The organism is Pseudomonas sp. MWU12-2345 (assembly GCF_023242385.1).
GTDB lineage: Bacteria > Pseudomonadota > Gammaproteobacteria > Pseudomonadales > Pseudomonadaceae > Aquipseudomonas > Aquipseudomonas gingeri_D.
This window is the reverse complement of sequence record NZ_JALLJA010000007.1, coordinates 170,288-335,205: the sequence shown is the minus strand read 5'-3', so window position 1 is coordinate 335,205 and position 164,918 is coordinate 170,288. Positions and strand designations below refer to the sequence as shown.

150 protein-coding genes and 1 pseudogene (1 of these 151 cut by a window edge) are annotated in these 164,918 nt (G+C 59.2%); 64 read left to right on the top strand and 87 right to left on the bottom strand.

The features are described 5' to 3' along the window. Window positions 1-318: 318 nt before the first annotated feature. The 3 genes from M5C71_RS16860 to M5C71_RS16850 form a co-directional block, all read right to left on the bottom strand. Window positions 319-657, bottom strand: a complete 339-nt coding sequence (locus tag M5C71_RS16860; RefSeq protein WP_248768317.1) for a hypothetical protein — start codon at window positions 655-657, stop codon at window positions 319-321. 478 nt (window positions 658-1,135) lie between these two features. Beyond that, window positions 1,136-1,450 carry a hypothetical protein gene (locus M5C71_RS16855; protein ID WP_103499745.1) on the bottom strand — a complete coding sequence of 105 codons (315 nt, stop codon included), beginning with the start codon at window positions 1,448-1,450 and terminating at the stop codon, window positions 1,136-1,138. A 446-nt stretch (window positions 1,451-1,896) separates the two neighbouring features. After that, window positions 1,897-2,247, bottom strand: a complete 351-nt coding sequence (locus M5C71_RS16850; RefSeq protein ID WP_103499746.1) for a hypothetical protein — start codon at window positions 2,245-2,247, stop codon at window positions 1,897-1,899. Window positions 2,248-2,998: 751 nt separating this feature from the next. Here M5C71_RS16850 and M5C71_RS16845 point away from each other — a divergent pair. The 3 genes from M5C71_RS16845 to M5C71_RS16835 all read left to right on the top strand — a co-directional run bounded on the left by M5C71_RS16845 (window position 2,999) and on the right by M5C71_RS16835 (window position 5,099). Further along, complete coding sequence (locus tag M5C71_RS16845; protein WP_255916953.1) at window positions 2,999-3,565, top strand: aminotransferase class V-fold PLP-dependent enzyme; 567 nt, start codon at window positions 2,999-3,001, stop codon at window positions 3,563-3,565. Beyond that, window positions 3,562-4,509 (top strand): DHH family protein, encoded by a 948-nt coding sequence (locus M5C71_RS16840; protein WP_152741968.1) that lies wholly within the window; start codon window positions 3,562-3,564, stop codon window positions 4,507-4,509. The genes M5C71_RS16845 and M5C71_RS16840 overlap by 4 nt, the downstream gene beginning before the upstream one ends. Before the next feature lie 131 nt (window positions 4,510-4,640). Then, on the top strand, window positions 4,641-5,099 hold the full coding sequence (locus M5C71_RS16835) for a metallophosphoesterase family protein (protein WP_248768316.1): 459 nt from the start codon (window positions 4,641-4,643) through the stop codon (window positions 5,097-5,099). Window positions 5,100-5,138: 39 nt separating this feature from the next. Here the strand turns inward: M5C71_RS16835 and M5C71_RS33745 are convergent, their stop codons facing one another. After that, window positions 5,139-5,975 carry a helix-turn-helix transcriptional regulator gene (locus M5C71_RS33745; RefSeq protein ID WP_248768315.1) on the bottom strand — a complete coding sequence of 279 codons (837 nt, stop codon included), beginning with the start codon at window positions 5,973-5,975 and terminating at the stop codon, window positions 5,139-5,141. Window positions 5,976-6,027: 52 nt separating this feature from the next. Continuing rightward, window positions 6,028-6,651, bottom strand: coding sequence for a YbhB/YbcL family Raf kinase inhibitor-like protein (locus tag M5C71_RS16825; protein ID WP_103499750.1), 624 nt, complete (start codon window positions 6,649-6,651; stop codon window positions 6,028-6,030). Window positions 6,652-7,076: 425 nt separating this feature from the next. Between M5C71_RS16825 and M5C71_RS16820 the strand changes: the two genes are divergently transcribed. After that, window positions 7,077-7,739, top strand: coding sequence for a dihydrofolate reductase family protein (locus tag M5C71_RS16820; RefSeq protein WP_248768314.1), 663 nt, complete (start codon window positions 7,077-7,079; stop codon window positions 7,737-7,739). 41 nt (window positions 7,740-7,780) lie between these two features. On the opposite strand, the gene M5C71_RS16815 is transcribed toward M5C71_RS16820, so the two are convergent. After that, window positions 7,781-8,200, bottom strand: coding sequence for a DoxX family protein (locus tag M5C71_RS16815; RefSeq protein ID WP_248768313.1), 420 nt, complete (start codon window positions 8,198-8,200; stop codon window positions 7,781-7,783). Window positions 8,201-8,318: 118 nt separating this feature from the next. On the opposite strand from M5C71_RS16815, the gene M5C71_RS16810 reads away from it, so the two are divergent. Further along, window positions 8,319-9,224 carry a LysR family transcriptional regulator gene (locus M5C71_RS16810; protein WP_103498889.1) on the top strand — a complete coding sequence of 302 codons (906 nt, stop codon included), beginning with the start codon at window positions 8,319-8,321 and terminating at the stop codon, window positions 9,222-9,224. Between the two features lie 45 nt (window positions 9,225-9,269). On the opposite strand, the gene M5C71_RS16805 is transcribed toward M5C71_RS16810, so the two are convergent. The 5 genes from M5C71_RS16805 to M5C71_RS16785 form a co-directional block, all read right to left on the bottom strand. Continuing rightward, window positions 9,270-9,866, bottom strand: coding sequence for a flavodoxin family protein (locus M5C71_RS16805; RefSeq protein WP_248768312.1), 597 nt, complete (start codon window positions 9,864-9,866; stop codon window positions 9,270-9,272). A gap of 96 nt (window positions 9,867-9,962) precedes the next feature. Then, window positions 9,963-11,186, bottom strand: coding sequence for an MFS transporter (locus tag M5C71_RS16800; protein WP_248768311.1), 1,224 nt, complete (start codon window positions 11,184-11,186; stop codon window positions 9,963-9,965). Window positions 11,187-11,273: 87 nt separating this feature from the next. Next, on the bottom strand, window positions 11,274-12,296 hold the full coding sequence (locus M5C71_RS16795) for an alpha/beta hydrolase (RefSeq protein ID WP_248768322.1): 1,023 nt from the start codon (window positions 12,294-12,296) through the stop codon (window positions 11,274-11,276). A gap of 239 nt (window positions 12,297-12,535) precedes the next feature. Further along, window positions 12,536-13,216 carry a carboxymuconolactone decarboxylase family protein gene (locus M5C71_RS16790; RefSeq protein ID WP_248768310.1) on the bottom strand — a complete coding sequence of 227 codons (681 nt, stop codon included), beginning with the start codon at window positions 13,214-13,216 and terminating at the stop codon, window positions 12,536-12,538. A gap of 143 nt (window positions 13,217-13,359) precedes the next feature. Then, window positions 13,360-13,917 carry a flavodoxin family protein gene (locus M5C71_RS16785; protein WP_248768309.1) on the bottom strand — a complete coding sequence of 186 codons (558 nt, stop codon included), beginning with the start codon at window positions 13,915-13,917 and terminating at the stop codon, window positions 13,360-13,362. Between the two features lie 140 nt (window positions 13,918-14,057). Between M5C71_RS16785 and M5C71_RS16780 the strand changes: the two genes are divergently transcribed. Next, window positions 14,058-15,059: a LysR family transcriptional regulator gene (locus M5C71_RS16780; protein ID WP_248768308.1), complete on the top strand. Its 1,002-nt coding sequence runs from the start codon at window positions 14,058-14,060 to the stop codon at window positions 15,057-15,059. 77 nt (window positions 15,060-15,136) lie between these two features. Here M5C71_RS16780 and M5C71_RS16775 read toward each other — a convergent pair whose 3' ends face one another. The 5 genes from M5C71_RS16775 to M5C71_RS16755 all read right to left on the bottom strand — a co-directional run bounded on the left by M5C71_RS16775 (window position 15,137) and on the right by M5C71_RS16755 (window position 21,405). Beyond that, window positions 15,137-16,159 carry an XdhC family protein gene (locus tag M5C71_RS16775; RefSeq protein ID WP_248768307.1) on the bottom strand — a complete coding sequence of 341 codons (1,023 nt, stop codon included), beginning with the start codon at window positions 16,157-16,159 and terminating at the stop codon, window positions 15,137-15,139. An 88-nt stretch (window positions 16,160-16,247) separates the two neighbouring features. Continuing rightward, window positions 16,248-17,600: a cytochrome c gene (locus M5C71_RS16770; RefSeq protein WP_248768306.1), complete on the bottom strand. Its 1,353-nt coding sequence runs from the start codon at window positions 17,598-17,600 to the stop codon at window positions 16,248-16,250. A 16-nt stretch (window positions 17,601-17,616) separates the two neighbouring features. Further along, window positions 17,617-19,866, bottom strand: a complete 2,250-nt coding sequence (locus tag M5C71_RS16765; protein ID WP_248768321.1) for a molybdopterin cofactor-binding domain-containing protein — start codon at window positions 19,864-19,866, stop codon at window positions 17,617-17,619. Next, window positions 19,866-20,333, bottom strand: a complete 468-nt coding sequence (locus M5C71_RS16760; protein ID WP_248768305.1) for a (2Fe-2S)-binding protein — start codon at window positions 20,331-20,333, stop codon at window positions 19,866-19,868. Before M5C71_RS16760 ends, M5C71_RS16765 begins: the two co-directional genes overlap by 1 nt. Window positions 20,334-20,466: 133 nt before the next feature. Next, entirely contained in the window at window positions 20,467-21,405 is a 939-nt protein-coding gene (locus M5C71_RS16755; protein ID WP_248768304.1) for an AraC family transcriptional regulator, read from the bottom strand. Between the two features lie 288 nt (window positions 21,406-21,693). On the opposite strand from M5C71_RS16755, the gene M5C71_RS16750 reads away from it, so the two are divergent. Continuing rightward, window positions 21,694-21,891 carry a DUF1737 domain-containing protein gene (locus M5C71_RS16750; protein WP_177104610.1) on the top strand — a complete coding sequence of 66 codons (198 nt, stop codon included), beginning with the start codon at window positions 21,694-21,696 and terminating at the stop codon, window positions 21,889-21,891. 128 nt (window positions 21,892-22,019) lie between these two features. On the opposite strand, the gene M5C71_RS16745 is transcribed toward M5C71_RS16750, so the two are convergent. From M5C71_RS16745 to M5C71_RS16725, 5 genes are all read right to left on the bottom strand, one after another. Continuing rightward, window positions 22,020-23,291, bottom strand: a complete 1,272-nt coding sequence (locus M5C71_RS16745; RefSeq protein ID WP_248768303.1) for an aspartate carbamoyltransferase — start codon at window positions 23,289-23,291, stop codon at window positions 22,020-22,022. Between the two features lie 181 nt (window positions 23,292-23,472). Continuing rightward, window positions 23,473-24,924 (bottom strand): anion permease, encoded by a 1,452-nt coding sequence (locus tag M5C71_RS16740; protein WP_103498894.1) that lies wholly within the window; start codon window positions 24,922-24,924, stop codon window positions 23,473-23,475. A 56-nt stretch (window positions 24,925-24,980) separates the two neighbouring features. Further along, entirely contained in the window at window positions 24,981-26,231 is a 1,251-nt protein-coding gene (locus M5C71_RS16735; RefSeq protein WP_248747314.1) for an NADH-ubiquinone oxidoreductase-F iron-sulfur binding region domain-containing protein, read from the bottom strand. Between the two features lie 10 nt (window positions 26,232-26,241). Next, window positions 26,242-27,900 carry an FAD-binding protein gene (locus tag M5C71_RS16730; protein ID WP_177104604.1) on the bottom strand — a complete coding sequence of 553 codons (1,659 nt, stop codon included), beginning with the start codon at window positions 27,898-27,900 and terminating at the stop codon, window positions 26,242-26,244. Between the two features lie 10 nt (window positions 27,901-27,910). Next, window positions 27,911-28,546 (bottom strand): 4Fe-4S dicluster domain-containing protein, encoded by a 636-nt coding sequence (locus M5C71_RS16725; RefSeq protein ID WP_248768302.1) that lies wholly within the window; start codon window positions 28,544-28,546, stop codon window positions 27,911-27,913. 206 nt (window positions 28,547-28,752) lie between these two features. Between M5C71_RS16725 and M5C71_RS16720 the strand changes: the two genes are divergently transcribed. Then, window positions 28,753-29,490 carry a transporter substrate-binding domain-containing protein gene (locus tag M5C71_RS16720; protein WP_248768301.1) on the top strand — a complete coding sequence of 246 codons (738 nt, stop codon included), beginning with the start codon at window positions 28,753-28,755 and terminating at the stop codon, window positions 29,488-29,490. Window positions 29,491-29,680: 190 nt separating this feature from the next. Here M5C71_RS16720 and M5C71_RS16715 read toward each other — a convergent pair whose 3' ends face one another. Beyond that, window positions 29,681-30,577 carry a LysR family transcriptional regulator gene (locus M5C71_RS16715; RefSeq protein WP_103498899.1) on the bottom strand — a complete coding sequence of 299 codons (897 nt, stop codon included), beginning with the start codon at window positions 30,575-30,577 and terminating at the stop codon, window positions 29,681-29,683. Window positions 30,578-30,928: 351 nt separating this feature from the next. Between M5C71_RS16715 and moaB the strand changes: the two genes are divergently transcribed. Both moaB and glp read left to right on the top strand, forming a co-directional pair. Next, window positions 30,929-31,468 (top strand): molybdenum cofactor biosynthesis protein B, encoded by a 540-nt coding sequence (gene moaB, locus M5C71_RS16710; protein WP_100940289.1) that lies wholly within the window; start codon window positions 30,929-30,931, stop codon window positions 31,466-31,468. Further along, complete coding sequence (gene glp / locus M5C71_RS16705) at window positions 31,465-32,670, top strand: gephyrin-like molybdotransferase Glp (protein ID WP_248768300.1); 1,206 nt, start codon at window positions 31,465-31,467, stop codon at window positions 32,668-32,670. The genes moaB and glp overlap by 4 nt, the downstream gene beginning before the upstream one ends. Window positions 32,671-32,705: 35 nt before the next feature. On the opposite strand, the gene moaE is transcribed toward glp, so the two are convergent. Genes moaE through moaA form a run of 5 tightly spaced genes read right to left on the bottom strand, consistent with a single transcriptional unit; the run spans window position 32,706 to window position 35,854 of the window. After that, window positions 32,706-33,158 (bottom strand): molybdopterin synthase catalytic subunit MoaE, encoded by a 453-nt coding sequence (moaE, locus tag M5C71_RS16700; protein WP_103498906.1) that lies wholly within the window; start codon window positions 33,156-33,158, stop codon window positions 32,706-32,708. Between the two features lie 3 nt (window positions 33,159-33,161). Continuing rightward, window positions 33,162-33,413 carry a MoaD/ThiS family protein gene (locus M5C71_RS16695; protein WP_100940291.1) on the bottom strand — a complete coding sequence of 84 codons (252 nt, stop codon included), beginning with the start codon at window positions 33,411-33,413 and terminating at the stop codon, window positions 33,162-33,164. Continuing rightward, window positions 33,410-33,904, bottom strand: coding sequence for a cyclic pyranopterin monophosphate synthase MoaC (gene moaC / locus M5C71_RS16690; RefSeq protein WP_100940292.1), 495 nt, complete (start codon window positions 33,902-33,904; stop codon window positions 33,410-33,412). The genes M5C71_RS16695 and moaC overlap by 4 nt, the downstream gene beginning before the upstream one ends. Window positions 33,905-33,917: 13 nt before the next feature. Then, complete coding sequence (locus M5C71_RS16685) at window positions 33,918-34,817, bottom strand: bestrophin family protein (RefSeq protein WP_103498903.1); 900 nt, start codon at window positions 34,815-34,817, stop codon at window positions 33,918-33,920. 38 nt (window positions 34,818-34,855) lie between these two features. Beyond that, window positions 34,856-35,854 carry a GTP 3',8-cyclase MoaA gene (gene moaA, locus M5C71_RS16680; protein ID WP_248768299.1) on the bottom strand — a complete coding sequence of 333 codons (999 nt, stop codon included), beginning with the start codon at window positions 35,852-35,854 and terminating at the stop codon, window positions 34,856-34,858. 415 nt (window positions 35,855-36,269) lie between these two features. Between moaA and M5C71_RS16675 the strand changes: the two genes are divergently transcribed. From M5C71_RS16675 to cydB, 3 genes are all read left to right on the top strand, one after another. Beyond that, on the top strand, window positions 36,270-38,594 hold the full coding sequence (locus M5C71_RS16675; protein ID WP_248768298.1) for an FdhF/YdeP family oxidoreductase: 2,325 nt from the start codon (window positions 36,270-36,272) through the stop codon (window positions 38,592-38,594). Between the two features lie 93 nt (window positions 38,595-38,687). Beyond that, a complete protein-coding gene (locus M5C71_RS16670; protein WP_152741953.1) occupies window positions 38,688-40,109 on the top strand; it encodes a cytochrome ubiquinol oxidase subunit I in 1,422 nt (473 codons plus the stop codon). 15 nt (window positions 40,110-40,124) lie between these two features. Further along, window positions 40,125-41,141, top strand: coding sequence for a cytochrome d ubiquinol oxidase subunit II (cydB, locus tag M5C71_RS16665; protein WP_103498911.1), 1,017 nt, complete (start codon window positions 40,125-40,127; stop codon window positions 41,139-41,141). 170 nt (window positions 41,142-41,311) lie between these two features. Here the strand turns inward: cydB and M5C71_RS16660 are convergent, their stop codons facing one another. The 4 genes from M5C71_RS16660 to M5C71_RS16645 all read right to left on the bottom strand — a co-directional run bounded on the left by M5C71_RS16660 (window position 41,312) and on the right by M5C71_RS16645 (window position 45,160). After that, on the bottom strand, window positions 41,312-41,626 hold the full coding sequence (locus M5C71_RS16660; protein WP_247263024.1) for a hypothetical protein: 315 nt from the start codon (window positions 41,624-41,626) through the stop codon (window positions 41,312-41,314). Window positions 41,627-41,638: 12 nt separating this feature from the next. Then, window positions 41,639-42,202: a cytochrome b gene (locus M5C71_RS16655; RefSeq protein WP_103498910.1), complete on the bottom strand. Its 564-nt coding sequence runs from the start codon at window positions 42,200-42,202 to the stop codon at window positions 41,639-41,641. Between the two features lie 99 nt (window positions 42,203-42,301). Beyond that, window positions 42,302-43,756: an aldehyde dehydrogenase family protein gene (locus tag M5C71_RS16650; protein WP_248768297.1), complete on the bottom strand. Its 1,455-nt coding sequence runs from the start codon at window positions 43,754-43,756 to the stop codon at window positions 42,302-42,304. A gap of 27 nt (window positions 43,757-43,783) precedes the next feature. Next, on the bottom strand, window positions 43,784-45,160 hold the full coding sequence (locus tag M5C71_RS16645; RefSeq protein WP_248768296.1) for an aspartate aminotransferase family protein: 1,377 nt from the start codon (window positions 45,158-45,160) through the stop codon (window positions 43,784-43,786). A 202-nt stretch (window positions 45,161-45,362) separates the two neighbouring features. Between M5C71_RS16645 and M5C71_RS16640 the strand changes: the two genes are divergently transcribed. Further along, window positions 45,363-46,331 (top strand): helix-turn-helix domain-containing protein, encoded by a 969-nt coding sequence (locus M5C71_RS16640; RefSeq protein WP_248768295.1) that lies wholly within the window; start codon window positions 45,363-45,365, stop codon window positions 46,329-46,331. Between the two features lie 224 nt (window positions 46,332-46,555). After that, on the top strand, window positions 46,556-48,004 hold the full coding sequence (locus tag M5C71_RS16635) for an APC family permease (protein WP_248768294.1): 1,449 nt from the start codon (window positions 46,556-46,558) through the stop codon (window positions 48,002-48,004). Here the strand turns inward: M5C71_RS16635 and M5C71_RS16630 are convergent. Beyond that, the gene (locus M5C71_RS16630; protein ID WP_248768293.1) at window positions 48,001-49,494 is read right to left on the bottom strand and encodes an MFS transporter; all 1,494 of its coding nucleotides are present in this window, start codon (window positions 49,492-49,494) and stop codon (window positions 48,001-48,003) included. The genes M5C71_RS16635 and M5C71_RS16630 overlap by 4 nt on opposite strands. A 75-nt stretch (window positions 49,495-49,569) precedes the next feature. Further along, window positions 49,570-51,621, bottom strand: a complete 2,052-nt coding sequence (locus M5C71_RS16625; RefSeq protein WP_248768292.1) for a methyl-accepting chemotaxis protein — start codon at window positions 51,619-51,621, stop codon at window positions 49,570-49,572. Between the two features lie 344 nt (window positions 51,622-51,965). On the opposite strand from M5C71_RS16625, the gene M5C71_RS16620 reads away from it, so the two are divergent. Together M5C71_RS16620 and M5C71_RS16615 are read left to right on the top strand one after the other, a co-directional pair. Further along, window positions 51,966-53,414: an APC family permease gene (locus tag M5C71_RS16620; RefSeq protein WP_247263026.1), complete on the top strand. Its 1,449-nt coding sequence runs from the start codon at window positions 51,966-51,968 to the stop codon at window positions 53,412-53,414. A 151-nt stretch (window positions 53,415-53,565) separates the two neighbouring features. Next, on the top strand, window positions 53,566-54,891 hold the full coding sequence (locus tag M5C71_RS16615) for an alginate export family protein (protein WP_247263027.1): 1,326 nt from the start codon (window positions 53,566-53,568) through the stop codon (window positions 54,889-54,891). A 49-nt stretch (window positions 54,892-54,940) separates the two neighbouring features. Here M5C71_RS16615 and M5C71_RS16610 read toward each other — a convergent pair whose 3' ends face one another. Then, window positions 54,941-55,699: an IclR family transcriptional regulator gene (locus M5C71_RS16610; protein ID WP_103499235.1), complete on the bottom strand. Its 759-nt coding sequence runs from the start codon at window positions 55,697-55,699 to the stop codon at window positions 54,941-54,943. Window positions 55,700-55,944: 245 nt separating this feature from the next. Here M5C71_RS16610 and M5C71_RS16605 point away from each other — a divergent pair, with 245 nt between their 5' ends. The 9 genes from M5C71_RS16605 (at window position 55,945) to M5C71_RS16565 (ending at window position 65,407) form a co-directional block, all read left to right on the top strand. Then, window positions 55,945-57,486 carry an acetolactate synthase large subunit gene (locus M5C71_RS16605; protein ID WP_103499234.1) on the top strand — a complete coding sequence of 514 codons (1,542 nt, stop codon included), beginning with the start codon at window positions 55,945-55,947 and terminating at the stop codon, window positions 57,484-57,486. 11 nt (window positions 57,487-57,497) lie between these two features. Further along, window positions 57,498-58,988 (top strand): aldehyde dehydrogenase family protein, encoded by a 1,491-nt coding sequence (locus tag M5C71_RS16600; RefSeq protein WP_103499233.1) that lies wholly within the window; start codon window positions 57,498-57,500, stop codon window positions 58,986-58,988. Between the two features lie 26 nt (window positions 58,989-59,014). Continuing rightward, the gene (locus M5C71_RS16595) at window positions 59,015-59,809 is read left to right on the top strand and encodes an SDR family oxidoreductase (RefSeq protein WP_248768291.1); all 795 of its coding nucleotides are present in this window, start codon (window positions 59,015-59,017) and stop codon (window positions 59,807-59,809) included. 12 nt (window positions 59,810-59,821) lie between these two features. Then, window positions 59,822-60,862, top strand: coding sequence for a glycosyl hydrolase (locus tag M5C71_RS16590; protein ID WP_103499231.1), 1,041 nt, complete (start codon window positions 59,822-59,824; stop codon window positions 60,860-60,862). Between the two features lie 11 nt (window positions 60,863-60,873). Continuing rightward, window positions 60,874-61,332, top strand: coding sequence for a VOC family protein (locus M5C71_RS16585; RefSeq protein ID WP_103499230.1), 459 nt, complete (start codon window positions 60,874-60,876; stop codon window positions 61,330-61,332). 10 nt (window positions 61,333-61,342) lie between these two features. Continuing rightward, window positions 61,343-61,945, top strand: coding sequence for an amino acid synthesis family protein (locus tag M5C71_RS16580; RefSeq protein ID WP_103499229.1), 603 nt, complete (start codon window positions 61,343-61,345; stop codon window positions 61,943-61,945). A 61-nt stretch (window positions 61,946-62,006) separates the two neighbouring features. Beyond that, window positions 62,007-63,614 carry a bifunctional 3-(3-hydroxy-phenyl)propionate/3-hydroxycinnamic acid hydroxylase gene (locus M5C71_RS16575; protein ID WP_248768290.1) on the top strand — a complete coding sequence of 536 codons (1,608 nt, stop codon included), beginning with the start codon at window positions 62,007-62,009 and terminating at the stop codon, window positions 63,612-63,614. After that, window positions 63,611-64,396, top strand: coding sequence for a 2-keto-4-pentenoate hydratase (locus M5C71_RS16570; RefSeq protein ID WP_103499227.1), 786 nt, complete (start codon window positions 63,611-63,613; stop codon window positions 64,394-64,396). Before M5C71_RS16575 ends, M5C71_RS16570 begins: the two co-directional genes overlap by 4 nt. A gap of 69 nt (window positions 64,397-64,465) precedes the next feature. Continuing rightward, a complete protein-coding gene (locus M5C71_RS16565) occupies window positions 64,466-65,407 on the top strand; it encodes a helix-turn-helix domain-containing protein (protein ID WP_103499226.1) in 942 nt (313 codons plus the stop codon). Between the two features lie 16 nt (window positions 65,408-65,423). Here the strand turns inward: M5C71_RS16565 and M5C71_RS16560 are convergent, their stop codons facing one another. Beyond that, a complete protein-coding gene (locus M5C71_RS16560; RefSeq protein ID WP_103499236.1) occupies window positions 65,424-66,251 on the bottom strand; it encodes a helix-turn-helix domain-containing protein in 828 nt (275 codons plus the stop codon). A 186-nt stretch (window positions 66,252-66,437) separates the two neighbouring features. Here M5C71_RS16560 and M5C71_RS16555 point away from each other — a divergent pair, with 186 nt between their 5' ends. The 4 genes from M5C71_RS16555 to M5C71_RS16540 are packed head-to-tail and all read left to right on the top strand — an operon-like array spanning window position 66,438 to window position 70,266. Further along, window positions 66,438-67,577 (top strand): tyramine oxidase subunit B, encoded by a 1,140-nt coding sequence (locus M5C71_RS16555; protein WP_103499225.1) that lies wholly within the window; start codon window positions 66,438-66,440, stop codon window positions 67,575-67,577. Window positions 67,578-67,611: 34 nt separating this feature from the next. Beyond that, entirely contained in the window at window positions 67,612-68,034 is a 423-nt protein-coding gene (locus M5C71_RS16550) for a RidA family protein (protein WP_248768289.1), read from the top strand. Between the two features lie 57 nt (window positions 68,035-68,091). Beyond that, window positions 68,092-69,384, top strand: a complete 1,293-nt coding sequence (locus M5C71_RS16545; protein WP_248768288.1) for an FAD-binding oxidoreductase — start codon at window positions 68,092-68,094, stop codon at window positions 69,382-69,384. 33 nt (window positions 69,385-69,417) lie between these two features. Next, window positions 69,418-70,266, top strand: a complete 849-nt coding sequence (locus tag M5C71_RS16540) for an alpha/beta hydrolase (RefSeq protein ID WP_103496855.1) — start codon at window positions 69,418-69,420, stop codon at window positions 70,264-70,266. 146 nt (window positions 70,267-70,412) lie between these two features. Here the strand turns inward: M5C71_RS16540 and M5C71_RS16535 are convergent, their stop codons facing one another. Then, complete coding sequence (locus M5C71_RS16535; RefSeq protein ID WP_248768287.1) at window positions 70,413-71,111, bottom strand: glutathione S-transferase; 699 nt, start codon at window positions 71,109-71,111, stop codon at window positions 70,413-70,415. A 150-nt stretch (window positions 71,112-71,261) separates the two neighbouring features. Here M5C71_RS16535 and M5C71_RS16530 point away from each other — a divergent pair, with 150 nt between their 5' ends. The 4 genes from M5C71_RS16530 (at window position 71,262) to M5C71_RS16515 (ending at window position 75,855) form a co-directional block, all read left to right on the top strand. Further along, a complete protein-coding gene (locus M5C71_RS16530) occupies window positions 71,262-71,825 on the top strand; it encodes a TetR/AcrR family transcriptional regulator (RefSeq protein ID WP_248768286.1) in 564 nt (187 codons plus the stop codon). A 227-nt stretch (window positions 71,826-72,052) separates the two neighbouring features. Further along, the gene (locus M5C71_RS16525; protein ID WP_103496852.1) at window positions 72,053-73,150 is read left to right on the top strand and encodes a carboxynorspermidine decarboxylase; all 1,098 of its coding nucleotides are present in this window, start codon (window positions 72,053-72,055) and stop codon (window positions 73,148-73,150) included. Between the two features lie 26 nt (window positions 73,151-73,176). After that, window positions 73,177-74,421: a saccharopine dehydrogenase family protein gene (locus tag M5C71_RS16520; protein ID WP_248768285.1), complete on the top strand. Its 1,245-nt coding sequence runs from the start codon at window positions 73,177-73,179 to the stop codon at window positions 74,419-74,421. A 246-nt stretch (window positions 74,422-74,667) separates the two neighbouring features. Beyond that, the gene (locus tag M5C71_RS16515) at window positions 74,668-75,855 is read left to right on the top strand and encodes a sugar transporter (protein ID WP_248768284.1); all 1,188 of its coding nucleotides are present in this window, start codon (window positions 74,668-74,670) and stop codon (window positions 75,853-75,855) included. Between the two features lie 61 nt (window positions 75,856-75,916). Here M5C71_RS16515 and yiaY read toward each other — a convergent pair whose 3' ends face one another. After that, window positions 75,917-77,065, bottom strand: coding sequence for an L-threonine dehydrogenase (gene yiaY, locus M5C71_RS16510; RefSeq protein WP_177104584.1), 1,149 nt, complete (start codon window positions 77,063-77,065; stop codon window positions 75,917-75,919). A 247-nt stretch (window positions 77,066-77,312) separates the two neighbouring features. On the opposite strand from yiaY, the gene nosP reads away from it, so the two are divergent. Beyond that, entirely contained in the window at window positions 77,313-78,476 is a 1,164-nt protein-coding gene (nosP, locus tag M5C71_RS16505) for a nitric oxide-sensing protein NosP (protein ID WP_248768283.1), read from the top strand. Continuing rightward, window positions 78,406-81,048: a hybrid sensor histidine kinase/response regulator NahK/ErcS' gene (gene nahK, locus M5C71_RS16500; protein ID WP_248768282.1), complete on the top strand. Its 2,643-nt coding sequence runs from the start codon at window positions 78,406-78,408 to the stop codon at window positions 81,046-81,048. Before nosP ends, nahK begins: the two co-directional genes overlap by 71 nt. Before the next feature lie 5 nt (window positions 81,049-81,053). On the opposite strand, the gene M5C71_RS16495 is transcribed toward nahK, so the two are convergent. Next, window positions 81,054-81,719: a response regulator transcription factor gene (locus M5C71_RS16495; protein WP_152741946.1), complete on the bottom strand. Its 666-nt coding sequence runs from the start codon at window positions 81,717-81,719 to the stop codon at window positions 81,054-81,056. Between the two features lie 350 nt (window positions 81,720-82,069). Here M5C71_RS16495 and M5C71_RS16490 point away from each other — a divergent pair, with 350 nt between their 5' ends. Further along, window positions 82,070-83,590, top strand: a complete 1,521-nt coding sequence (locus M5C71_RS16490) for an aldehyde dehydrogenase family protein (RefSeq protein WP_248768281.1) — start codon at window positions 82,070-82,072, stop codon at window positions 83,588-83,590. Window positions 83,591-83,747: 157 nt separating this feature from the next. Here M5C71_RS16490 and M5C71_RS16485 read toward each other — a convergent pair whose 3' ends face one another. The 3 genes from M5C71_RS16485 to M5C71_RS16475 form a co-directional block, all read right to left on the bottom strand. After that, window positions 83,748-83,957, bottom strand: a complete 210-nt coding sequence (locus tag M5C71_RS16485; RefSeq protein WP_103496844.1) for a hypothetical protein — start codon at window positions 83,955-83,957, stop codon at window positions 83,748-83,750. Between the two features lie 170 nt (window positions 83,958-84,127). Continuing rightward, window positions 84,128-84,877, bottom strand: a complete 750-nt coding sequence (locus tag M5C71_RS16480; RefSeq protein WP_248768280.1) for a transporter substrate-binding domain-containing protein — start codon at window positions 84,875-84,877, stop codon at window positions 84,128-84,130. Window positions 84,878-85,089: 212 nt separating this feature from the next. Beyond that, a complete protein-coding gene (locus M5C71_RS16475) occupies window positions 85,090-86,439 on the bottom strand; it encodes a hypothetical protein (RefSeq protein ID WP_103496840.1) in 1,350 nt (449 codons plus the stop codon). A 570-nt stretch (window positions 86,440-87,009) separates the two neighbouring features. On the opposite strand from M5C71_RS16475, the gene M5C71_RS16470 reads away from it, so the two are divergent. Together M5C71_RS16470 and M5C71_RS16465 are read left to right on the top strand one after the other, a co-directional pair. After that, complete coding sequence (locus M5C71_RS16470; protein WP_248768279.1) at window positions 87,010-88,086, top strand: nucleoside hydrolase; 1,077 nt, start codon at window positions 87,010-87,012, stop codon at window positions 88,084-88,086. Between the two features lie 93 nt (window positions 88,087-88,179). Further along, window positions 88,180-90,681, top strand: coding sequence for a sialidase family protein (locus M5C71_RS16465; RefSeq protein WP_248768278.1), 2,502 nt, complete (start codon window positions 88,180-88,182; stop codon window positions 90,679-90,681). A 14-nt stretch (window positions 90,682-90,695) separates the two neighbouring features. Here M5C71_RS16465 and M5C71_RS16460 read toward each other — a convergent pair whose 3' ends face one another. The 6 genes from M5C71_RS16460 to M5C71_RS16435 form a co-directional block, all read right to left on the bottom strand. Next, entirely contained in the window at window positions 90,696-91,367 is a 672-nt protein-coding gene (locus M5C71_RS16460) for a class I SAM-dependent methyltransferase (protein WP_248768277.1), read from the bottom strand. A gap of 101 nt (window positions 91,368-91,468) precedes the next feature. Next, window positions 91,469-92,581, bottom strand: coding sequence for an alkene reductase (locus M5C71_RS16455; RefSeq protein ID WP_248768320.1), 1,113 nt, complete (start codon window positions 92,579-92,581; stop codon window positions 91,469-91,471). A gap of 26 nt (window positions 92,582-92,607) precedes the next feature. Continuing rightward, on the bottom strand, window positions 92,608-93,792 hold the full coding sequence (locus tag M5C71_RS16450; RefSeq protein WP_248768276.1) for an FAD binding domain-containing protein: 1,185 nt from the start codon (window positions 93,790-93,792) through the stop codon (window positions 92,608-92,610). Between the two features lie 147 nt (window positions 93,793-93,939). Continuing rightward, entirely contained in the window at window positions 93,940-96,168 is a 2,229-nt protein-coding gene (locus M5C71_RS16445) for a molybdopterin cofactor-binding domain-containing protein (protein WP_248768275.1), read from the bottom strand. After that, window positions 96,152-96,634, bottom strand: coding sequence for a (2Fe-2S)-binding protein (locus M5C71_RS16440; protein WP_248768274.1), 483 nt, complete (start codon window positions 96,632-96,634; stop codon window positions 96,152-96,154). Before M5C71_RS16440 ends, M5C71_RS16445 begins: the two co-directional genes overlap by 17 nt. After that, entirely contained in the window at window positions 96,631-97,902 is a 1,272-nt protein-coding gene (locus tag M5C71_RS16435; RefSeq protein WP_248768273.1) for a c-type cytochrome, read from the bottom strand. The genes M5C71_RS16440 and M5C71_RS16435 overlap by 4 nt, the downstream gene beginning before the upstream one ends. Before the next feature lie 220 nt (window positions 97,903-98,122). Here M5C71_RS16435 and M5C71_RS16430 point away from each other — a divergent pair, with 220 nt between their 5' ends. From M5C71_RS16430 to M5C71_RS16420, 3 genes are all read left to right on the top strand, one after another. Then, window positions 98,123-99,340, top strand: a complete 1,218-nt coding sequence (locus M5C71_RS16430; RefSeq protein WP_248768272.1) for an MFS transporter — start codon at window positions 98,123-98,125, stop codon at window positions 99,338-99,340. Window positions 99,341-99,455: 115 nt separating this feature from the next. Continuing rightward, window positions 99,456-100,355, top strand: coding sequence for a LysR family transcriptional regulator (locus M5C71_RS16425; RefSeq protein ID WP_103496832.1), 900 nt, complete (start codon window positions 99,456-99,458; stop codon window positions 100,353-100,355). A 105-nt stretch (window positions 100,356-100,460) separates the two neighbouring features. Further along, entirely contained in the window at window positions 100,461-101,099 is a 639-nt protein-coding gene (locus M5C71_RS16420; protein ID WP_248768271.1) for a DsbA family protein, read from the top strand. Here the strand turns inward: M5C71_RS16420 and M5C71_RS16415 are convergent, their stop codons facing one another. The 4 genes from M5C71_RS16415 to M5C71_RS16400 all read right to left on the bottom strand — a co-directional run bounded on the left by M5C71_RS16415 (window position 101,100) and on the right by M5C71_RS16400 (window position 104,197). Next, a complete protein-coding gene (locus M5C71_RS16415) occupies window positions 101,100-102,563 on the bottom strand; it encodes a GDL motif peptide-associated radical SAM/SPASM maturase (protein WP_103496830.1) in 1,464 nt (487 codons plus the stop codon). A 145-nt stretch (window positions 102,564-102,708) separates the two neighbouring features. Further along, window positions 102,709-103,290 carry a DUF1842 domain-containing protein gene (locus tag M5C71_RS16410; RefSeq protein ID WP_103496829.1) on the bottom strand — a complete coding sequence of 194 codons (582 nt, stop codon included), beginning with the start codon at window positions 103,288-103,290 and terminating at the stop codon, window positions 102,709-102,711. 52 nt (window positions 103,291-103,342) lie between these two features. Beyond that, window positions 103,343-103,975, bottom strand: coding sequence for a DUF1842 domain-containing protein (locus M5C71_RS16405; protein ID WP_103496828.1), 633 nt, complete (start codon window positions 103,973-103,975; stop codon window positions 103,343-103,345). Between the two features lie 33 nt (window positions 103,976-104,008). Then, window positions 104,009-104,197: a DUF1843 domain-containing protein gene (locus M5C71_RS16400; RefSeq protein ID WP_103496827.1), complete on the bottom strand. Its 189-nt coding sequence runs from the start codon at window positions 104,195-104,197 to the stop codon at window positions 104,009-104,011. Window positions 104,198-104,803: 606 nt separating this feature from the next. On the opposite strand from M5C71_RS16400, the gene M5C71_RS16395 reads away from it, so the two are divergent. Further along, a complete protein-coding gene (locus M5C71_RS16395) occupies window positions 104,804-105,715 on the top strand; it encodes a LysR family transcriptional regulator (RefSeq protein ID WP_248768270.1) in 912 nt (303 codons plus the stop codon). 86 nt (window positions 105,716-105,801) lie between these two features. Here the strand turns inward: M5C71_RS16395 and M5C71_RS16390 are convergent. From M5C71_RS16390 to M5C71_RS16350, 9 genes and pseudogenes are all read right to left on the bottom strand, one after another. Further along, a pseudogene (locus tag M5C71_RS16390) lies at window positions 105,802-106,647 on the bottom strand (AMP-binding protein); the annotation flags it as partial. A gap of 151 nt (window positions 106,648-106,798) precedes the next feature. Then, the gene (locus tag M5C71_RS16385; RefSeq protein ID WP_248768269.1) at window positions 106,799-107,491 is read right to left on the bottom strand and encodes a phytanoyl-CoA dioxygenase family protein; all 693 of its coding nucleotides are present in this window, start codon (window positions 107,489-107,491) and stop codon (window positions 106,799-106,801) included. A 131-nt stretch (window positions 107,492-107,622) separates the two neighbouring features. Further along, on the bottom strand, window positions 107,623-108,312 hold the full coding sequence (locus M5C71_RS16380; protein WP_248768268.1) for a type 1 glutamine amidotransferase domain-containing protein: 690 nt from the start codon (window positions 108,310-108,312) through the stop codon (window positions 107,623-107,625). Window positions 108,313-108,715: 403 nt separating this feature from the next. Then, window positions 108,716-109,318: a TetR/AcrR family transcriptional regulator gene (locus tag M5C71_RS16375; protein ID WP_152741937.1), complete on the bottom strand. Its 603-nt coding sequence runs from the start codon at window positions 109,316-109,318 to the stop codon at window positions 108,716-108,718. Window positions 109,319-109,612: 294 nt separating this feature from the next. Next, a complete protein-coding gene (gene arsH / locus M5C71_RS16370; protein WP_248768267.1) occupies window positions 109,613-110,347 on the bottom strand; it encodes an arsenical resistance protein ArsH in 735 nt (244 codons plus the stop codon). Continuing rightward, complete coding sequence (locus M5C71_RS16365; protein ID WP_248768266.1) at window positions 110,347-110,817, bottom strand: arsenate reductase ArsC; 471 nt, start codon at window positions 110,815-110,817, stop codon at window positions 110,347-110,349. The genes arsH and M5C71_RS16365 overlap by 1 nt, the downstream gene beginning before the upstream one ends. A gap of 101 nt (window positions 110,818-110,918) precedes the next feature. Then, window positions 110,919-111,269: a metalloregulator ArsR/SmtB family transcription factor gene (locus tag M5C71_RS16360; protein WP_103496819.1), complete on the bottom strand. Its 351-nt coding sequence runs from the start codon at window positions 111,267-111,269 to the stop codon at window positions 110,919-110,921. 117 nt (window positions 111,270-111,386) lie between these two features. Beyond that, window positions 111,387-111,764, bottom strand: coding sequence for a cupin domain-containing protein (locus M5C71_RS16355; RefSeq protein WP_248768265.1), 378 nt, complete (start codon window positions 111,762-111,764; stop codon window positions 111,387-111,389). 25 nt (window positions 111,765-111,789) lie between these two features. Further along, the gene (locus M5C71_RS16350; protein WP_248768264.1) at window positions 111,790-113,826 is read right to left on the bottom strand and encodes an NADH:flavin oxidoreductase; all 2,037 of its coding nucleotides are present in this window, start codon (window positions 113,824-113,826) and stop codon (window positions 111,790-111,792) included. Window positions 113,827-113,961: 135 nt separating this feature from the next. Between M5C71_RS16350 and M5C71_RS16345 the strand changes: the two genes are divergently transcribed. From M5C71_RS16345 to M5C71_RS16325, 5 genes are all read left to right on the top strand, one after another. After that, window positions 113,962-114,621 carry a TetR/AcrR family transcriptional regulator gene (locus M5C71_RS16345; RefSeq protein ID WP_103496816.1) on the top strand — a complete coding sequence of 220 codons (660 nt, stop codon included), beginning with the start codon at window positions 113,962-113,964 and terminating at the stop codon, window positions 114,619-114,621. Between the two features lie 32 nt (window positions 114,622-114,653). Next, window positions 114,654-115,493, top strand: coding sequence for a pyrroline-5-carboxylate reductase dimerization domain-containing protein (locus M5C71_RS16340; RefSeq protein ID WP_248768263.1), 840 nt, complete (start codon window positions 114,654-114,656; stop codon window positions 115,491-115,493). A gap of 41 nt (window positions 115,494-115,534) precedes the next feature. Next, on the top strand, window positions 115,535-116,536 hold the full coding sequence (locus M5C71_RS16335; protein ID WP_103496814.1) for an ABC transporter substrate-binding protein: 1,002 nt from the start codon (window positions 115,535-115,537) through the stop codon (window positions 116,534-116,536). 127 nt (window positions 116,537-116,663) lie between these two features. After that, window positions 116,664-117,554: a proline/glycine betaine ABC transporter permease gene (locus tag M5C71_RS16330; RefSeq protein WP_248747343.1), complete on the top strand. Its 891-nt coding sequence runs from the start codon at window positions 116,664-116,666 to the stop codon at window positions 117,552-117,554. Beyond that, window positions 117,544-118,644, top strand: a complete 1,101-nt coding sequence (locus tag M5C71_RS16325) for a glycine betaine/L-proline ABC transporter ATP-binding protein (RefSeq protein WP_248768262.1) — start codon at window positions 117,544-117,546, stop codon at window positions 118,642-118,644. The genes M5C71_RS16330 and M5C71_RS16325 overlap by 11 nt, the downstream gene beginning before the upstream one ends. Before the next feature lie 53 nt (window positions 118,645-118,697). On the opposite strand, the gene M5C71_RS16320 is transcribed toward M5C71_RS16325, so the two are convergent. Next, window positions 118,698-120,104 (bottom strand): sodium:solute symporter family protein, encoded by a 1,407-nt coding sequence (locus M5C71_RS16320; RefSeq protein ID WP_248768261.1) that lies wholly within the window; start codon window positions 120,102-120,104, stop codon window positions 118,698-118,700. Between the two features lie 264 nt (window positions 120,105-120,368). On the opposite strand from M5C71_RS16320, the gene M5C71_RS16315 reads away from it, so the two are divergent. After that, window positions 120,369-121,010 carry a LysE family translocator gene (locus tag M5C71_RS16315; protein ID WP_248768260.1) on the top strand — a complete coding sequence of 214 codons (642 nt, stop codon included), beginning with the start codon at window positions 120,369-120,371 and terminating at the stop codon, window positions 121,008-121,010. Between the two features lie 355 nt (window positions 121,011-121,365). Next, window positions 121,366-123,741 carry a hypothetical protein gene (locus M5C71_RS16310; RefSeq protein WP_248768259.1) on the top strand — a complete coding sequence of 792 codons (2,376 nt, stop codon included), beginning with the start codon at window positions 121,366-121,368 and terminating at the stop codon, window positions 123,739-123,741. A gap of 384 nt (window positions 123,742-124,125) precedes the next feature. Here M5C71_RS16310 and M5C71_RS16305 read toward each other — a convergent pair whose 3' ends face one another. Further along, window positions 124,126-125,877, bottom strand: a complete 1,752-nt coding sequence (locus tag M5C71_RS16305; protein ID WP_248768258.1) for an AIPR family protein — start codon at window positions 125,875-125,877, stop codon at window positions 124,126-124,128. A gap of 705 nt (window positions 125,878-126,582) precedes the next feature. Between M5C71_RS16305 and M5C71_RS16300 the strand changes: the two genes are divergently transcribed. Beyond that, window positions 126,583-127,026 (top strand): hypothetical protein, encoded by a 444-nt coding sequence (locus M5C71_RS16300; RefSeq protein WP_248768257.1) that lies wholly within the window; start codon window positions 126,583-126,585, stop codon window positions 127,024-127,026. Between the two features lie 340 nt (window positions 127,027-127,366). Here M5C71_RS16300 and M5C71_RS16295 read toward each other — a convergent pair whose 3' ends face one another. Next, window positions 127,367-128,224, bottom strand: coding sequence for a hypothetical protein (locus tag M5C71_RS16295; RefSeq protein ID WP_248768256.1), 858 nt, complete (start codon window positions 128,222-128,224; stop codon window positions 127,367-127,369). Continuing rightward, the gene (locus M5C71_RS16290; RefSeq protein ID WP_248768255.1) at window positions 128,221-129,936 is read right to left on the bottom strand and encodes an AAA family ATPase; all 1,716 of its coding nucleotides are present in this window, start codon (window positions 129,934-129,936) and stop codon (window positions 128,221-128,223) included. The genes M5C71_RS16295 and M5C71_RS16290 overlap by 4 nt, the downstream gene beginning before the upstream one ends. A 321-nt stretch (window positions 129,937-130,257) precedes the next feature. Between M5C71_RS16290 and M5C71_RS16285 the strand changes: the two genes are divergently transcribed. The 3 genes from M5C71_RS16285 (at window position 130,258) to M5C71_RS16275 (ending at window position 134,809) form a co-directional block, all read left to right on the top strand. After that, the gene (locus M5C71_RS16285; protein ID WP_248768254.1) at window positions 130,258-130,683 is read left to right on the top strand and encodes a hypothetical protein; all 426 of its coding nucleotides are present in this window, start codon (window positions 130,258-130,260) and stop codon (window positions 130,681-130,683) included. Window positions 130,684-131,364: 681 nt separating this feature from the next. Next, a complete protein-coding gene (locus M5C71_RS16280) occupies window positions 131,365-133,374 on the top strand; it encodes an AAA family ATPase (protein WP_248768253.1) in 2,010 nt (669 codons plus the stop codon). A 304-nt stretch (window positions 133,375-133,678) separates the two neighbouring features. Then, entirely contained in the window at window positions 133,679-134,809 is a 1,131-nt protein-coding gene (locus M5C71_RS16275; RefSeq protein WP_248768252.1) for a hypothetical protein, read from the top strand. A gap of 403 nt (window positions 134,810-135,212) precedes the next feature. Here M5C71_RS16275 and M5C71_RS16270 read toward each other — a convergent pair whose 3' ends face one another. Next, window positions 135,213-135,605, bottom strand: a complete 393-nt coding sequence (locus M5C71_RS16270; protein ID WP_152742034.1) for a 4-oxalocrotonate tautomerase — start codon at window positions 135,603-135,605, stop codon at window positions 135,213-135,215. 103 nt (window positions 135,606-135,708) lie between these two features. On the opposite strand from M5C71_RS16270, the gene M5C71_RS16265 reads away from it, so the two are divergent. The 6 genes from M5C71_RS16265 to M5C71_RS16240 all read left to right on the top strand — a co-directional run bounded on the left by M5C71_RS16265 (window position 135,709) and on the right by M5C71_RS16240 (window position 140,570). Continuing rightward, a complete protein-coding gene (locus tag M5C71_RS16265) occupies window positions 135,709-136,581 on the top strand; it encodes a LysR family transcriptional regulator (protein WP_248768251.1) in 873 nt (290 codons plus the stop codon). Window positions 136,582-136,963: 382 nt separating this feature from the next. Further along, the gene (locus M5C71_RS16260; RefSeq protein ID WP_152742031.1) at window positions 136,964-137,251 is read left to right on the top strand and encodes a hypothetical protein; all 288 of its coding nucleotides are present in this window, start codon (window positions 136,964-136,966) and stop codon (window positions 137,249-137,251) included. Window positions 137,252-137,659: 408 nt separating this feature from the next. Further along, window positions 137,660-138,040, top strand: coding sequence for a hypothetical protein (locus tag M5C71_RS16255; RefSeq protein WP_103497642.1), 381 nt, complete (start codon window positions 137,660-137,662; stop codon window positions 138,038-138,040). Between the two features lie 218 nt (window positions 138,041-138,258). Next, window positions 138,259-139,194 carry a YeeE/YedE thiosulfate transporter family protein gene (locus M5C71_RS16250; RefSeq protein ID WP_248768250.1) on the top strand — a complete coding sequence of 312 codons (936 nt, stop codon included), beginning with the start codon at window positions 138,259-138,261 and terminating at the stop codon, window positions 139,192-139,194. A 629-nt stretch (window positions 139,195-139,823) separates the two neighbouring features. Further along, window positions 139,824-140,267 (top strand): hypothetical protein, encoded by a 444-nt coding sequence (locus tag M5C71_RS16245; protein ID WP_248768249.1) that lies wholly within the window; start codon window positions 139,824-139,826, stop codon window positions 140,265-140,267. 108 nt (window positions 140,268-140,375) lie between these two features. Beyond that, window positions 140,376-140,570, top strand: coding sequence for a hypothetical protein (locus tag M5C71_RS16240; protein ID WP_100941691.1), 195 nt, complete (start codon window positions 140,376-140,378; stop codon window positions 140,568-140,570). Between the two features lie 87 nt (window positions 140,571-140,657). Here the strand turns inward: M5C71_RS16240 and M5C71_RS33680 are convergent, their stop codons facing one another. After that, on the bottom strand, window positions 140,658-140,789 hold the full coding sequence (locus tag M5C71_RS33680) for a hypothetical protein (protein ID WP_255916955.1): 132 nt from the start codon (window positions 140,787-140,789) through the stop codon (window positions 140,658-140,660). Window positions 140,790-140,996: 207 nt separating this feature from the next. Between M5C71_RS33680 and M5C71_RS16235 the strand changes: the two genes are divergently transcribed. Further along, a complete protein-coding gene (locus M5C71_RS16235; protein ID WP_248768248.1) occupies window positions 140,997-142,004 on the top strand; it encodes an Ldh family oxidoreductase in 1,008 nt (335 codons plus the stop codon). A 42-nt stretch (window positions 142,005-142,046) separates the two neighbouring features. On the opposite strand, the gene M5C71_RS16230 is transcribed toward M5C71_RS16235, so the two are convergent. The 15 genes from M5C71_RS16230 to M5C71_RS16160 form a co-directional block, all read right to left on the bottom strand. Continuing rightward, complete coding sequence (locus M5C71_RS16230) at window positions 142,047-143,627, bottom strand: aldehyde dehydrogenase (NADP(+)) (protein ID WP_248768247.1); 1,581 nt, start codon at window positions 143,625-143,627, stop codon at window positions 142,047-142,049. A 22-nt stretch (window positions 143,628-143,649) separates the two neighbouring features. After that, entirely contained in the window at window positions 143,650-144,567 is a 918-nt protein-coding gene (locus M5C71_RS16225; RefSeq protein ID WP_100941688.1) for a dihydrodipicolinate synthase family protein, read from the bottom strand. A 133-nt stretch (window positions 144,568-144,700) separates the two neighbouring features. Then, complete coding sequence (locus tag M5C71_RS16220; RefSeq protein ID WP_248768246.1) at window positions 144,701-145,729, bottom strand: proline racemase family protein; 1,029 nt, start codon at window positions 145,727-145,729, stop codon at window positions 144,701-144,703. Window positions 145,730-145,888: 159 nt separating this feature from the next. Further along, on the bottom strand, window positions 145,889-146,611 hold the full coding sequence (locus M5C71_RS16215; RefSeq protein WP_152742023.1) for an amino acid ABC transporter ATP-binding protein: 723 nt from the start codon (window positions 146,609-146,611) through the stop codon (window positions 145,889-145,891). Next, a complete protein-coding gene (locus M5C71_RS16210) occupies window positions 146,604-147,254 on the bottom strand; it encodes an amino acid ABC transporter permease (protein ID WP_103499548.1) in 651 nt (216 codons plus the stop codon). Before M5C71_RS16210 ends, M5C71_RS16215 begins: the two co-directional genes overlap by 8 nt. 10 nt (window positions 147,255-147,264) lie before the next feature. Next, window positions 147,265-147,930 carry an amino acid ABC transporter permease gene (locus M5C71_RS16205; protein ID WP_100941684.1) on the bottom strand — a complete coding sequence of 222 codons (666 nt, stop codon included), beginning with the start codon at window positions 147,928-147,930 and terminating at the stop codon, window positions 147,265-147,267. After that, window positions 147,923-149,704, bottom strand: coding sequence for an aconitase family protein (locus M5C71_RS16200; RefSeq protein ID WP_248768245.1), 1,782 nt, complete (start codon window positions 149,702-149,704; stop codon window positions 147,923-147,925). Before M5C71_RS16200 ends, M5C71_RS16205 begins: the two co-directional genes overlap by 8 nt. A gap of 10 nt (window positions 149,705-149,714) precedes the next feature. Beyond that, window positions 149,715-150,533 carry a transporter substrate-binding domain-containing protein gene (locus tag M5C71_RS16195; RefSeq protein ID WP_152742021.1) on the bottom strand — a complete coding sequence of 273 codons (819 nt, stop codon included), beginning with the start codon at window positions 150,531-150,533 and terminating at the stop codon, window positions 149,715-149,717. A 233-nt stretch (window positions 150,534-150,766) separates the two neighbouring features. Further along, on the bottom strand, window positions 150,767-151,516 hold the full coding sequence (locus M5C71_RS16190) for an AraC family transcriptional regulator (RefSeq protein WP_103499587.1): 750 nt from the start codon (window positions 151,514-151,516) through the stop codon (window positions 150,767-150,769). A gap of 74 nt (window positions 151,517-151,590) precedes the next feature. Then, complete coding sequence (locus tag M5C71_RS16185; RefSeq protein ID WP_248768244.1) at window positions 151,591-152,847, bottom strand: FAD/NAD(P)-binding oxidoreductase; 1,257 nt, start codon at window positions 152,845-152,847, stop codon at window positions 151,591-151,593. Further along, window positions 152,844-153,080 (bottom strand): (2Fe-2S)-binding protein, encoded by a 237-nt coding sequence (locus M5C71_RS16180; RefSeq protein ID WP_248768243.1) that lies wholly within the window; start codon window positions 153,078-153,080, stop codon window positions 152,844-152,846. The genes M5C71_RS16185 and M5C71_RS16180 overlap by 4 nt, the downstream gene beginning before the upstream one ends. Then, window positions 153,073-154,188 (bottom strand): FAD-dependent oxidoreductase, encoded by a 1,116-nt coding sequence (locus M5C71_RS16175; protein WP_248768242.1) that lies wholly within the window; start codon window positions 154,186-154,188, stop codon window positions 153,073-153,075. Before M5C71_RS16175 ends, M5C71_RS16180 begins: the two co-directional genes overlap by 8 nt. Further along, window positions 154,185-155,117, bottom strand: a complete 933-nt coding sequence (locus M5C71_RS16170) for a 4-hydroxyproline epimerase (RefSeq protein ID WP_248768241.1) — start codon at window positions 155,115-155,117, stop codon at window positions 154,185-154,187. Before M5C71_RS16170 ends, M5C71_RS16175 begins: the two co-directional genes overlap by 4 nt. A gap of 114 nt (window positions 155,118-155,231) precedes the next feature. After that, complete coding sequence (locus M5C71_RS16165) at window positions 155,232-155,903, bottom strand: GntR family transcriptional regulator (RefSeq protein ID WP_177103273.1); 672 nt, start codon at window positions 155,901-155,903, stop codon at window positions 155,232-155,234. Between the two features lie 98 nt (window positions 155,904-156,001). Beyond that, window positions 156,002-156,301, bottom strand: a complete 300-nt coding sequence (locus M5C71_RS16160; protein WP_248768323.1) for a hypothetical protein — start codon at window positions 156,299-156,301, stop codon at window positions 156,002-156,004. Between the two features lie 130 nt (window positions 156,302-156,431). Between M5C71_RS16160 and M5C71_RS16155 the strand changes: the two genes are divergently transcribed. Then, a complete protein-coding gene (locus tag M5C71_RS16155; protein WP_103499589.1) occupies window positions 156,432-157,313 on the top strand; it encodes an NmrA family NAD(P)-binding protein in 882 nt (293 codons plus the stop codon). A gap of 52 nt (window positions 157,314-157,365) precedes the next feature. Next, window positions 157,366-157,824, top strand: a complete 459-nt coding sequence (locus M5C71_RS16150) for a MarR family transcriptional regulator (RefSeq protein ID WP_103499557.1) — start codon at window positions 157,366-157,368, stop codon at window positions 157,822-157,824. A gap of 167 nt (window positions 157,825-157,991) precedes the next feature. Here M5C71_RS16150 and M5C71_RS16145 read toward each other — a convergent pair whose 3' ends face one another. After that, on the bottom strand, window positions 157,992-159,476 hold the full coding sequence (locus M5C71_RS16145; RefSeq protein WP_248768240.1) for a PLP-dependent aminotransferase family protein: 1,485 nt from the start codon (window positions 159,474-159,476) through the stop codon (window positions 157,992-157,994). 78 nt (window positions 159,477-159,554) lie between these two features. On the opposite strand from M5C71_RS16145, the gene M5C71_RS16140 reads away from it, so the two are divergent. Next, window positions 159,555-161,225 carry an NAD(P)H dependent flavin oxidoreductase family protein gene (locus M5C71_RS16140; RefSeq protein WP_248768239.1) on the top strand — a complete coding sequence of 557 codons (1,671 nt, stop codon included), beginning with the start codon at window positions 159,555-159,557 and terminating at the stop codon, window positions 161,223-161,225. Window positions 161,226-161,265: 40 nt separating this feature from the next. Here M5C71_RS16140 and M5C71_RS16135 read toward each other — a convergent pair whose 3' ends face one another. The 5 genes from M5C71_RS16135 to M5C71_RS16115 form a co-directional block, all read right to left on the bottom strand. Continuing rightward, window positions 161,266-161,901 carry a LysE family translocator gene (locus M5C71_RS16135; protein WP_103499560.1) on the bottom strand — a complete coding sequence of 212 codons (636 nt, stop codon included), beginning with the start codon at window positions 161,899-161,901 and terminating at the stop codon, window positions 161,266-161,268. A gap of 160 nt (window positions 161,902-162,061) precedes the next feature. After that, on the bottom strand, window positions 162,062-162,769 hold the full coding sequence (gene hisM / locus M5C71_RS16130) for a histidine ABC transporter permease HisM (RefSeq protein WP_248768238.1): 708 nt from the start codon (window positions 162,767-162,769) through the stop codon (window positions 162,062-162,064). After that, entirely contained in the window at window positions 162,766-163,455 is a 690-nt protein-coding gene (locus tag M5C71_RS16125; protein ID WP_248768237.1) for an ABC transporter permease subunit, read from the bottom strand. Before M5C71_RS16125 ends, hisM begins: the two co-directional genes overlap by 4 nt. Before the next feature lie 24 nt (window positions 163,456-163,479). Continuing rightward, complete coding sequence (locus tag M5C71_RS16120; protein ID WP_103499563.1) at window positions 163,480-164,250, bottom strand: ABC transporter substrate-binding protein; 771 nt, start codon at window positions 164,248-164,250, stop codon at window positions 163,480-163,482. A gap of 61 nt (window positions 164,251-164,311) precedes the next feature. Then, window positions 164,312-164,918: the 3' portion of a PfkB family carbohydrate kinase gene (locus M5C71_RS16115; RefSeq protein WP_248768236.1), read on the bottom strand. The gene runs 248 nt beyond the window's last position; the window shows 607 of its 855 coding nt (coding positions 249-855); its start codon lies off the right edge, out of view; it ends in the stop codon at window positions 164,312-164,314.

Genomic DNA, 164,918 nt, shown 5'->3' with positions numbered 1-164,918 from the left:
CGGCCTAGCTAATTGCGCGCAACTACACGTATGCCGCGCACAGTCGTACAGAGAGCAGGGGGCTCTGTTCTCAGTTCTGGATGTAGTGTTCTTGTATTGCACGTGCTGTCACAGGGTGTGCCTCATGGAAACGTTGTTTTAACATGAGGGCTTCGAGGGGAAGGGGGGGCCATGGCGGCGTCCTTGCCGCGTCCCACAAATGCTCACTGCTGTGTACGGTGTGAGCGCAGATCAAGAGAGACAAGCTTGCCGACTGACGTTGAGTTTTTGAAACCTTGATGTCAGGTGGTCCTGGCGCCAGCAGGGACTGCCAAAATTTTAAAGGCTTTCAATATGTAGTTTAAAAACAGTTAGAATTATTATCACCGTGGTCATCAGAATGACCATCCATTTTCCGATTCTGTCAGACCGTTGCTCTTTGGCCCTATCACGTTCTATACGATTGTTCAGTGCGATTTCTTCGGCAATTTCCTTACAAAACTGACGGCGTTGATCGATGAGGGTTTTGCTGAGAGTAGCTATGCTCTCACTCTGTTCTTTAATAGACGTACGCAACTCTCTGATCGAGTCGTTTAACTTATCGCCCTGATTTGAGATGTTTCGATTCAACAGATTTTCAGTAGATGTCAGATCATATTTTGATGCTGGATCTCTCACTTCGCTCTCCTAAGCCATTGACAGCGGCTTTGGTTTTGTAGAGTAGTCCATTGACGTGCTCACACTTGCAAAGTCTGGGCGTACCATCAACCGATCAATGAACCGTCAGTACACGGTGGTCTCGAGGACAACACCTCCTGGGAAGAGGTTTTTGTCAGCCGTCATCCCGGTCTAATAGTCGAGCCAAACCCATTGACTGAGATAGCCAGCCATTTCTCGGGTGATTGTAGGGATATACTTCGTTTGACGCGTGCAGATGATCTGCTCTCTGCTGGAAAGCTGAGTGAATTTGGGCGCACTCCTAGAGAAAGAGGCCTCCTCACAACTGGCGCGTGCTTTTCCCTTTTGATCGGGCGTTTTTTCTGACAGGTGATCCTTCAGGGAAGCACTACATAGGTCTGATACTCAGGCTTCCAGCCTGGAAGAGCTAGCGCTTTAACCAGTAGCATTTTGGATGACGAAGAAGGGTGATGGGGTCTCAAAGATTGGCGAGCATGAGCTCCAACTGCCGATGTTCCCAAGCGCTCAGTAGATCAACTGGATTGGTTCCGTAACGCTGCCAGTCTTCAAGCGTTCCTGTTCTTCCAGCAGGGCACGTCGCGTCTTCACAGTAATCCAGAATGTCGCCGTCATTGAAAAGCGTAAGCGTCCAGCCATCGACCTCAACGGGCATAGGTCCGGTATGGATCTCGCTCCAGGACTGCGGGCTCAGTCGACGCAGGGCGCGTACACCCAGAGCGACCTCTTTGAGCACCTGGTAAACCTCACGAGCGATGAGGGGGGTGGCTGTCATGTGCGTCGCTCCGCTGTGGCCTGCGAGGCCCAGCTATAAGACGATGCGAGTGATCTGCTTTTGCGGCTCGGCATTGCAACCCACTGACTTGGATAAAGGGGCCTCTCAGTATACTGAAGTCTGCATACCTCACCCGAGGCGTGAGGTAGAGGGCGGACTACTGCGTGATCAACAGCCACGGCCACATGGCGTTGGTGGCCCGTCTGGCTAAAAGCCTCGACGACTGAATAGCGAAACATCGGATCCGCTTTTGAGGCCTTGTTACCGTCTTTGGCATGTCTGTAGCGGAGGGTTAGGGGCACAATGCCGGCAGAGACCTCACACCCGTACGCAGGCGTGCTCTGCGTACGGGATATGAATGGCTGTGAATCAGCACGTAGACCGTGCCGAGCAACGAGAGAACCACAAACGCCAACCTGCCAGTGACACGGTGAATGCGCTGTGCTCTATTTGACTTTATCTATCCATGCAAACATAACGGTCATGATGAGGAAGGGCGTGACCCCATACAGCAGGGTGGCGCTCCACAACTGTCTATTGAACTTGATCATATCCAGATCGGATTTTACGTTTCTGATCAAACAGGTTAATTCGCTGCACTGAGAATGAATGGACGAATGAAGCTGATGTTCTCTCTGCCTGATGGTTAACCTTAATTCGTGATTGATCTCCTTCAGTTCATAACTTGAAGCGAAACGGTCAATGTCGGCCCGCCATGCCTCTACCGCAGCCTTGAGTTTTTCTTCAATACAACCGGCAGCCTCGAGCGCGTTATCCAGGTGTTTTGAGGACTTCATCGTATCTCCTGCAATCGATCATTTGTCCGGAGGCATTGCCTGGTAGCAAGCGTCCGTCAGTGTGAAAATCGGGCATTCGGTCGGTGAGGGAGTGACGCCTGTCCTCGCCTATGAATGCCCGGCGTACTGCACTGATCAACGCACTCCTGTACGTCGTAGCCTTGTAGATCATGACCACCTGATGAGGGGCTGTTCCTCGACAGCGACCCTGAGCAAATAGTCGATCAATTCTGTTGGTTGAGGCAGTCAGCCGTTTCCCACGATTTAGTCGGCCAAAAGCTGACTTTATGCCTGTAGGTGCATGAAGGGACGGGCGAATCAGGCACTTGATCGATTCATGTAAGAGCGGTCCTACTTTTTCGCCTGTATCGGTACGGTTCATGCCCGCATCGACCCCTTGTTGCGAAAATCGGGTGACATCTCCCCTGACGTCCCGCGCCCTAAAAAGGTCCTAAAAGGCGCGTTGAAACGGAAGGGGATAAGGGGAGCAAAACGAAGGACAAAGGGCTTACCCGCAAAAGGTTATCCGTGCATTGAACAGCCATAAGGCTCCCTCACACGTCACATTTATGAAATGAAAGCATGCGAGTTTTGTCTGCCGAAAAAGAACGTGACAAAGTAATTCGGCACGCTAATACGCTGTTTTAACTATGGACAATGGATTTTAAGGAAAGCCGATGTCGATGTTTTGTCAGATCATGGATAAATCTGATAGTGGTGGGTGCGGGTGCCGACTGCTTGATTTTCAACAGTGGCTCCAATACCCGGTGCCGGTTTTCTGTACGCCAGAGATCGCTACGGATTGTCGCCGTTGATTGTTGGTGGCGGCCAGGAAGGCGGGTTGCGCGGTGGTACGCAGAATTACCCGGGTGTTCTTTCGATTGAAACCGCGTTGCAGGAGAAACAGCAGAAATGCTGCTCCGCAAAAGCCGCGGCACAACGCAGTCGGGAAGCGTTTGAACGTACGCTGCAAGCGATGCTGGGCGAGGTGGTCGTGATCGGTGAGCAAGCACCGCGTGTACCGTGCGTGAGCTTTATTGCATCGCCGGGAGTGAATACAAAAAAACTACAGTCAGCCTTGAACACGCAGTCGATCTACATAACCGCAGGGTCGGCGTGTTCGGACAAGACACTCAGCCTATCCAACACGGTCACACAGCTGGGATATCCCGACCGGGTCGCCGGAGCCACAGTACGTATTTCCATCGACGAAGAACAGTGTCAGTTCGGCTATGAGCGGATTCTGGAGGGTATGGCCCACGCGCTGAAGTTGTCTTCGACTGTCTCGGCAGCTCACGCTGTGGCTCACGTGTCATGAGGGTGGTGACCTCCGGGTCGGCGTACCTGGACATCGACGCGTATGCCTGTTGCATTGCGTACGCCGAGCTGTTGAATCAACAGGGCGTCGATGCTCGGGCCGTCAGTAGTGCCCCGCTCAATGCCAGCATCTCCAGGACCGTGCTCGGATGGCAATCCTCTCTGGACGATTATCGGCCGAGAGCGGGTGATGAGTTCGTGTTGGTGGATGTCTCCGACTACCACCATTTTGACCCGGTGGTGGTGCTTGATCAGGTGGTGGAAGTCATTGACCACCACCCTGGTTTTGAAAACTATTGGGCGCAGAAGCTTGGATCTGGTGCGGAGATTCTGCAGATCGGAGCAGCAGCGACTCAGGTTTTTCAGCGTTGGGAAGCGACGGGGTTGTTGCCGCGGATCAGCAAAAAAAGTGCTGCGTTGCTGGCCACGGCGATTCTGGACAATACCCTGAATTTCACCGGGCAGTTGACCACCCAATCGGATATCCGGGCTTATGAGGTCCTCGCACGGCGGGCGAAACTGGCTGCGGACTGGCCTGAGCGGTATTTCTCCGAGTGCCAAGCGACTATCGAGTCAGACCTGATTGGCGCGTTGGCGGTTGATATGAAGCGGCTGAAAGTCGATAGCAACCTGCCGCAGGTTTTCGCGCAGATGGCGGTGTGGGATGCCAGTGCGCTGATCCGAACGCATCGCTCAACGATTGCTCACTGGCTGGCGGCGCAGGGTAGAGATTGGCTGTTGAACGTCATCAGCATCCGCGAGTGCAAGAGCTACTTTCTGGCTGAGCCCTTGGTCAGCCAACAGAAGTTGAGTCATTTGCTGCCGATCGAATGGCAGGCCGGAATGGCGGTGCTTGAGCGCTCGCTGCTGCGTAAGGAGCTGGTGAAGTTGGGCTTGGGCCGTATCTCCATTGCAGACGCCATACCGGAGATAGCGAGAAGTTGAACCGCCAGGTTGGCCGAATGCGCCACCGGCTCGCTTTGTCGCAACAGGTGACCGTGATTTCGATACATTGCTCTGCCCGAGGCACTTGTGGGTACACTCGCTAACCACTTCCAGCCCTCACGGTGCCCTGCATGAAAGTTGGAGTGATTTCCGATACTCACGGCCTTCTCCGTCCCGAGGCCCTTGCTGCCCTGAAGGGCTGTGAAAAAATCATTCACGCCGGCGACATCGGTAAGCCTGAGGTGCTTGAGTACCTGGCCGCTATCGCTCCACTGTTTGTTGTGCGCGGTAATAACGACCAGGACGCACCCTGGGCAGCCCATCTGCCGGACCTTCTGCGGCTCGACCTGAGCGGATGGCGGACCCTGCTCGTGCATGACATCGCCGATGTTCCAACAGCTCTGGATGAGGGCATAAAGCTGGTAATCACCGGCCACTCGCACAAGCCTCTCATTCAATGGCGTGATGAAACCTTGTACCTCAACCCAGGGAGCGCGGGTCCACGGCGTTTCAAGCTTCCGGTGACACTGGCGCTGCTGGAGGTGCTTGAGACCTCCATCGAGCCTCGCCTGGTTTCGCTTCTGCCATGATCCGAATGAACGAAAACGGTGGGGCCATCCGTTTCTTTCCTACCGTACAGGAGAGAAACCAAAGCGGCTTTTGAAACGCATTGAAAATCTCGAGATTGCGCGATACCCACAGGCGTCGGCTATTTGCGAAATGCTGAAATGCGTCGTCTGTAACAGCATCATCGCGTGATGCATTCTAATCTCGGTCAGCACTGCGCTGAAGCTGACGCCTTCTTCCGCGAGGCGTCGCCTCAAGGTGGCTTCACTGACGGCTAATTCGCGACCTACCTGTGCCGCTGTCCAGTGTTTGTCCGGAGCCTTGGCCAGTAACTGGGTTAATCGCTCCGCCAGCCCAGGGACTGAAGGACGGAGGAATACAATATTCCGCTCCTGCAATGCCAACAGAAGTCCCATCAACCGATTTGTCTGTTGCGCCTCCGAAACGGTTCGTGAGTCGATTCCTCGAATGCAAAACTGCAGCGCATCATTCAAGTCTTCGTCCAGTTCCGCCGTCTTGCATTCAGTGACCATGGATGAGGCCGTGACGTTGTGCCCATAGCGTTGGTGAAACTCAGTGATCAGGCCCGGTGCGAACGTCAAAAACAGAGAAGCAAACGTCGAACTGTTTTTATCCGGTGTTTTTTGAATATCCGTGATGGCGTTTTTTGCCACGGCCATCAAGGTACGGGGATCAGCCAACTCCCAGGTACGGTCACCACTGTCCAGTGTCAAATGGCCTGATGTCACGACCAGCAGCGTTGCTTCAAAAAAGCGGAAGTTGGTAGCGTGCTGAGGGCTCATCAGGCGCGGCCTGGCCAGCATGCATGGCGCTTGCGCTTGCAGGGGGGCGCCCGATGGCAGCAGCCAGCGGGCGTCGTCCGGTTGCGGGGCAGTCACAGGCTCAGGCCGATCCATGGTGAGGGTGTGGTTCCTGAAGTTGGCCGCACAATCACAGGTCCATGTTGAGGGTGTAGGTGCCCGTAAGGCTGGCCTTGGCCAGTACATGCCCTTGCAGTGCATCCAGAATATTCGCGCCGTTAACCGGGCCCGATATCACGAGGCTGGGCACGTCCAAAGCGTAGACAGTGAACACGTAGTGGTGCAGCCGCTCGTCATTCCACGGCGGGCATGGGCCATCGTACCCGTAGTACTCGCCGGACATTTGTGGGTCCGATGCAAACCAGGCGGTGTAGTCATTGAGGCCATGGCGTTGGCCATCGCCAGTTTGCGGACCGTTTTTGCCTCGGGGGGTGATGCCGTTGCTATGACTCCCTTCAGTAATTTCCCGCTGGTTGGCAGGAATATCGATCAAGAGCCAATGGTAAAAATCGACGCGCGGCAAGGACGCTGCAATGACTTTACCTTCCTGATTCACATCATCGCCCACACTCGGGACGTCTGGGTCGTGGCATATCAGAACGAACGATTGAGTATGCTCCGGGACTTCTGTCCACGCCAGATGTGGGTTGCGGTTGCTCGAGAGTGTGTAGTGGCTCTCCGCGTTCGGAACAGCAAAGGCGTATTCCCCCGGGATGGCGGCGTTGTCATCAAAGGCGTTACTGGTCAGTTTCATGGTTGGGCCTGAATAAGCAGTGAGGTATCGGGCGCCTGGCTCATCGAGTGAATGTGGCACTCGGGATCGTGACGTTTACCAGTCCTCGAGAAGGAGCGGCTGCGGGAGTGATTTTAGAGTGGAAGTGAGTTTTGCCTTTGACCCAGCCAATCAGAAACTGAACACATCCAGTCAACTTGGGCCAGGTATAGGCATGCGTGGAGGCAGAAGAAAAGGTACTGGGTCGTAAGTCTCTGCGAAAGGGCAGGGAGACCCTACCGTCATTACAACCTCCTGATCCTTCTCAACTATGCTTATGCCATACCAAACCGGGAGCCGTTCCCCGTGAGTTTTTTCTGCGGACTGTTATACAGAGCAGTCGGAGCTATACAGCAGAATGGCTGTCGAAACAGAGAGCTAGGCGTCAATCGAAAGGAGGCATGAACATGACACGCGTCCGAGTTGCGGGTTTCACTATCTCGCTTGACGGATACGGAGCGGGCCCGAATCAGGAGTTGAATCATCCGCTCGGCGTGGGTGGGACAGATTTGCACCAGTGGTTAATCCCAACACGCACCTTCCAGCGCACCCTGTTTGGCGCCGACGGCGGCACAACGGGGATCGATGACGACTTCGCTGCGCGGAGCTTCAAGAACGTGGGTGCCTGGATTCTTGGAAGAAACATGTTCGGACCGATTCGCGGCCCCTGGCCCGACATGAACTGGAAAGGCTGGTGGGGAGACAACCCGCCCTATCACGTTCCAACGTTCATCTTGACTCATCACCCGCGCGCGCCCATCCATATGGAAGGCGGAACGACGTTCTACTTTGTCACCGGCGGTATTCACGAGGCGCTTGAGCAGGCGCGCGATGCCGCCAACGGAATGGATGTGCGCATTGGTGGTGGGCCTGACACGATCCGGCAATATCTTCGTGCCGGCCTGATCGATGAGCTGCACATCGCTATTTCGCCGGTCCTGCTGGGCGGGGGAGAGCGATTGTTCGAGGGGGTTGACGCGCGCGCCCTGGGATACGAATGCGTTCAGTTCGTCGCATCGGAGAAAGCCACTCATGTTGTACTCCGGCGCCAAGGGGGCAATGGCGCTTAACAACCGATGCGCTGTCTGCGCCCATACCTGATCCGCCCGGTTCAGCGGATAGGCAGAATGGCCCGGATACGGGGATCGCGCGCGTAGAGGCCGCCCCAGGTCATGGCGCCCAGAAGCAGGGAAATGATTTCCGGCGGCGACCCCAACTCACCCATGCGGACATGGGCGCAGATGGCCCCTCCCAAAAAGCCCGTCACCAGGATCGCGCCGAGGACTGCAGTGGCCGGGATGGCGTAAAGGAGGGCGCAGGCGAGCACGATCGGACCCACCACACGGGTCAGGTCCATCGCGAACCCGGTTTCCTGCAACAGGCTCGCGATCTGTGCCGGCGCGAAAAGCTGAACGGTGCCGTCTGCCACCAGGGCGATAACGACCAACGCGCTCATGATCCGGCCGACCCACAGGGCGTGATGCGAGGTCATGGTTTCAGGCACATGATGCAGATTCATCGTTTCGGACACTTGTCTTTCTCCGCTGGGGTTATCCAGTTTCGAAGCTTACTGTGTCTCCGGGATGTTATAAGCACTGACAAAGTGAACGTACTGTTCTCTCTGTGGTGAACAATTCCGAGGCCCGAACATGCAGAATCTCGAACCCCTCCTCATATTCATAACCGTGGCGGAAATGGGCAGCTTCACTCGCGCGGCCGATAGCCTGGGTATCCAAAAGGGCAGGGCCTCGACGGTGGTCCGCAAGCTGGAGGAGGAGATGGGTGTCAGGCTCCTGCACCGGACGACGCGCAGCGTGCAGTTGACGGAGGATGGACGCGCATTTCATGCCCGTGCCCGCGATCTGCTTGCTGATGTCGATGACCTGCACTCGATGTTCGCGGATGATCGCGTGACACTTCGCGGGCGTTTACGGGTCGATTTCCCGACCGAGGTGGCGCGCGCCACTATCGTACCGGCCTTGCCGGCCTTCATGGCGGCTTATCCCGAGTTGGAGTTGGAGGTGTCGAGTACGGATCGGCAGGTCGATCTGGTGCAAGAAGGGTTTGACTGTGTCTTGCGGCTTGGACCCATAAGGGACGAGACGCTGATTGCCCGTCCACTGGGCCAGTTGCCCATGGTCAACGCCGCCAGTCCCGCCTATCTGGCGCGCTATGGTGTCCCTCGAACGCTGGAAGATCTCCAGCGTCAGGGACATCAGATCATTCATTTTTCGACGATGTTGGGTGCAAGACCCTATGGATGGGAATATCCGGACGGCGACAGCCACGCGACGCTTCAGTTGCCAGGTGCGCTACACCTCAACAGCGCGCAGACCTACGAAGCGGCGGCCCTCGCCGGCCTTGGCCTGATTCAGGCACCGCTCTTGGGGATCGGCCAATATTTGGAGAGCGGATCACTGGTAGAGATCCTCCCCGATTTGCGTCGCCGAGCGCTGCCCGTGTCCCTCGTCGTCGCACATCGGAGCAATCTGTCGCGCCGGGTCCGGGTATTCATGAAGTGGGTCGAAGATGTGCTGAGGCCGCATCTGCAATAGCGAGGCGAACCTCTTCGTCCGTCCCCAACCGGAGGGGCTTGGATTTCAGGCACTCTGAGATTTTCCGGATCGCAAGTATCCGGCAATCAAGGCAACACGCGCGCCATAGAGGCGTGCCGTCTCCAGATCCCCTGGCGACATCTCTTCAGGGGAAGCATCGGCAGGTGTCTGCGCCATCGGAGCGATATAGGAGCCCATGCGATTCAGGTCATCGCGCTTCGAAGCCTTGACGTTCGCCGGCTTGATATCCATACCCACCCAGATGCCAGCGTGCTGCCCGGAGAGCAGGAAGAAGTATTCAAGAGTATTGAGCTTGTCGCCGTTGATACTGGCGCTGTTGGTGAAGCCGCCAAAGATCTTGTTTTGCCATCCGCCCTCAAACCAGATCTTCGAGGAGGCGTCCGCGAATCTCTTGAACTGCCAGCTAGGACCTCCCATGTAGGTCGGCGAACCAAACAGGATGGCATCTGCGCCGGCGAGAACTTCCCAGGCATCCTCGGCAACATTCCCCTCGGCGTCGATTGCAACGAGCACAGCGCCGGGGCCGGCGCCTTCAGCGATGGCGGTTGCCATACGCGCGGTATGGCCATAGCCCGAGTGGTAGACGATGGCTGTTTTAACCGAAGTGGTGTGTGGATTCATGAGTGCTTCCCTGTGTGATTCGTGCTGGTGGGTGACATGGGAATCACTCTACTGGGGCGAAAATGCGTTATAAATCACGGTAGATCGAACAGTCTGTTATCTCTCTGGTGAACAATGCCAAATTGCCGCAGGTTTTCGCACGGAGCCTCCGGCTCGTGCAGCCAGAAAGGCAAGAGCGGCCGCCACGCCGAGCAGCAGGGCACTCAACTCGAACGTCGCGCGGTAGCCGTTCAGATCAAATACCAGCCCACCCACTGTTGCGCCGCAGGCAATTGCCAACTGGATGATTGCCACCATCAGGCCACCTCCCATTTCTGCGTCTTCCGGTAGCGTTCTCGCTAGCCATGTCCACCATCCCACCGGCGCAGCCGTCGCAACCAGTCCCCAGAAACCCAGCAAGACCGTCGTGATGGCTACCGAGCTGCCGAATGACACCAGTGCCAGTGCAATCACCGACATCAGGATTGGAATGACGATCAGTGTTCGATACAGGCTGTTTTTCAGGAATGCTTCGATAAGGAATGTGCCAATGAGCCCCGTCAGACCCAGGACCAGCAACATCAGCGAGAGCATGGAAACGCTAACGTGAGTGACCGTTTCAAGGAATGGGCGCAGATAGGTAAACAGCATGAACTGGCCCATGAAAAACACACTGACGGCCAGCATGCCCAGCGCGACCGGCATTTGTTTCATCAACCTGAAAATGTTGCCGGTACCCGAGCGGTTGTGGGGCTTCATTGCGGGCAGGCTGATCGACAACCAGAGCGTGGCGATCAGCGCAACTGGAACCACGCAAAAGAACGCACCGCGCCAACCAATCAAGGCCCCGAGAAAACTGCCCAGTGGTGCCGCAACCACCGTTGCCAGTGCGTTGCCGCCGTTGACGAACGCCATCGCCCGGGTGATCTGGCCTTCAGGTACCAGGCGCATTGCGGTTGCCCCCGACAGCGACCAGAAGCCACCGATCGCCACGCCGATCAACGCGCGGCCGACCATAAAAAGCCAGTAGCTCGGCGCAAATGCAACGACCGTTCCTGACAGGATCATCAGCAGTGCCAATGAGATCATTAATGGCTTGCGGTCGACGCGTGCAGCCAGCATCGGGATCAGGAGGCTGGTGAACAAGGCGAACAGCCCCGAGACGGAAATCCCCTGGCCGGCTTGCCCCTCGGTGATATGTAGATTGGCCGCTATCGGCGTCAGCAGGCTGACGGGCATGAACTCCGATGCCACCAGCACGAAGGCAGCGAGCGACATGGCCACGACGGCACCCCATGAATGTTGTGTTTCACCGGAGGCTGAAAGAGTGTGAGGGGGCATTGAATAGTCCTTTGTTGCGTGAAGCGTCGTGGCTTCGGCAGCGAAGCCGCGAGAGAAGATCGGCGCCCGGTTTGGACATTGATCTGGCTACTTCAGATGACTGTTGAAGAATGCGGTCAACTTGGCGAATGGAATCAGATTGACCCGATCGTAAAGATCTACATGTCCGGCTTCCGGAATGATCAGCAGCTCCTTGGGTTCGGCTGCCCGCTTATAGGCATCCTCGCTGAACTCCCGTGAATGTGCCTGGGCGCCGGCAATAAACAACAATGGGCGTGGGGATATGCTCTCGATGTCGTTGAGTGGATAGAAGTTCATGAACTTCACGTTGCTGGTCAGCGTCGGCATCGTGGTTGTCTGCGGCGATGCACCGATGGGGGTGACCTCGCCGCGAGGTGTACGGTAGAAGTCGTAGAATTCGTCGCCCACGGCATTACCGGTCAGCTTGAGCGGCGTGCCGCCGGTGTAGCGGACTTCGCCACCCCAGAATTGCGCATCGCGCTGCTGTGCCGCTTCGAGAATGATTTGTTGGCGTTGTTCCAAAGTCACTGCGTGTTTGAGGCCGTTACGGTTGGCCGCGCCCATGTCGTACATGCTGACCGTGGCGATAGCCTTCAGACGCGGATCGATCTTGGCCGCACTGATGGCGAAGCTGCCACTGCCGCAGATACCGATGATGCCGATACGTTGGCGATCAACCGTCGGGCGAGTACCGAGAAAGTCCGCGGCGGCACTGAAGTCTTCAGCATAGATATCAGGCGACACCGCTTGGCGAGGCATGCCCTCGCTTTCCCCCCAGAAGGACAGGTCCAGCGACAGCGTGACAAAACCCTGCTCGGCCATCTTCGTGGCGTACAGGTTTGCACTCTGTTCCTTTACCGCCCCCATGGGGTGACCGACGATGATCGCGGCATTCTTCGATTGAGGGTTGAGGCTTTTCAGGGTGAACAGGTTCCCGGCGACTTTCATGCCGTATTGATTCTTGAAGGTGACCTTTTCTACGGTCACTTTATCGCTGGTATAGAAGTTGTCCGCACCGTTCGACATGTCGGCTCCCATTGAAGAAAAGGAGGTAAAGAGCATTCCAAGAGCAAGCAAAGTGCCTTTCACTGAGTATCCCTTTCGGTTGATCTGCATGGACTCAAGGGGGTTATCACCCGCGTGGGCACCGTAGGCTTGTACAAGCATGGGAATGTCCTTGATGAGTTTCTCGGGTGAACATTCTCTCGGTCTTTCCATGGGGCCTGAAGGGCATTCCTATGGATTACTTGCCTGATTCTCTGAGTCCTGATTTTTTGCAGAAGATTGGCGGGTCAGTTGGCAGGGTCCACTGCAGACCGTTTAGGTTTTCAGTCGCGGAATGCGCCATTCAAGAATATCGCCACGCGATTGGCATATGCCCAGCCTGCGTAAAATGCAGTGTGGGCGAGTAGTTCTTCCAGCGCCTGACGGCTGATCCCTTGGGCCTGGGCGTAACTGACAAAGGGCGCGAGCGATTCTAGATTTCCTTGAGCCGCCACGGCGCAAAACGTTGCCAATGTTCGGTCTCTAAGGGCAAGGCCAGGGCGATGCCATATTTCTGCCTCAAGCAGATCCGCGGTGAAGTGCTGCAGTGCTTCGGAGAAAGGCACAGAGGTTGTTGGCATATAGGCGCATTTCTCCGCTCCGCAGGCCTGAGACTCGTCGGGAAACTCATCAAGAACAATCTCCCTTTCTACGAAGATGTCCTTCAGCACCGCGATTGCACCGAATGTGTATGGAAAGCTTGCATAGCACGCAAGGTGAGTCATCAACTCCGACAATTCGCTGGGCCGCAGGCCGCAATCGAGCGCTTTGATGAAGTAATAGCGGTAGGCGTTGGTCGCGTTACGCGCTATCAGTGTGCTCAATGTCGCAATTGCACGCTCGCGTACTGTCAGACCTGGACGGTTCCACAGTTCATCGATGATCCGCTCCTGCGTGTAATCCACCAAGGCAGGGGCGACGGCGCCAATCATCTGGAAGATCGGATTGGAGTTTTGAGGCGTCATTTGTGTTTCCTTTGCTGAAAAGGGAAAAGACCACGGGCTCGGCCTGCATGCTGCGAAAGCCGAGCGCGGCGTTTTCAGCTATCTGTTGCGAGGGATGGCATGTCGATGACGAAGCAGGATTTCATCGTCAACCCCTACCATCTTCAGACGCGACCGTTGAGCAATTGCTGAGCGATTTCCGCAACACGCTGGCCGAGATGGGCGGCTGTGTTGAGGTCGCTCTCGATAGGCGACAGTTCTGGTGATTCGTCATTGGATTGCGCCATTGCGCCTAGCCATCCGCCGACGCGGTTGAGTTCGTTGGCGGTTTTCCCCGGGAAAAGGTCGACGCCTGCCCAGATCATGCCGTGTTGCGCGGCGAACAAAGCCATGGTGATCAGGGAGTTCAGCTTATCGCCATGCATGGCGCCGGAGTTGGTAAAGCCGGCAGCCACCTTATTGCGCCAAGCTTGTGATAGCCAAGCAGTGCGGGTTGAGTCTTCCATGAACTGCTTGAATCGGGCGCTGATGGTGCCGTTATAGGTCGGCGAGCCGAAGATGATGGCGTCACTGGCCGCGAGTACATCCCAGTCCACGGTTTCTCCATTGACAGCGATCAAATGAGGCTGTGCGCCTGCAACGCGTTCAACGCCCTGCATGACGGCCTCTGCCTGTTTCTTGGTGTGGCCGTAACCGCTGTCAAAAATGATGCTGATTTGCATGGAGGTGCTCCTGATTCCAGTAGGTAATGGTTCTATCCTCCTCGGAGTCAGGGCTAACTAGAAGTAGGGGTAAGGTTATATGACTCTCAACCTTAGGTTGCTAAACTGATACCTCCCTCACGGAATTCAATGGCACCTATATGGATTCAACGCACCGGGTTCGCGCCATACTGTCATTCGTCCAGGCAGCAGACACCGGCGGCTTTGCGGCAGCGGCGCGTGCCTTGGGCGTTTCCAGCGCAGCGGTCAGCAAAAATGTTGCGGGTCTTGAAAAGGCACTGGGCGTTCGGCTGCTGAATCGAACCACACGCACACTGAAGTTGACTGAGGAGGGCCGGGTGTTCCTGCGCCAGGCTCGTTTGGCGCTGGAGGCGCTCGATACGGCCGTCGACACTTTGGCGTCCCTGCGAGAAACACCCCACGGGCGGGTCCGCATCTCCTCGAGTGTGGCCTTCGGAGAACGTTACCTGGCGCCGGTATTGCCGGATCTGCTTGATCGATACCCGGGTTTGTCGGTTGAAGTGGACTTCGATGATCGGGTCGTCGATCTGGTCGGAGGCGGATATGACCTTGCCATTCGAGGCGGAAATATCCGCGACTCTGCACTCATTTCCAGACCGATCTGTCACCTCAATACTGTTATCGTCGCGTCACCTGAATACCTGGCCCGGCATGGTGCACCAGAGAGCGTCGAATCACTTCAACGGCACCGTCTGATTGCTCGACGCTTTCTGGATGGTGTTGTCGCGTGCTGGAGTTTTCAGTCAACAGACGGAAGCATCATCACAGTAGATCCTTCGGAGTCGGCCGTGATGACCCTGTCCTCGCCTGAGGGGCTTGTGAAGGCCGCGTCTGCCGGAGTAGGCGTGGCTGAGGTGGCCGTTCATCTCGCTTGGGAGCACTTGGTGGCGGGTAGGCTCAAGGTGCTCTTGTCTGCACAGCATCATCCGGGTGTTTATGAACTGGTCATTCAGTATCCGCATCGTGCATTGATGGCGCCGCGCGTCCGTGTCACCGTTGAGTACCTGCTACAGGCGTTTGCTGCAGAACCGACTCTTCATATCCCCATCGCCGATCTGGCACCTTTTGTCGTTGTCAATCCAAAGGGGCCCTTGGTGGTTGAAAGCTCGCTCGGCGGATAGGAGATTTTTTCTAGGTTATCGTTGCCTGATGGGTTATGTAGAAACCGCGGGGAGCGCTGCCTGAGTCCGTATCCCGCTCAGGCCGCGGGCTTTTCTTGTTCGTGGGCCTGTTTGGCACTCAAAATTTTGAGGGCGTTTGGCAGGGTGACACCGTTCTTGGCGGCGAGGATCTCAGCCATTACGCTGACGGCGATCTCGGCCGGCGTTTTGCTACCGATGTAGAGGCCGATCGGGCCGTGAAGGCGCTGAAGTGAGGCTTCACTTTCTCCAAAGTGCTCGATAAGACGTTCACGGCGCAATTTGCTGTTGCGCCGCGAGCCGATTGCACCGATGTAGAAGGCGGGGCTGTGCAACGCCTCGAGCAGGGCCAGGTCGTCCAGCTTGGGGTCATGGCTCACGGCGACGATGCTACTGCGCAGATCAGGCTTGAATGCCCGCACAGCGTCGTCCGGCATTGCGGTCAACTGCTCTACGCCTGGGACGCCCCAGCCGCTGATGTATTCGTGGCGGGGATCGCATACCGATACACGGAAGCCGTTGAATAGCGCCATGGTTGCCAGATATTCGGCCAGTGCGCCTGCACCGATCAGCAGCAGGCGGTAACCAGGGCCGAGGGTATTGGTCATCTGCCGGCCATCGAAGACGAACTGTTCTGGCGCGGCGCTAGCGCTCAAGGACACGGTGCCGGAGCTCAGATCCAGGCTGCGTCGCACCAGTCGGCCGGCATTGAGCTCGGCCAGCATTTGTTCCAGGGCATGCCACGACGCCGTGAACTCAAGAACCAGTTCCAGCGTCCCTCCACAAGGCAGGCCGAAGCGGTGAGCTTCGTCGGCAGTGATGCCATAGCGCAGCACTTGCGGTGGCCCGTCGGGAATACGGGTGCCGCCATGGGCCTCGGTGTATCGGTGGATCAGATCGTCTTCGATGCAGCCTCCTGACACGCTACCGACCACACGTCCATCGTTGCGCAGGGCCATCATCGAACCCACAGGGCGGGGTGAGGAGCCCCAGGTCCTGGCTACCGTGGCGAGGATGACGCGATGGCCAGCCTTGAGCCAGTCGTTGGCGGTGCGCAGGACCAGCAGATCGATACTTTCCATTTACTCTCTTTTGTTCAGGCCAGGGGGGTCTTGAAGATCATCGCGGGGCAACCCTGCTCGCGATGGAGATTGGTGTCGCCACCCACCGCTAGCGCATGTGCAGAATGATCGGGCTGCTGCTGGCCGGGTCGGTATGCCCACGTAGTTTGCCAACCGCTTCCGTATCGACCGCCGCCCCTTGATTGCCCCAGGTGCTACGCACAAAGGTCAGTACTTGGGCAATTTCCTGATCCGACAACTGATCGCGGAAGGCGGGCATGCGGTAGGCATCCGGTACACCGGCGGCGACGATACGCTGCGAGCCATTGAGGGTGATATTGATGGCTGAAGCATTCTCCTTTGCCAGTGCTGAGGTGGCTCCTGCCAAGGGCGGCATCCATTCGGGCTGGCCCTGACCGTCCAGGCCATGGCAGGAGGCGCAGCGGGTGACGTAGGTGTGCGCGCCGGGGCTGTCCAGGTGCTCGACGGCGGACGCCGCCTGGTACTGCCACGGCGTGCTATCACGCTGCGGATCGCCGGGCAGCGACTTGAGGTAGTGGGCAATTGCTGCCAGGTCCTCGTCGGCCATGAACTGCGTGGAGTTGTTGAACGCTTCGGTCATAGAGCCAAAGACCACCGCATGCTTGTTACGTCCGGCCTTGAGAAACTGAACGATCTCAGGCTCGCTCCAGCGCCCCAGCCCGGTGTTGGAATCCTGCCGCAGGCTGGGGGCGTACCAGCCATCGAGCAGCGCCCCAGCGAGGAAAGGTGCACCGGACTCGTCCAGGGCCTTCTCGTTGAAAGCAAGGCCGCGCGGTGTGTGGCAGCTGCCACAATGGCCAGGACCCTGGACGATGTAGGCACCTCGGTTCCATCGCGGATCCTGGGCTGGTTTGACGGCGTAGGGCGCCGTCGGTGCAAAAAGCCCATTCCACAGTGCGATAGGCCAGCGCAGGTTGAGTGGCCCTGGGATACCGTTGGGGATGTTGGCCTGGCTCACCGGTTGCACACCGTTCATGAAGAATGCGTACAGCGCCCGGATGTCATCGTCGCTGAGCTTGGCGTAGGACGGGTAGGGCATGGCCGGGTAGAGCCGCCGGCCGCCCGGCGCGACGCCGTGGCGCACGGCACGGTCGAAGTCGGCCAAGCTGTAGGCACCAATACCGGTGGCTCTATCCGGGGTGATATTGGTGGCGTGGATTGCCCCCAGAGGCGTAGCCATTTCCAGCCCCCCGGCAAAGGGCGCTTTGCCCGGCAGGCTATGGCAGGCTACGCAGTCGCTGAGTCGAGCGACGTACTCGCCGCGGTTGATCAGGGCCGGGTCAGGACTGGACTCGGTGACTTTCTCAGGCTCGAAGGGGGAGACTGGCTGGCGGGTGACGTACCACGTCAGTAGGCCTGCGGCGACCAGGCATGGCAGCGCCAGCCAGCTTACGGTTCTTGCGAATCGGCTGTTTTTCATGGACGGTCTCTGTCGGTCAACTGAAGGTGTATCGGCTCAATGGCATGCTTCGGATACGCTGGCCAGTCAACTGGGCCACCGCGTTGGCCACAGCCGGCGCCACTGCAGGCAGCGGAGGTTCACCGACTCCACCCATTTTTTCGCCACTCTCGACGATTCGTACATGCACCCTGGCCATGCGGGACGGTGGCAGGATCGGATAGAGGTCGTAGTTGCGTGCGCGTGGCTGACCATTCATGTAGACGGCCTCCTCCAGCAACACCTGTGATAACCCCAGAGCGACGGCGCCGTTGACTTGAGCCTCAACAATCGCCGGATTGACGACGCTACCCGGGTCAATCGCCTGCCAGATGTCGTGCACCTTGACCTGGCCGGCTTCGATCGACACCTCCGCGATCACCGCCGCGTGTGAGCCGAACGGAGAAGCCATGGCCACGCCCCGGGCGCGTCGGCTGCCGTCCTCGGCGGTAAAAGGGCCACGCTTCCAACCTCCGGACAGTTCGCCCACCGCGTTCAGCAGCGTGGTCAGACGCTGGTTATCGCGCAGCAGGTGCAGTCGCAGCTCGAACGGGTCATGGCCGCCTTTGTCAGCCAGTTCGTCAAGGAAGGCTTCATAGAAAAAATCGTTGAGAGAATTGCCTACCGAACGCCAGTAGCCGAGCATGGCCGGCCCTTTCACGTAAATCTGGGCAATGCGCCGATTGGCAATGGCGTAGGATTTACCCGAGAGACCTTCAAGGGCGGAGGGGTCCAGTTTTTCGCCCTGTTTGCCGGCGATGGCTTCTGTTGGGCCCTCGGTCACACTGACCGCTTCAATGGCTACGGGCAGGCCTCCGGCATCCAAGGCTGCACGGAACTTGACCACGGCGACGGGGCGCAGCACGTCCCGCAGGAACTCTTCTTCGCGGCTCCAGATCAGTTTCACAGGACGGCCTACGGCCTTGGCCAAGGCGATGGCCTGTGGGTACGGGCTGGCCGAGTCATAGAGGAAATGACGGCCGAAAAAACCGCCCAGCAGCGGCGAGTGCAAGGTGATTCGTGATGGGGCGAGGCCGGTGCGTTTAGCGATGTCGTTGCGGAACATGTCCGGCGCCTGGTTGGGTAGCCAGACTTCAAGCGAGCCGTCGGGGTTGAAGCGCGCCAGGGCCGAAGGCGGTTCCAGTTGCGCGTGGTTGAGGTACTGGTTGTGGTAGGTGGCCTCGACCTGGGTCTTGGCACTGGCCAGTGCGGCGGCCACATCGCCTTCGCGCTCGTCCTCACGGGCCGGGCCCTGCTGAGTCGCAAGAGAATCGCGGAACGCATCACTGGAAAAATCAGCGGGCATCGACCGCACTTTTGAGTCGGCAGTCGGCTCAAGCCATTCGACTTGAATCGCTTCCACCGCGCGCTTGGCGTGCCACCAGCGGTCGGCGACCACTGCCACCGCACCGGGCAGCTGGTGAATGGAGTCCACGCCTTTCATCGCCTTTACTTGCGCTTCGTTACGCAGACTACCGACGGTCATTCCCAGGCGCGGTGCATGCTGCACGGCGGCGTGGAGCATGTCGTCGACCTTCAGGTCAATGCTGTAGAGGGCCTTGCCGGTGGACTTTTCGTAGGAATCGACACGCCGCACTGGCTTACCGATCCAGCGGAACTGGCTTGGATCGCGCAGCTGGAGGGTCGACGGGTCGGGCACTGGCATGTCGAGGGCTCGACCCGCCAACTCACCGTAGCCAAGAGAGCGGCCAGAGGAGGCATGCACCACCCGGCCGGGCTCTGTGGACAGCTCGGCCAATGGCACACCGAGGTGCTCGGCCCCAGCCTGCAAAAGCATCGTACGGGCCAAGGCGCCAAGACGGCGCATGGTTGGGTAGCTCATGCGCACTGACATGCTGCCTCCGGTGATGCGCATTCCGTTTTCCATCACCACGTAGGCTTCGCCGGGCGGTGCGCTCTCGACGATGAAGGTGGCCGGATCGGCATCGAGCTCTTCGCCGACAATCTGTGCCATAGCTGTGTGGGTGCCTTGTCCGCCTTCCATGAAAGGGCTGAGTAGGCGTACGGTGCCGTCCGGGCGAATCTCGAGAAACGCCGGAACCTGAGTCCCGCGCTCTGCGGTTGTCGCGGTGGCGGCCTGCACCCTGGTCGAGCCGAGCGGAAGGCCGAAACCGAGTACCAGGGCACCCACGGCGGTACTGGTCAGAAACCGGCGGCGTGACAAGTTGACCGGCTGGTCCAGTGATTCGCCAAGTCTGCCTTCAGTGGCGTCGATGTGCTTATTCATCATGCGCTCTCCGTTTTGGAGGTTTGTGCGGCAAGGTCATGCACGGCGGCATGAATCGCGTTGTAGGTACCGCATCGGCACAGATTGACCATCGCTGCCTTGATCTGGGCATCACTGGGCGCCGGGTTGTGCTTGAGCAGCGCGGTCGCCGCCATGACCTGTCCGGACTGACAGTAGCCACACTGTGCAACTTGGTGTTCGACCCAAGCGGTTACAACGCGTTTGCCCACCTCATCGGCTTCGATCGCCTCGATGGTGGTGACCTCGCGCCCGACGACTCCGGCTACGGGGGTAACGCAGGCACGCACCACGTTTCCGTCGACCAGAACAGAACAAGCACCGCACTGGGCCAGGCCGCAACCGTACTTGGTCCCCGTCATGCCCAGATTGTCGCGAATCACCCAGAGCAAAGGAGTGTCGGCGTCAGCATCGACCTGATAGGTCTTTTGGTTGATTCGTAGTTCCATGGCTCACCTGCTGATCTTCGGTTGGGGTTTCGTTGTACTTATGAGGCGCGCGCGGCAAGTCGTATCTCAGGTCAAAAAAATCTATCAACACCATGGTTATGCCGGAACGCTTGGCGTATCGGTTATTGGAGCCTCAGGCTGTGTGCGCGTCTTGCGTGAACGCATATTGTTTGGGTTCTTGACCACGCATCAACGCAATGTCTCTACGCGGTGTCGTACCGAACAGGCGGCCATATTCGCGACTAAATTGGGAAGGGCTTTCGTAGCCGACGGCGAAGGCTGCCCGCGATACTTCCAGATGTTCGTTCAGCATCAGCCGTCGTGCCTCGTTCAGACGCAACCACTTCTGGTACTGCAATGGGCTCATCGTGGTGAGTTGACGGAAGTGATGATGGAAGGTCGGCGCGCTCATCTGGACGCGGGCGGCGAGCTCGTCGATGCGCAACGCAATCGTATAGTTGAGCTTGAGCCAGTCGATGGCTCTGGCGATTCGATAGCCTTGGCCATCGACTGCAGTAATCTGTCGGAGTCGGGCAGCCTGGTCACTTTTGAGTAGGCGATAGTGAATCTCTCGTTGAATCATCGGGGCAAGCACGGGGATCGCTTCGGGCTCGTCCAGCAGTGACAGCAGCCGGCTGATCGAATCTATCAGGGCAGGTGTTGTTGTACCGATGCCGACACTTTGCTCTGATGCACGATCGCGTTTCGCTGATAACCCACCTTGAGTGATGAGCTCTGCCAGTACGTTTACTTCCAGTTTCATGACCAGGCCGATGCATGGATGCTGCGGGCTGGCTACTAGCACTTCGGAGTTGGCTGGCAGGTCCAGAGAGGTGATCAGAAAGCTCGATGGGTCATAGGCGTAGCCCTCGCCACCCACCCAAAGTCTTTTTTCGCCTCGGGCAACGAGGATCAGGCTGGGCTCGACCATGCACACGGCAGGGGGCGCCGGCAGTTCGCGACGGAACAACGTAAGGCCTGAAATCGACGTGGTAAAGTCGCCCGGCAGGTGAATCTGATGGTCGATGATCTTTGCCAGGGGTGACTCCTGGCAGGCGCTGACTTGAGGCATGATGGCGTACTCCTGATCGAACTCTATCTCGCAGGCGAAGGGTTTCCTATCTATCACGCTGCAAGTTCAGAGGATTAGGCAAGTATTCCAGCGGATTGAGCTACATCAAGGGAGGGGGGCCGTACAAAGGCCTCAATCGCTAAAAAGCGCTGGTACAAACCACTCGTTGGGCTTGGGCCGCAGCAGTCCCGGTTTGTGCAGCACAGGATCACGTACTACCCGTCGGCGGAACTCGTTGGCGGTGAAAATGCCAGGGAAACTCCACCCGTTATCGAAGGAAATTGATCTATGAGCCTACCCCCAGAAGGACTTCCCATTTATCGCGTACTGACTGGCCCCGATGACGCCGCCTTTTGCCACCGTGTCAGTGACGCCTTGAGCATGGGGTACGTGCTGCATGGTTCTCCTGCAGTCACTTTCAACGGGCAGCAGGTGATCGTTGCGCAGGCAATAATCTGGTCCGCAGGTGCTACCTCCGCCAAATAGTCAGCGACTATCTCCTGGTGCGAGGACGGCCGCTTTCCCTACAATCCGAGGCCTCATGAACAAGCAACTTGCTTGCCGGGGCATCTTCCTGGCTCCGAGGCCTCATGATCCTTTTCACCGCTTGCAGGTCATTGGTCGCGATAGGGCACTTCTTCGTCCGGGCCCAAGTACACCGGTACCCGCCATCCCACCTCGCGTAACGAGTGCTGAACCTGGTCTTGAACACCCAGCAGTGTGGCAAAGATGGCCATGCGTACGGCGATACCGTTATCCGTCTGTTTGAAGATGGTCAGTCGCGAGTCGGAGTTGAGATCGACGCTGAGGTCATTGGCGTCCGGGCGCGAGTCCCGTGGTAGCGGATGCATGATCAGGGTGCGGGCACCGCAGGTGGCGTTGACCAGGGCCTGGTTGATCTGGAAGTCGGTGCTGTAGCCCTCCAGCGTTTCCTGCTGGGCAAAGCGCTCTTTCTGGATGCGGGTGGCGTAGACCACATCCGCGCCCTTCAACCCACTGGGCAGGTCGTAGGTCTGTTCGACATGGTGGCCATTGCGTGCAAGGTGCTCCACCAGGCTCTCGGGCAACATCAGCGACGGTGGCGAGATCAGGGTGATCCTCAAGTTGCGGTACAGCGCCAGCAGTTTGCTCAGCGAGTGCACGGTGCGGCCGTATTTGAGGTCGCCGACAAAGACGATATGGGCGCCATCAATCAGCTTGTCCAGGCGCGAGAATTCGCGTTGGATTGTGTAGAGATCGAGCAATGCCTGGCTGGGGTGTTCACCCGGCCCGTCGCCGGCATTGATCACCGGCACGTGAGTGGCACGGGCAAACTCGGCTACCGCTCCCTGCTCTGGATGGCGCACGACAATGGCATCGGCGTAGCCGCTGATGACCCGGCTGGTGTCATGGATCGACTCGCCCTTGGCCATTGAGGAAAAGGTAAATCCGGTGGTGTCGCACACCGATCCACCCAGGCGGGCGAAGGCTGAGCTGAAACTCAGGCGGGTGCGGGTGCTGGCCTCGAAAAACAGATTGGCCAGTACCGCACCTTCCAGTACGCGTGTGGTTTTCTGGCGGCGTGCAATCGGCTGCATGATGTCGGCGACACGCAACAGCGCCTCTACCGAGTCGCGGGTATAGCTGTCCACCGACAACAGGTGTTGGCCCGATTCACTGTTACCTGCTGGATGGGTATCTACACTATGTGTATAGGTCGATGTCTTTTTTAGAATTTCCAGGATAAACCGCTGGGCAATCTCCGGCATATTACGGACTTCTGGCGACTCGTCTGGCAACAGCCAGCTATCCAGGGCTCGCCTGGAAACGCCGATGCGCTGCGCCAATGCGTCACGGGTGAAGTTCAGGCGACGCATGGCATCACGCAGGAAGACTTGCTGGGACATTGGGAGTGATCTCGAATGATGTGTACACGTAGCGTATTGTTGCTCGCCGGTTCGTGTAACTCAAGCGTAGATTTTCGGCTGGTCTCGCAGGCGGGTGCTTCACCGGTTCATGCCCAAGTGTGCTCAGGTGCAATTTCTGCTGGAGCAGTTCCAGAAGCAGGGCAAGGCTAGCTATACGACGCTAGGACAGCGCAAGAATCCAAGGCGCACCCAGGCCCAGCAGCAGAATGAGAAACAACCCGCCGAAGATAGAGCCCAGGCGCCAGTAATCGGCACTGGGCAGATAACCACTGCCGTAGTAGACCGGGCTCGGCCCCGTGCCATAGGGTGTGATGATGCCCATCAGCCCCAGCGACGTGCCCAGCAGCAGCGCGAAGGCTTGCAGATCGATGCCGCTCACCCCCATCCCGGCCGCCAGCATCACCGGCAGCAGCGCGGTGGTGTGGGCGGTGGAGCTGGCAAACAGGTAATGAGCCAGATAAAACACCACCACCAGCAGCATCATGGCAACGTTTGGAGAAAATCCATTCAGGTGGGCCGCGACGAATTGACCAAACCACGGCACAAAGCCCACCCGTGTCAGCCCGTCGGCCAGGGCCACCAGGGTGGCGAACCAGGCGAAGGTGTTCCAGGCGGCCTTGTTGCCCAGTGCGTCATCCCAAGTGATGACCTGGGTCAGAAGCATCAACACGATGACCAGGATGCCCACCAGGGCCGGGTCGAGCCAATCCCCCGCGAATATCCACAGTCCGAGCGCACTCACCACCAACGCCAACAGGATCTTTTCGCGGCGAGACAGTGGGCCCAGATCTATCAGTTCGCGGGCCGCCCAGGCCGGCACTTCTTCGTTGCTCTTGATCTGTGGCGGATACAGCCAGTACGCCAGCAAGGGCAGCACTGCCAGTAACAGCAGGCCGACCGGTGCGGCGGCGATAAACCACTGGCCCCAGGAAATATGCACGCCGGCGATTTTTTCGATCAGGGCCGAGGCCAGCAGGTTGGGCGCCAATGCGGTCATGAACAGTGAGCTGGTGACACAGGTGGAGGCGATGGCAACCCACATCAGATAGGAACCGATGCGCCGGGCGCTGGGGTCGTTCGGCTTGGAGTCGTAGAGTCCGGGCAGGTTGCGAATCACCGGGTAGATGGTCCCGCCACTACGAGCGGTGTTGGACGGGGTAAAGGGCGCCAGCACCAGGTCCGCGAGCATGACGGCATAGCCCAGGGTCAGGGTCTTGCGGCCCATGCGCTTGACCAGCAGCAACGCGATCCGCCGCCCCAGCCCGGTCTTCTCATAGCCCAGGGCAAACATGAAGGCGCTGAAGATCAACCAGACCGTGTTGTTCGCGAAACCCGACAGGCCCCATTTCAAGGCCTCCGCAGGCACCTTGAAGCCTGGGCTGGCCAGTTGTTCCGGACTGAACAGCACCCAGGGGGCCAGCACCGCCGCGACCGCGACTCCGATCAGGCCAATCACGGCGCCCGGCAGCGGTTCGAAGATCAGGCCGACGACCACCCCGGCGAACAGGGCGAAAAAATACCAGGCATGGGGGGCCAACCCGGCCGGTGCCGGCAGGAGGGCGAGCACCAGGGCAACGCAAGGTGGCAGCAGAAATGTCCAGAGATTACGCACGATCGAGTTCCTAATAATACCGGGGCTGAATGCGAGTGAAGGGTGATTGCAGGTCATCAACCCACGGCAATGACTTGAGCGGCGTATTCGTTGCGAAATTGCTTCAGGGAGCTGAGCACCACCGTTGCCGCGCCATCGATCAGGCCACAGCGGCCGCTGCCCGGAAGCAGATGGCAGAGACTCTCCAGTGCCTTCAGGTCATCGGGCAGGCCCATACCGGTATCGATTCGCCGCAGCAACCGCGAGAGTTGATAGGTCCCGGCTTTACACGGCGGGCACTGGCCGCAGGAGCCCGCCGCAAAGAAGTCGACGTACTCCGCCACCTTGCGCACGATGCTGGTGCCCTCCGAAATCACGATCATGGCCCCGGTCCCCAGGCTTGAACCGCGGGCCTTGAGCGTATCGAAGTCCAGGGGCACATCCAGGTCCTCCGCGCCCAGCAGGGTATTGGAAGGACCGCCGGTGAATACCGCCTTGAAGGCGCGTTCGCACAACATGCCACCACCGTGCTGGAAAATCAGCGTGCGCAACGAGGTGCCCATCGGTAGTTCGTACAGGCCTGGCCTGAGTACGTCCCCGGAGAGCGAGTAGAGCTTGGTCCCGCAGGCGTCACCCAGGCCCAGGTCTCGGTACCAGGCGGCGCCATGGCGCAGGATGTGGGCAACATGGGCCAGGGTTTCGATGTTGTTGATCAGCGTCGGTTGGCCATGCACGCCACTTTGCGCGGGGTAGGGCGGTTTCTGCCGGGGGAAGGGGAAGCCCCCTTCGACACTGGCGATCACCGCGGTTTCTTCGCCGCCGATATACAGGCCCGAGCTTTCCACCACCGCAAGGTCGATCGGGCGATTCTGCTGCCGGGCGACTTCGGCCAGGAGGGCGCAGCCCCGCCATTGCTCGACGGCCTGACGCACAACGGCCACTGCGCTGTGCTGGTGCGGGTTGACGTAGAGGTAAACGTGATTGGCCCCTGTGGCCAGCGCGGCAATCAATGCGCCCTCGATCACCTGATGCGGCGACTTTTCCAGTAGCTCGCGATCCTTGAAGGTGCCTGGCTCATCCTCGTTACCGTTGCACAGGACATACTTTTCCAGCTCCGCGGGCTGCTCCGCCACGGCGGCCCACTTGCGATGGGTGGGGAAGCCGGCGCCACCCAGGCCGCGCAGGTCTGCCTCGGCCAGGGTCGGGAGGATGCCGCTCGGATGGCTGAGTGCGGCGCGCAAGCCTTCACCGCCGCCCTGGGCGAACCAGGCATCGAGGTCGGCGCCCACTTGTACGGCGGGGGCGAGTAATACGAGTTGAGTCTTCATCTCAGGCATCTCAGTAAGGCAGCGAGTCGGCGTGAGTGGTCGGCAGTGCACCCTTGGCCCGGTGGGGCACGGCACTGTGCCGGCGCAGGTCGAAGTTGCCGTACCCGGGAAACAGCTCGGGGCCGTAGACGTCCAGCGGCAAGCCGGCGGCGATCAACTGGCGTTGCCAGTCGTACACGTGGGACAGGCCGACCTTCGGCGCGGGCGTAGGGTCGGCGGTGTGGGCCGCGTGCTCTCCAGCCCGGCGTCCGAAGGTGATGATCTCTGCCAGGGCGTTGCCCATCATGCGATTGCGGCCATGGATGCCGCCGCTGATTTCGCCGACGCAGTACAGCCCGCGTACCGAGGTCTCGCCGTTCTCGTTGATGGCCACGCCACCGTTTTGATAATGCAGGGTCGGCCGGACGATCAGCGGTTCCACGGCCGGATCGATACCGCACTGGGCCGCGACATGTCCCAGGCTCACCAGGCGTTCCTTGAGAATCCCCGGATGGCGGCGCTCCAGCCCGGGGGTATCGAGCAAGACGCCCAGTTGCCCGTCACGCTCGACGCCACGGCCTTCGGCGCATTCCTTGAGGATCGCGGCGGACACCACATCGCGGGTTTGCAGTTCGGGGATGAAACGCTGCCCCAGGCCGTTCACCAGATAGGCGCCGGCCGAGCGCGCGGCTTCGGAAACCAGCCCGCCGACACGATGCGACGGCCAGGCCAATCCGGTGGGGTGATACTGGAAGGAATCGATTTCGCGCAGGCGAGCGCCAAGACGATAGGCCAGGATCAAGCCGTCGGCGGTGGCGCCATAATGGTTGGAAGTGGGGAAGCCATTGAGGTGCAGGCGCCCGGCGCCGCCCGTGGCGAGTATCACGCGGCTGGCGCGCACGAGGATGAAGCTGTGTCGTTCCAGGTTGTAGAGTACGCCGCCCACGCAGGTGCCGCTTTCATCGGAGAGCAGCTCGACCAGAGGGCAGCGGTTCCACACGCTCACCCGCTCTTCCAGCTCCACCGCCTCGCGCAGCACCCGCATCATCTCCAGACCCGTGTAGTCCTTGAACGAGAGGATGCGCGCACGGCTGGCACCGCCGGGCTTCTTGCGCAGCAGCTTGCCACCGATCAGGCCGCCCTCGGCGAGATCGAAGTGCATGCCGCGCTCGATCAGCCAGCGGATAGTCTCCGGCCCCGACTGGGCGAGGCGCGCCGCCAGCGTTCGATCGGCACAGAGGTGGCCGGCGCGCAGGGTGTCTTCAAAGTGAATCTGGGGGCTGTCGTCCTCGCCGACGGCCGCCTGTATACCGCCCTCGGCCATCACCGTATTGCTGTCGCCCAGGCGCAGCTTGGTCGCGAGGATGACATGGGCACCGTGCTCCACGGCGGTCAGCGCCGCCGCGCAACCGGCACCGCCGCCGCCGATAATCAGCACGCCGGTATTGACCACCGGGGCACCGGCCAGGGCCGCGTCATCAATTTGCGCGTTGCTGTGCAGGCGCTCCGTCAGTTCGCGTGGGCAATGGTCCCCGCGATTCACGCCCACCTGCAGCGGCGTATTGGCCCCCACCCGATAGTCCGGGTGGAAGGCGTGCAGCAGTGCCTGTTTATCGAAAGCTTCAGAGGCGGGCTCGCAAGCGCTGGCGCGCAGTTGGGCCAGGGCTTGCGGATAAGGAATACCGGGCATGTCGTGTTCCTTATTCCAGCGTTACGTTGGGGTCGACGTTCATCACGCCGCGGTTGATCTGGCTCAGGCGCTGCATCAGGTCCGCCGGTCGAAAGCCGACGGACGCTGACATCCGGCGTATGTAGAGGCCCAGATGGTTCGGCGAAATATGCTCGGGGCAGGCGATGGTGCACAGGTTGCACATGATGCATTCGTTGAATACCTGGCTCGCTGACAGATCCCCGACGGCGGCCAGGTTGACGCCTTTCTGCACCTCCAGGCCCTTGGGGCAGGCGCGGTCGCAACCGCCGCAGTGCCGGCAATGGCTGGCTTCGGGAAAGGTGGCGGCAATGCGCTCGGAGATGTTCCAGGTGTCATCCCAGTCATGGAGGTTGTAGGTGTGGTGCCGGTTCATGGGCAGATGGTCGAGGAAGCTGATCTGCAAACCCTGCTCGACCCGGGTTTCGCAGGCCAGGGCGGTGCTGACCTCCCGTTCGCCGGCGCGCCGGATCAGCACCCGGCACGAGCCACAGACGCCTTGGCCCATGCAGCCGACCGCGTCGATAAGCGGTTGTCCCGAGTCGATAACGGCTTCCAGGATCGAACGCAGGGCGCTGGTTTCGATCAGTTCTCCATTGATGGTGACCTGAACCGGGGATGTTGGCATAAAAACTCCTGAACGCCCCGCAAACGGCAAGGGCTCAAGGGCAGCCTAGAGCATCACGGCCAGAGGGGAACTGATACGGCTCAATAAAACCGAACACGCCCCTGCCGAGTTTGTCGTTTGCAGATGCTTAAGCCGCCCAAGTGCCCACCGAGACATCTGGAGCAGGGCTGTCATACACTGGATGCCCCTTACGTTGAGGTCGATTCATGAGACGGGTGCTCGGCTGCTGCCTGCTGTCTTTCCTTGCTTTCTCAGCTACTGCAGCGGATCTGCGCATGCTGACCGATAACCATCCACCCTTGCATTTTCAGCGCGGCGATGAGTTGGTGGGGTTTGGCGTTGACGTGGTGCACGCTCTCGCAGAGATAACCGGCGATCATGTGCATATTGAACAGGCGCCCTTGCTTAGGGCCTTGCAAGTCGCTGGCACGGGCTCGGACACGGCAGTTTTTACCGTACTGCGTACTGCCGAACGCGTGCCGCACTACCAATGGGTAGGCCCATTGCTGGACGTCGAAACGGCACTCTATGCGGGATCTGGAAAAGCACCGCCGTTGCATAGCCTGCAAGACGCCAGTGCCGTCGGCCGAATCGCACTGCCGCGTAAATGGCTGGCTTACGATTACCTGAAAAAACAGGGGATGAGTAATTTGTACGGCGTGGAAACCCCCGAGCAGATGATGCGATTGCTACGCCTGGGGCGAACAGATCTGATCGTCGCGGATACGCTCACCATCGCCTCGCTGGCTCATGAGGCCGGGCTCAAACCTGACGAACTGCACTACCAATGGCCACTGATGACGCAGGGCGCCTATATCGCCTTTTCCCCACAGACGGACGCCCACCTGGTTGCGCGCTGGCAGAACGCGTTCGACGAGATGAACCGTGATGGGCGCCTGCAACAGCTGAAGCAGCGTTGGTTGCTTGATCGCGTAACAAAGTGAGCCCGGTACTTGGACGGGGTCTTAGTCGCGTTTCCGGCTTTACCCGCGACGCCACTGAGAGTGTCGCTTGCATACGACTTGGATCGAACGGGCCATGTGGACTGGCGACGAGCCTGACCGTCTCGAGTACAACCAGGAGGTTGAGATCGAAACGCGTCAGATCGCCATTCATAAACAAACCACCGACCCGCTAGATCGGGCTCTTGGTGGCATACAATTTTTTGGCTTCAGCAAAACACTTTTCGGCGATGGCCGAGCGTGGTTCGGTTTTACGCATCACCAGGCCCAGAGGCGCAAGGACGCTGGCATCCGGCAGGTTGATAAAGGCCAGGTTCTCGATCGGATTATCCAGGCCACTGTCCAGCGGCATGATTGAACAGCAAAAACCTTCGTGGATCGCCTGGAACAACTGATACGTCGAATCGCTTTCGAGTATTGGCTGTGGGTCGAGGCCGCGGCTGCGGAAACTCAGGTCAATGGATTTTCGATAGTGCATGCCATTGCTGATCATCCCCAGGGGCAGCTCGGCGGCGTCTTCCCAACTCATTTCCGTGCCTTCGAAATGGAAATGGCGCGTGTCGTAAAGCAGGCCGACGCGGGTCTCGCCCAGTTCGAAAAACTCCAGGTAATTGGGGTTTACGTGGTCGAGATAACACACGCCCAGGTCCAGTTGATTAGTGCCCAGCGCTTCGATGATCTGGTCCGAACTCATGGAGGACAAACTGAACTTGAGCTCCGGGAAGGTCTGGGACAGACCCTGGATGTAGCTGATCGGGCTGAAGCCGCTGAGCGGCACCAGGCCCAGGCGCAGGTTGCCGACCAGCTGACCGCGACAGGCGGCGGCTTCGGCGAACAACCCGTCATGGGCGGCGAGCAAGGTTTTGGCCCAGGCCAGCACGCGTTCACCGGCCTGGGTGAACCCTTCGAAGCGCTGGCCCCGGGTGACCAGTTCCAGGCCCAGTTCATCCTCAAGATTGCGCAAACGCATGGACAGCGTCGGCTGGGTAATGTGGCAGCGCGCGGCAGCCTGCCCGAAGTGTCGAGTCTGCTCCAGCGCGATCAGGAATTTGAGTTGCTTGATGTCCACGATGGCACCTGCTGAGGAGTAAATAAGAGGTCAGTATTGAGGCCGCTGTGCAGAACGCAGGGATGGTTTCGGTAATCCTGGTCCGGCCCTTTGAAACAATGCCGTGGGCGTTATCCGATGGACGCCGATGGCCAGCCTGTGGGGTGCGCAGACAATCTCACTGTCCTGTCCGTGTGTCCAATCACAAGCATTGAATGGCTGATCGATTGACTCAATCAGCGGCGAAATGCCCCGGGAAAAATCATTGATAGAGGCACTCGATAACCCGGTCAGCCGTAACGATTAGACAGTCATTGTTTTAGCGCCTTAGCCTCTGGCAATTGTTTTGATGATGGCCTGCCGGAGAATGACATGAACGTGAAATCGGATGCATTGTTTGTACCCTTGAATATTGCCGTATTGACCGTCAGCGATACCCGGGAATATGCCAATGATACCTCCGGGCAATTGCTGGTCAGTCGATTGCTGGAAGCAGGGCACAGCCTGAGTGAGCGCAACCTGCTCAAAGATGATCTGTATAAGATCCGCGCCCAGGTCGCTACCTGGATTGCCGATGAGCAGATTCAGGTGGTGTTGATTACCGGGGGCACCGGCTTCACGGGCCGCGACAGCACGCCCGAGGCCGTGAGCTGTTTGCTGGATAAGCAAATCGATGGTTTCGGTGAGTTGTTCCGGGCGATTTCCATTCTCGATATCGGCACGTCCACGGTACAGAGTCGCGCCTTGGCCGGGCTGGCGAACGGTACGCTGGTGTGTTGCCTGCCGGGCTCGACCGGTGCCTGCCGGACCGCCTGGGAAGGCATCCTCGCCGAGCAACTGGATGCGCGCCACAGGCCGTGCAATTTCGTGCCACACCTCAAGTCGGTGCCCCTCTGCGGGACGCGGGGATGAGCCTGTCAGCGCTGATCCCGGTGGAGGAGGCCATTGCCTCGCTGCTGGCCATGGCCCAGGAGCAACGTCTGCAAGAAAGCGAGCCGGTCGCATTGAGTGAAGCCCGGCAACGGGTGCTGGCCAATGATCTGGTGGCGACACTGGACCTGCCTCCCTGGCCGAACAGTGCCATGGACGGTTACGCCTTGAATATCGACGACTGGAACGGCCAGCCGCTAGCCGTGTCGCAGCGTATTTTTGCCGGCCAGGCGCCGCAGGCATTGCTCGCGGGTACCTGCGCTCGAATCTTCACCGGAGCGCCGGTACCCGAGGGGGCCAACAGCGTCGAGATGCAGGAGAACGTCGAGCTGATGGAGGACGGTCGCGTCCGTTTCAAACAGCCGCTGAGCGTTGGCCAGAATATTCGTCCGCAAGGCCAGGAAAACCGTGCCGGGCAGGTGTTGCTGCAGGCCGGCAAACGACTCGGGCCGTTCGAGCTGGCCATCGCGGCGGCGCAGGGCTGCACCCATGTGCCGGTGGTACGGCGTCCACGGGTCGCGCTGCTGTCCACGGGCGACGAACTGGCCGAGCCGGGAACGCCGCTGGAACCCGGCTGTATCTATAACAGCAATCGCACATTGCTCAGCCACTGGTTGAGCGCCTTGGGCTGTGAGGTCATCGATGGCGGCATTCTTCCCGACCAGCCGCGGCACACGCGGCTCAAGCTCGAGCAGCTGCAACAGGCCGCGGACTTGATCCTGACCACCGGTGGTGTGTCTGCCGGTGATGCCGATTGCCTCGGCGAGGTGCTGCGCCAGTGCGGCAAGCCGTTATTCTGGAAACTATCGATCAAGCCGGGTAAACCCCTGACCGTGGGGTACTTTGGCACCGTGCCGGTCATCGGTCTGCCAGGCAATCCGACGTCGGCGCTGGTGACGTTCGGGCTACTGGCCCGGGCTTACCTGTTACGCATCCAGGGGGTCGAAGACGTCACGCCCTTGAGCTTCCCGGTTAACGTCGGTTTTGACTGGCCGAAAGCAGGAAACCGTCGGGAATACCTGCGGGCCAAACTGGAGGAGGGGCGGGCGGTGCTGTATCCGAACCAGAGTTCAGGTGTGTTGCTGGGCGCCTCCTGGGCCGACGGGTTGGTCGAAATCCACGAGGGTTGTACGTTGCAGGTCGGTGATACGGCACGGTTTATTCCCTTCTGCGGCTTGTTCTGATGCGCTGCATTCCCCCCAACCGGGTTGGGGGGATTTCATGCATCCCAGCGATTCGCCGCCAGCCGATCGCTCTCTCTTCCCTCTACCCAGCGCTCACCGGACGGGGTGTGTTCACGCTTCCAGAAAGGCGCGCGGGTTTTCAGGTAGTCCATTAGAAACGCGCAGGCATCGAAGGCCGCGTGGCGATGTTCGCTGGCAACGCCGACAAAGACAATGGGCTCGCCGACCTTCAACAGCCCCACGCGGTGGACGAGGGTCACCCGTTGCAGCGGCCAGCGTTCATGGGCCTGATCGACGATCAGTTGCAATGAGCGCTCGGTCATTCCCGGATAATGCTCAAGGTACAAGTGGCTGACCTTATCCCCTTGATTACGATCACGCACATAGCCCACGAAGGTGGCCACGGCACCGATGCCAGGGTCTTCGGCGTGCAAGCCGTGGGTCAGTTCACCCAGATCAAACAATTCGGTCTGAACCTGAACAGCCATCACTCAACCCCCGGTCACTTGGGGGAAGAAAGCGATCTCATCGAAGTCTTCTATCGGCGCCGCGGGCGTACACAATTCCTGGTTCAGCGCGCACATGAGGCTGGTTTCGCCGAGCACTTCCCGCCAAATCGCGCCTCTGGCGCCCAGTCGCTTCCTGACGTCGTCAATGGTTTTCAAGGACCCGTCCAGCGCGATTTTTTCGCCTTCGATGCCGAGTTGTTCCCGATAGCGGGCAAAGTAGTTGATCAGGATCATTGGGCGTCACCGGCGACAAAGGTACCCGATTTTCCGCCCTGTTTTCTGAGCAACTGGACACGTTCAATGACCATTCCCCGGTCGACGGCTTTGCACATGTCATAGATCGTCAGCGCCGCCACACTGGCCGCCGTCAGGGCTTCCAGTTCGACGCCGGTTCTGCCGTTCAGCCGACAGGTGCTGACGATTTTTACGCTGTCGGGCTCCTCGGCGCTCAGCTCGACGTGAATCGAACTCAGCATCAATGGGTGGCATAACGGGATCAGTTCATGGGTTTTCTTCGCCGCCATGATCCCGGCGATTCGGGCGACTGCAAACACATCACCCTTGGGATGGCCATTTTGCTGGATCAGCTTCAAGGTGGACGGCAACATGCGTACCCAGGCTTGTGCCTGTGCCTCACGGTTGCTCGGGTCTTTATCCGTGACGTCGACCATGCTGGCCCTGCCTTCGGCGTCCAGGTGCGTCAGCGTGTGTTCGAATGCGTTCATGGTGGTCCTCGGATCAGTTCAGTACAAAATCGATGGGTTGGAGTACGGGAGGGAGCTCCGTGGCGCCGGTGGCACCCAGTACTTCACGTTCAATGTTGCGCACGATGGCATTGGTCGGCAGGTCGTTTTCGTCGTGGCCAAAGGGGTCCTCCAGTTCGTCGCCAATCGCGTCCAGTCCGAAAAACGTGTAACTCACGATCGCGGTGAAAACGGGTGTCAGCCAACCCAGTGGCTCGGCCATTGCGAAGGGCAACAAGATGCAGAACATGTAACTTGTTCGGTGCAGCAGGAGTGTGTAGGGGAAGGGCAGCGGCGTGCTTTTGATCCGCTCGCAAATCGTCTGTGTCGTGGTCAGGCTGCTCAAATGTCCGGCCATCAACATATAGCGCCATTCGCTGATGCCCCCTGATTCGACGAGTGTCGAGCATTGTTGGCTGACTCGACACAGAACACTTTCCGGGATATTGAGTGCGTTGAAAGAGGGCAATCTGTCCAGCCAGGGCTCGGCCACGCTCAGTTCGTCTTCCTGGCGAAGCCTGGCGTTGAGCGCATGGGCGAATCCACAGAGGTTGCGCAGGATCTCGCTGCGCTGGCGGGTGTCCTTGATGACTTGAGTTTCCCGAATCATCCCCCGTATATCCATCACCATCGCCCCGAGCGCCTTGCGCCCTTCGTACCAGCGGTCGTAACAGGCGTTGTTGCGAAAACTCATGAAGATCGACAGTGACAAGCCCAGCAGTGTGAAGGGCGTGGCGTTGACCTTCGAGAAGTACGCGGGGTGGAGGGTTTCGACCAGCACAATCGCCGAAGCCAGCAGTGCCACCAGAAGGCTTCGCAGCGCAATCCGCTTGGCCACAGAACCCTTGAGTGAAATCAATACATTGATCAGGTTGGGTTTGGCTCTGACGATCATGGAAAACAACCTTATGAAAAATAATGAAACCGGGCAGGCTATCCGCCGGTCATGTTCATGAAACGCACCACTTGCACCTCGTCATTGAGTTCGAAGTTGTGTCGGTACGGCTTGATTTTCATCGCTTCGGTAATCGCCTGCTCCAGCCGCTGCGGTTCGCCTGGGTGGCGGCGCAGTACGTCCTTCAAGTCGACCGAATGCTCATTGCCCAGGCATAGCAGGAGGCGGCCCTCGACGGTCAGTCGAACGCGATTGCAGGTCCCGCAGAAGTTATGGCTGTGGGGTGAGATGAATCCCAGGCGAATGTGCGGCGCTTCTGCCAGGCGCCAATAGCGCGAAGGGCCCTGGGTCGATTCCGCGGAGTCGATGAGGGTGTAGCGTTCGGCAATCCGTTCACGTACTTGCGTACTGGAATAGAACGCTTCGGCACGGCTGTGCTCGCTGATGACACCCAGCGGCATTTCTTCGATGAAGGAAATGTCCAACCCGCGTTCAATCGCGAATGCCACTAGATCGTTGATCTCGTGATCGTTGCGGCCTTTCATGACGACGCAATTGAGTTTGGTGTGTTGAAAGCCGGCGGCATTGGCCGCGTCGATGCCCGCGATGACCTTGGCCAGATCACCGGTGCGCGTCAGTTCGCGGAAGCGATCGGGGTCAAGGCTGTCGAGGCTGATATTCAGGCGCTTGAGCCCCGCCTCGAACAGCGGTGCCGCCAACGTGCCGAGCTGCGAACCATTGGTGGTCATGCATAACTCGCGTAGACCCGGCAGCGCCGCAATGCGCTTGCACAGGTCGACCACGCCTGGGCGAATCAACGGCTCGCCACCGGTCAGGCGGATCTTTCGAGTGCCCAGGGCCACAAAGCTCTGCGCCATTTGATAGAGCTCTTCCAGCGTCAGAATGCGTTGGCGCGGCAAGAACTCCATGTCTTCGGCCATGCAATAAACACAACGAAAGTCGCACCGATCGGTAACCGACATTCTGAGATAGTCGACCGGGCGGGAGAAACGGTCCATCAATATACGATCGGTCATCACAGCCTCCAGCAGTGGGCAGGTCCACTGTTATATGAGGGCCTTGTTGAGTGGAGGCTAAAGTTGTTTTTAGTTCTCGTCTAATCACTATTAATAACCGGCTGATCGACCCAATCTATGGGGCGAAAAAGTGCCTTGTTTAGGGGGGGGTTAAGTTTTTACTGTGTTGATTTTTAAGGTTTTTTTATCTTGATAGATTGTTTCGATGGGGCGGTCATTAAGAGTGATTAGACAGGTGTGGCACACACCGAATAGGCTGGATTCGTCATCCCGAATTGGGCCCATTCGTTGGCCCTGCGTGAATAAATCTGTTGTGGGCGTTAACTACGTGCGCATGGATGTGCGCATAAAAACAGCCGTTAACAATGACTTTAAGTCAGGCCGTTGCCTGCGTGCAAAGTCTTGGAGAAATACCATGAGCGAAGTTGAACGTTATAAACCGTACAAGGGAGCCGCCGCGGGTTGGGGGGCGCTGATTGCGGTCACCAGGAACTGGTTGGGCAGTGAAAACGCGTTCAAGAATATTCGAGCGATGCTCAAGACCAACCAGAATGGCGGCTTCGATTGCCCGGGTTGTGCCTGGGGCGAGTCGCCGGAAAACGGCATGGTCAAGTTTTGCGAGAACGGCGCCAAAGCAGTTAACTGGGAAGCCACCGGGCGGCTGGTCAACCCGGCGTTTTTCAACAAATACAGCGTGTCGTCGCTTGCGGCGCAAAGTGACTATTGGCTTGAATACCAAGGGCGCCTGACTCATCCGATGCGCTATGACGCTGTGGCTGATCGTTATGTCGAAACCAGTTGGGACGATGCCTTTGCCCTGATCGCCAAACACCTGAACGCACTGACTTCGCCCGACCAGGCCGAGTTCTACACCTCGGGCCGGGCCAGCAACGAGGCTGCTTATCTTTATCAGCTGTTCGTTCGCGCCTACGGTACCAATAACTTCCCCGACTGCTCGAACATGTGCCACGAAGCGAGTGGCCTGGGCATGGACGACAGCGTTGGCGTCGGCAAAGGCACGGTGACGTTCGATGACCTGGAAGAAGCCGACGCGATTTTCGTCATCGGCCAGAACCCTGGCACCAACCACCCGAGGATGCTTGAGCCACTGCGCGAAGCGGTGAAGCGGGGCGCACAGGTGATCTGTTTCAACCCGCTGAAAGAGCGTGGCCTGGAGCGCTTTCAGCACCCGCAGCATCCGCTGGAAATGCTCACCAATGGCTCCGAGCCGACCTCGTCCGCCTACTTTCGTCCTGCACTGGGCGGCGACATGGCCGCGTTCCGTGGCATCGCCAAGTTTCTCTTGCAGTGGGAGCGTGAAGCGCTGCTGAACCATGGCGAGGCGGTGTTCGACCGTGCGTTTATCGCCGAGCACACCTCGGGCCTGGACGCTTATCTGGCGGAGCTTGATGCCACGTCGTGGGAGCACATCGTTGAACAGTCCGGCCTGACGCTGGAAGATATCGAACTCGCCGCGCGCATGTACCGTCGTGCCAAGCGGGTCATCATGTGTTGGGCGATGGGCGTGACCCAGCACACTCACTCGGTCGTGACCGTGCAGGAAATCATCAACGTGCAGTTGTTGCGCGGCAATATCGGCCGGCCGGGGGCAGGGTTGTCACCGGTACGTGGGCATAGCAACGTACAGGGCGACCGCACCATGGGCATCAACGAACTGGCCCCGCCGGAGTTGATTAACGCACTGGAAGCACGCTTTGACTTCAAGGTTCCGCGTCGCCACGGCCACAACACGGTGATGGCGATTGCGGCGATGGAGGAGGGGCGTTCGAAAGTGTTCATCGGCCTGGGCGGCAACTTCGCCCAAGCGACGCCCGACAGCCCGCGCACCCACGACGCCCTGCGCAACTGCGACCTGACCGTCCATATCGCCACCAAGCTCAATCGCAGCCATTTGGTCACCGGTCGTGAGGCCCTGATTTTGCCGTGCCTGGGGCGTACCGACATCGATATGCAGGCGCAAGGGCCACAAGGTGTGACGGTGGAAGACACCTTCAGCATGGTGCACATTTCCCACGGCCAACTGAAACCCAAATCGCTGTTGATGCGTTCGGAGCCGGCGATCATTGCCGGGATCGCCAACGCGACACTGGGCAAACACCCGATCGACTGGCTGTGGGCGGTTGCCGATTACAGTCGCATCCGTGACCTGATTGCCGACACCATTCCCGGCTTCAAGGACTTCAATAAAAAACTGCTGCACCCCGGCGGCTTTCACCTGGGCAACAACGCCGCCCAGCGCATCTGGAAAACCACCACCGGAAAAGCGCAATTTGCCCCGAGCGTGTTGCCGGCACACCTGGTCAGCGAAGGTGTGCGCAACCTGGCCGTGAAACCGGACCTGATCCTGCAAACCATGCGCTCCCACGATCAGTACAACACCACGTTGTACGGGCTTGATGACCGTTATCGCGGCGTCTACGGCATGCGCGACGTGGTGTTCGTCAATGAGCAGGACATTCGCAAACTTGGTTACGAGCCGGGGCAAAAGGTCGACATGATCTCGCTTTGGGGCGATGGGCGTGAGCGCAGAGTCAGCGGTTTTACCTTGATCGCCTACGACATTCCACCGGGCCAGGCCGCAGCCTATTACCCGGAAACCAACCCACTGGTGCCGCTGGAAAGCTACGGCGACCGCACCTTTACGCCGACCTCGAAGTTCATCGCGATTCGCCTTGAGCCAGCAGCGGTCAGCAACCTGATCCAGTCCTCTGGCGCTTGAACCGGGCCGGGGCGGCGTGAGCGTCGCCCCGATTTTTCCTGATCATCGGGCATCAGTTCGCTGCGAGTCGCGAAACACTCTGAGGGTATCGTCATGTTAAATCCGGGGGCGCTGGACCTGGCGCGCATTCAATTCGCGTTTACGGTCTCGTTTCACATCATATTTCCCGCCATCACCATTGGGCTGGCCAGTTTCCTGGCGGTGCTCGAAGGCCTGTGGCTGAGAAGCAACAATGCGGTGTACAAGGACCTGTATCACTTCTGGTCAAAGATTTTTGCCGTCAACTTCGGCATGGGCGTGGTCTCCGGGTTGGTCATGGCCTACGAGTTCGGTACCAACTGGAGCCGTTTCTCCGACTTCGCCGGGAGTATCACCGGGCCGTTGCTCACGTATGAGGTGTTGACGGCATTTTTCCTTGAAGCAGGCTTTCTCGGGGTCATGTTGTTCGGCTGGAACCGGGTAGGACGAGGGCTGCACTTCTTTGCCACGGTGATGGTCGCCCTCGGTACGTTGATCTCGACTTTCTGGATCCTGGCGTCCAATAGCTGGATGCAGACGCCACAGGGCTTCTCGATCGTCGATGGGCGGATCATGCCGATGGACTGGCTGGCCATCGTCTTCAACCCGTCGTTCCCGTTTCGCCTGGCACACATGGCCATCGCCGCGTTTGTGGCCACGGCATTCTTTGTCGGGGCATCGGCGGCCTGGCATCTGCTGCGTAAAAACGACACGCCACACATCCGCAAGATGCTCTCGATGGCGTTGTGGATGGCGTTGATCGTGGCGCCGATCCAGGCGGTGGTCGGTGACGCCCATGGTCTGAATACCCTGGAACATCAACCCGCGAAAATAGCCGCCATGGAAGGGCATTGGGAAAACGTCGGTAACGAGCCGACGCCGCTGGTGCTGTTTGGCATCCCGGACATGGCGGCCGAGAAGACCCGCTATGCCATTGAAATCCCTTACCTGGGCAGTCTGATCCTGACCCACAGCCTGGATAAACAGATCCCTGCGCTCAAGAGCTTCCCCAAGGAGGACCGTCCCAACGCGACGATCATTTTCTTCAGCTTCCGGGTCATGGCCGGGCTGGGCATGTTGATGATCCTTACGGGGGTGCTGGGTCTTGCGTTACGCCGCAATGGCGCGCTGTACCGCAATCGGATGTTCCTGCGCCTGGTGCTGTTTATGGGGCCGACCGGTCTGATCGCGATGCTGGCGGGCTGGATCACCACCGAAGTCGGTCGTCAGCCGTGGGTGGTCTACGGGCTGTTGCGCACGGCCGATGCCGCGTCCAATCACACCGTCACGCAACTGAGCATTTCGCTGGCGTTGTTTGTGTTGATCTACTTCTCGGTGTTCGCGGTGGGCATCGGTTACATGATGAAACTGGTACGCAAGGGGCCTCAGCCGCATCACGATCATCCGCCGCAAGGTGGTCCTGGCCAGGAGCGTACGCCACGCCGCCCCCTGTCCGCCGTCGCCGAGACGCTTGCGTCCAGCGATCACGTCAACTGAGCAAGGGGATTGAACATGGGTATTCAAGGCATCGATTTGTCGTTGATCTGGGGCGTCATCATTGCCTTCGGGGTGATGATGTACGTGATCATGGACGGGTTCGACCTGGGGGTGGGCATCCTGTTTCCGCTGATCCCCGATGCGCAGGAGCGCGATGTGATGATGAACACCGTCGCGCCAGTATGGGACGGCAATGAAACCTGGCTGATCCTCGGTGGGGCAGCGCTTTACGGTGCGTTTCCACTGGCTTACTCGGTGATTCTGGAGGCGTTGTACCTGCCGCTGATGTTCATGCTGGCCGGGTTGATCTTTCGCGGCGTGGCGTTTGAGTTCCGCTTCAAGGCCAGTCCTGAAAAGCGTCATATCTGGGACCTGGCCTTTATCGGCGGCTCACTGCTGGCGACGTTTTGCCAAGGCATCGTGATCGGCGCGTACATCGCAGGTATTGCGGTCGTCAATCGGCAGTTTGCCGGTGGCACCCTGGATTGGCTGGCACCGTTCCCGTTGTTCTGTGGGGTTGGTTTGATTGTCGCTTATGCGTTGCTCGGCAGTACCTGGTTGCTGGTCAAGACCGAAGGCATGCTGGAGTCACGTATGCGCCACTACACCCGGCCGCTGGCGTTTGTGCTGACGGCAGTCGTCGCGGTGCTCTGCGTATGGACGCCATGGCTGCATCCCGAGATTGCGACACGCTGGTTTACCCACGCGCACATCGTGGTGTTTGGCGGGTTGTTGGTCCTGGGTGTGCTGGCGCTGTTCGGGTTGCTGCGCGCGTTACGCCAGTATCATTCCCATTGGCCCTTTGTGTGCACCCTGGCGCTGGTGTTCCTGGGTTATATCGGATTGGCGTTCAGTATCTGGCCGAACATCGTTCCACCGTCCATCAGCCTGTGGGAGGCGGCTTCGCCCCCTACAAGCCAGTTGTTCATCTTGATCGGCACGTTGTTCATCCTGCCGATCATCTTGATGTACACCTGCTGGAGCTATTACGTGTTCCGAGGAAAAGTGAGGATAGGCGATGGCTACCATTGATAGCGAAAACACTGAAGTGTCGGCTGCACAAAACGAAGCCACCCTTTGGTATCGGCAGGTGCTTTGGTAGGTAGACCGTTACCGGTCGACTTGGAAAAGCTCGTGCCGGACGGTCATTAAGGAGGGGCAGGCGCGGGTCTTGAACGACGCCGCGCCTGAGTGGACATGGGTTATTTGGCTTTCAGGCCATAGGTCTTGTTGGCAAAGGTAGCAATTGCATTCGCCATGGCTTGTGGTTGTTCGGGAGCCATGGCATGACCGGTTTTTTTCAGCACGACGACCACAGGCCCGGATTTTTCATGCTCGACGACGGCGGCGACTTCCTTGGCAAAGTCGTGAACGGAGAGATTTTCCATGGGACCGACGCTTTTGCCGATGCCGCGCGGTTCAGGGCGTAAAATCGCGGTGGCGCTGGAAGAAAGCGACTCGATCGAACGCTTCAACGTGCGCTGGAACTGATCGAAGGCGTTGACGTCTCGCGCCAACGCCTCATCAATTCACAGCATGCGGCGCAGGACGTCGCGTCGAGGATCCTGGTCGTAGAACCGGTGCTTGAGGGCGCCGGCGATATGGAACAGGATCAGCCCGAGCAGGGTATAGGCGAGTACTTTGTGCAGCCATTGGAAGACGACGAACCAATCGTCGTTTTTCGCCAGGAGCTCCGGCAGGTTGACCCCAAAAAAGAACACCCCGTCGCTCATCGTGTATGTGCTCGACATGGAGTAACCCATCAACGGCACGATCACCAGCAGCACATACATGAGGCGCTGTGTCAGTCGTGACAGGAACCTTTCATACCCCTCCAGCGTTTCCAGCGGCTGCGGCAACCTGGGAGTGCGCAAACGCACGGCGAGCTGAGTCAGGATAACCAGAAACGTCAATACCCCGAAGGACTTGTGCCAGGGGTAATAGAGCTCGTATTTGCTCGCCACCTCATCATTCAGACCGGTCATGTGCCAGCCTGCCCAGAGGAGGCCCAGGACGAGCACGGCGCGCACCCAGTGCAACAGGCGCAGGGAGGTCGGATACCGATCGGTTGTCTGTTGGTCTATCGGGTTCATTAGTCTCTCCATTGATTATCAAAGGCATCAAGCACTTTTGAACGTCCACCCTCTACTGTACAAAGCTTGTGGGGTGGTTCGTCTGGACAGGGATTATTTTCAGCTGGGCAGCAGCACGCTGATGACCTTCTCCTCGGTGTAGGCCTGCGCGCCGCTGAACCCACCTTCACGTCCGATACCGCTGGTCTTGACGCCGCCCCAGGGCAGGTTGGCGTCCAGCGGGCTCCAGCAGTTGATACCCACGGCCCCGGCCTTCACAGCGGCGGCGACGCGGTGCGCGCGTACCAGGTCAGCGGTCCAGACCGTGGCCGCGAGGCCGTAGGTGGAATCGTTGGCCAGTGCGATAGCTTCTTCTTCGCTATCGAACGTGATCAGCGTGCCGACGGGCCCGAAGATCTCGTCCCGGGCGATCGCCATGTCGTTGTTGGCGTTGGCAAAGATCGTCGGGCGGACAAACCAGCCCCGCTGGGGCGTCGATACGCCGCCGGCCAATAGAGTTGCACCTTGGTCGATGCCCTGCTGGATGTAACGGTTGACACGATCGAACTGCGCTTTCTTGGCCACCGGGCCCATCTGTACGCCGGGCTGGCGAGGGTCGCCCACGTTCACCGCCTGCGCGGCTTCAGCCAGCGCTGCTCCGAAGCGATCGGCGATACTGCGGTGCACCAGGATGCGCGAGCCGGCGGCACAGACCTGGCCCTGGTTGGCGAACAAGCCGAGCGCACAGCCGCGCAAGGCGTCTTCAAAGGAGGCATCGTCGAACACGATCTGCGGGCTTTTACCACCCAGCTCCAATGCCACGCGCTTGAACAGCACACCGGCGGTGCGCTGGATCTCGCGCCCGGCCTCGGGGCTGCCGGTGAAGCTGATCTTGGCGACGTGTGGGTGTTCGCACAAGGCGCGACCCACCTCGTTGCCGTAGCCAGTGACCACGTTGATCACGCCGTCGGGGAATCCCGCTTCCTGAGCCAGCGCCGCCAGGTGCAGGGCGGACTGCGGCGTCTCTTCCGAAGGCTTGATGACTACGGTGCAGCCTGCTGCCAGCAGAGCGGCAAGCTTCCAGACGGTGATCATCAGTGGCGAGTTCCAGGGGACGATCGCGCCGACCACGCCCACCGGCTCCCGTACCGTGTACGAAAGAGTCTTGGTGCCAAAGTAGCCACCGGTGGGAATGGTGCGACCTTCCAGCTGGTTGGCCCAGCCGGCGGCGGCGCGAAGATTGGCGATCGCGTTGGGCAGGTCCATCCGGCGTGGTTCGATGGGGGAGCGGCCGATGGCGTTGGCATCCAGGTCGGCCAGCCGTTCGGTGTCGCGTTCAACCAGGTCAGCGAGTTTCGACAGCAGTCGGCCACGTTGGGCCCCGTCGAGTTGGCTCCACGCACCGCCCTCGAGCTGGCTGCGCGCGGCCGCCACGGCACGGTCCACGTCCTCGGCCGTGCCGCGCGCGGAGCTGGCGTACACCTGTTCCGTCACGGGATTGACCAGGTCGATGCGACGGCTGTCGGCGCCTGCGAAGGACGCGCCTGCGATGAAGTGATTCAAGTGCTCAGTCATTTTGCGCTCCATAAGTAGTGTGCAAGATCACGCCTCGAGGGAGGCCAGGGCGTCGCCGAAGATGTCCAGTGCCTTGAAGAACAGCTCGCGAGAGATGGTCAGCGAGGGCATTACGCGCATCACGTTGCTGTAGCGGCCACAGGGAATCATCAGTACGCCGTGGTTGAGCAGGTAGCCCATGAGTTGGCCGATCTTTTCGCCCGACAGGGGCGCCTTGCTGACCGGGTCTTCGATCAGTTCGATACCGATCATCAGGCCGCGCCCGCGCACTTCACCGACGAATGGGCTGTTGAAGCCACGAATATGCTCCTGTGCCTCCAGTCCCAGCGCGTGAGCGCGGTTGAGCAGGTCGAGCTCCGGATCCTGCAGGATGCTGATGTTGGTCAGCGCCACCGCCGCCGACAACGAGTTGGCGGCGAAGGTGTTGGGCATTGATCCGTCGGGAATCTGCGCCGCCAGGTCCGAGCGCATGATCAGGCCGGCCATCGGCAGGTCGCTGCCGATGCCTTTGCCGAAGGTGAGCATGTCGGGCTTCACGCCGGAATGTTCGACGGCCCACATCTTGCCGGTACGTCCCGCGCCGGACTGCACTTCATCGACGATCAGCAGCGTGCCGCTGCGGTCGCAGGCCTGGCGCAAGAGTTGCAGGAATTCCGGTGAGGGCGGCACGTAGCCACCTTCGCCTTGTACCGGCTCCACGATCACGGCAGCCACATCGTCGGCGGCGGTATAGGGGGTGTTCAGCAGATAGTCCACGTACTCGCCGGCGATCTGCTCGGCGCTTTTGTGGGTGGTGTCGAAGGGGAAACGATAGGCATACGGGTAGGGGGCGTGAATGACGCCGCCCATCTGGGCACCGTAGCCCTTGCGGTAGGCCGTGCCTGTCGTCAGGGAACCCGAGGCGTTCCACACGCCATGGTAGCCACCATGGAAGGCGATGATCTGGTGCCGCCCGGTGATGCGTTTGGCGAACTTGATGGCGGCCTCTAGCGCATCGCTGCCGCTTTGCGTGAAGAAGGTGATGCAGTCGCCACGCAAACCCTCGGGCGCGATCTCGGAAAGCTTGGCGGCCAGTTCGGTGCGCCGGGTGCTGTTGATTTCCAGGGCATGCATCAGCACTTCGGATTGTTCGCGGATCGCCTGCACCACCTTGGGGTGGCAGCGGCCTACGCTGCTGACGCCTACGCCGGCGGACAGGTCGATATAGGTGTTGCCGTCCGGGTCCTTGAAGGTCGCACCGAAGGCGCGGTCCATGGCCACCGGCATACGTCCGCCACCGCGTGCCATCGACTCGGTACGCGCCGACAGCGCCAGCGCCTCGCAGGTCTTGGGGCCGGGCATTACGCTGGAGATAATCCGCGGGGCGTCCGCGAAGTGCAGGGATTCAAGTTTGGCTTCACTCATGACGGTCTCTCTGGAGGGTCGATTCAGGTGTCTCGATCATCTCCGGGGCGAGTTCCAGGCTGGTAGCCCGAATCGGCACATGGGTACGTACACGCGAACCCATGGTCGATTCCACAAACAATTTGCAGGACTTGTGCTATGTGCGAGTATCAAGCGGGACGGCGATCTAAAAACAAGAATATTGGTAGAGGCTTGTGACCCAATGAAAAACCAGACGATCAGCCACTTTCGAGATATCCATGTCCATGCGGCCACTGTCCAACAGTGGAGCCAGGACTACAGCCAGCTGACCGCCGGCTCTGCCGAGAGTTCGCTCACGCAACTGACGACGGCGGGTTGCCACTTGTTTCTCGAGAGGATCAACCAGCGTGTCGTGCAGAACGGCGTGGCCCCTCGAGGCAAGATGTGCTTTGCAGTGCCGATCAACGTCCCCGGTTCGATTCGGATGCAAGGGCGCGAGGCGGATGACAGCAGCCTGTTCTTTCTTCACGGTGGCGAAGAGTTCATGTTCCATATGCCGATGGGCATGGAGCTGCTGTCCATTACCTTTGAGCGTGAACTGTTTGAACAGGCGCTGGAGCAAACGGCGTCGTCAAAGGAACTCAACCAGTTGCTGCGCCAGCCGGTGATCAGGTTTTCTCCTCAGCGTTTCGCACAGGCGCGGCGCCGATTGCTGGCGTTGTTCTCACAGGCCCTGGTGCATGAAGATCTCGACGGTACGCGAGATCATGAGCGGGCGCTGGAGCAGGCCATGCTCGATGAGTTGTTGCAACTGATGACCGACCCGGCCTGTGACAAGCACCAGCGCAGCCCCAGCTCCACGCGCAGTTTCATTGTCGAAAAATGCCACCGCCTGACGACCGCGGAAATGATCAACGTGCCCAGCGTGATCGAGTTGTGCCAGCGACTCCAGGTGAGTCGGCGCACGGTGCAGAACAGCTTCCGTTCGGTCGCCGAGACGACGCCGCTCAATTACTTGCGCTCTGTGCGGCTCAACGGTGTACGCCGAACCCTGATGTCTACCCGCGCCGCCGATCTCTCGATCGGTGATGCCGCCGCCCAGTGGGGCTTCTATCACCTGAGCCATTTTGCGGCGGAGTATCAGGAGCTGTTCGCGGAGTTGCCGTCCCATACCGCTCGCGCTGCCATCACCGGTTGCTTGCCTGCCTGAACACGAAGGGATTTGGATACACCTGAAATTGCCTGCGTCGTCTGCTCAGGATGCGCAGTGTTTCGCCGTGGGTGCTTGCGTTACCGATTTGGGATACCGGGGCGTTGCTGGGCAGGCATAGGATCAATGCCAGCGTAGAACAAGAACGACAAGCTATTCGGTGACGGTGATCAGCCGGCTGCACCGATCCTACCGCGACTGCCTCATACAATAAGGTCAACAACATGAGTGTATCTAACCCGGTCAACAGCTCCACGGAGCTCAAGCGTGGCGCCCTGGGTGTGGGCTTTATCATCTTCTTCGTGGTATCGGCGGCGAGCCCGTTAAGTGTGATCGCCGGAGGCTTTCCGATCGGCATCATGCTGGGCAACGGCGCCGGTACCCCAGCACTGCTGATCCTGGCCTTGCTGGTGCTGCTGGCGTTCTCGGTGGGTTACACCACCATGTCCCGTCACCTGACTAACGCCGGCGGTTTCTATGCGTTCACTGCCCGAGGGTTGGGCGGCCTGGCCGGTGGCGCCGCCGGGGTGCTGGCGATGTTTGCCTATAACATCCTGCAGGTCGGGCTGTATGGCATGTTCGGCGGTGTGGTCAGTGGCACCATGGCAAGTGTGTTCGGCCTGGTGCTGCCCTGGTGGTCCTACTCGCTGATGGCGATGGCGAGCATTGCGATCCTGGGCTATCGCAAGATTGACCTGTCGGCGCGGGTGCTGTCGGTGATGGTGATTGCCGAATACCTGGCGATCCTGATCCTGGACTTCGCCATCCTCAAGTCCGGTGGAGACAGTGGCATCAACCTTGACGCCTTCGACCGCAGCCATGTGTTCAGCGGCACACCGTCAATCGGCTTGCTGTTCTGCTTCGCCGCCTTCATCGGCTTCGAGGCCACCACCATTTACGGTGAAGAAGCCAAAAATCCTCAACGTACCATTCCGATTGCCACCTACTGCTCGGTGTTGCTGATCGGTGGTTTCTACGCGCTGTCGGTGTGGTCGATGGTGGTGGGGGCGGGGGCGGACAAAATCGTGCCGATACTGCAGGCCTTGCAGGATCCGACCACGTTTATCTACGGCATGTCTGACCACTTTGTCGGGCCTCATCTGACCCAGATCATTCGCGTGTTGTTCATGGTCAGTATCTATGCCGGGCTGTTGGCGTTTCACAACGCCGCGGCGCGTTACTTCTATGCCATCGGCCGTGACGGCTTGTTGCACAGCCTGTTGGGCACCACCCATCGGGTGCACCAGAGCCCGCATATGGGCTCGGCATTGCAGAGCCTGATCTCGGCCGTGGTGGTGCTGGTGTTCGCGGCGTTGGATGCCGATCCGATCCTGCAACTGTTTGCCTGGTTGTCCAACCTGGCCACCCTTTGCGTGATTTTGCTGATGGCGCTCACCTCGGCAGCCGTGTTGGTGTTCTTCCGAAGCCGCCCCGCGCTCAAGGTCGGGGTCTGGCGTGGGCAGGTGTTTCCCGGTTTCTCCTGCCTTGCCTTGTTGGCGGTGCTGGTCCTCGCGGTGGTGCATTTCGATGTGCTGACAGGGGCAAGCGTGGCCTTGTCCTACGGCCTCTGCGCCATTATTCCACTGGCCCTGCTGGGGGGTGTGTTTCTCGCATCGAGGTTGCGCAAGGCGGCGCCGCAGCGGTTCCTGGCGTTGGGCAGCCACAAGCTTTAAGGCGTGGCCGGCGGTGCTTGCTTGCTCAGCTTGACCAGCAGCGCTGCGATCAACAGCAGGGCTGCCGATGCTGCCAGTACCGCGACAAAGCCTGCGTCAAACGCCGAACGCGCGAGTGTGGTCAGCATCGCGTTACCCTCGGGTGACAGCGTCTCGGCGACCACCAGCGCATCGTCAAGACTCTCGAATGCCGCGGGGTTTCGGGTCAGCCACGACGGAATCATCAGGCTCGCCGAATAGGCATAAATCGCCGAGAACAGGCTGCCCGCCAGGGTCACTCCCATCGCCCCGCCCAGTTCAAAGGACACTTCCTCGATGGAGGCGGCCATGCCGGCTTTATCGGTGGGCACGCTGAGCATGATAGTGCTGGACGAAGCGGTCAATGCCGCACCAATCGTCAGGCCCAGCAGCGCAAGGCTGGTGATTTGCAGGGAAACCGCGGCGTTGTACAGCAACAGGTAGGCCAGCATCGCCACTGACGAGAGGAGCAACGTCCAGAACAGCATCCGCTGGTTCCCCAGGCGCGGCAGGTAGTAACCGGCCAGCGGCCCGGCGACGAAGGAACCCAGTGGGAGAGGGAGGATGAATAATGCCGCCTCCAGTGGCGACATGCCGAGTACCAGTTGCAGGCGTTGGCTGAACACCAGCTCCATGCCGATCAGCGCAGCGGCCGACACGACCGCTGAAATGACGGCATTTCTGAAGCCTGGCGTTGTGAACAGGGCCAGGTCGAGCATTGGCTGTGTGGCACGGCGTTGGCGTCGAATGAACAGCGTCAGGAATAGTGTACCCAGGACGACCGCCACCAGAATGGCGTCGAAGGAGGGCACCCGTTTGCCGAACTCCTTGATCGCATACGCCAGGCTGATCAAGCCGATCATGACCAGCAGCGAACCCAGCCAGTCCCAGCGCTTTCGGGTATCCCCAGGATGATTCGGGATCAACAGCGCGCCGAGGACCAATGCCACCAGCACAATGGGCACGTTGATCAAAAACACCGAGCCCCACCAGAAATGGTCCAGCAACAGGCCGCCGACCACCGGGCCGAATGCGGCGCCTCCAGAGGCCACTGATGCCCAGATGCCGAAGGCCATGGCCTGTTCGCGCGGGTCGGTAAACGTCAACCGGACGATGGCCAGCGTGGCCGGCATCATCATCGCCGCGCCGACGGCCAGAAAGCCGCGGGCACCGATCAATACGCTCGCTGATGGCGAGAAGGCGGCGATCAGCGAGAACAGGCCAAACACGCCCAGCCCGACGATAAACAAGCGTTTGTGCCCTAGACGGTCACCGAGTGTGCCCATGCCCAGCAGTAGCCCGGCAGCGATCAATGCATAGATATTGATGATCCAGAGCTTTTGCGAGGCCGAGGCATCGAGCTCACGGGTCAGTGTGGGCAGGGCGGTGTACAGCACGGTCATGTCAATGACGATGAGCAGCAGTGCGCTGGAAATAATCGCCAGGATCAGCCAGCGGCGTGGAGAAATCATGACGGGTGCTCAATGATTGAGAGTTGAAAACCGGCCACTGTAACTCAGTCAAGGCACCAGCAGCGCCCTGCCTCCTTACACACGGAAATGACCGACCAGTTGCTGTTGATGGTTGGCCATTTCATGGAGTGAATCACTGGCCCTGGATGCATCGTTCATCCGATGGGTCAGTGTTTCGCTGATGCCGCGAATATCAACGACACGATGGCTGATATCTTCCACCACGGTGCTTTGCTCCAGGGCCGCGCCTGCAATCTGCTGGTTCATTTGTTCGATCACATTCACGGCCTGGGAAATATTCTCCAGTGCGGCGCGGGTCTGTTGTACCTGGATCACGCTGCTACCGGCTTGCTCGCGGCTTAGTTGGGTACTGTGCACCAGTTCCTGGCTCAGCTGTTGCAGTGTCTCTATCACCGTGCGGACCTGCTCGACCGAGCTCTGGGTGTTGCTGGCCAGGTGCCTGACCTCATCGGCCACCACCGCGAAGCCGCGTCCCTGTTCGCCCGCCCTGGCCGCTTCGATGGCCGCATTCAACGCCAACAGGTTGGTCTGCTGGGCGATGGTGCTGATGACGTCCAGCACCTGGCCGATCTGGGCGCTGCTGGCGGCGAGGGCATGCACTTGCTTGAGGGTGGTGTCCAGGCGCTGGTCGAGGTTTTCGATACTGCGCTCGGCGCTGGAAAACACCGCTTGACCTGATCGGCTCGCGCTTTCAGCGGCGGTCGCGGCGTCTGCGGCGCTCTGGGAGCTGCGCGCCACTTCCTGGGCGCTGGCACTCATTTCGTGAAGCGCGGTCGCGGCCAGCTCCACTTCACGGTACTGGCGTTGCATGCCTGCGCTGACTTCCCGGGCAATTCCCGATGAGGTATCGGCACTGTTGCGCGTATCCCGGGAGGCGACTTGAATGTCGCGAATAATCGGCTGCAACTTGTCCAGAAAACGGTTGAACCCATTGGCCAATTGGCCCAATTCATCGTGACGCCCGGCGGGCAGGCGCCGGGTGAGGTCGCCGTCGCCTTCGACGATGGCATCGAGCAGTCCGGCCATCTTCAACAGCGGGCGGGTCACGCCATAGGCAGCCAGCCAGATCAGCAGCATGCCCAGGCTGCTGGCAAGGATGCCCAGGCCCAGGTTGAGCCAGTTGGACTCACGGCTTTTGTCGTCCAGTTCACTTTGCATTTGTCGGGCAGGTGCCTGCACCCGTGCTTGCGGGACCTTGAAAGCCAATTGCCAAGGGGGGTTGCCTGTCACGGTCTGTACGGCCTGGCGTATATCGAGCGTAGCGCCCGAGACGTCACCACTGCGTCCCGCCACTTGACCCGAGGACGACAGAATGGTCACTTCGCTGTTGCCTTGGTACAGGTCCTGGCCGAGGTTGGCGGCCAACTTTTGCAAGGTGTCGAGGCTGATGTCCATGCCAACCACGCCGAGGGCCTTGCCGTTGACGATCAGGGGGATGGAAATGCTGCTCATCAGGACTTTTCGGCCTTCCACTTCGATGGTGTAGGGCTCGACCACACAAATCCGCTTTTGTGTCTGAGGGCAGGTGTACCAGGCGTTTTCCGGTTCGCTGCCGGCTGGTGCAGTGTTGGCGGCGATTTGTGCCTCGCTCAGCACCTCCTGCACCAACTGCCCCGGCTGGCTCTGCGACCAATACAGCGCAAAGCGGCCGGTTTCATTACCCGCCAGCGCGCGTTGGCCGCGCCAGTCAGCGTCAGCGCCGGCCAGCGCGTCAGGCAGCATGATGACGTATAGGCCGAGTACTTTTTCGCGCTTTTTCAGTGTTTCACGGGCTGTGCTGATCAGCGCTTCGCGTAGCTGCGCGACCGTGAGACGTCCATTGAGCGTTTGATCGCGCAGTTGGAGAACCTGTTGCGCGAACCCTTCGCCATACAACGCGGTTTCGTTGAAAAAGCGCTCCACCTGTTGGCCATGAGCAACGGCCTGGGCCTGCAAGTGCTCTAACGCGGCCTGCCCGAGCAACTGGCTGCTCTGCTCTTTGAGCAGCTTTGCACTGGTTTGATTCTGGTAAGCGCAAGCGCCTATCAGTGCTCCCACCACAGCCAGCAGGCAGAGTCCGCTCAGCAGTGTGATTCGCCATTGGATGGTGAGGTGAGCTAGACGCATGGCTGAGGCTTCCTATACAGGACGTTGGCAATCATGGGCTGGGGAGCGAGCCCTCGTTTTTATTGGCTTTGCCGGCATTCGGGTATAGCGCGGGTGATGCCAGGTTGCGGGGACGGCAGGTCGGGAGGCTATCCCGAATCGGCAAGAGCTGCGGGATTGACCGTGCAACCCTGACCTGTTTTGGGGCGGCGCTTGGGATGCTACCGATTTGGGATAGCGAGCGGTCGAGGGGCGGGCATAGGATCAAATTCAGCGCGCAACTAAAACAAAAACGCTAATCGGTGCCGATGCCGTTTGATCGGACCCACCCTACAGCGACTGCCTCATACAACAAGGTCAACAAAATGAGTGTATCTATCCCGGTCAACAGCTCCACGGAGCTCAGGCGTGGCGCCCTGGGTGTGGGCTTTATCATCTTCTTCGTGGTATCGGCGGCGAGTCCCTTGAGTGTGATCGCCGGTGGCTTCCCGATTGGCATCATGCTGGGCAACGGCGCCGGTACCCCGGCGTTGTTGATCCTGACCCTGCTGGTTCTGCTGGCGTTCTCGGTGGGTTACACCACCATGTCCCGGCATCTGACCAATGCCGGCGGCTTTTATGCGTTCACCTCCCGTGGCCTGGGTGGATTGGCGGGTGGTGCGGCCGGGGTGTTGGCGATGTTTGCCTATAACATTCTGCAGGTCGGGCTGTATGGCATGTTCGGTGGGGTCGTCAGCGGCACCATGGCAAGCGTATTCGGCCTGGTATTGCCGTGGTGGTCCTACTCGCTGATAGCGATGGCGAGCGTTGCGATTCTGGGCTATCGCAAGATTGACCTTTCCGCGCGGGTGCTGTCGGTGGTGGTGATCACCGAGTACCTGGCGATCCTGATCCTGGATTTCGCTATCCTGAAAACCGGCGGTGACAGCGGCATCAACCTTGATGCGTTCGACCGTAGCCACTTGCTCGGCGGTACTCCGTCCATCGGCCTGTTGTTTTGCTTCGCGGCTTTCATTGGCTTCGAGGCCACCACCATTTACGGTGAAGAAGCCAAAAATCCTCAACGTACCATTCCGATTGCCACCTACAGCTCGGTGCTGCTGATCGGCGGTTTCTACGCGCTGTCGGTGTGGTCGATGGTGGTGGGGGTGGGCGCGGACAAAATCGTGCCGATGCTGCAGGCCCTGCAGGATCCCACGACGTTTATCTACGGCATGTCCGATCACTTCGTCGGGCCTCATCTGACCCAGATCATTCGCGTGTTGTTCATGGTGAGCATCTATGCCGGGCTGCTGGCCTTTCACAACGCCGCGGCGCGTTATTTCTATGCCATCGGCCGTGACGGCCTGTTGCACAGTCTGTTGGGCACCACCCATCGGGTGCACCAGAGCCCGCACATGGGCTCGGCGTTGCAGAGCCTGATTGCCGCGGCGGTGGTATTGATTTTCGCGGCCTTGGATGCCGATCCGATCCTGCAACTGTTCGCCTGGTTCTCCAACCTCGCCACCCTCTGCGTCATCTTGCTGATGGCACTGACCTCCGTTGCGGTATGCGTCTACTTCCAACGTCATCCCGAACTCGATGTCGGGCTCTGGCGAGGGTGCATCCTGCCCGGTTTCTCGTGCCTGGCGTTGATGGTCGTGCTGGTACTGGCAGTGGTGCATTTCGATGTACTGACCGGAGCCAGCCAGCTGCTGTCCTACGGCCTCTGCGCCATTATTCCCGTGGCCCTGATCATCGGCGTCGTTCTCGCCGCGCGACTGCGAAGGATCTCGCCACAGCGGTTTCTCGCCTTGGGCAGCCACAAGCTTTAAGGCTGCACTCGATTCAACTCGACTACCCGGACAATACCGGCCTGCCAATTGCGTGACTGGCGAGCAAGGGTTCGGCAGGCCGGCCCTGGTCGCGAACGTGGCACCAATACCAGAAAAATCCTTCAAAGGCGCACCACGAGGAGCTTGAGCCATGCGGTATTCATCACGTCGCCCCGTTTTCGGTAGCACGCTCGTGAGCACATTGGCGCTTTGCGCCATCAACCAGGTGCATGCCTATGAGTTGTACAGTGATGAGAGCCGTCACCTCAACGCAGACATGACGGCGGTGTTCGGCCAGTTCAACAGTCGCAAGAACTACAATGGCACACCAGGAGGCTCTACCTGGCGTGAAGGCTTTATCAAATACGGGTTGAGTGGCGACCAGGCCCTGGCGGACAAGGGAACCGCCTATGGGGCATTCGCCCTGGTCAGTTCCGCCACCTGGGGCGACGGCGACCCGGCCGGCAATACCCTGGGTAGCGAGCGCAAAACAAAGACAGAGGACGCCTACCTGGGATGGCGCTCCGGCGACCTGTTTCCTGGATTGGGCAAGGACGGCGTCGATGTTTCCGGCGGGCGCCAGGTGGTCAAGCTGGGCCGGGGATTCCTGATCAACGATGACGGGCCGAACCTGGGCAAGGGGCCGGCCAATGGTGCTATGAACCGTGGCGGCGCTTATTACCTGGCGGCACGGCATGCGTTCGATCAAACCGCGTATTTGCGCCTGGGTGGGCAAGACAGCTTGCACGGCAGCCTGCTGTGGCTCAAGTCCGACAACCGCGCCCAGGCTGAAACCGAACTGGCCGCCGGCACGCTGGATTACACCACCAAGCCGGGTACGCTGGGGCTGACCTGGATACACGGTATCGACGTGAATGATCAATGGGCCAGCGACTTGCAGCGCCAGCGCAAAGGCATGAACGTCTACAGCGTGCGCGGTGAAGGGGATGCGGGCATCAAGAACGTCAGCCTGGCGTTCGAATACGCCTGGCAGGACAAGGACGCCGGGCCGGAGCAAGCCTGGTACGGCGAAGCGGGCTACACCTTCGCCGATACCGCCTGGGCGCCGAAGGTGACCTATCGCTATACCCGCTATTCACAGAAATGGGATTCGCTGTTCACCGGCTTGAGCATGGGCTACGGCACCTGGCTGCAGGGTGAAGTCGCCGGCAATTACGCCGGCCCATTCAACAGCAATACCGGCATTCAGCACGTCGGGCTGAAGGCAACCCCGCTGGAAAACCTGACCTTGGGCGCGCTGTACTTCGATTACCAGACGGTGCGCACCCGCAATGCGCTGAACCTCAATGCCCGTGAGCTGGATGTCTACGCCGAGTGGGCGGTGAACCCGCACTTGATCGTTACCCCACTGATTGGACTCTACAAACCCAGGCGGGACTCAACCACGGGCGGCAATCAAGTCGGCGGCAATGGCACCAACCTGTACAGCCAGTTGACGGTGGCTGTTCCGTTCTGATCGCGCCTGCGCTGCGTCCATGGCAAGAGACCGTTGGTTGATCCATGGGCTAGGACCCGCTGCTGCTCGACTGATTACGCATGTTTTCGGCGATGCGCCGAGTGGTCTCCACGACCATTTCGATCACTGTTTCCTGGCGCAGCAGCTTGAAGCTCTGAGTGCTGCCGACGGCGGAGAGGCTGCCGACCACTTCGTCGATGTCCGCCTGGATGATGGGGGCGGCGATGCCGGTCAGACCCAGGTTGAGTTCATCATGGGTCAGGCAGTAACCGTCCTTGCGGATCTTTTTCACCGCCTTGGAGAAGTCTGGCCAGTCATAAGGCCTGGCCGGGTCGTTGGCCATATGTTCGTCGAACAAGCGTTGCAAACGACGACCTTTCTGAAAGGCGATCAATACCTTGGATTGCGCGCCGCGAAAAAACGGCAGCGGTTGCCCGCGCCCGAACGCAAAGTGATAGGTGTCGGTGGGTTCGGCGATGTAGGTGTTGATGATGCGACCGTCATAAAAAACGCTCGCAAACACGGCCAGACCCGTTTGCGCGGACAGCTCGTGCATCAGCTCGCGTCCGGCAAGAAGGATCGGATCGTACTGACGCATCATCCAGTCCAGTTCGATGACCCGCGGCCCCAGGCCATAACTACCGGCGTCCACGCGGGTCAGCAGGCCGGCCTCGCACAAATCCTTGACGTAACGGTACACGGTTGCCCGTGACAGACCCATGCGCTCGGCAATGGTGTCGGGGTCGATCTTCAACGTCTGTGGACCGAACAGGTCCAGGACACTCAGTAATTTGCTCAGACTGCTCATTTCGTTCCTAAAGAAGGGGCGGCACGTGTTTCGTTCCAGCGTTGACCAGGCAGCCTGCGGGAGCGCCAAGCGCTGTCGCAACACTACCTCAGTGAAAGAAAAACGCAATCTCGAGCGCGCCGAATTGCCTGAAAAATATGTATAAATCTCAATAATCGAGATAAATAGATATAAATTGCTTGTTGGTAGAATATTTTTGTGTGATAAATCTCATCACTGCAAATGCTCAAGCAAGAGGGCTGAAAATGAATGGTGCGCAACTGATAGTGAATGCGGCGGCGGCAAGCGGTATCGAATACTGCTTCGCCAACCCCGGAACCACCGAAATTCCGTTGGTGGCGGCCATGGCCAGCGCACCTGCACTCAAGCCGGTGTTGTCGTTGTTCGAAGGGGTGTGCACGGGGGCGGCGGATGGGTATGGCCGGATTGCCGGCAAGCCGGCGATGACCCTGACGCACCTGGGCCCGGGGTTTGCCAACGGCATCGCCAACCTGCACAACGCGCGTCGTGCCAATACCCCCATCGTCAACGTGATCGGCGATCACGCGTCATGGCATGTCAACTACGATCCGCCGCTGGCCAGTGATATCCAGGCCTTGGCCGGGACCGTCTCCGGTTGGGTGCGCACCTCACGCACGGCGTCGGGTATCGGCGAGGATTTGCAGGAGGCGGTGCGGGCGGCCTGGCAGGCCAAAGGGCAGATCGCCAGCCTGATTCTGCCCATGGACCTGCAAGCCAGCGCTGTGACGCACAACGGTGTGTTCGCGCCGATGCGGGCACCGGTTCGGCGGTTTGCCGGTGACCGGGTCGAGACGGTGGCGCAGGCATTGCGTGATGGGCAGCGCCTGGTGTTTATCGTCGGCGATGAGGGCTTGTCGGTCGCTGGGCTGGAAGCGGCGGGGCGTCTGGCCCAACTGCCTGGCGTGCGCTTGTTTGCCGAGACCTTTCCACGGCTCAGCTACCGTGGCGGTGGTTTGCCGGACCTGGACCGCCTGCCGTATTTCCCGGAAGTGGCCATTGAAATCCTCGAGCAGTACGACCAGGTCGTGTGTGCCGGGGTGCCGGAGCCCGTCAGTTATTTCGGCTACGAAGGCATCCCGTCGCGCCTCGCGGAGCGTGAGCGTCTGCTGGCGTTGGCCGATGTCGGCGACGATGTCGCCGGCGCGCTGACGGCGCTGGCCGATGCCATCAATGCACCGGCCTACGTGCCGACGCCGCAGGGCATCGAACTGCCACCCGGCCATCTCGAGCTCACACCTCAGTCCGTCGGCCAGGTGTTGGCCGCATCGCTGCCGGACGACAGCATTGTCTCCGTGGAAGGCGGCACCTGCGGCTATCCGTTTTTTACCGCCTCCGCCCGCGCCGCGCGGCATCGGGTCTTGACCAATACCGGTGGTGCTATTGGCCAGGGTATTCCGGTGGGATTCGGTGCCGCCTTGGCGGAGCGGGGCAACCGCGTGTTTTGCCTGCAATCCGACGGCAGCGCCCAGTACACCATTCAAACCCTGTGGAGCATCGCCCGTGAGCGGTTACCGGTGGTGATCCTGATTGCCGCCAACCATCGCTACGCGATTTTGCAGAACGAACTGCGCCGCTTCGGCATGACCGAAATGGGGCCCGAAGCCCTGCGCCTGACGGAACTCGATAGCCCGCGGATTGACTGGAAGGCCCTGGCCAAGGGCTACGGCGTGCCGGCCTGCACGGTGCGAACCAATGCCGAACTGCAACGGGCGCTGGCCAATGCCAATGCCGACGGCGGTCCTTGCCTGATCGAAATGGCGCTGTGAAGGAGTCGATGATGAAACAGTTCGAAGTGCTACCTGCCGTGCAACACTTTCTTTCCCGGCCTGGCCGCCTGTTTATCGGTGGCAGTTGGCAGGACGCCGCGGCTGGCCGGCGGTTTGCCGTGGAAAACCCGGCGACTGAAGAAACCCTGGCGGAAGTGGCCCAGGGTGACGCGCGCGACGTGGATGCCGCCGTTGCGGCGGCCCGCGCGGCATTCAATGGTGCCTGGGCGCTGCAGTCACCGGCCCAGCGCGGTTTGCTGCTGTTTCGGCTGGCGGACCTGCTGGATCAGCACCGCGAGGAGCTGGCGCAGTTGATCACGCTGGAGAACGGCAAGCCCCTCTCGGCGGCTCGGGGTGAAGCGGCCAGCGCGGCGACCATCATTCGCTACTTCGCCGGCTGGCCGACCAAGATCGAAGGCAGCACGCTGCCCGTGTCGCCGGCCAGCGGTGCGCCGATGCTCAACTACACCTTGCGTGAGCCGGTAGGTGTGTGCGCGCTGATCGTGCCGTGGAACTTCCCGTTGAACATGTGCGTGTGGAAGCTTGGCCCCGCGCTGGCGACGGGCTGTGTCGCGGTGCTCAAGCCCGCCGAGCAAACGCCGTTGGTGGCGATTCGACTGGTGCAGTTGATCGAGACCGCCGGGTTTCCACCGGGGGTGGTCAACCTGATCACCGGCCTGGGCGCGGAAACGGGCGCGCCGCTGGCGCAGCATCCCGACGTGGACAAGATCGCCTTTACCGGCTCGACCCAGGTCGGCCGGCTGATCGCTCAAGCGGCCACCCGCAACATGAAAAAGGTTTCGCTGGAGCTGGGGGGCAAGTCGCCGAACATCATCTTGCCGGACGCCGATATCGTGCGCGCCGCCAAAGGCGCCGCCGATGGCATCTTCTACAACCAGGGCCAAGTGTGCACGGCCGCCTCGCGTTTATATGTGCACGCGAGTGTCCTTGATCAAGTGCTGGAAGAACTTCAGCGGCATGCCGCCGCCCACGTCCTCGGTAACGGCTTGGACCCGGCCAGCAGCATGGGCCCGCTGGTGTCCGGCCGCCAATTGAGCACGGTCAAGGGCTACCTGCAACGCGGTCAGGAGGAGGGCGCCGAACTGATCTGCGGTGGCGGCCGTCCGGCCCACCTGGAGCGCGGTCACTTCATTGCGCCCAGCGTGTTCCTCGATCGCGCCGAGCGTGCCTGTGTTGCCCGCGAAGAGATCTTCGGCCCGGTACTGACCGTCATGAGCTGGACCGAAATCGATGACCTGGTGCTGCGCGCCAACGATTCTCCCTATGGCCTCGCGGCGGGCCTGTGGACCCGCGACTTGCGCTCGGCGCACCGCGTGGCGGCGCAGCTCAAGGCCGGCTCGGTCTGGATCAACTGCTGGAATGTGGTCGATGCGGCGTCGCCGTTCGGCGGCTACAAGCAATCCGGCTGGGGCCGGGAAATGGGTAAAAACGTGATCGATGCCTACACCGAGACCAAGAGCGTCTTCGTCGATCTGGCCTGAACCGAATAATCACAAGAGGAAATGCTATGGATCTGGAATTGAAAGGCCGCGTGGCCATCGTCACCGGCGGCGGTATGGGCATCGGCAAGGAAGTCGCACGTTTTCTGTCCGAGGAGGGGTGCAAGGTGGTGATCTGCGCACGCCGCATGGAGTTTCTCCAACAGGCTGCCGAAGAGATCAGCGCACAGACCGGCAACGAAGTACTGCCGCTGTACTGTGACACCAATCAGATGTCGGCCGTGTCTGACATGGTCGAAGCCGCGCACAAACACTTCGGTCGTATCGACATCCTGGTCAACGGTGCCGCAGCGCCGTCCGGCGTGGTGCGCAATGACATCGAACATGCCGGCGACGAGGAGTTGCTGTCGGACCTCAACACCAAAGTGATCGGCTACTTCCGTTGTGCCAAGGCCGTTACCCCGCATATGAAGGCTGCCGGCTTCGGTCGCATCATCAACATCGGCGGCCTCACCGGGCGCAGCAGCAAAGTCCTCTCGGGGATGCGCAACCTGGCGATTGCCCACATGACCAAAACCCTCTCCGATCAGTTGGGCCCTTCGGGCATCACGGTCAACCTGATTCACCCCGGCGTGGTGGATACCCCGCATATCCGCGAGCTGTACGAGCGCGAAGGGATCAAGCAGGGCAAGACCGCGGAACAGGTCGAGCAGGGCTACATCGACGCGACGCCGATTCGTCGCACCCTGGCACCGATTGAGATGGGCTGGCTGATCGGTTTCCTGGCGTCGCCCAAGGCCGCTGCGGTGACCGGGGAATCCATCGGCATCGACGGCGGCTTGACCCGTGGCATCTTCATCTGAGGAGCAACAGCGATGAGTAACGGAACCCTTTTGGTGGCCACCGTAGGGCAAGCGGTGATCCGCAGCGCCGACGATGGCCGTACCTGGCACCGCCTGGGCCTGGGGCAGGACCTGGAGTTCGACGCGATCACCCGATCCTTGAGCGTGCACCCCGGCGAGCCGGAGGTGATCTACGCCGGCACGGACGTCGGTTTGTGCGTCAGCCGCGACACCGGCGGCCATTGGCAGCGGGTCGACTCGCCGTTCAACGGGCAGACGGTGTGGAAAGTCGCCGTCGACCCGCAGGACGCACAACGGATTTTCGTCGGCACCGGTGCGCCTTCGCGCGCCGTACTCTGGCGGACCCTGGACGCGGGTCTCAGTTGGGATCGTGCGCCGGTGGAGATTCCGGAGTTCTGCGACGGGGTCAGCCGCCCACGCCTGCTGGCCTTCGCCTATGACCCGACGGACCGTAACCAGCTGTGGTTCGGCCTTGAGGAAGGCGGGCTATTTCATTCCCGTGACGGGGGTGACAGCTGGACGCGGGTCGATGATCGGCTGCTGTGGGACTACAACTCGGACGTCCACAACATCCTGGTACTGCCCAATCATGGCCAGAAGGTCATCGTGGTGGTCTGCGTCAACGCCGTCTACCGCAGCCTGGATGAGGGGTTGACCTGGACCGGCATTGTCGGTCGAGAAGCGTTCGGCCTGTACTACATGCGTTCCATGAACGCGCCGTTGGGCACGCAAAGCGACCTGTACCTGAGTATTTCCGATGGCACGCCCGGCTCCACCAGCAAGATCCTGGTCTCCCATGATGCTGCGCTCAGCTGGGAAGTGCTGCCACTGCCGCAACAACCCAACTCCTGTGTCTGGGCCATCGCCTTCAATCCGGCAAACCCGCGACAGATCGTGGCGGGAACCAAGTATGGGCACTTGTTCACCTCCGAGAGTGGCGGTGATGGCTGGCAGAAACAGTGGCGGGAATTCAGTGAGATCGCCGATGTGCTCTGGACCCCCGCAGTGGCGCAGATCAAGGCGGGGCACCAATCCATCGTCAAAAAAGACTGAGGTATCACGCCATGAAAGTCGAGATCCTTCGTACGCACTTATCGCTCTGGGTAAGTGACCCTGATGTGTCGGCACGCTGGTACGCCGACATCCTGGGCATGCATGAAAGTGCCCGAGGCGAAAGCTGGGTGATGATGGCGTTTGGCGGCAAACATCACGACATCGCCTTGATTCGTGCAGAGCCTGGCGCCCATCAGGGTGGGCTGGGGTTGCAGCACTACGGATTGGAAATCGCCGGGGACATGACCACCTTGCGACAGCTCTACGGCATGTTGCTGGGCAAGGGGGTCGAGGTGGTGAAGATCACCGACCACGAAATCGGCCATGGCGTGTACTTCAACGACCCTGACGGCAATCGCATGGAGTTCTTTCTTGAGACCGAGCACGACGATGCGCGTGGCAAGGCGCGGTTCAAGGCCGCCGGCGCGCCGAGCCGACATTTCAATCTAGACCCACTGGACCCACTTTGAGGCAACCCTGATGAAAATCGCGAATTTTGCAACCTATCACATCCGCAAATGGTACAGCTTTGTCGAAGAAACCCTGGCCAACGAAAGTGGCCAGTTGGCCGATGGCGAACCGTTGTTCAAATATGCCGTCGCCGCCGTGATCGCCAACCCCTATGCCGGTCGCTACAGCGAGTCGCTGACCGAGTTGGTGGAACCGTCGCCGCTGCTGGGCGAAGAGTTCGGTCGTCGCATTCAGGCGCTGGCCGGCTCGCGGGAGATTGTCAGCTACGGTAAAGCTTGCCTGGTGGGCAGTCAGGGCGAGTATGAACACGGCAACGCGTTCCTGACCAACCCGGCCGCCGATCCGGTACGCCTGGCGCTGGGCGGCGGCAAATCCTGGGTGCCGTCCACCGGCAAACGCGGCGGTCCGGGCTCGACCATTGATGTGCCGCTGGCCCACAAGGATGCCCTGTATGTGCGCTCCCATTACGACAGCATGTCGTTGATGTTTGGTGACGGTCCCGCGCCGGATGAGGTGATCGTGATCTGGGCTTTCGCCACGCGCGGGCGTTTGCACGCGCGGCTGGGGGGCCTGCAGGCGGCGGACGTCAAAGGCCTGGATGGGCTGCACTGATCGCCGCGCACGGCTTTTGCGTCGCCGGATTAAAACCACAACAAGAAAGCGGTGAATAGCGATGAAGCAGGAGAAAACCCAGGTTGTCATTGTCGGCGGTGGCCCCAACGGGATCACGGCCGCGCACTATATGGGGATGTACGGTATCGACTGCGTCGTCCTTGAGCTTGCCGACTGCATACTGCCTTACCCTCGCGCGGTGGGCATGGATGACGAAGCACTGCGGGTGCTGCAGGGCATCGGCATTGCCGACCTGGCCGTGCGCGACATGATCTGCGATGTACCGCTGCGCTATTACAATGCCCGCGGTGTGTGTTTCGCCGAGGTCAAGCCGAGTACCGCCCATTACGGCTGGCCAATGCGCAATATTTTCATGCAGCAGTTGCTGGAAGGCACGCTCCGCGAAACCCTGGGGCAGCGCGCCAGCGTGGTGTTGCGCCAAGGCCATGAAATGCTCGAACTTGAGCAGGACGGGCAGGGCGTGACATTGCAGGTGCGCGATGCCCAGGGCGAGATTTATCAACTGCGGGCCGACTATGTGATCGGCGCCGACGGCGGACGCTCCACCGTGCGTAAAAAGCTCGGGATCGAGCTGCTGGGGCTGACACACCCGCGCAAATGGATGGTGGTCGATACGGCCAACGACACCCTGGATGCCCCCTTCACCGCACTGCATGCCGACCCGCAACGGCCCTTCGTGTGCATCTACCTGCCGTACCAGCAGCGTCGCTGGGAGTTCATGCTCCTGGAGGGTGAAGATGAGGCGAAGATGTGCGAGGAAAGCACGATTCGTGATTTGATCCGTGGGCATATCGGCGACGCGGTCGAGCCGTTGAACATCATCCGCATCCGCGCCTATACCCACCATTCCAGGATCGCGGCGCGGTTTGTCCAAGGGTGTGTGGCGCTGGTGGGGGATGCCGCGCATATTTCGCCACCTTGGGCCGGGCAGGGCCTCAATTCCGGGCTGCGGGACGTGGCCAACGTCGCCTGGAAGCTGGCGGCAATCATCCAGGGGCGCGCCTCGCATTCGATCCTCGCCAGCTACGACCAGGAACGCCGCGGGCACGCCACCGAACTGGTGGCCCTGGCCGACAATATGGGCGCGGTATTGGGGCTGACCAACCCGTTGATGGCCGGCGTGCGCGACTGGCTGTTCCAGGCGGTGAACAGCGTCGACGACCTGCGCTCGCATCTGCTGGAGTTCAAATTCAAACCCAAGGCCACCATTACCAAGGGCCTGGTCCATCATGAACGTGCCGAATTGCGTGAGGACGATCTGGTCGGCCAGTTGTTTGTGCAGCCGTCTATCGAAGACGCCCGGGGGCAGCGTCGACGCCTGGATGAAGTGCTGGGCAACTCCTATGCGGTGCTGGGGTATCGGGTGAATCCGCGCGAGCAGCTCAGCGAGGAAATGGCGGCGTACTGGGCGCGCTGGGACACGCGTTTTATTCAGGTCAATCGTTCGCGCAGTGGGATAGGCCGTCACCAGCCATTGACGGCCACGGACGCCATCAGTGTGGAGGACGTGGATAATCGCCTAGGCGAATGGTTCTCCAAAGTACGCGACTGCATCGTGGTGGTGCGCCCGGATCGGTTTGTCGCCGCCATTACCACGCCGCAGCGGCTTGAAGGTGTACTACGCAAATTGGCCGAGCAACTGTCATGAACAGCGGCAACGCGTTACTTGACCGGCTGCATCAGGCGACGCGCACGGTGCAAGCCATTGCGCCACTGGCCCCCGAGGCGATAGATCGGTCTGCCGGGTATGCGCTGCAGCGCCAGGCACTGGACCGTCGTCAGGCCGCCGGCGAGCAATTGAGCGGGTGGAAGATCGCCCTCGCCGGCAGCGCCGCGCAAAAGCGCTTCGGCCTTGACGAGCCGGTGTATGGCGGCCTCACGGATTGCATGGTAGTCGAGCCGAACACGGCCCTGGTGCTCTCGCGATTGATCCAGCCCAAGCTGGAGATCGAAATGGCGATTGTCCTGGGGCGTAGCCTGGTGCCGGGTGACTACCGCGACGAGGATATCCTGGCCGCCATCGGCGAGGTCGCGCCGGCGTTCGAGATCGCCGACTGCCGTTGGCAGGGCTGGGATTTTGGCGTGGGCGCCTTTCTTGCCGACAACGCCGCGGCGGGGCTTTATTGCCTCGGTCCGCGTATTCCTTTCGATCCTGTACAGCACGCCGGCGTGACGTATCGCCTGGAATGCGCAGGTGTGCTCTGCGGCTACGGGGATACCGGGGACCGAGAGGACCGCCCGCTGGCCAATCTGTGCTGGCTGATTCGACGTTTGCTGGCCGACGGTCAAGGTGTGGAAGCCGGGCAGGTCGTGCTGTCCGGGGCGCTGTTGCCACCGATGAATATCCAGCCCAGCACGTACCGCCTGCATATGTTTGGCATGGAACTGGCTTTGGTTTTCACGGCGGACACCGCCCTGTGTGAAGGCTAGCTGTCGTCATGGATGACTGAGTCCCTTTCAGGCCGATAAAAACACCGGGGCCACCGAGGAACGACAACCATGCTCGCTGAAGTTCGAACCTTCAATGACTCTCAACAACACGCCGGCTCCATCCAGGGCTGGCGGCAAGTCTATGACCAACTCGGTCGTGGCTGCCTGACCAGTGAGCTGCGGCAGTTGTCCGCCGAGCGCTTTCAGATTTTCCAGGAAATCCTGGACAAACGTGTGGTGCAGCGCGGCTATGCGCCGAAAGGTCGATTGTGCGCAGCCATGTCTTTGGGTAGCACGCCGGTGGTGCAGGGGCAACAGGTGGGCACCCACAGCGTGGTGCTGTTGCGCGACGCCGAGGAGTTTGTGTTGCACGCACCAGAAGGCATGCACTTCTTCGCGCTCAACGTCGATGCGGTACGCTTCGCCAGACTGGCGGCCTTCGAATTGTCCGGCGATCAGCTCAAGCGCTTGAAGACCACGTCTCAGCTCTGTGTGGATGACGGCTTGCTGTTGCGAATACGCCAGCGTATTCAACCCTTGTTTCATCACCTTCTGGAACAGACCGACGCCATCAGCCCAACGGCCGAGAAAATGCTGGAGGACGAACTGCTCGACGTGTTCCTCGATTTGTTCAGCCACGCCACCGATGAGGTCCGTTGTCGTCGCGGTAATTTCGCCGTGAGTGCTTACCTGGTCAAGCGCTGCCAGGAGCTGATCGATGCCAGTGGTGATACACCACTGAGTATTCTCGACCTGTGCGAACACCTGCGGGTGAGCCGCCGGACCCTGCAGAACAGTTTTCAGGCGGTGACCGGAATGCGTCCTGTCGAATACCTGCGCAATCTGCGCCTCAATGCGGTCCGACGTCGCTTGATCGCAACCCCTGCCTGCACCCACAACGTCGGTGAGATTGCAGTGGCGATGGGCTTTTTTCATCTGAGCCACTTTGCTGCGCACTACCGGGCGTTGTTTGGCGAGCCCCCGTCCGAAACGCTCAGGGCGGTGCGCTAAAAGTCCATCAATGTGATCAGGCGTAACTGATCCGGTCGCTATAGGCGTTCTGCGCCATTTTGCGTTGGTAGTCGCACGGCGTGGTGCTGACCAGTTTCTTGAAGTCACGCAGGAAGTGCGATTGATCGGAAAAGCCCAGGTCGAGGGCCAGCTCCGAAAACGATACATCCTGTTGGGTATTGAGGGTTTCCAGGGCGGCCTGGCAGCGGATGATTCGGCAAAAGGTCTTGGGCGACAGGCCAGTGTCCTGGCTGAATTGTCGGTGCAGCGTGCGGCTGGTGTAACCGCTGAGGTCTTCCAGTTGCCGAATCCGAATATCACCGCGATGGCGCAGCGCCTGCTGAATGACCATGGCCGTAAGGGTTGAGGTTTTACCCATCAGGCGCGGGGCAAGGTAGTCGTTGAACAGCCGCATTTGCTCGCCCAACTGCGGTGCCTGAACGATACTTTCGAAGATGCGCTGGGCAAACCCCGAGACCTCCAGCAGGTCGAGTTCCCGCTCGGTCAATTCCTCGGCCAGCACATTGATGAAACCGGGAATGACTCCCGGTGAAAAGCGCACGCCAAAGTAGTGATGGTTCTGGTGCAACTCGACCGCCTGGGCGGCGAGCGGCGTGCCACAGATCCTGGCGGTAGGGCGTGTTGCATCACAGTCGAAAACAATGTCCACGCAACCGTCCGGCACGGCCAGCAGATTGGTCGATTGCGCCACATCGAAGGCATAGAAATGCGAGATCGCCGGGTGCTCGGAGGGGATGACCGAATACCGTGAAGAGTTGAGCACGAACCAGGGCTGTTCGTTCGCCGTGTGGTGCCGACGCGTTGGCACGCGCTGTTTGATCATGGTTGCACCTTCGATGGACAGCGATACGAGCATTTTCACGCATTAATTGCGCCAACTTTATCCTTGCTGCCCAATCGGGCTTGTCCGAAATTTACAATACCGCCGAAACCCGCCCCCTGATACTCGACATCGACAGCGTGGAGCTGCGCCTACCGCAGCGATATCACCTTCAGTTCGAGAATAACTATGTCTACAAATACAAAAATCGACTTCATCTACCTCTCCGAGCAGGACATGATCCGTGCGGGCGTGACCGACATGCTGGCGTGCGTGAATACGATGGAGGAGATGTTCGGCTTGCTCTACAGCGGCGACTATCGCATGGCCGGCCCGAACAATGACTCCCATGGCGCGATGGTCATCTTCCCGCAGGATTCGCCCTTCCCGAACATGCCCAAGCCCACGGCCGATCGACGCATGATGGCCATGCCCGCCTACCTGGGCGGCAGCTTTTGCACCGCTGGCGTGAAGTGGTACGGCTCCAATATCGCCAACCGCGAAAAGGGCCTGCCGCGCTCCATTTTGATGTTCACCCTCAACGACCCCGACACCGGCGCGCCTTTGGCCCATATGTCGGCCAACCTGCTGTCCGCGTACCGCACCGGTGCGATTCCCGGCGTGGGTGCGCGTCACCTGGCACGCAAAGGCTCGAAGGTGGTCGGCCTGTTAGGCCCGGGTGTGATGGGCAAGACCACGCTGGCGGCGTTCATGGCGGTATGCCCGCATCTCGACACGCTGAAGATCAAAGGTCGTGGCCAGAAGAGCCTCGATGACTTTATCGCCTGGGTAAAAGAAACCTACCCACAGGTCACCACGATAAAAGTGGTCGACACCCTTGAACAGGTGGTCCGTGACTCGGACCTTGTTACCTATTGTAGCTCCGGCGAGGTGGGTGACCCCTCGATCTACCCAATTGTGAAGCGCGAATGGGTCAAGCCGGGTGCCTTCCTGGCGATGCCGGCGTCCTGCTCTCTTGACGAGGGGATGGAGCAGCCTGACGTGCGCAAGGTGCTGGATAACACCGGTCTCTACCAAGCCTGGTTTGAAGAACTGCCCAAGCCCGCGCATCACTGCGTGCCGGTGATTGGTGTGCGCTTCATGGACATGATCGCCGAAGGCAAGATGCGCCTCGAAGACGTCGAGGACATCGGCAAGATCATCGCCGGGGCCGCGCCAGGCCGTAAGCACGATGAAGAAATCATCATCATGTCGGTAGGTGGCATGCCCGTGGAAGACGTGGCCTGGGGCACGGTGGTGTACCGCAACGCCATCGAAAAAGGCATCGGCGTCACGTTGAATCTGTGGGAAACCCCGGTTCTGCGTTAAGCCACCCAACTCCTACTCTGACAAGGCATTCGACATGACAAAAATCACCAAGCTCAAGACCGGCTCCCCGTTTGAAGACCAGGCCAGCTACTCGCGCCTGGTGGTCGTGGACAATTGGATCTACGTCTCCAACACCGCCGGCCGCAACCCGCAAACCAAGCTGATCCCGGAGAACATCCTCGAGCAGACGCGGCAGGTATTCGCCAATATCGAAGCGGCCTTGGCCGCGGTCGATGCGAGCCTGGCGGATGTGGTGTGTTCGCGGGTGTTCATCCAGGACCCCAAGGATGTACCCGCCGTGATGAACATGATCGGCGAAAAGTTTCGCGGCATCGACCCGGCCAGCACTGTCACCTGTCCGCCCCTGGGCTCGACGGTCTACAAGGTGGAACTGGAAGTGACGGCGTATCGCAACGCGTCGAAGGCGCAAGTCGAAGTCATTCGCCTGACACAGTAACCGCCACGCGGCCGTGCGCAGGCGCGGTCGACTTCATTCGCTTACCGAGTCTTGAATATGGCACCGACTATAGCGCCTGTGAAAACCTCCACCGTGCTTCCCTACACGACTTCCGTCGTCATCATTGGCGGCGGGATTATCGGCCTGACCGCTGCGCTGACATTGGCCGAACGCAATATTTCGGTGGTAGTGCTGGAAAAAGGCCAGATCGCCGGCGAGCAGTCATCACGCAACCTGGGCTGGGTACGCAAGACCAGTCGCCACGCGGCCGACATCCCGCTGGCGCTCGCGGCGGATCGCTTGTGGGCGCAGATGCCCGAGCGGGTCGGGGCGGATGTCGGGTATCGGCGCGAAGGCATCATGTTCGTGGGCCGCACTCCATCGCAGATGGCGCTGCATGAGGGCTGGCTCAAGTCGGTGGAGCATCTGTCGCTGGATTCGCGGTTGCTCAGCAAACGCGAGATTGACGCGCTGGTGCCGGGCGGCGTGGGGGACTGGGCCGGCGGCATTTTCACGCCGTCCGATGCGCGTGCCGAACCGACGCTGGCCAGCAGCGCCATTGCCAAGGCGGCCATGTCCATGGGCGTGGTGATAATCGAGCAGTGCGCGGTGCGTACCCTGCAAATGTCCGCCGGAGCCGTCAGTGGCGTGGTCACGGAGAAAGGTGAGATTCGCTGCGATCATGTGTTGCTTGCGGGGGGGATGTGGTCACGACGCTTTCTCGGCAACCTCGGCGTGTCGTTGTCGACCTTGCCTTTGACCTGCTCGGTGCTACGTACCCAGCCAATGGAGGGGCCGACGCAGATTGCGGTCGGTGCGCCGGACTTTTCGTTTCGCAAGCACAGGGACGGCGGCTTCATCATCACCCAGCGCGGCAAACTGGATGCCTTCCTGACCCTCGATCACCTGTTGCTCGCCAGGCAATACATGCCGCAGTTCCGTGCACAGCGCAGCGTCCTCAACGTCTCGCTGGGCAAGCCTTTTCTCAACGACCTGGCGCTTGCCCGGCGTTGGCGAGCCGACAGCGTCAGCCCGTTCGAACGTGTCAGGATGCAAGACCCGGCCGCCAACCCGCGGCTCAATAACGACGCGATGAACAACCTCATGGCGGCCTGGCCGATTTTTGCACAGGCGCGGATCGCCCAGGCCTGGGCAGGCACTATCGACGTCACGCCGGATTCCAATCCGGTCATTGGGCCGGTCGCGCAGATTCCGGGGCTGACCGTGGCCACCGGCTTCTCGGGGCACGGTTTTGGCACGTCGCCAGCGGCAGGTCAGCTTGCGGCGGATCTTGTCTGCGGGCAGACGCCAATCATTGACCCAAGCCCTTATCGCTTCGATCGTTTCTAGATCGGCCGGAGCCCTGCACAAAGGAACAAACCGATGCCTTCTGACAGCTGTTTCTTTACCAACCGCTCAGGCTTGCGCCTGCATTTTTTGCGTTGGGGCGAATCGACCGGCGTGCCCCTGGTGCTGTTACATGGCTTGCGCGCCTATGCACAGACCTGGGAGTCGCTGGTGCAGTCCTTGGGGGCGGGCTATTGCATCCATGCCCTGGACCAGCGCGGTCGAGGGTTGAGTGACTGGGCCGCGCCCGACAGTTATCACACACAGTCGTATGTCGAGGACCTCGAGGACTTTGTCGCTCATCTCGGCTTGTCGCGGTTTGTATTACTGGGGCACTCATTAGGCGGCGCCAACGCCCTTGAATATGCGCGGCAGAACCCGGGACGGCTGATGGGCTTGATGATCGAAGACATCGGTCCCGGCTCCTCAAGCCAGGGCGATGGTGCCGCGCGCATTCGTCGCGAGATGAGCCAGACGCCGTTGCAGTTCGATAGCTGGGACGCGGCTCGCGCCTTCTGGCAGGCTTCGCGCCCGGGGTTGTCGGAGCAGGGCCTGGCGTCAAGGCTCGCGCATTCGATGAAGGCGCGCGACGGCGTGATCACCTGGCGCCATGATCAGCAGGGTATTGCCGAGGCGCGCCTGAGTATCGAACCGACGGACCTGTGGCCGGCGGTGCGCGCGTTGGATTGCCCGACCCTGTTCATTCGCGGTGGCCGCTCGGACTTCCTGCCGCCCGCGATGCTGCAGCTCATGAGCGCCAGCAACCCGCACATTCGGACGGTGGAGGTCGCCGACGCAAGTCACTATGTGCACGATGATCAAGGCGAGGTGTTCAACGCGCTGGTCGCAGGCTTTCTCAACAGCCTGGCGCTGCCGGGCCAATGACACCCCCGGCCCGTCAGATCGCACTGCTGGATCGCTGACGGCCTTTGTGCCGTTCTCCATCGACACCTGCTTGCGTGGCGCCTGTTCAGCCGCGCCAGCTGGCCCTATCGACGCATCGATTCGTGGCGCGCCACCGTGAATGTCGCTCAGCTTTTCGGCTCGCCTCGTTTCACCATCGCGCGCCATTGCTGCACGCTCGATCGCTCGTGCATCCTGGCCTGCCAGGCGGCCAATGCTTCACATTCATCAGGTATCGGCAGTTTCACCAGCGAGGCGAAAATCATGCCGCCCACCAGCGCAATATCGGCCATCGAGAATTCATTACCTGCAACAAAAGGCTGACCTTTCAGGACACTGTTGAAATAGTGCATCCCCCTGACTGCCTTGTCCCGCATCCGCTCACCCCATTCAGGGTTCTGAGACAGCTCGACGTCCGGCCCAAGCCCGGGCGTTGCGTTATGGAAATACACACTGACAGCGTCTAGAAATTCGATTTCCGCACGCTTGGTCATCATATGGATGAGGCCTTTCTCGGTGGGGGTTTTACCCGTGAGCGTAGGGGCGCCTTCCAGTGCATCAAGGTACTGGGTGATGGCGGTGCACTCGGCAATGAGCGTGCCGTCGCCCAGCTCCAGGACGGGCAGTGTTCCCGAGTAATTGAGGGCCAGGAACTCGGGTTTCTTGTGCTCGCCTGCCCATAGATTGACCGGTACAAACTCGATCCGGGACAGCAGTCCTTTCTCGGCTAACGCGATACGGACACGCGCCGGGTAGGGGCCGTTGTACCAGTCGTAGATTTTCATCGTTGGGGATTCGGACACGTCGTGCGGTTGCTGGAAAGTCATGATTTATCTACCTGCCTGTCAAATGGTAGGTAGAGGTTGAGCGCTTGGTTCTGCGTTGTCAACAACTACCTGTCAGTTGGCAGGTAGCGACGTGTGCGAGTAACATCGGGCTCAATGACCCCATGAATCAAAGCATCGAGGAATGAAAACGTGAGCGAAAACGCCCGGGAAGCCATATTGGAAGCGGCCAAGGGAGCGGCTCAGATCCACGGCTACAGTGGGATCAATTTCCGAACCATCGCTGATGCAGTGGGGATCAAGAACGCGAGCATCTATTACCATTTCTCGAGCAAGGCCGACCTCGGCGCTGCCGTCGCCAGACGCTACTGGGAAGACACCTCCAGTGTTCTGGAGGCCATACGCGGGGCAAACCCTGAGCCGATCAGCTGCTTGCAGGTGTACCCGACGATCTTCCGAAGCTCACTCGAGGGCGGAAACAGGCTGTGTCTGTCCAGCTTCATGGCCGCGGAATACCAGGACCTGCCCGAGGAAGTGAAGCGTGAAGTGCTGGCGTTTGCCGACATCAATGTGGCGTGGCTGGCGAAAGTACTCTCTGATACCGGCCTCGCAGGCGTTGAAGTGTGCGAGCGGCGTGCCCGGGCCATTTACACCGCGGTTGCTGGCGCTCAATTGATTGCCCGAACGCGCGTGGATATCGGTTTATTCGACGAACTGGTTCAGAGCTACCGGGAGGCGGGGCTCATTCCGACATAACAGACTTGGCGCGTCAGGACGGTTGGCGACCGGAGCGCCCGTGGCAGAGGTGCGGAGCAGGGAAAGGGACTACAAATCCAGCCCCACTGTCAGTATAGGAATTTTCAGGCAGCCCCCAGGTCCAGTTCAGCCCAACTCAGCAACTTGAGCTTTCTGCTCTTTCGATCTGTAGTCAGTGAAGGCACAATGCGCATCCTTTTTTGACTGGCCATGTCGGAGGCCTTGAAATGATCAAGACGCCGTACTACCTCATCGACAAACAAAAGCTGCTGGTGAACCTGCAGAAGATCGCTTACGTGCGCGAACAGTCCGGGGCCAAGGCCCTGCTGGCACTCAAGTGCTTTGCCACCTGGTCGGTGTTTGACCTGATGCAGCAATACATGGACGGCACCACCTCGTCCTCGCTCTACGAGCTCAAGCTCGGTCGGCAGAAGTTCGCCGGCGAGACCCACGCCTACAGCGTGGCCTGGGCCGATGACGAAATCGAGGAGATGCTCGAAAACTGCGACAAGATCATCTTCAACTCCATCAGCCAGTTGCAGCGCTACACCGAAGCCTCCGCTGGCAAGGTCCGCGGTCTGCGGGTCAACCCGCAGGTGAGCAGCTCGGATTACCTGCTGGCCGACCCGGCGCGGCCATTCAGTCGCCTGGGCGAGTGGGACCCGGCCAAGATCGAGCAGGTCATCGAGCAGATCTCCGGCTTCATGTTCCACAACAACTGCGAAAACGGCGACTTCAACCTGTTCGACCAGATGCTGTGCACCATCGAAGAGCGCTTTGGCCATCTGTTGCACAAGGTCGAGTGGGTCAGCCTCGGCGGCGGTATCCATTTCACCGGTGAAGGCTACGCGCTGGATGCCTTTTGCGCGCGCCTCAAGGCCTTCTCGGAAAAATACGCCGTGCAGGTTTACCTGGAGCCGGGCGAAGCGGCCATCACCCAGAGCGCCTCGCTGGAAGTCACCGTGCTCGACACCCTCTACAACGGCAAGCACCTGGCGGTCGTGGACAGCTCCATCGAAGCGCACATGCTCGATCTGCTGATCTATCGCCTGAATGCCAAGCTGGCCCCCAGCGCGGGCGAACACACGTTCATGGTGTGCGGCAAATCCTGCCTGGCCGGAGACATTTTCGGCGAGTATCAATTTGATCGCCCACTGACCATCGGCGATCGGCTGTCGTTTGTTGACGCAGCAGGTTACACAATGGTCAAGAAAAATTGGTTCAACGGCCTGAAAATGCCGTCCATCGTGGTGAAGCAACTCGACGGAAGTGTCGAGGTGGTTCGTGAGTTTGGTTACAACGACTACATGTCCAGCCTTTCCTAAGCTGGCAGATAAAGAGAAATAGATAATTGAAGAAGAACGTACTTATCATTGGTGCAGGAGGTGTCGCCAAGGTGGTGGCCCACAAGTGCGCGCAGCACAACGACGAACTCGGTCGTATTGCTATCGCGTCGCGCAACATCTCCAAATGCCAGGCCATCATCGACAGCGTCAAAGCCAAGGGCAGCCTCAAGGTGCCCGCCGATATCCAGGCCTTCTCGTTGAACGCCCTGGATGTCGAAGCGACGAAGGCACTGATCCGCGAAACCGAATCGCAGATCGTCATCAACGTCGGTTCGTCCTTCCTGAACATGTCGGTGCTGCGTGCCTGCATCGATACCGGCGTGGCCTATCTGGACACCGCCATTCATGAAGAGCCGGGCAAAGTCTGCGAGACGCCGCCCTGGTATGGCAACTACGAGTGGAAGCACCTCGAGGAATGCAAGCAGAAGAACATCACTGCCATTCTCGGTGTGGGCTTCGATCCGGGTGTGGTCAATGCCTATGCCGCATTGGCGCAGCAACAGTATTTTGACAGCATTGACTCGATCGACATCCTTGATGTCAATGCCGGTTCCCATGGCAAGTATTTCGCCACCAATTTCGATCCGGAAATCAATTTCCGCGAATTCACCGGGCAGGTGTGGAGCTGGCAGAACAGCCAGTGGACCAGTAACACCATGTTCGAAGTCAAGCGCACCGACGACCTGCCAGTGGTCGGGGCGCAGAACCTGTACCTGACCGGCCACGATGAAGTGCACTCGCTGTCGAAGAATCTCGGCGTGCCCAATGTGCGTTTCTGGATGAGCTTTGGCGAGCACTACATCAATGTGTTCACGGTGCTCAGGAACCTTGGCCTGCTCTCCGAGCAACCGGTCAAGACCGCCGAAGGCCTGGAAGTAGTGCCGCTGAAAGTGGTCAAGGCCGTGCTCCCTGATCCAAGCTCGCTGGCGCCGGGTTATACCGGCAAGACCTGCATTGGCGACCTGGTCAAGGGCACCAAGGACGGCCAGCCGCGTGAAGTGTTTATCTACAACGTGGCGGACCACGAGGAAGCCTACGCCGAAACCGACAGCCAGGGCATTTCCTATACCGCGGGCGTGCCACCTGTGGCGGCGGCCTTGCTGGTCGCTCGCGGCGAGTGGGACGTGCAACGCATGGCCAACGTCGAGGAGCTGCCGGCTGAGCCGTTCCTCAAGGCACTGGACCTGATGGGCCTGCCGACCCGCATCAAGGACGAACACGGAGACCGCCCCTGGAACGGCAAGGCCTGAGACCTCCACGCTAGTGTGAGTCTCGTTCCCCGTTCCATGCGCAAGAACGCCGCTCTTTGAGCGGCGTTTTTATTTGTGGGTAAGAGCGCTCGACAAGGCCAGCAACTTTCAGCGATGAATCCCCTCCAAGGAGCGATACTTGCATCGTGTCAGCCACCCATTTCACCTCGACCGGCTTTTCTTTTGGCTGCCCGGCCCCTGAACCACCAACCAGTGGCTCTTCGATAGCGTATGACGGATTTTTAAATGAGTAGCAGCCCCACCACAGAAACCCCCGACAACTGGCAACCGGTCATTGCGCTGGCGTTGGCGGCCTTTGTCTTCAACACCACCGAATTCGTGCCGGTCGGCCTGTTGAGTGCCATCGGCGACAGCTTCGACCTGTCGAGCGCGCAGGTCGGGCTGATGCTGACGATCTATGCCTGGGTGGTGTCCCTGACCTCACTGCCGGTGATGCTGTTCACCCGCAACGTCGAACGACGCAAACTGCTGATGGTGCTGTTCGGCCTGTTCATTGTCAGCCATGTGCTGTCCAGCCTGGCCGCAAGCTTTGGTGTCCTGCTGGTAAGTCGGATCGGCATCGCCTTGTCCCATGCGCTGTTCTGGTCCATCACCGCGTCCCTCGCGGTGCGGGTGGCACCGAAGGGCAAGCAGGTACAGGCGCTGGGCCTGCTGGCGACCGGGACGTCCATGGCCTTGGTGCTGGGGATTCCGCTGGGCCGTCTGCTCGGCGAAGCCATGGGCTGGCGCACCACCTTTCTGGTGATCGCGTTGATGGCCGGCGCCCTGGTGCTCTGGCTGGGCAGAAGCCTGCCGTTGCTGCCGAGCCAGAACTCAGGCTCCCTGAGAAGCCTGCCCATACTGTTCAAACGCCCCGCACTGGTGGCGGTCTACGGCCTGACGGCGACGGTGATCACGGCTCAGTTCACGGCCTATAGCTATATCGAACCGTTCATCAAAACCGTGGCCGGCATGAGTGGCGAGGTGGTGACCCTGATCCTGCTGCTGTTCGGTGGCGCGGGGATTTTCGGCTCGCTGCTGTTCAGTCGATTCAATCGGCAGCACCCACAGCGCTTTCTGCTGGCGGCCACGGCGTTGCTGGTGCTGTGCCTGGCATTGCTGTTGCCGTTGAGTGGCGGGGTTTCGACGCTGGGGATACTCAGCGTGTTCTGGGGCATGGCGATCATGTGCTTCGGGCTGTCGCTGCAATCGAAGGTGCTGGTGCTGGCGCCGGACGCAACCGATGTGGCGATGGCTCTGTTCTCGGGGATCTACAACATCGGGATCGGTGGCGGGGCACTGGTGGGCAGTTGGGTGGGGCGGCAACTCGGGTTTGCCTATGTCGGCGTGGTGGGGGGCGTGTTAGCAGGCCTGGCGCTGGCGTTCTACGGCCTCTCGGTTTATCGCGCTGGCCGGGCAGGGGCGGGGCGCTGAGTCCTGATCGAACCTGAGCGCCAGGAGCCCGGTCAGGTTCCTGGCGCTCATCGTGTTGCAATCACATCGCGGCGTGGAAAATCTCTTCGATTTGCGCCTGTTCTGCCGTCCGCGGGTTGGTGAAGCCGCAGGCGTCTTTCATGGCATTGGCCGCCAATGTTGGAATGTCCTCCACCTTGACCCCCAATTCAGTCAGGCCGCCTGGAATGCCAACGTCCAAAGACAATTTACGGATGCCGGCAATGGCCGCGACCGCGCCTTGCTCGTGGTCAAGATGCTGGGTATCGATCCCCATCGCCCTGGCGACGTCCGTCAGGCGAGCCTGGGAAACGCTGGCGTTGAAGCTCTCGACGTGGGGCAGCAATATCGCGTTGCAGACACCGTGGGGCAGGTCATAGAAGCCACCCAGTTGGTGGGCCATGGCGTGCACGTAGCCCAGAGAGGCGTTGTTGAACGCCATCCCGGCCAGGAACTGTGCGTAGGCCATATTCTCCCGCGCCTGCATATCGCCGCCGTTGGCGACCGCGTTGCGCAGGTTGGCGGAGATCAGCTCCACGGCTTTGAGCGCGCAGGCATCGGTGATGGGCGTGGCCGCGGTGGAAACGTAGGCTTCGATAGCGTGGGTCAACGCGTCCATGCCGGTGGCGGCGGTCAGGCCTTTGGGCATGGCGGCCATCAATGAGGGATCGTTGACCGACAGCAGTGGCGTCACGTTACGGTCGACGATGGCCATTTTCACGTGGCGGGTTTCGTCGGTGATGATGCAAAAGCGGGTCATCTCGCTGGCGGTGCCCGCCGTGGTATTGATGGCAACCAGTGGCATTTGTGGTTTGGCGGACTGATCGACGCCTTCGTAATCACTGATATGCCCGCCATTGGTCGCACACAAGGCGATGCCCTTGGCGCAGTCATGGGGCGAGCCGCCGCCGAGGGAGATGATGAAGTCGGCGCCGCTGAGCTTGAGTCGCTCCAGACCGTTTTCGACGTTACTGACGGTCGGGTTCGGCTTGGCCCCATCGAATAGGGTCGCCTGGATGTCCTGCGCCGCCAGCAATTTGGCGACCTTGTCCGCGACCCCAGCTTTTGCCAGGCCGGCGTCGGTGACGATCAGGGCGTGACGCAAACCATATTTGCGAATGGCGACCATGGCTTCATCGAGACTGCCGATGCCCATCATGTTTACGGACGGAATGAAGAACGTGCTGCTCATGACTAGCCCTCGTTATTGTGATTATTGGCCCGAACGGCCGGTGGTGCATTCATCAAGACGCACTCATCCTAGGAACGATGGCATAACGGTTAAATGGTCCTTTAGTCCTCGCAAGGGGGGTCTTTGGTCGTAATGGCACGCGGCTTCCTCCCATCGCAGGGGGGACCCCCTACCGAAGTAGGATACGGACCCGGGTCCAGTCTTCGTAGACTGAAGGATCAGACAGCGCACTTTGCGGAAGGCGACCATGGGACAGACCCAAACAGACGGCATAATCAGCGCGATGTCGATGGCAACCGAGGCGCAAGAGGTGGCCCAGGAGCTGGCGCGGCAGCTATTGCACCCGTACTTGGGGTTTGTGCTGTTCTTTTGTTCGGTCGAATACGATTTGCGCGCCCTGGGCAGCGCATTGCAGCAGAGCTTTGGCGGCATTCGCGTGGTGGGCTGTACCAGCGCCGGGGAAATTACCCCGCAGGGCTATGGCCGAGGCTGTGTGACCGCGGTGGGTTTTGATCATCGGCATTTCTCCATTGCCGCCGAGCTGATCGACGAATTGGAACGTTTCAGTCTGATCGACGCCCAGCAAATGGTCGAGCGACTGGTCGGCGGCTGTCGCAGCAACAGCCTGGCGCCGATCAAGGGCAACAGTTTTGCCCTGACACTGCTCGACGGCCTGTCCAGCCGCGAGGAAACGGTCCTTGCCGCGCTGAGCGCCGCCTTGGGCGATATCCCGCACTTTGGCGGCTCTGCCGGAGACGATAACTACCTGACCCATACCCATGTGTACTTTGGCGGCGAATTCCACAGCGGCGCGGCCGTGGTGCTGTTGGTCAATACCTGGCTGGACTTCGAAGTGTTCACCACGCACCACATTCTGCCGCGTGCGGAAAAGCTGGTGGTCACCCGCGCCGACAGCGGCATGCGCCGGGTCTACGAACTCAATGCCGAACCTGCGGCCGAGGAATACGCGCAGATCATCGGGGTGCCCGTCTCACAACTCAATCACCAGGTTTTTGCCGCTCACCCGCTGGCGGTTCGTATCAACGATCAGTACTACGTCAGGGCCATTCAACAGGTCAATCCTGACCTGAGCTTGAGCTTTTACTGTGCGGTTGAGAACGGCATCGTGCTCACGGCGATGACGCCCGGCCCCTTGCTGCCGAACCTGCAGACGCTGTTCGACGGCTTGCGGGAGCGCCTGGGGCCGTTGTTGCTGACCATCGGCTGCGACTGTTTCCTGCGGCGCCTGGAGCTGGAAGACGATGGCAGCGTCCAGCAGATCGGCGCCTTTCTGCGCGAGCAGCGGGTGATAGGTTTCAATACCTACGGAGAGCAGTTCAATGGCATGCATATCAACCAGACCTTTACCGGTGTCGCCATTGGACGCAACCGTGCAGCCATCTCCCGCTGAGCTGCTTGAGCAGATCGAACAACTGCGGCGGGACAATCACAAGCTGCGGCGGATCAATACGGCGCTGATCGAGCGGGTCGAGTCCGGGACCGCCCGTGGCAATGATTCCTATGCGGCCTTTCAGCACTCGGTGGTCCTGGCCGAGCAGGTCAGGGAACGTACCGATGCGTTGAACCAGGCCATGGCCGAGCTCAAGGCCAGCAATCATCTGCTCAGTGACGCACGCCTGCGGGCGGAAACGGCCCATCAACATCTGGTCGATGCCATTGAAAGTATTTCCGATGCGTTCGTGCTGTTCGATGAAGACCAGCGCATCGTGCTGTTCAACAGTCGCTTCAAGGCGTTCTGGGCCAACAGCCGGGTACGGATCATCGCGGGCATGCGCTTGACCGAGGTCAAGCGGTTGCTGGCCAGTACCGGGCTGTTCAGTGAAGAGCCACGGCACAGCGCCGGCGCACACCTGCTGTACCGTCTGAATGATGGTCGCTGGCTGCAGGTCAGCGAGCGGCCGACCCGCGAGGGTGGCCGGGTGATCCTGTTTACCGACATCACGGACGTCAAACTCAGCGAAACCATGCGCCGCGAGCAAGCCGTCGCGCAGAAGTCGCACCTGCTGCAACGGGCCGTCGACAACCTGTCCCAGGGTGTCGCGATGGTCAACGCCGAGGGCATCCTGGAACTGTGGAATCGGCGTTTCCTGGAGCTGAGCGGGCTGGCGCCGGTTGCCGCGCACAGGCTGTTTTCCGAGGTCATCGCCGACAGCGAACTGGAGCTGTTGACGCCGGACAGCCGCGACGCCAACGGCCGGGTGATCCATGAACGGGAGCAGCGGCTGGACGATGGCCGGGTGCTGGAAATTCGCACGCATCCCTTACCCACCGGCGGTTTCGTCAACACCTTCACGGACATCACCGAACGCTACCAGCATGCTGAAGCCCTCAGCGAGAGCGAGCGCTGGATCCGCCTGATCACCGACCATGTGCCGGCGCTCATTGCCTACCTGAACGCCGACCTGGTCTATGAGTTCACCAACAAGGTCTATGAACAGTGGTACTGCTGGCCGCGTGGCGTGATGCTCGGACAGAGCCTGCGCGAGGTCCACAGCGAAGAGCATTACCAGCGCCTGGAAACCTATGTCGAACGCGCCCTTGCGGGGGAAAGCGTGACCTTCGAATGCCCTGAGATCAACATCAACAATCAGGAGCGCTACATGCTGCGCTCCTATGTGCCCAATCGCTTGGCCAATGGTGAAGTGATCGGCATCTTTGTGCTGATCCGCGATATCACCGAACGCCGCCGTACCGCCGAAGCGCTGCACCAGGCTTATCAGAACCTCGAGCAGCGAGTCCGCGAGCGCACCACCGAGTTGACCACCCTGAACAGCCAGCTGCTGCGCGAGATCGACGAGCGCAGTCGGGTCGAGTCGCGCCTGCGTGAAGCCAAGCTCGAAGCCGAGCAGGCCAACCTGTCGAAAACCAAGTTTCTGGCCGCCGTCAGCCATGATCTGCTTCAGCCGCTCAATGCCGCACGCCTGTTTACCAGTGCCTTGTTGGAGCGCCGCGAACCGGAGGCCAACGCAACCCTGGTGCGTAATGTCAGCAATTCGCTGGAAGACGTGGAGAATCTGCTCGGCACGCTGGTGGATATCTCCAAGCTGGATGCCGGGGTAATCAAGGCCGATATCGCGCCGTTTGCCCTGAGCGAACTGCTGGAAAACCTGGCGGTCGAGTTCGCGCAAGCGGCTGCCAGCGAGGGCTTGCGCCTGGCGTTCGTGCCGTGTTCGGCGCTGGTGCGCAGCGATATCCAGTTGCTCGCGCGGATTCTGCGCAACCTGCTGAGCAACGCCATCCGCTACACCACCACTGGCCGCGTGGTATTGGGTTGTCGTCGGCATCGCCATTGTCTGTCCATCGAAGTCTGGGATACCGGTATCGGGATTGCCGAGAACAAACTGGAGGAAATTTTCCAGGAGTTCAAACGCGGCGACGTGCAACGACCCCATCAGGATCGCGGGTTGGGTCTCGGGTTGGCCATTGTCGAAAAAATCGCCGGGATCCTCGGGCATAAGATCAGCGTCCGCTCGACCCCCGGCAAAGGCTCGATGTTCGCTGTCGAAGTGCCGCTGACCCTCTGCGCGCCCAAGCCACAGATCCAGTTACCCATGACGGGGCCCATGCTCGAAAGGTTGCGCGGGGCGCGGATCTGGGTGCTGGACAATGATGCGACGATTTGCGCGGGGATGCGCACGCTCCTGGAAAGCTGGGGCTGCCAGGTGGTCACCGCGCTGTGCGAACAGGACCTGGCGCGGCAGGTGGACAACTATCATGGCGACGCCGACCTGTTGATTGCCGATTATCACCTGGACCATGAGCAGAACGGTGTCGATGTCGTGGCCACGATCAACGCCCGACGTGGCTTGCCCTTGCCGGCGCTGATGATCACGGCCAACTACAGCAATGAACTGAAGCTGCAAATGCGTGAGCTGGGCCACACCTTGATGCACAAACCGGTGCGGCCGATGAAGCTCAAGACTGCCATCAGTCATCTGCTGGGCAAGGAGTCGGTGGGTTGACCCACTCAGCGCCGCAGGTAGGCGGTGAAATCGATATCCCCGGCGCTGAGAATCGCCTGGACCCGGTTATGCACGTTGAGCTTGCGCAGGATGGCCGAGACGTGAGCCTTGACCGTGGTCTCGGCGATTTCCAGGGTGTAGCCGATCTGCTTGTTCGACTCGCCCTTGGTCATACGTTCCAGGACCAGCAATTGCTTGCGGGTCAGCGATTGGAGTAACTCAGGCGCAAAGCCGGGGGCGCTGTTCATGCTGCGCCGGGTATCGGCCTTTGGCGAGTGGATGATATCCGGAGGCAGATAGACATTGCCGTTGAGGATCTGCTCGATGGCTTCAGTCATCTGCGCCCGTGGCGACGACTTGGTAATAAAGCCCACCGCACCGTACATGATGGCTTGCAGCACAATCTGCTTGTCTTGTTCGGCGGACACGATCACCACCGGGATGGTGGGCGCCTCGTTGCGCAGATTGATCAGGCCATTGAGGCCGTGCATGCCAGGCATATTCAGGTCGAGCAGAATCAGGTCGAAGTCGTCATGGCGCCGAGTCAGTGCCAGCGCGCTCTCCAGGTCGGCGGTTTCCATCACTTCGCAGCCCGGAAAACCGTCGCTGATCACATTGGCGATGGCTTCACGAAACAGCGGGTGATCATCGGCAATTAGAATTTTGTACATGGCCTTGCACCTGTTTATTTTTGATTGCGGTGTGATGGCGGGGCATTTCTGTTGTTCAGGGAAAGGGCTCAGGGTACGAAGTCCTGGGTAGGCGGCATAAGGGCGATTCCTTTCTTGTAATGGCGGCATTACATGCCACTCCCCCTGCTTTGTGAATGCGACGATAGTCAGGTAAACCCCTACTAAAGTACGAAGCGTTGCGCGTTTGCGGTTTTCCAGAAGGGCCCAATTACGACTAAATGACAAGGTGACCCCTGCCAAGGGCGTATTCGTTTGGCGGCGCGGGCTCTCTAGCATCTGTTCATCGCGTGTGCGACCCACAGACAATGACCCGCAAAGAGGCCTCAATCATGATTTACGCACCCCCCGGAACCCCAGGCGCTGTCGTTTCTTTCAAATCGCGCTATGGCAATTACATCGGCGGTGAGTTTATCGCGCCGGTCCATGGCGAATACTTCACCAATACCTCGCCGATCAACGGTGACGTGATTGCCCAGTTCCCCCGTTCCACCGCCGCTGATATCGAACTCGCGCTGGACGCCGCCCATGGGGCGGCCGATGCCTGGGGCAAGACCTCGGCACAGGATCGCTCGCGGGTCCTGTTGAACATTGCCGACCGCATTGAACAACATCTTGAAGTGCTGGCCGTTACCGAAACCTGGGACAACGGAAAGGCCGTGCGCGAAACCCTGAATGCCGACGTTCCGCTGGCGGCCGACCACTTCCGTTATTTCGCCGGTTGCATCCGTGCCCAGGAAGGCGGCGCCGCGGAGATCAACGAACTGACCACGGCTTACCATTTCCATGAACCCCTGGGCGTGGTGGGGCAAATCATTCCGTGGAACTTCCCGCTGTTGATGGCGGCCTGGAAGCTGGCGCCTGCGCTGGCGGCGGGCAACTGCGTGGTGCTGAAACCGGCCGAACAAACGCCGCTGTCGATCATGGTCTTCGCCGAGCTGATCAACGACCTGCTGCCACCGGGTGTCTTGAACATCGTCCATGGCTTTGGCCGTGAAGCCGGCGAGGCCCTGGCCACCAGCAAGCGTATCGCCAAGATCGCATTCACCGGCTCCACGCCGGTGGGCGCGCGCATCATGAAGTGCGCGGCCGAGAACATCATTCCCAGTACGGTGGAGCTGGGTGGCAAGTCGCCGAATATCTTCTTCGAAGACATCATGCAGGCCGAGCCGCAGTTTATCGAAAAGGCCGCTGAAGGCCTGGTGCTGGCGTTTTTCAACCAGGGCGAGGTTTGCACCTGCCCGTCGCGTGCCTTGATCCAGGAATCGATCTACGACGCGTTCATGGCGGTCGTGATGCAGAAGATCGGCAAGATCAAGCGTGGCGATCCTCTGGACACCGAGACCATGGTCGGCGCCCAGGCCTCGGAGCAGCAATACGACAAGATTCTTTCGTACCTGAAGATTGCTCAGGAGGAGGGGGCGGTGCTCTTGACCGGCGGCGCGGCGGAGCGTCTGGAAGGCGATCTGTCCACCGGCTACTACATCCAGCCGACGCTGCTCAAGGGCAACAACACAATGCGCGTGTTCCAGGAGGAGATCTTCGGCCCGGTGGTGGGCGTGACCACCTTCAAGGACGAAGCTGAAGCCCTGGCGATTGCCAATGACAGCGAGTTCGGCCTCGGTGCGGGCCTGTGGACCCGTGATATCAACCGTGCCTACCGTATGGGGCGGGCGATCAAGGCCGGTCGCGTGTGGACCAACTGCTATCACCTGTACCCGGCGCATGCCGCGTTCGGTGGCTACAAGAAATCCGGTGTCGGCCGTGAAAACCACAAAATGATGCTCGACCACTACCAGCAGACCAAAAACCTGCTGGTCAGCTACGACATCAATCCGCTGGGCTTCTTTTGATGCGCTGAGCCTTTACCGGCAAACGCTTGAAACGGCAGGAACCTGGCATGCCCTCGTTCCTGCCGTTCGTTTTGTCCATGCTTGGGTTGTCGCAGCAATCGAAGGCTGGTGGGCGAATAGAGGGCCGATTTGTTTTCCGTTGGGCGTCCCTGGCTTGTTAGTGGAGCGTCACCACCCGGCGGCTCTCGCCGATCCGGATCCTGTCCAGCGCCCGGTTCAAGGCATCCAGGGCATCGAGAAGTGCTTTTGCCTCGGTCTCCCTGCCATCCCCCCAAAGGCGTTCAGCCATTTTGTTCAGGGCCTGGATGGATCTTTCGATCTCAGCAGCCGTTGCTGCCGCGCTAGCTGCCGGCTTTGTCTTTGGCATTTTCAGAACTTCAACTGTCGGGGGACTGATTTATTTACCATGGCAGGATCTCTCCTGGAAACGTGTTTTATCCATGGGGAAGGCTGGAATGGAACCTCTCGACCAAAGGACGCGACAGTTACGGATGTGCTCATCCTGCCATTCTAAAAACTTGCGCGGGTTCCACGCTTTCATTGCCCGATGGGTTGGCTGTACCGATCCTGGATGCGCTTCAACTCACCTGACTGGCGCAGTTGCTCCAGGGCGTCGGCCCAGGCGGCTACCCGTTTGTCGTCACTGTCGCGGCTGAAGGCAATGTACAGCGATGAGCGATAAAGCTCGATGGGAATCTGCCGCAGCGTGCCGGGGGCGATGTTCAACTCGCGGCTGTAGTAAGCCACCCCCGCGGCGGTGTCGCCGACGATGATGTCAGTGCGTCCGGCGAGCAGCATGCGATAGAGCTGCCGGCTCTCGATTGCAACTTTTGCGAGGTTGTTGAAGCCCCGCGACTGCAGAACCTCGGGTATCAGGCCGGCCTGTCTCGTCGTGATCTGTGGCGCGCGTAGTAGCTGTTCCAGGGAATTCACCGGCTGCTGCGCATTGGCTAACTGATAGGGGTAAATGGACTCTTCCACGATAGGTCCGACCCACTTGTATAAGGGGGCGCGCTTCGCCGTGCGGAACAGGGAATACAGGATGGTCTTGGGGCGGGTATTCAATGCGTGGATGCTGCGCATACTGGGCAACAGCACCATCTCGAAGTCATCCCCGGTCCGCGCCATGATGGCCCGGACGATCTCCGTGGACATGCCCGTGAGCTGATTGTTCTCCTGATAGTTGTACGGTGCCCACTCCTCGGTAACGACCAGATAGGACTCGGCCCTGGCGGGAGCGCCGAGCAATAGACAGAGCAGCGCTACAGCAAGTGTCGAAGACTTCACGTGTTCTGCCTGGTTGACTACACGGTGATCAAGGCTGGCTCCTGATTAAAGGGGCAAAATCAGTATAGACCCTGACACCTGTCTGACGTCTGAGGCAGTGTCGTAAAAGGTGGTGCAGGTTTTCGCTGAAGCTTGTCCTGGCTGAGCATAGGCGTCGCAGCCAGTGGTATGAGTCAGCCTCCGGGCACCCAGTGCCCGGAGGTTGTCGCCTGTTACTCGAGCAGTTGTTCCAGGCTTGGATCGCGGATCACGCGTTGCAGTGGCTGCGGTGCGCCATTGCCAGACTTCAGCATCTTCAACTTCAGGCCGGCGGTTTTCGCGCAAGCGTTGATGCCGTTTTCGTAGATCCCGCCCATGTCACACTTCCACTGGTAGAAGTTCACCAGACTGCCCGACATCTGCAGGCTGAAATCCGTGCTCTTGGTTCCAGGAGTGAACGGATGGCCTGCCGGAATGTTCTGGAACCACCTCATCCAGTCAGGTGAACCCACCGGTGGCGGATTTTTCTGGAACAGTGGATTCATGATCGCCACTTGCGGCGCCTCGGCCGTCATATGGCAGCTCTGGCAGGAGCTGTTGGGATTGTCCACCGGACCGTTGAGGCGCCCGTTCCAGCCCAGGTGGGTCGGCGGCAGCTCCTGGGTGTTGGCGTTGATGGCGGTCTGTTGCAGCGCCGGGTTGATCTTGGTGACGGTCGGTTTCGGGTTGGTGAAGTCATTGCCGGTTTCTTTCGGATCGTTGCCCCAGATGATCCCCACCGGTACCAGGTTGTCCCAGCCAGCCTTGCCGGTCTTGGCGCCGTTGTACTGGAAGGTGCCGAAGATCCAGCCGGTCTCCTTCATGCGGGTGTCACGTACGGCGATGTCCATCTGGATCAGGGCGACATCCTTCACCACGCGATTGGCGGAGGTGAAGGTGTCGGTGATATAGCCCTGCCACAACACCGGGTTGACCAGGAACGGCACGGTGCTGCGGTCGATGTCGGCAAACAGGGCCTTGCACACGACCGTACCGTTGGGGAAGCTGTTGGGCTGCGAGGTGTAGCTCGGATCAGGGTTCTGTGGGTCTTTCCAGACCTTGCCGATGGTGTAGGCGCCGATGTCGTTGTAAATGCCCACGGCGTAAGTCTGGCCGGTGGCGGTTTGCGTGGACGCCAGTTGCTGGGCCTGGATCTGCGCTTCCTTGGTCAAGCCATGGATGCCCTCGCGCCCCAGCGGGCCATAGTGCTGCCACGGCATGTGATACCACTGGCGAACCTTGTTTTTCTGAACGTCCCAATTGACGTCGACGTTACCTTCCAGGCAGTAGTTTTTCACGGCGTCCATGTAGGCACGCCAGGTTTCAAAATTGTTGTCCTGCTTGGTCGGCAGCTTCTTGAAGAACTCCGGCAGCGGGCCTTTGGGCGGTGTGGTGGGGTAACTCTGGCTGAGCACGAATTTGGCGCCGGTATAGGTGTCGGGTGGCGCGTAGCCGTAGTCAGGGTAGGTACCGGCCTGGGCGGCGACGCTGAACAACGCGGCCGCCACCGCGAAGGCTGTGAGCTTTCCTAGGGGTTGGGTCATCAATCATCTCCTTGATAGGGAAAACGCCTGGCATCGCTTGGGCTTATGCCTGCCAATGCGGGGGCTTCCTTTTATTTATTTTTGGTCAAGGTCTCGGTTTGATCGCCGAGACGGGCTTCACGGGTGAGCAGGGTATCGGGTGTGGGGTGGACTACCTCCTCGGCGGTGCCGGACGACTGAGTTCAATCCCCAACGATTTGCCAGGAATGATCAACAGAGAGGAAACGGAGTGTGCGCAGGGAGGGCGGGGGATTCTGACTATCGACTCCTGTCGATCGCTGGCCGTTCTTCCTTGCTATCAGGTGTAGGTCATTTTCAGGAAAGTGCCATCCTTTTAGATGGCAGCCAGGGGAACATCGGGAGGCATGCACGTGCTGAATCCATCGCGTTGGACACATCCTATAGTGTGAACAATGGACCGCTGGATTAACGGCTCAGATCACTAGACAGATATCAAATGGCCGCCTACGCTGCAAATCGCTACTGTTAGACCTGTGCCTACAAAAGCTGGATCGTTCGGTAATACCTGACATCGGATGTAAACTCTTCATTAGCCAGGAGGCTAACCTTATGTCTGTTCAACCGCTTACGCATGTACTCATCGATACCGATGTCGATTTCGACGATTACATGGCCATGTCGTATTTGCTCAAGCATCATGGGATAAAAGTCGAAGGTATTACTGTGACGGGGGTGGGCGCTGTTCACTTGAGTCACGGCGTTGAAAATGTCAGCAATTTCCTCACTTTGTTTAATGACCCTGAGATAGAACGTATCCCCGTTGCGGCGGGTCTTCAACGCCCCATGGTGTACAGCAATACCTTTCCCTTTGAAACACGCCAGGCGGCGGATCACCATTACGACGCCCTGTTTCCACGGAAAAACCCGAATCCCACGCGAGCCGATGCGCTCGCTTTTTTAAGGGAAACATTGGAAAAAGCCAATCATAAATTTACGGTGTTGATGATCGGTGGTGGTACGACCTGGGGGCATTTGTTCCAGCAAGCCAAAACCGACAGTACGTTGCAACACTTGTTGCTCAGCAAAATAGACCGCATCGTTATGATGGGCGGGAATTTGTTGTCGGAATACGTCCAGCCTGGTGCGGGCGGTAATATTATTGACGCCCTGGGTGATGCGCCTTACTACACCAATCAGGTTGCCGAATGGAACATCTTCCTGGATCCGCTGGGTGCCCACTATGTCTTCAATGGCGGGGTCCCCATTCAATTGGTTGCGCTGAACGCCAGTAACTTCATCCCCATTACCCAGAGTTTCGTGAACCAGCTCTCCCGGATTTCCAACCCGGTGGCTCAATTCCTCACCCACGTGCTGCAAAGCTCGACCATCGCGCCGGGTATCGGCAAATATCTGTATTTTTGGGATCCTCTGGCGGCCGTCGCGATCACCGACCCTCAGTTTCTTCAATTTACCCGCTATCACCTGCGGGTGGAGCAGGAGCTGAACGAAGAGCAGGATATGACCGGGAAGTTGGTGCCGGATAACGCGGGTGCCCCGGTCGATGTGGCCCTGTCGGCCGCCCCCGGGTTCGTCACCACACTTTATTTGTACACCATCGCCGGCAACTCGGTCGAAGCCACCGCCGAAAACATGGCCAAAGCAGCAGAGGCCGTGGCCGATAAGTAGCGTTGCAAGGCAAGGGCCGGCAGCCAGGGAACAGCTACGCCGATCAGGGCGCCCCCGCGCCCTGTAGTAGCCGCTATTCAAAGGAGCGAATATATGAACGTCAAAGCAATGTTGGGTCGACTGTTGCTGTGCCTGGGTGGCGTGCTGGCGGTCTCGTCGGTTTATGCGGAGAGTGTGATCATCGCCACACCGCAACAAGGTGTGGGGATCACGGTCGATGTCTTTGATCATCCAGAGGCTTCAAGTGGCACGCCTTCTTCGACGAGCACGGTGCCCTTCAGGCCGCAAGCGTTTTATATACCCTCGGTGCAGTCGTTCAAGGGTAAGGTTTATATGTTCTGGGCCAACAACAATGACCAAAAGCATATAAATTATGCCACTTCGGCGGAAGGGAAAAACTGGTCTGCCACACAAACTATCAGTGTGGATAGTATTTTTAGTAATGTCTCGGTGAGCGTGTTCAATCAAAAATTGGTACTGACCTTTACCGATCCCCAGGGCCGCTTGAAGACCGTCAGCTCCGAAAACGGCACCGGCTGGTCCACGGCCAAGCCTATCAGTACGCTCCATACGGCCATCAATAACAAACCGATTGTGTATAACGGACAGCTCTTTGTCTTGTATAGCGAAAACTCAGGTAACGCTGTTTATTATGTCACCTCGAATGACGGTGTTGCGTGGAGCCGGGAAAATCTGGCCTTCCAGGAAAGCGCCGACAAAATTCTAACGATGGTGCCCGTCGTCTATAACGGTCAATTGTGGGCTTATTACGCTTTTGAAAATGGCGCCATGTTCGCCCGCACTTACGACCGGGCCGGCCAGTGGGGGGCGAAGCAAGCGCTGACGGGGATAAACGGCCAGGGGCCCAGGGGCTTCCTGAACAGTGCAACGATGATCGGCGAGCGCGTGTTTATCAGCAGCAGTTCCAGTACGTTTTATTCAAACGACGGGCTGCATTGGAATGCGTATTTCTCCAAACGCTTCCCTGGGAATTCGGCCTATCCATCGGGATTGGGCGTTTCCTATGCCATCACCGCAAACGATTTGACCACGAACAATCCGCAACTGCCCGCGGACCTGGCCACGGGCCTTAGCCATACCGACTATGCAACTTTCGCCTGGCGCAGCTTTATCGCACTGAACAATGCCGCCAACACGCCGTTACCGGCTAACCGCGGCATTGGCAATCCCTCCAGCAGCTTTGCCGATTCGGGCAAGCTGCCACAATCTCCCAGTCCTTTGTTGTGGCAAACCTTCGCCCACCGCACCGAGTTGTTTCCTCCGGGAGGGGAAAAAAAAGGCGTAGGCGGCCCTACGCGGCCGTTCGCTTCCAGCCCGCAATACCGCTATGTCAGTTTCCCCAACGGTGTGCCTTTGGCCCCAGGCGCGAGTTTTGCTCATTACAACAATCTGGATGAGGCGACTCAAATAGGGCAAAACGCGATATTTTTCCCGGTCAACCCGCCACGACCAGCAATGAACGGGAGTCACTATGCCCCTTCGAACGACAGCCAGATCCTGTTCGAGGCCAAGGCCAATCCCGTCATTTACACCTATGCGCAAGGCCTGAGCATGTACCCGGATCATATCGTCCTGCCCGACGGCGCGGTGGAGGTCAAGGCGGCATGGCGCAAGCTGGCGGATATTCCGGTGGCGCAGCGTGCGCGCTACCATACGGCGACGGTGGTGACCTATCACGGCACCGATAAGGCACCGGTGGCGTACAACGAAGACTATGCCTTGGTCGCCTTGCATATCATCCATAAGACGGCCAACTACCCGACCTTCATATTCGCCACATTCGAGCATGAGGATGCGATGACCTTGCCCGACAAGTCGCCGACAGGGCTTTACTATATCGCCAACTACGACAAGGTTGCCTACTCGCCGGATAACGGTTTACCGCCGGTTGCTACCTTCTCTGATGGCAACACCACCCATACGGTGACCCTGCCCAGGGGCGATGTTGCGGACTCGGCCCATACTCCGCCCATCTACTCCGGCAGCAACGGGATCCCCAAGGGGCAGGCCGGGCCGATTCGTGTCGTGCAACCGCAAACCATCTATTCCGAAGTCACGGCGGTCAACAACCAGGTCAAGCAGCTTATGGACGGCAGCAGCGCGTTCAACAATTCGGTCTGGAAGCACTACCGGCTTAAAGGGGTGCAGGCCATTCCGTCGAGCACTGAAACCGACCCGGATTATTACCTGGCCAATATCCTGGTCGAAAGCAGCCAGCCGGGGATTCAACTCTTTCGCGGAAGCAACGTATTCCCCGTTCCGGAGGACAACACCCTGACCAATATGCGCACGGTGAAGAACATCAAGGTGCCGGATTTTGATCACAGCACTGGAAGCCAGACCATGGGCGGCTGCATGGGTTGTCATGGCATCGCCCAGAGCACACTGAAACAAGGTTTCAGTTTTCTGTTTGATGCGATCAATCGCGCTAACTTCATGGACCCCTCCAGCCCCACCGGCTTTGCGAATCCGGAGACCATAGGTTTGCCGGATACTCGCACCCAGCATGCACGGGCTCTGAAATACTCTTTCGGCTTTCAGAACAAAGGCGCGGTTGAGGAGACGGGCAAGTAGGAAGCCGGTGTGGCTCACTCCCGCTTCTCGGCCACCAACAGCAATGACTGAGGCGCAGCACTCTGTGGGTGCTGCGGCTCCTGCAAAGCGCTCAACCGAAAACCGGCCATGTCCAGCGCATTGAGCCAACTGGACAGGGTTCGGAAATACCAGGGCATGGCTTGCCACTGCCCCTTGAACCCATCGAAGGTTTCGTTCCGCCAACCATCCTGATAGTCGCCCGCCGCCGCGGTCCATGGATGCAGGGTTTGGATCACCAGCGCGCCGCCAGGGGCGAGCAGGGCGTTCATGGCGGCAAGCAGGGGGATGATGTCCTGGTGCAGCAGGGCAAAGTTGGCGCAGATCAGGTCGTAGTCGCGGCCGACATCCACCTTCGCCTCCACCAACGCTTCGTAGCTGGCCAAATGCACTGGCGAAGAGCCCGCCGCCCGCGCGGCCTCAACCAGCGTCGCATCGCCGTCCACACCAACCGCGTTGATGCCCCGTGTCGCCAGTGCCCGCAACAGCCAGCCCTCGCCACAACCCAGGTCGAGCACACGCTCGGGCTGGCGGCCCAACACCGCCAGCAGGATGGCCTGGTCGGTGACCTGGCGGCGGCTTTCGATGGCGCCGCCGCGAACCGCTTCAATCCAGGATTGGGCGTTGTGATGCCAGCTTTGCAGGAGGGCGGATTCGGGGGCGGGCATTTTGATGTCCGGAGTCGGTGGTTGGATGGAAGGATAGAACAAGTGCAGACGCAGCGGACCTGGATGGCTCGAGAACATAGGCATATGTACTCGAGCATTTGTTACGGATGGACGGGATAGTCGGTATACCCGCCCGCATCGCCGCCAAAGAAGCTGGCAGGATCGGCTGGACTGAGTGGCAGCCCCTCGCGGATACGTCGCGGCAGATCAGGATTGGCCAGGAAGGGGCGGCCGAAGGCGATGATATCGGCGCGGCCTTGCGACACTGCCCGGGCGGCGCTGGCGGGGTCATAACCGCCGGCTAGAATCAGCACCCCGTGCCATATGCTCCGCAATTGCTGGATGATGGCGTCCCAGCGAGGGTCAAATTGCTCATCTCGTACGGTCCCGACGATGGCCGGTTCAACCAGGTGAAGGTAGGCCAGCGACCAATCGTTGAGCCGGTTGACCAGATAGCCGAACGTCTCTTCAGGCGTGTCGTCACCCATCCCCATGAAGCGCCCCATGGGGGTCAGGCGTACAGCTGTTCGCGCGGCCCCGATTTCTGTTGCAACGGCGGCTACGACTTCGAGCAACAGGCGGCTGCGATTTTCGATGCTGCCACCGTAAGTGTCCTTGCGCTGGTTGCTGGCACTATTGATAAATTGGTCAAGCAGGTAACCATTGCCTGCATGGATTTCAACGCCGTCCATTCCGGCCTCAATGGCGTTACGTGCGGCGCGACGGTAGTCTTCCACGATTGTCTTGATGCCATCGATGGTCAGTGCCTGAGGATCAGGAATCTCTCCCCACACACCGTTGCCCTGTTCGTCGACAATGAATGTCTTGCCTGGAACCGGCATCGATGTCGGCGCCACCGGAAGTCCGCCATCCGGTTGGAAGCTGGGGTGCGAGACCCGTCCGACGTGCCATAACTGCATGAAAATCTGTCCGCCGGCCTTATGGACTTCATCGGTCACCACGCGCCAGCCATCAATCTGTTCCTGGTTGTAGATGCCCGGCGTCCAGGCATAGCCTTGTGCTTGTCGAGAGATCTGGGTCGCTTCGGTAATGATCAGGGCAGCGCTGGAGCGCTGACGGTAGTACTCGGCGTTCATGGATGTAGGCACATCCCCCGGCTGGCCGGCGCGTGAGCGTGTGAGGGGGGCCATCGCGATGCGATGTTCGAGTTGCAACGAGCCAACGGCAATCGGTTGGAACAGGGACTTCATGATCTTTCTCCAGTTTGAGTGGGCTGGGCTCAGCCAGCGTGAAGGGTCGGACGGTGGAACATCAGGTGATCGCCCATGGCTTGGCCCTGGGCGAGCAGGCGTTGCCCCAAGGCAATCTGTGCCGGTTCCCAGTTCGCCAGGGCGCGATCCGTGTCGTCTGGGGCCTGGCTCAGGCACCGGGCCAGTTCGAGTGCGTTGAATGCCGCCTTGGAGGTGCTGGCGGCGGTGTGCGGCCGGGGAATGGCGGCCGCATCGCCGAGTAGGACCACCCGGCCATCAACCATCCGCGGCATCGCCAAATCGCGGATGCTTTGCACGAAAGGCTGTTCGGTGGCTTGCACCACTTCCCGAAAAGCGGGGGGCAGCAGCCTGTCGGCTTCCCTCCAGACATGCTCGCGCCATGCCGGCGCGAGAAGCCCTTCCGGTACCGAATAGTCGCGCTTGTGCCCATTGGCGTCGGTCATGAGATCGCCGATGAGTGGCTCCTCGACAACCCGATACCAAACCCAGTTGTAGTAGCGTTGTCCGGGACGAATATCGTTGTGTTCACCGGGTACCAGGTAGCCCAGGATGTGCGAGCCGCCGGCGTTTGCGAAACCGAAGTCACCCGCCAACACCTGGGCAGGCAACTCGGGCAAACGGCTTTCTGGCAGGAGGCCGCGCCAGGCAACATAGCCGGCGTAGCCAGGCTGGTATTCTGGCCAGAGCAATTGACGTACCTGCGAGTTACCGCCATCAGCGGCGACGAGCAAGTCAGCCTCGATGCGCTCGCCGTCTTCGAACACGGCCACCACCCGGCCGGCTTCTGGCTGATCGAGGTCCACCAGGACTTTCCCCTGGTGGTAGCGCTCATTGCCGAAGGCCTGGCGCAAGGTTGTGTAAAGCAGTGACCAGGACGTCTGGACTTGCGGGGCCAAGGTTTTGCTTTGGACACGGCCGTCCGGATACAGCACGGTGCGGTACTGCGAGCGAACGCCCATCTCCAGGTGGGTCAATGGAACGTTCAGCTTGCGAAACGCTTCGACCACCTCCGGCTGCAGCACTACGCCGCCGCCTCGACTGTCGAGGTCGTGGGACGAACGCTCGAAAATATCGACGTCCCAGCCGATCTGGCGCAGCAGATTACCTTCGAAAAGCCCGCCCAATGATCCGCCAATCACCAGGGCACGAGGTGCCCCGGCAGGTCGTTGAGGGTGAGTTGTAAATGTGCCCATGGTAGGTCCTCCTTTTCGACCTACTCTAAGGGCTGGACCGGACGCTGATAATCAGCACTCCTCGCCAAACCGTATTGCGTGAGTTGCAACACCGGTCTGGGTAGAGGCCACCATGACCGCGCTCACGCTCGGTCATGGCGGCCGCACTCAAAGCGACCGGGTCAGGGGCAGTTGCAAAGGCCGTCGGCCAGTGGCGTGGGCCAGGGCATTGCCGAGGGCCGCCGCCATCGGGCCTTGCACGATCTCCGCGGCGCCCAGAAATGGCTGGCCTGGCTGATCGAGCAAATGCACTTCGACACGCCGTGGCAATTGTGGAAAACGCAGGATCGGATAACCGCTCCAGTCGTAACTGCGGACGCCTGCGGCATCAAAATCGACGGCTTCGAACAACGTCCAACTGGTGGATTGCACAATCCCACCCTCTATCTGGTTTCGCAGGCCGTCGGGGCTGACGATCTGTCCGACATCCACGGCCGTGACCACCCGATCAACCACGATGTCACCGGTTTGCGGGTGAACGTTGATCTGCACCGCCAGGGCGCAATACCCCATGATGTTTTTGTACCGCGCGAAGGCAAAGCCGACCCCCACGCCCGGCTTGACGGGCTGGGTTGTCCAGCCGAAGTCGTCCCGCACTCGCTCTATCACCGCTCGAGCGCGAGGGTCATCCAAATGGGCGAGGCGCAAAGCGACGGGGTCCACACCGGCGCGCGCCGCCAGCTCATCCATGCAGGCTTCGATCGCAAAGACATTGATGTGCGCACCCAGGGAGCGCATCGCCGAGGTGCGAAATGGCATCAGGGTGATGAAGTTCATGTCGATACGGGTCGAGGCCGTGTTGTACAGGGGCACGGCGTTACGATCACCGTCGCCTTCCGGTTGTGCGATAGGCACCGATGGGGCCGAGGTGAAGGGTTTGGAGAGCAAGCGCGCCGGTAACAGGCGACCGGCATTGACGATGCGTTCGTTGTGCGGGGTCGTCCACAGTTCGTAGGCCCAATCCTGGATCCGGCCGTCTTGATCCAGGCTTGCCTGCACCTCGGTGATCATGGCCGAGCTGTAGGGCTCCCAGAGGTTTTCCTGCTCGCGCATCCATTGAACCCGCACGGGAGAGCCGGGCACGCGCATGGCAATCAGGGCGGCGTCCGCCGCCGCGTCATCCGCGCCGTTATGGCCGTAACAGCCGGACCCTTCGGTATGGATGCAGCGAACCCGTTCCAGGGGTAAGCCGAGCATTTGCGCGATACCCGCGCGTAGCGGATAGACACCTTGGGAGTGGGTCCAGACAGTGAGCACGTCGTCCTTTAACCAGGCCACCGCGCAGGACGGGCCGATAGAACCGTGCATGAGATAGTGCTTGGTCACCCGTGCCCGATAACCCGGTCCGGGGGCCGCCGCCGGACTGCCCGTGTGGCTGATGGGGTAACGGCGCGATGGCAAGTGCGGGAGCAACGCATGGATGCTGCGTGCATCGGGCAGCGCAACGCCTTCGCTCCATTTCGCCTGCGCATACCCCGCGCGCATCGCCTTCACGGCCTGCCATTCGTCCTTCGCAACCACGGCCAGGTAGTTGCCGTCATGAACGACCTGCACCACACCAGGCAGGCTTTGCAAGGCCTCGGGATCAAACGACAGCAGTTGGCAACCTGGCCTGGGTGGCCGGATGAGTCGGGCATGCAGCATGCCTGGCAAACGCATATCTTGTACGAATGCGGCACCGCCACTGACCTTGGCCGGGATGTCCAGGCGAGGCAGTGAGTGCCCGATCAGGCTGAATTCTCCAGGGGCCTTTGCTGGCGATTTCGGCAGCGCATGGCGATGCAGGTCCACGCCGCCGACGGCCTCGAAGTAGCTCATGCGCTGCCCGTCGGGCCCTTGAATCAGCGCATCACGGGTCACCAGCCCATCAGGCTCGACGTGCCAATGCCTGGCCGCGGACTCCACCAGCAATTGGCGCACCTGGGCCGCGGCATTGAATAACGCCGTGCCACTGTCGACGATGGTGTGACTCCCCGCGGTATAGCCTTCATCGGGTGTCAGCGCGGTGTCGGCAGTCAGCATGTTGATGGTATCGGGCGCCACTTCCAGACGCTCGGCGGCGATCTGCAACAAGGCGGTTTTCACCCCGGTACCCAGTTCGACCTTACCGGTGTAGACGGTTATTCCCTGCGCATCGACGCGTATCCAGGCATCCAGGTAAGGGTTGCTGCGCAAGCTGCCGGCCAGGTCTGGAGCCAGGACCAGCGTGCCGAGGGTATCCACCTCGGTGTCGGCCCATGCATTGCCGGCAACCGGTAGCAGCGAGAACGCCACCAGCAAGGAACCGTTGCGCAGGAAGGCGCGCCGCCCGAGATCGACGTTAGCGTTGCTCTTCATGGTGTGCTCCCGACACGGCGACGGCACGGATGGCCTCGATGATTCGCAAATGTGTACCGCAACGGCAGAGGTTCGGCGCCATGTGAGTGGTGATTGTCTGCTCGTCAGGGTTGGGATCGCGCTCCAGCAGTGCCTGGGCGCGCATCAACATTCCGGCGATGCAGTAGCCGCATTGTGCGGCTTGTTTTTCGATAAAGGCCTTTTGCAAGGCGCCGGGCTGATCGGCTGTACCCAGGCTTTCCACGGTACGGATTTTTTTGCCCTGCACACTTGAGCAAGGGGTGACACAGGAAAAGATCGGCTTGTCGTCGACGATCACCGTGCAGGCGCCACACTGGCCAAGCCCGCAGCCATACTTTGCGCCATTGAGCTCAAGCTGGTTGCGCAAGGCATAAAGCAGGGGCGTGTCGGCGTCGATGTCCAGCACGTGGGACGCTCCATTGACATTCAGGGTCATGCGGCTCATTGCGCATCCTCGCGTAAGTCGTCGATAGTTTCCGGGAGGTCGGCCCAGGGATGATCCGGCTCGGCGCGAGCGCGCAGGTATGTCGCCAGCACCGTGAGTTGGGCGTCGTTGAGAAGGGCGGCAAACGCCGGCATGCCGGGGCCTGAAGCGCCCGGGGTCATGGCGATGCCCTCCCGTACCGTCTTCACGAAGTTGCGCGAACTGGCGGAGCGCAGGGCTGAGGTGTCGGCAAGATCAGGACGCCCGTCGATCAAACGCATGGGGGCGCCTGCGCCATGACAGCCGGCACAGGCCGCCTGGAAGAGGGCGGCCCCTTCATTGCGTGCCGTCGGGTCGAGCGCTCGGGTGTCAGGCGTCGGCGAGGGTGTTTCAGCTGGAGTGTGCGCACCCAGGCTCAGCAGGTATTCGGCAATGGCCTGCACATCACTGACGGGCATTTTCCCCAGGCCCAGGCTGACCGGTCTCATGGGGCCGGCCGCCGCCCCATGATCGGCCGCCACCTCGCCGCGCAGATAGTCCACCAGTTGCTGACTGTTCCAGGGCTTGCGCGCTTGGGCCAAACCCAGCAGGGAAGGCGCCTCCCAGCCATCGACCGTGCCGCCGGCCAGCGATTGCCCGGACTTTTCGGCGCCCAAAAGGTTGAGCGGTGAATGGCATCCCGCGCAGTGCCCGGCCCCTTCGACCAGATACCGGCCTCGATTCCATTGCGCCGTTTGCCCGGACTCCGGTTGTGCTTGTGCGCCATGAAGGAACAGCAGGTTCCAGAACGAAACCAGCGGCCGAATGTTCATGGGGAAGTTCATCTGGTTCGGCCTGGCGGGCGAGTCCACTGGCGGTCCGCTCATCAAATAGGCATAAGCGTCTTTCAGATCGTCCTCGCTCATGCGGCGATAATGGGCATAGGGAAACGCCGGATACAGAAAATGCCCGTCACGGGATACGCCGTGACGCATGGCCCGTTCGAACGCCTCCAGGGACCATTGACCCATACCCGTGCGATCGTCGGGTGTGATGTTGGTGCTGTAGAGCGTGCCAAAGGGGGTCGCCAGCGGGAGTCCGCCGGACAGATACTCGCCACCCGGGCGCGTATGGCAGACCGCGCAATCGCCGGCCTCGACCACCAGCGCTCCGCGCCGGATCTGCTCGGCATTGCGCGGCGCAGGTTGCTTGACGGGGGGCAGGGAGGGTCGCCACATCAGTGCACCGGCTAAAGCGGCGCCACAGACGGCGAGGGTAAGCCCACCTAGCCACAGACCTTTCTTGTTCATGCTTGCTCATCCTTCGCCAGCGTTGTGCTCGAAACGGGAAGGGTAGGCAGGCATGCCGAAGCGGGGTATCACCTCGCCGCGCAACAGTGTGTTGCGCCAACTGCACCTGCGCCGAGCATTGCGCCTCGCGCATCGTAGTGTTGCTCCACCGCCTGATTCCTAAGTTGCAAACAGGCACCTAGGCTAGCGCCATCCATTCAACCCCTAATGAGGTGTGGCCATGTCCCTTGGCAGCTCCACAACGTCTGATCTGAAGGCGACGCCTGTCACGTCGCCAACCCTGTCCACCACGATGGTCGTTTTGCTTGCGTTCTGTTGCGGGGCCGTCGTCGCCAACCTGTATTACGCCCAGCCCATCGTTGAACTGATTGCGCCGCAGATTGGCCTGTCAAGCGAGCACGCCAGCCTCATCGTTGCCTTGACTCAGCTCGGCTACGCATTGGGTCTGTTCTTTTTGGTGCCCCTGGCCGACCTGATGGAAAATCGTCGGCTGGTGGTTGGCTTCTCGCTGGCGGCTTCCTTGTGCCTGGCCGGTGCCGCGCTGAGCCAGACGCCTTCAGCCTTTCTGATCTGTTCGTTGCTGATCGGCCTCACATCGGTGGCCGTACAGATCCTGGTGCCACTGGCGGCGCATATGGCGCCGGAAAAATCCCGTGGCCAGGTGGTGGGCAACATCATGAGTGGCTTGCTGTTGGGGATTCTGCTTTCCCGCCCGATTGCCAGCACGCTCACCGAGTCGTTCGGCTGGCACGGGGTGTTCTTTGGTGCGTCCGCCCTGATGGCGATGATCGCGCTCTTGATGGGGGTTGCCCTGCCGCAACGAATGCCCGCTCACCGTGCCAGCTACGGGGCGTTGATCGGTTCGATCTTCAGCCTCGCGCGCCGTTATGCCGTGCTTCGCGAACGCTCTTTGTATCAAGGATTGCTCTTTGCCAGCTTCAGCATTTTCTGGACGATTGCGCCTGTCGAACTCATCCGTCATCACCATTTCAGCCAAACACAGGTAGCCCTGTTTACCCTGGTGGGCGCGGTCGGGGCGATAGCGGCTCCGATTGCAGGACGCCTGGCGGATGCCGGTCATACGCAGCGGGGTAGCCTCATCGCCCTGCTACTGGCGCCGGCATCGCTATTGATCGCGGCACTGCCGGCCTCGGGTTACCTGTGGCTGGTGGTTAGCGCCGTGCTGCTGGACTTTGCCGTTCAACTGAACATGGTGCTGGGACAGCGTGAGGTCTATGCTCTTGATCCGCATAGTCGCGCTCGCTTGAATGCGGTCTACATGACGAGTATTTTCCTTGGCGGAGCCTTGGGCTCGGTGCTGGCGAGCCCGCTTTACGAACGCCTGGGATGGAATTTGTTCGTCTGCCTGGCTGCTTTGATACCCGCCGTGGCGGCCGTGCTGTTTTTCAGCCGCCTGCGCTTTAGTGCGAAGTTGTGAGGCTTGCCAGCACAACCCTTCAAGGCAAACACGCGAGGCTTGTTCAGAATGCATCCAACCAGGTATATCGGTTGAGCCACTGGGTCCAGTCGCTCACAACATCGGAGTTTGGGCCATGGACAAACTGCTTGCGCTGACTATGTTCGTCGAAACCGTGCGCTGCGGTGGCTATTCTGCCGCGGCGCGTAAACTCGGCGTTTCAACCTCATCCGTCACTCGCCAGGTCGCCAGCCTCGAAACGGAGTTGGGCGCGTCGTTGCTCAATCGTACGACGCGTAGTACCAGCCCCACCGTCGCGGGACAAGCGTACTTCGAAAAGGCTCTTTTTATCCTGGATGCCCTCGCCGAGGCCGACACGGCCGTTGCCGACCGCAACGCCGTGGCCCGCGGGCGCCTGAGGGTCAGCGTACCGGTCGAGTTTGGCCGGCGGGTCATAGCCCCGCACATAGGGCGCTTGCTTGCCCAGTATCCAGAACTCGACGTGAGCCTGTCGCTGAGCGACCAAATGACCGATCTGTTGAAGGAGCGAATCGACCTGTCCGTTCGCTTGGGCTCCTCATTGGCCAGCGAAGACATTATCAGTAAACCGATCGGCCGGTTCGAACGCTGGATCGTTGCAAGCCCCGACTATCTGGCCGGAGCCGGCATTCCCTTGCAGCCACAGGCGCTTTTGAATCACGAATGCTTGCGCTTCGATTACGAGGGCCTGCATCAGGGCTGGGTTTTTCGCAGCCCGGAAGATTGCATTCGCATCAATGTCCAGGGACGGCTTGAAAGCAACAATGCCGATATCCTCCGTGAAGCGGCCTTGAGTGGCCGAGGCATTGCGTTGCTGGCGGATTGGCTGGTGGCCGAGGATGTGCGCCAAGGGCTTCTGACCCGCGTACTCGCCAACTACGAGGCCAACCCGGGCGAGGCCAATGGCATGATCAATGTGTTGTATTTGCCAAACCATCGAGGATCCAGCCGGGTGAAGGTTTTTATCGCCTTTCTCGAGGAAATCCTCAGCTACTGAGGGGGGATGACAGCGCCCACGCAACACTGCATTGCGCTGCGGATATCTACTCGGAGCGAGTCATTTCACCTAAAGTCGGGTCACTGGACATTTCGGTCGATCCACATGAAAAACACGTTCATCGCCTTGGCCTTTGATTTTCTCAATCCCTGGTGTTGGGTCGGTGAAAAACGCCTGCGCCAAGCCATGGCTACCACCGGGGTCATCCTGCCAGTCGACTACCAGGCGTGTCGGTCGCACCCGGCAGCCCAGGTCGGCATGGACTATCGCACCTACCGGGAGAATCGCTTCGGCAGCCAAGCCAAAGGCCATGAAGAAGCCCTTTCCCTTGCCGCCGCGCAGTTCGGTATTTCGTTGGACTTCAGCCTGATCACCACGGTGCCGGATACGGAACGCGCGCTTCGGCTCATGCGGTGGCAGAGGGATAGGGGGCAATGCACCCAAACCCTGTTTGAAGGCATTTACCATGCGCTTTTTTGCGAGGGCAAGGACATCAGCGATCCAGCGTCGCTGGTTGCCTTGCTCCCGCAAGACACCGAAGAGCGGCACCTGGCCATGAACTTTCTGCGCAGCGAAGACGGCGTCAAGGCGCTTGTGGAGGCCGAACGCGAAACCAGCGCATGGTGTGGGCGCCTGACACCAGCCATCCAGTCCGGCGGCACGGTAATCAGCGGCGCGCAGCCATCCGCCATCTTGGCAACGCTGCTCAAACCTCCCCGTAGCCAGCACCTCGTTGCGCAATAGCTACATCAAGGTGCTGGGTGCAATCCCCAGGAGACCCGTCAGGGTGTTCATGATGGCCTGTTGTCTGGTGCGGTTGGCCTGGTGTTCCGCTTCTGCGGCCGCCACATCCGCTTGGCAGTGCGGGCAGGTCGACTCGTGGGGATAGATGTATTGCAAACAGCCACGGCACAGGGCCAGTTGCACGGGAATGCGTCCTTCATCCGGCGATTTCTGCCCTTGATTGGCCCAGGCCAGTTTGATCACCTGACCGCTATCGCTGACGCTGCTGACTTTTTCACCGGTGTCGATACGCTCGGTGATCAGGTCGAAACGCCCGACCGCGAAGGAGGCCTGCGGGGCGTCTTCGATTTTCACGATTCGTTCTCGCAGCCCTTGTTTTTCCAGGTCCAGCGCACGGTAATGGCAGTAAGGATTGTTGCCTGGCTTGCCCAGCAAGGAGTGTGAGGTCCAGGTGCAACCACCGCGGCATACATCGTTGTAGTAACAGCTGCGGCAATAACCCCACAGGTCCTCGACGCCGCGCAGGCGCCCGAAATGCATGCCTTCACTGTAATGCCAGATGTCGTGCAGATTCATGTTGCGCACGTTCCCGCCGGAAAAGCCGACGGTGGCCAGGGAAGGGCAGCCTTTCACCGTGCCATCGGCCTCAAGTGCCAGAACCGTTTGGCCGGCGGCGCAGCCACTCCAATGCACGCGCTCGTCACCAAAGCCGCGCCAGAGATGTTCGTAAGGGCCGTAGTAGCCAATGTTGTTGCCCACGTTCATCAGCAGGCCGCGATCGACCCCCTCCCGGTAAAGTCGCGCCAGCAGCGGCATCACTTCAAGCAACTGGCTGGGTTGTAGCAGTAGCTCCGGGTGATCGACGGCATTGCCCATGGCGACCGTGAGCTGGATCTGCCAGTGAGTGGCGCCCAGCTCGATAATGGTGTCCATGAGCGCCGGCAAATCAGGCAAGGTGGCCGCGCCGATCTGCGTGTTGACGCTCACGGCGAGCCCGGATTGCTTGGCGCGGCGCAAGGTGTCCACGGCCTTGTCGAAGGAGCCCGGGACATTGCGTACCGCGTCATGCAGCGGGGCAAGACCATCGAGCGAAACGCCGACGCCATTGAGGCCGGCGTCGACCGCGGCCTGCATCTTGGCGGGCGTCAGGTTACGTCCGCCTGTTTGTATGGCGCAGTACATGCCGTGATCGTGGATCGCCCGGATCAGCTGCGTCCAGTCCTTGCGCAAATAGGCTTCGCCACCGATCAGGGTGATCTCTCGGGTACCGAGAGCCGCCAGTGAGTCGATCACCTCCAGGCATTCGCGGGTGTTCAGTTCATCGGGACGTCGATGGCCCGCGCGTGAGCCGCAGTGCAGGCATTTGAGGTCGCAGGCCAGGGTGATTTCCCAGACCACATGAACCGGTACGTAGCGTTTGAGGTCGGTCTCACTGAGATAACGGGCAGGGCGGTTGTCTGACATGGGGAAATCCTTGCGCGCGGGCACGGCGCGATACGAGTCCATCGAAGTGTTCGCGCCTTCCCTAGCGTCGATGGCGCGGTTGGATTTGCCTCTGGTTGGAAAGACCCGGGAGAGACCAGAATCGGCCTCGCCCGGGCAAAGCGGACTAGCGTGCTTCCAGGCGCGCGATTTCCGCGTTCAATTGCTCGAGGGCGCTTTGCAGCACACCGTGATGCGCCAGTTGCTGCTCTCCCAGGTGCACAACGGATTTCAGCTGCGCCAGATCGCCACTGGCTTGTGCCTGCTGCACCGCCACGGCGTAGAGCGGCAATACGGGATGCCTCCCAGGCTCGTGCTGCTCGACGGGGGCCTGGCTGACAGCGGCGTGCCTGACGTAATGCTCTTGGCCATGCTCGAAGTAGTTATAGTCGACAAACCCGCTGGCCCAATCCGCGCCGAGGATCCCCTTGAGATGAAACGTCTCGGCGATCTGGCTGGGCGGTCTGCTTGGGCCACCCTCCAAGGTGAGGACAATGTGGTTCTCCACCGAGGCTGTCAGTTTGGCCTCGGAGTAATTGCCCCAGACCTTGGCGCGGAAATTAACCGTTGGGTAGGTACTGGCGAACACACTGGCAATTCCGGTGACGGTCTTGCGAGCGGTATCGACCAGCAGATCGAGGGTAAGTACCGGCGCACCCAGCAGTGGGGTATGGGTGATGAGGCGAGTATGAAAAAGTCCAATCGACATGGTGCAACTCCCTTGATTGTATGCGGACAGTTCAGTCTGATCGCGCCGCCAGTCAGCGCCGCTCCAGCCTGCTGATTTCGCCCTTCGCGGCTTCCAGTGCGCTCTGCAACTGGGGTTGCTGCTCCAGTTGCTGCTTGGCGAGGCCGGCCAGGTGTTTCATCTGGGCCAGGTCGCCGCTGGCAATGGCGCTCTGAATCGGCGCGGCGTACAGGGGCATAATCGGTGGGTAGGGCAGAATGACCGGGCCAGGGCCCATGGGTGGAAAGAAGCGGGATTGCACCGGTTCATTGAGGTGGGCGGGGACATTGTTGACGCTGACCCAGCGCTGGCCATCCTGGTACTGGTAGCTGGCCACGCCTTCTTTCCAGTCACTGCCCACCACCAGGTGCAACTTGAAGTTCACGGCAGTGTTCGCAGTGGGGCCGCCGTGGTTGCCTTGAGCGGTAATCAGGATTTTGCTGACGGCCGGTGACATGACCGTCATGTAGGTGTATTCACCCCAGACATCCGACTGTAGATCGAGCGGCGGGTTGATCGCCTGGGTGACGATGGCAGTACCACTGACACTCTGCTCGGGCGTAAAGACCAGCAGATTGAGCGTCAGGCTTTGTGCCCCGGGGGCCGAGGTGCCAATTCGATAACTGAGTGGGAACAAGCCGACAAGTTGCTGAGTAGAACCAGACATAGTTATTGCCTCCATTGCATTGAGAGAAAGGCCCTAAAGCTTCTCTAAACGGGAAACTTCCTTGGCCAGCTTTTCATACGCGGTTTGCAGGTCTTGCGGTTGCGGCTTCGTTGAGTCACGTTGCTTCAGCAACGCTTTCATCTGCTGCAGATTGCCCTCCTCGATCGCGCCTTGGATGGCGGTCCCGTAAGGAGGTAAAGCGTGGGGCGTTGAACGATTCATAACGATGGATCCTTCCGTGGTGTTGCCAAACCCTCCTTCCGGGAAGGAGGGCACCCTTATGCACGCTGACCCCGTTTCGGGGCGATGTTTTGCCCGTCGACAATGGCCGCTTGCAATTGCGCGTTAGCGAAGGCACCGGTGGTGGGCGACGATTCAATCGCGCCGTTGAGTTGCCCACGCTGACTGTGTAATGTTCGGGGGCGTCTTGATGACCGGATTGTGATGATCGGCGGCCAGGAGGGGATGTGAAAAAAACGTGCGAATCGATAGTACGTTGGTCATCTTTCTATCCTTGAGAGAAAACAACGAAACGCAGGGATCAACTCGTCACTCAGGGCGAGCGAATAGATGATCGCAAGCACAAACCATCCCTGATTTTCTTGGGTATTAGCTGTCGGTAACAGCAGGTTTTCCGATACTCGCAGACTGGCATTTCGCCAGTTACGTAACCCTAGATATGAATTTCCGATCACGCCAAAAAAAGCGCCGAACGGTCATGTCGGTTCATTTTCAGGAAGCGTGCGCTGTGAGCCGTTGTATCAAATGGCGCCCTATAGACCGCAAGGTACACGACAATCGCCAGCTCACCTTAGAGGGCATCAGCCCATGGACAGTAGAATCTTACGCAACCTGATGCGCATCGTGCAGACCGGCTCGTTGTCGGCGGCCGCGGAGCAGTCCAGTTTGACGGTGCAGGCGTTGGCCGCGCAGTTGAACAAGGTCGAAGAGCAGTTTGGTTTTCGCCTGTTTCGGCGCTCCAACAAGGGCTTGACCCTGACCCCCCAGGGCACGGAACTCACGCCCTACATGGACAAGGTGTTGGTCGCCACGCGACAGATGGAAGAGAAAGTCACCGCGCTGAAGGCGCCAGGGCAACGCACCCTGAAGGTGGCGCTCAATACCACGCTGTCGGAGGACTTCAATCGGAGAATGATCGGGCGCCTGATCGAGGTGTTCCCTGACCATCAGCTGGAATTCAGCTACGCCGAGTCGATGGAAAACCTCAGCAAGCTCAAGAACGAAGGCTTCGACCTGGCCGTGTTGATCGGCCCGCAAAAGCTCGGATTGCCGAGTATTGTGCTGCCGGATGTGCATATCCGGGTGGTGGGCGCCCACTGTGGTGATGAGAGCGATCCGTTGGTGCTGCTGGGTAATAAGTTTCTGGTTCGTCCGGCGGATGATTGTCCGTATTCCCACAGTTTCTCGCGCTTTCTCGATGCCGGCCTGGGGCGCTATGAATCCGCCCAGCGGATGATCTACTCCGGCAGCGAAATCCTGACCCTTTCGTTGATTACGCAGATGGACGGCCTCGGCATGGTGTCCCGCGAGGCGGCCCTGCGTAACGGCTTGAGCATCTTTCCTGGTTTCGAGGATTTCCTCGAAGTGCGATTGGTGGTCAACAACCCGGAGTTGTCGAGCCAGGCACTGAACGATGTGGTCGCGTTGGGCCTGCATGAGCGAGTCGCGCACCCTGTACGCAGCCGTTCCAAGCCCGGTATCGAAAATGTGCTTCAGTGATCGGCGGTGTCGTTGGCACTGGTGTTCAACCACAGGCGCAGCTCCGTCTTGAGGAGTTCGCCGTAGCTGTTCTTGAGCAGTACGTTACGCAGTTCTGTCGGGTAGATGGGCGCATCGCCGTAGATGATGGTCTTGATTTCCCCGCCATCGTAGCCTAGGCGGCGGGCCTGTTCGACCATGCAGGTGAACATGGCGGGGGCCACGAACAACGCGATATTGCCGAACCCGCTCGCCAGTTCGAACAGTTCGTCGACCTTGAAGCCGCGAGACTCCGGGACGACATGGCGAGCGGCCCGGCGCACATGGATCAGGTTATAGAGCCCGGCACAGTGAGACATCGGCGCTGCATAGACCACGGCCTCATCGGCGTCGATCGGATCGACATCGGGTGAACAGCCCTGTGACATGGCCGTCAAGTTGCCGTGGCTGAGCATCACCGCCTTGAAGCGATCGGTGGGGCCGCAGGTGTAGAACAGCCAGGCGAGATCATCGGCCTGACGCGGGCAGGGCGTGTCCGGCGGTGAAGTGATTGAGGTGAGTGCGCCCATGTCCTCCCGATCCAGCTCTCGACACACCTGGGGCAGGGCCCCGGGCGCGAACACCTGGCCGCCATCGGTCAAAATCAGCCGGGCCCGGGCATTGCGCACGATCCAGCCGGCCTCGACGGGGTGCAGCTTGCAGTCGATCGGCACCGCCACCGCGCCGGCCCACCAGATGGCATAGAGCAGTTCGAGGTATTCGCAACAGTTCATCATGAACAGCGCGATCCGATCGCCGGGGGCAATGCCGTGCTCGTCGATCAGATACCCGGCACGGTGCCGGACCAGGTCGACAAAGACGCCGTAGTTGGCGACTTGCCGTCGTCCCTCGAACAAGGCCGGACGCTCTGGGTAACGAAGGCCGGCGTCGTCCAGCCAGTTGGCGATATTCATGCTCGGCTCCTGCGTGGCTGATCGCGGATTTCCTGGTCAGTCGTCGACGCCAACTGCCCTGTCTAGAGCGAGCACTACGAGTCTTCACCGCATTGAGCGGCATAGTCCGTCAGGTGTGGATTTGCGTCCATGAGAAATAACTTCAGGCATCTCAAGCGTTGTTTGAATCGCCCTTCAAGGCAAAGTCCGCGGGGTCGAACCGATCGCTCGTGTCCATCCGAATATTTCGCAGCCCCACTGTTTTCAGGTGCGACGCGTATAGGGGTTCCGAGAAATAGCTGATCAGGATGGAGCGACGGCGTGCGCCGATGATGTTCAGACTGCCCGCATGCACCAGATCGACATCAAAGACCAGGATGTCTCCCGCGGAGCCTGAAAGCTGCACGGACCGGGACTCGTCATTGAAATCGAAGGGTGGTTCTTCCTGCCCGGGGCGATGGCTGCCGGGGACGATCCGTGTCGCGCCGTTCCCGGGGCCATAGTCGTCAAAATAAGCCAGGGCGCCGACCATGTCGCCGGGCCGTTGGGCCGACAAGTCGCGGTGCAGCTGTTGATGGCCGCGACCGGCCAGGGGCTCGCGACCCTCCACCTGGGAGAGGAAGAATCGTTCTCCGATCAACTCACCCACCACCGCCAGCAACCCCGGCAGGCGGCACACCGCCTGAACCCTGGAGTCATCGTCCAACAACGAGTGGCGACAATCCATGCCCCGCGGTACTGGCCATTGATCCGACGGTTTCACGCCTGCATCGAATACGGTGCGAAGCTCATCCAGCCACTCGGCCGGGATCGCTCGGCGCAGCAGCACATAGCCCTCTCGATGGAGTTGCTCGCGGTCAGTCATAGTGTCCTCAAGTCCCTTGCCACCCACGCCTCCTGCAGAACCGGCCCATGGCGATTTTGCAGCATACGGGGCTTCCACGGTGGTGACCACACCGGCGGGAGACGTTTGCGCGTCTCCCGTCAAGGGCGGGCTCAGGCGTTGAGCGGGTTCAGCTTGGCGATCAGGACCTGGGCGGTTTCGGTGGACGAGCCCGGGTTCTGGCCGGTGATCAGCAGACCGTCACTGACGACGTGGGAGGACCAGTCATCGCCCTTGGAGTACAGGCCACCGTTGGCGACCAGCATGTCTTCAACCAGGAAGGGCACTACGTCGGTCAGGCCTACAGCTTCTTCCTCGGTATTGGTGAAACCGGTGACTTTTTTGCCTGCAACCAGTGGCGTACCGTCAGGCTTTTTCACGTGGCGCAGCACGCCCGGAGCGTGGCACACCAGGGCAGCAGGCTTGCCGGCAGCCAGGAACGCCTCGATCAGATGGATCGATTTTGGATCTTCAGCCAGGTCCCACAATGGGCCATGGCCACCTGGGTAGAACACCGCGTCGAAATCACCCTGGGAGACGCTGTCCAGTCGCACGGTGTTGGCGAGCAGGGCGGTCGCTACGGCATCGTTCTCGAAGCGGCGGGTCAGGTCGGTCTGGAACGATGGCTCGTTGCTCTTCGGATCGAGCGGCGGCTGGCCACCTTTGGGCGAGGCCAGGACGATATCTGCATTGGCGGCGAGGAAGGCGTAGTAGGGCGCTGCCAGTTCTTCCAACCAGAAGCCGGTTTTACGGCCAGTGTTGCCAAGTGTGTCGTGGGAGGTCAGTACCATGAGAATTTTCATTTTGAGCGTCCTGTTTTCAGTTTGAGGCCGTGGGATCACGACAAATCGAGCGTTTTAATTAGACTGGTCGTCTATGGGCTGGGCGAAGAAAAATTATTGGGCAGCCCTGATGATCAGCTCCGCGACGTGCTGTGGATAGGACAGCATCGCTACGTGGCTTGATGGCACTTTACGCTGTATTCCTTTTTGTCGGGTGGGGTGAATGTGTGGCTACAGTATCTTCCATTAGACCAGTCGTCTAGTATTTTTTCAGGTCTTTTTGCGCAACGCTTCTCATGGGTTTTTTCTACGCGATGAGGTGTCGCGAAAGGACAGTGGATTGACGTTGGGGGGGAGGCTGCGGGGGGAGAGTAACGCGAGCAGTGCAGCACCACGATGGGCGATACACCACTCATGCCATGATTCAGGGCAGGTTGAGAATCTGGCGGGTCGTGGCTATCGCCGTCTCGAAGGGCTGGACACTTTTCGTAATCTTCACCATGACGCTGGCGCCGACCCACAATTGATAGAGGCTCTGCGCAACGTTGCGAGGATTACCGGTGATGGTCAGAGAGCCTTCGGCCACACCGATCTCAATCGCATTTGTGAGGCGATCGATAATGCCCGCCGTGCCTCGCTGGAGCACGGCGCGCATGGTTTCGGAAAGGTCGGCAACTTCCACGCCCAACTTCACCGCCAGGCACTTGCCCTGGCAATTCTGAAAGGACTGGGTGGCCTGCCAGATGTGAAAGTAGTTCAGCAACCGCTGGGCCATCGTCTGGTTGGGCTGGGCGAGCGTCTGATCGATATCGTCGAGGTAGGACTCGAAGTAGTCTTCCAGCACGGCCTCGCCAAACGCGTCTTTCGAGCCGAAGTAGTGATAGAAAGATCCTTTCGGCACACCGGCGGTGGCCAGGATCTCGTTCAGGCCCACGGCGGTATACCCTTTGGCGGCCATGATTCGTTGGCCTACATCAAGGATTCCTTGGCGGACATCAGATGTTTCGCGAGTCTTTGGAGTGTTCATGGGGCGATGGTAGTGGTTCCTAGTCGATCGGTCTACTAGGGGTTCTTGTTTTAACCCCGTCATGCGGCGGGTGTTGGATTTCCAGGTCAATAGATCAACAAGCGCCAGCAAGAGGCCAATCGCATCAACTGATTCGCAGTCCACTGCTCTTGTCAAACACATGCAAATGCTCGCAACGGCCGCGCGAGGTCACGTGCTCGGACCGGATGCCGACCACCACCGAGGTCAAGGGTGGCCGGTCAATGTGTAGGCCCAAGGCGATCTTATGCTCGCCGAGGCGTGTGGCCAGTCCTCCTAGATGAAGCGCTGGTTGACGCGCGCGGAGAGTGCTTCGGCGCTTTCCTTGCGCTCGGAGTAGCGGTCCACCAGGTATTCCTCCCGGCCGCGCAACAGAAGCGTGAACTTCATCAACTCCTCCATCACGTCGACAACGCGGTCGTAGTAGGGCGACGGCTTCATGCGCCCGGCCTCATCGAACTCCAGGAACGCCTTGGGCACGGAGGACTGGTTGGGAATCGTGACCATGCGCATCCAGCGGCCCAGCACGCGAAGCTGATTGACCGTGTTGAACGACTGCGAGCCGCCGCACACCTGCATCACCGCCAAGGTCTTGCCTTGCGAGGGCCGCACCGCTCCCAGCGCCAGGGGAATCCAGTCGATTTGCGCCTTGAACACGGCGGACATCGAGCCATGGCGTTCAGGTGAGCACCAGACCTGGCCTTCCGACCACATCACCCGATCGCGCAGTTCCCGCACCTTGGGATGGTCCGCGGGTGCATCATCGGGCAGGGGCAGGCCGGACGGATCGAAGATGGCCGTTTCGGCGCCCATGAGCGTCAGGAGGCGTGCCGCTTCCTCCGTCAGCAACCGACTGAAGGAGCGTTCGCGAGTTGATCCATAGAGCAAAAGAATGCGCGGCTTGTGCGTGGGCGGGCGGTACTGGGCGAGCCGCTCATCGCTAGGTATATCGAACAGTGACAGGTCCAGGTTCGGCGCATCGCTGGGGTTTTCCTGGGTAAATTCGTTCATCAGAGCTCACCAATCCGGTCCAGCGCCTGCTTCAACTCCGTAGGGTTGAGCGCTTTGAGATTGAGAGAGAAAAACGCGGTGAATCGCTGACGGATATGCGCAACCGTCGCGTCAAATGCGGCCTGGACCTCTTCATCCGTGCCGCTGACCTCGGACGGATCGGACAGGCCCCAGTGGCTCTTGATGGCGGGGCCGAAGTACACCGGGCAGGGCTCGCCGCCGGCCTTGTCGCACACTGTGATCACCAGGTCCGGCGGATTGTCGGCAAAGCTTTCCGAGCCCTTGCTATAGAGTCCCGAGGTGTCCACGCCAAGCCCTTGCAAGGTGCTTACCGCGCGAGGGTTCAAGCGCCCGCTCGGGAAGCTTCCGGAACTGACGGCCGTCATCCCTTCAGGCGCCATCAGGTTGAACAGGCCTTCGCTGAGCACGCTGCGGCAGCTATTGGCGGTACACATGAACAGAACTTTCATCGTTGTCTCCTGGGCTTGGATGCTCAACCGCAGGGCCTGGGGTATGAGCGGGATGGGAAGTGTGAGAGGGCGGCCAGCCTTTGATTGTCTCGGGCGCGGGATCAGCAGCAAGCGGCCTGGCGAACAGGACGGTCTGCCATGGAGGTAAGGCGGTCGGTGCTCCGGTCGACCCAGGCTCGATTGGCCTTGAGGGTCACCTGGAGAATGTCCTCGACCCACTCCGGCAACTGCGGGTGCAGGCGGTAATAGATCCATTGCCCTTGGCGGCGATCCTCCAGCAGTCCGCAGATGCGTAGCTGGGCAAGATGACGAGAAATTTTCGGTTGGCTATCGTCCAGCGCCCAGATGAGTTCACAGACGCAAAGCTCTCCCTGTTCGCAGAGCATCAGCATGATCCGAGCGCGGGTCTCGTCACCGAGGCACTTGAAGACAGTGGCGGGGGAAAGGCTCATGGTGGCGTCTCGCAATACATATGGATATTCGTATATTCGAATATACATATTTATCTAGCGTGGCGATAGTGCCGGCGCAACGGACTTGGGCGAGATGTCATCGTCTGCGGCTTCTATTCATCGGCGGGTATAAATCAACAGCAAAACGGCCCCCTGTACCGAGCCCGCCGTGTGTGCCGCATCCGGCGCACGGCAACAGTAGTCGCCGACATTCAGTGTTCGCTCCTGATCAAAGAAGGAGCCTTGCAGTACGAACAACTGCTCCAGCTCTCCGGCATGGGTATGACTGGCGACCTGGGCGCCGGGATCGACCTTCATCAACAGGGTCTTTTCACCGCGCTCGGGGTCCTCGAACAGCGGCTTGATCCAAAAGCCTTCCGCCGCCGTCGGCAGCCATTCATCAGTGGAAGACGAATGATAAAGCGAGCCGCTGACCGGGCCTTGAATGCCGTTCTTGGCGCTGATTTTCCAGGAGGGGGCTTCATTGTCTGGCATGTTTTGCACCTGGGAGTGGGTTGGCTTACAAGTCCTTGACCAGTCGCAAAGCGTCGTAGATCGCGGCATGGGTGTTGCGCGCTGCCACCGCATCGCCGATGCGGAACAGCTGGAATTTGCCGTCCGGATTGGTCACGAGCTGTTGCGGGTGGCCGACGATCAGGTCCTGCTGCTCAACCACGCCACCGTTGCTGGACGCCGGTTTCAGCTCGAAATACAGCTCGTCCAGCGGTCGGGTGCCGTGGTTGACCACCACTTGATCGACGCGCCGGACCTTGCGCGCACTGCCATAGTCGCTGTCGATGGTTGCCAGCAGCTCGGTGCCCTCGCGCTCGACGGCGAGCAGGCGGAAGGTGACGGTGAAGGTGGTATCCAGCGCTTGCAGCGAGCGCATGTAGGGCACCAGGTTCATCGCCATGACCTCTGGCGCGAAGGTCCGGTCCGGCGTCATGATTTCGATTTTCGCGCCGGTTTTGGCAATTAACTCGGCGGCTTGCAGGCCGGCATGATCACCGGCGTCGTCGAACAGCAGGACATTGCGCCCGGGTTTCACATCCCCGGAAATAATGTCCCAGGCCGAGACCACCAGTTCATTGCCGGCCGAGAGAATCTCGGTGTGGGGCAGGCCGCCGGTGGCGACGATCACCACGTCCGGGTTTTCGTCCTGCACGGTGCCGGCTTCGGCCCAGGTATTGAAGCGAAAGCTCACGCCGCGCGCCAGGCACTGGGCCATGCGCCACTCGACGATGCTGATCATTTCCCGCCGCCGTTCCGATTGCGCGGTGAGTCGAACCTGCCCGCCGGCCTGGTTGGCGGCTTCGAACACCACCACCTCATGGCCACGTTCCGCCGCCACCCGTGCCGCTTCCAGCCCGGCGACACCGGCCCCGACAATCACGATCCTGCGCTGGCGCGGCGCCTTGGGGATGTCATGGGGCATGCTGGTTTCGCGGCCGGTGGCCGGGTTGTGGATGCAGTAGGCGGCCCCGCCCTGGTAGATCCGGTCCAGGCAATAGTTGGCGCCGACGCAGGGACGGATATCCTCTTCACGACCCTCGATGATCTTGCGCACGATATGCGGATCGGTCATGTGCGCGCGGGTCATGCCGACCATGTCGATCTTGCCCGAGGCGATGGCATGGCGGGCGGTGGCCACGTCCGGGATCTTCGCCGCATGAAAGGTCGGGAATTGGGTGGCGGCGCGAATCTCCCCGGCAAAGTCCAGGTGCGGTGAGTTGCGCATGCCCTGGATCGGAATCAGGTCGGTCAGGCCGGCATCGGTGTCGATATGCCCGCGCACCACGTTGAGAAAGTCCACCATGCCGCTGTCTTTCAGACGCCTGGAGATGTCCAAACCATCGGCCTGGGTCAGCCCGCCGGGCATTTGCTCGTCGCCGGTATAACGCACGCCGACGATAAACTCATGGCCGACGCGCTGGCGGATGGCCCGCAGGATGTCGAAGGTAAAGCGCAGCCGATTGTCGATGGAGCCCCCATAGGGCGCCTCGAGGTCGTTGGTCAGTGGTGACCAGAACTGATCCATCAGATGCCCATAGGCTTGCAGCTCGATGCCATCCAGGCCGGCGGCCTTCATCCGCTCGGCGGCATCGGCATAGTCCTTGATGATGCGTTCCACATCCCAGTCTTCCATCTTCTTCGGGAAGGAGCGATGGGAGGCCTCGCGTTCGAACGACGGTGACACCACGGGCAGCCAGTCGCCCTTGTCCCAGCGCGTGCGCCGGCCCAGGTGGGTCAACTGGATCATCACCGCCGCGCCATGCTCGTGGCAGGCGTCGGTGAGGTCGCGCATCCAGCCGACCACCTCATCCTTGTAGGCGAGGATGTTGTTGAACACCGGCGGACTGTCCCGGGAAACCGCGGCCGACCCCGCGGTCATGGTCAGGGCCACGCCGGCCTTCGCCCGCTCCACGTGGTAGGCGCGATACAGCGCCTTGGGCATGCCGTCCACCGGATAGGCCGGTTCATGGGCGGTGGTCATGATGCGGTTGCGCAGAGTCAGGTGCTTCAACTGATAGGGCTGGAGGAGCGGATCGTTCAGCATCGTCAAGACTCTCCGGAACAGGGCAGGGACCTCGGTTGAAATTACGGTAGGGCGAAATGTACACCTGTGTCAACAAGCTGGACACAGGTGTACATTTTGCTTGCGCAGTGCTGGGTGAGGGATTAGGATCGAGCCATGAACGAACCATCCAAAGCAGTAGAAAGCGGCTGGAGAGGGTCCCTGGAAGGGTGGCTCGACGCCGCGTATGAAAGCCTGACCGAGTGCGGTGTCGACACGGTCCGGGTGATGCCGCTGGCCAAGAAGCTGGGGCTGTCGCGCACCAGTTTCTATTGGTTCTTCAAGGACCGCGAAGAGCTGCTCGGCGCCTTGATCGAACGTTGGCGGGTGAAGAACACCGGCAACCTGGTCGCCCAGACCGAGTGTTATGCCGAGAGCATTGCCGAGGCGATGCTCAATGTTTTCGACTGTTGGCTGAACCCCGACCTGTTCGATTCACAGTTCGAGTTCGCCATGCGCAGCTGGGCCTTGCAGTCCGCAGAAGTGGCCGAACATATCCGGGTCGCCGACATCGCCCGACGTGAAGCGTTGATCCGGATGTTCAGGCGTTTCGACTATGACTTCGACGCCGCCGATGTGCGGGCGCGAACGATCTACCTGACGCAGATCGGCTACATCAGCACCAACACCCGGGAGGATATCGGCGAGCGCATGCGGCGGATTCCCGAGTACGTGAAGATCTTTACCGGCCAGGAACCCCTGGAGCGCGAGTTGAAACGCTTCTACGCCCGCCATGGGTATGTCACGGATGACGCGTCACCCCCCAACCCGCAATGACCGCGACTTCTGACTGACGAAGGCAGGTTCATATGTTCGACGCACCCACGATAGGCATTATCGGTGGATCGGGATGGCTTGGCCGCTCGATTGCCCAGGCGCTGCTCGACAAGGCGTTTATCCCGCCCGAGGCGTTGGTGCTTTCGAACCGCAGCGGCCGTCACCCGTTACCGGGCGCCAGGCGCTCGCAGGTGACGCTCACCTGTGACAACCAGGCCCTGGTGGAGCGTTGTGAGGTGATCATCCTCGCCGTACGTCCCGAACAGTTTGCCGAGGTGGAGATTTTCGCTGAAAACCGCCTGGTGATTTCCTTGATGGCCGGCGTGCCCTTGGCGGAGGTGATGGCGCTGACCGGCAGCCGCCAGGTGATCCGCGCCATGGCCAATGCCGCCGCGCAAATCGGCAAGTCCTACACGCCCTGGTTGGCCGCGCAGGCGGTCAGCGACCCGCAGAAAGCCTTCGCCCAGCGGCTGTTCGAAACCTTCGGCGGCGCCGATCAAATCTTCAGCGAAGGTCATTTGAACTACCTCACGGCGCTGGTGGGGACCGGGCCGGCCTACCCGGCGCTGCTGGCGCGCAGCCTGCTCGAACATGCCCTGGGCGTCGGCCTGCCGGCCGCCATTGCCCGGCGTGCGGTGAACGCCGTGGTGGTGGACGCCAGCCAACTGATCGGCCCTGGCTACAGCGTCGATGAACTCTTGCAGACACTCATCAGTTACCGCGGCGTCACCGCCGCGGGCCTTGAAGCCATGATTGCCGGCGGCTTCGATAAAACAATAAAAGCAGGTCTGGATTCGGCGGCCTCGGTCGCCAGTGCCATGGGTCCATTTGTCCATTCTGCTGACACCCAAGAAGGTCCGATGACGCGGTAGTTGGCCCTTCCTAACTCTGGCCGCAATCGAGGTTAGCGTTTATGAATATAAAGTCTTTCTCGAAGACGGGACTTGCCCTGGGGATCGTCGCCTTCAGTGGATGGGCGGCAGCAGCGGAGTGCGGCGATGTGACCATCGCCAATATGAACTGGCAATCGGCCGAGGTGATGGCCAACGTCGACAAGTTGATCCTCAATGCCGGCTACGGCTGCAATGCCAGCCTGGTCACCGGCGATACGGTGCCGACCATCACCTCGATGGCCGAAAAAAGCCGACCCGACATCGCCCCGGAAGGCTGGATCGACCTGGTGCCCGAGGTCGTCAGGACGGGCATTCAGAGCGGTAACCTGATTCAGGCGGCGAACTCCTTGTCCGACGGCGGCTCGCAGGGTTGGTGGATTCCGAAATACATCGCCGACGCCCATCCGGACATCAAGAGCTTCGATGATGTGAAGAAGCATCCGGAACTGTTTCCGGCCCCGGACGACCCCAAGAAAGGCGCGATCTACAACGGTCCGCAAGGCTGGGGCGGCACGGTGGTCACCAGCCAGTTCTACAAGGCCTACGGTTTCGAGAAGGCCGGTTTTGTGCTGGTGGATACCGGCTCGGCGGCGGCGCTGGACGGCTCCATCGCCAAGGCCTACGAACGCAAGGCGCCCTGGCTGGGCTTCTACTGGGCACCCACCGCCTTGCTGGGCAAGTACCCGATGGTGAAACTGGACAACGGCCATGCGGTCGATCCGGCGGAGTGGAAGCGCTGTAACACGGTCGCCGACTGTCCTGATCCGAAACCCAACGGCTGGCCGATCGATCGGGTCTATACCTTGACCACCAAGTCCTTCGCCGCGCGCTCGCCCACCGTCATGGCCTACCTGAACAAGCGCGCCTGGTCCAATACCACGGTGAACAAGCTGATCGCCTGGATGACCGATAACCAGGCCACCGGCGAGGAGGGCGCCAAGTACTTCCTGAAAAACAACGAGGCGCTGTGGAGCCAGTGGGTCAGCCCTGAGGCGTCGAGCAAGATCAAGGCCGCGCTGTAATCCCGCGGAGCCATGCAGTCCGTTGCGACGGGCTGCATGGCTCCCTTGGCGGCGACAACAATAAAAACACCCATGTATTGAAACGACCTGCCAGCGTTCTTACGGTCTTCTACGAAAGGGGAATGTCATGGAGTGGTTGCTCAGCTTTCCACATATGGATGACGAAAGACTCCGCGCCTTGAAAAAGGTCATCGACGGGGCCTTTCGTCATTTCACCAGTACCTACGGCGATGCGTTCGAAGCTTTTTTCCAGCCGCTGCAAGTGTTCCTCAATCAATCCGAACGGTTCATGACCACCACGCCGTGGCCGGTCATCATTGTGCTGGTGGCGCTGATTGCCTGGTTCGCCAGTCGCAGCTGGCGCATCGTCCTGGGGTGCGTGTTCACGCTGATGGCGATCGGTTATCTGGACATGTGGACCGACACCATGAAAACCCTGTCGATGATCTTCGTCTGCACCGTCATCTCCATCGTCATCGGCTTGCCCACCGGCATTGCCATGGCCCGCTCCAATCGCCTGCGCAACCTGATCAGCCCGGTACTCGATGTGATGCAGACGTTGCCGAGCTTTGTCTACCTGATTCCGGTGGTGATGTTGCTGGGCATCGGCAAGGTCGCCGGGCTGATCGCCGTGGTGGTCTATGCCTTGCCGCCGATGATCCGCCTGACCAATCTCGGCATTCGCCACGTCGATGCCGAAATGCTGGAGTGCGCCGATGCCTTTGGTTCGTCCAGTTGGCAGAAACTGAAAAATGTCCAGTTGCCGCTGGCGTTGCCATCGATCATGGCCGGCATCAACCAGACGATCATGATGGCCCTGGCCATGGTGGTCATCGCCTCGATGATCGGGGTCGAGGGGCTCGGGCAACCGGTGCTCAAGGCCATTTCCAACCAGTACTTCACCCTGGGCATGTTCAACGGCCTGGCGATTGTCGGCATTGCGGTGATCTTCGACCGGGTCAGCCAGGCCTACGGCAGAAGACTGCAAAAGCACCTGGAGCGGGTCCATGGCCACTAATCCGAGCGATGATTTCGGCATCGAAATCAGGCATCTCTACAAGATCTTCGGTTACCAGGCGCAAGCCAGTATCGAGCGGGTCAAGCAGGGCATGAGCAAGGCTGAGCTGCTGAGCCGGCACAGTCATGTGCTGGGCCTGAAGGACATCAATATCAGCATGCCATCCGGCGGCATCCAGGTGATCATGGGGCTGTCCGGGTCGGGCAAATCGACCTTGATCCGCCATATCAACCGCCTGATCGAGCCCACGGCCGGCGAAGTCATGGTCGGTGGCGTGGATGTGCTGAAGATGAGCCCCCACGAGTTGCGGGAATTTCGCCGGCACAGCATTTCCATGGTGTTCCAGAAGTTCGCGCTGCTGCCGAACCGGACCGTGCTCGAGAATGCCGTCTATGGCTTGGAGATCCAGGGCATGGCCCGTGGCCGGCAAGTGGAGATCGCCATGGGCTGGCTGGAGCGGGTCGGCCTCAAGGGCTACGAGCGGCACTACCCGAATCAGCTGTCCGGCGGCATGCAGCAGCGGGTCGGCCTGGCCCGGGCCCTGGCCAGCGACGCACCGATCCTGTTGATGGATGAAGCCTTCTCGGCCCTGGATCCGCTGATCCGCATGGACATGCAATCGGTGCTGCTGGACCTGCAGAAAGAAATCAGGAAGACCATCGTCTTCATTACCCATGACCTGGATGAGGCGCTGCGCATCGGTGATCGTATCGCGATCCTGCGTGACGGCGAGGTGGTGCAACAAGGCACCCGGCAGGAGATCGTCATGAGCCCCGCCGACGACTACATCGCCAACTTCGTCAAGGAAGTGAACCGCGGCCGGGTGATCAGCGTCGAGGCCATCATGCGTCCGTTTGTCCAGGTCAAGGCCCAGGCCGCGCTGACGGTCCCTCTGGGGACGTCACTGGAGTCGGCGGTCAAGCGGCTGGTTGAGGCCGGAGTCGATGAACTGGTGGTGACGGACAGCCAGGGGCAGCCCGTGGGGCAACTGGCGCTCAAGTCGATCATCGCGACCATGGTCACCTCGACCGTGAGCGAAGCGTCGTCGGTGGCTCAGTCAAGAAACGTGGCGCAGGCGCTGCTGCGCTGAGAGATCAAGCCCAGGGTGGCTCGATCTCTCGGGGTTTGACTAGAACTCCGGGATCAAGGCTGTTCAAGGGCTTTCAGGGGCGAGCTGTTGGTGCCACGTCGCATCAGGTGGCCGATGCTCATGATCACCAGCGGCGTGAACAGCGCGATATAGGCATTGTCGATGCCCCACGGATTGCCGGCCAGGAACCATCCGACGGTCGCCACCAGGGAGGCGATAATGCTGATGAACGCGGCTTTCGGCGTGCCGAATTTAGGCGCATAGAACACCATCAGCACCAGCACCGCCAGGGACGCGCGCAGGGCTTTGCCGAGGAAGGCGATCATCAGCACCTTGTCGGAGGTCAGGGCCAACGCGATCGGCAGCAGGCCGACGACGACGGTGGCCAGCCGGACAAAGCGCAGGGATTTGACGTCGCTTTTTTCCGGGTTGAACCAGGGCTCGTAGAAGTCCCGCAGCAACAACGTGGCCGAGCCCATGCTCACCGCCGAGATGGTGCCGAACAGCGAACCGGCCAAACCCGCTACCACCAGGCCCGCGGTCAATTGATCCATGCTCGCGATCAGGCGCGGAAAGGCTTGCAGCGAATCCACCTGGGGAAACAAGGCGGCGCTGCACATGCCGATCAAGGCCGCGCCGATACCGAAGGGAATCATCAGGCCCGCGCAATAGAAGCACGCCCGTTGCGCCTTGCCCGCGTCGCTGACCGTGTTCACTGCTTGAATCACATACTGGGTGGAGAAGATCGAGCCGATGCCGGCAATCATCCAGGCGATGATCTGACCCCAGCCGATGGCGGTCCAGTCGAACATGCTGGGCGGCAGTTGAGTGCGCAGTGCGCTGATGCCCCCCACCTGTTTCAAGCCGAACCACAGCGCCAGCCCGACGCCGAGGTACTTGAGGCTGGCGTGGACGAAGTTGGTATAGATAACCGAGCGCATACCGCCGATGCTGACGTACAGCACCGACACCACGCCGACAATGATGATCGCCAGGGTGCGATCAACCTGCAGCACACTGGCCAGCACCGCGCCGCCGCTGGCATAGATGGACACCGCGACGATTTCCAGGGCGAAGATGGTGATGATCGAGGTGGCAAAACGGGTTTTCTGCCCGTAGTTGCGCGACAGCACGCCGGAGATGGTGTTGTCGCCCAGATCCTTGTATTTGCGCGCCAGCAGCCAGGCGAACAACACAAAGCCCAGGGCCAGGGCGAAGAGGTTCCAGGCGGCGGAGATACCGGTTTTGAAGCCGGTTTGCGCGGTACCGATACTGACGGCGGTGCCGATGAATTCCGACAGCATCAAAAAGCCGATCAGAAACGCCGGAAAGTGCCCGCCGCCGGTGGTGTAGTTATTGGCGCTACGCGAGTGCCGACGCACACCGAAACTGATCAGCGCGAGGCTGAGCATGTAGAACGCGGTGATGGAAAGGACGATCCAGGAGGAGTGGGGCTGCATGGTCATTACCCGATCAACGTGAGGAAGGTTGAGGGAAATGCAGCAGGGGCGCGTTCGCAGGCTGGGTTCATGGTGATGCTCTTTAAGTATTATTGTGATGCGTTTTAGCTTCCTGGCTTTTGTTTGCGGTGTCTAATATTGAGTAAGTATTGGTGAATACCTTAAAGGTATCGGTGCGTGCCAAAAAGACGTTGAACTATTGGGGATGAAACATTCCGATTACCCTTGTAGGATCGGTCCTTCAATTCCCGACGAGTCAGAAAAATGGATGTTCACTCGATTCTTGCCTTCACCCTGGTTGGGGGTATTGCCATCGCCAGTCCTGGTCCCGCGACGTTGATGGCATTGAACAACAGCATTACCTACGGCCCGCGCTCCACCCTCTGGTCGTCACTCGGTAATGCCAGCGGCCTGTTCTGTCTGTCGGCGGCGGCCATGCTGGGGCTCGGGGCGTTGCTGGCCAGCTCCGAATGGATGTTCAACGCGGTGAAGATTGCCGGTGCCGGTTATCTGTTCTATCTGGGTGCCAAGCAGTTGTTGAAAAAGAGCCCGGTGCTGGCAGGTGAAGCTCAAGGTCACCCGACCCGCAACAGACCGTCGCGCGGCAAACTGTACAAGTCGGCGTTCCTGACTGCGGCCACCAACCCCAAGGCAACGATATTTTTCACCGCGCTGTTCCCGCAGTTCATCGATCAGAGCGCTGCACTGCTGCCGCAATTCCTGATCCTCACGGCGATCTTCATGGCTTTGTCGCTGACGTCCTTGAGCCTGTATGCCGCACTGGCCTCTCGCGCCAAAGGCCTGCTGATCCGTCCCGTATTTTCCAAATGGTTGAATCGGGTGGTGGGGTCGACTTTTATTGGCTTTGGTGCGGCGGTATTGAGCATGCGTCGGCAGAGTGTTTAGGGATGGGGGAAGCAGTGGAGCGTGAGCGGTAGCAATTGGCCAATAGCAGCCTGTTGCTAGCGCCCCTTTAGCTAGCCATCAGTTCAATAATGGTTTTTGGATATTAAGCATGAGGGTGCGCATAAAGTGCGGCTCAATGAAAAAGACCCGCCTGTCACAGACAATTTTGGCTTAGTCGCTGGCTTTTAAGAAAGGCTCTGCATGACAATCATGCTATCTGGAGAACGGGCTCGGAATACTCATTTGCAACCAGTAAACTCCGCTTGCACACCTGTTTGGCCTTATATGATCGCCGCTCGATTTTGTACAAACCAATGGTGGTGTGAGCTTAAAACTGACCCGGAGCATCTCCGCTTTGCTGAACAAATCTATTAATGGACTACCCGGATACCGGGGGTTTGAGTATCAGATTGAAGCAACCGTTTGGGTCGCGCTTCACCTGATGCTTAGGGAAAAGCGCTGCGACATGATCGTTGTCGAGCCCCAAAGTGCTGAAGATCTGGAGCTTGCTGTCAATACTGACCAGAGCTCTTCGTCAGTGGAGTTTACTGTTAGTCCTGCCAGGCGTCTGGTATTGCAGTTCAAAACTCGCAGTACTCATCCATGGACCAAGAGCGCGCTGAGTGGCGTAGTGGGAAATGGCCTCCCAATTGAACGTCAGGGAAGTGGGCCTCCCCCCCGTGAGCGCGCCTTAGAAATGTTGATTCAGCGTCACGACACGACTTATGTGCTCGTGACAGATGCAGGCGTGGATTCCAACATTTCCCGTCTAATTGCGACCTCGCTGCTTGGCAGTAGTGCGACCAGTATCCCAACCGGCATCTTGGACAATCAACTGAAGTCATGTGCCCCGGCTCTGAACGGTCGCTTGGCGGTTTTGCCATCAGTGACACGCGAGCTTATCCTTTTCAGGACCAACGATCTCATCTCGCGTATCGCTAAAGTGCCACATGTTCGCCTCGATGCATGCGTGGAGTCGCTCAAGTCGCAAGTTAGGAAGCGGCTGCTGGGCGAGCTTGCCGGCGAATTCGATCTGGCTGATCTGGAATCTACACTAAAAAAATACGGAGGAGTATTCGATAGTCCTCCCATGGATGGATATTTTCCGCCAGACGACGTGGCAAAACTCGAGGCGTTTCTTTCTGAGCAGAACGTGCTGGTGCTGCTCGGGAAACCAGGCATGGGCAAATCATTGCTTGCCTCGTATCTTAGTCACCTTCATCGTCGGTACAACCCGCCGTTTATGATTCATCATGAGCGAAACTCGCCTGGCGTAATTGAGCGCCTAATGCAGGAGCCGGGGCCGGCTCTATTTATCATTTCTGACCCTTGGGGTGTCAGCAATAACAAGGGACGAAGCGAAATGACACATGATTTGTCACGGATCATTGGTTCCGCTAACGCAGATAAACGGTTCATTATTACATCCCGCGATGATGTATATGACGACGTCGATGTGATAACGCGAAGGAAGCTTGAGAGGTTCGAGATAACACTTTCGGTGGAGAGTTACGCTGAACTCTCATTATGGGGCATGGTGGTGCGTCATCTTTCAACTCAGTCCAGCGCCCTTGAGGTTGCACAAGGATTTCGCTCGCAAATCCTTTCCGAATTGAGGAGTCCTGCTGAACTTGATCTCTTCGGAGTGCTGCTTTCTAAGACCAAAAAAGTAACTTTGGACGCATGGGCGGAAGCGCTGCGTGATCTGATTTTTGAAGACCAACCATGGACGGCTCCGCACTCTGCAGATACTAACGTCATGGATTTGATAAAGCATGCCGGTAGTGTGGTTTCGGGCCAGTACGCACAGGAAATACTGTCAGAATGGATGTCGAATCACACCGCCTACATTGCTGCTAGTTGGGTGTTGTTTGAGTCATTTGAACATTTGAATGAGCTTGAGTTCATAAACTTATTGGACTCGGTAAAAGCGCTTGCTAAAGGGCGGCCTCCTCGAGATTTTATTGAACTACTCAAAAAAACCAAGATTGTAGAAGAAAGGGATGGATACTTGATCATTCACTCTCTAAGTCTAGGTGGTATGCGTGATTTGCTTAACTCTTCAAGACATGATGCGTTGCTGGTAATTGAAAAGATTGTCATGCGTTACGTGTCTTTGATGTCGGAGGCGGACGAATTTAATCACTTGGGACGTGCGCTGCGTATTCTGGAGACGTGGAGCAAGTGGAACGTAGGTCCAGTAGTTGGTTTTCAAGATGTGATTACGATAATTGATAGTTTTCTGGAAGGGAAATGCCTGGGAAGCGTCGGTGAAGACTTTCAGCATGCTGTATTTATGGCTGCTTGGTGGCCTTTAGCTAATAACAAGTTGGTACAGTTAGCGGGGTCATGGAGGGCCCGCGAACCCAGTTCGGATTGGTATCCGCCGGATTTTTCATTGTCCGTGATTCACGATATTATCACATCTGGCTATGCCGAAAAGTTCCTTCCTTTATTTGTGAGTGAGGTGATGCCAAATACGTCAGTCCATTATGGTCGGAATATTCAAGCATTCGTCGCACACATCTGTTGCTTCGATATTGATCTCGGGCCTGCGGCCCGCTCTGCACTAGATCTGATATATTACAGGTTGACCGTTGATGATGGCAGTAATGCTCACCTTGACCCGGATGTGGATCTTAATCTCAAACCGTTGAAGGCTTTATTTACTAGGTGTACAGGCGAGCCCTATCCTGAACTCCCTGGGCCAACGCCTGATTGGGAGTTATGAATTTCTGAAGAGGCCGGGGCGAGTGGGGGCGGTGTGAGCACCGGCCCCATCATCCACTCCGCACTCCTGACCTACCTTTGCGGCAGTATTGATATCGGTTTGATCCATATCCAGATCGCCGTAGGTTGATAAGGATTGAGTACGATAGGCGGGCCATCAGTGGCTCGCGTTAGTGGTTCTCTGAACGTCGCTGCACGCCTGCGAGAAAGTACCTACGCGAGCTTGAATCGCCCCTGCTTTCGTAGATCACTCGGTGACTGCTTAATGGCCGAGTGCTGTCTTTTACGAGAGCAGCAATCGACCCATATCAGACCATGAGTACTGATATCGTTTGGGGGGATGGCCATTGAGCGGGGCTGCTAGCCCTTCGACAACGACTATCCGTCAAATTTTGGCTTGGTTCGTGAAGTATTCGTTGGCTTTCTGTATTAGGTCCGCAGTGAATTTTCCCCGTTTAATGGCGTCGGATGTCGGTTTACCGGTATCCTTAATGATTTCTTGGCATATCTGGAATTTATCTATGTAGGCTTTGTCTTCAGATAATAAGGATGTGATTATTTTATTTGCATAACCTTCTGCCGCTTTGGAGGATGGAGCCGGCATTTCGGTGTTTTCATGCACTACCCACTTGTAAACTTGAATTACGTGCCATCGAAGCTTTATAAAGTTGTGGGCGCCATTCTTTCGGCCGTTTACTAGTGTGTTGTATTTGTATAGGGCTAGTGCTGAGGCGTAGTAGAGTGACTCGTGATCGGCGTCGCAAAATAAATCTTTTCCGCTAGAGGAAAAGATCTCCTTTACATATCGAGCAGAGTTGTGCGGTTGGTTGAGTACCATCGCAGCGTAGCATCGTGCCAACTCACGTACGTCGAATATTCGGGTATTCTGAAAGCCGGAGGTTTTATATTCTTGCTCTCGGCGCTCAAAGTAGATTTTGTTTTCAGAAGCTGCTTTGTCGTTTTTGGCATCGAAATATCTTTGAACCAGCTTGGCCTTGTTTTTGAGGCCGTGAAATGATTCTGTTTGAACTTCGGTTTGGTTGTTCGTTGCTGATATTATGTCTTCCGATACATCGCTATTGGCTGACTCAATAAATTTTATAATTATGTTTACTGGCTTGGTTAGCAGGTGCTTGTTGAAGAATAATGTGTTACTTGTTTGACAGCCATTAATTATCTGGTAATTGGTGAGGCTGATTTCTTTGGTGTTCGGGGTTAGGGTGAGTTCGGGGGTTACGATGGTGATGCCGTTATTTAAAACTGAAAACAGATCTTTTTTATTGATATCTTCCAGCGTGGCTTGGATTTTCCCATTTACTTCATTGGTTTTTCCAAGATAGGATCGGATATTTTCTTCGAACACACGATGGTTAAGATTTCCCTCACTGTCTGAAATCACGTTCTCAACAAAGTCGAGGGCGTTAGCTATTCCTATGTATGATTGAGGTATGTTGGGAATTTTTGGCATCCCAAAATAATCAATTAGTTTCAGTGTTGCTTCATTGGTTTCAGTTACGTTCGCATAAAGCTTGAGAAGCTCAGCGCGCCCCATAGGGGTTACATGAGCCTCGTGGAAAAGTTCTGTGCCAATTACTTTTCTTTTTAATGCGTCAAAAGAAGCTTGTAGCTCTCTTTCGCTTTTATAGTTTCCGCTAGTACAGTAGTAGGCATGAAAGCTAGGCAGGCGATTTTTTACTTTCTTAAGGTTTCTCAGGATTATGTTGAATATTTTTAGAGAGCTAACGTTTAACTTTCCTTGTGGGTATTTAGGTTTCAAACTAAGAAAATCTTCAATGCCTACGCTAAAATTATTTATGTCGGATTTTTTGAAGGCGTCACCACTTTTGCATTGCGTGAAGATTATCTCAATGCTTAAATTTGTTTTGTGCTGCGCAAAAACATTGGTGGCGTCGTCGGCCGTTGTGATTAGGTCGCCATCGATTATGATCGATATTCCATCAATGGACGCATCGTCCTCGTCAGTGGTAATGTCTTTAGGGTTGAAACGTCCCAGATAGTGTTTCGAGGTTGTGCAGTAATTGCAGAAAAATTCGAATAGCTTCGACTCGCTGGTCTTTTTAGAGAATTGAAACTCTTTCTGTAACTCTTCGATATTTTTTTCGATGATAATGTGCATGATAGGTCCTTCTGATGCAGTGGCGTATGGCTAGTATGCCATCAATCCCAATTGGCAGCTACGCGGTCACAATCGTTTTTCCGCATACAGCCGGCTCCTCAAGAGGCATCACGTTCTTGAAAATTTTGGCCTACTACTGCGCCCTCAGGGCTGCGCCAGGCAGTTCAAATGCCTACCCGATTTACTCCGCTAACTGATACTAAACGATTGCTTCTGGCCGATAGCAGCCAGTCTGCGGGGCTGCTATCGACAGAGCGGACCGTTACGTTTGGTGAACGGGCAGGGGAGAGCTTTACAGCTTCTGGCCGGAGATTCGCTAATCATCCCAGCCCGTTTCCCTGTAGGGGGGGGCTTGTTCGGGGAAATCCGTCTGGCACTCCCCCAATCAACACGCGAAATTACCTTCCAAAAAAACTCATATTTCCCACACGTTTCAGGCATGGGAGAATATTGCGTGCGCCAAACGTCGAGGCTACTGTTCAAGTGTCGCTGCAAATTCAGCGACACGGGTGTGGAAACTCGTAAAGGAATCGGCGCACATGGCCGCATAAGCGGCTTTTTTGTCTTCGCTTTATGGCGGGCTGTGCGTGGGACACCTATGGTGTGCCGGGTTCCTATTCTCCGGTTTTCCACCCCGCGCACAGTTCGCCACCCTTCGCGTGGAAACGAAATGGCGAACTCCTAAATTTGAATAGGGAGGTCACCATGACCAAGAAAATTACCCCCGATCCGCCGACCGTTCGCAAAGCTCTCAGCACTGCGGATAAAGAGACATACCTGCGTAAGCTCCCGGACACTCCGTCCAACGAATCCGAGCCAGCCCCGGCCAGCACGCCACGTTTGCTCGATACCCTCGCATTCACCAGCTCCAAACCCGTCACCCCCGAAGCCCCCTACAAACCCACGCTATTCGCCATCCAACCCGGCATCACCGCCCAGGACGCCCTGGTCTACGTTTCCAATCTGCTCGAAACGGCGGAACTCAATGGCGACGAAATCAGCCTGCACACCAACCCGGTCGAACGGGCGTTGTTCTGGGGCATGCTGCATTCGGTGGAGGTGGCGCGTGCGGTGGTGGATGCCTTGTTGGAGGGCGAATCCCCGTCTAATCAGCTATCGTCAGCGTTGGGCAACCCTCCGAATGGTTGAGGTCGCCAGCCAATAAGGCGCCCCCCGTTTCCAAGGCGTTGAGTATGGGGCGAAAAGGAGACGTATTTATTTAGAGCAAATAGATACGTCCACCTTTTGGACTCGAATCATGAAGTCACCTGTTTTTTGTAACGTGTTCTGTCTGCAGAGGCTCCGTTTTGGCCGATTGCGACAGTCAGCAATCGGCCAAGAGCAGTCATTCAAAAAAGTCTAAAAACTCGGTGCCATTGGGATTACCGCCGGTGACAAACGCAGTGCACCGTAAACCTTGTAAATCTGGCGGAATCCTCGACCACCCAATTGCGTGTAAGCTGGACCGGTTAAAAAAATGAACGTTCACCTATGATGTCAAGCTTCTCAGGCACACAGGAGACGGGGAACTCGCTCGCGCCCCAAAGGAGCCTCCAAAAATAATTTGCAACTCATCATCCGAAAGGTTCGCGAGACCTTTGCAAAGCGCGTGATGCCAAGAGTTGTAATCTTTTTTTCTTTCACTAATGTAGATCTGATCGTCGATTACTTCGGCACGAAATTTTATAGGCGAACTGTATTTTTCGGACGAAATCCTCAGTGTTTCTAATGAATCTAATGTTCTGTTGATGTAGGAAGTTTCGTCTAAAGATATTTCCATATGGTAGTCAATGCGCAACTGTTCCTCCTCAGTAAACGGTGAGCGGTCATATGATAGATCAAAGCCAATTATGCCGCACTCAAGGCTTACGGCGGTATAAACATTCAGTTTGTTCAGTATATGCTTGTCGAAGTATGGATGAAGCGGGCTTATTGGAGCACCATGAGCATTTAATGAATTTCGCTTGCTATTACAACTACCGCAGGAAGGTAACAGATTCAGACTGTAAACTGAGAATTCAGGATAGGAAGTTTGGGGCAAATAATGTTCAATAGTACGAGCACCATCACCTCCGCAAAATGGGCAACTATTGAGTCCGTTGATATACAGCTCCGAAATCCAGCTCAAACCCGCTCCAATTGGTTTATTGGAGTATGCATTTTCGAATTCTGCTCGCTGTACTGCGTCGATCCCTATTGGGATAATAGAAGGCGATCCCTTTTTTAGTACGTATTCGCGATAGGCTATTTTTATTTGCGTGCTAATACCGGCTAAGCTTTTATAATGAGCAATTACCCTTCCCAATATTGACCTATCAAAAACACGCTTATAGGAGAGAGATCTCAATTTAACTCTCCTTGTCGCTTCATCAACTCTCGAATTTTTACGAGCATATCCATGCTTAAATAGCTACTGTACTTATCTACAATCTCATTGAGGCTAAGATTTGATGCTGCAATTTCAGAAGCTATCTTGGTGTGAAAAGATGTAACAAGACTATCTCCAAAAACCGAGTTCGATAACGCGGTAACACTGGCACCAAGAGTATTCATGTATACGCCCTCGACGCTTACATTTTTTGAGTCGTCTGTTTTTATCACATGCGCGCAGTGGGATGGCACTTCACGGACGACATATGCAGAGTGTGTTGCAATTAATGCTACAGATGAGGTTGCTTCGAGTACCATGTAAAGCAAATTCATAAATTCGGTTACAAGATTTGGGTGTAGGTGTGTTTCTGGTTCGTCAATTAAGACAATTGTTCCCTGGCTGGCAGATGTCAAAAAATGCGTGGCGAAGCGGAAGTACATTTTTTGCCCACTACTCAGAGGAATGGCCAGATTTTTATCCACTCGAAATGCGAGATCACGGGAAAAATCAATTTGGCCCAATATTTCCAAGACCCTCATTTCTCCTCCCCGGATCGAATTTATCCCTACCCATTTGTTTCCATTTTCTTCAGTAATATATGACGAGCTAACGGCTTCCCGGAGAATAGGTACAAGTAAATGAGCCGAAGGTATTACTTTTTGTAAGATTTTTTTTAATAATGAAAATCGACTATCGGCACCAATTAAATCTGTGTCATCTCGTATGATGTCGACGAGTAATCTTGGAAGAACTTCCGAGCTATCCAACCCGATGTCGAAGTACTGATAGTCGAGAGGGCCTGCAAGATTGGTACTGCGAGGTAAAATATTCCCAGGGTCAGAAGAGTAAGTAATTACCCTGCTATATATGGGAAGCTCTATCCAGTCTGATTCATCGACCCCAAAGTCTAGCGGAGTCATGATCTTATTATTAGAATCGTACAACTCCGACTTTTGGTCATCAGGTATTGATGAGTTTAGTTTCGCCATTATGGCCAACACAAGATTATTCAGATATCTTGTCTTTCCGACCCCGTTCACGCCAATTAGGCAGTGCACTCTATCTGGGATGAATTTTATCTCGTGGTAAGGATACGTTATTATATGCTTGCTTTGAAAGCCTTGTAGCTTCGTCGAGAAGCTAAACGGAATTTTAGCTTCTTCTTGTGGTTGTCTACGAAATGCTGATTTGAAACCAAAACGAAAAGCTTTGTACGGGCCTAAATCTCGAAGTACAGCGACAGAAAATTCTTGTGTCTCAATGATTTTCTCGTACGTGCTAGCAGTAATTTTACCTGCATGAGCTAAAGCATTGATCTCGTGGATAGCAATAAGAAGGCTTTCAAAATCCGCACGTGTCATTTTTGAGGCGAGATCATTATAACTTTTTTGTGTCGCTAATACTAAAGAGTAATTGGGGAAGATTTTGTTTTTTTCTTTCCGTTTAGTTTGATCAGCGTTTGCAACTTGGAGGTACTTTATCCATTCGATTACTGAAGACTGTGGGATATCCTCAACAAATGGTAATAGTCTGGCCGGAAAGTCTGTATAAACACCTTTGATTAAGATTCTAACGTTCACGCGCAATGTATGGCCGAAATCGTTCCAGCCCGATCCTGTCGGGTATATCGCGACTTTGTTTGGGGCGTTGAGGGCTGTTGCTTCCTGGTGAAACCTTACTTCCCACATCCCTTTAATCCTTGAAAAATTGTTTAGGGCTTCACTGCCTGCAGCAAGCAGCCGTTTGTAGTTAAGGTTGGCTGGACAGCGATTGCTGGGGAACAGCGGTGTTTTGTGTTGCCCCTTTTTCTGAGAGGCTAGCAGAATGACATCCCGTAAAGATAGTCTGCCCGCTCCCTCTGCAAGCAGTTCAGATGCCTGCTAACAGCCGCTAGCAAGCACGACGTCGGCAGTTAGCATGCGGTGGGCATCTACCTTATATCTAGAAGTCGTGGGCTTTCGGGGGGATATGCAGAACCGCGAAACCATCATCGTCGATGACCAGCCGCCATGCGTGAAGCGGTACTCCTAGTACTGGGGGTGAAGTTTCTTGCCCTGGCGGATGAGCAGAGCTGCATCGAACGCGTTGAACTGATGCGCCTGGTGCGGGACTGGAACGCGGATTCGGGAAATATCGCTATGTACTTTGCCCACCGTTCACTCATGCCAGCCGAGACCGAGGTGCTCATTGACTTAGTGAGCGAGATATTTGATCAAAGGCAATTTGCCCAGCGCTTTTTTGGAAGTGGGTTAAATTCTCCTGTGCCTGCGTCGCTGAATTCGATGGAATTAATTTTCCCTTTCGTTCACTCCGTCAATTTCAGCTTTCGGTCGATGTCTACCGGCGTCAACGGCAGCTATTGGCCGATCTCTGCCTGTCGCGAGGGCCGTAATCGACCCATAGCGGGTGCCCAGACATTCAAACCAAACGAGTAGATAATCGACTGCTATTCCAGCCATTTCCAGTGCGTATGAACAACGAATCTTCTCAACGCGAATCTACAGGCAGTGCAGCATATAACCTTGCGCAGGCCCACGGTGCCCGGCCCCTGTCCGTTGATGGCTATCATCAAACGGTAGAACTGTGCGGTCGCGTGGCCTGCGGCTGGCTGTTCCGCTACAGGATCATTTGCAGCTTGGACATCCCAGCGCATGACCAAGAATCATTCGCTGGCGCTGTAGGTTGCTTGGTTGCTGACGACGGAGAGATACGTGATCTCTCAGGTCCGATGTTCATGGACATGCTTCATATGCTGGCATAGCTCTCGGGACCACCTTTACCGAACTCTGCCGTTCACTATGGGCGGGAGTCGCCCCAAAGCAGCCCTTGTCGGAGGGCAGCTGACGGCCAGAAGGCCGGTGGACGGAGCTGCTGCCGGAACTAATGATGGGGCAGACAGTGCCCTCCGTCCACACATTGGGCCATTGGCACAGGCTCAAAAGCTGGGGCAGTTGAAGTGCCAGGTAGCGGTAGTGGCGCTAACGGCTTACCCAGATAACCCAGTTCCGAGGCGAATTGCTCCGCAGTTTTGACTCTGCCAGCTCTACCTAGACGGCATGACGGCTTTTCGCTTACCTTCTTGCCCATTCGCCTTCGATCAACAAGGACAAATGGACATGCTGTTGACATCTGTAAAGGTCGGCCCCTTCCGCTCAATCAATGAGCAGCAGACAACTGAGATCGACCCACAAGTCACTGTCTTGGTAGGGATGAATGAAGCTGGTAAGACAGTATTTCTGAGGGCTTTGCATAAAGCGATGGACGCTTTGGACAAGGAGAAATTCGACCTCACCGAAGACTATCCTCGCAAAGACTTGCTGACATACAAACGACGCCACGAGGAGTCGCCCGACGATGCCGTCATCCTAACCTACGTAATCGACAATGCTCAGGCTTCTGACCTCAACGCAAAAATTGGATGTGACATAACGGTTGGACTTGAATTCACAGTGTCACGAAACTACAAAAATGCTAGCTCAATTGGACTGAATATTCCCGAAGGCCCAGTACTCAAAAATCTCGCAACCACCGTAGGACTGAGCGAAGGAGCAGTAGCTGTCCTCGGCAAGGCGATTTCTCTGAGAGAAGCACTCGTAGGCTTGAAAGGCATCAGTCTAACGAACGAGGCTGACACCGAATTAGTTCAGAGGCTCGAAGCACGTGTGAATGCCGTACCTGAAAACTGGTCGATAGTTTGCAGTTACGAAGCCTGGCGATTACTGTCGCCATCAATGCCTAAGTTCCTTTATTTCAGCGACTACGATCTGCTGCCTGGAAAACTCAATCTCAAAGATCTCGCAAATCGTTTAGCTGCCGCTACGAAAGATCCCGCCAACGGCCACAAACATGTCGAGCCCAAGCACCAGGCAGTGATTGCCTTGCTTCGCATGGCGGGCGTTGAATTGGAGGATTTCTCAAACGGCACCTCCTATGAAGAGCTGAAGGCACAGATCGAATCGGTGTCGATCAATCTCACTGATCAAATTCTGGAATTCTGGAAGCAGAACGAAGATCTCGAAGTAGAGATCGATATTCGATCTGATGCGTCAGATGCAGCCCCGTTCAATGATGGGCCAAACCTCTACCTGCGGATCAAAAATAAAAGACATCGTGGTGTTACCACTCCATTCGATCAGCGCAGCCGAGGCTTCATCTGGTTCTTTAGCTTTTTAGTCTGGTTTGACAGCGTCCAGCAGCAACTGAGCGTCGTCGGTAGTAAAGCCAGTGCCAATCTCGTGCTACTTCTGGACGAGCCGGCACTTGCCCTGCATGCCCTAGCTCAATCTGATTTTCTGCACTATATCGACGATCTTGCTGAAACACATCAGGTCATCTACACGACCCACTCACCGTTCATGGTGAACTCAGATCGCCTGCACCAAGTGAGGGTAGTGGAGGATAAGCCACGCCAAGGGACAGTGATCTCTTCCAACCTTTCCGGGTCGGATGCCAAGACAATTTTCCCATTGCAGGCCGCCTTGGGTTGGAATATTGCTCAAAACCTATTCATCGCCGAGCGAAATTTGCTGGTCGAGGGCATTTCGGAGCTCAGCGTACTCCAAGCGATGTCTAGAGCCGTTGAAGAGAATGGTGGAGTAGGACTGGATCCTCAAATCACAATCGTCCCCGTGGGCGGTTTGAGCAACGTAGCGACGTTCGTATCACTTCTGGGTGGTAATGGGTTGGCATTTGCTGTTCTGCATGACTACAGCGGCAAGAGTGATCAGAAGCTCGACGCCATGGTGCAGCAGAAATTGCTCAATCAGAAACAGGTGTTCAACTTCTCACAATTCAGAAACCTAGAGGCAGAAGGGGTGGGCGCGGGTGCCACCGACCTTGAGGATCTACTAGATCCCGCTACATACCTCGAAAACTTCAACGAGGTTTACTCCAGATCCCTCGGTGGAACAGTCCTAAAATTAGAGGATCTACCGCAGGCAGATCGGGTTGTTCAACGGATTGAGAAGTATTTGATAAGCCAGCAGCTCAAGGTTCGACCAACCCCTGGGTATAACCATTTTTCGGTGGCTGCTGCCTACGTAGCGACATCACCTGAAAAGATTAGCAAAGACGTTATCCAACGATTCTCGAAGCTTTTTGAAACCATAAACCAAGCACTGAGCTGATCTTTACACGTGGGTACGACAGGGGGGTAGTCATGGCCGTACCCAGGCTTATTCCCACCGGCAGCCTTGGGTAGGGTGTCGCCGGTGGTGACAAACCCCAGTCGACCCGATGCCGACGTTGGCCACAAGCTGACATTCGCCAGAACTAATGCCTTTGACATGAGCCATTTGACTCATGTATATGCTCTTGAAATATGCCGGTTTCGCCCGACTTTCCATCGCGACTGCGATGTAGCGTGCCAAATTAGCTACGTGTATTTATGAGTGCGGTACTGTGTATGTCGATTTAGGATTAATAGAAAGCATGGATAAAATGCAGGCTGGGTTGCAGGAGATTTTTAACTTCGAACATGGCATCTCTACTACGCGAGAAATTCCTTTCGGGCCTTATCGCATTCACATTGAGAAAAATCCAGCTATGGACGAGGCATTCGTTCGAGGGGTTAGAACTACCTATAGCACTGAAATCGATGAATGTGGCGAAATACAGAACATTGTTACCACTCTGCCTGCGAACCCAGGGAGCTGGAGCCCAACAGCGACCGTTGAAGAGCATCAGGGGTTGGGTTTATCCTCTGTTCTGTTTCCCGATATTCCAGTACTCAACGGTGCCTACGACCTTGCATTGATACTTTCATTTCTGACAGGACGACATGTTGTTGTGGGGAATGACGCCAAACCTTTTCTTCCATTGACACCTGCCCAGAGTGTGGTGAGTGGAAATTATTTTTACCATCCAAACATAAATTGGTCTGCGCTTGCGGGTCTAAGTGAATTGGGCGTTGGCGAAGCCATGGATGCTGCTTGCACAGCTATGACGAATTCGAACTTACTGATCAAAATGAGCCTTGGAGCGTCAGCTCTGGATAGACTGGTTAGTGGTTGGCACAACAAATCAGGCGGGTCGCGTTTCACTAAAGAGGTAAAGTTACGTGTCAAAGATGCCTCTAAGGCGTTTGAAAAGCATCTGATTGAGGCAGGAGAAGATCCAGCCATCGTACAAGATTTGCTAGCGCGAATTCCAAACCTAGGGAACGACTCTGCACTGGCCAAGCTAAAAAACTTCCTTTGTACGTTCGAGATGTATCCAATAGATGCCAGCGAAGAAATTTTTTCTCGCCTTAAATTGTTCAACATACAGAGAAACGCAGTGGCTCATAGCGCCAGCGTGCGGTTCGATTCAGCAGAAAAATTTGAAGACGCACTTCGAGTCGCTGGTGCCATCTCCGTGCTCATATTGACAATCTGCCGTGTCTATGTATCGAAATACCTACTAAGTATCGACGACAAGTACGGTATAGATATCGCGCAGCAAGCAGTGCGCACATTTTTTGAGAAGGGAACTTTTAACGAGCAGGCGGTATTTACAGAAGACTATGATTCATACATGCAACGTGTGGCCGATCGTTGGGTTGCATCAGGTGGGTTGGAGTGAGAGCGATCTATTGGTGCGAATTATATCGCCTTGGATTTTGTGACAATGCGAATGACTGTTTTTGGCCGATTCTGTTGAAAAAGTTGACCAGGGCCGACGGTCCATGTATTGAGCGGTGAAAACGTCATTTTTGCACGCTGCTACGTGAAATCTGAGTCCTGCACCCGCTGCTCAAGACACGGATTTCAATCTCAGACGCGTATTTTTCTGCCGTGAAAACCGAAACCGACTTTTTCAACAGAATCGGCCGATTACTGCATTTCGCGACCGGCAGCTAAGGGGCGATAGCGGTCCTGTCGTGACCGGCCGCTCCCGACCCATGGAGGTCATCCCACTGAAGTCATCAGACAGGTATCGATACCCATGTAAGCTCGAACTGCGCCGGTCACGATGAACAGGGGGGTCAAGGGTGGTGGAGCCTGTACTCCTGGCTCAAACCACCATAGCCGTAGGCACTGGCACGGCAGTCGATCACATGGATGTTTGAGTGAGGGTGAACATTGCCTATTTCTTTGGCCAGCAATTCGAAAGCCTCATGGTGGTAGCGCGCTTTCTGGGCCTTGGTATTGGTTTCATCCGTGATAGTGACTTCCAGGCGGAACGAGTTGCGTCCTTGTTCGGCCAGCGAACGGCTGTCGATAAACCACTGTTCATGAGGCAGGAACTGCACCATCACCAGGGTCTGTTCCGGTCGCTTTTCCAGTAATTCACAGGTCAGAGTGGTGATTTTGGGGACGATGCTGTGGACCAGTTCAAGGTTCGGCTCGCCAGAAATCTTGAGTGTTATACCGGGCATGTTGAACTCCTTTGCGGGTAATGAATGTCCAGCGCAGAGTAAGAAGTTGCGTTGCTGCTGAAAAGCCGGAAGATATGCATCTATCTATCGGGAAAACAGCAGGATGAGCATGCGCCCCTTTGACCTTGATCTCTTGCGATCTTTTACCGTTGCCATGGAAGCCGGCAGTCTATCGGAGGCCGCGCCGCACCTGTGTCGGTCGCAATCAGCGTTGAGCGAGCAATTGCGCAAGCTCGAAGCGTTCACCGGGGTAACGCTGCTGGAACGGGGAAAAAAGGGTGTCCGGCCTACGCCGGCCGGGGAGCGCTTGATGGTGCATGCACGAGAACTGCTGGCCTTGAGTGATCGCGCCCTTGAAGACGTGCGCGGAGTGACGTTTGCCGGCGAATTGAGATTGGCGATCACCGACTACTTTTTGCCTGGCTCGATTGCCGAGTTGTTGAAGCAACTGCGCCTGAACTATCCACGCCTTCGACTGCATGTGTCGGTGCGAAAGAGTCTGCAAATAGAAAGCGGGGCAGATACGGGTGACTTCGATATCGGCCTTTCAATGCGCATACTCGATGGCCGCAGCCTTCCCGAGGGCATCCCGGTGCGTCGGGAAGCGTTGCATTGGGTATCTGCTTCGGGGTTTGAGCCGAGAAACGAAGAAGATAACGCGTTGCCACTTTTGGTGCTGCCACAGGGATGCAGCCTCCAACGCCTCACCCGAGAGACGCTGGAGGCACACAACGTGCCGTATGTGATTGCCCATTCCGCGTCCGGAGTGGCAGGGCTGCAATCAGCACTGATGGCAGGGCTGGGCGTCGCTTGCCTGAATAGCTCGGCGGTGCCGATGGGCGCAGAGATTTGCCGGCCGGCCTTCCCGTTACCGCCTTTGCCCGACGTTGAGTTCAGCCTGTTACCTGCGCGTGCTGGCGAGGCTCATTTGGTCGGTGCGGTGCGGGAAATGCTTGCCAGCAAATTGGGCGGATGAGTGACACATCTCTGAAGTGAAAGCGCCGGGTTTGGGGCTCAATGGTGGTGGTCATGAAGGTTGAGCGAGAAATTGCATCTAATGGCCGGCGGCGCGATTGCTGAGTTGGACTCCAAATCCGCGAATTGACACTCCCCTGACGCATCCTTGTTCGCGGGCTTTTTAGTCTGCGTGAAAAGGTGACTGCGTGAAAAGCTGACGGATTTATTTTTTACCCTGGACATCGGCTTTTGGTTGGAGTCCTCCTGTGGTGAGGCTGCGGTTAGCCGAGGTCGGATTCTGCGTAAAATAAATATGTCCCACGTTTCCCTATGCCGAGGAGCAGGGCGGGCCAGGAAGGGGGTGGGTTGATGATCTGACTAGAGGTTTGGGACGGGCACAGATGGATGAGAAAAAATCAGTACTCGGCGGGAAATATATCTTGCTGTCAGTGATTCTTGGGATTGTTTTTGCGGGCTTTTTCTTGCGTAAGCAATATGATCCCCTGACGATGTCCATAGACCATTTTCGTCAGGTTGTAGCGGTGGGGGGAAGTGTAGGTCTGATAGCAAAGCTTATTTCAACTAGCGGTTTTGCGGGCATAAGAAAGATCGCCAGTGTCTTGATGGGGGCTGCTTGTTCTACTATTGGCATGACGTGGGTAATGCTTTTTTATATAGCAAAAGGGTAGGAGCTTCTATTTTGGGAAGTACGGTTGGATTTTTCAGAACCGTACTTGCTGACAATAGCATCGTTAAAACTTCGTTGAGTGATGCCAACTGATCAACGACAAAGCACTCAGTCTCTCAGGCTTTTTGCCCTGTGCTGCTTGGGGGTCTTAACGATCAGTCAATGTCTAAAGGGGGGGGATTTGTTATTTTTCTGAATTCTGCAGGCTCCCCAATGATGCCGTTCTTGTCTTCAGATGCGGTTCGCCCATGCCATATGAGAGACGCCGCTACCGGAGGCGTGAACGAAGATAGAGCCCCCCTACGCACGTGCTGCTAAGCTCTCGGGTGGCCAAACGGCATTATGGAAGCAATGAACCTCAGTGATGCGTGTAGTGGTCAACTGATCCCGCCCCCAAGAAGGAACTAACATGACAGACCGCCATATCTACAACCAATCTGATGCAAGCTGGACATTTGAAATCGTGACCGATGGCAGTGCAGGTAATCAATTTGGTAACGTTTGGTTCTCCGGCGACGGCTCGGGTCAGTCTCAAAACGGGCCATGGATTTTACCACCGAACTCTACGGCGCAAATCCAGTACACGTCCGACGAAGGCGTGATTAAGGGAACCTGGAGAATTACGGACCACCTTGGACAAAACAGGATATTTGACTACAGCAACGACCAGAATTTTCCAGTTCCACCGACAGGGAACTGCCCGTACATCAGCCACGACGGTAATACTGGCGCAGTGAGCGTCAACGACCCGGCCGACGCTGATCTGTCTGTTGGCGGTTCAAATTGGTAAGACGTTCCAAATAAACCAGTTCTGCCAGGCTGCTCGCATGGCGGTCCATCCCTGAGTGACCGCCAGAACCTCAGATCAGAAACGTGAAATTCCGCATCTGACGGCTTCTGGCACGCCCGGTCCCACTTTTCCGTGTCAGATACACAGGTCGCCTGATCGAGAGCTACGCTAATGCCTACTGAGGCCCGGTCCATCCAAATCAGCAGTGGCGCACGAACATGGTTTTCTCTTTACTGATGGCGTTGGTATTAGCGTTCCTGATCGGCTGGGTTTCGCAGCGAATGGGTATGTGTCTTGTCAAAGCGTGCGAACAATTGCTGGCTGGTCGCCCGACGTTGTTTGTGGCACTGACATCGTGTGGATTGTTCGGGTTGATGCTGGCCCCGCTCTATCGTTTCTCTGAGGTCAGCCTGCCGCTGTACTCGCCTGGTATTTCCTATCCTTTACTGATTGCGGGAGGCCTGTTGTTCGGGGTGGCATCGGTACTGAACAACGGTTGCAGCGTCGGCACACTGACCAGATTTGCCAGCGGCAATTTCAATAAACTGTTCACGATGATCGGCTGGGTGCTGGGGATCGTGCTCTGGTATTACCTGCACATGATGCCCGAACAGAAAACCCTTCTGATGCCGGAAATTTCCAGCCGTCATTACTGGCTGTTGATCGGTGTAGTGGCGCTGGTGCTGATATTTTTGGCCGCCGTGCATGGTAATAAACACCTGGTGCTCTCCAGTATGCTGCTCGGTGCATTGACGAGTGCGCTCTATACGTTCGAGCCGTTATGGACACCTAGTGTGTTCTTTTACAACGTTTCGCAGATGTTCTGGCAAGCCGATATGGCAATCAGCGCCCGGCGTATTGCGGTGTTTGTTATGTTACTGGCAGGCATGCTGAGTTTTACCCTGTACAGGAAAACGTTCCGTTTCGAGGCCTTTGCCCCATCAAAGGCTGGTGTTCATTTGTTGGCAGGTATTTTGATGGGGATTGGGGCTTCGATGATGCTCGGCGGTAACGACTCGCAAATACTGTTGGTGTTTCCAACACTGGGCGTTGCTTCAAGCATACCACTGGTGTCGATTGCCACGGGCATTCTGATGTCATTGTGGTGCAAAAAGATGTGGTACAAGCTGAACTCGTTAACACCAACCACTTGAAACTTTCTACTGGGATTTGGGGAATTTATTATTTTAAAAACTGCAGAATTTAAGTCACTGCGGCGACGCCGCGTAAATCACTCAATTTCATACCAACAGCACACGCTCGACTGACGGCCAAGGCCTACCAGCGCCGCTGGCTGGCTACTACCCGAATTGGGTGGGCAGGTTCGATCTGGACAGGACGTTTCATAGGCCAGTGTCAGTTGCGTACGGTGAGTGGGCGGGGGAGAGCGTTGCAGCTTCTCGCGGGCGAGTTCCCTATAGCGCATTTTTTCTTGTTCGGGAAAGCCCGTCTGGTTCTCCCCCCAATCAACACGCGAAATTACCTTCCAAAAAAACTCATATTTCCCACACGTTTCAGGCATGGGAGAATATTGCGTGCGCCAAACGTCGGGGCTACTGTTCAAGTGTCGCTGCAAATTCAGCGACGCGGGTTTTGCAGCCCGGCTCGAAAAGGCGCACAGCGCCGCGTAAGCGGCATTTTTACGCTCGTGTTATGGCGAGCTGTGCGCAGGAGGCTTCGGCCTGCCGGTTCCTTTTCCCGGTCTGCAAACCTGTGTACGGCTCGCCACCTTTCGTTTTGCAGCGTGGGTGACGAACTTCCATTCATGAAAAGGAGCGTCCCCATGACTAAGAAGATCACCCCCGATCCGCCGATTGTTAGCAAAACCCTCAGTACCGCCGACAGAAGCCTGTACCTGCGCAAACTCTCTGATTCGCCATTCAACGAGTCCGAGCCAGCCCCGGCAAACACCCCCCGTTTGCTCGACACCCTGGCATTCACCAGCTCCAAACCCGTCACCCCCGAATCTCTCTACAAACCCACGCTATTCGCCATCCAACCCGGCATCACCGCCCAGGACGCCCTGGTCTACGTTTCCAATCTGCTCGAAACGGCGGAACTCAACGGCGACGAAATCAGCCTGCACACCAACCCGGTCGAGCGGGCGTTGTTCTGGGGCATGCTGCATTCGGTGGAGGTGGCGCGTGCGGTGGTGGATGCCTTGCTGGAGGGCGCGTCTCCCTCCAATCAGCTATCGTCAGCGTTGGGCAACCCTCCGAATGGTTGAGTCCACAAGCCCATAAAGCGACCCCCGTTTCCAAGGCGTTGAGTATGGAATCTTGGAAACAACAGGAGTAAAAAATACCTTACCTGCCTCAACCCAGAGGATGTGCCAATGGTCATTACCGTCAAAGAACGCGATGAGGATCACATGTCCCATGATGCCAATAACGCGGGCGTCCGGATGTGGGATGTCTACCAGGGCGATGTGCTGGTCGGCGTTTATCACAGTGAAGCGGATGCGTTGAAGTACAAGGCTTTGCTGGAAAGCGGTCGATTGGATAGCCTCAAGGCGCCTCCAAAAGGCTGAGGCCAACACCATAAAAAAGCCCGGCTTGATGCTGGGCTTTGTTTTTTGAGCAGGGGCGGCCGGCCAGATGAGACGCCGACCACCCGATCAAGCCCCGTTATTGCCCTGGGCCTGCCGCGCGGCTTTTTCCTTCTTGTGGTTCTTCATGTCCAGCCTGATACCCCAGGCAATGACAACAATGCCAAAGATGGCCATCAGAATGATTTGTTCGGTAGGCATAGCCTGCTCCTTGCAGAAAACGCTCATTGAACGTGCTGGCGCCGCGCCTGCCAAATCGAGGGGGTTACAGAATGTTTCGATGGCTGGGCAATACGGTCTCTGTCGAGCCACAAGGGTGTGCCGAATTCGTCACCGATCCCGCCTAAAGCGATCAAGCCGCGAGCCCTGGAATGGACCAGTCTGGACAGTCTGTTCAAGGAGCTGATTATGATCCGACTGTCCCTGGCTGAAGCTCGCGAGCTGGCCGAATCGATCCTGCTGCACAACGGTTTCAACCTCGCCCACGCCCAGGCGGTGACCGACACGGTGATTGCCGGCGAGCGCGATGGCTGTGCCTCCCATGGCCTGTATCGGGTGCTGGGCTGTGTGAATTCACTGAGGAACGGCAAGGTGGCCGCCGATGCCGAGCCGCAGGTCATCGATCAGGCGCCGTCCATTGTGCGTGTCGATGCGGCGGGTGGTTTCTCGCAGTTGGCGTTCCAGGCGGGCCTGCCGCTGCTGCAAGAGAAAACCCGGGCCAACGGGATCGCGGCCCTGGCTATTAATCGCTGTGTGCATTTCTCCGCGCTCTGGGTCGAGATCGAGCAGCTGACCGCTGCCGGCCTGGTCGCGCTGGCCTGCACGCCCAGCCATGCCTGGGTCGCACCGGCCGGTGGGAGTCAGCCGGTGTTCGGCACCAACCCCATCGCCTTCGGTTGGCCGCGGGCCGGTAACAATCCCTTTGTCTTCGATTTCGCCACCAGTGCGATTGCCCGTGGTGAGATCGAGCTGCATCGGCGTGCCGGCAAGGCCATTCCCGAAGGCTGGGGCGTGGACGCCCAAGGGCAGCCGAGTACCGATGCCAATGTGGTGCTCGATAGCGGCGCGATGCTGACGTTCGGCGGGCACAAGGGCTCGGCGTTGGCGGCCATGGTGGAGTTGATCGCCGGGCCGTTGATCGGTGATTTGACCAGTGCCGAATCCCTGACCTATGACGCAGGCAGCAAGTCGTCGCCGTACCACGGCGAACTGCTTATCGCCTTCGATCCGCAGCGTTTTCTCGGCGCGGCCACCGAGCAGCATCTGGCCCGTGCCGAAGCGGTGTTCGAAAGCATTGAGGGGCAGGGCGCACGCTTGCCGTCGCAACGGCGTTATGAGGCGCGTGCGCGCAGTCTGGTGGAGGGTGTGCAGATTCCCGAGGCACTGTACAACGATCTGAAAGCGCTGCTGGCCTGAATGAATCAGGGCACCATCGATCCAGCCGATGGTGCCCGGTTTTTACAGCGGTGTGCGTTGGCTGTGTCCATCGACCAGGCGATTGATGCCCAGTGGGTTGGCGTTTTGCAGCGCTTCGGGCAACAAGGCATCCGGGCAGTTCTGGTAGCACACCGGGCGCAGGAAACGCTCGATGGCCAGGCTGCCGACTGAAGTGCCGCGGGCATCGGAGGTGGCCGGATAAGGCCCGCCATGGACCATCGCATCACCGACTTCGACACCGGTCGGATAGCCGTTGAACAACACCCTCCCGACCTTTTGCTCCAGCAGCGGCAGCAGCTCGCCATAACGTTGCAGATCGCCGGCCTCGGCAATCAGGGTGGCCGTGAGTTGACCGTGCAAGCCCTGTAGCGCCTGTTGCAGCTCGGCGTTGTCGGCCACTTCAATGATGACCGTGGTCGGGCCGAAGACCTCTTCCTGTAACAGCGGATCGCCATTGAGCAGCAGACGGACATCGGCCTTGAACAGTTGCGGCTGTGCCTGATTGCCCTGCTGTGGCTTACCGGCCAGATGGCTGACGCCTGAATGATCGAGCAGGGCCTGCACACCGTTACCGTAGCTGCGCAGCGTGCCGGCGTTGAGCATGGTTTGCGCCGGTTGTTCGTTCATCAAGGCACTGAGCAGCGCGGTGAACGCCGTGAACCTTGGCGAGGCGATGCCGATCACCAGGCCCGGTTTGGTACAGAACTGACCGCAACCTTGCACTACTGAAGCCACCAGTTCACTGGCGATCTTTTCGCCGCGCAATTGCAAGGCTTCGGGCAACACCAGCACCGGATTGATGCTGCTCATTTCGGCGAACACCGGAATCGGCTGGGGTCGTGCGGCGGCCATGTCGCAGAGCGCGCGTCCCCCGGTCAGGGAGCCGGTGAAACCGACGGCCTGAATCGCCGGGTGCTTGACCAGGGCTTCACCGACCCCGGCGCCGTAGATCATGTTGAACACGCCCTTGGGCATGCCGGTTTGCTCGGCGGCGCGGATGATCGCATCGGCCACCCGTTCCGCCGTCGCCATATGCCCACTGTGGGCCTTGAACACCACCGGGCAGCCCGCGGCTAACGCGGCCGCGGTATCGCCACCGGCGGTGGAGAACGCCAGTGGGAAATTGCTTGCGCCGAACACCGCGACCGGGCCGACGCCGATTCGGTACTGGCGCAGGTCGACCCTTGGTAGTGGCTGGCGTTCGGGCAATGCGCGGTCGATGCGCGCGCCGTAGAAATCGCCCCGGCGCAGGACTTGCGCGAACAGGCGCATCTGGCCGCTGGTGCGGGCGCGTTCGCCCTGGATACGGCCGGTGGGCAGGGCGGTCTCGCGGGTGACCAGGGTGATGAAGTCATCATCCAGGGCGTCCAGTTGCGCGGCGATGGCTTCGAGAAACTCCGCACGCCGGTTGGCTGACAGCGCACGAAAGGCCGGGTAGGCAGATGCAGCAGCCTGGGCGGCGGCATCTACTTCAGCAGCCGTGGCCTGGGTGAAGACGAAGGGCAGGGGCTCACCGCTGCTGGCGTCATGGCTGTGCAGGGTGATAGTGCCGGCGGCGCTGCGCGCACCGCCGATGTAGTTGTGGCCGATGATCTCGGACATGGAAAACTCCTGTCAGGACAACTCAGAGACCCACGTCCGGCAACGACGGACGATTGGCCATTGCCTTGGCCATGATCTGCTCGACGAACACTCGGTCGGCTTCCGGCAAGGCCAGGCGGGGCGGACGGGTCAGGGCGCTGCCGCGACCGGCGATGGCTTCGCACAACTTGATGCACTGCACCAGGTCGGCACGGGCGTCGAGGTGCAGGATCGGCATCAGCCATTCGTAGATCGGCATGGCTTCGGCAAAGCGCCCGGCCTTGGCCAGGCGGAAGATGGTTTCGCCTTCGATCGGGAACACGTTGGACATACCCGAGACCCAGCCCTCGGCCCCCACCGCGATACTTTCCAGCACCACATCGTCCAAGCCTGCGAACAGCACAAAACGGTCGCCGACTTCATTGCGTACGTCGATAAAACGCCGGGTGTCGCCGGAGGAATCCTTGAAGCACACCACGTTGTCGCAGTCGGCCAGGGAAATCAGGATGTCCGGGGTCACGTCGTTTTTGTAGATCGGCGGGTTGTTGTAGACCATCAACGGCACATCGGCGTTCTTGGCCACGTAGCGGTAGTGCTCGGCGGTCTCGAAGGGCTTGGAGCCATAGACCAGCGCCGGCATCAGCATCACGCCATCAACGCCGACCTTGCGTACCGCGTTGGCCACCTTGGCCGCTTGCACGCTGGTGAACTCGGCCACGCCGCAGATCACCGGCACGCGCCCACGGGAGGCGTCCACCGCGACTTCGGTCACGGCGATTTTCTCTTCGGCGGTCAGGGAGGTGTTTTCCCCCACCGAACCACAGACCACCAGGCCCGAGACGCCGTCACGAATGACGTTGGAAATCACCTGGTGGGTCTTTTCCAGGTTGATGGTGAAGTCGTCGTTGAATTGGGTGGTGACCGCCGGGAAGACGCCGCTCCAGTTGATGCGTTTGCTCATGATGCTCTCCAGTGGATTAACGTATTTCGTATACGATATTTTAAGTGAAAAAATTAGACCAGTGTTTTTTCGTCGGACGCCGTCAGGGCATCCCGGTTTTTCTCTATCAGCCGTCTAGCGGTGGCGTTGGCGCTCAGGCGCCGGGCCAGGTGTCCGACAACCGGTAGCCTTGTGGCCAGGGATCGGCGGGGTCGAGCAGCAATTGATGGGTGCCGGTGATCCAGGCCCGCCCGGACAGGCACGGGTAGATTGCCGCGCGCCCGGCCAGTTCGGTCAGGGAATCGATGCGGCAGTGGAACTCCGAACCGATGATCGAACGCCCGATAAAACGCTCGCCGACCTGCAGCACGCCCTTGGCCTGCAACACCGCCATACGTGCCGAGCACCCGGTGCCACAGGGCGAGCGGTCGATCTTGCCGGGGCGGATCACCACGGCGTTGGCCCCGGTGGCGACGCCGTTCTCGTAGACCACCGGCGCGGCGATCTGGCAGAAGGAGATATGCGACCAGTCCGGGTTCAGCGGGTGGACGAAGCCCAGTTGTTCGTTGGCGGCGCGGGTGATCTTCAGGCCGGTCTCGACCATGTCCTTGGCTTCATCGGGACGGATGGCGAACCCCAGGCGCTGGGCATCGACGATGGCGAAACTGTCGCCGCCATAGGCGGTGTCGACCTGGATCGAGCCCAGGCCCTCGACTTCGATCCAGGCGTCGAGGCGGTCGGCGAACGACGGCACGTTCTTGATTTCCACCCGCTGGACCTTGCCGTCCCTGCACTCGGCCACGGCTTCGATCAATCCGCCTGGCGCTTCGAGCACCAGTCGGGTCTGGGGTTCGGTCATCGGCAGGATGCCGCTGTCGAGTAGCACGGTGGCCACGCACAGCGAGTTGGACCCGGACATCGGCGGGGTATCGGCCGGTTCCATGATGATCCAGGCCATCTGCGCCCGCGGGTCCTTGGCCGGCACCAGCAGGTTGACGTGGCGGAACACCCCGCCACGGGGTTCGTTGAGGACGAAGTTGCGCAGGGTTTCATCCTCGGCGATCCAGCGCGACTGTTCCCACACGGTGGCCCCGGGCGGCGGGGCTACGCCGCCGACAATCACATCGCCGACTTCACCTTCGGCGTGGCAGTTGACCACATGAACGATTTTTGAAGAACGCATTGCAAACTCCTCCTGTGACTGTTCGCGGACCTTGTAGAAGCTGGCTTGCTGGCGATGGTCGTCAACGATAACGCGGGGCATCAGACCGATCGCGGTGTGGCGACGTTCATCGCCAGCAAGCCGGCTCCTACAGGAGCGTGTTTTATTCAGGGATCATGTTTATTTCACGGACTTGAGGAACGCCGCCGTTTCCGGCTGCACGGGGTTGCCGATGACCTGGTCGGGCGCGCCGATCTCGTGCACCAGGCCGTTGCGAAAGAACGCCACGCGATCGGACACATCGCGGGCAAAGCGGATTTCATGGGTCACCAGGACCATGGTCATGCCGTCTTCGGCGAGCATGCGCATGGTGTCCAGCACTTCACCCACCAACTGCGGATCAAGGGCCGAGGTGGCTTCGTCGAACAGCATGTAGTCCGGCGACATGGCCAGGGCCCGGGCAATCGCCATGCGCTGTTGCTGGCCGCCGGAGAGCTTGCCGGGAAAGGTCTTGAGCTTGTCGCTCAGGCCCACGTGGGTCAGTTGCCGGACCGCCAGCTCCTCGGCCTCCTGCTTGCTTTTACCGAGCACCTTGCGCGGCGCCAGCATCACGTTTTCCAGCACGGTGAGGTGCGGGAAGGCGTTCCACTGCTGGAACACAATGCCGATCTTCTGCCGCAGGCGGTTGAGGTCGGTGGCCTTGTCATGGACCTCGATGCCGTCGACGCGCACGCTGCCCTTGTGAATCGATTCCAGGCCGTTGATGCACATCAGCAGGGTCGACTTGCCGGAGCCTGAGCCGCCGATGATCGACACCACCTCGCCCTTGTTCACCGTCAGGCTGACGCCCTTGACCACTTCCAGGTCGCCGAAGGATTTGTGTACGTTGTCGATCTCAATCATTTTCTTGCCACCTTCTTTCCAGACGAGCGCCGAGGCGAGCGACCACCAGGCTCATGACGTAGTAGATAAGGCCCGCGATGCACAGCACCAGCAGCGGTTCCTGGATGCGCGTGACGATGGTTTGCGAGGCGCGCAGCAGTTCGACGATGCCGATCCACATCACCAGCGCGGTGTCTTTCATCACCCCGAGCACCAGGTTCAGCCAGCCGGGGAAGGCCACCCGCGTGGCCATCGGCAGGACGATCCAGCGCAGGTCCTGCAGAAAGCTCAGACCCAGGGAGCGACTGGCCCGGCGCAGGGTGAGGGGCACCGAGAGCACGCCACCGCGGACGATCTCGGTGAAGTACGCGGCGGTGTAGACTCCGAGCACGATGCAGCCGACGCTGAAGGCGCTGATATTCAGGCCGACGATGCTTTTCAGCGAATTGAACAGGACGAACTGGATCAGCAACGGCACGCTGCGAAACGCGTCCAGCACCCAGGCCAGGGGCAGGCTGGCGCGGGGCAACAGCGCCCGCAGCAGGCCGAACAGCAGCCCGGCGGCAGATCCGAGGAGGATCGCCCAGAAGGTCAGTTGCAGGGTGACCCAGGCGCCGTTGAGCAGGAACAGCAGGTCATTCCAGGAAAAGCTGGTGGAAAACATGGTCACCTCCTCAGTAGCGGAACAGTCGCCAGGCCATCAGCCGGGCTGCCGCGACGATCGCCTTGGCAATCAGGTAATACAGCACCGCTGCAATGGCGAAGAACTCGAAGGTGCGGAAGGTCTTGACGTTGTACTCCTGGGTCACCCCGGTAAGGTCATTGTTCAGGCCGACCACCACCCCCAGGGAGGTCATCAGCACCGCCCAGACCATCTGATTGCTCAGCGGATAGAAGACGATGCGCAGCAACTGCGGGACGATGATCATCCGGTAGGCCTGGAAGGCGCTCATGCCCAGTGACCGTGCGGCGCGCACTTGGGTATCGGGCACCGCCTTGAGGCCGCCGCGAAAGTTTTCCGCGAGATAACCGGCGTTGTTGAAGGTGATCCCGGCCAGCAGGGCGAACCATGAACTGACATGCAGATCCAGCGAGCCGAGGCCGAAGTAGAGGATGTAGATCTGGAACAGCGACGGGGTGTTGCGGGCAATCGATACCCAGCCGTTACCGATGCCACGCAGCAACGGATTTCTGGTTTCGCGCATCACCGTCAGGGCCAGGGCGATCAGCACGCCGAAGATCATCGACAGGGCGGCGGTCTCGAAGGTGACCAGGGCGCCGTTGAGCATATCCGGCAAGGCGCGTAGGGCCGCGCGCCATTGGAAGGTGTAGTCAAACATGCGCGGGAGTCTCCTGTGGGACGGCCGGTGCCAGCCAGGCCGGCAAGCGCCCGCTGGCGTTGGCGGTGCAGGCGGCGTCGACGCATTCGGCCAGGCTGGCGAAGTGCACTTTGCGCCCCACCAGGCCGGGGGCGTAGTGGGCGTACTTGCCCGAGTTGGTCATCAAGGTGGTGGCGGCCGGTGGGATCACCGGTTCGCCGAGCATGCACCAGCAGGTGTCGGTGACCAGGGTCGCGCCGAAGGCTTCGATCGCCGCGATATGCCCGGCGGCGCGGGCCTGTTCCAGTACCGCGCGCCCGCAAGTGATGGCCAGGACCACGTCGGGGTGCTTGTGCCGACCCCGGCACAGACGGGCCAGATGGGCAAATTCGCTGAGGGAAAAATGCGGGTTGCCCAGGGACACCACCTCCACACGCGGGTCGCGGGCACTGTTGAGTTCACGCCAGCTCAGCAGCAGGTCTGGCAGACGGATTTTTTCCACCAGCAGCACAACATCCGGTTCCAGCACCTGGGTCGGATCGAGTGCTTCCGGGGTCACCCCGGCGATATGAAACAGCGGCGCCGCGGAGGTGGTGGCGAAGGCCGCGCCGAAGGCTTTCAGGTCGTCGAGGCTTGGTTGGCGCTGTTCCAACCCGAGCACCAGGGGAATCCGGCTGCCGGACAGGGCACCGATGTGATAACCGAGCAGCGGATAGAACGAGTCGTCCAACTCACCCAGGGCGGGCAGTTCGATTTGCAGCCGGGCCTTGCGCTGGGCGTCCAGATGGCAACCGATCAACGGCGCGCGACCGGTCAGGGCAATGCAGATATCCAGGTAGTCCGGGTACTTCTGGGTTCGGGCGCCGAGCACGCTGTTGGCGTAGACCACGGCGTTGGATTCGGCCCAGACGATCTGTTCGCCGGCCTTCGGCGCGCTGTCGAGCAGGTAGGGCGCACAGGTGAAGCTGAGCTGCGCGCCCATCGCCATATAGGCATCGCCCAGGGCACTGGCGGGTACGCCGAGAGCCGGATCGACGCCCAACTCGCGCCAGCGGCGCTGGTCCACGGAAATGGAATTGAGGGTGGTCGGGACGCGAACGCGCGCGCCCCATTGCACCAGTTGTTCGGCAAAGCGCAGGCTCGCCGGGCCCGTATAGATGCAGCCGTCGATATGCGCCTGGGTCACGTCCAGCAAGGCGGGTGCACCTTGCAGTTCGGCCATTTGCAGGATGATCTGCATGGCCACCTGGGCGGCCTTGCCGTATTGGCCGTCAAGCAGGGCCAGATCGTGTTCACTGAAGGCGACGCGGTTTGCCGCAGGTTGTGCCTGCACCGGTGTGATCGGTGCCTGCCAGTGATCGGCGGGTGTCTCGTCGAAGAGCGTCAGGCGGCTGCCTTCTACCCGGGCAAAGGCCTGGCCGCGCAAGGCGGCGAAGGCCTCCCGGCCGATGCACAGCACCGGCAGGGAACGCTCGAAAATCACCTGGGCCACCAGCACGCCGAGAGTCAGGATTTCATCCGGTTCGGCCAATACCAGCGCTGCCGGCGCATGACCATTGCTGATCAACTCCATCATGACGCTGCTGCCGGTACAGGAACCGCGGCCGCTGGGTAGCGCCAGCACGCGGCCGGCCAGGTGTTCGCCACTCAAGGGGTGATGGCGATCGATCACCTCGCCACTGAACGGATCGACTCCGCCCCAGAAACTCAGGCCGACGTCGGCGAACAGCAAGGGGCCTTGGGCGGCTCCTTCGACCAGGCTACGTCCTGGCAGGGAAGTGGGCGTGCTGGGCATTCAGGTTTCCTCAGTAGTAGACGTGGGGCACGGTCAGGTCGGTCGGCGGAATCTCGGTCCCGACCCATTTGACGAACAGCTCCTTGTAACGTCCGGTACGCACCTGTTGGTTGATAAACAGGTTGAGGTAGTTGATCAGGCCGTACTCGTTACGCTTGGCCCCCAGCGAGACGTAGTCGATCACGTACGGCGCGTTGCCGGCGACCTTGAGGTTCTTGTATTTGCCTGATTTGAGCGTAGCGGCTGCCACGGTATTGGTGACGACGGTGGCGTCGATATGGCCCTGGGCGACGGCCAGGATGGTGTCGTTCTGCGATTGGTAGGCGCGGAAGCTGCCGGTGCCCCAGCTCTTCTGGTCTTTTTCCAGGGCGAGGGCTTCAAAGGTGCCGCTGGTGTTGCCGACCGGCTTGCCCTTGAGGTCTTCGTATTTGCTGATGCCGGTGTCGGTGCGGGTCAGGACCACCATCTGGAAGGCGAAGTAGGGCAGGGACAGGCCAACGGTCTTGGCCCGTTCGAGGGTGTCGGAGGTGGAGGCGACGATCACGTCGGCACGGCCCGAGACCAGTGCCGGGATCCGATCCGGGAACGGTGTCTCGACGATCTCGGCATCGACCCCGAGGACTTTTGCCAGGTCATTGCAGTAGTCGACGTCGAAACCCACCGGCTTGTTGCTCTCGTCACGGGAGCCCATCGGCGGGAAATCCAGGGTCACGGCGCAACGCAGCTTGCCCGAACCGATGATGTCGTCGAGCTTGTCGGCCTGGGCCGTGGCGATAAAGGACGAACTGAGAACCACACTGAGCGCTGCGGCAAAAACGGGATTTTTCATGGAGACCTCGTTATCGGTGAGTGGTGTTGGCTGTCGTATTATGAATTTCGTATACGATATTAGATTAGCAATGACTGTGCCTGTTTCCACGTCAGAACCTGAATTCTTCGTTAGCCCTTGGGTTAGAGGGGGTGTCAGGCGGCCAGGGACCGATTGCCGGTTTTTATGGGGGTGGGGGGTGTTACAGAAGGGAGCATGTTTGCGTGCTGGCGCCCTTTAAAGGAACACCATGATCAGCGACGGCTGTCGCGGTACTGGCTGGGTGCCAGGCTGGTCAGGGCGCGGAACTGGCGGCTGAAGGCGCTGTGGTCGGTGTAACCGCAGCGCAGGGCGATCTCGGTGATCGGCAGGTCGGTGTCCAGCAACAGCCGCGAGGATTCTTCCAGGCGTGCCTTGTGAATCATCTGCCGTGGGGTGAGCTGGAATACCCGCTTGCAGTGGCGCTCCAGTTGCGCCACCGAGAACCCGGCAATCGCCGTCAGTTCGGCCAGGCTGATGGGCCGGGCGAAGTGGCTGCGGATATGGGCATCCACCGCCGCGAGTTTGGGGAAGGCCGGGTGGCTGGATTGCGGCAGTTGCAAATCCCGGGAGATCCCGGCGAGGCCGACGATATGACCTTGGGTATCCAGTAGCGCGAGTTTGTGGGTCAGGCACCAGATCGGTTGGTTGCCGTAATAGAGGTGCAGCTCAAGTTGGTCGGCCAGCTCGCGACCGCTGGACAGCACCCGCCGATCCTGCGCGGTGTAGAGCGGGCCAAAGCGTTCCGGAAAGACCATGTCGGCAGTGCGCCCGAGCAGCTCGGCGCTCTCCTTGAAGCCGCAGCGCCGGGCCAGGGTCTGGTTGACGAAGGCGTAGCGGGCCTCGCTGTCCTTGATGAAAAACACCACGTCCGACAGGGTATCGAGCAGCGGCGCAATCGGCTGCAAGCTGCTCAACAGGGTCGGCAGATCGCAGGGTTTGAAGTGGCTGAGCGAGGCATACATGGTGCTGGAAGCCTGGGGGCGATCTTCTGGATCATAGAGGCTCGGCGCCGGGCCCGGAAGCCCCGGGCCGGCATTCAGGCCGGCGGCGCGTCGTCCAGGCATAGCAAGGTCTCGATCCGCGCCGGGCTGAAGGGCGGGCGCGGTGCCGAAGGTTGCCAGCCGAACAGGTGCTGCACCGCACCGCCGCAGACCCGACCCTGGCAGGCACCCATGCCGCAGCGACTGGCCAGTTTGGCTTCGCGCCAGTCGAGGTGTGTTGCCAGTGCGGAGTAGGGTACATCTTCGCAGCGGCACACCAGGGTGTCGGGTTGGGCCAGTGACTTGAGTGTCGGCTTGAGGCGGAACGTGTGGTTCAAGACCTTGGCAAAGCCCTGCCAGCGTGCCCGCAACGGCCACAACGCCTGGGCCTGCGGACGTTCACCGACCGCCGCATGCCCGGCAATCGCGCCCTCGACCAGGGCCAGCTCACTGCCACCGAAACCGGTGCATTCGCCCGCCGCGTAATGATCGGCGCGGCTGCCGGCTTGCCAGGTATCGACTGCCAGGGCCTGGCCATCGAGGGCGTAGCCCAGGGCCTGGCCGAGCTGGGTGTTGGGGATCAGGCCGAAACCGCAGGCCAGCCGATCACAGGCCAGCTCGACGATTTTTCCCTGCTGTTGCAGGCGCACGCCTTCCAGGCGATCCGTGCCCAGGGCGGCGATTACATGGCTGTCGGTTCGATAGTGGTGGTCGAACAGGCTGAACGATTGCAGCAGTTTGTCCGGCCAGCGCGGCAGTTGCGCGGCGAAACCGGCGACGGCGCTTGTGCTCGCCTGCTCGGCGATACGCAGCACCCGGGCGCCGTTGTGCCTGGCGGTCGCGGCGCTGGCCAGCAGCAAGGGGCCGCTGCCGGCGATCACCAGACGCTCTTCCCGCACCGGCAATCCGCCCTTGATCAACGCCTGGAGTCCGCCCACACCGGTGACGCCGGGCAGGGTCCAGCCGGGGAAGGGCAGCAGCAATTCGCGCGCGCCGGTACACAGGATCAGTTTGTCGTAGGCAATCACCCAGCCGCGTTCATCGTCTTCGACCAGCAGCTGTTTCGGACCGGCGCAGGCAATCACCCGGGTGCTGGCATGGCGTTGGATATTGCTGTGGTTCTCCAGTTGCTCGCGCAGACGGTGGGCCTGCTTCGGCAACGTGGCCTGAGGTCCGTCGCGCCAGATCTGCCCGCCCGGCAGCGGGTTGTCGTCGAGGATGACGATGCGTGCGCCGCTGGGCGCCGCGGCGAGGGCGGCGGCCATACCGGCGGGGCCGGCACCGATAATCAGCAGATCGGCGTATTCGCTCATGCTTGAGTCTCCACGCGCATGCCGTCACGGCACAGCGTCTGGCAGGCCAGACGACGGCGACCGTCGATGTTCACCCGGCATTCCTGGCAAATGCCCATGCCGCACAGGGGCGCGCGGCGTTGGCCGCTGACCGATGTGCGGCTGCAACCGTCGCCGCCGAGCGCCAAGGCGGCGGCGACGCTGGTCCCTTCGGCAACCCTCAGGACATGGCCGTCCAACAGCAATTCAGGCATAAACCGGCTCCCCGAGAAAACGTTGCGGCAGATAAGGCAGTGCGGCCAAAGGCGGCGCCTCATCGAACAATTGCGCCACCAGCAGGTCGGCGGTGCCGGGTGCCGTTGTCACCCCCAGGCCTTCGTGACCGACGGCCAGCCACAAGCCCTGGCGTTGCGGGTGCTGGCCCACCAGCGGCAAACCGTCGGGGCTGGCGGCGCGAAAGCCGGTCCAGGCGCGGATGCCATTGAGTTGCGCCAGCCCGGGCATGTACTCGATGGCGCGCTTGAGCATTTTGGCGAGCATCCAGCCTTCGACCTGCGGGTCGGTGGTACCGAATTGCCGTGAGGCGCCGATAAACAATTGCCCGGTGGGACGCGGCTGGATATTGCACGCCGCCGAAGGGCCGCTGGCATTGTGGGCGCTGGTGACGTAACCGAGTTCCACCAGGGTATGGGTGACTTTTCCGGGATAACGGTCGGTGATCAGCAAGTGGCCCTTTTTCGGCACGATCGGCAATTCCGGGCACAGTTCGCTGGCCTGGACGCCGTTGGCCAGGATTACCGCATCGGCCTGCAGCCAGTGACCGTCGTCGAGGCGCACACGGTTGCCGTCGACTTCACTGACCCGCGCCCGACGCTGGCGGATATTGCTGGTTTCCAGCATCCAATGGGCCGTCGCCGGGGCATAAAGAATGCCGTCGCCATTGATCAGCAGTCCGCCTTCCAGGCCAGCGCGCAATTCGGGTTCGCACTGGCGCAAGGCGTTGCCGCCGATCAACTCGCAGGCCACGCCCTGGGCCTGCAAGTTCAGGTATTTAGCCTGGGCGACGGCCATTTCTTCGGCATTGGCCGCCAGCCACAGGGTGCCGTTGCTGCGGTAGGCGCAGCCGTCGGGTAGCGTCGGCGCCGTTTCGCGCCAGCGTTGCAGGGAGTATTGGCTGAGGGCCAGTTCGGCCGGGTTGTCGTCGAGCACCAGCAAGTGGCCCATGCCCGCCGCCGTCGCCCCGGGCAGGCCGGCGTCGAGCACCAGGACCTGCAAGCCACGCCGGGCCAGTGCCTGGGCACAGGCGGCGCCGATGATACCGGCGCCGATCACGATCACATCGGCTACCCGGCCCTCGTTCACGGGCGAATGCCCCAGGCGAAGGGGTCGTCCTGTTCGAGGATCAGGCTGGCCTCGGCGCTGATAAAGGCGCGGCCACGAATGGTCGGCACAATGCGCTCGCCCTGATGCTCGTAGGAACCCTCGAACTCGCTGCCGATCACACTGGCCTGACGCCAGATCTGCCCCGGTTGCAACTTGTCGTCGGCCGCCAGGCACGCCAGTTTGGCGCTGGTGCCCGTGCCGCAAGGGGAGCGGTCGTAAGCCTTGCCGGGACAGAGGACAAAGTTGCGACTGTCAGCGTGGGCGTCATCGGCGAACAGCTCGATATGATCGATCAGCCCGCCATCTTCACCGCGAATACCCTGGGCCTCCAGGGCTTGCTGGACGGCGAAGGTATAGGCGGTCAGGGCATCGAGATTATCGCCGGCGATATCCAGGCCATGCTCGGCAATCAGGAAGAACCAGTTGCCGCCCCAGGCGATATCGCCAACCACCTCCCCGATACCCGGCACCTCCAGCGCCAGGGCTTTCTGGTAACGATAGGCCGGGACGTTGCGCACGCTCACCGAATGGTCGTCGTGCAAGGTCGCCTGCACCGTGCCCACCGGTGTCTCGATGCTGTGGGTGCCGGGGCCGATCCTGCCCAGGTGCGCCAGGGAGGCCACCAGGCCGATGGTGCCGTGGCCGCACATGCCGAGGTAACCGGTGTTGTTGAAGAAAATCACCCCGGCACAGGCGCTCGGGTCCACCGGCTCACAGAGCAGGGCGCCGACCAGCACATCACTGCCCCGTGGTTCGAGCACGCAGGCCGCGCGCCACTGATCGTGCTGTTCGGCCAGCCGCTGCCGGCGCACGGCCATGCTGCCGTTGCCCAGGTCAGGAAAACCGGCGATCACCAGGCGGGTGGGTTCGCCGCCGGTGTGGGAGTCGATCACGCTGATGCGTTTCATGGGAGGGCCACGTCCATTCCGATAAGTGACGGACAGAGTGGCCTGCAGAGGGGGGCGGCGGCTTGAGAGTTTTAGCCTGTGCCGATGACGAAATCAGCACAGTGCGCGATGCCGTCAATGGCTGTGGGGCAGATGCTCGAACAGGGTCTTGCAGACACCGGCGATATGCTCGTCGAGCAGCGTCACCGCGCGATCCACATCACCGGCGCGGCAGGCCGCGAGAATCTCCCGGTGTTCGTGGTCGGCGCGTTCCTTGCCGGCGGAAAGGCTCATCTGCATGCGCAGGTAGCGTTCCAGCTTGTCGTTGACCGAGCGGATCAGACCCACCAGAAACGGCCGTTGCGCCGGTTCGTAGAGGCAGGCGTGCAGTTCCCAGTTGAGTTCGGCCCAGCGACCGACGTCATCTTCACCGATAAATTCCTGGCAGATGCGTTCGGCACGGGCGAAGGTTTCTTCGGTCATGTTCGGAATCGCCAGGCGCAGCGCCTTGTCTTCCAGCAGCATGCGCACTTCGAACATCTGCGCCAGTTCCGCATCCGACACCCGGGTGACCATCGCCCCGCGATTGCGCTGGAACATCACCAGGCCTTCGGCTTCCAGGCGCTTGAGGGCCTCGCGCACCGGAATCTTGCTGACGTTGAACTGCCGGGCGATATCGTCCTGGCGAATCGGCTCATCCTCGGCGAAATGCCCGGCGACAATGGCGTCGCGCAGATGGCGGGTGATGATTTCCGACGTCGAAGGCGAGTTGCCGAGGTCGGGGGCGTTGAGTTTTGGTAGGGCCACGGTTCTGATCGTTCGCAATGAGTTGTGCAGATGGTATACGAAATCTTCTGGCTGTTCCTTGGCGATGGTGCGGACGGTCAAGCCAGTGGGCACGGCATCTAGCCGGCGATGGCTTGGGCCGCCTGCGCCAAACGCCGCGTGGCCTCGCGGATTTCATCGCGGTCCAGTGAGGCAAAACCCAGGCGTAATGCATTCTCCGGTTGATCCGTGGGTGCGAACTGGCGGCTGTTACTCGCGGTCGGCCACGTTACGGCGTAGCCCGGGCGGTTGCACAGCTCCATGATCGCTTGTCGTTCGACCTCGCTCAGCGTATTGCGCGGCCTGGGCCGTGCCGTGGTCGTTCGGGCGTCCGCCTGAACAGCCTCGGTTTCAGCCAGCGCCTTGTCTTTACGGCGCAACCCGCCGAACGGTCGTTGGAGTGGGTTGACAGTACAAGCATATGCTCTTAATTTAAGTGCATAGGGGCATGTGCTCTTATTTTTAATCATATAGGAGCATATGCTTCTACTAATTGAGAGGACCACAATCATGAGCGAAGCCGAAATTCTTGTAAGCGGTGCAACCGGGCGTACGGGTGGGGCGGCCATCGATGAGCTGCTCAAGATGGGCAAGCGCGTGCGAGCTTACGTGCGCTCGGATGATGAGAGGGCTGCGGTCCTGCGCGAGCGCGGGGTTGAAGTTGCGATTGGTGATTTCACCGATATCGATGCTATCCGCGCGGCGATGGAGGGAATCCGTTCGGCCTATTTCCTTTATCCGCTGGCGTCCGGAATTGTCGAAGGTGCAGCGTATTTTGCCCAGGCAGCGAAGGAAGCTGGAGTCAAGGCGATCGTGAACATGTCGCAGATTTCCGCACGGCGTGAGTCCAGGAGTCATTTGGCACAGGATCACTGGATCTCCGAACGTGTCTTCGACTGGTCGGGCGTGCCCACAACGCACCTGCGCCCCACGTTCTTTGCGGACTGGCTCGTGTACCCTCACTTCGCCAAGGAGATCTGGGCCAAGAAAAAAATCGAGTTTCCCTTCGAGAATGGTCGTCACGCGCCAATCGCGACTGACGACCAAGGGCGGGTGATCGCCCATATCCTGGCCAACCCGGCGGGACACGAGGGTAAGATCTACAGCCTTCACGGCCCGGTCGAGATGAATCAAACCGAGATCGCAGCGGCCATGAGCGAGGTGCTTGGCGCGAAAATCGAGTACGCACCGGCATCGATCGAGGCGTTCGAGCGTAAAATGACGCAGGAGTACAAGTTTCCGCCAGCCTTGGTACAGCATCTGGTTGAAGTCGCTCAGGACTACCGAGAGGGCGTCTTCGCGGGTGTGAACGATGTGGTGGAGAAGGTCACCGGTACGCCCGCGTTGTCCGTGCAGGCTTTCATCGAAAAATACCGGGACGTCTATGCATGACCCGTACGTCCAGGTCGTAAGTAATCATCTGTGCTAGAGAGGAAATATAGAGATGCTGCCGGTCAACCAACCGCTAGGGATCGCCCAGTGCAATTGTTCCGCAATAAGGAAGGCGAGCCGGCAGATCTCTCGCTTCTACGATGCGCACCTTGAGCCATCGGGGTTGCGGATCACCCAATACCTTACCTTGGCCGCTCTCTATGAGCTGGGGAGTGCTGCAATCAATACCCTGGCTGAGCGGCTCGATATCGAGCGCACGGCGATGGGAAAAATGGCCGGCTTTCTGGAGCGCGAGGGGTTGATCTCGATCCGTCCTTCGCCATCGGACGGTAGAAGTCGCCTTGTAGCGCTAACCGAGGAAGGGTTGAGCTTGTTCAAAAGGGCTGCTCCTCTCTGGGAAGAGGCTCAACGAGAGTTTGAGCAATTGAACGGTATTGAAAAGGTAACGTCGCTGCGGCAGGACCTGGCTCGAGTGAAAGTCGGTGATAGGGTTGGGATATCCGACGGCTGAAAGCCAGTTCGAACGCCCAATGGCCCGAGGAAAGCCTTCGTGCGCCGCATGGGGGGAGCCCCAAGGAGTACGCACAACGCTTCGCGCCAGTTAATGCACCGGCTTCCCGGGAAAAGAAGGCTGCCATTGGGGTTCTCTCGACGCGTTGAGCTGATGTTGGCAAACCTTCAGGCGATGGCTTTCGCCGCCTGCGCCAAACGCTGTGTAGCCTGCTGTATTTCATCACGATTGAGCGAAGCAAAGCCCAGGCGCAATGCATTCTCCGGCTGATCCATGGGCGAGAACTGGCGGCCGTTACGCACCACCAGGTCGAACTCCAGGGCTTTCTCCACCAGTTGGCCGACGTTTATCTCGTCCGCGAAACGCACCCACAGTGCCAGGCCGCCTTCAGGCTCCTGCACCGAAATGCGCTCGCCAAAGCCCTCCACCAGGCAACGGTGGAGGATTGCCCGACGCTGCCGGTATTCCTTCGAGACCCGGCGCAGGTGCTTTTTCAGTTCACCGTCATTGATCAGGTCCGCCAGCATCTGCTGCGACACCGCGTCACCGTGGCCCAGGGTCAGCGCGGCGTTGCGGTTAAGCACCTCGATCACATTGCCGGGCGCGACCACATAGCTGCAGCGGAAGGTCGAGCCCAGGGACTTGGACAGCGAGCCGATATAAATCACATGGCGTTGGGCGCTGTCGCTGGCCAGGGGCAGATAGGGGCGACCGTCAAAGTGATACTCGTAGTCGTAGTCTTCCTCGATCACGCAGAAATCATGGCGCTTGGCCAAGGCCAACAGTTGTTGCCGACGCCCGGCATGCAGGCTGACGGTGGTGGGGAATTGGTGATGGGGCGTGAGATAGATCATCCGCACCTTGTGCAGCCGGCACAGCGCGTCGATCTGATCGACCCGGCAGCCTTCGCTGTCCAGGTCCACGGTCACCAGGCGTGCGCCCAGTTTACGGAAGATCTCCCACGCCGGCGGATAGCTCAGGCGCTCCACCAGCACCACGTCACCGGGTTCCAGCAGCGCGCTGGCGGTCAGGTACAGTGACATCTGCACGCCCTGGGTCAGGCAGATATGCTCGGCCTCGACGGCCAGGCCGCGATTGTTGCGCAGCATCTCGGCCAGGGCCCGGCGCAGCGCATGACTGGTCCCGTCGCTGCCGTGGCGCACGGTATTGGACACGAAACTCTTGCGCAGCGCGTTGCGGTAATAGCGATGCAGGACGGCTTGCGGCAGCAAACGGTGGTCACAGGCGCCGTTGTCGAAGAACAGCGCGCCAGGCTGCTGTTGCAGTGCCGTCGCCTGCTGGCCCGGGGTGAAATACGGCACGGCGGGTTGCGCCCGTAGTTCCAGCGCGAAGGAGGGCGGGGCGCTGCGGGCCGTGGTCGTGGGGGCCAGTTGCGCGTTGACGAAGGTGCCCCGGCGCGGTTCGCTGACCAGCCAGCCCTTGGTCATGGCTTCCTCGTAGGCCAGGATCACGGTCTTGCGGTTGACGTCGAGCAAGCGCGCCATTTCCCGCGTCCCGGGCAGCAAGGTCCCGGGCGTGAGGCGTCCGTCGACAATCGCGGTCACCAGGCCTTCGACAATCTTGCGGTAGGACGCTTGAGTCTCGCCTCCCTCCAGGTTGAGCAAGGGTCGCCATTTACGCATCTGGACCATCTGAACTATCCAAAACTGGAGGTTTTAATGGTCCTAGTCTAACGCAACAATTGGCACACATTCACCCCCGAGGTCCTTATGAACGCACGTCATGTCATTGAGTTGTCGCCCTCGGGCAAAACCTTCGAAGCCGGTGACGAGCTGCTGCTCGACGCCATGCTCGCCAGTGGCCTGTCGGTGCCGTTCTCCTGTCGTCGCGGGGCGTGCGGTTCGTGCAAGGTCAAGGTCGTGGCAGGGCAGTACCGTGACAAGCTCCTGGCCGCGGAGGCTCCGGCACCTTCCTACCCGCTGGCCGCCGATGAAATGTTGTTGTGCCAGAGCCATGCCTGCGCCGATATGCGCCTGGAAATCCCCGGCTGGTCGCTGGACACGCCCAAGCTGGAAATCCCCGTACGGGTCCTGGGCAAGCGTGCACTGAGCTCCGATATCACCGAGCTGGTGCTGATGCCGGAAACCCTGGAAGCGGTTGAGGTTCGCGCCGGCCAGTACGTCCGGTTTCGCCTCGACGATGGCGACAGTCGGTGTTTCTCGATCGCCAATCTTCCCGCGCTGGATCGCGGCCAACTGGTCTTTCATATCCGCCGAGTCCCTGGCGGCGTTTTTTCCGAGCAGGTCCTGGCGACGCTGGACGTCGGTCACGGGTTGACCCTGGAAGGCCCGTTGGGTGCCTGCACCTGGCAGCACGAGGACGCTCGGCCCGTGGTGTTGTTTGCCACGGGGACCGGCTACGCGGGGATCAAGCCGCTGCTGCTGACTGCGTTGGCCCGGGGCGCCGAGGTGACGTTGTACTGGGGCGGCTCGCAGCCCGGGGACTTTTACGACCGCGAGTTCCTGGACCAGGCGCGCATCGAGTATCCCGGGTTTGTCTGGTACCCGGTGCTGTCGTCGGAGGCCCGGGTGCAGCAGGTTGCTTTTGAGCGGGCGCATCCTTGGGCAGATGCCCAGGTCTATGCCTGCGGTAACAGCGCGATGATCCGCGATGTCCGCGAGCACTGCCTCGCGGCGGGCGTGCCGGCTCACCGTTTTGTCGCGGAGGCCTTTGTGCCCAGCGGCGTGTCGCTGCCCGAGTCGCCGCCCAAGCCGCTGGATCCGGTCTGGGAAAAAGTCGGTCCGCGTTATTCCCTGGACGGCATGTTGGCCGCCCGCGAGCAATCGGTCCGCGCCCTGGCCTCGATCGCCAGCCAACTGCGTATCGGGATGACCACCGCCGAGGCCCTTGAGATGGCCAATCAGCAGTTGCAGGCCATGGGCGCGTCCCACACCTGGCATCCGACCTATATCCGTTTTGGCGACGATACCGTGCGCACGCCACGCCAGGGCATCGATCCGCAGCGCAAGCTACGCGCGACCGATATCGCCGTGGTCGATCTCGGCCCGGTGTGGGACGGTTATGAAGGCGACTATGGCGACACCTTCGTCTTCGGCGAGCATCCTCTGCACCAGGCCTGCGTCAAGGCCTTGCATGAGGTGTTCGACGAAACCCGCGAGGCCTGGCACCAGGGGCTGACCGGCCGTGAACTCTATGATTTCGCCGAACGCAGTGCGGACTCAAAGGGCTGGCGACTGGAGCGAAACCTGGCCGGGCACCGCATCGCCGACTTCCCCCACGCCTTGTTCGGGCAGGAGAAGTTGGCCGAGCTGGAGATCGTGCCGAGCGAGATGGTCTGGGTCCTGGAGATCCAGCTCTGCCATCCCACCGAAGCGGTGGGGGCGTTCTTCGAGGATATCCTGATCGGTCAGGGGGGCTGATGGCTGTCGCCCTTTTGCGTTCAAGCGCAAACAGCCGGCTTTAGCGCCGCCCCTCGATGGCCATGCGCACGGCCAAGCCTGTGAGCACCGTGCTCATCAGCCAGCGTTGCACGATCTGCCACACTGGCCTGTTGGCGAGAAATGCCGCGATGGAACCCGCCATCACAGCGATCAGCGCGTTGACGCTGACGCTGATGACGATCTGGGTAAAACCGAGCACAAGGGATTGCGTCAGCACGCTGTCGTGGCCGACGGGGTCGATGAATTGGGGCAACAGTGACAAGTACATGACCGCGACTTTGGGATTCAACAGGTTGGTGACAAAACCCATGGTGAACAGCTTGCGCGGGCTGTCCTTGGGCAGGTCGCGGACCTGGAACGGCGAGCGGCCGCCGGGCTTGACCGCCTGCCAGGCCAGGTAGAGCAGGTAGAGCGCGCCGCCGAGGCGCAGGACGTCATAGGCGTAGGGAACCGCCAGGAGCAGGGCGGTGATGCCCAATGCGGCGCAAAACATATAGACGACGAAACCCAAGGCCACGCCGCCCAGGGAAATCAGCCCGGCCATGCGCCCCTGGCAGATCGAGCGCGAGATGAGATAGATCATGTTCGGCCCGGGCGTCAGCACCATGCCGAGTGAGATCAGGCCGTAGGCAAGCAGGTTGGACAGTTCGGGCATGGCGTAGCTCCTGGAGGCACCTGGGTGGTGCGCAGGATAATAGAGGGGGCGATACGAGCCTGTTAGATACAGATTGACTGACAAAACGTCATACAGCGTTCGCAACCGATGCCTGCGGCCAGGCTTCGGCGCAAGTCCTGAATTTCACCTTCCTCAACGTTCAGCTTAAACGTTGATAGGCCAGCAGACGGCGCTCAGCGAATCGGAACACGCCCACCAGCGCACATGCCAGCAACATGTAGAGCAGGGCGGCAATCCCATAGGCCTGGAAGGTCTTGAAGGTGGCGGCGTTCACATCGGCAGCGATTTTCAGGATGTCGGGAACGGTGGCGGTAAAGGCAATGGCCGTGGCGTGCAGGACAAAAATCACTTCGTTGCTGTACGCGGGGAGTGCTCGACGCAGCATGCTCGGTATCAGTACGTGAATGAACAGTTGGCTGCGGGTCATGCCGAGTGCCAAGGCTGCCTCGATCTCGCCGCGTGGGGTGGTGCGCAGCACACCGGCGAGAATCTCGATGGTGTAAGCGCATGTATTCAAGGCCAATGCCAGAATCACGCAATGCATGCCGTCACGAAAGAACCACCACAGACTGGAGGATTCCCTTATGAGACTCAAACTGGCCAGGCCGCTATAGATGATCAGTAACTGCACGAACAGTGGCGTGCCGCGAAACACCAAGGTATAGAGCTGAATGGGCAGTGCGAGCCACTGACTGCCGTAGGTGCGTATCAGTGCCAGCGGTATCGCCGCGCTTAAACCGATGACCGCTGAGGTCACCAATAGCCATAGGGTGACAGACAGACCGCTCCAGTGGTAACCGTCGGACCACAGGAAGTTCAGCCCGAACTCTTTCAGTATCTCGATCATGACGCTCTCCGTTGCGGTTCGACGCTGTAGCGCCGTTCCAGGTGTTTGAGCGCCAGACTTGAAAAGATCGCAAAGGTAAAAAATATCGCGGCAATCACCAGATAGAAAAACATCTGCCTTGAGGTCGCATTGCCTGCCTGTTTGGCGACCTGAACCATGTCATTGAGGCCCAGCAGCGAGATCAGGCCGGCACTTTTCAACAACACTTGCCAGATATTGCCGATACCGGGTAATGCGAAACGCATCATTTGCGGGAAACGGATACGCCGCAGCACTTGCCAGTGGCTCATGCCATAGGCTCGAGCTGCTTCCAACTGCCCGAACGGGATCGCCTGGAAGGCACCGCGAAAGGTTTCCGCGCAGTAGGCACCGTAGATGAATCCCAGCGTACCGATCGCAGTGCCATAAGGGTTCAACGGGAACGATTCCTGGCCGAAAGCTTCCGCCACTTGATTCAGTCCGATTTGCGCGCTGTAGTAGATGAGCAGCATCAAGACCAGGTCCGGAACACTGCGCACCAGCGTGGTATAGACCGTCGCGACCAGCCGTAGCGGTGCCAGTGGCGAGAGTTTTGCCAACGCCCCGAGCAGGCCAAGCGCGATGGCCACGCAGGCCGCCCAGGTGGCCACCTGGACGGTCAACCAGGCGCCCAGAAAAATGAGATGGCCGTATCCCTCGAGAAACATGGTTTCAGGCTCCGCCAGGGTGGTTTATTTCGGCGAAATGTCGAAGTCGAAGTATTTTTTTGCGATGCGCTCATAGGTGCCGTTCTGGTGGATCCTCTCCAGCGCCTGATTGATTTCGCCAGCCAGGGCGGTGTCATTTTTGCGCAAACCGATCCCGGTTCCGGGGCCGAAGATTTCCGGGGATTTGACGACGTCCCCGGCATAGCCGAAACCCTTGCCGATCGGCTTTTTGAGCAGGCCTTCGGAGATCGCGATCGCATCATCGAAGGCGGCGTCCAGTCGCCCGTTGATCAAGTCCGAATAGGTCAAGTCACTGCTTTGATAGGGCACGATCTCAACGCCCTTGAGGCCCCACATCCGCTTGGCATAGGTTTCGAAAACGCTGCCCTGCTGCACGCCGATGCGTTTGCCGCGCAAGGATTCGGCCGTTGGCTGCAAGGGACTGCCTTCAGGTGCCACCAGGCGAGCCGGGGTGTCATACAGGGTGTTGGAGAAGGCGATTTCGGCTTTGCGCTCTTCGGTGATCGACAGGGCGGAGAGGATACCGTCGAACTTCTTGCCTTTAAGGGCCGAGACCATCCCGTCGAAGGCGTTTTCCACCCAGACGCAATGACGTTTCAACTCGGTGCACAGGCTTTCACCCAGCTCGATATCGAAACCCGTCAGCGAACCGTCCGGTCGCTTGGACTCAAAGGGCGGGTAGGTGGGGTCGACCCCGAAACGCAGCTCTTGGCTGGCGCCCCAGGTCATCAGCGGACTGGCCACGAGCATCAAACCGATCAGACATTTTTTCATCGACAGGGTATCCACGACAGGTTGGTTGAACAGCCCCGGGGTTGGCCTGGGGCAGCATGCGTCAGCCTTGAGTGTTCAAGGCTTGTTTCAATTGCTCGGAACGTTCGGCGTCCAGGGTTTGGCCATGGCCAAAACCACCGTTCCAGCCACACACCCGGGCGGCATAATCGACACCTTGCAACAGGCACTCCGCGAGGCTGTGCCGGGCTTGCCAGGCCAGCAGAAACGCCGCGATGAAGCCGTCACCGGCGCCCATGCTGTCGACAAACGTGCAAGGCCGGCTGGGTTGTTCTTGCAAACCCCGTGCGTCGACCGCGAGGGCGCCCAGAGCCCCGCGAGTGATCACCACAATTGCCGGGCCCAGGGCCCGCATCGAGAGCGCCAGCTCATAGGCTTCCTGCGCAGGCAGGTCGGCCGCCGAGAAAAAAGCGATATCGACATGCTTGATCAGCGCCCGCCAATCGAACTCGACCCAGTTGTCCGAGAAGTCGAAGGAAAGGCAGCCGCTGGCATGCCGAATCTGCGCCAGTTGCTCTTCGAGACCGCTGTAGAGGCTGCTATGTGCCAGTGGGAATTGCCTGAGGTAGGCCAGATCCTCGGCATTGAGGCGCAATTGACGACACACACCGGGATCGCTGCCGAGAAAAACGCGCTCGCCATCGAGGCTG

What these genes read in the sequence shown, in the direction of transcription:
- M5C71_RS16460 (WP_248768277.1), bottom strand. Translation starts at nt 91,367, where the DNA reads ATGCCCGCCCCCGAATCCGCCCTCCTGCAAAGCTGGCATCACAACGCC.
- M5C71_RS16840 (WP_152741968.1), top strand. Translation starts at nt 3,562, where the DNA reads ATGAGGGTGGTGACCTCCGGGTCGGCGTACCTGGACATCGACGCGTAT.
- M5C71_RS16215 (WP_152742023.1), bottom strand. Translation starts at nt 146,611, where the DNA reads ATGATTGAGATCGACAACGTACACAAATCCTTCGGCGACCTGGAAGTG.
- M5C71_RS16730 (WP_177104604.1), bottom strand. Translation starts at nt 27,900, where the DNA reads ATGCCCGGTATTCCTTATCCGCAAGCCCTGGCCCAACTGCGCGCCAGC.
- M5C71_RS16445 (WP_248768275.1), bottom strand. Translation starts at nt 96,168, where the DNA reads ATGAAGAGCAACGCTAACGTCGATCTCGGGCGGCGCGCCTTCCTGCGC.
- M5C71_RS16435 (WP_248768273.1), bottom strand. Translation starts at nt 97,902, where the DNA reads ATGAACAAGAAAGGTCTGTGGCTAGGTGGGCTTACCCTCGCCGTCTGT.
- M5C71_RS16255 (WP_103497642.1), top strand. Translation starts at nt 137,660, where the DNA reads ATGACAGACCGCCATATCTACAACCAATCTGATGCAAGCTGGACATTT.
- M5C71_RS16525 (WP_103496852.1), top strand. Translation starts at nt 72,053, where the DNA reads ATGATCAAGACGCCGTACTACCTCATCGACAAACAAAAGCTGCTGGTG.
- M5C71_RS16785 (WP_248768309.1), bottom strand. Translation starts at nt 13,917, where the DNA reads ATGCAAATCAGCATCATTTTTGACAGCGGTTACGGCCACACCAAGAAA.
- M5C71_RS16560 (WP_103499236.1), bottom strand. Translation starts at nt 66,251, where the DNA reads ATGATCAAACAGCGCGTGCCAACGCGTCGGCACCACACGGCGAACGAA.
- M5C71_RS16585 (WP_103499230.1), top strand. Translation starts at nt 60,874, where the DNA reads ATGAAAGTCGAGATCCTTCGTACGCACTTATCGCTCTGGGTAAGTGAC.
- M5C71_RS16325 (WP_248768262.1), top strand. Translation starts at nt 117,544, where the DNA reads ATGGCCACTAATCCGAGCGATGATTTCGGCATCGAAATCAGGCATCTC.
- M5C71_RS16765 (WP_248768321.1), bottom strand. Translation starts at nt 19,866, where the DNA reads ATGAATAAGCACATCGACGCCACTGAAGGCAGACTTGGCGAATCACTG.
- M5C71_RS16640 (WP_248768295.1), top strand. Translation starts at nt 45,363, where the DNA reads ATGAAAAACCAGACGATCAGCCACTTTCGAGATATCCATGTCCATGCG.
- M5C71_RS16395 (WP_248768270.1), top strand. Translation starts at nt 104,804, where the DNA reads ATGGACAGTAGAATCTTACGCAACCTGATGCGCATCGTGCAGACCGGC.
- M5C71_RS16775 (WP_248768307.1), bottom strand. Translation starts at nt 16,159, where the DNA reads ATGGAAAGTATCGATCTGCTGGTCCTGCGCACCGCCAACGACTGGCTC.
- M5C71_RS16545 (WP_248768288.1), top strand. Translation starts at nt 68,092, where the DNA reads ATGGCACCGACTATAGCGCCTGTGAAAACCTCCACCGTGCTTCCCTAC.
- M5C71_RS16260 (WP_152742031.1), top strand. Translation starts at nt 136,964, where the DNA reads ATGGATGAGAAAAAATCAGTACTCGGCGGGAAATATATCTTGCTGTCA.
- M5C71_RS16405 (WP_103496828.1), bottom strand. Translation starts at nt 103,975, where the DNA reads ATGTCTGGTTCTACTCAGCAACTTGTCGGCTTGTTCCCACTCAGTTAT.
- moaE (WP_103498906.1), bottom strand. Translation starts at nt 33,158, where the DNA reads ATGGCTGTTCAGGTTCAGACCGAATTGTTTGATCTGGGTGAACTGACC.
- M5C71_RS16735 (WP_248747314.1), bottom strand. Translation starts at nt 26,231, where the DNA reads ATGAAGACTCAACTCGTATTACTCGCCCCCGCCGTACAAGTGGGCGCC.
- M5C71_RS16835 (WP_248768316.1), top strand. Translation starts at nt 4,641, where the DNA reads ATGAAAGTTGGAGTGATTTCCGATACTCACGGCCTTCTCCGTCCCGAG.
- M5C71_RS16385 (WP_248768269.1), bottom strand. Translation starts at nt 107,491, where the DNA reads ATGACTGACCGCGAGCAACTCCATCGAGAGGGCTATGTGCTGCTGCGC.
- M5C71_RS16155 (WP_103499589.1), top strand. Translation starts at nt 156,432, where the DNA reads ATGAGCGAAGCCGAAATTCTTGTAAGCGGTGCAACCGGGCGTACGGGT.
- moaC (WP_100940292.1), bottom strand. Translation starts at nt 33,904, where the DNA reads ATGAACGCATTCGAACACACGCTGACGCACCTGGACGCCGAAGGCAGG.
- M5C71_RS16430 (WP_248768272.1), top strand. Translation starts at nt 98,123, where the DNA reads ATGTCCCTTGGCAGCTCCACAACGTCTGATCTGAAGGCGACGCCTGTC.
- M5C71_RS16605 (WP_103499234.1), top strand. Translation starts at nt 55,945, where the DNA reads ATGAATGGTGCGCAACTGATAGTGAATGCGGCGGCGGCAAGCGGTATC.
- M5C71_RS16745 (WP_248768303.1), bottom strand. Translation starts at nt 23,291, where the DNA reads ATGTCCCAGCAAGTCTTCCTGCGTGATGCCATGCGTCGCCTGAACTTC.
- M5C71_RS16185 (WP_248768244.1), bottom strand. Translation starts at nt 152,847, where the DNA reads ATGAGCGAATACGCCGATCTGCTGATTATCGGTGCCGGCCCCGCCGGT.
- M5C71_RS16450 (WP_248768276.1), bottom strand. Translation starts at nt 93,792, where the DNA reads ATGGGCACATTTACAACTCACCCTCAACGACCTGCCGGGGCACCTCGT.
- hisM (WP_248768238.1), bottom strand. Translation starts at nt 162,769, where the DNA reads ATGATCGAGATACTGAAAGAGTTCGGGCTGAACTTCCTGTGGTCCGAC.
- M5C71_RS16495 (WP_152741946.1), bottom strand. Translation starts at nt 81,719, where the DNA reads ATGTACAAAATTCTAATTGCCGATGATCACCCGCTGTTTCGTGAAGCC.
- M5C71_RS16135 (WP_103499560.1), bottom strand. Translation starts at nt 161,901, where the DNA reads ATGCCCGAACTGTCCAACCTGCTTGCCTACGGCCTGATCTCACTCGGC.
- moaA (WP_248768299.1), bottom strand. Translation starts at nt 35,854, where the DNA reads ATGACCGATCGTATATTGATGGACCGTTTCTCCCGCCCGGTCGACTAT.
- nosP (WP_248768283.1), top strand. Translation starts at nt 77,313, where the DNA reads ATGGGACAGACCCAAACAGACGGCATAATCAGCGCGATGTCGATGGCA.
- M5C71_RS16305 (WP_248768258.1), bottom strand. Translation starts at nt 125,877, where the DNA reads ATGCACATTATCATCGAAAAAAATATCGAAGAGTTACAGAAAGAGTTT.
- moaB (WP_100940289.1), top strand. Translation starts at nt 30,929, where the DNA reads ATGAACGTGAAATCGGATGCATTGTTTGTACCCTTGAATATTGCCGTA.
- M5C71_RS16170 (WP_248768241.1), bottom strand. Translation starts at nt 155,117, where the DNA reads ATGAAACGCATCAGCGTGATCGACTCCCACACCGGCGGCGAACCCACC.
- M5C71_RS16825 (WP_103499750.1), bottom strand. Translation starts at nt 6,651, where the DNA reads ATGAAACTGACCAGTAACGCCTTTGATGACAACGCCGCCATCCCGGGG.
- M5C71_RS16805 (WP_248768312.1), bottom strand. Translation starts at nt 9,866, where the DNA reads ATGAATCCACACACCACTTCGGTTAAAACAGCCATCGTCTACCACTCG.
- M5C71_RS16410 (WP_103496829.1), bottom strand. Translation starts at nt 103,290, where the DNA reads ATGTCGATTGGACTTTTTCATACTCGCCTCATCACCCATACCCCACTG.
- M5C71_RS16760 (WP_248768305.1), bottom strand. Translation starts at nt 20,333, where the DNA reads ATGGAACTACGAATCAACCAAAAGACCTATCAGGTCGATGCTGACGCC.
- M5C71_RS16515 (WP_248768284.1), top strand. Translation starts at nt 74,668, where the DNA reads ATGAGTAGCAGCCCCACCACAGAAACCCCCGACAACTGGCAACCGGTC.
- M5C71_RS16485 (WP_103496844.1), bottom strand. Translation starts at nt 83,957, where the DNA reads ATGCCAAAGACAAAGCCGGCAGCTAGCGCGGCAGCAACGGCTGCTGAG.
- M5C71_RS16570 (WP_103499227.1), top strand. Translation starts at nt 63,611, where the DNA reads ATGAACAGCGGCAACGCGTTACTTGACCGGCTGCATCAGGCGACGCGC.
- M5C71_RS16275 (WP_248768252.1), top strand. Translation starts at nt 133,679, where the DNA reads ATGGATAAAATGCAGGCTGGGTTGCAGGAGATTTTTAACTTCGAACAT.
- M5C71_RS16645 (WP_248768296.1), bottom strand. Translation starts at nt 45,160, where the DNA reads ATGAGTGAAGCCAAACTTGAATCCCTGCACTTCGCGGACGCCCCGCGG.
- M5C71_RS16340 (WP_248768263.1), top strand. Translation starts at nt 114,654, where the DNA reads ATGTTCGACGCACCCACGATAGGCATTATCGGTGGATCGGGATGGCTT.
- M5C71_RS16280 (WP_248768253.1), top strand. Translation starts at nt 131,365, where the DNA reads ATGCTGTTGACATCTGTAAAGGTCGGCCCCTTCCGCTCAATCAATGAG.
- M5C71_RS16420 (WP_248768271.1), top strand. Translation starts at nt 100,461, where the DNA reads ATGAAAAACACGTTCATCGCCTTGGCCTTTGATTTTCTCAATCCCTGG.
- M5C71_RS16225 (WP_100941688.1), bottom strand. Translation starts at nt 144,567, where the DNA reads ATGAGCAAACGCATCAACTGGAGCGGCGTCTTCCCGGCGGTCACCACC.
- M5C71_RS16360 (WP_103496819.1), bottom strand. Translation starts at nt 111,269, where the DNA reads ATGAGCCTTTCCCCCGCCACTGTCTTCAAGTGCCTCGGTGACGAGACC.
- M5C71_RS16670 (WP_152741953.1), top strand. Translation starts at nt 38,688, where the DNA reads ATGTTAAATCCGGGGGCGCTGGACCTGGCGCGCATTCAATTCGCGTTT.
- M5C71_RS16675 (WP_248768298.1), top strand. Translation starts at nt 36,270, where the DNA reads ATGAGCGAAGTTGAACGTTATAAACCGTACAAGGGAGCCGCCGCGGGT.
- M5C71_RS16210 (WP_103499548.1), bottom strand. Translation starts at nt 147,254, where the DNA reads ATGTTTTCCACCAGCTTTTCCTGGAATGACCTGCTGTTCCTGCTCAAC.
- cydB (WP_103498911.1), top strand. Translation starts at nt 40,125, where the DNA reads ATGGGTATTCAAGGCATCGATTTGTCGTTGATCTGGGGCGTCATCATT.
- M5C71_RS16120 (WP_103499563.1), bottom strand. Translation starts at nt 164,250, where the DNA reads ATGAAAAAATGTCTGATCGGTTTGATGCTCGTGGCCAGTCCGCTGATG.
- arsH (WP_248768267.1), bottom strand. Translation starts at nt 110,347, where the DNA reads ATGAACGAATTTACCCAGGAAAACCCCAGCGATGCGCCGAACCTGGAC.
- M5C71_RS16615 (WP_247263027.1), top strand. Translation starts at nt 53,566, where the DNA reads ATGCGGTATTCATCACGTCGCCCCGTTTTCGGTAGCACGCTCGTGAGC.
- M5C71_RS16595 (WP_248768291.1), top strand. Translation starts at nt 59,015, where the DNA reads ATGGATCTGGAATTGAAAGGCCGCGTGGCCATCGTCACCGGCGGCGGT.
- M5C71_RS16490 (WP_248768281.1), top strand. Translation starts at nt 82,070, where the DNA reads ATGATTTACGCACCCCCCGGAACCCCAGGCGCTGTCGTTTCTTTCAAA.
- M5C71_RS16145 (WP_248768240.1), bottom strand. Translation starts at nt 159,476, where the DNA reads ATGGTCCAGATGCGTAAATGGCGACCCTTGCTCAACCTGGAGGGAGGC.
- M5C71_RS16540 (WP_103496855.1), top strand. Translation starts at nt 69,418, where the DNA reads ATGCCTTCTGACAGCTGTTTCTTTACCAACCGCTCAGGCTTGCGCCTG.
- M5C71_RS16750 (WP_177104610.1), top strand. Translation starts at nt 21,694, where the DNA reads ATGAGCCTACCCCCAGAAGGACTTCCCATTTATCGCGTACTGACTGGC.
- M5C71_RS16140 (WP_248768239.1), top strand. Translation starts at nt 159,555, where the DNA reads ATGAACGCACGTCATGTCATTGAGTTGTCGCCCTCGGGCAAAACCTTC.
- M5C71_RS16810 (WP_103498889.1), top strand. Translation starts at nt 8,319, where the DNA reads ATGCAGAATCTCGAACCCCTCCTCATATTCATAACCGTGGCGGAAATG.
- M5C71_RS16400 (WP_103496827.1), bottom strand. Translation starts at nt 104,197, where the DNA reads ATGAATCGTTCAACGCCCCACGCTTTACCTCCTTACGGGACCGCCATC.
- M5C71_RS16600 (WP_103499233.1), top strand. Translation starts at nt 57,498, where the DNA reads ATGAAACAGTTCGAAGTGCTACCTGCCGTGCAACACTTTCTTTCCCGG.
- M5C71_RS16335 (WP_103496814.1), top strand. Translation starts at nt 115,535, where the DNA reads ATGAATATAAAGTCTTTCTCGAAGACGGGACTTGCCCTGGGGATCGTC.
- M5C71_RS16300 (WP_248768257.1), top strand. Translation starts at nt 126,583, where the DNA reads ATGACCAAGAAAATTACCCCCGATCCGCCGACCGTTCGCAAAGCTCTC.
- M5C71_RS16550 (WP_248768289.1), top strand. Translation starts at nt 67,612, where the DNA reads ATGACAAAAATCACCAAGCTCAAGACCGGCTCCCCGTTTGAAGACCAG.
- M5C71_RS16290 (WP_248768255.1), bottom strand. Translation starts at nt 129,936, where the DNA reads ATGTGGGAAGTAAGGTTTCACCAGGAAGCAACAGCCCTCAACGCCCCA.
- M5C71_RS16465 (WP_248768278.1), top strand. Translation starts at nt 88,180, where the DNA reads ATGAACGTCAAAGCAATGTTGGGTCGACTGTTGCTGTGCCTGGGTGGC.
- M5C71_RS16230 (WP_248768247.1), bottom strand. Translation starts at nt 143,627, where the DNA reads ATGTCCGAGATCATCGGCCACAACTACATCGGCGGTGCGCGCAGCGCC.
- M5C71_RS16655 (WP_103498910.1), bottom strand. Translation starts at nt 42,202, where the DNA reads ATGAACCCGATAGACCAACAGACAACCGATCGGTATCCGACCTCCCTG.
- M5C71_RS16820 (WP_248768314.1), top strand. Translation starts at nt 7,077, where the DNA reads ATGACACGCGTCCGAGTTGCGGGTTTCACTATCTCGCTTGACGGATAC.
- M5C71_RS16240 (WP_100941691.1), top strand. Translation starts at nt 140,376, where the DNA reads ATGGTCATTACCGTCAAAGAACGCGATGAGGATCACATGTCCCATGAT.
- glp (WP_248768300.1), top strand. Translation starts at nt 31,465, where the DNA reads ATGAGCCTGTCAGCGCTGATCCCGGTGGAGGAGGCCATTGCCTCGCTG.
- M5C71_RS16190 (WP_103499587.1), bottom strand. Translation starts at nt 151,516, where the DNA reads ATGTATGCCTCGCTCAGCCACTTCAAACCCTGCGATCTGCCGACCCTG.
- M5C71_RS16610 (WP_103499235.1), bottom strand. Translation starts at nt 55,699, where the DNA reads ATGAGCAGTCTGAGCAAATTACTGAGTGTCCTGGACCTGTTCGGTCCA.
- M5C71_RS16630 (WP_248768293.1), bottom strand. Translation starts at nt 49,494, where the DNA reads ATGATTTCTCCACGCCGCTGGCTGATCCTGGCGATTATTTCCAGCGCA.
- M5C71_RS16780 (WP_248768308.1), top strand. Translation starts at nt 14,058, where the DNA reads ATGGATTCAACGCACCGGGTTCGCGCCATACTGTCATTCGTCCAGGCA.
- M5C71_RS16580 (WP_103499229.1), top strand. Translation starts at nt 61,343, where the DNA reads ATGAAAATCGCGAATTTTGCAACCTATCACATCCGCAAATGGTACAGC.
- M5C71_RS16380 (WP_248768268.1), bottom strand. Translation starts at nt 108,312, where the DNA reads ATGAAAATTCTCATGGTACTGACCTCCCACGACACACTTGGCAACACT.
- M5C71_RS16425 (WP_103496832.1), top strand. Translation starts at nt 99,456, where the DNA reads ATGGACAAACTGCTTGCGCTGACTATGTTCGTCGAAACCGTGCGCTGC.
- M5C71_RS16265 (WP_248768251.1), top strand. Translation starts at nt 135,709, where the DNA reads ATGAGCATGCGCCCCTTTGACCTTGATCTCTTGCGATCTTTTACCGTT.
- M5C71_RS16800 (WP_248768311.1), bottom strand. Translation starts at nt 11,186, where the DNA reads ATGCCCCCTCACACTCTTTCAGCCTCCGGTGAAACACAACATTCATGG.
- M5C71_RS16440 (WP_248768274.1), bottom strand. Translation starts at nt 96,634, where the DNA reads ATGAGCCGCATGACCCTGAATGTCAATGGAGCGTCCCACGTGCTGGAC.
- M5C71_RS16755 (WP_248768304.1), bottom strand. Translation starts at nt 21,405, where the DNA reads ATGCCTCAAGTCAGCGCCTGCCAGGAGTCACCCCTGGCAAAGATCATC.
- M5C71_RS16365 (WP_248768266.1), bottom strand. Translation starts at nt 110,817, where the DNA reads ATGAAAGTTCTGTTCATGTGTACCGCCAATAGCTGCCGCAGCGTGCTC.
- M5C71_RS16285 (WP_248768254.1), top strand. Translation starts at nt 130,258, where the DNA reads ATGCGTGAAGCGGTACTCCTAGTACTGGGGGTGAAGTTTCTTGCCCTG.
- M5C71_RS16315 (WP_248768260.1), top strand. Translation starts at nt 120,369, where the DNA reads ATGGATGTTCACTCGATTCTTGCCTTCACCCTGGTTGGGGGTATTGCC.
- M5C71_RS16270 (WP_152742034.1), bottom strand. Translation starts at nt 135,605, where the DNA reads ATGCCCGGTATAACACTCAAGATTTCTGGCGAGCCGAACCTTGAACTG.
- M5C71_RS16330 (WP_248747343.1), top strand. Translation starts at nt 116,664, where the DNA reads ATGGAGTGGTTGCTCAGCTTTCCACATATGGATGACGAAAGACTCCGC.
- M5C71_RS16720 (WP_248768301.1), top strand. Translation starts at nt 28,753, where the DNA reads ATGAGACGGGTGCTCGGCTGCTGCCTGCTGTCTTTCCTTGCTTTCTCA.
- M5C71_RS16245 (WP_248768249.1), top strand. Translation starts at nt 139,824, where the DNA reads ATGACTAAGAAGATCACCCCCGATCCGCCGATTGTTAGCAAAACCCTC.
- M5C71_RS16590 (WP_103499231.1), top strand. Translation starts at nt 59,822, where the DNA reads ATGAGTAACGGAACCCTTTTGGTGGCCACCGTAGGGCAAGCGGTGATC.
- M5C71_RS16250 (WP_248768250.1), top strand. Translation starts at nt 138,259, where the DNA reads ATGGTTTTCTCTTTACTGATGGCGTTGGTATTAGCGTTCCTGATCGGC.
- M5C71_RS16320 (WP_248768261.1), bottom strand. Translation starts at nt 120,104, where the DNA reads ATGCAGCCCCACTCCTCCTGGATCGTCCTTTCCATCACCGCGTTCTAC.
- M5C71_RS16205 (WP_100941684.1), bottom strand. Translation starts at nt 147,930, where the DNA reads ATGTTTGACTACACCTTCCAATGGCGCGCGGCCCTACGCGCCTTGCCG.
- M5C71_RS16790 (WP_248768310.1), bottom strand. Translation starts at nt 13,216, where the DNA reads ATGACGCCTCAAAACTCCAATCCGATCTTCCAGATGATTGGCGCCGTC.
- M5C71_RS16180 (WP_248768243.1), bottom strand. Translation starts at nt 153,080, where the DNA reads ATGCCTGAATTGCTGTTGGACGGCCATGTCCTGAGGGTTGCCGAAGGG.
- M5C71_RS16220 (WP_248768246.1), bottom strand. Translation starts at nt 145,729, where the DNA reads ATGCGTTCTTCAAAAATCGTTCATGTGGTCAACTGCCACGCCGAAGGT.
- M5C71_RS16195 (WP_152742021.1), bottom strand. Translation starts at nt 150,533, where the DNA reads ATGAAAAATCCCGTTTTTGCCGCAGCGCTCAGTGTGGTTCTCAGTTCG.
- M5C71_RS16695 (WP_100940291.1), bottom strand. Translation starts at nt 33,413, where the DNA reads ATGATCCTGATCAACTACTTTGCCCGCTATCGGGAACAACTCGGCATC.
- M5C71_RS16575 (WP_248768290.1), top strand. Translation starts at nt 62,007, where the DNA reads ATGAAGCAGGAGAAAACCCAGGTTGTCATTGTCGGCGGTGGCCCCAAC.
- M5C71_RS16850 (WP_103499746.1), bottom strand. Translation starts at nt 2,247, where the DNA reads ATGAAGTCCTCAAAACACCTGGATAACGCGCTCGAGGCTGCCGGTTGT.
- M5C71_RS16555 (WP_103499225.1), top strand. Translation starts at nt 66,438, where the DNA reads ATGTCTACAAATACAAAAATCGACTTCATCTACCTCTCCGAGCAGGAC.
- M5C71_RS16350 (WP_248768264.1), bottom strand. Translation starts at nt 113,826, where the DNA reads ATGCTGAACGATCCGCTCCTCCAGCCCTATCAGTTGAAGCACCTGACT.
- M5C71_RS16345 (WP_103496816.1), top strand. Translation starts at nt 113,962, where the DNA reads ATGAACGAACCATCCAAAGCAGTAGAAAGCGGCTGGAGAGGGTCCCTG.
- M5C71_RS16375 (WP_152741937.1), bottom strand. Translation starts at nt 109,318, where the DNA reads ATGAACACTCCAAAGACTCGCGAAACATCTGATGTCCGCCAAGGAATC.
- M5C71_RS16620 (WP_247263026.1), top strand. Translation starts at nt 51,966, where the DNA reads ATGAGTGTATCTATCCCGGTCAACAGCTCCACGGAGCTCAGGCGTGGC.
- M5C71_RS16855 (WP_103499745.1), bottom strand. Translation starts at nt 1,450, where the DNA reads ATGACAGCCACCCCCCTCATCGCTCGTGAGGTTTACCAGGTGCTCAAA.
- M5C71_RS16625 (WP_248768292.1), bottom strand. Translation starts at nt 51,621, where the DNA reads ATGCGTCTAGCTCACCTCACCATCCAATGGCGAATCACACTGCTGAGC.
- M5C71_RS16535 (WP_248768287.1), bottom strand. Translation starts at nt 71,111, where the DNA reads ATGACTTTCCAGCAACCGCACGACGTGTCCGAATCCCCAACGATGAAA.
- M5C71_RS16650 (WP_248768297.1), bottom strand. Translation starts at nt 43,756, where the DNA reads ATGACTGAGCACTTGAATCACTTCATCGCAGGCGCGTCCTTCGCAGGC.
- M5C71_RS16475 (WP_103496840.1), bottom strand. Translation starts at nt 86,439, where the DNA reads ATGACCCAACCCCTAGGAAAGCTCACAGCCTTCGCGGTGGCGGCCGCG.
- M5C71_RS16685 (WP_103498903.1), bottom strand. Translation starts at nt 34,817, where the DNA reads ATGATCGTCAGAGCCAAACCCAACCTGATCAATGTATTGATTTCACTC.
- M5C71_RS16200 (WP_248768245.1), bottom strand. Translation starts at nt 149,704, where the DNA reads ATGCCCAGCACGCCCACTTCCCTGCCAGGACGTAGCCTGGTCGAAGGA.
- M5C71_RS16355 (WP_248768265.1), bottom strand. Translation starts at nt 111,764, where the DNA reads ATGCCAGACAATGAAGCCCCCTCCTGGAAAATCAGCGCCAAGAACGGC.
- M5C71_RS16635 (WP_248768294.1), top strand. Translation starts at nt 46,556, where the DNA reads ATGAGTGTATCTAACCCGGTCAACAGCTCCACGGAGCTCAAGCGTGGC.
- yiaY (WP_177104584.1), bottom strand. Translation starts at nt 77,065, where the DNA reads ATGAGCAGCACGTTCTTCATTCCGTCCGTAAACATGATGGGCATCGGC.
- M5C71_RS16150 (WP_103499557.1), top strand. Translation starts at nt 157,366, where the DNA reads ATGCTGCCGGTCAACCAACCGCTAGGGATCGCCCAGTGCAATTGTTCC.
- M5C71_RS16235 (WP_248768248.1), top strand. Translation starts at nt 140,997, where the DNA reads ATGATCCGACTGTCCCTGGCTGAAGCTCGCGAGCTGGCCGAATCGATC.
- M5C71_RS16770 (WP_248768306.1), bottom strand. Translation starts at nt 17,600, where the DNA reads ATGAAAAACAGCCGATTCGCAAGAACCGTAAGCTGGCTGGCGCTGCCA.
- M5C71_RS16565 (WP_103499226.1), top strand. Translation starts at nt 64,466, where the DNA reads ATGCTCGCTGAAGTTCGAACCTTCAATGACTCTCAACAACACGCCGGC.
- M5C71_RS16125 (WP_248768237.1), bottom strand. Translation starts at nt 163,455, where the DNA reads ATGTTTCTCGAGGGATACGGCCATCTCATTTTTCTGGGCGCCTGGTTG.
- nahK (WP_248768282.1), top strand. Translation starts at nt 78,406, where the DNA reads ATGGCATGCATATCAACCAGACCTTTACCGGTGTCGCCATTGGACGCA.
- M5C71_RS33680 (WP_255916955.1), bottom strand. Translation starts at nt 140,789, where the DNA reads ATGCCTACCGAACAAATCATTCTGATGGCCATCTTTGGCATTGTTGTC.
- M5C71_RS16725 (WP_248768302.1), bottom strand. Translation starts at nt 28,546, where the DNA reads ATGCCAACATCCCCGGTTCAGGTCACCATCAATGGAGAACTGATCGAA.
- M5C71_RS16415 (WP_103496830.1), bottom strand. Translation starts at nt 102,563, where the DNA reads ATGTCAGACAACCGCCCTGCCCGTTATCTCAGTGAGACCGACCTCAAA.
- M5C71_RS16470 (WP_248768279.1), top strand. Translation starts at nt 87,010, where the DNA reads ATGTCTGTTCAACCGCTTACGCATGTACTCATCGATACCGATGTCGAT.